We start from the raw sequence: 230,686 nt of genomic DNA on the forward strand, positions 1-230,686 counted from the left end.
ATCTGCCTAACAACATCCATTTCATGGGTGATTAAAATAACAGACAAGCCCAATTCATCTCGTAACTCCGTTAAAAGTTTTAAAATAGATTGTGTTGCATCTGGATCAAGACCTGAAGTTGCCTCATCTGCAATAATAATCTGTGGTTGTAATGCCAGTGCACGTGCAATAGCAACGCGTTGCTGTTGTCCACCTGAAAGTTGACAAGGATAGTGATTAGCACGATCTAATAACTGAACATTTTCTAATAAATACTGCACCCGTTCTTTAACTTGTTGATCAATCACACCTAAAAATTGTAATGGTAAAGCAATATTTTCAGCAGCAGTTCTTCGCTTTAATAAAGCAGATGATTGAAATACGAGTCCTATTTTTTTTCTTTGTAATCTTAATGCCTCAGAAGAGAGTTGATTTAAAATAATACCATCTAAAATCAACTCACCAGAGGTTGGTTGTTCTAACAAACTTAAACACTTTGATAAGGTTGATTTCCCTGATCCACTAGGACCAATAATGGCAGTAATTTTAGCCCTATCAATTTTAAAATTGATATTTTTAAGTACATGAATAGTCTCACCTGAAGCAAGATCATAATTTTTATTTAGATTTTTGATTTCAAGCATATTAAGTCAAACCCATTATTCAATGAGTTCAATATAATTTAAACAAAAATTAAAAATAAATGAATTTAAGTTAATTATTAATCTTGAAGAAATATATATTAAATTAATATTTAGTTATTAATTTATATAAAAATACTTTTTATACTTTTTAAATATATTTATATAAATTTATTATCTGATATTTACTAATTAATAAAAAAAATGCTCATCTAATTTTATTTAAGTCAATCTTGTCATCACAATCCTACCTAAAACAATATGCTCTTTTATCTTGATATACAAATATCATTTTGAGTATCTTACAATTTTTTTCTCTTATCGTACCTTTAAGCATTTTTATCATGAGAGTAAATATACATAATCTTGATATATACAATGCTATATACCATATTTTGCGATATAGCTTATATCAATCGTTTATCTATACCTTCAAAGACATGGTTTTACACTCAATTTGATAAAAATAAATCAGGTGGATGTTAATGCCCATTTTTTGATTATGCTCAATGCATATTGACAATTCATATCGAAAACATTAAAAGTAAATCAATAAACTTATCATTAGCATTACATAAATACTGTATGAATCATAAATTTGATACTTCTAATTTAGTTGCGCCTTTACAAGAACTTAATTTTTTTCATAAAGATCATACTTTAATCAACACAGATATCACTGCTATCCAAGCTTATCAAATCATGACACAGCAATCATCTGTACTACTCAATATCGCCTTTAAAATTAGAGATGATTTAAGTTATCGTTTAAATCGCGTAAAACCCATCAAAGGTTTTGGCGCTTCTATGGGTGAAATTCCCAAATTAAATCAAAAGTTAGATTTTTTTGATGTTGTTAAAATTTCTGATCAAGAATTATTTTTACAATCGACCGATAAACATTTAAGTGTTTTGGTCGCAATCCAAATTGAACAATATCAGCCCAATCAAAATATACTTAAAATTACAACCAGTGTGATCACTTATAATTTTTTTGGTAAAATTTATATGTTACCTGTTTCAGTTGCACATGGGATTATTGTAAGAAATATGCTAAAAAAACTTAATTAACCTCAATTTTATTAAAAAAATTACTTTAATTTTCTACCATGTCAAACTGAATTAAAATACGCTTGAGTATGGTATTTATTTTATCATTTTAAAGACAATCTCTGGCCAAGATTGGCAATCAAATTAAAATTTACCATCTGACTATTTAACGTTAAGCCTTCGGATATGTCGTATGCTGGTAATCATGATATAAACTGTTCATCACTGGGTCATATTCAGCTAGATTGATATAATAGCTAGCTGAATCTTTAGCCACTTAATTCAACACGTTTGGTTTTATCAAATTTAAACGCTAGCATTAAGAGCCTTGTTTTAACTCTATTACTGGACAAATAAACCAATCATTGATAATCTTAGATCATATAATTAGCCAGCTTATTATTAGTTACCAAACAAATGAATATCGATCAAAAATATAAAGCACTCTTGCATGAAGCACAAAAACATCAATTACCTGATATTGCAGCCATACAACTATGTTTTATGGCTCTTTCACTTGCTTCTCGCATTGATCGTGATTGTGCGCAACAACTTGCTTGTTATGGGTTATCTGAAGGCCGATTTATTATTTTATTCTTGCTCAATGCAGCCAATGAAGGAATCGCACCCAAAGTTCTGGCTCAACAAGCTGGTATTACCCGTGCAACCGTTACAGGTTTACTGGATGGTTTAGAACGTGATGCGCTGATAGAAAGACATTTAGATCTTAATGATCGCCGCGCTTTAAAAATTCAATTGACAGCAAAAGGAAAATTGATCGCCACAGACGCATTTACTCAACATAGCAATTGGATTTCTCAACGCTTTGGCCATCTAACTGCTCAAGAACGTCAACAACTTATGCAACTACTCGAAAAAGTTTCAAATCAACTTACCCCATAAGGAATCATGATGAATCATTATCTTATTGAGCTCTATACACCCAATACTGCATGGAAAACATTATCATTTGATGAGCGTAAAGATTATCTCAATCATATTGCCACAGCAATGAATAAATTAACGGATACAGGGGTCAAAGCACTCACACTAACGGCGCTCAACACTCAAATTGATCAAAGCAGTGATCACCAATTCTTGGCGATTTGGTCTTTTCCAGATCAACAAACCTGTGATGCCTTACTGGCTGGTATTAAAGCAAGTGGTTGGTATGATTATTTTGATCATGTGAATGCAGCAGGTGCAACACATGATTTTAATACGCACCTCGATGCGCTTATTCATATTTGATTTTCAATCAAGATCATTCTTTATGATCAATATAAGTGCCATATAAGTATTGAAATTTCTATTTTTAAAATAGCACAAAATAAACGAAACAATCTCTTATTCAAATTATTTTTAAAAATATTGAATCTTGATGTGCATTTAAATCAACGATATTGCAATAACCATATTTGAAATACCACAAGAAAATTGTGAGGATGCGAAGAAAAATGGCCATTAACTTTCATTAAATTATATAGCGAATGTCTAATTTTAATGTGTCTACTCGATACTCTTCCACAAATATTGTTATTGCTTTACGGCTATTTTAAGCAATTTGGCCATCCTATCATTACAGTCTTTTGGTATTAATTTGACATAAATAGCTTAGCACTGTAATAATAGCAAAATACTTTGCGCGCAAAGTAATTTAAGATAAAAATATTGCAGCTATTTTGATCATAGGGATCAATGTTCATTGAAGTAAAAAGAAACACCATCATCACATTTAATGAGCACCTAAAATCAATTTTTTTATCAACCAGTCAATGATATTAAGGTTAAAACGATGAATGATATTTGGATTGCCCCCTCGATTCTTGCTGCAAATTTTGCGCGTTTAGGTGAGGAAGTAAAATCGGTATTAGATGCTGGTGCAGACATGATTCATCTTGATATTATGGATAACCACTATGTCCCCAATCTCACTATGGGAGCTCAGGTATGTGCTGCGCTTAGATCTGAGGGAATTCAGGCACCCATCGATGTTCATCTTATGGCATCCCCAGTTGATTCGTTAATTATTGATTTTGCAAAAGCAGGTGCCGACTATGTTTCGATCCATCCCGATGCAACCACACATTTAGACCGATCAATTCAACTGATTCAAGATCTTGGATGTAAAGCAGGTCTGGTCTTTAATCCAGCAATGCCACTCGATTGTTGCAAATATCTGATGGATAAAATTGATTTAATCCTGATTATGTCGGTAAATCCTGGATTTGGTGGGCAAAAATTTATACCTGCGATACTGCCTAAAATTGCTGAAGCCAGAAAATTAATTGACTCAAGTGGTAGAAATATACGGCTCGAAGTCGATGGTGGAGTAAATCTAGAAAATATTTCTGAAATTACGCGATCAGGTGCTGATACTTTTGTTGCAGGCACTGCAATCTTTAATACACCCGATTATCGGGCAACAATTTCAAAAATAAAAAATGCTGCAAATATTGCTCGTCTTGACGAAGTAATCTGAATCACCCATTTAGGATTGTTTTAAACAAGATACGGATAAAGTAAGCTATCTGTATCTCGAATGGCACATCAATTGGTAATTTGATTTACTTTATACAGCACCAAACAAAATACTGAAGTGTCATTACAGCTTGTTTTATATACACTGATCTAAACACAGTGATCGCATTAACTCATATGTTCACAATTACTGATACAATCGATTTAGATCGATATATTGATTCAAATCATTCATCATTTTTAACGATAGGACACCCTCTATGAGTTCAGAGCAAGATCTTTTTAATTTTGATACCATGCTCTGCTTTAGTTTGTATTCCACGACCAATGCAATGATGCGAAATTATACTCAATCTTTAGCTCAACTTGGTCTCACCTATCCTCAGCTTTTAGTATTGATCGCGCTATGGAAGCAAAATCATGTTTCATCTAGCGAGTTAAGCCAACAAACTCTGTTTGATCTTGGTTCACTATCCCCAATCATTAAACGACTTGAAAAATCGGGCTTGGTCACCATAACGCCAGATCCAAATGATCGTCGCCGTAAATACATTTCATTAACACAATCTGGCGCAAAATTAAAAGATCCTGTCAGTAAAATATTTGCAGATACGCAATGTAAACTCAATCTTAGCACACTAGAAATCGATACAATGCTAAAAATTGGTCAGAAAATTAAAAAACAATTAAAGCAATAAAATCATCAAAAACATAATGACTGTAAATAACTAAAGTCTCTCCTTAAGCAGGACCACATATTCAACCATATTTTCTTAACTGATTCATTTTGATCATTTATAAAATCTATGCAAACTGGATAAAAATCTGGAAGAAGTGGATAGTAGCCAATGCTTAATCACGGTTTAATCTATAGTCATAGATTAGATAAAAGATTGAGCAAATGACTTTATCTCCGTTAAAGCCACAGCATAATTTCATTGATACATGTATCAATTTTCGTACTCAAAATAATATATATCAATCATCATCTGTTAAAAAATATTCAAAACACTTAAACAACTTCAATCACTGTAACGACGATCTCATGGTGATTCAGGCATTTGAAAAATGGCCAGATAAAGTCACAGATATCCATGAGTATTTAAATCAAGATCAACTGGCTGAAGCTGCACTTGATATCTATAGTCCTCTACCCATGATTAAAATCGTTCACAGAGGGTTAGATCAGTAAACATTGCCAACTTATCATTTAAGAGGGATAACATTTTACAAAGTAATTATGTACAGAATTAAATTTCAACAGGCTGTATATAGGCAATCGTGCAAACGGTTAGTTTAGCTCAGCTTTAATTATTTTTGTTTAGCTCAATCACGACAAAAAATTTTGCGATGGCCTAAATGACCTGTATTTATAGCAGCAATTATAGCGCTTATCTAAAAACATTGATCGTTGAAAATAAGCAATTGGATCAACATGATCTCACGACAAAAGCGACATAGCGCTTAGATCATTTTTAAAGGAATAGAAATGAAAGTTATTGATATCAATACCGTCATTGATCAAAAAAAACTGTCCCCCCTACAATGGTTAGTCTTTAGTCTTGGATTCTTGGTTTTTTTCTGTGACGGACTCGATACCGGCATTATCGGCTTTATTGCACCTGCTCTTCTTGATGACTGGGGGATTAGCAAACCACAATTAGCACCCGTATTAAGTGCAGCACTGGTTGGCATGTCAATTAGTGCAATCCTTTCGGGACCTTTAGCAGATAAATTTGGTCGTAAAAAAGTCATTATCAGTACTACCTTAGTTTTTGCTATTTTCACCATACTGTGTGGATTTGCAAGCTCAACACAAGAACTTATGATTTATCGATTGATTACAGGTGTGGGTTTAGGTGCTGCCATGCCCAATATCAGTACCATTGTTTCGGAATATATGCCTGCAAAACGTAAAGCTTTTCTAACCGGATTGGCAGGTTGTGGATTTATGCTCGGTATATCTTGTGGTGGCTTACTCTCTGCATATTTACTCGAAGCTTTAGGTTGGGCAAAAGTAGTTATTATTGGCGGCATTATTCCCCTGCTTCTTGTCGTTGCTCTCATTTTAAAACTTCCTGAATCAACGCAATATTTGATTAAACGCCAGCGTTATTCTGAAGCACAACATATTTTAGAAAAAATTCAGGGTTACTCTTTTAATGAAACCGTTTCATTGCAACTTACTCGCAATGAAGTCCAGTCAAACGAAAATCCAGTTCAACAGGTATTGGGAAAATATCTCTGGAGTTCAAGTATGCTCTGGTTATGCTGCTTTATGAGCTTGTTGGTATTTTATCTATTAACAAGCTGGATGCCAACCATTCTTAAAACTGCTGGATTTAGCACACAGCAATTTAGCCTAATTGCAGCAATCTTTCCTTTTGGTGGTGTGATTGGCGCGACCATCATTGGCTGGTATATGGATAAAGTCAATCCAACGACGGTAATTAAATATGCTTATCTGATCGCTTTTGCTCTCTTCTTAACAGCAGGTTTTATTAGCTCAAATATCATACTATTAGGTACAGTAATCTTCTTAATTGGCGCACTTTTGGCTGGCGCACAATCTTCACTATTACCTTTGGCAGCAATTACTTATCCATCAACGTGCCGTGCCGTAGGTGTTTCATGGATGCATGGTATCGGTCGAATTGGTGCTATTTTGGGTGCTTTTTTTGGTTCATTAATCTTTACTTTTGACCTTGGATTAAGTGGTTTATTCTATCTTCTTGCACTACCAACGTTTATCTCATTTATTGCATTAAGCTTTAAGATATTGAAAGAAAGAAAAAATATGACCGCCATACTGAAAACAGAAAAAGTGACTTAATCTGTTGGGACAAATACAGCCCGTTTGATACGACTGGCTGTATTTTCATGCTCTTTTAAAGTAATTTATTTTTTGTCTCACTGGGTTTCTCACCAAACTCATCCTTATACTCTTGTGAAAAACGGCTCAGATGATTAAATCCCCATTCATAAGCCAGCGTTGAAATCGAAATTCTTTGCCTAGATGCTGACGTACTTAATATATTATAAATTTGCTGTAAGCGATATTTTTTTAGGAAAATCATTGGGCTCATCTGATAAAAAAATTGAAATTCCTCATAAAGCTTTGATTTAGAAACACCAGCAATATGATGTAAATCATCGGCACAAATCTCTTGCTGTGCATGTGTAATAATATAATCTCTCACTTTACGAATATAGCTGGGTACCGATTGATCTGATATATTTCTTAACGCATCCGAATAATTATGTGCTTGAGAAAGTAACAATCCCTTAATAATAAAATTTTCATAGTCTTCTGAAAGCATTTGCAAACCATAAAAACTCATATACTGCGATTTAAGTTGTAAAAAATGGGCAATATTTTTCCACCAAACACTCAACAATTGCTCAGCTTCTAAATCCATCTCGGGATTAAAAACAATCGGTTTTTCGATACTTGTATGAAGTAAACTGGATAAAACCATTTGCATACTACGTTCAGGAATAACAACTTGTAATTTCTTACAATCTTTATCAATAATTAAATCCTGATCATCATTATTCGAGACAATAAGTCCTTTATTTTGATTAGAACAATAGCGTGCACCCCCCATAGTTAAGGCTTGCTGCCCATAAATAGGCAAACTAATACTATAAGCTTTGAGATTGGAAATATTAATCGCCACATGAGCACCATAACTAATCGTACCGATGGCCATTTTTTTATTGGGTAATCGAATACCATCATAATGAAAATCAAGACAGTTTTTATGGATGGTATCTAAACGGTGTTGGCCACATATTGTCGACATGAGATTCTGCGCAAAATCAGCTTCGCGTGAATGATGTTTTAAATCAACTTGTTGGCTTAGTGATGTCATATCCTTGTCACCTAGCTGGGTACCTATCATCAAATAGGCAAGTTATGTGCCAGTTATCCATTAACTGGCCACGATATTGATTACATTTCTATCATGAATCAAATTCAGGATCAATTTAAAAAAATAGCATGATATTGATCTAGACTATCAATCAAAATAAGATAGTTTCACAAATAAATCAGTATATTAAAACCAAGACACTGCATAAGAGTACACATCGGCTATACAGGCATAATAACAGCATATTATCCACGATTTATAATATTCAATCATGCATCGAATAGATCAGTATTGATCTGTTAAATTGTTCGACCATCACGATTTCAAGGATAAAAAACATCATACTAACGGTCAGAATAAGAGCATATCAGTGTTTAACCTAGATTTAATATTCTGGAATAATTGGCACAATGATCTCTGCTCACTCATGTATTGATTTGGCCGCTTAAAAGCACTCAATGGTAAATATAAACTCATCTTGCTATTAATGACTTCAGCTAGATATAGTTGATATAAAAATATAAATATTTAAAAAGCTCAGCATTTAAATCCTGAAATGATAAGCTTTCATTAAATTGGACTTATTTATTTTTTTAACTCTATCGCTAATATTTCACCTGTAGCACATAACTGCCCCGCAGCCAATAAACTTAAGCCAACCCGTATCTTACGTTCCTCGATAGAGATCAATTCTCCATATATCAATATTTCGGTATCAATTGGGGTTGGTTTTATAAAATTAATCGACAATGAGGCTGTTACACATCTTGCTAAATAAGTTGATCCGTCAAATATTAAGTTTAATGATTTACTTTTAAATGCTGCTGCAGATGCCATGCCATGGCAGTCAAATAAAGAGGCAATCATGCCGCCATATAAATGATCTGGTACACCACCAGTATAGATATTGGCTGGTATGATCTTGGCGAATGTTTTAGTCATGTCATCAGACCAATAGCTCTTTAAATGATAGCCATGTTGATTGTTACGACCGCAACCAAAACAATGGCTGAAATCTTCAGCATATAAATCCTGAAATGCAATTTTTGTCATTACTCAACGTCCTTCATATAGCCATATGTCTATTTTGAAACACTAAGTTTAGCTACAGAATTTTCTGATTTTAAAAATATGAAAAGCTGTAATGTGCCGATAAATAATACCAATGAACCAATCACAAACTGCTGATGATAGCTAAAACCTATTTTTTGTAAATAACTAAAACTTAGTCCACCAATAAGTTGAATAGCAGCAAAACTTAAAGTCGCAATACTCCATAATTTTTTATATGAAAGACCATAAAGCTGTAAAATCGTATATGAAGTTAAAAAGACCACTGCTGGATTAAGTAAGCCTGTTAAAAATGATGATGCCAAAATAAAAACGTGATTAAAACTGAGCGTTGCCATCATAATAGCTACTATATATATAGAATATAATACTTTAAGTGCATTAAAATTCCCTATTCGCTTTGCAAATAAATAGCCAACAAACGCACCTAATGCACTGCCTATGCCATATAGAATCCAGTTAAAATTAACAAATGATAAAGCAATATTTAAGTCCTGACTAAGATAATCAATCCAAAATAACGAATGTGGAATATACGCAAAAGCACTAGAACTATACGCAAACAGCAAACTATAAAATAATATATTTACTTTTGCTGTAGGAACAGCACGACTAAGTGAAGTCGGGAGTTCTTTTTTAAATTGTCGTAGTGCATAAATCATGTAAATACAAATTAAAAATGCTGTACTACATAAGATTAACCAAGCAGTCTGAATAGATATTCGATCTAAATAAGATAAGAAACATGTGGAAATTAAAACCCCTAAGCCAATGCCACTAAATCCTATAAAATTAATTTTTAAACGATCATTTAAACCAGCACATAATGCAACAATACTGGGTGATAAGATCATTAATAAACCACCACTTATCCCTGAAATAATACGCCAAAATATATACCAAATAGAGTTAAATCCATCGAAAGCGCAGCAAAAAAGACTGATCATGCCGAGAATGGCAGCGATTTGGATAAAAGAAGACATGATTTTGGTTTGCGGTAAACGCATTGCACTAAATGCCCCGATAAGATAGCCCAATAAATTGGCACTACTCAAAATGCTGGCAAACGCTGTAGACCAGCCAAATGCATCACGTGTATAAGGTAATAGCGCGGTATATGAAAAACGTAGAATACCAATACCTAGGCACATGCTAAGACAAAGGAATAAGCTTAATTTAATTTGTGATTTCATACTCTTCCTGAGTCTATTGTTAAATAGTAGATATTTCCATATATGCTTTTATCTTATCAAATGATATAAAGTTTGTATTGTCTAAAGAAATTCTTTAATGAAATGGATTCACCTAAACATTTAAATGCCTTAAGAGCTTTTGAAGCAAGCGCTAGACATCAAAGTTTCTCAGCTGCTGCAACAGAGTTGAATGTCACTTCCGCTGCTGTTGGCCAGTTAGTGAGAACACTAGAAGATGTAATGGGTGTGACATTGTTTTATCGATCAAGCAGCGGAAAGCAGAGACTAAAATTAACAGAAGCTGGTGAAGTTCTGCTTCCAGATATTCAAACGGGTTTTAGCTATATCAATCAGGCGATCCATAAAGTTAAATTAAATAGCATGGCACAAAAATTAACCGTTGCAATTAGTCCAACTTTTGCCACAAAATGGTTATTACCCAAAATTGATAATTTTCAGCGCGCATATCCTGAAATTAAAATATCTTTTGATACCGACTTAAAACCGATTGATTTTAATAGTAGAGGAATTGATATTGCCGTGCGCTATGGAGCAGGTAACTGGGAGGGACTGGTCGCTCAAAAACTCATGGAAGAAGAAATTTATCCCGTCTGTTCGCCCAGTTTTTATCAGCAACATCAAGCTCAGCTTTTAGAACTCAAAAATATCGTCACATTACCATTAATACATTGCCATGCTTTAGATCGCCAATCTGGATTTATTACCTGGCAGACTTGGCTCGATGAACACAATATCCAAATGAATGATGATAAAGGCTTTAAAATCAATAACTCTGCAGCAGTGCTACAATTGGCTATGGATGGACATGGTATTGCATTAGCACGAAGTGTTATCGCTCATGATGATGTTAAAGCAGCACGCTTAATCCATCTATTCCCAGATATTAAACGTCAATGCGATTTAGCATATTATCTGGTCTATCGTGAAGAGTGTTGCGAATTACCAAAAATAGAGGCTTTTCGTACTTGGATCACATCAGAAATTGAAATGTTAAGCTCTGGCTCTGGATATTAATCCTTGCACAGCAGGCTTATGTGTATTGAATGGTATGATATCATTTAAGATGAATAAGTGCTTGAATAATCGTACATCCCGCTTTAGAAAATAATATAAGTTCTGCACCTATGGATTCTAAGCGCATTTTCATGCTACGCATGCCAATACTTAATCCCTGTTGTATGACACCTTCCGTATCAAAACCTACACCATCATCTTGTATAGTCAAAATTAATTGATTTTCTAAAGAATAACTCATTGCTACATTTACATTTTTTGCCTGACTATGTTTAATTACATTGGTTAAACTTTCCTCTAACACACGAATCAAGGTCAAACACTGCAAAGCTGTAGGAACAACTTGCCATTCGGTTGGAAATATCCATTTAGACTGAATCTCTAATTCATCCATTAGTTTACTAAACCGATGTCTTACTGGTGCACCCCACATCATGGGACTGACTGGAATTTTATTATCAGCAGATGAGCCAGTATCAATAATTTGTCTTAAATCATCTCTTAATAATTTAAGCATCGATAAGAATTTCTGATTACTAATATTATGGGGACTTTGGTCCACTAAAATCATAGAGCGAACTAATGATGCCCCCAAACCATCATGTAAATCATGCGATAAATGTATTCTTTCTTGTAACCTAACATTCTGAAGTTCTAGCTGATGCTTTTCCTGTAAACTTGCTGTTAACTCCTGCTCTACCTGTTGGACTTTAACTTCTAATTCTCCATTAAAGGTTTCTATTTTTTTGATATTATTGGTTAACTTTGCAGCTAATATGATCACCACAAAAAAATTAATAATCGGTGCAGTATACGGTGATAATGGGTATGTATTAAAAAATGATTTCGAGAATAACAATAACATATCAAAAATAGCAAAACAGACAATCCCTGTTAAACAAATCGCTAAAAATATATAATCTAATTTCCTTGATTGAATAGCAGAATAACTAATATAAATATAAGTAATAAATAATATTCCGATATAAATTAAAAATATCAATGGAAAGACAACATCAATAAATTGTGATGGTGTCAAAAAGATCGTCAGGATAATAAATACTGTGATCAAGCAAATTGAAAGCTCAATTTTAGTTAAATATACTTTGATAAATCTAAGCAAATAGATACAGAAACTAAGAATATACAACACAAAAAAAGTTAAATTTGCCTGGGCTGCCATTAAACTGGTTGGATATGGAAATGTTTCTGTAACCAACATATTGGAAATAAATAACACCCACCACAAGGAACTTAATGCAAACCATCCAAAAGTAGTTGCCTTAGGTCTTAATAACCAGATAACAAAACAAATTACTCCAAAAGTAATCGATAAAATAATATTGATTTGAAATAGTGTTCGACGATTCCAAATTTTACTTTTATGTATTTCATCACTGTTTTGTACATTGTTGAAAGCAATATGACCAAGCCCCGGAGACTGAAAAGCAAAACCCTTTACATAAATCAGAATTTCATTTTGATCAGATTTCAATCCCGATATGGGTAAAACCCAATAACGCGGAATATTCCAGCTTTTAGACAATGGTTCTTCTAAATGTAGATCTCGCCAAAGTAAATCACCATTAAAAAACACAGCGCCTGCAGAATGGATATAATCAATTGAAAAAGCAATTGGCTCTGCTAGCTTGGTATTATTTTGACAAGACCAATTCCATTTAACTTTATACCAAGCAGCGCCATCATAATTTTCCCAATGGTGATTCCATTTATCTGGCAATTGCACCAATCTCCAGCCTTGCTTAGGTAATACTGCCTGAGAAGGTGTTTTTACCGCAGAGATCGAATTGATATATACTGAACATTGTTGATTAATACTTTCTCTTATTTCTGCATAACAGATTCGGCTGAATAAACTCAGCAAAAGTATGTAAAACAAATATAGAATAAAGTATTTCATAAAATCCCTAAGGATCGTGCTAGATATATTAACTGAGTTATTTTTATCACCATCAATGTTCAAAATATGCTTGGTGTAAGCTTATAACATATATTTAGAGACAAATAACTATTTGCTATTTATTTATAACCCATCTCTTCAACAACAAGATTTATTTTTTTTACAATTGCTCAATAACCATAATATCTCTTATTTTCATGCTATTGCTAAAGTAAACAATTAAATTTCCCCATCTCACCATGCCTTACCATGCCTTACCATCACCATATTATGATTGCTTAAAGTCACCACGAAGTAAATCGGCTACTGACCAAATAAATGCTGCAATTTGTGAAAAATTATGGTTTATCATTGAAAAAATACCGCAAGCACTTAGGCTATAAAAATTGAAATTTATAAGGATGATTGTGCCTGATACAGCATGTATTTTTCTAGTAAAACTTTGAAATTTTATTAAGCTCTATAAATATTTACAGGGTAAAAAATAGTAAACTAGTTATATTAAATTTCCTTCTTTTGATAGCACTTTATCTCATACTAACCAATCAATAGTGCCCAACGTTAAACACCATTTTCTACAAATTTCACGCTATCATTTCGATATCTTATGAATATTATTTAACCCAAATCGCGAATAAGAGTTTTTCTTTAATATCATACAGTGAATGTAATTTTATGATTAATTTTTAATATTATTAAATTAAAAAAATTTATGCTCGAAATAACAAAACAATTTCAAGATAGATATTCTGATTTATTTAAGCAGGATTTAAGTGATCTAAGCGAAGCGCTAAAAATCATCAAACAATCAAATACCAATAGAGATTATTACAATCTGGATTGGTATTGATTGAGATCACATCTGAACTAATACAACTCATATAATCAAGCCAAGCACGCAACAGTTTAACGCGATTGCAACTTGATATAATAAAACGCCAATCATTCCGAATTAATAAGGTAAGCCCACATAATTTTCAGCCAAAGATGTTTTTCCTGCTTGTGAATCTAAAATATAACTCAACTCAGCTTGTTTAATTTTATGTTCAAATTCAGTTTCTGTTTCAAAGCGATGTAATAAATGCGTCATCCACCATGAAAAGCGCTCTGCTTTCCAGACACGTTTTAAACACTTTTCAGAATATTCATTGATACCTTTTTCACTACCATGGCGATAAAACTCAATTAAAGCTTGCGAGAGATAAGCAATATCAGATGCAGCCAAATTTAAACCCTTGGCACCAGTAGGCGGTACAATATGTGCTGCATCACCTGCTAGAAATAATTTACCAAAACGCATGGGTTCAGTCACAAAGCTACGTAGTGGAGCAATACTTTTCTCAATTGATTCACCCGTCACTAATTTTTCACGGCTTTCTGGATCTAAACGATTTTTTAATTCTTCCCAAAATTTTTCATCAGACCAATCCTCAACTTTTTCAGTTAAAGGTACTTGTAGATAATAACGACTACGAGTATGTGAACGCATACTGCATAATGCGAAACCACGCTCCGATTGCACATAAATCAGTTCATCTGATACAGGGGGTACATCCGCTAAAAGGCCCAACCAACCAAATGGATATATTTTTTCAAACGTTTTAATTTGATCACTTGGTATACTTGCCCGACATACTCCATGATAACCATCACAACCCGCAATAAATTCACACTCAATTTTTATCGCATGACCATCTATCACAAACTCAACCTCAGGTTGATCATAAAAATTGTTGATCCGTACATCTTGAGCCATATAAAAAGATTGCAGAGCACTATTTTTACGTGCGTTCATTAAATCTTTAGTCACTTCTGTTTGCCCATAAACTGTTACTTGTTTACCTTGGGTCAAACTTGTTAAATCAATACGATGCTTTTGTTTAGCCGTAAGAATTTCAATCCCTGAATGAGGTAGCCCTTTATTTTTTAAATTTTCATCCACACCTGCTTGTTGTAATAAATCAACCGTTACTTGTTCTAAAATTCCAGCGCGGATTCGTGATGCAACATATTCTTCAGATTGTCTTTCAATAATAATATGATCAATCCCTGCTTTATATAATAATTGTCCTAATAATAAACCTGATGGGCCTGCACCAATAATGGCAACTTTAGTTTTTACAATGTCCATATATTTTTTTCCGAGTAAATTCCTAAAATAAAATCTATTATTTCCTTAACATTAATTCTAGTGAATAACATGTATAAAATCCGATCATCGTATTATTAATACGATATTCGCCAATAAGATATGAATTTCATTATTGTTGAAAGTTCGATAATTTTTAAATTTTAGAAAATAGAGAAAACTGTTTACTTTTTTAAGACCTTAATTTATACAAATTTTGCTTAAAAAATGAAATGATTGATCTGGTAACATCTTCATCCTTTTAATCGATAAAAGTATCTGCAATTTGATTATTTTAAAAGCAATTTTCTGATCTACCAGTGAGGTTAAATTTGGTATTTTTAAATTGAGCTATTTCATTTTTATATCTTTACAAAAATGATGATTCACAATTTTATTTAAACTCGGCATATCTAGCATCACTGAGTATTCAAATGAATACTCAATAATTCATGTGTACAAGATCTTTGATTTAATTAAAACATCATTTGCTATTAGACTGAAAATGTCTCATCAATCACTTTACACTTTTACCGATCCAACCGAAACGACTTTAGTTTTATGACCCAATCCTTGGATTAAAATAGCAATACCAGCTAAAGTTGCAGGAATCATTAATAAGCTCAACATAACATTAAATGACATACCCGAAGCAATCATCGCTGCGCCAGCAAAGGCACTTAAAATTGCACCAAAACGACCAATACCATTCATCCAACTTGTCCCTGTTGCACGTGCAGCAGTAGGATAGTACTGTGTCGCAATCGCACTCAAACCCACACAGCCACCATTAAATGTAAATCCTAGAATAGATGCAAATAAACACATTAAAACAAAGCTTTGATTAAAATACCCTAAAGCAAATGTTGCTAATGCGCCGACTAGTATGGTGATAAACAACACCAATCGTGGTCTAAAGCGATCCATCATCCATCCCAATGATATACAACCTACTGGGCCACCCAACTGAAAAAAGGATGCAACAATAGCCGCTTCTGATATCGAGAAGTTATTCAGTTTGACAATCGTTGGTAACCAACTACTACAGAGGTAAACCAAAAACAGTGCCATAAAATAACTTGTCCATAACATGAGGGTGCCATACAAGTATTTTGGTGACAAAATAATCCCTAAGCCTGTTTTCTGAGTTGCTGGTTCATCTAAATAAATGTCTACATTTTGATAATTTTGATGTGGAAATAAGGATTTAGCCTGCAATTTAATTTTATCTTGCGAATTCTGTTTTTTTAGCAAATAAGGAATTGATTCTGGCATTTTCCAATATAAAAACGGCATAAGAATCATCGGTAAAATTCCGCCTACATACAACATACTTCTCCAGCCAAATTCAGGAATCATCCATGCTGCTAAAAAACCACCTGCTGCTGCACCTAAAGAAAATCCAGCAAATACAATGGTTACACACAATAAACGACGACGCTCAGGTGCAAATTCTGATGCCAAGGTTGCCGCATTTGGTGCTGCTGCCCCTGCACCTAAACCTGTCAAGAATCTTAAAATCATCAGCTCTGTAGTATTGGTTGAAAATGCAGTGAGTAATGTGAATAAGCCAAAACAAAATACACTGATCAATAAAATAGGTTTACGACCAAAACGATCTGATAGAGGCCCAGATGTCAGTGCTCCCACGGCTAAACCGACGAGAGCTGCACTTAAAACGGGTGCCAGTTGTTGCGGTGTAACATTCCATTCAGTCAAAATTTGAGGTGCAATCAATCCCATTACCACGACATCCAGTCCGTCTAAAGCAATAATGGCGAAACAGAAAAACATGATTAGATTTTGATAAAATCCCATTTTGTTTTCATTCAGAATTGATTTAAAATCTTTCCTTTGCTGTTTTGTAGTGCTCATCTTATTCTCCTTGATAAAAGCACGAATCATCCCTACGGCATTTCATTTCATGCCGTCCCTTTAGATGTATTCAATAATTATGTTGCTTAAGATAAGAAGTTATGATCCATCTTCTTTAAAGTGCACAGGTCTTACAATCTGACTTTCTTGAGAAAGAATTAATCCTTCCGAGGCATTTAGGTATTTTTGGAATTCAGGATCAGTATCTCTGGCATGGCTTCTTTTTTGATAGTCATCCAAACTGTCATATCCCCATAAATGAACCACTTGATTCAAGGTACCAATACTTGAAACATAAAAACCTACCGGCTCTCCTAAATGTTTACGTAATACAGGCATCGCCAAGGTTGCAAAAACGTCTAAAAATTTAGGCATGCATCTTGGATGAATGGTGTATATGCGATGATCAAAAAATGGCTTATTCATCATATTTTAAATCCTTATAGATGTGCCTGCTTTAGCCCTGCAATGTGATGTGCCGTGATATAACCAAAGGTCATAATCGGTCCTAATGTAATACCTGCACCCGGATAATTCCCACCCATAATGCTGGCACGGTCATTACCAACAGCATACAAGCCTGATATTTTTTCATTATGCTCAGACAATACTTCACCTACTGTTGATGTACGAATACCATCAAACGTCCCCAAGTCACCGATATAGACTTTTACCGCAAAAAATGGGCCTTTCAAAATCGGGGCAACACATGGATTTGGCGTATTTTCAGGATCAGCAAGATATCTATTAAATGATGTACTGCCACGACGGTATTCAGGATCTTCACCATGGACAGCATCTTGATTATATTGTTTAACAGTCTTAACCAGTTGCTCTGCATCAATACCTGCATTTTGAGCCAATTCTGCCAAAGTATGGCCTTGGATAAGATAGCCCTCATGAATTAATTTTCTACGTGGCATTGGCGCAGGTTTGACATAACCTAAACCATATTTGTTAATGGTATCTAAATCACATATTAACCACATTGCGGTTTCATCAAGATTTTCACATGCACGAATTAAATCCGCGCCAACATCATGATATGAATTGGATTCATTACAAAAACGCTTACCATTTTTTAACACACCAATTATTCCCGGTTTATAACGGTCTAACAAATGTGGGAATACGCCATAACCATCTTGTTGAGGTACTTTGGATACAGGCATCCAAGCAGATGTATCTTCATAGTGAGTATCGATATAACCACCCACAGATTCAGCCAATCGACAACCATCACCTGTATTGGTTTTGGGTACCGGAGAAATATGTATACCATGACGTTTTACATGAGGATAAAGCTGACTTAAGCGTTTTATATCATGTGAAAAACCACCACATGCCAGTACCACACCATGTTTAGATTTAAGAACAATCTCTTGATGATTACAATTGATCTTAACGCCATGAATTGACTTGCCATCATTCAATAATGCTGTAACAGGTGCCTCTGTAATGATCGGAATATTTAAATCCAATGCAGATTTTGCCAGACTAGCAGCTAAAGCATTACCACTGGTAACATGAGTACCACGTCCATAAAATGCAAGCTCTTTAAAATGAATAGCCAGCCTTTTTACCACATAAATAAATGACGTAAAGGACTTGGTCGCATTGAAGAAATGTTTTAAATCCGCATTGGATGAATTAAACATCATCCCCATAAATGTAATTGTTTTTAGTGGCGGACGTAATCTTTTCATATTGTCACCTAATGACCGAATATCAAAAGGTGCTGCCAAGACAGAACGACCAATATCTACCCCGCCTGGTGCATCAGGGTGATAATCTGGATATAAAGTTGGTACAAATTTAACGCTTGTTTCTTGCTCGAAAAACTTTAGCATTTTAGGACCATTATCCAAAAATGCCTCAACCGCATCTTCACTATAAAATTGTTGTGTTTCATGGCGAAGATATTTTTTTGCAAGCTCCTTACTGTCTTTTACGCCATTTTTTTGTGCAAGATGGTTATTTGGAATCCACAAAACACCACCTGAAAATGCTGTGGTCCCACCAAACACACTATCTTTTTCAACAACAATAACATTTAAACCTAATTTCTTAGCAGTGACAGCAGTAGACAGCCCACCTGCACCAGATCCAACGATAATTAAATCATAAACCATTGAACTTAATTTATTTATATCCATTTAGCCACTCCATTGAACATCACGAATCAGCATGATTTTTAAAATTAATCTCTGATTCAGTCCATAAACATTTGGACATAACTTACTGGCGAAATAGCGTCGTGACTAGATGACTTAGTTCAAACTAACCGATATTCAATTATTGAGTGCGATAGTCGGATTTAAATTAAATAATGATCCACTTAAATTAATGCTTTTAATTCATTCGCGGCTTCTCTTAACAGAGGTAAAATTGTGGTTAATAAATACTGTTCATTCACTTTACTGGTCGGTGCAACAGCATTGATCCCAGCAATCATATCGCCCTTATGATTCACGACAGGTACAGCGATGGCTGTTACGCCAAGCTCATATTCTTCCGATGAAATATAATAACCTTGCTCTTTAATTTTTCTTAATTTTGCTAAGAACTTATCTTGTTCAGTTTCGGTATAAACCGTAAATCTTTTAAGAGGATAATGACTTAACCATTTAAGCTGTTCAGCTTCGGACTGATATGCCAATAAGGTTTGTCCAACAGATGATGCATGTGCAGGAACACGATTACCTAAATGAATACCAAATGGACTAACTCTAAAATTACCTTCGTTTTGCACACTTCTTGAAATGGCAACCACTTCATATTCATCCATCACCACAATTGAATAAATTAAAGTCGTTCTTGCAGCTAAAAAATTTAGAATAGACTGTGATACTTTAGGTAAATGTGCTGTATTTAAATAAGCACCTGAAAATTTAAGTACTTTATGAGAGAGCCAATAATAATAATCATCCGTATCGAGATAGCCTAAAAACTTTAATGTTTTTAAATAACGCCGCGTTGCTGTTTTTGTAATCCCCGTTCGATCAGCAACTTGTGTCACATTTAATCGATGTCTCTCTGTCCCAAACGCCTCCAAAATCATGAGTCCTTTAGCCAGCCCTGCAATATAGTCATCATACTTAATAATTTCTTCTGATAATTCATGTTTAATGATTTCATTTTTCATCGCTAAATCCTTTTTTAAAATCCTATACTTTAATCCGATATTCGCACAATCAAGACTTATATCGCATTATTTGAACACCCTTTTATACAATTATTCAAATCAAATAGGTACTCTAAAATTTCAAATAATTTTCTTATTTGGAACAATTGAGGTTAAAAACGGAATTATGACTACACGATTATTAAACAAAGTATGTATTATTACTGGTGCCGCATCTGGTATGGGCGCATCTGAAGCAGTTGAGTTTGCTAAAAATGGGGCTAAAGTGATTATTGCTGATTTAAATTTTGAAAAAGCAAAAAGTCTGGCAGATTCCATTCAACTTCAGGGTGGCACCGCTTATCCTTTTCAAGTCAATATGACCAATAAAACTGAATTAGAAGCATTGGTAAATTTCACATTAAAAAAGTTCTCACGTATTGATGTGCTGATTAATAATGCAGGTATATTTGATTACTATACAAACTCGCTAGATACAAGCGAAGAATTATGGGATAAAATTTTTAATCTTAATATTAAATCAGTTTTTCTACTCAGCAATCTGGTACTGCCAACGATGATTGCTCAAAAATCTGGTGCGATTGTCAATATTGCTTCTGTCGCGGGTTTAGTTGCACAAATGGGTGGTGCTGCATATACGTCATCTAAGCATGCAGTCATTGGATATACCAAGCATTTAGCAGCAGTGTATGCAAAAAATGGAATTAAAATAAACGCGATATGTCCTGGGACAATCAAAACGCCGATGACACAGCAAATGCTTGAAACTCGTCCTACAGATAAAATTCCTCTAGATCGCTTTGGCGATTGTGATGAAATTACAGCGTTAGCAATATTTTTAGCATCTGATGAAGCAAAATTTATGAGTGGTGCATGCATACCTATTGATGGTGGCTATACCATTGTTTGATTGACATACTCCCACCACTAAACCAAAGGTTATAGTGGGGGAATCTTTGTGACCCATGCAATCAAATTGATTGCACCTTTCGATGCCACACTTGCACTGATAAGTATCGTGGTACAGGAACTTTTTACACAGCACTAAGCCCTAGTGCATCAGCTAAAGCGAAATTACGGATATTAATACGCGCATTGACGTCACGATCTTCAACCAAGTTGCAACTTGGACACTCGAATAATCGAACACTTAGCGGTAATTTCTCCATCTTAATGCTACAGCAACAACAAGTCTTTGAACTTGGTACACATCGACCAATTTTCAAAACATTCTTGCCGTACCATTGAGCTTTGTATTCTAGCAGAGTGAGAAATTGTCCCCACGCTACATCTGAAATAGATTTGGCTAGTTTACTGTTCTTCACCATGTTTTTAATCGCTAAATCTTCTACTGCATACGTGGTCGCTTGGTTTTCACAGATCAAGTGATGCGTTCGTTTGTGATTTAGGTCTAAGCGTTGCAAACGTACTTTTTCATGGATACGTGCAACATTTAATTTCTGACGTTGATAATTCTTAGATTCTTTTCTCTTTCGAGCAAATATCTTTTGCTGAATGGCTAATCTCTTTTGAGATTGGCGTAAATAACGAGGATTTTCAATTTTCTGACCATCCGACTGAATCAACAAGTGATTTAAGCCTAAATCAATACCAATCGTTTTATCCACTTCAATTGTGGATGCTGTTACTTTGGTTTGATTAGTTTCAACTAGGATGGATGCGTAATACTTTCCTGTCGCTGTTTTGCTCATAGTGACAGTTTTAACCTTTCCATCAAATTGATGACTAAATACAGCTTTAACACCTTTTAATTTAGGTAGATTCAGTACACCTTTCTCAAAATCAACATGGCAATGTTGGGGCATTGATATGACCGTTGCGGTATTTTTTTAGATTTGAATTTTGGGAACTTTGCTCGACCCTTAAAGAAGTTTTCAAAGGCGGTATAGATATGTAGCAATCCACTCAATAACGACTGACTATTCACTTCATTAAGCCAAGAAAACTGTTCTTGTTTCTTAAGTGCTACAAGCTGATCTTGAATATCTTTACGAGAAAGTGACTTCTTGTGTTCATCATAATATTTTTGTTGAAGTGCTAAAGCCCAATTGTAAGTAAACCTAGCACAACCAAAGTGTTTTTCAATGAACACGCTTTGTTCACCATTCGGATAAATACGGTATTTGTAGGCTTTTATTAAGACTTCATTCATACAAGAATATATCATTTAATAAATAGAAAAAGGCTTATGCAATAAAGTCATACATCACAAGTTGACGTTGCTAACCAATCTAAACGATTGGTGTGCTATCCATCACCATCCAACTAGAAACACTGTTTCTAGTTGGATGGTGATGGAGAATTTCGCACAATTAGTTAAATACGCTGATTCATAAATCGCATTCTTTTTAAATTACTTCTATAGCCCTGTGCGATTAAGTGGTATTGCTACACAGTTATAGCCAACTGAGTCACACTTGATTCTTTTAGGCTTAGATATTGTTAGCAAAATAGTCTGTAATGATCAGCATGTAAATTTTTATTTTTAGCTATCCTATCACTTCGCTCATTAATTAAGTTATTGATATTAATCACCATTAATATAATAACAACACACAATTATGTATAAAAATTAAAAAATAAATGTATAAATACTAACAAATAAATAACAAAAAAACACATATGATTTACCTAAAATACATTAATTAGATACATTTAACATTGTATTTAATATTTATTATATGCCCCATAAAAACAAGCAAAACAAAAAATTTATTTTAATAAAAAAGAAAATATCATCAGTCAAAGCTGCACAATATCCAGAGGGCTTATCTGCAGCTTTTTTTTTGTCTTTAAAAATTATGATTACTGAAAATATATATTTTTTTACAGTCGAATTACTTAAAAAAGTTATTTAAATACAATAAACATTGTATTTAATATTTATTATTAATTACTGGAAAAATCTCTGAATATTAATCTAGACAATCCTTCAGCTGTTTTTAGCTGTAAGCTACAGATGCCAAAAGTATGGGACTGTAGCTTTTTTTCTTTTATAGAATAGTGCGGATATTAAAATGGTTGGACAGTTAATCAAAGGAGTGCCTTTTAATAGCTTAAAGTTTTCCTTTCCATCTGAAATGATAAAAATTAACAGAATCAAATTGTCGATTTTTTATGTGAATTTGGCACTAGAATTGCTTGATAAATGCATAAAGATAAGCACCTAAGTTCGCATTTCCATCTGTTTAAAGTATGTAATTAAACTTCCAGTCTAATTGCATCACCCAACAGTTTACTGTAGTATGAAATGCAATAATTACAAGTGTTTATCAGTGAAGATCGAACACACCTCTACCAGATAGCCGGACGCCATCCAGGGTAAGGAACAGAATGACCAGCTTAAATTATTATCAAACCATCTTTGATAAGGCGGGTGATGCTATTTTTGTACATGATATCGGCAGTGTTGAGTTCATGGACGTCAATGAAGCAGCTGAAAACCTCACCGGTTACAGCAAATCCGAATTAACAAAAATGAGTGTGGAAAAAATCAGTGCGCATAGCCACGGTTTCAATTTTCACCATGCATTAAAAAAGGTTCAACAAGCCGCCAGCCATGAAGCGATTACGTTCGAATGGATGATTCAAGCGCAGAATCAGCAGCAGATTCCTGTTGAAGTTTGCCTGAAAACCGTTGAAATTGAACATCAACCCAAACTGTTGGCTTTGGTTCGTAATATTAGTGAAATTAAGAAATATCAATATCAGCTGCAGTCTAAAGATCAGTATTTCAAGATGCTACTGGAAAACTCGGGGGATGGCATCGCAATTCTGGATCTGCAAGGAAAACTGGTGTATGCCAGCCCTTCTCTACAACATATTTTGGGCTATCGTGACCGCTTTGTTTTAAATAAAAATGTCTTGAGCGTGATTCATCCGGATGACCGTATTAAAGTCCGGCAACTGTTATTTAAAAAACCGGATGAACAGTCTATTGGTGTGCTGCATTATAAAATTTTGCACCATAATGGTAAATGGCGGCACCATGAAGCAACCTATCGCAACCTACTCGACCATCTGGATATTCAGGGAATCCTGATCAACTACCGCGACATTACAGAACGGATTGAAGCGGAAGAAATGGCACGGGCGCGGGAACGCCAGCTGGGCCATATGTCACGCTGTAAAACCATGGGCGAACTTGCGACAGCACTGGCGCATGAACTGAATCAGCCTCTCGCTGCACTCAATAATTATGTCGGTGGCAGCATTATCCGTATTCAAAATGGTCTGGCCAATACCACGGAAACGCTGGATGCCATGAATGCCGCACTGGATCAGACCAAACGGGTTAACCAGATTATTCACAGTATGCGCAGCTTTCTGCGCAAAGGCGAAGCTAATTTTCAGGTTTATTCGCTAAATAAACTGATTCAGGATTTGCATCCCCTGATTGGACTGAAAGCTGATCAGGGTGGCTGTACCATCCATTATGAACTGAGTGTGATGCCGGTTTCTATTTGTGCTGATGAAACCCTGTTTAGCCAGGTCATTATTAATCTGGTCTTTAATGCGGTAGATGCGTTGCAACGTAATCCTGAAGGTCAGCGTGATATCTATATCCGGACCTGGCAGCATAACCAGCATGCACGGATTGCGATTGCTGATAATGGTCCGGGACTGCAAGGACAAAATCCGGAACAGCTGTTCGAATCTTTTTATTCAAGCAAGAAAGACAGCATGGGTATAGGACTGACTTTATCACGTAGCATCATTGAAAACCATCAGGGTTATTTATGGGTCTGCCAAGGTGAATCTGGCGCAATTTTTAATATTTCATTGTCTGCACAGGAGCGTGCTAAATGTATTTAAATAATTCTCATGTTCCCGAACCCATTGTCTACGTTATTGATGACGATCAGGATATCCGAAATTCACTAACCTGGTTGCTGGACTCTGTTCAGCTAGAAACCAAAACATTTAGCAGTGCGACCGAATTTTTAAATTATCCACGGCCGAATACTCCAGCCTGCCTGATTCTGGATATTCGCATGCGCGGTATGAGTGGCCTGCAATTACAGCAACAGCTTAATCAGCAAAAAGCCTATATTCCGATTATTTTCATGACCGGTCATGGTGATATTCCAATGTCAGTAAATGCAATGAAAGCCGGTGCTTTTGATTTTTTGGAAAAACCGTTTAATCCGCAGCATATGCTGAACCAGATTCAGGCCTGCCTGCAACAGGCAGAACAGGACTTTGTCACAGGTGAAAATCGCAAACAGCAATTATTGAAACTGAAGTCATTGTCACCACGTGAGAATGAAATTATTAATTTAATGGTCGATGGCCTGTCCAGCAAACATATTGCACAGATACTGAATATCAGTCATAAGACAGTTGAAATTCATCGCACCCATATCCGGCAAAAACTGGGGACGGAGTCGATTGCACAAATTGTAAACATGGTGCTGATGTGCCGGGGAAAAAACATGCAGGCGATGGGTTAACTATCGCCTGATCATTTCATTTAGCTTAACTTAGAAAAAGCGATCAAAGTGAATCTGTTGTTGTGGAATCCCCGCCTGATGTGCCATCTGTTCAATAGATTTCACCATCGGCGGTGGTCCGGCACAGTAAATCTCATATTCAAGTAATTGCTCACCCAGCACATCATTGATGACATCATGAATGAAACCGGAACGGATGCCGTCTATCAGTTCTGAAGACGTGGCAGGCACGTAATTAAGACGTTCGCCCAATTCGGTCCAATCCCTGAGCTGATTTTCAGTCAACAAATCGCGCTGTTCACGTCCGCCATGGAAGAACCAGACTTTGTGATGCTGTAGATGTGGATTGACTGCAACCCCACGTGCAATCGCGAGCATGGGTGCCAAGCCTGAGCCACCTGCCACACAAATAATCGGACGTGGCTGCTCTTGCAAGTGTGCCAGTCCATAAGGACCATCAATCTGAATCACGGCATCTTGTCGTTGTTGCTCATCAAAAAGCAGGTTAGTCATCTTGCCATCTGGCACACGGCGAATCTGGAACGCCCACAGCCCTTCATCATTCGGCAAGTTCGACATCGAATAGGCGCGCAGTAATTCCTGATTTACCCAGAGCAGCGCATATTGTCCTGGAATAAACCGGGCGGGTGTATCTGCCTGTAAATGAACTTCCAGAATGTCATGCGTAATCGGTTGCACATGCTTTAAGGTCACTGCTTGCTGTTTCGGCAGGATTTTAGGTGTGCATTGCTCATTTAATCGAACTTTAATCACACAGTCCGATTTTGGTCGGCACTGGCAAGCCAACAAACGGCCTTTGCGGCGATCTCGGTCGCTCAATCCAGGTGCTTCAGCCCACAGGTTGTCTACTTCGCCTGACAGCACTTCAATTTTACAAGTTCCGCAACCACCAGCATTACATTCATAGGGTAAACCAACTCCCTGACGGAGGCCGCCACGTAGCAGAACATCGTCTGCTGCGCATTGAAATTGCTCCTGTCCTTCAATCTGGATTTTATACATAGCGTATTACTCCATCAAATACACTTGACCATCACGTACAAATGAGGTGTAGGTTTTAAGTGGAATACTGCAGGGTGCACCACACGGTTCACCTGTTTTAATATCGAAAGCACCAGCATGGAATGGACATTCCACTTCACAGCCATCAACTTCACCATCAGCCAAAGATACATCGCCATGGGTACAGGTATCATCGGTAACATAAAATTCACCATCATCCAGATGAAAAACTGCCAGTGGTGGATAACCCTCAATCATCACCTGTAAACCTTCGCCTTCTTCAATATCCGAAGTGAGGCAAAGAAATTTTTCAGCAATATTGTTCACTTGAATATTCATGTACTCAACTCCTCAATCGGCGAATCTGTTGCTTCAGGCCCCAAAGTGTGATAACCCCCATCAGCATGGATGGTGCTACCAGTGAGTAGTTTGGCTTTTGGACTGCAGAGTAGGCTTAAAGCTTCCGCCACTTCTTCGGCATCGGCAATACGACCCAGTACATGGAAACGGCCAGCAACACGATCGGTTTTAGGACGATCATTACCTGAAATCATCTGCATCGGGACAGACCAGGTCCAGCCCAAAGACAAGGTATGGACACGAATGCCATCACTGGCAAGATCTAATGCCATACTTTTGGTCAGCTGTTCTAAAGTAGCTTTCGATGCCGGATAAACCCAACGCTCTTTTTGAGCAATGCGGGCGCTGACACTACCAATATTGATTACAGCCCCATCATTGCTGGCCTGTAGCATTGATCTACATGCCTGTACCAATGCTGCATGACCAAATACGGTCACATTAAAGGTATTCTGCCAATCTTGACGTGTCGACTGAGATCCATGATCTTCGTACAGACAGGCCAGATTCACTAAAATATCCAGTTGTGTAAGTTTTGCACTTAATGCCTGAATGCTGTCATCGTTTGCCAGATCCAGATATTCATACGTCGCATTGGTGTTAGTCGCAACTTGCTGCCCCAAGGTTTCATTAATATCAGCAATGATGACTTCGGCACCTAAGCCCTTTAACTCCTTGACTACGACCTGGCCAATGTGAGTCGCTCCCCCTGTGACCAGTATCACTTTATTTTTAAGATCAGTCATGAAACCTCCTTGTACTGCGGCCACTCATTGAATTGTCCTTTGCAGAACAGCAATGGACGTTGGTTGCTGTGACGGCATTGCTCAATTTTTCCGAGGAAAATCTGGTGATCACCTGCTTCAATCTGCTTTACATTTTTACAGATGAACTGTACTACACAGCCTTCAAGTACTGGTGCTTTCGACTGTTTAATATTCCACATGCCATGCTGAAATTTATCGGCAATCGGCTTGGCAAAATTTAGACCAATCTCTTGTTGATCTGCTCCCAGAATATTGATGGCAAAATATTCTGCTGTTTCAAAAATAGTGCGACTTGGGGAATGATTCACTAGGCTCCATAGCACTAAAGCTGGATCTAAAGATACTGAACTAAATGAGTTAATGGTTAACCCGACAGGCTGTTGCTGCTTATCCAAACAGGTCACGATGGCGACACCTGTGGCAAAGCCTCCAAAGGCCTGCCGAAGCGATTTTGCTTCGGCAAGATCAACATCCTGCCATAACACTTCAGGCAGCTGCATGATTAAACTCCTTGCGCAACAGGTATTCTTTTGCACCTTCTGCACCATCAACCGCTGGCCAGAAACCACGAGGATGATTGAAATGCCCCATAAAGTCATCAGCAATAATACTGTTTTGTGCAGCTGCACCCAAAACCTGAAGCAGGCTTTCACTTGGCGGATTCAGCAACAGATTGGTAAATTCAGTGGTATAGCGACCTGAATATTCCCAGAAGTCATCAAAGACTTGTGTCATCCATTCAGCAGTAAAAGCTTCATCATCATGCGCCAGAATGGCCTGTAAATAATGCTCCACCATACGGGTGGCATTATTTGCTCCCTGTCCGGCAATTGGGTCATTGACCATCACTGTATCACCGATACCCCATATTGCAGCACCATTGTTCAGGGTCGCCACTGGATAACGGACTTCCGGACGGAATGCCCCTTTCAGCCAGGCGTTCGGATCACTTATTTCGATATTGTCCACCATGCGGAAGCTCTGGTCTGGAGTCACTTTGGCGACTGCTTCTTTCATACGTTGCAGCATTTCTTCACCACTAGTCACGTCATCAAAGATATCCATCGGCCCATTTGGTACACATTCAAACAGGAAGCTACGGCATGGACCATGGGTATGACTGTAAAATGGCATGCTAAAATATTCACCCGCACCGGCAATAAAGTTAAAGTGCAAGGTTTGCGATGGCTGCCCCTGCCAGCTGTCGGGACCACATAGATCATCACCGACTACCAAAGCTGCGGCCAGTTTACGTGGTGGAGCCTGATGTACTGAGCGGGCTTCATTACGCTTAAACAGGCTGGTGATGTTGCCCTTGCCGGCAGCCAAAATGGTGAGGTCGTTTTCTGATGAAATCACTTCAAGATCTTCAGGACTGACGTTTTGAATGACCAATTTGCCACCACGGCGAGGATATTCCTCTAGCCAGCGATGATATTTGGTACGCTGATCCATGGCAATGCCTTTATTTTCATGTAGAAACCCGGTCAAAGGCAATACAATCGTACCGTCTGGCGCACGGAAGTCGACATGAATTGCCTCTCCATGATATGCCTTGCCTTCCCAGAAATTCAGGCCCAGTTTGCGTTCAACTTCCAGGGTATTAGCAAAGAACATGGTGGTGCTGACCATACGGCCATGTAGCAGCTCATCTGCTGGACGATCGATATATACAGTGACATCATATTTGTGTTCGAGTAATGAGAATGCCAGTAATAAACCTGCCTGCCCACCACCAATAATTGCGATCTTTTTCATCTCTTGAATTCCTCTTTGCGCCGTGTCTGATGCAGCAACTGTCGTTATATGTACTCAAGTTGTCGGATACGGCTGATTAAACGTCAGGTTCAATTCCACATGGTCAAATTTCCAGAGCCCGTCTTCATCCTGATGAACACTGGAGGTATAAAATCCGCCCAGACAATTGGTGGCTTTCTCGGCAAGGTTGCAGACTTCCCAAAGCATCCAGCGGACATTGGCATGCTGATGATCCAGCATTTCAATATCCGGCATGGCCATAATGTGCAGGCTCCATAGCACCTGAGTTTTGGCAATCCCAGATAGCGCATCCAGAATGTTTTGCTGACCATGATATTCACCAAAACCTTTGGCACACCAGACCGCATCTTCATGAAACAGATGCTGCATAATGACTGGATTGTTGCGTTGGTCAGCTGCGGTTGCATAACGGCCGACCAAGCTGCGAATGGCTTCACAGCTTTCCAGATAATGCAAACGCGCTTCAAAATTGTGCTGGTTCATCTTTATTTCCTTTTAAACATTAACCATGTCACCGCTTTCATAGACAAACCGGGTTTCTTCAAAGGCGTATGGCACACCGACTGACGCTTTATACAGTTCGATATGCGGTGCAATTTCTGCAAAGCTCAGGCTGAGCCAATACAGCTTGTGCAACTCTTCCGGCAATGAGCCCAATGGATATTGGTCTAATGCCGCCAGCAGCTTACGCATTTCTGGAAGAATCGCATCATAGAATGCCTGCAACGCTTCCTTGGTTGAGTTCAGACGGGCCATATGACGTTGTTTAGCTGTTCCTAGTGCCCACTTCGCTACAAAAGGTTCCAGAGCAGCAAAGTCAGCCGGGAGTTGTGAAATGATGTTTGACATGTGCATTCTCCTTATGCGCGATTCAGATATTGTTCAAGAACGTGGTAACCATGACGGATCAGGATTTCTTCATCCTGTAAGTGCATGACTTTCTTGGCTTTAGATTCCAGTGCTTCCTGGGTATCTTCCATGGTTGCAGTATCTTCTAACCAGGCATTACGCTGCAGTATCTGAGTAAATTCCTGTGCCCAACGCTCTGAATAGGTTTTTGCTTTAGGCAGGTAATAACGGCCTTCCCAACGGGTTTTGTTGTGACCAACTGGCCAGAACTGATGGGTAAACCATACACCTTCTGTCACATGCACCAGAATATTCGGGAAAATGACGGAAAGCTCAAATGAAAAATCATCACGGTCCTTTGGATTCACTGACTTGGGTAATTGCGTACGTTCGTAGTGATTGACTAGTGATGCTCCCGTAATTTCTCCGGAAAGTGCAGCAGCTGGTTTAGGATTGGCATTTTTAGTGAGGCAAACCGCACAGGTACGATGATCGCCAAACAGCTGTACTTCTTGCAGGCCGGATGCAAAGACATTCGGGAATGAACCGGCATGAATGGTTGCCACGTGATAGGCTTCAGCAAAGGCATCATGCGCGACTTTCCAGTTACAGTTCAGCACCGTGTTATAGGCAAAACATTCTTCCATTTCATGGAATGGATAACCACCCAGATGCTCACCCATGCCGCCCAGAAATTCCTCTACATCTTGGGTGCCTTCATTGTCCAAGTTCACAAAGATAAAGCCTTCCCAGACTTCGGTACGGATTGGTGCCAGACCGTTATGGCCTTTGTCAAAGCAAGAAGTGAATTTTTCTTCTTCTGGCACGTTGACTAGATCACCTTTGGCATCATAGACCCAGCCGTGGAAACGGCAGGTCACAACCGCAGCTTTGTTTGAACCGAAAGTTTCGTTATCAGTTTCCACCACAACTTTGTTACCTCGATGCGAACAAATGTTGTGAAAACCACGGATCTCACCATCTTTACCATGCATAAGAATCACGGAAGTTTTAGCAAAATCCAGACGTTTCACCTTATAATCGCCTTTCTTTGGAATTTCTTCGACACGACCGACTTTCAGCCAAACTTTAGAAAACACCTTGTCGATTTCTTTCTGATAGATTTCTGGTGAAATACACGGCTCGATTGGAATAGGCTCAATACCGAGTTCAGGATAAAGTTCGCCCCAACGGAGTTTAGAATTACTGTTCATATAACATTCCTGTTCAAATTTCTAAGTGCTTTACTTTTATAGGCCGTAGCGTGATACCACTGCAGCTGTTGTTAAATCTAGTTTTTGATTAAAGTTGATAGTGTTCACGCACCAAATCTGCGATGCCGAGTTTTTCCAGAACTGACATTGGACACAGGAACGTGGCTCGTACCATACCTGGTAGACGGCTGATTTCAATGGAACCGGTAATGGTGCAGCGGTTCATGATTTCGTCATAGCTCAAACCCGTAGTTTTAGCCGCACGATTGAGTGCATTTTCAGTCGCATCATTGAGATTTTTACCAGTACCCATAAATGTGATTGGAGCGCTTTCTTCGATTTCGGTCTGACCCCAGCGTTCACCGAGTGCTTTCACTTTCTCTTTTTCTTCTTTGGTAAATGGACGGGCCATCGGTGGAAGATCATCTGGTGCCTGTAGCAGGATCGGACCATCAATAGTCAGGCCTTTAATCACGTCAACTTGCAGTTCTGTTTCACCAGATACATCTGTGGCATGACCAGCAATTTCACCATTGCCTTGCTGTGCATGCATATCGCCCATGTACACACCGGCTCCTGGCACCTTAACCGGACAGATCAAGATACAACCTGGACGAATTGAGTTAGTGTCCATATGGCCATCAGTTTTTGCGGCAACAAGCTCATCTTCTGTCATACCAAATTTGTGCGGTGCATTAATCAGGTACTGACCAAAGTCATGACAGTTATGTGAGTCTGGTAAGTCACGTGAAGGTGTTGTACCCATATTGCCAAGAAACGGACGCATATGTGCTGCTACACCTGGCATGTCAGCACGTGCCAGTGACAGGATCGAATGTTGTGCTGCATATTCAGGTAATGCAGATAATTCATTGGCATTACCAGCCAGCTTATTCGCGATTTCCTGGTTTACAGTCAGACTCACTTTATTTTCTTCATCCAGCACGATCACATAGCCATGTGAAAACTCAAAAGCACTGACTTCTGCATCACAGTTTTTGCAACGAATCGCATCTTCACCGATGCCTTCAACATAGCTTGCCGGTTGTTCTGTACCACATGAACTACAATATTTTGCCACAAACGGGTCGCCATGGTAGCGTCCTTCAACAAAGCTCATCACCCCTGAAGACGTCGCAATCGAAGTCACTTTCATTTTCTTGATTTTAAGTGCAACCGCATCACCCACTTCTGCACCTTCAATAAACACAGGCAATGTCACTTCATGACCGCCCTGGAATGCAGGCGTAATCATTGGACCCCAACAGCCTGGAGGTGTACCGGCTTTTAAAGTTCCGCCATTTTTTAGTGGACCTAGCATGCGTTGGCTAGGGCCGACTATCCCGCCTGAATATTGATTCACAATTAAATAGTCCACTGCATTGGCACTGCCTGCTGCAGACTCCTGGTTATCGAATTTCATATGCGTTTCCCTAATTCAATATTTTGGTCTTAAAATGGAATGGTGATATCAAGTGCGAATTTCTGACCTTCAGGTCGGTTTTCAACCTCAAATTCTTTCTGGTATTTGGCGGCGACAGCGATACCTTTTGGAAATTGATAACGTACTTGTGGACCAATGCTGGCTGCCTTTGCCTTGAAATCGCCTAGCACTGCTCCTTCACCGGAGTCACCTTCAAGCTGGCGATGCACATAACCGCCTATACCGACTGCCAGAGGTCCCATGTGCTTGGCGATAAGGTAATCTACATGTAAGGCATTACCCGATTCATAATTGGTATCTTTGTTTTCAAAGTTGATGTCATACATCCACTTGGTGCTGACTTCAATGCCCTGCTGGTTCAGATAAGTTGCAGAAAAAACCGGTTGAATGGTGTAGTAGTTACGGCCGATATTGGCTAGGCGATTTTTATTGTAGGAACCAATTGGGATATAGAAATCGACACCCGTTGCCAGATGCCAATCACCTTTGTGCCAGCCCAACAGGAATGGATCGAGAATCACATCACCCAATGCAGTTTTTTCATCTTGTCCACCTCCCAAAGTGATGTCGGCATTGGCATACACTAAAAACGCATGCATGCCCCAAGTTACACCTAGAAAGGTTTTGTCACTGACATACACCCCACGCGCGACTGTGGCAAAGGTATCGAGTTTAAAATCATCAAATACCGGATGATCATTTTTGAATTTGTCTGCTGAATAAAACTGGTTGTAGCTCATCAGATAAGTGCCTGGTGGTGGCATCACACCACCCAGAAAACTTTCTGTACCGTCCGGATAGGCACTACCGCCATTTTCAGCTGCAAATGCGAATGGTGCACAGCTGATCAGGCTTGTGGTCAATGCCACTGATTTCAGATATTTGCTTAGCATTTACAGCTTCCCCCCTCATTCTCTAAGTCTTTATTTGCAGGGCTTTCTCAGCCTCAAGCACATGACTTAATCTAGACTTGAAACATGGCAGGGAAATATAAGGATGAATCTGTGCTTTTATTAGGAAAAAGCTAAGGACTAATAGTCAAAATCGTGTAATGCAATAAGGAAAATACCAACAGAATCTATAAAAATACCGATTTGTATAGGTAGATATACCTATAAACAGCAATTAATAACTGAACTACATCTGATTTTTCCGAGACTATTTTTCCTAAGAAAATGTCACGATGAAACCAAAAATCATCTTTAAAATTTTAATCTTCGTATTTACTTAAATCATGATTTTTTAAAAGCCATTGAAACATAAGTTTTTTTAATTACTTTATATAAGTGATATGACCCTTGAATAGCCACCAAAATTCTAGACAAATATCGTCTATTCTTGGACTGCCATCACTCTCCTAGACAAATATCGTCTATTCTTTTTGCATAGGAGAGAACATTATGAGTGGACAACGATACACCCCAGAATTTAAAGATGAAGCTGTTAAATTGATTACTGAACGTGGATATTCTGTCACTGATGTGGCAGAACGTTTAGGTGTATCACAGCACAGCATTTATAAATGACTAAAGGCGGTACAGCCTTTACGCAACAACGCTGATGAACATGAACTGTTCGAGGCAAAGAAAGAAATCCTACGCCTTAAAAGCCAGTAGAGTCTACGAGTAGATGTAGCCCATCGCTACTTTTTTGATAGCTAATCGAAATATCAATATGCTTTTGTCTTCTACAAAGCTTAGTGTAATCTGGAGCTGACCAATTTAGGCTTTGAACAAAACCTGTGACCATACGTAAAGAGAGTCTGAATAGTGATTTGATCATTAAGCAGCATTGAATAGCGGTGTTTAAGTAAGTTTGACTTCGGCCTTATTTCGTTTGTGGTTGTGGATACCACTGAGTCTTTGGATCAAACCAAATGGAAATATTACCTCGGTTAATTAAAGCTCGATTATAGGATGGCCAATTGGTTGTACGGTAGATTTTAGAGGCAGGCTTATTCATTTTGAAATTATATTGCTGAATAAGCCTTTGATGCTAGGTTTATGCAACAAAGCCGTACTAAAGGAAAAACACCTTACTGCTTAAACAGGGTAAGCTCTTGCTTGAGTCTGCACTGTTACCCAATGTGTACGGGTGAATTCTTCAAGTATCCATTTGCCATTAAAACGGCCCAAGCCTGAATTTTTTTCACCTCCAAATGGTGCATATGGTTGATCATCAATAGTGATGTCATTAATATGTGTCATACCTGCTTCAATACCTAAGGCAAATTTAACCCCCCGCTCATGGTTTCTAGTACAAACTGCACTTGAGAGGCCATAATCAGTATCGTTTGCTAGCTCTAAAGCATGTACCTCATCTCGAGCCTTAATTACTGGCAAAACGGGACCAAAGCTTTCTTCACGTGCTAATGCGGATTGTGGGTCTACATTAATAAATACATGTGGAGGTATAATATTTCCTTGGGTTTCTCCACCAACAAGTAATTTTGCACCGTCTATTTTTGCCTGAGATATCAAGTGTTCAATATTTTGGATTTGGTTGGTATTAATAATTGGCCCAACAATAGTTCCCATGATATTGGGATCACCTACATTTAATGACTTTACTTTTTTCTCAAGTAATAGTACAAATTCCTCATAAATTTTTGCATCAACAATCACACGATTAGTACTCATACAAATTTGGCCTTGATGCAAGAAGCGTCCCATCACTGTCAAATCGACAGCTTGTTGAATATCAGCATCATCTAATATCACCATCGGTGCATTTCCACCTAATTCAAGTGCAATTCGTTTAATATATTTGCCACTGACAGCCAATTGACCAACTCGCTTGCCTACTTCAGTAGAGCCAGTAAAGGAAATCAAACTAGGTATTTTATGTTCCACAAAATAGTCGCCTATTTCACTACCAGACCCTACCACAACATTGAACACACCAGCAGGAAATCCAGTTTCTGCGAATAATTTTGCTAATAATGTACCCCCAGTGACAGGCGTATCACTGGCAGGTTTTAATACGACTGTATTGCCTGCTGCTATTGCTGTAATCACTGAACGCATACTTAAATGAAATGGAAAGTTCCAAGGGCTAATAACCCCAATGACTCCGAGAGCCTTACGGTAAACTCGACTTTCTTGATTTGGCACACATGTTGGTAATATTTCTCCTGTCACACGTAATGGAAATGTGTGTGCTTCTTGAATAATACCGAGTGCCGCATTTAGTTCAATCGTTGCTTTCAGACGTGTACTACCAGATTCTTGAATAAGCCAATCAATAATTTCTTCACCTCTTTGCTGAATAACTCGAACTAAACCTTCAATCAAATTCATTTTTTCAGTTGGTGAAGTTTTATCCCAAGCAAGTTGTGCATGTTGAGCAGCCTGATAGGCGGTATCTACATCTTGTTTGCTTGCATTATTAAAAGTATGTAACAGCTCTTGTGTATAGGGATTAATATTTTCTGTTTGGTGTGCAGATGTACCCTCACACCATTTGCCATTGATGTATTGTTTGTTGAGTGCTGTATATTTGGTGAGTGCATTCATTTTTATAAATACTCTTAAAAACGATTAAATATATAATGATGTGCGAGAAATGTATCCCGCACGTTTAGGTAAAATTTTTATTTAGTTTCTAATCAGTACGGAGGCTGTATTACGTTTGGTTAAACCTAAAAAGCATATTACAACGAAGATACAGATTAATAGAGCCCAAATACTTAAAGCGCTATAGCCAGATACTTTAACAATTGTGCCGCCCACTAAAGGTCCAAGTGCTGAACCCACCATAATTGATGCAGGAAATGCAGCGAGTGCACGTCCACTTGGATCCAATTTTGCAATTGCACCAAAGGCAAATGTATTCATGAAAATCATAAGACCTGGTAATGAGATCATCGCTAGTACATATGTTGGGAACGTGGTTGAATTCATGAGTAGTGTAATCATCAATGCATGCAAAATAGGGGTTATAATTAGTACTGACCGCACAGATAATTTATTCTCACAATAAGCAGCAAGTATCCCTGGAATAATGCTCATGACAGCCATGGCAAATAATGCAATTGCAATATGCTCACGGGCAAAACCATGATCGACGCCAACACGTTCAACAAAACTATTAGTCATTGCATGTGATAAGCATACAAATGCAAATCCAATTAAGCCAAACCACACAGCACGAGGAAAAGCTAAATGATGGTTTGATATTAAATTTTCTTTTTGAATTACAGTAGTTTTTTCTGGAAATGAAGTGAATACAGTCAAGGCTGCTATCACCATTACCGTACCAAATACCATAAACAATGTCTGCCCACCATAGTTGATAATTAATTGAGGCACGATTGCCATAAAAATTACAGCAAATATACCTAAGGCGACACCAGCCATTGCCATTAATCGATGAGGACTATGTCCTTGAGAAATAGTACCATGTGTCATACTTAATGCAGCACCTGTAGCAATACCACAAATAGCATGTAATACCATTAAGATGTTAGGATTTATTGTTTTAGCAGCGATGAAAAATCCTACTGCAGAAATCATAAATCCCAAAGTTGCTATCATTCTTTTAGGCAAACGATTAAAACGTGGTGCGAGCAATAAGCTTGAAATGACAATCCCAGCTAGAAAAAGAGTTGCTAGTCCACCAGCTTGTTGTGGGTTAAACCCATAATGCTCAATTAACACACCTACCCATAGTGGTAATCCAATTAAATCAACCATTCCCGCACAATGAGCAATAATTAGCGCCATGCGTCCATGCCCTGTATCTATTAATGACGTATTCATTTTTAACACTCCGTGTTTTTATTGTTGTACTAGTAATTTAATTTAAATTAATAAGTGGTTTAATTAGCCCAGGTTTCCGTTCCATAAACTCCTCAATGGCTGTTTCTATATCATCGAATGCTACTTCTTCTGTGAATATAGGACTTGGATCAAGGATACCTGCGGCAATCATTTCCATTAGCATTGGCATAGTGCTTAAATCCCCTAAGCCTGTCCAAAGAGAGATATTTTTCATTAAGAATTCAGTTAGGTTTAGCTCAATGGGGTGGCTTGGAATGCCGACCATAGCAATTTTTGCACCAATGGCAGCTACATTGAGCCATTCATCAATCGTACCTGCGACACCGGCCGCATCAACAATCGAATCTACACCACGACCATTTGTTAACTCTTTAATAACTGTAGCGACATCTTGTTGCTTAGGATTAATACACTGTGTTGCACCCAATTTTTTTGCTAGTTCTAAGCGATCTTCTACAGTATCAACAGCAATCACTTGAGCGACGCTTGCTAATCGAGCAGTGTGTACGGCTGATAGACCAACCGGTCCAGCGCCAAAGATTAATAAGGTTTTTCCAGGTTCCTTGACGGCATTTTTCACTGCCGACCAACCCGTGGCTAAGATATCGCCGACTGTCAAAGCTTGAGCATTGCTAACAGAATCTGGAACTTTTACAACACATGAATCAGCGAATGGCACACGTACAAATTCAGCCTGTGCACCGCCAAGATTACCGAGGCCTTCACCTGAACCAAAAATTCCCCCTCGTTCACAGGCTTGGATTTGACCTTTTTTACATTGAGGGCATTGCCCGCAGTAAGGTGCCGCGGGTGATGCCACACGATCACCAATTTTAAAATTTTTAACATCTGACCCGAGTTCATGAACGACTCCAACAAATTCATGACCCAGTGCAAATCCCCATGGCGTGTGCATATGTCCTTCAAGCAAATGCACATCAGAGCCACATACGGTTGTGGCTTGTACCTTGACAATAATATCCCCTGATGATTGGATTTTTGGTTCCGGTGCATCAATAAGTTGATAACTTTTTAAGTCTTTTACAAACACTTCTTTCATTATTGAGTTACTCCAACTTTATGGTGAGATTAATAAGTTGGTTGCAGACATCAAAGCGATTGCTTGGTCTGAGATGCCAACCGTACTGGCTGAATGTGTACATGTGTAAGCTAATACAATAGCGTTATCAGGGTCAGCAACCACTACTGATCCACCAGCACCTTGATGACCAAAAGAACGTCCCCCTAAGTAAGGATTAAAACTATGTGGGAGTTCTACACCAGAACCATATCGACTCACATGTGCTAATGCTCGATCCATACCATAATGACGTTCTAGAATCATCTCATTTAAAGCAGATGCACTGAGTAAGGGTTTCGATACGCCATAACCTAATGTGGCGTTCATAATATGTCCTAATGCACGAGCAGAACTGACTCCTGACACTGCTGGCCAGTTGGATTGTTGAACACGAGTATCCGTAAAGAAAGCTGGACCAGCTTGAAGGATTGGTGCAAATGAACCGTCTGGAATCGCTTGACCATTCATGAGCGCAGCAGCTTGAGCTTCTGTCAGAATCGGATAGTCAAAACTTAGTTTTGCCAATTTAGGAAGAATTTCATCAGGTGCACCAAACCAGAAACCTGTACCAGCATCGAAGTTTAATATTCCTGTTATATGTGTTGCGACATAATCTTGAATGCTAAGTTTGACAGCATGCTTAAAAACACCAGCCATTAATGCGCCAAAGGTAAAAGCATGGTATCCATGCTGGGTACCTGGTTTCCAAAATGGGTTTTGCAGAGCAACTTCTTCTTCCAAAGCATCAGTAAGCCAATCATTGACCGACAATACCTTCTCAATACCACAGATACCACTAGAATGATCTAGAATCATCCTAGCAGTTATTGTTTTTGTCTCTGCACGATTGAAAGCTGGCCAATAATTTGCCAAAGGTTCATCTAAATCAAGTACACCATGAGCATGAGCATGAGCTGATGCAATAGCAACAATTAGTTTTGATACTGAAAAAACTTGTACGGGAGTGTCAACTGACATACTGCCACCGGCAAGATCAACTATTGTTTCTCCTGCTTTGGAAATAAAGAGCTGTGCTCCACCTTTGGTACGGGTTAAACAACGCGAGAATACTTCTCTTAGTTCCATTCCAATCTCACCATGATGCTTACCTGTTATGCTAGCAACCGGTGGTAATTGCAAGTTTGACATTGCTTATATCCTTATAAAATATATGTAAGTATGCTTAAGATGCTGCACGTTGTTTTTCTTTGCGAGGATCTAGATAGAATCCTGGTTTATTTTGACTTGGCATTGCTATGCCAAAACGTGTTTCGAGTTCATCAATCATGTCATTTAATAATTGAATATTGACCTGGTTTGCATTACGGCGAACATCTAAGAATGGGAAATCACCGTGTAAATCTGGATTGAATTCGTTACGTACAATTTCCATAGCTTCTTTGCTTTTACCAGTAAGTGTTGCTAAAGCATCAGCGACAATTATTTGTGATAATTGATCGAATACAGTCCAAGCATCTGCACGACTTGGATGAATTACTCCAACCCCATAGAAATTACGGACTTTAGGTGCGATGGCACCAATGTGAAACACTGGATGGCCTTGGTCATAGTCAACGATACCTTCTGGTAACCATGGAATTTCAATGTCGTAACCTGTGCAGAACAATACCAAATCTATTTCTTCTATTTGGTCATTATCAAATTCAACCTTGTTTTCGTGGAAAGTTTTGATATTTGGAACATGCTTTAATGTGCCATGAGTAAAACAATGTAAGATAGTGTCATTGACAATTGCTTGAGTCGATCCAAGAGGTTCTGTTGGTACAGGTAACCCATAATGGCTTAAGTCACCTACAACTGCTAAAGCTAGTTCAGCAAGTTGCTGTTGGCTCAATTTACCATTAATACCTGGAATCGGTGGTGGTGGAATTCGGCCATCTAACAAGTCAGGAGTAGGTATACCAAAGACCTGTTTTGGTAAAAAATGATAGGCACGACGTGTTGATAAAAAAGCCTTTTCTGCATACTCAGCAGCATCAGCAGCAATATCAACACCACTATTACCTGCACCAACAATTAGTACACGTTTGCCTTCAAATTGCTTTGGCGATTTATATTGATTTCCGGCTAATAATTCACCTTGGAATTTATCCATATTGGAAAATTTAGGAATATATTGTTTCCATTGTTGGCCACTAGCATAAACTACACCACGATAAACACGTGTATCACCATCATCAGTAGTGACTTTCCAGGCATCTACACCTGAAACTTTAATTGGTTCAGCAAGTTTTACACTTAAATTAAAACGAATATGAGGATAGATTCCATAGTCTTTAGCCATTTGACGAATGTATTGCAGTACCAAACGCCATGATGGATAGGTTGGATAATCCTCAGGCATTGGATAATCTACAAACCCACCCAACTTTTTACTGGTAATAAAATGACAGGTTTCATACATTGGTGAACCAGGGTTCTCGATGTCCCAGATTCCACCTACGTCCCGATGGCGTTCAACCATCTCGAATTCTATATCTGCACGTAAAAATGCACGTGCAACCACTAATCCCATAGGACCTGCACCGACAATTAAATATTTAGTAGGGATTGTTTCTGTTTTAATTTGATCCATTGCGATCTCCTATCCTTGCAATAATGAATGTAGCCATGCTTGGCATACCTAATATAGGTACGCCCTTACGCTTTTTTAATTGAAATTTGACTTAAAAAGGTAAAATTGCTTTTAATTTAAAAGCACCACCTTCAGCGCGATTACGAACTTCAAACTCTTTTTCATATTTAGCTGTTACAAACCATTTACCCGCGTCATATTTCAATGAAGGGCCAATCGCTATGGTACGTCCACGATTGTTATCTATCGTTTGGCCAGCTTGTTTGTCATCAGTAACTTGTTGATAGGCATACCCACCTAAACCTGCTGTCCAACCGTTACCGAATCCCCAACCAATTGCAAAATCAGTATGTAATTCGTGACCTGAACGGTAATCAGTATCTTTATTACGTGTATTAATGTCATACATGACTTTAAGGTCAGCATTTAAACCATGAGATTGTAGATATGTGACAGCAAAGACATTTTGCAACGTCCAATAATTACGCCCCAGGTTGGCTAGATTATTTTTGTCATAATTACCTATAGGTAGACCAAGATCCCAACTGAAGGCATAGTGCAATTTGTCTGATAAATGGTAGCCTAAACCTGCTCCTAAAACGGCATCACCAATTCCTGTTTTATCTTGTGATTCGCCTGCTACTTTGACCGAAAGATCGACTAAAGGTAAAATGCCATAAAAGCCAAATTGGCCACCTAAGAAATGTAAATCAGTGACTTTTACTATACGTGCAGCAAGTGATGTTGCTTTGATATCAAAATCAACGGGAATTTCTTTACCTTTATCATCCATCAATTTGTCCGCATGGTAATATCCACCGTATAACATGTAATAAGTACCAGTTGGAGGCATTGCACCAATATTGAAATTCTCGCCACCATGGTTATACATACTACCGCCATTTTCTGTAGCCATGACTGTGGTTGATAACATTAAAGTACATGCAAAGATAAGACTCGTTCTTTTACTTTGAGTGCTAATAATTTGATATGTTTTTTTCATACAGAATTTTTCCTTTTTCCATATTTTTGTTACTTCAATGGCATAATCCTTGCCACAGTTTTACTCTACTGTTCTAAGTGGTATATCCATGTACTTGGCATTGCACATGAGAATACATTCCACCATCAACAGGAATATTTGTTCCTCTAATCCACGCTGAGCCATCAGTCATAAGAAATGCAACTACAGGTGCAATATCCGTAGGTGTACCTGGACGGTCCATAATTCGCATATCTTCTTCAGCTCGAGCACCCAAGGTTTCAAGAAAATCTTTCAGAATTGGTGTATCGACTGGACCAGGACTAACACTGTTCATACGGATGCCGCGATCACGCCATGTCCATCGATTTTTCATTGTCCAAACAATTAAAGCTTCTTTGGAAAAGAAATAACTGCGTGGACCAATAACTCCATATGTCTTGCAAAAATCTGGAATAACTTCAAATGTAAGATTTTCACTAGCGTCAATCGAATTTTTGGCTTCCGGCCAGCCGATACCTGCTAGTGAAGCAATATTTACGATCGAAGCGCCATTTGATAATTTTGGAATCAATCCCGTAGTTAAATATTTTAATCCCACCAAATTCACAGCAATGACCGATTCGGCAGCTTTAGTGGGAGGTAAACCAGCAATATTTGCTAAGCCATCAATTCCTGATGGTAAAGCACTTAAAAGCTGATCAATTGAAGCTTTATTAGATAAATCAGCCTGATAAAACTCTCCAACTGGATTTGTAGGTGGGTTGATATCTACAGAGATGACATTAGCCCCTTGTAATGCAAGTAGTGAAGCTGTTGCTGCACCTACGCCAGAAGCTGCACCTGTAACAATGATCGTTTTGTCCTGAAGCATAAAAGTCCTTTTGAGTTCATATTAATCCCAATATCTATGTAGCAAGAGCTGTGCCAATTATAAATATATAATTAAATCAACAATTTATATTAATTTAATTAAAATATGATTGATAAATTTATGATGAAAAAATCACAATTTTATGATTAAATTATTATCAACAGTGGATGGATCCACCTAAAAACTTATATAGGCTTTATCATGGAAAGATCGGCTCTAAAGAATATTAGATCCCATAAAAATGTTAGTATTCATCCAAGCATGCCACCACAATTAGGTGCAATAGCCGATAAACTTATTTTTTCACCTGAGGATGGTCGTATATGGTTTGGAGACCAACGGCTTGTTCTTTGGGAATGTTCTGCACTTGGAGCGCTTAGACGTGAATTGATTGCTTCCGTTGGTCAAGAACAAGCACGGTCTATTCTGACACGTGTAGCTTATAGCAGTGGCTTCCATAATGCAGAAAAGATCATGAAGATTAATTCTGGTAGGGATATTGCTGAAACATTTGCTCTCGGTGCACAAACACTTCGTATAGCAGGATTAATTCGACCACACTCAGAATCTTCGGAATTCGATATTGAAACAGGGAAATTTTTCTCCGAGCTTATTTTGAAAGATTCTCACGAAGCAGATGAACATATTTCTGCATTTGGCATAGGTACTGAAACTAGCTGTTGGATGCAGGTCGGTTATGCTAGTGGTTATGCTAGTGCTTTTATGGGGAAAAGGATTGTTTACCGAGAGCTAGATTGTCGAACTCGAGGTGCAGAATATTGTCGTTTTGTTGGCAAACCAGCAGATGAATGGGATGATATTGAGCAGGATTTGCATTATTTTCAACCAGATGCTTCTGCAAAACAAATCCGGCAGAACTATGTAATGTCAAAAAGTAAATTGAATAATCAATCGGTTGTTATTAAAGATACAATTGTTCAAGAGCCAATTTCCCCAACTCAAAATTTGATTGGTATTTCAACAGCATTTAGCACAGCACGACATCTCATTGAGCGTGTTGCACCAACGAAAGCAACGGTTTTATTTATAGGTGCTTCTGGTGTAGGTAAAGAACGTTTTGCACAAACTTTACATAAGATCAGCCTGCGTGCAAATGACCCCTTCATTGCGATTAACTGTGCAGCAATTCCTGATACTTTAATTGAGTCAGAACTCTTTGGTGTTGAACGTGGAGCTTTTACTGGAGCCTCAATTTCTCGGCCTGGGCGGTTTGAACGTGCAGAAAGAGGAACTCTTTTTTTGGATGAAATTGCATCTTTAAGTTTTGTTGCTCAAGGAAAATTATTAAGAGCATTACAAGAACGGAAAATTGAACGTGTCGGTGGGACAACGCTGATTCCAGTGGACGTTAGGGTAATTGCAGCGACTAATGTGGATCTTCGAGATGAAGTTGCAGCGGGAAGATTCCGTGAAGATTTATTCTTTAGATTAAATGTCTTTCCGATTAGTCTACCTCCCTTGAAAGAACGGCGCGATGATATACCACTTTTAATGGAAGCATTCTTAAAGCAATTTTGTCATCTTTATCAAAGAAAAATTCCAGGATTTACCTCACAAGCACTTAAAACGCTATTGAATTATGATTTTCCGGGTAATGTACGTGAATTAGAAAATTTGATTGAACGTGCTGTAATTATGGTAGATCCAGATCATCCAATTGATATTCATCATTTATTTAGAGGTGGGGAAATCACTAACAAAACTAATACGTTCTCGCTCGGTGAAAATGGTAGATTGAATGAGGAATCCATCACTCCTCAAAAAAACAACCAGGCCTTAGATGAGTTTTCACAGATAGGAGTAGAATATTCGCCTATTAAGAGTGAGGCCGATGTGTATAAGGATGCGTTAATTTCAGCGAGATATAATGTAACAAAGGCTGCACGAAAGATAGGACTTACACGTGCTCAATTTGCTTATCGGATCAAGCGTTATAAGCTCATTTAAGCCAGTTATTAAGTAAATTAATGAGCTATAAAAAAAGTCCCTAAATTCTAGGGACTTTAATTTTTAAAAGCATTTATTTTTCAAATACTTTTGCCTGACTAGGGCGTGTCCTCATTTAGATTTACACCAAATGAACATGCAGGCGATATAAATCATAGACTGATAATTACGTGCGAGTTTATCAAATCGAGTTGCTATCGCACGGAAGTGTTTTAATCTTGCAAAGGTATTCTCAACTAAATGTCTTAAGCGATATAAGTACTTATCAAAATCAGGATTGAATTTCTTACTATTTGATCTTAATGGAATAATAGGTATCATTTTTCGATTTCTAGCTGACTTCCTGATATGTTCAGAATCATATCTCTTGTCCGCGATTAAATAATCTGCTGTTTCAATTAGATCTATGAGGTGTTCTGCAACTTGGCTGTCATGGACATCACCCCCAGTGATTTTAAAATCAATCGGTAATCCATTCGCGTCGGTTGCAAGATGAATCTTTGTTGTGAGTCCTCCACGAGATTGTCCAATTGCACGCTCGAAGCCATGCCGAACTCCACTTGCATGCTGATGCGCGCGTATGTAGCTTCCATCAATGAATACCCATTCGCCTCGTAATTTGAAAAAAATTTATCCCATAAGCCTTTCATAGCCCAGCGATTAAAACGGTTATAAGCAGTTTTCCAAGGGCAAAACTCTTGAGGAATATCACGCCATGTCGCACCTGTGCGTAGTTTCCATAAAATAGCTTCCATAATATTTCTATTGTTCTTTGAGCTATAGCAACCATGAAATTTCATTGTTACTTGAATCTGTTGCCAAATATCATCTGTGAGAAAAGTACGTGCCATTGAAAAATATTGAAATGGAGATAAAGTAGAGCTTAATTCTAGGCGTTTAAATATTATTCTTCAAATGAGGACACGCCCTAGTGAGATGAGTAAATAAATACTGAGCTCGGTAAAAAAGAACTGCATTGCACTAGGTTTTTTCTCAATAGAATAGTTTTGACTATTTATAAATACATAGTCATTTAATAATGATTGAGGTTCTTTGCTTTTATTTAGCATGATTAATTTTTAAAACATTGATGAGATAATACTAATTATAAATGTAATAAATTTTAAGAATAAATAATAATGATTTGCATAAGAAATTGATTTGTTTTATCTAATCGGTTTTACCACTATTTAACATAATGATGCTTATACGAAATTTTTAAATTTTGTTAATTACCAAAAAGATAGATTTATTTTTAAAATTTCGTATAAGGTGTATTATGTTAATTTTAGAAAATCTAAAATTACATTCTAATTCAGAAAGCTCTAAATGGCTTATACAAAACAGAAGTGATTGAATATTTAAAAGCAGATTGGCAAGGTTTAGCTGATGTACAACTTACGACACTAAACTGGGTAGATTGGTTCAATAAAAAGTGTGTACACCATGCATTGGGTTATATGTCGTCTGTTGATTTTGAAGCAATATACTATGATAAGACTAACTCGTTAAGTCATGTCTCCGACAAACCCGGTACAGTTCACTTAGGGTGAGTAGAAACATAGTATTAATTTTGATTTATAATATGCATTGATTTTAGTAATTTATATTAATCATTACCTTATACTATTATTTTTATTTTTTTTATGTAAAATATAATTGTTTTTCTTCTGAAGAGCTTGCTTATTAGAATTTTTATATTGCTAATAAGGTTTGATATGTCAATCTCGATATTAATGTCATCTTTAAAGAGTACATCAATATCTCGTCTAGTGTTGTTGTGTCTGTATCAATCCAATACATGATAAACAGTCTGATGAATAGTAAGATCATATATCTACTCCTAACGTATGCTTCGCTGCGCTAAGTTTTAGGAGGGGGATTTCATTCAGTTTAGTCTGGGAGAAATTCTCAGTAGACTTTGGGGGGGTAACCTTGAAAAAGGTAAATGACTGCAGCACTCAAACCCCTCGAAGTTGGCAAAATTTATGATTCCAGATACTCTTGATATTAATTTTTTTGAACGTAGAAACAAAGTTAGAAATTATCTACATTTTGATAAAAAGAAATCGAATAAAAAAATATTTGAATATGTATCAAATAAGGAAGAAATTGCAATTCATTCTTTTTTCCCAACTATATCTTATTCATTGAAAGAAAAAAAATTAGTAAAAAAGATAAAAAAATTATTTATATTGATGGTAAATTAAAACGCGTTATTGATAAAAATAGTTATAGAAATAAATTAAGATCAATTAATTTCCCAAGTCATATTGATGGGAATATCTATGCTTATTATTCTAAGATTTTGGAATATAATTATTTAGATTACTTATTAAAGAACAATTTAGAATCAAATATTACTGCATTCAGAAAGATTACTGAAATAGATGATTCAGGAAATAAAAAATCTTTATGCAATATTCATTTTGCTAGAAATGTATTTGATTTTATTAGAAAAAAGGGAAATTGTTTTGTTCTGTGTTTAGATATTTCAGGTTTTTTTGATAATTTAGATCATGAAATTTTAAAGAATAATTGGATTAAATTATTAGAAGAAGAAAAGTTACCAAAAGATCATTATCAAGTTTATAAATCGTTAACAAAATACTCTTATGTTGATAAAAAAGATTTATATAAAGTTTTAGGATTATCATTAAATTCTAGAACATTACATAGACGATTAGATAGGCTATGTGATATTCAAGATTTTCGTAAAAAAGTTAGAGAAAATAACTTAATAAAGAAAAATTTAAAATATAAGGGGATTCCTCAGGGATCTCCAATAAGTGGAATGTTATCTAATATCTATATGATGGATTTCGATAAAAAAATATCCAAAATAATTAATGATTTGAATGGAAGGTACTACAGATATTGTGATGATATGATATTTATAGTAGATGAAAGTTATTCTTCTGATATTTTTAATATTATTTTTGATGAAATAAAAAAAATAAAATTAAAGATTAATAACAAAAAGACACAAAAGATAATATTCAGAGATGGAAAGATTAAGTTAAATAATCCACCAACTTTTAACACCCCTAATCAATTACAGTATTTGGGTATTTTATTTGATGGAGATAATGTGTTTTTAAGAGAAACTGGATTATCTAAACTTCATTATAAATTAAGAAAAGCTATACGAATGAGATCTACACATTATGGAAAATTAAAATTTTACAATAGGCATAATAACCAAGAAATGTATATGAAAACTTTATATAGTAGATTTACCTATATAGGGAAAAGAAATTATCTTAGTTATGCGTATCGAGTAGCTGATGTATTTCAATCTAAAAATATAAAATCTCAAGTTAAAAATCATTTTGGAACTTTTAATGCTTATTTAGATAAAAAAAGTATTTGAATATAACCTGAAATCGTGTGTGAATCGTATCTCAGCCTATGTAGGGAGTACACTCACCTACTGGATGGATGATGGGTAGCACCATCAGCCTTAAATTGGTATTAGGAAACACTTTAAGAGCAAGCGATTTTTGAAGGCTCTTAGAGGGAGTAAGTACATTTTTTATGAGGGGGTATTTAGAAATTGAATATTTACACTCGAAAAATTTTATTTATTAGAGAAGTCAATTCTATATAGATCGTAAGTATCCGCTGAACACCCTTTTTCTCACTCAAGAAGCTCGCGATAGTGTCCACCAAGCAATTGACCCGACCCCCGAAAGTTAGACGATTGATTACGCAGCTTTTAATAACTGAATTCTGTATTGTACAGGGCTCAGTCCTCTCAATTTAACCTTAATTCGTTCATAGTTGTAATAGTGAATATATTCTTTCACAGTTTTCTCCAATTCATCAATTGACTTAAATCTCTTCCCGTGGAAGCATTCAGATTTTAGAGTTCCAAAGAAGCTTTCCATTACAGCATTATCCCAACAGTTACCTTTACGTGACATACTTTGTATTAATCCCTTTTCGGCAAGCTGTTTTTGATAATGGTTCATTTGGTATTGCCACCCTTGATCCGAGTGAATTAAAGGCTTTTCATCTGGTTTAAGCATGTCTAAAGCCTCCTGTAGCATATCTTTTACTAATCCGAATATGGGCCTGCATTTAATTTGATAAGTAATAATCTCACCATTAAATAAATCCATGATGGGCGACAGATAGAGTTTTTCATGAACAACCTTAAATTCAGTCACATCTGTAACCCATTTTTGATTAGGTTTTTCTGCTTCAAATTGGCGCTGTAATATATTGTCTGCAATTTTACCAATCTGTCCTTTATATGAACGATATTTAGTAGCTTTAATGCATGATTTAAGCTGTGAACCGTACCGGGTTTGTCGGAGACTTTTTTATTTAAGTTAGGCCACCTGACCTAACGGGTTAATCTTATCATAGTACATTGCTTCAAACTCAAAAGGCGATACATAACCCAGTGCACTACACGCTTTTTATTGAACCAATCTACCCAGTTTAGTGTCGCAAGTTGTACATCTGCTAAACCTTGCCAATCTGCTTTTAGATATTCAATCACCTCTGTTTTGTATAAGCCATTCACTGTTTCAGCCAAAGCATTATCGTATGAATCACCAGTCGTACCGACTGATGCTCGTAAATTTGCTGCTTCTAAACGATTGGTATAGCGAATGGAAAGATATTGCACACCTCTTCGAGTTGTTTGATACGTTCTTGGTCTGAAAGCTGCTGTACTTTAACTGGATTTTGTTTATCTAAATATTTTTGATACCAAACACGTAGTGTTTCAGGAGTACAACCGATTTTAGGAGCAATAGCTGTGATCGCAGCCCAATTCGATGGATAATCTTTTTCAGATTCAATCAATAATTGAACCGCTCTTTCTCTGATTTCAGGGGTATATTTTAATTTTGTCATCGAACCTTGCGAAGCAGTGCTTCTCACTCAGAATATTGACTCTCCGACAAACCCGGTACGGTTCAAAACTCCTATCATACAAATCCTAATAAAGTCGGGCATCACTTTAATCAAGCGGAATCCAGGATATGGTATAAATATGCCAAAGGTGAAACCAAACCCAATGCAGTTAAGTTAGCTAGAATTGATAAAGTAATCGATAACGCAAGCTTATATTTTAAACATCCAATTTGGAATTTTTTAAAACACGACCAAATACTAAAGCCGACCTTGATATTTTTTTACAAAAATTAGAGCAATCAAGTATACAAGCTATTAATAATGTAAAAATTATTGACCCAAGAAGATTTTATATTGATCAATGTTTCGATAAGGATGAATTTTTAAAATATGGAAATATTTTAGATTTCTATAGTTATATCTTGTATTCATATTACGTTGCGAGATTTGCCTTGGACTCACAAGAAATTGATAATTGTATAGTTTTTTTTATTTGTAATTTGGAACCCATAATTAGTATTTTTTGTTTAGAAAGCATCTTCTTTTTGAAAATATGTCAAATCCATATGAAACCAATGAAATTTTCGGATTTAGAAGAGTTTGAGATATTTAAGCATTTTGAGGTACTTGGATTACTTCCTACGATTCGAGAGCAACTTAAGAATGAAAATAATAATTATGATTTTTTATCGAATCTTACTGGTCAGTTCATTCTAGATTAATTTTTAGCTATTAAGGTTGATCTATTTTGCTTACCATATGCTTACTAAAATGCAAAAACAAAAAACCACTTACGATTAATGCACGTAAGTGGTTGTTTTATATGGTGGGCCCACACAGACTTGAACTGTGGACCAACGGATTATGAGTCCGCTGCTCTAACCAACTGAGCTATAGGCCCGATATGTTAAACTGGTTTTATTTAACTTGCTTAACGGCTAAGAATACTAACTAAAGTTAACGCCAAATACAATAGCCAAAGTGAATAACTGAACAATTGATCATCAATATTAATATGATGATATTCAATTACCTAAGAATTTTTGATTACAATCAATCTTGTTTTAACACCTATAAATATAGATTGAACAACAATTTATAATTTCTGCCAATTTAATAGCAATATAAAAATTAATTATAAATAAAACAGTTTGTTATAAAATTTTAGAAATTAAAGACGCGCTTTACGCTTTTCTAATAATACTTCAATCAATGACCACAAAACAATCAATAAAAAAATAATGAGCGCAAGTAACAAAGCAGAAAGATAACTCATCATATTCCCCTATACCCAATTAAACGTCATGTTTAAAAATGATGAATGGCCATATACGACCAAAGTCTAATAACTTTTTGATCATTTGAACAGCAAAAAATACATCCTTTTGATATTTATTTTATATTTTTAGATAGCCAAAAACGATTAAATGCGTATTTATATCTTATCCCACAGTACAACATAACGCTCATCCACGTGACCATGAGTAGCCAGCTATAAATCAAGCACTTTATTTTTATGTTATGTTACATAGTTTAATTGATTAATTTTTTTAAATATAATCTTGAATTTTAATCATTTTTGTTTAATTTTTAGGCATAAATAATTGAAGTGCTTAAATATAAATTGACGACAGCTTAAAACAAGACGAAAGTATCACAATTTTCTAAATTTAGTCTCTTCCTCCATATGCTCAAGAAATTTATTGGTGAAACAGCATTTAAACTCTCTGGATGGTCTTATCATGTAGAAAAAGATCTTCTGGAAAAGAAACAGGTCATTATCGGATTTGAACATACCTCCATGATGGACTCCGTACTTTCGCTGGCATTATTTCAAATTTATGATATTAAAATTCATACTTTAATCAAAAAAGAATTATTTAAAGGCCCACTCAAGCCAATTTTAAATATCATTGGTGGTATTGCAGTGGATCGAAAAGCCAATAAAGATATTGTGGCACAAATGGTTGAACTTTTTGCAACACATGAAAATTTTAATTTAGTCATTGCACCCGAAGGAACACGTGCCAAAAATGGCGAAAATCGTAAACCTATCCGTACAGGGTTTTGGCATATTGCCAAAGCTGCCAACGTCCCTATTATCTTAATGTATGCCGATTCAAAACATAAAGCAGGCGGAATTTTTGGTAAAATTTATCCCAATGAACTTGATCAAGATTTAGCATTAATTAAACAATTATATCTAGAACATGTGGGTTTAGAGATTATTATTCCAGAACCTAAAATAAACTCAGATTCAACACATTCTAAAGACTAAGCACGTTATCAAAAAAAGCGGCTTATGATAGAATTTTTATTATTTGATCGGCATTAAGCCAATCTACAAGGAGCATATTTCGCATGGCGGGTCATTCCAAGTGGGCCAATATTAAGCATCGTAAAGCCAAACAAGATGCGAGTCGTGGTAAAATTTTTACCAAATACATTCGTGAGTTAACAACTGCTGCCAGACTTGGTGGTCCAGATGCAGCAAGTAATCCACGCCTTCGTGCTGTTGTGGAAAAAGCATTATCTGTCAATATGACACGAGATACTATCAATCGCGCTATTCAACGTGGTGCAGGTGGCGAAGATAATGACGATTTAAAAGAAGTTACTTACGAAGGTTATGGTGTAGGCGGTGTAGCCGTTATTGTTGAAACCATGACGGATAATCTTAATCGTACTGTACCTGATGTACGCCACTGTTTTTCTAAAACAGACGGTAACTTAGGAACGTCTGGTTCTGTGGCCTACCTGTTTACCAAACGTGGTGAAATCACTTTTGAAGATGTCTCTTTAGAAGATAAAATCATGGATGTTGCCCTAGAAGCAGGTGCAGAAGACATTGAAGTTGATGAAGATGAAATCCTTGTTATCACGACACCAGAATCTTTTGGTGAAGTACAAGATGCCTTACATGATGCTGGTTTAAAGTCAGATAATGCTGAGGTAGTGATGAGCCCTTCAACTAAAGCATTTATCTCGGATATCGATCAAGCGAAAAAAATTGTTAAGATGATTGATATGCTAGAAGATTTGGACGATGTACAAAACGTCTATACCAATGTTGAATTTAGTGATGAGGTTTTGGCAGAATTAGATGCTTAATGAGCTATATCAAATGCTATTCATGCATGGCTCAGGGATCTAGTTAATTCATTTGACAATGAACCAATGTCATAAATAAAAACGCATCAAGTGATGCGTTTTTATTTAACACCATCTGTCTGTTGCGCTAGCCCTATCAGTAGCAACATGACAGTATGATAATTTAGCTTAAACGCGATTCAATAACCCATGACTATTAAGTACATCATATTGCTTGATCACAAAACTTGAATGTAATGCCACCACATGTTCAATTTTACCAATACGTTTTAATAAAATTTCACTATAATTTTCCATATCCTTTGCCACAACTTCAACTAAAAAGTCTGCCGTTTGTCCTGTGACTAAAAAAGCATTAATCACTTCAGGAATATTTTCCAATTCAACTAAAAATTTTGCAAAAGTATCTGTATCATGTTTGCTTAGGGAGACTTGTAATATAACATGTAAACTAAAACCCAATTTCTGATAATTAATATCACGCTTTATAGCCGAAATAATTTTTAAATCAATTAAGTTCTTGATACGTCTATGTACAGAACTTACAGACAAATTTACTCGTTCAGATAATTCATTTAGATTTAAATCTTCATACGTTAAAATCTCTAAAATATGTTTATCGAAACGATCTAATTCCATAATCACGCCTTCATTTTTCGATGCATCAGATTTAAGTATACTGAGAAAAATATTTAATACCTTATATTTATACTATTTAAAAATGTAAAACGACTACCTTTACAACACTTATGCCCTTCATAAATTATCAGCAACTATAGCGAGAATCTAAAATTCGTACTTGCTATAAGCATTAAATCAATCTCATATTCATCAATTATAGCTTACAAGTTATACGCCACGCCAATCAACACGGGCATTACGCTCATCACGATAAATACGTTGTACATATTGCCCTAAAGGCAAATCCTCAAGAAATGCTTTATAATCTTGCAATAAAATTGAACGATGGGTATCTTGCTCTTTTTCCCAAGGCGTTCCATTTATTGCCAATAAAGGCGCCAGCATGGAACAAATTGCAATATCAGCCAATCCCAAACAGTTTCCGACCAGGTATTGCCCTTGATGATCTATTAATCGTTGATTTAATTGCTGAATGAACAAATCAAGCTGTTGTTTAGACGCTGCAACTGTATCTGGATCTAGACGGTAACCCTTCACCACTAAAGTTTTAATTAACGGTTTACTATATTTTTCAAACTGTCGTAAATAGCCTCTCTCACCAATTAATAAATCAATAGATTGTTCACTTGTATCTAAAGTATGTGATAGCACCCAACGTCTTACATGTCGTCCTAAATCATTGCTTAAATGATTTAATGCCAGAGCTTGTTCTCTTAAAGCTAACTTCGAGCTGAGTAACACATGCTCAGGATATTTACGGTCCAAATACAACGCAATTTCTGTACTATCTGCAATCCATGCCTGCTGATCATGCAAAATAGGTAATTTATATTGCCCTGTTTTTAGCTTGGCAAATGCGCGATGCACACCAGGTGCCAAATTATGTGCAACATATTCCAGTTCTTTATGATCAAGCATCCATCGGACTTTTTCACAGAAATGTGATAAAGGAAACTGGTATAAAACACGCATACATTCTCCGAATGATTGTGGTATTGAACGGCTTAACTTTGGTGTGCAACAACATGAAATGCATCATACCCCATTCTTTCCGATCAAATCGGTGAGTGATTGGATACTTTAAGTGATTGAGCTCAACAAACACCATCAGCAAATTTGTCATCTATTCAACTTGCGTCTGCAATTTACACATTTTATATATCGAAATAAAGTACCGATAGCTGGCTTAGCACTTTAACTAAATTTGTTTTCAGCATCATAACAACCATCAAATGCAAAAGCTTATGGCAAAATAGCTGATGCACATCATGGCTTTGACTTAATCAGATTTATATAATTTTGCAGTGTATTTATCTTAAAAACTGCTATAGGCCAGTTAAAATTCTATTCCATAGTCTCAATAATTTATTTATACGATAAAATTCATAAGCTTAGCTTATAGATATTAGCATATAACTAATCTTTTTTTTTGCTAAACATAGTTTTTGATAATCAAATCATAAACAAGCATTTAATTTTTTAAGTAATGAACGTTATTTTTTTGACATTGTTAAGAGGTGTCATGTGATGACGTTATTCACCAATAAAAATGTGCAAATTATTGAAAATGATCAAGAAGCAATCAATGCGGCCTATCAAGTTGCTGACTTTGTTCTTGAAGATCGTAACCGTCGTGATCAAGAACAGATCTTGCCATGGGCTGAAATAGAGTTGTTCAGTCAACGAGGTTTAGGTGGAATACGTATTCCAAAACAATATGGTGGTGCTTTTGTTTCCAATAAAACACTGGCACAGGTATTTAGAATCTTATCTCAAGCAGATGCAAGCGTAGGGCAAATTCCCCAAAATCAAATTGCATTATTAAATGTCATTGATTTAATTGGCTCAAATCAACAAAAAACATTTATCTTTAATGAGATCTTACAAGGCAAGCGCTTAGCCAATGGCGGGCCAGAAAAAAATACCAAAGACAGCAAGACCCTTGCTACCACACTTGACTTTACTGCAGGTGAATATCGATTAAATGGTGAAAAATTTTACTCGACAGGAAGTCATTTTGCGGACTGGTTAGCCATTAAAGCCATTCATCCTGAAGGACATGTGGTGTTAACCATTGTTGATCGACATAGTCCTGGCATTACACTACTCAATGACTGGGATGGTTTTGGTCAACGTACTACCTCCAGTGGAAGTATTAAACTACAACAGGTAGCGGTTAATCCTTTACTGATTTTTGATGAGCGCCTTCTCACTCAACAGCCAACTTATCGTGGTGCATATTCACAGTTATTACAAGTGGCTATTGATGTTGGTATTGCTGAAGCTGCTTTTACAGCGACATTAACAGCGATACATCAGGCTCGTCCGATCATTGATTCAGGTGTCGATAAAGCCAGTCAAGAACACTATACCTTACAAGAGGTCGGCAAACTAAAAATTATTCTTGATGCTGCCACGCTACTGCTAGATGAAGCAGCGGAATATTTAGATCAGCTTGATCAACAGCAACAGATCTCAGCACAAGATGCAGCGCAAGCCTCAATTTTAGTCGCTGAAGCCAAAGTATACGCCAATGATGCTGCCTTACAAATTTCAGAAAAACTACTGGAATTGGGAGGAAGTCGTGCCAGTTTAAAACAGCATAACCTCGATCAGCATTGGCGCAATGCACGTGTTCATACCTTACATGACCCGATTCGCTGGAAATTACATGCACTTGGTGAGTATTACCTCAATCATAAATTACCTGCAAAACATGCCTGGATTTAAGGAATATCATCATGACTTCATACCAAAATGTACTTCAATTTGATCTAGATCAGCTCAGCACTATTCATATAATCAAAAATGATGCTGAAGCTTTAGAGATTGCACATACTCTAGCCGAACAGTTTAAACTTAATGCCGTTCAACGTGATGCGCAGCGTATTTTACCCTTTAAAGAGGTCGCTGCATTTAGCCAATCCGGTTTATGGGCCATTACCGTGCCCAAAGAATATGGAGGAGCTGAGGTTTCGACCCTTACTGTAGCTAAAATTATTGCTTTAATCAGTGGTATTGATGGTTCTTTAGGACAAATTCCGCAAAATCATTTTTATGCATTAGAAGTTTTACGCAATACCGCAAGTGCTGCACAAAAAAAACGTTTATATGGCGAAATTCTCAAGGGTGCTCGTTTAGGCAATGCACTAGCAGAGTTTAAAACCAAATCTGCCAGTATCCGTCATACCCATATTCAGGCTAAGGCAGATGGTTTTAGTGTCAATGGTGAAAAATTTTACTGCACAGGGAGCTTATTTGCCCACCGTATTCCCACATTGGTTAAGGATCAACATGAACGTGAATTTTTAGCCTTTATTCCACGTCAAAGTGCGGGCTTAACTATTCATGATGATTGGAGCGGTTTTGGGCAACGTACAACAGGCAGTGGGACTGTAAAATTAGATCAAGTCCATGTCGATGCTGAAGATATTATTCCCTTTAGTGAGGCCTTTGAACGACCGACCATTGTGGGACCCTTTGCACAAATTATGCATGCAGCCATTGAAACCGGGATTGCACGTGCAGCCTTTGAAGAAACCTTAGTACGAATCCGGCAGGCAAGACCATGGATTGATTCAGGGGTAACGGCGGCCACTCAGGACCCACTTAGCTTATATGAGTTAGGGCGTATGATTGCCGATGTTCGAGCAACAGAAGTGTTATTAAAACAAGCCGCACAATCAATTGATGCTGCCAAAATAGCCACCACGGCAGAAAATGTGGCTCAAGCCTCTATTGATGTTGCTAAAGTACGGGCACTCAGTACAGACATTGCACTTAAAACTTCATCCAAACTGATTGAGCTGGCAGGAAGTCGTGGCAGCCAACGTCAAGATGGGCTGGATCGCTTTTGGCGTAATGCACGTACGCATACCCTACATGATGCCTCGCGCTGGAAATACTATTTTATTGGGCAATATGTGTTAAATGGCATATTACCACCACGCAGAGGGACATTATAATGACACAACATAATCCTAAAAAAATAATACTCAATGCCTTTGACATGAATTGTGTAGGTCATATTCATCATGGTTTATGGACTCATCCACGCGACGAATCCTTTCGTTTTAACCAGTTAAGCTACTGGACTGAATTAGCACAAAGCTTAGAAACAGGGTTATTTGATGGTCTATTTATTGCCGATATTACTGGCGCCTATGATGTCTACCAGCAAGGGATTGATCTTACATTAAAGGAGTCCATTCAACTTCCTAGCCATGATCCAAGTACCTTAGTTTCAGCCATGGCTGCGGTCACACAGCATTTAGGCTTTGGTATCACGGTGAATTTAAGCTATGAATCACCCTATCAATTCGCCCGTCGCTTTGCCAGTTTAGATCATTTAACTGAGGGGCGTATTGGCTGGAATATTGTGACAGGTTATTTGGATAGTGCAGCAAAGCTGGTCGGACAACATGCTTTAAAAGCACATGACTTACGTTATCAACAAGCTGAAGAGTTTCTCGAACTCAGCTATAAATTCTGGGAAGGGTCTTGGGAAGATGATGCTGTCATTATCGATAAAACGCAACGCATATTTAGCCGTCCTGAAAAAGTACATACGATTCACCATCAAGGACAATTTTATCAAAGCGAAGGCGTATTTCAGGTCTCCCCGTCTATTCAACGTACACCAGTATTATTTCAGGCAGGTGCTTCTGCAACAGGTATAGATTTTGCAACCCGACATGCCGAGGCAATGTTTATTGGTGCTGATACACCAGAAAAAGTTAAGGCTCAGGTTGAAAAAATTCGTCATAAAGCCAGTCAACACGGCCGTGATGCCAATGAAATTAAACTTCTAGTCGGCATTGCCGTGGTTTGTGCTGAAACCGATCAATTGGCTGAGGAAAAACTGGCGGAATATTTACGTTATGCCAGTCCTGAAGCTGGTATTGCTCATTTTTCCAGCTCAATCGGATTTGACTTGGCACAATATCAAGATCAAGACGTCATTCCCTACCAACCCAGTAATAGTATTGCCTCAGTGAATCATCGCTTTAAAGAACAAAAAGTTACGCTTGCCGATTTAAAAAAACAACATGCACTCGGTGGTCGTTATCCTATTTTTGTAGGTAGTGGTTCTTCTGTAGCGACACAATTGATCCAGTTTATGGATGAAACAGGGATAGATGGTTTTAATTTGACTCGCACTGTTGCGCCTGAATCGCATCATGATTTTATTCGATATGTGATTCCTGAATTACAGCAACGAGGCCGTTATAAAACACACTATAGTCAAGGTAGTTTACGTCATAAACTTTTTCAACAAGGTGATCGTCTAGCAGCACACCATCCCGTACAACAATTTCGCTATACGTCCAAGCCTGCCGATTTAGCAACTACGCCACAACAATATCGAGCTTAATTCAGATCTGTACAGGGAAAATATGACAAAGTATCAATCCAAATCAAAATTAATCATGCTCGCTATCGTTGCAATTGCAATTATTATTGGCTTAAGCGCATGGACCATAAAGAAAAAATCACATCATGACGAACTGGTCATTGGGATTAGCCCGCCTTTTGCCAAACCATTACAAGTTGCGGTAGAAGAAGCTAAAAAACAGGGTATACAGGTAAAATTAGTGGAGTTTTCTGACTGGAATACTCCTAATATCACGTTAAATCATGGTGATATTGATGCTAATTACTTTCAGCATCAACCTTTTTTAAGTAATGCATTAAAAGAGACAGGATTTAAACTCAAACCTTTGGGAATTGGTACAGGAACGCATGTCGGTTTATATTCCAAAAAATATCAAGATCTCAATGCACTTGCGAATGGTGCACGTGTGGTCATTCCCAATGATCCTGTCAATCAAGGGCGCGCGTTACTTTTATTACAACAAGCCAAACTCATCAAGTTAAAAAATGCTGACAACCATTTATCCAATCTGAACGATATTGTGAGCAATCCCAAAAATCTCAATTTTATTGAAGTCGAAGGACCACAAACTGCTCGTGCACTTGATGAAGCCGATTTGGTGTTTAGTTATCCGATGTATTTACGTTTAGCAAAAAGCATTGATCCAAATGATGCCTTGGTTTTAGATCAAACTCAGAATACACGCTATGCCATTTTATTTGTGGTTCGGGACGACTATGAAACACAGTTCCCAGAAAAAGCACAACAGTTAAAAAAATTTATTGATATTTATCAAAATTCAGACAAAGTCAAACAGCAGTTGAATGCTGAAATTGGCGAAAAACTTTGGTTTAAAGGTTGGAGTTAAGGATTGGATTATGGCAAATATTGGTAAGAAAAATATTCAACTCTTGGCTTTAGCGGTGGTCAGTATTGCGGTCATCATCGCTTTAGTCACCTATAAAACAATGCAGCAACAAACATCAGATCAAGTGTTAAAAATTGGCATTAGTCCACCTTATGCAGATTTACTTCGCAGTGTTGCAGAAGAGGTAAAAACACAAGGAATTGATGTAGAACTAATTGAATTTTCAGATTGGCAAGCACCCAATGTCGCAGTACAACACGGTGATATTGATGCCAATTTTTTCCAGCAAAGTGTCTTTTTAGCCAATGCAATACGCGAAACTGGCTATGATTTACATGCTTTTGCTGCAGGTTCAGGAAGTCATGTGGGCTTATATTCAAAAAAATATCAGCATTTAGAGGATATTCCCCAACATGGCAAAGTAGTGATTCCCAGTGATCCAGTTAATATGGCACGTGGTCTAAATTTATTGGCACGTGCAGGTTTAATTGATGTTAAGGATCTAAATCACGAATTTACCCGTTTAACAGATATCACCCATAATCCTAAACAATTACAGTTTATCGAAGTTGAAGGGCCACAAACAGCTCAAGCCTATCATGAGGCAGATTTAATTTTAGGTTTTCCACACTATTTAAAACTGGCCAAAGCTGCCGATCCTCAATCAGCACTTTTTATTGATCCAATAGACAAAAAATTTGCCATTTTATTTGTCACACGTCGGGACTATCAAGACAAAGAGCAAAAACTGGCCACTTTTGTCAAGACTTTTCAAAACTCAGCCAAAGTTCGCGCTATTTTAGATCGGGATTTTGGTCAAGGCATGTGGTTTCAAGGTTGGAAATAAAGGAGAAAAAATATGGTTAGTTTTGGCACATCCGTAGATTTTAGTCGACCACATATCCGTATTCGTGATCTAAATAAATATTATCAAGTACAAGAAATGCAAGTACATGCACTTAAACATATTGATTTAGATATTCCTGTTGGACGTATTTTTGGCATTATTGGTAAAAGTGGTGCAGGAAAATCGTCTTTGCTACGCACGCTAAATGGACTAGAAGATATTTCCACAGGCTCAATTCAAATTGACCAACAGGAGTTATCACATTTATCGCATAGAGAATTAATTGCCTTACGACAACGTATTGGCATGATTTTTCAACATTTTAATTTAATGTCAGCAAAAACGGTATGGGAAAACATTGCATTACCTTTAAAAATAGCCCGCTATCATCCAAGCGATATTCAACAGCGTGTTAGTGATGTACTTGATTTAGTGGGATTAACGGATAAAGCACAGCATTACCCCTCTCAACTTTCTGGAGGCCAAAAACAACGTGTTGGTATTGCCCGAGCCTTGGTACATCGCCCTGAAATTTTATTATGTGATGAAGCAACATCAGCACTTGATCCCGAAAGTACATCGGTCATTTTGTCTTTACTCAAAGAAATTAATCAAAAACTTGGCTTAACCATTGTATTAATCACCCATGAAATGCAAGTCATTCGTGAGATATGCCATCATGTAGTGGTGATTGATCAAGGTGAAATTGTTGAATCAGGACCCGTATGGTCAGTCTTCTCTAGACCCCAACAAAAAATTACTCAGGAACTTTTAAATCTAGAACAGTTGGACTTACCATTTCAATTAAGTCCAACTGCACAGCCTCATAGCCAGACCATTTTAAAACTGCGTTATGAAGCACAGCTAAATCAGTCTCCTGATCTAAAAGAAATTTTTGCAGCATTTGATTCATCAGTACATTTGTATCAAAGTCATGTTGATTCCATTCAAGGTCATTTAATTGGCAATTTGATTATCGCGGTTAAACAAAATCAACTCGATATCGCTGCAATCAGCAAAAAATTACAACAACATATTGCACAAATTGAGGTCATGGGCTATGTCACCACTGATTGACTTATTGATTACAGGAACGATTGATACCTTATTGATGGTGGGTATTTCAGCATTTTTTGCGCTTATCTTCGGTTTACCCTTGGCCATCATTTTTGTCTGTACGGCAGAACATGGGATTTCTCCCTCAAAAAGCATCAATCAAACTTTGGGTTGGATCGTGAATATCACTCGTTCTGTACCTTTTTTAATTTTAATGGTCGCGTTAATTCCCTTTACCCGCTTTATTGTCGGTACCAGCTATGGTGTTTGGGCGGCTATTGTTCCATTAACCCTAGCTGCCACGCCATTTTTTGCACGTATTGCTGAAGTCAGTTTAAGAGAGATTGATACGGGTCTAATTGAAGCTGCACAAGCAATCGGCTGTAACCGTAAACAGATTATTTGGCATGTCCTATTACCGGAAGCCTTGTCAGGTATTGTTGCTGGTTTTACTGTTACCGTCGTCACCATGATCAACTCATCTGCAATTGCAGGAGCCATTGGTGCTGGTGGTTTAGGTGATATTGCCTATCGATATGGCTATCAACGCTTTGATATGCAAGTCATGTTGGCAGTCATTGTGGTATTGATTATTTTGGTGATGTTGGTACAAAGTTTTGGTGATGTATTGTCAGCACAACTCGATAAACGTAAAGTTTAATACCATCTTTGATAAAAAATCCGCCTAAATGACAGCTATTACTCAAATAAGATGAAATAGCAATACAGGCTATTTTTTCAAAGATAAAAGCCATGACCTGACTTTATCATGGCTTTCATGTAAAATCAGCCATAATTCTTAGATCATAGATTGTGAGTCATTTCATGGGTTTTAATTGTGGTATTGTTGGTCTGCCTAATGTCGGTAAATCTACGCTTTTTAATGCATTAACAAAAGCTGCTATTGCTGCAGAAAATTTCCCATTTTGTACCATTGAGCCCAATACCGGTATTGTACCAGTACCAGACTTACGTTTAGATAAACTTGCTGAAATTGTGCAACCACAGCGCGTAATACCAACGACCATGGAGTTTGTTGATATCGCAGGTTTAGTCGCTGGTGCATCAAAAGGTGAAGGTTTAGGCAATCAGTTCTTGGCTAATATTCGTGAAACTGATGCTATTGCACATGTGGTCCGTTGCTTTGAAGATGAAAATGTCATTCATGTGAATGGGAAAATTGATCCTCTAGATGATATTGCAACCATTAATACTGAACTCGCTCTTGCCGATCTAGAAACCGTCAATAAAGCGATCATTCGTTTGGCTAAATCTGCCAAAAGTGGTGATAAAGAAGCGATTGCAACCAAAGCAGTTTTAGAAAAAATCTTGCCATTATTGGATGAAGGAAAACCTGCTCGCGCAGCAGATTTAGATGATGATGAACGTAAATTGGTGCGTGGTTTTGGTTTACTCACTCTAAAACCAACCATGTATATTGCCAATGTTGCTGAAGATGGTTTTGAAAGTAATCCTCACTTAGATGCAGTACGTCAGTTGGCTGCAGAAGAAAATGCCATCGTCGTGCCATTATGTAATCAAATTGAAGCTGAAATTTCATTATTAGAAGATGAAGATCGTGCTGAATTTTTAGATGCATTAGGAATGAGTGAACCTGGTCTTAACGTGGTCATTCGCGCAGGTTATGGCCTACTCGGCTTACAAACCTACTTTACTGCAGGTGTACAAGAAGTTCGTGCATGGACGGTTAAAATAGGAGCAACAGCACCACAAGCAGCCGGTGTGATCCATACCGATTTTGAAAAAGGCTTTATTCGTGCCGAATGTATTGCATATGAAGACTTTATTCAATATAACGGTGAAGCAGGTGCAAAAGAAGCAGGTAAATGGCGTTTAGAAGGTAAAACCTATATCGTACAAGATGGTGATGTTTTACACTTCCGCTTTAATGTATAAGCACTTGTCTACATAAAAAAGCGCCAGTATTGGCGCTTTTTTAGGCTGTAAATTTATTGATGATCATCACCAATGATAGAATGATCCATACGCGCTCTCAATTGTTTCGCCTGTGATAAAACTTGCTGTTGCAATGATTTTCTTAAACCAAGTAAAAAAAACAACTCTGCCACAACAAATAAAGGGCCAATCAATAACCCTATCAAATCATCCATAAATGCCGGCTTTTTCTTCTCGTAAAAATGCCCTAAAAATTGTAAGATCCAACCGACAATAAACAGCAATATGCTGATGAATAACCAATCAGTTAAAGCCATATGACTGACCATCAAGGCATAAGGATAAATCAAGATAAAAATAACGGCGATTACCAATGCAAATATCCCATCTAAACAAAGATAATAAATGACCGCCAATATCATTAGCAGTGCTGCCAGCGTCATACTGATATTAAAAAGTTGCCATTCAGCTCGTGCTGTCAAACACAATAAAGCAAATACAATCATCGGAATACCCAAAAGATGTGTCATCACATTTTTAGGTTCTAAATGATAAGCGGCATATTGACTCAATAATCGTGCTATTCGCGTCATGCGTTTATACCTCATCCGTGGTATTTTATGGTTATGTCATAATCATAAAGTGACAGACACTATCCGTCGATCATTCTTTTGGCATGATTGATGAATCATCAGTCATCTATTCTTCTGACGATGACTAACCAGTATCATGACCCACTCAATCATCATAAAATGAATAAAAAATCAGCATCTGCTAAAGCATTCTATCTAGATCTTTTGCATGATATACCAGCTACGCTTTCACTAAGATTTTAATTGACATACATTGACATCATCAAAACCATTACTACACGGTGCAACTTCTTGATTTTGAACAAAACTAACTGTAGGCGGACTGAATTGAGAGATCTGCTGACATGCAGCAAGGAAAACAAAAATAGTTAAAAATAATACTTTTTTCATCTTAATAAACCATATTAAACAGTAAATAATATACTTAAAAACACTTTAATATTGATTATTTTATTCCAAATTATCAAATAAAGATAATAAATAACAATTATAAAATTATATATTTTTTATATAAAAAAATTATGTCTATCATACCAAAACAGTGCCATATCATGCACTGTTTAGTCTCAAATTATATGTATTACTTTATCAGCTATACACCATTCTTTTTCGGATCTGTATTGCCCAACTGAGGATGATCAATTGCATTTTTACATTGTGCTTTATCACGCTCATAATCAGCTTGTTTTTGTACTACATCACCCGCTTCTGCCACAGTTTGCCTTGCCCAAATATCCAAGCTCTGTAATGCTTTACGGCATAGCGCATATTTACCTTCTGTAACCGAATCGGTCATTTTAACTTCAATACGCCAATCAGTGGTTAATTTTCGCACTGGCTTTCTTACCTGATCTTCGATTAAATCCACCTTTTGCTGATAAACCAATGGATCAACATCATTAATAAGCGTCCATGCTGCTTGTGCATAACTGGTTGCATCATTGGTTAACTTCGGTGCTGGCTGAATCACCACTTTTTCATCCGCCTCCTGATGATCACAGGCTTGTAAAAATAATCCCATCATCACCCAAGAACTCGCCATAAATGCAGCTTTTATAAACTTCAACATTTCATGATCAACTGTCAAAACATTCAGGCAATATGCTAGTAAATTCGGGTACAATACTCAATCTTCATTTTAACATTTGTTCAAATACTCCTAGGAAGCAACGTGTCGCAGCACCACACCACAAAAACCCAATCCGTGGGTTTTTGGCAAGGCGCAAAAGATAGCCAAGCCATTATTTTCACCTATCTTCCAGTCTCATTTGCGTTTGGTGTCTCTGCCACACAATTTGGCTTTACTGCCTGGGAAGCATTATTCCTCTCTTGCTCGATGTATGCAGGTGCCAGCCAGTTTCTGGTTGTGGCATTATTAGGCAGTGGTACATCGATCTGGATGACCGCACTGACCGTGATCGCTCTCGATATTCGTCATTTACTCTATGGACCCACCTTATACAATTTAATTCCCGGAAAATTAAATTTAAAGAAAACAGCACTATGGTCTTGGGGATTGACGGATGAAGTATTTGCTTCAGGGATGATTAAACTATCACAACGTCGTCAAGAATGGTCTGAATCATGGATGTTAGGATTAAGTTTATGTAGCTGGATGTCTTGGGCACTAGGTTCATTACTTGGAGGATTATTTGCAGATCAAGTCAGTAACCTCCCTGCATTCCTACAAGCTGCCTTAGACTTTTTACTACCTGCTCTGTTTTTAAGTTTCTTACTTGCAGCCTTTCATAAAAAATATAGCTTTATTGTTGCTGTCACCATTATTGTGTCTGCGATTGCCTGTTATTTGATTGATTTGTCTGCTGCAATTTTTATTGGGATTTCATCGGGCATTATTGCTGGTTTATTTAAACATTATGTCCTTAAACAGCACGATGAAGACATGATCCGAGGTCATCATGAATCTTGAAATTATCTTAGTCGGTTTAATTGTTGGTCTTGCTAACTTTGCTTCGCGTTTTGGACCATTTTATATTATTGAAAAATTTAAACAAAACTCTCCACAACGTGGCGCACTTTGGTTAAGAATTGCTTTAGGGTCAATTGGAATTTCAGCGATTAGCTCCATGTTAGTTGTTGCAACACTGCCTCCGCTATTAACAACCCCCAATAAAAGTGTTGCGATGCTGGCTGGCTTTGTAGTATTGGCCGTGCTGTATTTCAAATTTAAAAAGATTGTGCTGGCCACACTGATCGCTGCATTAACATATGGCTTGGTTTATACCTATATTCCCTTCAGTTAACCAATCCTGATCATCACCATGCCAATATTACTGGAATCAAAAAAACTGTTAAAATATATCACTTATTTGTGTAAATGAAGACTTAACACACTATCCAGTTCTGCTATGCTAAAAGCCGATTAAATCAAGCATGGATGATTTACATGAGCGTAACTATTGGTACCCCACTACAATCTTCTGCAGTTAAAGTTTTACTTTTAGGTGCAGGTGAATTGGGTAAAGAAGTGGTCATTTCTTTACAACGATTAGGGGTAGAAGTACATGTAGCAGACCGTTATGATCATGCACCTGCTATGCAAGTGGCACATTATTCATATACGTTAAATATGGCAGATGCCACAGCACTCAGAACACTGATTGAACAGATTCAGCCTCAGCTGATTGTGCCTGAAATTGAAGCGATTGCGACAGAGGTATTACTGGATATCGAGGCAGAAAATATTGCCACCATTATTCCCTCTGCCCGTGCAGTCAACTTAACCATGAATCGTGAAGGCATCCGTCGCCTTGCTGCGGAAGAACTAGGGCTACCAACTTCAGCTTATCGTTTTGCCAACTCTCTCGCCTCTTTCCGTGCTGCATGTGACGATATTGGTTATCCAAATTTTGTAAAACCAGTCATGTCATCATCAGGAAAAGGGCAATCACGTGTCAAAAGCTTTGCCGAAGTCGATGCCGCTTGGCAATATGCGCAAACAGGTGGTCGAGTCAATCAGGGCACAGTGATCGTTGAATCTCAAATTGATTTTGATTTTGAAATCACCCTATTAACGGTACGTGCACGTCATGCAATCACTGGAGAAATTCAAACAGCCTATTGTGATCCAATTGGTCATCGCCAAGAAGCGGGTGACTATGTAGAAAGCTGGCAACCACAAATCATGACAGCGACTGCTTTAGCTGAGGCCAAGCGAATTGCACATAAAGTCACCGCAGCTTTAGGTGGATGCGGCATTTTTGGTGTAGAACTGTTTGTCAAAGGCGATAAAGTATGGTTTAGTGAAGTGTCACCTCGCCCACATGATACCGGCCTCGTGACACTTGCTTCTCAGTTCCAAAGTGAGTTTGAATTACACGCGAGAGCCATTTTAGGCTTACCGATTAATACCGAACGTCATAGCACTGCAGCCAGTGCAGTTATTTATGCCGGTATTGATGATCAAAACCTATCATTCTCAGCGTTAAATCTTGCTTTAGAACATCCAAATACAGATTTACGCCTATTTGGAAAGCCACAAGGTTTTGAACGTCGTCGTATGGGAGTTGTCACTGCTCGTGCAGAAACCACAGAACAAGCACGTGAATTAGCACGCAACGCTGCCAGTTTAGTCAAAGTTCAACAAAATTAATTTGATCACATCATTTTACGGGTAGTTATTCATGATCAATACGCCTTCATTATTGAATTACGCAGAAAATAACCATGATATTCAAGCCATTAATGCATGGCGATCAGATATCGAAGATCAACTTCAAGCGTATTTCGATCAGGGCGTATCGATTCGTGAAATTATTCTCACCCGCTCCAGCATCATTGATGAAGCGCTTGAGTTTATTTGGCAACATTCGGGACTCGATCAAACCAATTTAAGTCTTTTTGCTGTTGGTGGCTATGGACGTCGAGAAATGCTGCCCTACTCTGATGTTGATTTATTGATTTTATCGGATCATGAAATTACACCACAAGAGGAACAACTGATTTCAACCTTTATCTCCTCATTGTGGGATGTTGGTAATTTTAAACCAGGAATCAGTGTACGCAGTATTCAAGACTGTATTCATCAAGCGACCAATGACTTAACTGTTGCGACATCACTGATTGAAGCACGCCTAATTACGGGTAACCGTCAACTGGCTAAATGGCCTCGACAAATTGTTTCCCAAACTTGGACAGATAAGACATTTTTTGATGCCAAAATGGAAGAGCAAACCAAACGTCATCATCAACATAATAATACTGAAAGTAATTTAGAGCCCGATATTAAAAACGCACCGGGCGGTATTCGTGATATCAATCAAATTGGTTGGATTGCTAAACGGCATTTCCGTGTCAACCGTATTTATGACTTAGTCCATCTGGGTTTTATTTCAGAATTTGAATTGAGCGTACTTGAAGAAGCAGAAAGTTTCCTGTGGGAAATTCGTCATTATTTACATCGCTTAACCAAGCGCGATGAAAATCGTTTACTGTTTGATTACCAGCGCGATATTGCAGCACATTTTGGTTACACTCGCCAAGAAAATCAATCGCCAAACTATCCAATTGAACAGTTTATGAAGCGTTATTATCGTACGGCTCAACAAGTTTCCACCCTCAATGAAATGTTGCTGGCCTATTTTAATGAGTCTGTCATCACACCACGATTACCCAACTATGAACGCCATATTGAAGAAATCAACAGCAACTTCAAACTGGTCGATGGCAAATTAGCAGTACAACACCATAAAGTATTTGCAGAAAATCCAAGTGCAATCCTTGAAATTTTCTATTTATTTGCCAATCGTCCAGAAATCATTGGGATTCGGGCCAGAACATTACGTTTATTAACACTTGCCGCAAAACGTATTGATCAAGATTTCAGAAACAATCCTGTCAACCAAGCCCTGTTCATGCAAATCATTCGATCACCGCAACGACTCTATGATACATTGGTGACGATGAAACGCTATGGTGTATTAGGCAATTATATTCCTGCTTTTGGTCAAATTATGGGGCTGATGCAATATGATTTATTCCATATTTATACTGTAGATGCACATACACTATTGTTAATTCGCAACTTAAATCGCTTTAAAGAACCTGAGTTTGCTAAAGACTTCCCTGTTGTAAGCTCTGTATTCCAACGTCTTGCCCGTCGCGATATTGTTTATTTAGCAGCAATTTTCCACGATATTGCCAAAGGTCGTGGAGGTGATCATAGTGAACTCGGTGCCTCTGATGCCATAGAATTCTGTCGGAAACATGGTTTTACCGAACGTGAATGCAACCTCGTGGCATGGCTGGTACAAAACCATTTGCAAATGTCTGTGACTGCACAGAAAAAAGATATTTCCGATCCAGATATTGTTAAGGATTGTGCAGAAAAGATGGGCGATATGGAGCATCTTGACTATCTTTATACTTTAACCGTTGCAGATATTAATGCCACCAATCCTACACTTTGGAATACTTGGCGCGCATCCTTGATGCGCCAACTGTATACCCATGCCCGTGATATTATCCGCTCAGGTTTAGGCCGGCCTGTGGATTATCAAATGCTGATTGAAGACACCAAATTTGCAGCCAGTGAAATGCTGGTTGATGAATTTTCTTTGGATGAAGTCGAAAAAGTCTGGCAAGAACTAGGAGATGATTATTTCCTTAAAGAAACGGCCGATGAAATTGCATGGCATACTCGTGCCATATTAAAGCATGGCGATAATTCAGCACCGTTGGTCATGATGCGCGCGCAACGTAAATTTGCACAAGATGCCGTACAAATCTTTATTTATACCCAAGATCAACCCAACTTATTTGCCACCACGGTTGCTGTTTTAGATCGTATGAATCTAGATGTTCAGGATGCTCGGATTATTACCGCAGAAAAAGCATTTAGTTTAGATACCTATGTTGTACTGGACCGCTTTGGCACCTTGGTCACCGATCCAGAACGCGAACAAACAGTCATTGATGCGCTGGTCAAGGCACTCAGTCAATCAGATCAATATCCTGGTTTAATGCAACGACGCATTCCACGACAATTACGCCATTTCGATATTGAAAATAAAGTTGAAATTAGCTTAAATGCAGCTCTCAAGCAGAATATGGTAGAAATTTCTACATTAGATCATCCAGGCTTACTGGCCAAAGTTGGTGGCTTGTTTATGATACAAGGCTTAGATATTCATTCTGCAAGAATTGCGACGCTTGGCGAACGTGCAGAAGATATTTTCTATGTCACCAAAAAAGATGGCCTACCCATGAGCGATATAGAAGCAGATCGCTTTGCAAGCCAGCTTAAATCTGCCTTAGATGAAGCCTCCAATCAAGTCTGTAGCCAACATTAACTTTAATTGAGTGATATTTACGTCCATGAATTCCAGTTTGTCTTTATTGCATCCTTATCCATTTGAAAAGCTGAATCAACTTTTCCAAAATGTAACACCTGCAAATTTACCCTTGATTCCATTGTCTATTGGTGAACCTAAACATCCAGCACCAGACTTTGTCAAACAAGCAATTATTGACAACTTTCAGCATCTTTCTACCTACCCTAACAGTAAAGGGCTAGTAGAACTACGTGAAAGCATTGCAAGCTGGCTCAGCACACGTTTTAAGCTCAAGCAAATTAGTGCAGAACAACAGATTTTACCCGTTTCTGGAACACGTGAAGCTATTTTTTCTTTTGTGCAAGCGTTGATTAAACGGGAAGATACGCCTTATGTGGTGATGCCAAATCCATTTTATCAAATTTATGAAGGTGCAACATTACTTGCTGGTGGTCAGCCTTATTTCATCAATTGTACAGCAGACAATGATTACCTCGGTGATTTTGATGCTGTACCTGCTGAAGTATGGGAAAAAACAGCTTTACTCTTTGTCTGTACACCAGGCAATCCGACTGGCGCAGTGCTCAGTAAAGAACAATTTAAGAAACTGATTGCATTATCAGATCAATACAATTTTGTGATTGCCTCAGATGAATGCTATTCGGAGCTTTGGTTTGATCAAGCACCCGTTGGGCTACTTGAAGTGTGTGCTGAACTAGGCCGCCATGATTATAAAAACTGTATTGTCTTTCACTCACTTTCCAAACGCTCCAATCTACCAGGCATGCGCTCTGGCTTTGTAGCAGGCGATGCTGCATTATTAAAACCTTATTTGCAATATCGTACCTATCATGGTGCAGCAATGCCTGTCCAACATCAATTGGCCTCCATTGCAGCATGGAATGATGAAGCGCATGTCGAAGAGAATCGTCGACTCTATCGTGCTAAATTTGAACTATTCCAAAATGAACTCGGACACTTATTAGCATTAAAAAAACCTGATGCAGGTTTCTACTATTGGCTACAAGTCGACAATGATGAAGCCTTTGCCAGTATGCTCATGGAAAAAGCCCATATTAAAGTGCTACCAGGCCGATATTTATCCCGAGACACCTTACATGGCAATCCAGGAGAAAATCATGTCCGCATGGCACTGGTTGCTGACATTGAACAATGTGAGCAAGTCATTCAACGTTTAAAGAATATCCTGTAATTTCAATCGATAAATTAAGGCGTTTCATCACGCCTTAATTTTATAGCCTTTTTTATATCAATATTTATTTCGCCGCTAATGCAGCCTCAATATCTGTCGCTAAGGCATCGGGTTTAGTAGTTGGTGCATAACGATGCAACACTTGTCCATCGCGCCCAATTAAAAACTTGGTAAAGTTCCATTTAATCCCATTACCCAACACACCTTTGCTATTATTGGTTAAATAACGAAAAATGGCATGTGCTTCAGATCCCTTTACATCCACTTTCGCAAACATGGTAAAAGAAACACCGTAGTTCTTTTGACAGAAAGTCGCAATTTCTTCATTTGATCCCGGATCCTGCCCACCAAACTGGTTACATGGAAAACCTAGAATTTCAAATCCTTGATCTTTATATTTTTCATAGAGCTTTTCAAGACCAGAAAACTGGGGCGTAAAACCACATTTACTTGCAGTATTCACAATCAATAATACTTGGCCTTCATAATCCTGAAATGATTTAACACTTCCATCGAGTAACTCTGCTTCAAATTGATAAATTTTACTCATGGATAAGTTTCCTCATCACTCTTTTTCTGTGTTTTTAAATCCAATGACGCAGAATTAATACAATAACGTAAACCCGTTGGCTCCGGACCATCTGGAAAGACATGGCCGAGATGTGCATCACAATGATGACAAACCACTTCTGTCCGCTCCATGCCATGTGACAAGTCTTGATGTTCTTCTACCACACCAGAATTTAATGGCTTATAAAAACTTGGCCAGCCACAACCACTGTCATATTTGGTTTCGGATGAAAATAATTCTGCACCACAACAACGGCAATAATAGGTCCCTTGCTGCTGCGTATTCCAATATTTTCCAGTAAATGGTGGCTCAGTTCCCTTTTGGCGTGTAATACGAAATTCCTCTGGTGATAACTCTCTTTGCCATTCTCTGTCTGTTTTATTGAGTTTTCCCATCATTAAACTCCTTTAAATCTTTAACATTCAATGTCATGCTTTGTACTCTCATATTTACGCTAGTACATACAAAATATCTAGCAAAATTTCAGCATAGATTGTGATATTTCAGTAATCTATTGGTCATCACTTCATTTTAATTGGATCGAATCATGTCCGTTATAGGTAACACTACAAAACGCGAAATTAAAAAATCATCTAAACTCGAGCATGTATGCTACGACATTCGCGGACCTGTGTTACGAGCGGCCAATGAGATGGAAGAAGCCGGTCATAAAATTATTAAGCTCAACATTGGTAATCCGGCCCCCTTCGGTTTTGAGGCACCTCAAGAAATTATTAATGATATCGCGCTTAATCTGCCGAATGCTGTTGGTTATACCGACTCAAAAGGCATTTTCCCTGCGCGTAAGGCGATTTGTCAGTATTATCAACAAAAAGGTATTCTCAATATGCATGTCAATGATGTGTATATTGGTAATGGTGTCTCCGAACTGATTGTTATGGCAATGCAAGGTCTATTAGATGATGGCGATGAAATGCTTATCCCGATGCCAGACTATCCACTATGGACAGCCGCGGTTAATTTATCTGGTGGTACCGCTATTCATTATAAATGTGATGAAGAAAATAGCTGGTATCCAGATATTGCCGATATGGAAAGCAAAATCACTCCAAATACACGTGGTATTGTGATTATCAACCCCAATAATCCAACAGGCTCTGTCTATCCTCGTCATGTTTTAGAACAAATTGTCGTACTAGCAAAAAAATATGATCTGATTTTATTTGCAGATGAAATTTATGACAAAATCGTCTACGACGGTATTGAGCATGTTGCTGTAGCTGCATTAGCGGGTGACCACCTCTGTGTCTCCTTTAATGGGTTATCAAAAGCCTATCGTATTGCTGGCTATCGTTCTGGTTGGATGGCAATTACAGGCAATAAATCGCGTGCTGCAGATTATATTGAAGGCCTAGACATGCTTGCTTCAATGCGTCTATGTGCCAATCACCAAGCACAATATGCCATTCAAACCGCACTCGGTGGTTATCAGTCGATTAATGATTTGATTCGCCCAGGTGGTCGTTTATATGAGCAACGTAATATTGCATGGCAAATGCTCAACGACATTCCTGGCGTAAGCTGTGTCAAGCCTGAAGGTGCAATGTACTGTTTTCCACGTCTAGATCCAAATATTTATCATATCGAAGATGATGAAAAACTCATGCTAGATTTTCTAAAAGCAGAAAAAGTATTATTGGTACAAGGCACTGGATTCAATTGGCCGACACCTGATCATTTCCGTGTGGTATTTTTACCAGCAGAAAATGAGTTACGCGAAGCACTAAAACGTTTAAGTCGTTTCTTGGCTAAAATGCGTTAATTGCTCCAATCGATGCCATTTAAGCATTGTTTTGCATCAACGACAAAACAATGCCATCACGATAATTATCCAAACATTTGTTAAATACGATAGCGTATCCAGCATACGCTATCCGTTACTTTTAACAACAATAACGCAGTCAGGCCTAAGCCAGCATCAAATATATTTCTTTACGACGATTACGCGTAAAATTTAAAATATTGAGTTGTAAAATAAGCACAAAAAAATAATACATCCAAAATAACATCAAGCTATGCTTCAGTCTGATATTTCTTTTATTACTGACAATTAAAGATGATTGCTTTAAATTTTGTGTTTTAACATCATTTTAAACACATGTATTTTTCAATAATAGGTTAAGCTAAACCACAAGGATTAATCAAAATGGAAACACTGCTATGCGTTTTAAAATTCATTATATTGATGTTAAAAATCAATTACAGAACTATATTTGGCTACTAGAAGATTCACACAGCAATGAGGTCATTGCGATTGATCCGACCGAAGCAGATTTGGTCACAGCCTTTTGTCATCAACATCATCTTAAACTCAGTCAAATTTGGCTCACCCATTGGCATAAAGATCATATTGGAGGTGTACCTAAACTGATTCAGAATCAAAATATTCCAGTCTATGGGCCACGACTCGAATTAAGTAAAATTCCTTTTATTACTCATCCGCTACAAAATCACGATCATCTACATTTTAATGAGCTTCAAATTGAAGTCATGGCGATCCCAGGTCACACTTTAGGACATATTGCCTATTTTATTGAGGAACTTGATGCCGTATTCTGTGGTGATACCTTATTTGCTATGGGCTGTGGACGTGTTTTTGAAGGTACATTTGAGCAAATGTATCAATCACTTAACCGACTAGCTGCATTACCCCCACAAACCAAAGTGTACTGTACACATGAATACACGCTAGCCAATGCCAAATTTGCTTTAAGTATAGAACCCGATAATCTTGAGCTTCAAACACGTTATGCTCAAGTTGAAGCCTTACGACTACTCAATCAAATCACCCTCCCCAGTACCATTGAAGAAGAATTACAAACCAATCCATTTTTACGTGCTAATGATCTAAATGATTTCCAACGACTCAGAGAATTAAAAGATCATTTTTAAGCATACAAGCTAAAGTCATCAACCGATGTAAGCAGAGATAAGCTGACTTACAGGCAATAACGATACAACACTGAGCTATGGTGAATCAGATCATATTCACCTGCTTCCCAGTACCCACCTATCGTTCAATTAAGTAAGTTTGTCAATAGTTTAAAATCAGTAACAAGTAGAAGAATACGGAATGAATTTTTAGACTTAAGAGGGAGTTATGCAAAACCTGCTTTAGGGTCACGGTCATATTTTGCAGGATCTTATGGTGGTGCTTCTTTGGAAATTATCAAGATATCAAGTAGATCATCATGTTTAGCATCCTCGATACTTTTAACCTGCTTCATCTTTTAGCTGATCAGCGATCATCATCTAGCAAACAAATATGCTAAATGATCGATAAAAATTAATTTTAAGGTTACGCTATACATCAGACGATATAAAATCACCCAATCACACTGCAATAAACAGCATTTGCTCACTGAATATTATTTAACAAAATATTTCATATTTAAATACGTCTTATATTGAATCAAAAACCAATTAATCTTATTAATTTAATTAAATTCAATATCTTAACAAATAAACAATTGGAAAAGAATGAATCATTCAGCAATCTCATTGTTGTTATTTTAGGCAACTTCATAATTAATTCACTTTTTCTGCAATTTTATACTTTAAAAAATACCATTCGGACCCTATAAATAATTGAACCATTGATAAGGAGTAATCTCGTGAAAAAAGTCGTTAAAGCCAAAAACCTTATTGCATTTCGTATTTGGTTAGAAAAATTAGGATACTCAGTTAAAACACTAGCAGATAATCGTGGATTTACATTTAGTTTTAAAAAAGAATATGGTTTAGTCACTTGTGAATTATCAGGTAATGCCTTGGCAGTTCAACTCGGTGAAGAATTCGAAGATCACTTGAAAGCATAAATAATATCTATCCAAGACGAGAATAACTTTTCAATTTATATTAAAGCTCACCAGCGATGAGCTTTTTTATTTTACTTTATTTTAGACAATAAAAAAGCAAGGTATTAACCTTGCTTTCATATTGATGGTGGGGACGGAGAGACTCGAACTCTCACACCTTGCGGCGCTGGAACCTAAATCCAGTGCGTCTACCAATTTCGCCACGTCCCCATCAGGGTACCAACATTATGTTGGATTTTTAAATTTGGCAGAGGATCAAGGATTCGAACCTTGACGAACGGTTTTGGAGACCGTCATGCTACCATTACACCAATCCTCTACAGCTTAACCTTAATTTTATTAAGGTTAATTGGTGGGGACGGAGAGACTCGAACTCTCACACCTCGCGGCGCTGGAACCTAAATCCAGTGCGTCTACCAATTTCGCCACGTCCCCGATGGCTGTGTATATTATAGAGATCACTTCATAATGACAAGCACTTTTTATAAAAAAATGAGTTGTTTGTTTAAATAAGAAACAAACTGCTATTTTTTGTTTTTTTCTTATACAATATCAAGGATTAAGCGCTTTTTTAATACCGAAAAGTCAACTGTGCGACGTAGCGGATCTTTCTGCAGCATCGCAGATAAAATACCATATAGACATTGAAACCTAGCAGGAAGTTCAATAATTAAAGATTGACAATGCAATATCGCCCATTGTTGATAACTTTTGGCAACTAAACGCTGTTGCGTCAACCACTCCAATAAAATAATCCCTAAAGCATAGACATCACTGGCATAGCTTTTTGCTGCATGTCGAAATAATTCTGGTGCCATATAGCGCGGCGTTGCTGTTAAATGCCCCTGCTGTGTTTGATTGACGTTAACACAATGTTCAAAATCAAATAATTTAACGCGCCCCAGTGCGAAAACAAAATGCTCTTTCTTTAAATCACCATGAATCCAGCCCTGCTGATGTAACCGCTCTAGTACCGCTAAAATTTGTAATAACTGATGAATCAATTCATCAAAGGATAAATCGTCTGGACTATGCTGAAATAAAGGTTGACTATGTGGAGTGATCAAGCAATCACAATCTGCAACCATGGCTGAATCCACTGCAGTAAACTGACAAATCGCATACGGCAATACAATCTCAGCCAAATGCTCATCAACTACAGACTGATAAAAATCTAATTCACGTTGAAAACCCAGTTGATATTGCGGATGGCCAGCAGCTTGGCATTTCAGCCAATAATGCTGCCCTTGATCTTGATATTCATACAAAAAACGGCCATATGCCAAGCTTTGAGCCGTACTTTTAAGCTGTAAATACTCGGTTCGAATGTTTATCGGTTTAAATTGGAATGAATTCAGAATTTGCATGTAACACTTTATTTTGTTGATACTTCAATAACTCTAGACAATGATGAATGGTTTTACCCACACGAGCATGCGCTTCTATGGATGAAATTTTTGGCCATGTTGCCTTTTCACCTTCATGTTGCAAGACTTTAAATACATCATGTTTAGGATTTTGCAGCATATAGCGATAATGTTTTAAATCAAAATCACCAATAATATTGACATCACCATAATAACGTTGATCAATCACACCATATCCTTGATCTAAAACGCGGCGTACAGGTGAAATTCCTTCAAATTGTTCGCGTGCAAAATCAAGAATACCTTTCGAAATGACTACCCCTTGTCGACGAATAATGCGCTCAGGCCAACTTAACACCCCTCTTTTATAACGCTCCTCATCTGACTGCATAAATGGAATAATATGCGGATTGACCTGTGAGGCAATGGTATAGTTGATATTATATAAACGTGCCATCATTTCTTGTGGAAAATCACTGCGTACACTACCATCTACCCATTTGGTATTGGCCATATAAGGTGTATAACGTCCATCATAACGTTTACTGGTCAGCTTAACAGGAGGAAAAAGAATAGGTACAGCACAAGATGCCAACACAGCACTCCAGACCAATAAATCTGGAGAAGTCAGCTTATTCATGATTCTGGCTTCTTGCGACGCATCATAAGGCGCAACAGCAACATTAATATGTAGTCCAGAACGTTCGTATGCTTCCTTAAATGTTAAATCACCCAAGTTTTGCTTTAAAAACCGTTTTAAAAATTTAACATCTGCCAAGCCACCATTGTCTTTTAAAATCGTACGCCAATCACGAAAATGAAATGCCTCTCCTAAAAAACGCTCACCATTCAGAATCGACTCAATCTCCGAGGGCTTGGATACACCTAGCATTGCAGCCATAATAGCGCCAGCGCTTGAACCAGAAAGGACTTTAGGCATCAAATCCTGCTCATACAATGCCTTACAAACACCTGTATGAAACAATCCTAAAGTCGCACCACCCGAAAACATAATCGCTGGCTGTCCATATGCGGCTTGACTATCCTGAAAAAATTTAATTTTTTGTTCAAGGCTAATCGTGCCACATTGATCTGAGGCAATAAATGCCAAACATTCACTCACCTGTGTAATATAATCTTCAATAATTTTTTTGGTGCCAGTAAAGCTTTGAGTAAATAACATAGGATGCGCAATATTGGCCACATCATAAGTTAATCCCTCATGCAGCAAATGGATCAAATCCAATGCGCGCTTTTCATGACGATAACGACGTAACAGATTGAGGCGATAAGAAATCACGGCTGCATCAAAATAAGGAGAAGCATTATCATACTTCCATGCAATTGCACCAGAAATCTCATCTATCTTCAGTGCTAAAGCCTTCCATTCTTCATAGCTTTGTGCATTTTTTATTTGATTTTTAAGTGATTTTAATGACCTTGCCTTATAGGGATTAACGTCTTTCGTCAAATCCTTTAATAACATAAACAACCTCTTCCATCTTTAAACCAGCAACTGCAGGGCTTAGTATCAATCATGATGCAGAATTTATGACAGAATATCATCTCAACACGCCAGCCAAGTAGTAAAGAATGTAAGTTTGTTATACATTCTATAACCAGTAATTTTAATGAGCAGATCAAGCTAAATACCTATGGCTACACTTCAACTACCCGATCCGATTATTGACTCACTTGCTGCTGTTTTACAGCAACTGCAACAAAGTTTACCCGCACTAAAACAAAACACAGACTTTTCTGCAATTGCTTATAAATGGCACAACAAACAATTGATTGCAATTGAAAACCCAAAAAAAATCTATTTAGATGATCTCAAAGGAATCGAACGACAAAAGCAAAAGATTATCCAAAATACAGAACAGTTCATTCATGGCTTTCCTGCCAATGATGTTTTACTAACAGGTTCCAGAGGTACTGGAAAATCCTCGATTGTTCGCGCTCTACTAACCGAATATCAATCACAAAATTTACGCCTGATTGAAATTGAGCGTGACGATTTATCTGACCTACCAGAAATCCAAAAATTGATTGCAATGCGGCCTGAAAAATATATTGTATATTGCGATGATCTTGCTTTTAATGCAGAAGATGAAAACTACAGAAGCTTAAAAAGTGTACTTGATGGGTCATTACAATCGGGATGTAACAACTTTATTATTTATGCAACCAGTAATCGACGTCATTTACTGCCTGAATTTATGCATGAAAACACTCCCACAACCAAAGTGGATGTGCCGCAATATACCGAGCTTCACCCACAAGAAGCCATTGAAGAAAAAATTTCTCTCTCTGATCGATTTGGATTATGGCTATCTTTTTATCCAATGGATCAAAATTTATATCTGGAAATTGTGCAACACTATCTGAATCAGCAGCAAGTAGATTATAACGCTGAAGTTCGTGCTGAAGCGTTAAGATGGTGCCAATCTCGTGGTCAACGTTCAGGGCGTGCAGCCTATCAGTTTTCCAAACACTGGGTCGGTAGCGAAAAATTAAAAAATATCGAGATCCAAGATTGATCCTACTGATGGTGGATTGTTTTGCATTACATCAACAGCACTTAAAGAAACATCGCGATTGTTTAAGTGCTGTAACTGAGAGTTATTATCATTGATCAGTAAAAATCATATATTAACGCCTTATTCATAGATTTAAATAATAAATATCAATAAAAGGAATTGTTTGTTGTGACCATTTTTGCCTAAAATAGGCTTTAGTTATTCAAGCCAAATTTTAGGTAGCTGTCGCCATGACATTTGTTGTCACAGAAAACTGTATTAAATGTAAATATCAAGACTGTGTAGAAGTTTGCCCTGTGGATTGTTTTTATGAAGGGCCTAACTTTCTTGTCATCAATCCAGATGAATGTATTGACTGCGCACTTTGTGAGCCTGAGTGCCCAGCGAATGCTATTTTTTCAGAAGATGAACTTCCTGAAGGTCAAGAAGTGTTTATTGAACTTAATGCAGAGCTATCACAGACCTGGCCAAATATCACGCAAATTGGTGACCAACCAGCAGATCGTGAAGAATGGAATGGGAAACCCGATAAATTACAATATCTAGAAAAGTAATACAAAGATCAGCATACGCTGATCTTTTTTTATAACCTTTATACACATTCACTTGCAATATTTCTGATCTTTAGTCATTGTTTTGCATTATTATAGTCGCGATATTAATAAACAACTGATTTATATAATGACGCATTTTCTGAAAGTCGTGCTTTCGTTCGGTGTTATTCCTTTTACTTTGATGAGCTGCTCTACCACTCCTCCCAAAGCACCATCCAAGACAAAACCTCAAAGTCAACGCATACATATATCATCACAGAATCAAGCAACATTTGAGCAAAGTGCTACTGCCAAAGTTATTCCCTATAGCTATAATGCATGGATGGCTGTCAGCAATAACTTATATCAGGTTCGTGAATATGAAAAATTTCTCGACCAAAATCAAGTCGGGAATATTGTCCCCAGTTATGAACTACTACGTTCAGCACGTGATTGGCAAAAATGCGGCCATGCAGAATATGAAGTGCCGCCACAAGAGCTATGGGCAAATCAAATTCCAACTTTAAAAGTGTTTAAATATTTAATTGCCTCACGAGTTCTCACTGACTTTACCGTAACTTCAGTTTATCGTAATTTGGCATTAAATCGTTGTGCTGGTGGTGCAGCATCATCAAGGCATGTGATGAATTCTGCAATCGACTTTAGAATTGGCCCCGAATATCCACAACCTGCTGACTATATGGATATTGAAAATACTAAATTCAGGTTATGTCGTTTCTGGTCTCAATATGGCCAAGCCTTAAATATGGGACTCGGTTTATATGCATCGGGTCAAATTCATATTGATACTCAAGGTTATCGTACATGGGGGCCGGATACTTCTCGCCAATCATCCATGTGTGTGTATGAGTAAAGCATTGCGCTAATGTGATTTAAATCTTGATGATGACATTGCGCATGCCCATACTTTAACCGTTTTGTTGGCTACGATTTTAATCGAGCAAAGATCACGCTATTTTTAAAATTGCAGTCCGGTCAGAAAAGTATAAAATGCATGCATCGCAACAAAGGTGGCAAGACTATGCAAGAAATGTGGACGGAAATAGATCAGTTTATTGATTCACATTTAATTCCTGAAGATCCTATTTTACAACAAACCTTAGATTATACAGCTGAACAGGGCTTCCCTGACCATCTGGCTGTTGCCGCCAATCAAGGTATGTTGCTACAAATGTTAATTCAAATGAATCAGTCTAAACGTATTTTAGAACTTGGTACATTTGCAGCATACAGTACAGTCTGGCTAGCACGTGCGCTTGCTGAAGACGGCTATGTGTTAACGATCGAAGGGCGTGATACCCACGCAGCACTCGCTCAAGAAAATATTGATCGTGCACAATTATCAGCAACCATTGAATTAAAAGTTGGACGAGCTGCAGAAATACTACGCTCACTACCAGTAGATACCATACCTTTTGATTTTATTTTTATTGATGCAGACAAGCAAAGTTATCCTGAATATTTAGAACTCAGTTTAAAATATGCACGTGCTGGAACCGTAATTGTACTGGATAATGTGATTCGTGCAGGTGAAATTTTAAATCCTGAAAATAAAAAACCAAGTATTGAAGGTATTCGCAGTTTATTTCAGCAGATGCAAAATCATCCAAAAATTTTATCATGTACTGCATTACAGACCGTGGGTAGTAAAGGTCATGATGGTTTTGCGATCGCGATTGTGAAGTAATCAGGTCGACACGAATAAAAAATAATCTTGTTTTATTTTTTATTAAATATCAAATAGATATAGCTTGTATCCATAGAGTTATCCACAGTTTATGAGGATAACTCTAACCCAAAGTTTTCAGTAAAAGTAAATAAAACAACCCGACTATTTTATCACCAACAAAGGTACTGCAACATTTCTAAAAATTGTTGTGGTAATACTACCTAAGAAAAACTGATGAATTTTACTGTGACTGAATGCACCCATCACAATTAATTGAATACCATGCTCGCGCTGATAACTTAAAATATGCTCTGCCACATCACCATATCGATATTCAGTCACGACATCCAAGCCCGCTTCAGCAAGATAATGTGCGGGTTCATCTAAAATTTCTGGATGATCACCCACATATAATAAATGACATTGTAATAATCTTAATAAGTCTGATTGTGCAATACGCTTCATCATTTTAACGCAGGTCGGAGAATACTCATATGCAAAAATGAATCGTGTTGGTGGTTTAAAGGTATCACTTACCGTCATGACGGTACAGTTTGCACCTCGTATCAGATTTTCAACATTACTCCCCAAGGTTTTGTTACGCTCAGCAGAACGCTCACCCAGTCGTCCAATTACGGCAATATCATCTTCGCGGAAAACAGCAAAGCTTTCTTCTAGAAAATCACCTTTTTCTTGAATATGTATTGCATCTATACCATGCTTGTCTTTAATGATTTTTGAAATATAATCCAATAAGTTATTACTATAATCTAAAGCCAACTCACTTTGCTTTTGCTCAAGCTCTGCGAGCTCTTTGAGTAGCATCGCATTACTTTCAAAACCAATGACCCCACTAATTTCCCCCAAATGATAACTGGCTGGATAATAATCCAAAACTTGTAACAATACTAATTCTCGATGGGTTTTCATTGCAATCCATGCCGCAGCATCAGCAAGTGCATAAATACATGGTGATGAATCTATACAGGCAATGACACGTTTCATAAGCATTTCCTCCAGAATTAATTTAATTATTCATTCATCATTATTTGATTCAAGTTAGCATATTTATAGATTTTATTTTATATAAAGCAAAATTTTTTTATGTTATTTTTCATTATATCAACATGTTATATTTTGACATGACGCTACAAAATTGAAGCAATAATAGCAATATCACATCGTTGTATGGCACTATAACCTAATCCCTGAAACGAATAAATTGGGCTGGATTTCCCGCGACTACGGTCGCTTCAGCAACATTTTTCGTCACCATACTATTCATTCCCACAATAGCATGTTTTGCGATATGTATACCATCTTTCACCCCAACATGCGCACCTAACCACACATCTTGATCAATCGTAATCCCCTGTGAACGAACAGCCTGTTGATAAATTGGCTGCTTTAAGTCCATGCCATGATCAAAAGCATATAAATGGCAATAGGCCGCAATACGAACTTGATTGGCAATACGAATACCCGCCCGACCACCATCTAAAATACAGTGATGATTAATTGCAACTTCATGACCTATATGTAATGGGCCATGTAGCACACTGTCTGCCGCAATAAAACTATCATCACCAATGACAATATTTCGTCCTGGTTCAGCAAAAATATGTGCCAAAGGTGAAATAAAACAATTTTTACCAATCTGAATGGTTTCCATTTCCATCAAATAAGCCTGATATTCTTGCTGCCATGCTTCAGCCCAAATCCGATGTTTGGGTTTTAAACGCCAATATAACCAAGGCATGTAATTTAAACGATGTTGATGTTGCTCGCGATACTTTAATAACCGATCTTCATTCATATCACATCGCCTTCATCATCAATTTTGAGTTGCACTCGACCACGGCTGATATCTTGCAATTTTATTGTAAAAAAATCGATATGCTCTAGACAGAGCAATGCTGTAATTTCAACACCTTCGGCTGTATATATTTCCTGATACTCAACCTGATGATGATTTAATTCATACTGTAAAATTGGCCATTCATTAAACCAACAAGAAAAACTCACTTGTTTTTTAACAATTAATTCTATTTTATCTGCCAGTAATAAACTTTTCCCAGCACAGCCACCATAAGCACGCACCAAACCGCCTGTCCCTAATTTAATGCCACCATACCAGCGATTGACGAGCACCAGCACATTCGTTAAATCTTGACCTTCAATCATTGCCAATATAGGACGTCCTGCTGTTCCTGATGGCTCACCATCATCATTAAACTTGACTTGGTGACCAATTTTCCATGCCCAGCATTGATGGGTTGTGGTCGGATCTTTATATTTTTCCAGACATAATTTGACTGCCTGTTCATGTTCAACAGGCATGGCAAGTGCTTGAAAGCGACTTTTTTTTATTTCTTCTTCGAAACAAACTAAACTTAAAATCGTAAATGGCATATTAGAAAATATTACAATATATCAAAGAGCTGTGACTTAGCTAAATTCCATCTCAAGCAAAATAAAAAAGCCTCTCTGATCATAAAAGGCTTTTTTATGCTGTTGATTATGGATAAATTTAAACCTTGCTATAAAAATAATGAATAATTTAAAGACCCACTTTAAACTCAATTTACTCTTTATCGCTGTTTAAATTTTAGGTGTTTTTAAGCAATTCTATCTGTATTACACCATAAAATCTTCGCCCAGATAAACTTGTCGAACGACTTCATTATTCAATATTTCACTTGGCGTACCTTCAGCAATGACTGCACCCTCGCTGACAATATAAGCACGTTCACAAATCGTTAATGTTTCTCGTACGTTATGATCAGTAATTAACACACCAATACCACGATCTTTAAGTGTACTAATGATATCTTTGATATCACCCACTGAAATTGGATCAACACCAGCAAAAGGCTCATCCAATAGCATGAATTTAGGATCTGCTGCCAATGCTCTGGCAATCTCTGCGCGACGTCTTTCGCCACCAGAAACACTCATTCCCAGTGAGTCTTTGATATGAGTAATTTTAAAATCACTCAGTAACTCATGTAAGCGTTGCTGACGTTGCTGTTTATTGAGATCCTTACGTGTTTCTAGAATCGCCATAATATTTTCAGCAATGGTTAATTTTCTAAAAATTGAGGCTTCTTGTGGTAAATAGCCAATACCTTTACGAGCACGTTCATGCATAGCAAGCTGAGAAATATCTAAATCATCCAGATGAATTTCACCTTTATCCATACGCACTAAGCCAACAACCATGTAAAAACTTGTGGTTTTCCCAGCACCATTAGGGCCTAAAAGCCCCACAATTTCACCACTTCTCATGGTAAAAGAAACATCTTTAACCACCCAGCGCTTACTATAATTTTTTGCTAAATGCTTAATACATAAGATTTGCACCGTATCTTGTTGTTGTTTTTCCATTAATCACGCGCCCCTGGGAATGATTTAGACGCTGAAGGTGGAATAACCATTTGCACACGACCACTCGATGAACCCGTTTTATTTGGTGTACCTAAGGCTTCAATATCACCCTTATTCATACTATAACGTAATACACCACCTTTAATACTTGAACCATCTTGCTCCAATGACGCATTTCCTGTTAGGGTAATAATACCCGTGTCAGCATTATAAACAATTTGCTGAGCACTACCTTTGGCCAATCCTTTAGCAGGATCTGTTTTCTGCTGAAAATACGCTGGACTACCCTTGGCAGTAATCGTCTGAATTTCTTTTTTAGCATTAAAGTTAGCCACAATGCTATTGGCCTGTAGACGCATAGTACCTTGGGTAATAATGACATTACCAGAATAGGTATTCACCCCTGTTTTCTCATTAAAGGTCAGTTTATCAGCAACTAAATTAATCGGTTGTTGACGATCTGAGGGTAATGCAAAAACAGCATTACTCATCATTAATGCCAAGCCTACAGCGACAGTTTGCTTTAAACACATTTTCATATATGTAAGCTTAGTCTTATGGTTCATATGTTCCTCTAACAGAAAAAAGCTCGTATTGACCACTATTTAAATTTGCTTTTAGTCCTTGACTAATTAATTTAGATTGTGGACTGTCAATCATAACTTGTTTATCAGTTTCGATTTCTTTGGTCTTTGGAAAACCAGTAAGTTCAGTGGTGGTCAGAATCATTTTACCTGATGGAAGAAATCGGGTTGCAATCACCTGATCGGATAAAACAATACGTTGATTATCATCATAGCCATACGCCACTTTGGCATAAAAGGTACCATCAACCTTATCATTTTCATAGGTTTGCGCATTCAAATTGTCAAATTGAGATGTATGCTTTAAATCATCTTGCATTAAACGATCGACTTGCGCTTTAACACTGACCTGACCTTGTTCATTAGTCTGAATTAAATTAATCTTTTCAGCAGAATAGGTCATACTTCTTGCAGAATCTACTTCAAGTTTATTACTTTTACCACTGTAATAATAATATCCTGCACTAAATGATCCAACCACTAATGCAATGATATATAAATTTTTAGTATCAATCATATCGACTATTTAACTCAGATATTGCAATGACATAGCATCATCTCGGAAGTGCTGTATATTCAGCGAGTAACTCGGTGTACATATCTTTGGCCATTAAGATCATATCGCATACTTCACGTACTGCACCTCGACCACCTTGCGCTTGTGTCACCAAATCTGCACGACGACGTACTTCAACATGACCATTTGGTACAGTAACTTTCATTCCTGCAATCGCAAATGCAGATAAATCCGGCCAATCATCCCCCATATACAAGCAATCTTCAGGCAATAAATTAAAATTCGCACATGCTTCTTTTAATGCCACGCCTTTGTCTTCACGGCCTTGAAATACCAAGTCTACACCTAAATCTGCCATACGTTTTTCAACAATATGACTTTGGCGACCAGTGATAATAATCACTTTTACATCAGCACGTTGTACCAATTTCATACCAAGACCATCACGAATATCGAATGATTTTATTTCATCACCCGAATTCGTCAAAGTCACAAAACCATCACTTAAAATGCCATCTACATCTAAAACGAGTGCTTTAATATGACGTGCCTGCTCTAGCAAAATATAAGATGCCATTTAATTTACCCCAGCACGAATTAAATCATGCATACTAATTACACCAACGACCTGATTCACATCATTTACGACAACAAACTGATTAATATTTTTATCCTTTAATGCTTCTAAAGCTTGAACTGCTTTAGCGTGTGGAGAAATCGTAAATGGTTGTTTGATCATGACCTCACAAACAGGTAAATTTACATCAAAACCTTGTTGCTTATCAATCAAACGACGTAAATCACCGTCGGTAAAAATACCCAATAAATAGTTATGTTCATCCACGACAGTGGTTAAACCCAATCGTTTACTCGAGATTTCATATAAAACCTGATTCATTGGTGTATTGGGTGAAACTCGAGGGAGCTCTTCTTCGGTATGCATCAAATGTTGTACATCCAATAATAAGCGTTTACCTAATGCACCTGCTGGATGAGAACGAGCAAAATCATCTGCAGTAAAACCGCGCGCATCCAATAAAGCAACAGCCAAAGCGTCACCTAAGGCCAAAGTTGCAGTGGTACTGGATGTTGGCGCCAATCCCAGTGGACATGCTTCATGAATTTCACCTAAGGTTAATGCAACGTCAGCATTTTGCGGCATAGGGCCTGTGGCATCCGCACTAATGGTAATCAAAGGAACCGCCAAGTGCTTAATCAAAGGCATTAACATCATGATTTCATCACTTTTACCCGAGTTAGAAATCGCAATTAAAACATCACCACGGACTAACATGCCAAGATCACCATGGCCAGCTTCACCTGGATGCATAAAAAATGAAGGGGTTCCTGTAGATGCAAAAGTTGCTGCCATTTTGCGGCCAATATGCCCTGATTTTCCCATACCGGTAATTACTAAGCGGCCTTGACACTTTAAAATAATTTCACAAGCCCGACTAAAACGATCATCGATCTGATCTGCCAAAACGGTCAATGCATGTTCTTCAATCTTTAACGTTTCTAAAGCTACAGCTTGGAAATTAATCGAATTAAACTTATTTTCAGCGTTCAACTTTTTATCCTATAAAAATGACAGGAACATCAACATTTCAAGATATTCTCATTGTCACAATTTTAACAGATCTATGCAATTAGACAGTTCAAATATTAAAAATAAAAAACATATATTTGTAAATCTTCACGATGATGATCACGATAGTTAAAGTCGATCTACTGCTTAATGAACAGGAAATATGCAGCTACTCGCATCACAGCATAGCTACTTAATTTAAATCATTCTATTGGCTCATTTTATGGCTTTATTATTTCCACTGACGAAATTATCAATCCATATAGGACACAAATGAACAACACATCTTCACTTCAATATCCGCAGATAATCGCGTTTAGATCTATGATAACAGGGCATCAATAGCATATGATTCATATTGATCAAGCATATTTTGAAAAGAACTCAGGTAAAATTATATTTACACATGCTTTTCATGCATAAAAATATATAATAATCATATAATTAGGAGAATTTATATCATGGGATTCAAACTGATACCGACTTTATTTTCCATCACGCTCACACTGGTCATTTGGTTTATTATTCCCATTCCCCATGGTGTAACTGCAAATGCGTGGTTATTATTTGCCATGTTTTTGGGTGTAATCTCTGCAATTATTGGTAAAGCCATGCCAATTGGTGCGATCTCTATTATTGCCATCGCACTGGTTGCTATTACTCGGGTAACCTCGGAGCAACCCGCTGATGCAATCAAAGATGCCTTAAGTGGTTTTGCCAATCCTTTAATTTGGTTGATTGGTATTTCAATCATGATTTCTAAAGGATTACAAAAGACTGGTCTTGGTGCACGGTTAGGCTATTATTTTATTGCCGTATGGGGAAAACATACCCTCGGTATTGGGTACAGCTTAGCATTATCGGAATTAATTTTAGCACCAGTAACACCAAGCAATACAGCACGAGGGGGTGGAATTATCCATCCTATCATGCGTTCAATGGCAGATAGCTTTGATTCAGACCCCAAACAGGGTACGCAAGGAAAAATTGGTAAATATCTCGCACTGGTCAATTATCACTCCAATCCAATTACCTCCGCCATGTTTATCACTGCAACTGCACCCAATCCTTTAGTTGTCGATTTAATTGCCAAAGCAACAGGAAGTGAAATTCATCTCAGCTGGACGACTTGGGCCGTAGCCATGATCATTCCAGGAATTATTGCATTAGCACTGATGCCGATTATTTTATATATCATGTATCCACCCGAGATTAAAAAAACGCCTGATGCGGCTGAATTTGCGAAAAAACGCCTCAAAGAAATGGGACCAATTACACCACATGAAATGATTATGTTAATTGTATTTGGCTTATTATTAGTTTTGTGGGCGGGTATTCCAGCCATGTTATTGGGTGATATGTGGGCACTTGATGCCACTACAACTGCATTTATTGGACTCTCATTATTACTTTTAACGGGTGTTTTAACTTGGGATGATGTCTTAACACAAAAAAGTGCATGGGATACTGTAACATGGTTCTCGGCACTGGTGATGATGGCCACCTTTTTAAATAAACTTGGTTTAATTACGTGGTTTTCAAGTGTTTTACAAGGTGGAATTGGTCATTTAGGCCTCACTTGGGTTCCAGCATGCTTATTATTACTACTGGCTTACATGTATGCACATTATATTTTTGCCAGTACAACAGCACATATTACCGCAATGTTTTCTGCATTTTATATCGCAGGTCTGGCAGTAGGTGCACCACCCATGTATTTCGCACTGATGATGGCCGCAGCATCAAGTATCATGATGACCCTGACGCATTACGCTACAGGAACTTCACCGATTATTTTTGGCTCAGGTTTCACCACACTTGGTGAATGGTGGAAAGCTGGTTTTGTGATGAGTGTTTGTAATATCATCATTTTTATTGTTCTTGGTGGAATTTGGTGGAAGTTCTTAGGCTATTGGTAAGTATAAAACCATTAAAAATAAGATTAAGCTATCCATGTACTCTAAACAACTTGACCGACAATATCGCTAGACTGTGACGTTAAGGCGATATTTATAGATCAAATAATCTATACAGAGACCATATTGCCCTGCTCAGCATATATCAAAAAATAACAATCAAAAAAATAAGGGCTGATTAATCAGCCCTTATTTTTACTCAATTTAATGTAATATTGCAGACATTAAGACAATTGAGCAGCAGCAATTTTCTTGGTATCAACATCTTTGGCAGCATCCGTATACTCACCCATCTTGTCGAAGTTTAAGTATTGATAAATATCAGCCGCCATACTGTCAATTTGAGTTGCATATTGTTGATATTCTTCTGGGCTTGGTAATTTACCAAGTACAGCTGCAACAGATGCAAGCTCTGCAGATGCAAGATAAACATTTGCACCTTGACCTAAACGGTTCGGGAAGTTACGTGTAGAAGTCGATACACATGTTGTATTTGGTGCTACACGTGCCTGGTTACCCATACATAATGAACAACCTGGCATTTCAGTACGTGCACCAGCTTTACCATAAATATTATAGTAACCTTCTTCCATTAATTGGTGCTCATCCATACGTGTTGGAGGCGCTAACCATAAACGTGTCGATAATGAACCACCAGGTACTTTATCAAGAAGTTTACCCGCTGCACGGAAATGACCGATATTGGTCATACAAGAACCCACGAAAACTTCGTCAATTTTTGCACCTTGAACATCAGAAAGAAGTTTTGCATCATCTGGGTCATTTGGACAACAAAGAATTGGCTCTTGAATGTCAGCAAGATCAATTTCATATACCTTGGTATATTCAGCGTCAGCATCTGCTTTGAGTAATGACGGATTTGCTAACCATTTTTCCATGTTTTCAACACGACGAGCCATCGTACGTGCATCACCATAACCTTGCGAAATCATCCATTTTAACATGGTGATATTTGAACGTAGGTATTCAGCTACTTTCTCTTCAGATAGTGTAATTGCACAACCTGCAGCAGAACGTTCAGCAGACGCATCAGAAAGTTCGAATGCTTGCTCAACAGTAAGTTCTGTTTCCATTTCTGTTAAGTCGATTTCTAAGATACGACCAGAGAAAATGTTTTTCTTCCCTTTTTTCTCTACAGTTAAATCACCAGCTTGGATCGCATAGTAAGGAATTGCATGCACAAGATCACGTAATGTAATACCAGGTTGCATTTTACCTTTAAATTTAACCAATACAGACTCAGGCATATCAAGTGGCATAACACCTGTTGCAGCAGCAAATGCTACAAGACCAGAACCTGCTGGGAAAGAAATACCAATTGGGAAACGTGTATGTGAGTCACCACCAGTACCTACTGTATCTGGAAGAAGCATACGGTTTAACCAAGAGTGAATAATACCATCACCCGGACGTAATGAAACACCACCACGGTTCATGATGAAATCAGGAAGCGAGTGTTGCATTTGTACGTCAACTGGTTTTGGATATGCAGCAGTATGACAGAAAGATTGCATGACAAGATCAGCAGAGAAGCCTAAACATGCTAAATCTTTTAATTCATCACGTGTCATCGGACCTGTGGTATCTTGCGAACCAACCGTCGTCATTTTAGGTTCACAGTAAGTTCCAGGGCGAACACCTTGACCTTCTGGAAGACCACAAGCACGACCAACCATTTTTTGTGCTTGAGTAAAGCCTTTACCTGTATTCTCAGGTTGAACTGGCGTACGGAATAAAGTTGATACAGGAAGACCTAATGCTTCACGTGCTTTAGTTGTTAAGCCACGACCAACGATCAAGTTAATACGGCCACCAGCACGCACTTCATCAAGAAGTACAGGTGTCTTTAATTCCGCTTCAGCAATTTGTTCACCTGCTTTAAATGCAGTTACTTTTGCAGCAGCATGATCAATTTTCAGTGTAATTTCATCGCCCATATTCATGTTAGCGACATCAATTTCTACAGGTAACGCACCAGCATCTTCCATAGTGTTGAAGAAAATTGGAGCAATTTTAGAACCTAAGCAGTAACCACCGTCTTTTTTGTTTGGAATATGAGGAATATCATCACCAAAGAACCAAAGAACAGAGTTCGTTGCAGATTTACGAGAAGAACCTGTACCCACAACATCACCCACATAAGCAACTTGGTTGCCTTTAGCGATTAATGCTTGGATTTGTTTTAATGGACCCACTTCACCTGGTACTTCAGGTTGAATACCATCACGCACGTTTTTCAACATTGCATTGGCATGTAATGGAATATCTGGACGGCTCCATGCATCTTGTGCTGGAGACAAGTCATCCGTATTGGTCTCACCAGTAACTTTAAATACAGTTAATTTGATTTCTTCAGGAACGTCTGGGCGCGTAGTGAACCATTCAGCATCAGCCCAAGACTGCATAACCGCTTTTGCATTGGCATTACCTGCTTTTGCTTTGTCAGCAACATCATGGAATGCATCAAAAACAAGAAGGGTTTTTTTCAGTGCTTCAGCAGCCAATTCACCTAAAGCAGCGTCATCAAGTAACTCAACCAAAGGGGCTACGTTATAACCACCGAGCATTGTACCTAATAAATAAACCGCACGCTCTTTAGAAACAAGCGGAGAAGTTGCTTCACCTTTTGCAACAGCAGTTAAAAATGCAGCTTTAACATATGCAGCTTGGTCAACACCTGCAGGTACGCGATTTTCAAGCAAATCAACTAAGTATGCTTCTTCGCCAGCAGGTGGATTTTTTAATAATTCAACAAGTTCAGCAGTTTGAGCATCATCAAGTGGCTTCGGTGGGACTCCGAGTGCGGCACGTTCTTCAACGTGTTGGCGGTAAGCTTCTAGCACGGTGTAATTCCTCTTTTTTAAAAAATTATCTATGAATTCCTGCTTGTGTAAGCTTCACAAATAATATGGACAGCAAAATTTTACTAAAATTCGAGTTAAAAGTTAATGCAAGTAAACTGTTTCTTTATGATGCCCATTATTTTTTAAATAAATAGTGCTGTTTTTGTATATTCAACACACAATTTCAATGCACATCATCATTTGAGCTACAGTTTTAAGTAACTTTGACCAGAATTAATTCATAAAAAAGGCAATATGATATTGCCTTGTTCTGGGTTTTAATCATATTCAACCTTAGTGTACAGTAGTTTGTTGCATATACTGTTGCAAACTGTCTCGACATCCAGAAAATTTGATCTGAATCTGATCTTCATGCAACATACTGTGTGCTGCATGAGCAAATGAAATCTTAATGGCGTAGACCCGAGCATCTTGATTAACTGGTTGTTCGATATAAACCTTATCCCCAACACTCAGCACATAAGAACTACCACCAATAACAGCAACTCCTTGCTCATCCTCTAACAGTAGATCCGATTGATTTAAGTATCCAACGACTTCCATGGCTGTCACCTGCTTTTTTAGTCTTTATGACAATATGGCAAAAAATCAACAGATTTGCCAGATTTAACATATAGTTTTATGTGAACAAGCTAAATCGCCAAGCTGGCATAACAATCATCTTCTTTCAGACAATTAATCATCCAACACTATGTCTATCAATCCAATCTTTAAAAGCAGACAAAAACACCAAAAAGATCAGTGTGGCTCAATATGACTATAGTTTTAAACATCTCTAGGATCATCACTACAGCAATGGAATTAAGCCCTTTACAGTATGTATAGAACATCTTTTGAGGATATTAGAATGTGATCTATAGCCACTGATGATCATCTTATAATCATATTGATGATCTAGATCTGTATTCTGCTCTAGTCATCCTGAACACTAGAATTGTTTATAATCTGGCATTTTATCATGTGGCGTTTGCAAACATTTTTCTGTAAATTCAACACGTACTTTTTCTCTTGCCGCATCTACATCTTGGCGAATTGCCGTTTCTGGCAAGGCATAAACATGTTCAATAATGTTCAGGATAAATGTTTTGGTAATCTCATCATCCACTTTATTGGCATGCTCAATCGCTTGGGATTTTTCAATTGCATTTTGACGATCCAGCATAATTGAACGGGCTGCATTGCCAATACTTTTACAATAGCCATGCCATTGCTCTTCAGGTGTTAACGGCTTCTTTTCCGCGCAACCTGTTAACATCACCAAAGCAACTAGAGCCATTAACCTTTTCATTTACAACTTCTCCATCACACTACGATCATCAACACGAGTGATTGGCATCATATCTAAAAATCAATCAATACGCACTAACCACAACTTGCCTGTTGTACAACTTGATGTACAGGATCAACAGTCAATGTAATGCGATCTGCACGATAATCTGTCGTTACAGCCTGATTAGGCGCGACAATACGTACAATTTTGGCATGTGTTTTTGCTTTAATTTGTGCTTCGGTCGGTATTTTCTGATGAATTAACTGCTGTGCTGCTTGCTCATTACATACCGATTGATTTTGGTGAAAAAAACTCCATTCTTCAACAACTTGCCCATCAGCAAAATGACAATATCCGACTGCACCATCTGCTTCTTGTTTAATTTCAATCTGTCCGCCTTGTTGAACACAGTACTGACTAGCGGGATTGGCAATAGCGAGTGATGCTGGCTGTGATTTTGGCAACCCTGTACATGATGTAATCAAGGGCATCCACATTGCAATAATCAATAGTTTTTTCATCACATCAAACAACCTTTTTTAATAACATGAAGTCAATCACTTTCGTGCCTGAACATTTGAGTGTGTAATTAAAACATGCATGACTTTCAGCCATAGCGATTGCTCGTCTCATCATAAAGAACATCTCTTTATATTTTGATCGAGCATATCAATTAATATCATCACGGCATGATATCAAAAATAACATATCACTAGAACATCATACTCAATCACATTTTATATGGAATCATATTAAAAGCGCCAATTATAGAAAAAGTCGATCGCTTTTTCTAAAGACTGACTAGCCTCCAAATAAAAACGTTGATTTAATTGATAACGCATGGTTAAGGTATTCACTGAACTAAAGACACCCACACCATAACGAACAAATAAATCAGGCGTGATATAGCCCGTTAAACTCACTTGCGTATCATCCCCTTGTCCTTGCGCATCCAAAGATAAACCGCTTAGGCCAAAGGTTCGACCAATTTGATTGGTGAGCGCACGTGTCCCCCCTAAGCCCATACTTAAACCTGCTGCTGCAATGGTATTACTGACATCTGATTTAAAACCAGCAGTTGTACTTAACGAACTAGAACCATTATTAATTCGACCAGTCAGCAAGGCATTTAATGCTTCTTGTTCAGACAGGCCAGCATTATTATAAATTTGAATATTTGGACTAGATGCTGTACCAGAAACCCGTACCCCAACAATATTACCCTGAATCATTTTATTGGCATCCATATCTAGGGTTGGATTGGTTAAAGGACCATTAAATCGGGCAATAGCACGTGTAAGTTCTAAACTTTGCCCATAAGCTTCAAATTTAACCCGTTGACTAACCCCAATTGCACCATTTGCTCGCATTGCTGCTTCAGTACCCACTTGCGTCAGATACAACCGACCAACCAATGGGAAACGGCTATCAAGTCCTTGGAAAATAACCTGATTACCCAACTTGAGATCAATTTTGGTTTCAATGCTCCACGGCTTAGCCGCTCTTAGAACCGCAAGCTGATCTTGTCCGTCGTATACCACACGCACATCTGGAGAAACATCAATCGCAGAAACTGTTGATTCAGGCATCGAAATCAGTGCCTTAGGAATAACAACCTCACCAACCACTTTGACTTTTTTCTGTAATGGATAAGCCTCTAATGACATATCAGGTTGGACTAATGCTGTAATAAATGGTGCTTGACGAACCAATAAATTATTACCCTTTAAGTTTAATACCACTTTAGGTTCGGTTTTCCAGTCAATACCTCCCGTTAAACGTCCAACACCACGACCACTATTAAATGCACCCGTAATACTGGCTGAATCTTGGCGAATGGCCGAATAAAGCTGAATATTGGTTAAATTTACAGGAAGTGACATCATACTGATCTCACCATTTTTAAGGCGAAGATCACCGGTCATCAAAGGTTGCGTTAATGATCCATGTACTTTCCCAGCAAAAGATAATATTCCCCCCAGCTTACGAACATCAGGAATAAAGGGTTTAAATACTTTTAAATTAACATCATAAAATGCAATATCACCACGCATATTTTTATTTTCAGAATAAGGATCAATCACAACATTGGCATAACCTGTACCAATTGCTGGTGTTTTGACATCTAAACGTAGCTGCAAACCATCACTCACACTTTTTGCAATTAAGGCAACTTGGTCATAAGATAAGCTTGAACTTACGCCTGCAACATCCTGATCTGTTAATCCTATTTTTCCGTTACGTGTAATTACTTTTACATCAATTTTTGGTTTTTGATTTTGCGCCCAAGCCGCCTTAGCAAAACCATTGACTTTACCAGTAATGGCTAACCCTTCTGGCATAAACGCAGAAAAATCGCTTAAATCCAAATTTTCGGTAACAAATGAAACATTCCCAGCTTGAGCACTGACTTTAATCGGCTGATCAAAACAGAGCTGGCTATTTGTACTTGCCCAGCAGTGAGCACCCACCCAAAGATCATTCTGGCTAGTATTATAAATAATAGAGGCATTTTGCACTTGGGTTAAATGTGTCTTAAATGAGTCAAAATCACCTTTTTGAATTTGTCCTAACCAATTATTCTGGGCATTAAAACCACCTGCCAATTGAACATATAATTGAGAATATTTATTTTCCGCACTTAATTTTAGAATATGTGCTTTACGCGTACCTTCAACCAAAATTTGCGCTTTTTGAATTTCACGATTATCTTTACGCAATGAATCCATGGTCGCAACCAGTTGGGTTGGTCTGGTTTCTGAAGTAGGTAGTTCACCTTGAATACGAATTTGCTTAATACTAAATAAATTATTCAATCTGAAATTATCAACTGCAAGATTGGCAATCGCTTTTAAACGTGGTTGTGATTGCACATCCAAGTAGCCATATATCCGCCCTTTTAATCCCGCATATAATTCATTTAATGCCGGTGCATCAATTTTAATTTTTAAACTTTGTGCATTACCTGATGCCTGCATTTTATTTTGCGCATAAACCAAGAATAAATTATTGGCTTCAAATTTTTGCGGCACTAAACCTTTATCTTTTGCATCTAGAATTAAGGCCAGATTACCTGTACCACGAATCGGTTTACCATTCAGGGTTCCGGCCAAATTCAAACGTGAAACAGCTACTCTCTTTAAGGCATCTGACCATACGCCTTCAGAACGTACAACACCTGAAATTTCACCATTTAAACCTTGCATAAAATAATGGGGCTTAAACCGAACCAGCGAGGCATTAATATCCCACCCCACACCACGATTCAGATTTAACAAACCACTTGCAGCAATTTTCCCAGCAGCGCCATCGTGATATAACTGCTGAATTTTAATATAATTACTGGTACCTGCAACAACAGCTTTCAAATACCCTTGGCTTGCTGGTAACGCACTCGCTTTTAAGGCACCATCATAATCTACCGCAAAACTTTTAAACGCTCCACCCGACTTTTCATCATCAAAAATCAATGCAACAGTACTTTTACCCAACAATTGTACCGTTTCATTTTGCTCCGCCAGATGACCGCTTAAATTAATCGCGTTCAGCTTAATAATTTGCTGATTCGGTTTAGCATAACCATTGGCTTTAATATTACCATTGATTAAATTCACAGGCGCAGATGCTAAAATACGTTGCGGATTAAACTGGCTTGCATTTAAATCTGCTGTCCATTTTAATGTTTTACGTTCAGTCGGTAACTGAATACGAGCCTGTCCTGTTAAACCACCACGACCATCTAAATAGCGAAATGATGGAATTTTTAAATCATCATTATTTAAACTGAGCTGCGCTTGGTATTGGCCTTGCGGTAGAAGACTTTTCTCATGCTGTGTAATCTGTGTATTCAATTGAATATTTTGCTGTTGATTTAACAATTGCACTTGAACATCACCTGTAGGACTATTCAACCAGCCAATATAAGGTACTGCCCGATTAAAATTACGCCAATGTGCATTTAATAACATTGGTGCCGCTTTATTGGCCTGTGCAGGGTTTTGTTTAAAATCAATATCCCACTGTTCATATTGATCAAAATCAATCGATGCTTTGAGTTGTATGCCTTTTTGCAAATTTCCTGTAGATGCAATATTGGCATTTAGATCAGGTGGAAGAAAATCTTTTATAGCAGCTGGAATAATTTTATCATTTAAATTCAAACGATCTAAATGTCCTTTCACGTTCCAGTTTACGTATTTCTGCCAATTTACCTGACCTGCCAACTTCACTGTACCTTGCATCAATTGACCATTAAATTGATGAATATTCAATTGGTTGACCAAGTCTGTACTCATCACGGCCTGATATTGGCCTGATGGGATATCTTGACCACTTAAATCACTATTTAATGCAAAAGTTAAACGATGAATATTGCCAGAAAAATCAACTTTACCTTGCTTTACTAATAATTTCTGTTCTGTTAAAAAAGGTAAATGATACTGTTTTAATTTCACTGCACCTTTCATTGGAACGGCATCACGAAGCGGATGTAAAACCCCCCATCCTGTCAGCATATCAGGTGTTTGTGTCGCAAAACCTGCTCGTACAGTATCTAAAGAGCCTTTAGCCATCACCGTAATATCATGTATATTTAAACTGTCATTTAAGGCGGGAATATTCAGATCTGCACGTACAAAAAGTGGATATCGTCCTTGGTGAGTAAAGTCCATAAAGCCACGTGCATTTCTCACATTGAGATAGCCCATATCCATATAGGTATTTTTAAAACTTAAACGCGTGTCCTGCCATAAAGCATCTTCTAAATGCAGGCTATAAAAATCAACTTTTACATCAGTTGCCGTTTGAATCAGTAAATGATTTAGATTTGCCTGATCTAAGCGCAAAGTAAAAGGCAGCCGAATATCATCAAATTTAAATGGCTCCTGACTTGGCGGCCCTTTCATGATGACTTTTAAATTTTCAACATCTGCCCGATAGAGGTGAATTTCTTTTTGTAAAATAGCACGCCAGCCGAGTGCGACATCTGCTCGATCAATTTTAACATCGACGCTTTTTAAGGTAACCAATATATTTTTTAAGATTACCCCTCGAAGTAAATTTCCACCCTCATATTCATAATGAATGGTTTTTTGATTTTCCAGCACGCGATCTAACAGAAATTTACTTCCTCGATCGGTAGACACCATTAAGGCTAAAGCAGCAATTACAAAAACCAGCACAAACAATAAGACATATAAAATACTTTTTAGTATTTTACGTTTAGGTTGAGGCGGTGTTGGAGTTTCTAACTGCTGTTGAACTTCAGCCATAGTTATTATTTAAACCTGTAAATTATAATTGTGGACCAATAATGATATGTAAACGAATAGGATGATCTTCTGATGAGATTCCAGATGCAACATCGATACGTACAGGACCTATTGGTGAGGCCCAACGTAAACCGACACCGACACTATACTCGGTTGGATCACTAAAGTTTTTATCATAGGCATTACCAAAATCACTAAAAACTGCAGCACGCCATCCTTCTATAAACTGGTAATTATATTCTAATGACCCCACAGCCAATGCTTGCCCCCCCACTTTAAAACCATTTTCTGTTGGTGAGAGCGATTTATAATCAAAACCTCGAATACTTTGGTCTCCACCCGCAAAATAGCGCAAATTATAAGGTACTTTTTCAAAATCTTCTGCAAAAATATAACCCAAATTTGCACGACCAATAAATTGATTGTTACTATTTTCGCCATAGGAAAATATAAACTTCCAATTGATATTGGCAATCGCTAAATTGGTTTCATTCAGCAGCTTTTGACCACCGGCTTCAACTTTATAAGACTGGCTAAAACCTTGTGTAGGATTAACTCGTTTATTGGTATCCACACGATAAATTTCATAACCTACCAAGAATGACTCTTGTTGTGTACTCGAACCATTCGCTAAAAACCAGGTTGGAATTTGATCATTTTCAAAATCAGATCGATTGCTACCATCCAGTTTTAAACGATCTAAACGATAACGTGTACTAAAAATATGTTGCCATCCACCACGTGGATTTTTAATGACACGATCAGCACCAATCACCGCAGCTTCTACCTGAAGATTCGCTGTATTGGTAACATCTTTACGCTCTTCTCGCTCATAGCCCCCTACCAGCGAAATATAGTCATTAATTGGATTTTTATAGGGAATATGATAGCGGCCGTCGATAGCTTGACGAATTTGTGAAACTTCCATATTGGCATCAAAACTATGCCCTCTACGGTTAACAATGGCACGACGATACTGACTTCTTAACCGTACGCCTGTATCTGATCCATAACCCAGACCCAGTTCGACATTATTGAGTTTATCTGCGTTTAATGTCGCAATAACAGGAATTTTTTGTTGATCTCGAACTTTTTGTTTTAACTCATCTGTTTCAACATGATCTTCTGCAATATGTGTCAATGATCGTGCTGTTAGTTCATTTTGCTCGTCATTTGTCGTTCCTGCAAACTGCGCTTCATTGACTACATTTTGAGTCACTTCTTTCGATGATTGTGCTTTAGGCTGTGGATTTAACTGCGCACGTAATTCAGCCTCATCCCCTTGTTCATCAATCAGCGCCTGTAAATCTGGTGCTAACTCTAAAGGTACTGTGACCGGATCAGGTAGAATTGAATCGACAAAAGTATAATTAAAATAACGTGAGTTGGTTAAATTCGTCATAAACTCATTTACACGCCATAATGCATAAGGCTGATCATCTTGCCAAGGCACCATCGCTTGTAAAACATCGGGATCTAAAGGAAATGGTTTATTGGGATCACTCATCACAAATTCGACATTACCCAGCTTATAACGATTTCCAGTTTCAAATTTTAAATTAATATCGGCAGTATCTTGTGGCTGTAAAACCTTAATGTCATGTAGACGCCAGTACGAATCAAAGAAACCAAAATTTGAAGCCGCATCAACAATACGCTGTTTAGTTTGTGTATATAAACCTTGATTGAGCACCTCACCTACTTGTAAATCGGGTAATAAGGCAATTACTTGGAACTGTGGTAAATCTGCTCCTGCACCTGTAAAGGTAATATCCTGTTTTTCAACAATCACAGGTTGACCCGGTTCAACAAACACTTTTAATTTACGTTGACTTTCACGTTCAAATCTAAACGTAGCGTTATAATATCCAACAGCCTGAGCAGCTTGATTGGCCAATGAACGTAATTGTGGTACGGCCGCTGCATAATCCTCAAACGCTTCTACTGTATAATTAGATAACTTGGCTTCAATATTATCTTCTAAAATTTCTAGGGCTTTACTTTGTTTTTTAGTGGTAGCGCTATCATTCATCATCACTATATTCAACGCTATTCGCTCTACTTGAGCTGTATTCTTTTCTGGACGGACCAGATTAACAACACGTTGAAAAAAATTAGGTTTTTTCGTTTCTTCTGTGTCTGGCTCGACACCAAAACCTTTGATTTCTGTTGCAGATGCTGTTTCTTCCTGCATCACAATATTGCTCTCAGATTGAATTTCTGACATCAAATGATCAACATTGACTGGTGCAATATCAATTTGTGCAAATTCCTGACGAGTTTCAGCACTTAACTCCACACGGTTTTTCTGCGATTCTCGATACTGTAATGCCTCTTTTTTTGCCTCATCAGCAACCGCATAAATTTCATTGGCCATACTTTCATTGATGTTAAATGTAGGTAAATCACCTAACTGTTCAAATTCAATATTTTGAAAGTCATCCAATGAATTCTGTTGATTCATCTGCTGTTGCAACATTTGCATGCTATCGGGTATAGCATTTTGATTCAAATCGATGCTTGGTTTCAGCGTTGCTCGCTCTGCTGTAGCAGTAGCATCAGCGCTGACTTGCGATGGGATTGGTGCCTGTAATTCAGCTTGATTGATGGTTTGCGTTTGCTCAGTATTTTTTTTCTCAATATCTTGGGCTGCGATAAAATTCGCGGTTTGATTTGTTGATGATGCAGCAAAACTTTGACAGCTGACTACACTTAACAAAACACTCACGCACAAATATTTAGTGTGTTTCCATTGCGTAATGGCATTCACACTCATATACAATACCGATTTTTTAAACGTTAGCTGTGCAAACATACAGACTCTATACTAGCTTAATATTGATGATGAATGAGTAAATATGCATCACGACAAAAATTGTTCAATATTTATATACGTTAAAATAACACCATGATAATGACTTATTTAGCAGAAATTTCACTCTAAAATAAAACCCCTTTTAAATGCTTTACATTATTTTATGATAGATATCAAATATCAATAAATTTTTATTCATGAAAACACATTAAATATCATACATGATTTTATGTATTATTATATTCCTTCGTCACAATTCTTAATAATTTTAAATGAAGTATCAAAGCCATGGAAAAAAACCAACATTTGCTAAGTACACGGCGCTTTTTACCGATGTTTCTCACCCAGTTTTTTGGTGCCTTAAACGATAATGTATTTAAGCAAGCTTTACTATTGGTCATTACTTATGGCTTAATTCAGCAACAATCTTTGAGTATCAGTACACTCAATAATTTTGCTGCGTTACTGTTTATTTTACCTTACTTTATATTTTCTGCTACTGCTGGTCAGATAGCAGATAAATATGAACGTTCACACCTAATTCGTATCATTAAACTACTCGAAATTTTGATTATGCTGATTGGTGCTGCTGGCTTTATATTTGGGCATTTATGGTTATTATTGCTGGCATTATTTTTAATGGGTACCCACTCTACATTTTTTGGACCAATTAAATATGCCATATTACCTGAAATCCTAAAACCGAATGAACTGGTATCAGGCAATGCCTTATTTCAATCGGGTACCTCAATGGCGATTTTAATGGGAATGATTCTAGGAGGAAGCGTCATTTCTAGTGCTGGGGGTCATCTCATTTGGGTAAGTGTTACCGTTTTAATGATTGCACTGATCGGTTATGTGTGTAGTCGCTTTATCCTCAAGCAACCGATTACCGCACCCGATTTAAAAGTCGATTGGAACTTTTGGCGTACCAGCGTCCAAACCTTACAATATTCTAAACGCCTACCTTTGGTATTTACCATTTTACTGGGCAATTCTTGGTACTGGTTTTATGGTGCGACGTACTTAACTCAAATTCCTCAAATGACACAAGAAAACTTACATGCTAATGAAAATGTCGTCATTTTATTATTAACCATTTTTTCGGTGGGTATCGGTATTGGTTCTTTGTTATGTCGAAAACTTGGTGGTGCTACAATCAGCATTAAAATGGTCCCGATTGGTGCAATTGGCTTAACATTATTTGCATTTTATTTGGCACTCAGCTTACATTTTATTCCACCTCATCAAGGAGAAATACTTAATCTAAATGAAATATTTCAACAGGGTGCGGCTTACTATCATTTAATGTTTGCCATCGCGTTACTCGGTATTAGCGGTGGTTTTTATATTGTACCGCTCTATGCCATGATGCAAGCATATTCACCACGATCACATCGTGCTCGGGTCGTTGCTGCCAACAATATCTTAAATGCAATTTTTATGGTAAGTTCTGCTGTATTCTCCATTTTAATTTTAAGTATTTTAGACATAGAGATGAAAATACTGTTTTGCATCACTGCTGTTCTCAGTGCCATATTTTCATGCTGGTTGCTCATCAAAATTAAACCAATGCTCAAAACAGCTCATCTCTCACTCGAGGATTAATTTCATGCGTCAATATACAGGTCTAGACAAGCTCATTCACTCTTTTGATCAGGCTTTACGTAGCTTAGTGCCTGGAGCGACTTCTGCTCAGCGTGAGAATCCCGGAGAATCTGAACATGCACAATTGTCAGTAAGTGATGCTCGGCATGTTGCAGGTCTTATGCGTGTCAATCATAGCGGTGAGGTCTGTGCTCAAGCACTATATCATGGTCAAGCACTGACCGCTAAACTGCCCAATGTTCGCCGTGAAATGGAGCAAGCTGCGATTGAAGAGCAAGACCACCTTGCTTGGTGTGAAGATCGCTTACAAGAACTTGATAGTGTACCCAGTTTACTCAATCCGGTCTGGTATTCACTTTCTTTCACTATGGGTGCAATCGCAGGGATTGCAGGTGATAAATATAGCTTAGGTTTTGTTGCAGAAACAGAACGTCAAGTGAGTTTGCATTTACAACACCATATTCAGCAATTACCAGCCCAAGACCAGCGCTCTTTAAAAATTCTTCAGCAAATGAATCAAGATGAATTACACCATCGTGATACTGCACTTGAGGCAGGTGGAGTGGATCTACCTACTCCAGTCCGTATGACGATGAGTATGATTTCCAAATTAATGACCAAGACCAGTTATTATATCTAAAGGCATTGTTTGACAAAAACAGGCCTAATACTGTTTGTAATCACTAAAATGACATCTGATGATGACCAATATTACCTATCGTATACGTGATGCTGTCATTTTAGTGTGAACTCAGAACAATCACTTCGTGCTCGCTCAGCAATCTCATACTGATCACATGACTGACGATGATGTTTGATGTTTGATGTCATTGAAAATACAACAATAGTTTCAAAACAAAATGATGAAATATCTTTAGTCTTAATTTAAGACAAAATACTATAAACAACTTTACGCTTGAGCAACATATATTATAAAAATCAAATAAATAATTTAAATTAAAAATGATTCAATATAAGTCTATATCCATAATCAGCTATATTTTAATATCACATCCAATCATCAAGCTCAATCGTTAAGAAAAAGATGAAAAAAATCTGATTATCGATCCAAATATTGTACTTATAACACTGCGAGCATGAAAAAAATTACGATAACGATTAGCTATTCAACATCATTTATTGTTCAGTCAAATACCCAATATGACCATATCAAACGTTCATCATCCTTAGTATTCCATTATTTAGTATGAAAGAGTCCAGATCATGTTTTATGCATTTTTATTATTTAAATTAATTATTGGCTTTTTAATCGTCATTGCTCATTTAAATTATTCCGGAAAAACACAGTTATCACAATTAACGCCGATCGATTTTATTGGTAATTTTATTTTAGGCGGCATCATTGGCGGTATTATTTATAATGATAATATTACTTTATTACAATATATTATAGTGCTATTGCTAGGCGTATTTTTAATTTCACTTTTCAATTATATCACTAAAAAATTTGATATTGTTCAACAAATTACAGTAGGTGATCCTATTCCAATTATTGAAAATGGTCGGTTTATTATTGAAAATATTAAAAAAAATAAAAATAAAATTGATATTCTGAATATCAGTTCATTAATTCATGCCCAAGGTATTACCTCATTCCAACAAGTTGCCTATGCGCAAATAGAACCTAATGGACAATTAACGGTAACGCTAGATCAACAACAAGTTCCATCTAAAATCTTAGTCAGTAACGGTTGTATCAAAAAGATTGCATTAGAACAAATTCAACAAGATCAAGTATGGCTAGTAGAACAAATCACAGCAATGGGTTTAAAATTAGAAAATATTTATTTATTAGAATATTGCTACCGTGGTCTATTCGCCGTTGATCACGATGGTATAACCCATTGGATTAATCTCGAACATTCTGTACCAGTATCACACATCAGTATTGACTATCATCTTTAGATAATGAATATCACTCATTGAATTGCAACAATCCATAAAATGATTAGTTTCTGGCAACCTATAGATAGCGATCTAATTATCGTATAGGAAGCCAGACCATTAAAGCGATTGTGCTGGATTTTGCTTAGTTACCGCGATAAGTTGAATAACCATATGGGCTTAACAATAGCGGGATATGATAATGTTTGACTTCACCATCTATTTTAAAAATAACAGGGACTTCTGGGAAAAATGTCGTTTGATTATGTTTTCGAAACCAATCTTCCGTTTTAAATGTCACTTTATAAATGCCTTGTGCTAACGCTTTATTTTCCGGATAAAGGGCCGTAATACGACCATTTTCACCTGTCATTTTCTGATTTAATTTCACCCACCCTTTTGTTGTCTGCTGTTCTAATACCACTTCAACATTGGCAGAAGGTAGCCCATTCTCCAAATTTAAAACATGCACACTCAAGGGATTATCTTGTGCAAATAACATCGACGTCATCAATAGTGTAGACAGTGGTAAAAACTTTTTTAACATGGTTATATCCTCATTTATTTAACAACAGCTTCAATTGCAGACACAGCACAAAGATGATCATTTTTCGCACCACCCGCACCCGCTACACCAATAGCACCTACCAGTTGCTTCTGATAAAAAATAGGTGCACCACCACCCAATAAAAGTAAACTTGATACTGTGGTCAAGTTTTTTGCATCACTATTTTCATGGGCATTTTGACTTAAAATCAATGTTGGTGTTTTAGTTGACAATGCACTGTAGGCTTTTTTTTCCGCAGCTGCTAAATTATGTGGACCTACAGATTCATGTCGCTGTGCGACCAATGGATTACCGCCTTGATCAACGACAACAACTGCAATATTTTGATTTATCTTTTGACACTGCTGCTGTGCAGCTTGCATCAATAGCTGTGCCGTCTTAGTATCTAAAGCATAGACTTGCTTCAATTGTATTGATTGTGCAAAAGTATGACTGCTCAGCAATGTTGCTGCGAAAACAAACCATTTCAATGTATTCATCATTCTCGTCTCAAGCTGACTTATAAAAATTGTATCCAAATCAAATGGGCCTTAACATGACAATTGCATTACAAGATTGTCATTTTCATCATGAGTCTAAATAAAATGTGTATTCTGATTATTGAAGATGAAGTTAAAATTGCTAGCTACCTTGCTAAAGGATTAAGTGAATCTGGATATACAGCCGATTATGTCCACTCAGGCCAAGAAGGTTTAGAAAGGCTTAAAACTCATTCATATGATTTAGTCATTTTAGATGTGATGCTGCCTGATTTAGATGGCTGGAGTGTACTCAAAATATTACGCCAATTTTCTAAAGTTCCAGTCATTTTTCTTACAGCGAAAGATCAGATTTCTGATCGTGTTCAGGGCCTTGAATTAGGAGCCGATGACTATCTGGCCAAACCTTTTTCTTATATTGAATTATTGGCACGTATTAAAAGTTTATTACGACGTCAACAGTACTTGCAAGAGAATCAACTCCATATTGGAGACTTACACATGGACTTAACGCAGCATAAAGTAATAAGAGATTACCAAGTGATTGATCTGAGTAAAAAAGAATTCGCTTTATTACATTTCTTATTACGACATCAAAATGAAATCGTTACGCGGCAACAAATTGCATCTGAGGTTTGGCATATTAATTTTGATACAGATACCAATTTTATTGATGTTGCCGTTCGTCGCTTGCGCAGTAAAATTGATGAGGGACATGCGTTAAAATTAATTCATACCATTCGTGGTCTAGGTTATAAAGTTTCGGTTCATCCATGAGTCTAAAAATCTTTCGCTCTTTAGAACTACGCCTAACCCTGTTCATTACGTGCTGTAGTGCACTGGTTTTATGTGCAGTGGCTGGAATGAGTTATTTAGGGATGACTCAGATTTTACGCCATCAACAGGACCGTGCGCTAATCGAACGAATCGAACGTTTAGAGGTTTTACTACAAGACAGTCATAATGTTGAACAAATTATTGCCCGTCCCAAACTGTATCAAAATATGCTGGGTAATCTCGATAATTTATTACTTTTAATTCACCAAAATAATGTTCTTATTAATATTAACCCGCTACATATCCCGATTCCTCAGCTCAGCCATCAAGCTAAAATCCAATTTAAGGATTTAGCTTCAACGCCATATACCACACGTATTGCATGGAAAACGATTCAAATGAACCATCAACCATATCTACTGGTTGCTGGTAAATATGGATCTGAACGTATGGCGATACTTGCACCGTTTCAGCAAGCATTGTTTGGTTATGTTTTAGGCGGAATTATTGCTATTCTCATCTTATGTGCATTGGTTAGTCATATCGGTTTAAAGTCTCTGCGACAACTGCGTCAACAAACACATGCCATTAATATTCAACAATTGCAGCAACGTTTAAATCTAAAACACCCACCACAAGAAATTGAACAGCTGGCTATCGATATTAACCATATGCTAGATCGTATTGAAGCTGGTTATAATCAACTCAACCGGTTTTCTGAAGATATTGCACATGAATTTCGAACACCATTGAATAATTTAATTGGCCAAACTGAAATTCTATTAACGAGTGAACGCACTTCAGCACAATATCAAGAACTTTTTATCTCAAATCTAGAAGATTATCAACGTTTAAAAAGAATGATTGATAGCATGTTATTTTTAGCGCGTGCGGATCGAAATAACGTCCTTATTCAGCGACAATCTATCGATATAAATAAACTGATTGACGATATTTGTAGCATTTTTGAGTATCAATTAGAGGAGCAAAATTGCCATTTTGATATACAGCTTGAATCCTTATCACTCTATATCGACTCAACATTAATACAACAAGCACTCTATAATCTCATTTCAAATGCATTAATTCATGGCGGTAATCAACGCATTATTACCATTGCTGGACATACCAAATCCGTCAACCAACAAAATATGATCAGTCTTAGTGTCATCACCCATGGCGTTACAATTGCTCACGAACATCTTGCACATCTATTCGATCGTTTCTATCAATGTAATGCCAGTCGTTCATCTCAACAACATACTGGTGGTTTGGGCCTATCAATTGTTGCCTCCATCATGACACTGCATGGTGGAAGCGTTCATGCCTACAATAGTGAACAAGGTATTTGTTTTGAGTTACTTTTTCCACAATAAAGTCATTTTATTGACGCCATAACAGCGGTGATTTATTTTGCTCTGCTTCATGATCTGGCCCCAGAGGAATACCTGTACGATCACGCATGGATAAAGTGGAACATAATGCAATCAAGGTCATCAATGCTAAATAGTACGTTACCGCTTGTGTTGATCCTGTCATACTGACAAGCCATGTACCAATCATCGGGGCAAAAGCACCACCTAAAATTGCACCCAGTGCATAAGAAATAGAAATACCAGAGAAACGAATAGATGCGGGAAATAGTTCAGCATAATAGGATGATTGCACACCATAAGTTAGGCCAATACCGCTAGCTAAAAAACATAACCCCAACATAAATAATGGTAAATTTCCGGTATTAACCAATGGAAATAGTGCAAATACACCACAGAGTTGAATGATCCATCCAGCTATATAGGTTTTTTTACGTCCAATTCTATCTGATAATACACCTGAAATATAAGTGGTAATTAACCAACATAACGATGCCAATGTGACTGCAATCAAGACTGGTGTTCGCTCCATTGCTAAGGGCCCTGCAGGATTTGTAGCATAATTTTGAATAAATCCGCCCGTAGTCATATAACCACATGCGCTATTGCCGGCAAAAACCAGCGCGGCCAATAAAACCACCATACTATGATGTTTAAATAAATCTCTGATCGGCGTTTGAGATGCACTTTTTCGTTGTTTAATTTCTTCAAATACAGGACTTTCTTCTACTGTACGGCGAATCCAATGGCCAATAAAAAGTAAAACAACACTAAATAAAAATGGAATACGCCAACCCCACTCCACAAAAGCATCTCCTGGCGCAATAATACCCGTCATTAAAGCAAACATCCCAGAAGCCAAAATCAACCCCAGTGGCACACCAATTTGTGGGAATGCACCAAATCGTCCTCGTTTATGGGCAGGTGCATGTTCAACAGCCATTAAGACAGCGCCACCCCACTCTCCTCCGGCAGCAACTCCTTGTAAAATTCTTAATGTTAACAATAAAATAGGAGCAAAAACCCCAATAGTTTCATAGGTTGGTAATAAGCCAATCATGGTGGTCGCAAAGCCCATTAATATCAAGGTTGAGACCAGTACAATACGACGACCAAATTTATCTCCTAGATATCCTGCTAGAAAAGCACCAAATGGTCGAAATAAAAAACTAATACCTACTGTTGCAAAAGCCAATAAAGTACCTAAAGTATTACCCGCTGGTGCAAAAAATAAATCTTTAAAAATTAAACCTGCTGCTGCGGCATAGATAAAAAAGTCATACCATTCAACGGTTGTTCCAACAATCGTCGCATAAGCAACTTTACGCTCTTCCTTGGTCATGCGATCCTTAGCTGACACTGTTATAGAAGTTAATTCCATCGTTATCTCCCTATCATCCAATCATTTTACTACTTATTAATTAATATATTAACTAAATAATGGATATCCATCCTATGGATTATTGATATTGCGGTATATTGATCCAATCAATGATGCCTATGATTTAATAGAAATCCTAGGCATCTTCCACTGACACCTATTTAAGCTTAGGCGACAATTCAACATATCAGCAATCTATTCATCTTATGACGTTGAATACTGCTCTTGTTCTGCACGTTTTTTTAAGTAAATACGCGTGGCAACTGCGGGTGAGTCACTGGCAACTGAAATCTCAAAATGGTGTTGATCTTGGTCATCTAATACTGCCTCTAAAGCACCTAAACCTTCAACATCCTCTTGAAAAGCGGCAAATAACTGTTCATGCATAAAGTCTTCAATTGCTTGATCTTCTAAAGCAAAATCTCGTCCATGGACAATAAAATAATGCATGGTATTTTGAGTTTCTGGTGTCAGAATATGTGCAGTATGAATTTTATAAGTGGTACGTTGTTTCTGATCTAATGCAGCGTCATAAAATGCAACACTGACCTGATGTAAAGCTGGAGATAAAAATTCTGAGGTTGCAATACGTGCTGCAGTGTGTGTATTTGCCAGCCCTGTTGTTTCTCCCCATACTTTAGAAAGTGTCGTCGGAACGACTTCACGAATTAATTTATAGTGCCCTTCTTTTAACTCTGTTTTATAAGGTGCACTGGCATAATCAGGTGTTCCTATGGTTTGTGCGTGTAAAAAAGTTAAATGTGTCAAATCCATTAAATTTTCATGCATACTCACATAATTACCCGGATGGAAAAAATAACCTGAAGTACATGCCCATTCAGGATGATCCAACCACGCTAAGGATGGAATTTTTGATTCATCCGCTAAACTTTGATCTCCCAACCAAATCCACAGTAAAGGCCCCTTTTCCACCAATTTATAATGTTGAATTCCAATCCCATGCGGACATTGTTTTTGTGAAGGAATATTGATCAAGTCACCAGCTTGATTATATTTAAAGCCATGATAACCACAAATAATATCATTGCCATCCAAATGACTTTTTGATAATGGAAATGAGCGATGCGCACAGCGATCTTCAAGGGCAACAGCCAAACCCTCCAAGGTTCGATACATCACCACACGTTTATTTAAAATTTTTCGTGCCAGCAAATGACGACCGATATCTTGACTAAAAGCAGCGACATACCATTCATTTAAAATCAAGGGTGTATCTTTATTTGCCATTGCACGGCTGGCTTTACGGCATGTTTCTATAATATTTTTATTTGGAATGGTCATTTTTTCTTACGTCCATATTCATTATTCATTTTGCTTAACTTAAATATTGCTTACAGATTTAATTCGATTACGGCACTCTTCGCACGTGAAACACAAATTAACATCGATGTATTTGCAGCTTTTTCTTCTTCAGTTAAAATCATGTCACGATGTTCAGGAATACCTGAACAGACTGTGGTTTCACAGGTTCGACAAATACCTGCACGACATGAAAATGGCAGCTCAAAGCCATGCTGCTCTAGAGCTTCTAAAATAGATTGGTCAGCTAAAACCTGAATATTTTGGCCTGAATTTTTTAACTGAACTGTAAAACTTTCTTGCTGTATATCATGATCAGTTGTGAGCGAAACAACTGGATTAAACCATTCAAAATGAACGCGATGACTAGATAAGTGAGCGCTTGCATCTTGAACCGACTGCATCAATGCAGTTGGACCACAACAATAGATTTGTTCTGTGGCCGATAATGAATCAACAATATTTGTAATCTCTAAATGCTGACCATGATGCTCATCGTTAAAATGAAAATGAATATTGGCATTTTGCCATTGCTGTAATTGCTCATAAAATGCAGCACGCTGTTTATGGCGTACTGTATAAAAAAGACGCCATTTTTTTTGATATGTTATACAGTGCTGTATCATCGAAAGAATAGGAGTAATACCAATGCCACCTGCAATAAAACAATACTGATCTGCATCATGCAAACGAAAATGATTACGTGGATGACTGACATGAACCAGATCACCTACACTTAAATCATGATGAATACTTTGTGATCCTCCTCGTCCTTGAGGGGCTAATGCCACAGCAATGACATAGCGATGTGTTTCAGTTGGAGAATTAAGTAATGAATAATGTCGAATTAAGCCGTTAACTAAATAGACTTCAATATGTGAACCTGCTGTAAAAGCAGGTAAAGACTGGCGCTGTGGGTGTTGCAACTCAAGCAGAATAATATCTTTTGCTTCTGCTTGAATATCAGTAACCACCAACTCTATAGATAAACTTTCCATAGCATATCACTCCATTGTATATATTCCCGAAGGAGTAGGAAAAATATATATACAATTGTGATTGTGGTCTGTCCTCTTAAAAGAGGACAAATCTAACTAAAGTTGAGGGTTAGGATTTAAAAAGAACTGCGACTATTAATGTAATAGAAACATTGAAAAAAGCTGATTTTTAAAATGAATACCCAGCTTTTCAAATGCCCGATTACGATATGTTTTAACGGTTGATTCTTTTAAACCCATTTGTGCAGCAATGCCGGTATAGCTCATCCCTTTTAAAATATAACGACATACCTCGAGTTCTTGAGGTGCCAAGTTTGGTTGTTTATCCAATAACTTAAGCTTAACGTCACATTGAGCTGCGAGCGCTAAATGACCTTGTATCAACTTTGCCAATGCTGGAATCATTTGTTGAAAATTAATTATTTCATGGTCTGAATAAAAACCTTGTTCCTTATGGCGATATAAATTAAATAAAACTGGATGATTTTCTGCATCACGATAAAAACCACATAGGCGTTGAATTAAATGATTTTTCTCATAAATTTCGCGTCGATATGCTGAATATAAAATATCATTTGCACAGACTTGTCCAGTCACTGTTTGCTGCTCTGCTAAGTGTTGACTTAATAACTGCTGATAGAGTTCATCATAAGCATGATAATGTTTAATATAAGATTGACCACAACGTAAAGGCACACGATGATGATCATTATAAGAACCACATAATAAAAGTGTAGGGATCTCATTTTTAATACGTAAAATAGAAAAATGCTTGGCATGAATCCACTGTTCTAAATACATCAGTAAAGACGAATCAAAATTTTGATGTCCCATTAAAGCCACTAGATCAAAAAAATGAGTTGTATTATGCGTTTTACTTATCATACACATATCCTTTGCGATGATATCCAAAGTTTTACATTAAAGCGTTTTTTATCAGATGAGACCAGCAAAAGGCAATAGCGATTAATGCCCATATCTTAAGATCGGTACAGGTGACTGCCAATACAGCCTATAATTCAACCTAAATCACAAATAATGTTTTTTCTTTAGTAGCATAAAATAAATGTAATTTTACGATTAGTTTTAAATATTAGAATTCTTTCATAAGTCATTTTCTGCTCAGTTCCATATTATAAATTCCAGCAATTAAATTAAATCTTAAACCCAGTCTTTTTCCTCGGTTACGATATCGCTCAGCAAGAATTTTAAAAGTTTTCAAACGATCAAATATATGCTCAATGCTGATTCTCCTCTGGTTTATTTCTTGGTTATCAATCTTCAGCTCAGGATCTAATGTAAAATGCTTTTTTGCTTTTAATGGCAATAGACTATTTGGATACACGGCATAAAGTCCTTGATAGCCCTTATCTGCGAGAATAAAGCCACCTACAGGAATCTGATGCAAGTTACGTTTGAACACTTATAAATCATGCACAGCACCGCAACTTGTACATAAACTCAGAATTTGCACCAAATCGCCCTACATGCTTTGTATGTATCACTGATGAAAGGTCAAGATAAACAATATTTATGGATTGATGCAACAGCACTAACAGTCTGTAAAAATCAACGGATTCAGCGCCATAAATCTCTAGCTAAAATCGCAACTCGTGGTAAAAGTTCAATGTGCTGGTTTTATGGCTGTAAATTACATATTGTGATGAATCAATTGGGTGAAATTGCCTGTTCTGCTTTATCGAATGGACATGTTGCTGACATAAAGGTGGTTGAGCCATTGGTTAACGGTTTGGAAGCGAAAATTTATGCGGATCGTGGCTACATCAGCCAAGATTTAAAAATCAGATTAAAAGAGAAAAATGTTGGTTTGATTACCTATCATCGGCAAAACATGCAGACCATTCAGCTTACTGCATCAGATGAATATCACTTAAGACAACCTAACAAGATAGAAACGTTATTCAGCTTATTAAAAGGGAAATACAATTTGGTTACAAGTAAGGCACGTAGCATTTATGGATTTCTAAGTGGGATTTACACATCGTTATGTGCATATCAACTTACCCATTCAAATAAGCCAATCATTCACATTATGGAATCATTGGCTTAAGATGGATTCGGGTTATTTAATAATAGTAATAAAACTCTAAGACACTAAAAAATAATCTCCTTTGATTCATTTAACCATAAGCACGGATTAATATTTTATTGATAAGAATAAAAATAAATCCATACTTATCGTTTTTTTAATTCATCATCAATTAAAATCGATAACCTACACCAACATTAAAGCCTTTAATATATTTATTTCCTTCATAACCAACATGCACCGACATATTCGAAATTGGATTAATCGCCACCCCAACACCATAAGCAAAAGCTTTTTTACTTATATCTGTTTTTCCAGAAGTGTTATGACTTGAATCATAATAATTATATGAAACTTTTGGATTAGCAACCCCAGCTAAAGCATAAGTACTAATATACTTATTAAAGCGATAAGATGGGCCAGCAAGTAATGAAAACTGTTTCGTTGCTACATTACCTTGTACTGTACTACTTATTTTAGCATTTTTTTCTTTGCCCTTTAAATACGTAGAAGATACCACTGCCCCCCAAGGAGATTCAGTTTCATAACGATACTGTAAATTAATCCCATTTAATTTATTCAACTTAGTCTCATTTTTAATCTCTTTTCTATGAAAATCATTTAATACGACCTGCGGTGCGACAGCATAACCTAAGGAGATATTATGTTGTTCAGTGGCAAATACTGAAGTAGAAATAACACTAGAAAGTAAGATCCCATATTTTAATTTTGTTGTTAACATTTTCACTATCTCTAAATATAAATAAATTTTAAATTATTATCGTTATAATGCTCTAAGAAAAAAATCATACATTCTTAGAATGCACATATTCTAATTGATCTTTTAAAAAAAACTCAAGTCAATTGATAAAAAAAATAAATGCATCATATAAAAATAAGCGATGTATTTTTTATTTTATTTAGTATTTTTAACAACTTATAAAAAAACAAAATAATTTAAATCAAATCAAACCTATTCATCAAAATAGAGAATATAATATGACTCTAAACACAATTATATAATTTTCTATGATTAATTAGCATTTAAAATAAAAAATATCACCCAAGTAAAAATATATTTTAGTTGGTAATTAATATTTAAATTACTTTACTTATCATTAAAAATAAATAATCAAACTAATAAATAATGAACCTAAATATTACTTAAATTAATGCTTTCAGAGTTTAAATTTTCAGTTAATTAACCTGAATCGCGGATAAGAAATTGACTTGAAAAATAAAAGGACTAGAGCCATCAGTTGAGTTACCACAGCTAACTTAAAGCTCTAGTCCTGATGTTCAATAGTAGCGAATTATTTTGCCTAATTGATGATTTCTTTCTTAAATTTGAAGCAATTTATTGGCAGTTTCTCAAAAAAATCGTGATTCCTTAAGGATTAGAACTGCTCAACTCACAATTTCAGAAATCTGCTTTATTGCCATTTGGTACAAGTGTTCTTATTTCAATAATGTCAAAGCCTTTTTCACATGGTTAAAAGCAGACAAAAGTCATTTATTTAAGTACTTAGCTTACTATCAACGCATGATTCATCTGATCAATATGCACCAACTCGCCCTACATGCTTTGTATTTATCACTGATGAAAGGTCAAGATAAACAATATTTATGGATTGATGCAACAGCACTAGCAGTCTGTAAAAATCAACAGATTCAGCGCCATAAATCTCTAGCTAAAATCGCAACTCGTAGTAAAAGTTCGATGGGTTGGTTTTATGGCTATAAATTACATATTGCCATGAATCAATTGGGTGAAATAGCATGTTCAGCTTTATCAAATGGTCATGTTGCTGACATCAAAATGGTTGAGCCATTGGTTAACGGTTTGGAAGCGAAGATTTATGCGGATCGTGGCTACATCAGCCAAGATTTAAAAATCAGATTAAAAGAGAAAAGTGTTGATTTGATTACCTATCATCGGCAAAACATGCAGAAAATTCAGCTTACTGCGTCAGATGAATATCATTTAAGACAACCTAACAAGATAGAAACATTATTTAGCTTATTGAAAGGGAAATACAATTTGGTCACGAGTAAGGCAGGTAGCATTTATGGATTTCTAAATGGAATTTACACATCGTTATGTGCATATCAACTTGCCCGTTCCAATAAGCCAATCATTCACATTATAGAATCATTGGCTTAAGAGCGATTCGGGTTAGATAGTATTTAAAAGATCACTTAAATCAAACACTGCACTATCAACAACCAACATCTCTGTTGTTTATATGATTGACCTATCGCATAAATCAACTTATAGCGAGTGGGAATAACGGATCAATAAAAAAAGCCCTTGTAAATACAAGGGCTTTTTAAAATTTGGCGGAAGCGGTGAGATTCGAACTCACGGAGGACTCACACCCTCGTCGGTTTTCAAGACCGGTGCATTAAACCGCTCTGCCACGCTTCCATGGCCGCAATCATACGGTTCTTTTTTATGAATGACAAGTAAAAAGTCGCATGTAATCCATCAAGTGCATATTGTTTCACCAAATTCAGTAACAAACTTATAATTTAGCTGCTAATTCGGCACCTTCACGTATAGCGCGCTTTGCATCCAGTTCAGCAGCAAGCTTTGCACCGCCAATAATATGATAGTTTGCTACTGTAATTTCATCTTGTTCAGGCATAATATCCTTCACTGATTCTTGTCCCGCACATACCACCACCGTATCAACACGTAATAATTGATCCTGTCCTGCCATTTTAATCCACAGGCCTTCATCCGTAATTGCTTGATATTCGACACCACGCAGCATATGAACATGATGTTTCTTTAATTGTGCTCGATGTACCCATCCCGAAGTCTTACCAAGACCTGCACCTAGTGGCGAAGTTTTTCGTTGTAGTAAATAAATATGTCGTAGGGCTGGCTGTACTTCTGCTGGCTGTAAACCGCCAGCAGATGTGTAATCAGCATTTAAATCAACACCCCACTCTTGCTTCCAAGCAGTCAATGGTTGTGGCTGTGGCTGCTTAGGCGGTTTTAACAAAAATTCTGCTACATCAAAGCCAATTCCTCCAGCACCAATCACTGCAACCCGTTGTCCCACTTCTGCACCAGCAATGACCTGTGCATAAGACAATACTTGAGGTAAATGAGCACCTTTTATTTTAAGACTTCTTGGAATTACTCCTGTTGCAACAATAATTTCTTCAAAACCTTCACGTTCAAGCTGTTGACGGTTTACCCGAGTATTTAGCCGTAATTCGATCTTACTTTTATCGACTTGCACTTTAAAATAACGAATTGTTTCGTGAAATTCCTCTTTACCGGGAATCATTTTTGCTAAGTTAAATTGTCCACCAATTTCTCCATTCGCTTCAAACAAAGTCACTGAATGTCCTCGTTGTGCCGCTACAGTTGCCGCAGAAAGTCCCGCGACACCAGCACCTACAACAGCAATACGCTTTGGTTTCTTGGTTTTAACATAGACCAACTCTGTTTCATAGGCAGCACGTGGATTCACCAAGCAGGTTGCTCGCTGATGTTTAAAGGTATGATCTAAACATGCTTGGTTACAGGCAATACAAGTATTAATTTCCGCTACTCGATGCGTTGCTACTTTATTAACCCAAAAAGGATCTGCCAATAATGGTCGCGCCATCGATACCATATCTGCTTGACCTGAAGCCAGAATAGCTTCAGCCACATCTGGCATATTAATACGATTGGAGGCAATCACAGGTATACTCACATGGCGTTTAACTGCTGCGGTATAATCAACAAATGCTGCACGTGGTACTGAAGTTACAATCGTTGGAATACGTGCCTCATGCCAACCAATACCTGAATTAATTAAATGGATACCCGCCTGTTGCAAAGCTTGAGCAATACAAATCACTTCTGCCATCGTATTGCCATCTTGCACCAAATCAATAACTGACAACCGAAAACATAGAATAAATTCCTCCCCCACTGCAGCACGTATCGCTTGGACAATTTCTATCGCAAACCGCATACGATTTTCGATACTACCGCCCCAACGATCTTGACGTTGATTAACATGACGACTTAGAAATTGATTCAGCAAATAACCTTCAGACCCCATGATTTCAACGCCATCATAACCTGCTTTTTGCGCTAATTTAGCCGTTTTCACATAATCTTGAATAGTTGCAAGAATCTGCTTTTCACTAAGTTGTCTAGGTTTAAAAGGCGAAATAGGTGATTTAATTGGACTGGCAGAAACCACAAAAGGCTGATAACCATAACGTCCCGCATGCAAAATTTGCAATAAAATTTTTGCATGATGCCGATGCACTGCACGCGTAACCAAACGATGTGGAATCACATCTGCCAAGCAGTTCATTGTTCCGCCAGCCGGTAATAACCATCCTTGTCGATTGGGTGAAATTCCGCCTGTAATAATGAGACCGACCCCACCCTTGGCACGTTCAGCAAAATAGGCAGCAAGTTTAGGATAATTAAAAAAGCGGTCTTCTAACCCTGTATGCATAGAACCCATCACGACACGATTTTTTAACGTGGTAAATCCCAAATCTAACGGTTTTAAAAGATGTGCATAATGCGTCGTCATAATGAATCCTTTTTATTGTGTATCTATTTGCAACTTATTGCATAATACTTTATGCGCTTTTTACACTTTTGTTGATTTTTTTTTAATTAAAACTATGACCTATCAGTCTATACTTCTACAAACTAACTCACTGATGATCGAAGCATCTAAGAGACAATGCTCACGTTATATCACTTATCCAAGCTAATGCAGTTAATATTTTATAAATATTATGTGAAGTATCATACTATGGATGTTGATTTTTCAGTCTGATATCTCAACTAAAATCCGTTTTTCTAATAAAAATACAATTGAAATTTATAGGTTATTTTTGAGTATTTAACTAAAATTCTAGCTGAATATAAATCAGTTATTTATCGAGCAGATACAATATTTTAAACCCAAACAGTGTAATATAAGACTGAATGACTAGATATGACAAAACATACGATCAGCATGTCATCAGTTTTCATAAAGAGAAATTATCTCCGTCAGCAATACTTTTAATTCAACGCCACAACACCATAATCATTCAATAAATTCAGATTCTCATCACGATCTGTTGTAAACATGATGTTTTAATGATCAAAAATGTATTACATCAGATGTAACATATGCAATTCACCGCATGATAAGGAAAAAGACCTTACCATAATTCAAGTTAAATCAACACAATATGAATAGCATCACACCTGATGGGAGAACTCACATTCATATCGTGTCATATTACTACAGACCATTATATGTACGAATGCTAGCGTACATATTAAATTGTTTATAGCTAAAAAATTACTATCCCTTTTTCACTAAATAATGAAATTCTTTATCACCCTGCGCATTTTGCAGTTCTTCTTGTAATAATAGCTCATGGCCTAAATGCATACAAAATTTAGGAATATCCCAAGAAGTTGAGTTATCGGTGGCAAATACTTCAACCACATCACCAGATTTAGATTTACGAATTGCCTGATGTAACATCATTACTGGCTCTGGGCAACGTAAGCCTCTGGTATTCAGTTGAATCGTAGGGGTAACAGCAGATTCTGACATCATGGTGCTCTATCAATAAAACCGTTCTATCTTAACATAAACAACGCGATTGCTTGGATCACATCAAGATTAATCGGAATTGAATTTGTCCAATTCATCTGGATATAAGCCTAAAGCTAATGTTATTACAGTCAATCAATACTGTTAGAAATTTACCAATATGATGTTTTTAAAGTCTTAAAATATTTTTTTGTCAATCGTGCTGATATTTAGTTAGATTAATAATAGACAACTTTATTTTCTTCGGTATTATTAAACTAATTTTATCTTTTAAGAGTTTTTAGGAATCATCATGCTCGAGGAATCAGGCCCGTCGTGGGGTATGCGTGGCTTACGTAAATGGCTAAGCACTGCACCAGAAACTCGCGATGAACTGTTAAAATTAGTACAAGATTCACGTCGTTTTTTAGAACCCGATACCGTGACCATGCTAGAAGGTGTTCTCGATCTTCCTGCGACTAAAATTCGTGAAGTGATGACCCCTCGAACTGCGATGATTAGTTTACAAGAAGATGATGAGCTACTGGATATTCTTCATGTGCTCATTGAATCTGCGCATTCACGTTTTCCAGTGTTTTCTTCAGACCAACCTGATAATGTGGTCGGTATTTTATTAGCCAAAGACCTACTTCCGTTCCTTGCAGAAGCAAGTGTAAAGGTGGATATTCGTGCGTTAATGCGCCATCCTTTGTTTGTACCAGAAAGTGCTCGTTCTGACCAAGTGTTAAGAATGTTAAAAAATACACAAACCCATATTGCGATCGTTATTGATGAATATGGCAGTACCTCAGGACTGGTCACATTAGAAGATATTTTAGAAGAAATTGTCGGTGAAATTGAAGATGAACATGACAAAGTTAATGAAGAAGCACAGTATATCATTCCAGATAATGATGTAAAAACAACCCATAGTTGGTTGGTTCAAGCACTGACACCGATTGAACATTTTAATACTGTTTTACATGCTCACTTTTCTGATGATGAAGTCGAGACTGTTGGTGGCTTATTGTTACAAGAAATTGGCTTAGTCAGTGACTTAAAAGGACAAGTTGTTGAACTTGAAAATTGGCAATTTACGATTTTAGAAGCAGATGCACGCACTATTCATCTGATTCGAGCTGTACGTCAATGAGAACTTATCTAAGTAAACTCTCTCCATTTTCAGGCGCAAAACAATCTGTACCGCTGATTTTTGCATTACTCACCGCCTTGATTGCCGGTGGAATTTTTAGCTTTGCATTGGCACCTTATCATCAATGGTGGATTGCCATTTTATCGCCAGCCCTACTCTATGCGAGCTTAATTAAACGCACGGCAAAACAGGGCTTTTTTATTGGCTGGCTATATGGCATCGGCTTATGGTTTGTTGGTGCTTTTTGGCTCTATACATCAATCCATGTATATGGACAAACCAGTGCATGGTTAAGTGTACTGATGATTGCCATTATGGCAGCGGTTATGGGTTTATTTACCGCCGTTCAATGTTGGCTATATCGACGCTTCTTTCCAGAAACGCCTCTCACCTTTGCACCATTATGGATTATATTTGAATGGGCAAAAACATGGTTATTTACTGGATTTCCATGGTTATTTGTCGGTTATGCGTTTACTGAGCGCCTCCTAGACAGTTATGCACCTCTCTTTGGCGTATTTGGTGTTTCATTTGTTGTAGTACTACTCGCAGCAGCACTTGTTGAAATCTTACGTCGAAAATATTTTTGGATCATTCCGATGATCTTGGTTTTATGTGGTGCTTGGGCAAGTTCCTTTCTCACATTTGTTCAGCCTAAAAATGAAAAACCGCTCTCCGTTTCATTAATTCAAGGCAATATTCCTCAAGACTTAAAATGGTTAACGGAATATCAATTAAAAACTTTGGAAATTTATGCCAATCTCAGCCAAACTGAATGGGGCCGAGACTTAATTGTTTGGCCAGAATCTTCTATTCCTATGTTTCAAACTGATATTGCGCCTTTTTTAAATACCATGCAACAACAGGCGACCCAACATGATTCTGCATGGATTACCGGTATTCCATTTTGGGATGTCAAACAATCGCAACAACAACAAAAACTAATGTACTTTAATAGTATTATGGCGGTCGGTAGTCACACCGATGGATTATATAAAAAACAACGCTTAGTGCCTTTTGGTGAATACATTCCACTTTCAGGATTATTGAGCTGGGTATTACCTGCATTACAAAATGATCCGTCAGCAAGTGGTTTTAGCCGTGGTCCTGATCATCAAGATCCTTTAAATATTAAAGGACATGCATTGGCAGCAGCGATCTGTTATGAAGTGGCCTATCCTAATTTAACACGACGTAATGCTCGTCATAGTGATTATATGGTGACTGTATCGAATGATGCTTGGTTTACAGGGACCAATGGTCCATTACAACATTTACAAATGGTACAAATGCGGGCAAAAGAAAATGGTCGATGGTTTATTCGTGCGACCAATACAGGCGTGACAGCTTTTATCAATGAACAAGGCCATATTGTCAAACGTGCCCCTATGGATCAACGCTTAGTACTTCGTGGCGAACTTCCTGCGATGCAAGGTCAAACCCTATATAATAAACTCAGTGATTGGCCAATATTAATTTTATCTGTCTTATTACTATTATTAGGTTGGTTTTTTCGTCCGATCAAAAAAGATGTCTCCTTTAAATCACGACGCTAACAAAGCTACAGCATATTCATCTTGAAATGCTGTGGCTTTTAGTCATTTAGTCAAAAACATACTGATATAAATCACAATACCAGCAAATACCAACATTGGTAGATATTTATATAGTTGCAACACACTTTGTTCAAAGACTGTTGCTGAAGTGTCTTTTAGCGTCATCACTGTCATTTTAAGTGCTGAATAAAAACTTAAAATACATAATGCGCTCATTAAACTTAAGGCAAAAAAACCCACCATGATTTGGCTGCTGCCTTCACTAGACAGCCATAGATATAATAAACCTTGACTTAAAGGCAAAATGCTTAAAATCAATATCACAGACTTTAGCACCGTCCAATGAAATTGATTAATCTCATCAACTAAGATAAATGCTTTCATACTGCGCTCCTCGCAATTGATTTATATTATGCTAATTTTTCTATTTATTAAAAAGTCTATATTTCTTCATTATTCATTTTTATTGTAATCAATACATATGAGAATAATTCTGATTATAACTTCGTTATGAGTTGATCAACCATATATCCTGATTTTTATTTGCTATTTTCCTCTATTAATTTAAATACCCTATTGATTTAAATATTAGATGCCATCTGATTAAAAATAATAACGAGTTCATTAATATTAATTACAAAAATTCACTCTTTATTTTAAATCAGTAAAGATCCAATAATTAAAAATTAATTATAAAAATAAATGCTTTTTATTGTCGTTAAACTTAGCATAATGGTGCCCAGAATAAAGATTATTCTTCTTTAATATCATGCAATAACTTATTTTCAATATTTTTTAGTCCAACGCTATCATAAACAAATCAACTTATTCTTTTTTGATTATTAAAATAATAAATTAAAATCAATATTGTATATATTTAATATTATTAAGCAAAATCTTAACAGGTCCTAATATAATCAATCTATATTAAAGATAATGTATTAAAGATATTTAAAAAATTAAAATATTATGTTTTCTTTGATTCAAATACGAATGTTTCTAAATAATCATCCATTTAAGTTTAATTTCATAATATAATTTACATAGTCCTCAATACTTACAAAATATTGAGGACTATAATTTAAATTATGCTTTTAACCATAAATCAACTTTACTTTGATCAACAATTTTTAATTCAACCTCTGTAAGCGCTGAACATCCACCTTGAATATCAAATTGCATCAGTTCATCACGACGGAATGCAACTATGCTCAATGTCTGTTGTTGCTGTGCAGACTGTTCCAATAATGTGATAGATGCTTTAATACCATTAATCGCAATAATCACATCATGCGCAGACAATCCTGCCTGAGCTGCCACACTATCTCGACGTACTTGCTGAATGACAATCCCTTCTGGTTTTTCCATAAGTTTTAAACCGAAAGGCAAAGTACGATCTGTTTTAAGCACATAACTTAAACCAAATTCAGGTAATAGCTGATCAAGTGGCAATTCTTCTGTGGTATAAATTAAGTGATTAATTTGTTCAACCCACTGATCGCCCGTTAGCGTTTGACATAACTCAAAAATAGTCCGTTCATTAACCTGTATACCATTTTTTGCATTTTCATATAATTGACGCACTAATTGATCCAAGCTCGAACCACGTAAACGCAAGCCTAAATCGAGACATAATGCCACCAGACAGCCTTTATTATAATAACTGGTTCCAGCTTGATTAGAGTTTTCATCAGGACGATAAAACTTAATCCAAGCATCAAAACTGGATTCTGCTACGGTTTGTATAAAACGACCTGGATTTTGCAAATAACGATCTAATTGTACTTTAAGTAGTTTAAGATAAGCATCCTGATTAATTACACCACTGCGAAGTAAAATGAGATCATCATAATAAGACGTAAAACCTTCAAAAATCCATAATAAAGACGTGTAGCCCTCACGATTTAAATCATAATCAACAAAGTTTTCTGGACGAATAAACTTAACCAGCCATGCATGAAAATATTCATGACTACAAAGTCCTAAAAAGCGCTGATAATCCACTGAAGGCTGTTCTGGCTCATTCAATTTTGGTAAATCATGCCGAGGGGTAATTAAGCTGGTACTGTTAGCATGTTCTAAGCCGCCATAACTTTGCCCAGTCGCCATCGTCATAAAAGTATAGTCATTGAAAGGTGCAGAACCAAATAATGCAATTTCTGTACGACAAATTTTCTCAAGATCTTGCTGCATACGCTGCATATTGATGTCATGCTGACCAGAAATGACAAACTGATGTGCGATTCCTTGTGCTTCAAAATGACAACGCTCTTGCTGTGCAAGTTCAAACGGTGAATCAATCAACTGTGCATAATTTTCTGCGTATAAAGTAAAGCGCCCTTTCACTAAGCTTTTAGATTTTAATCCTGTCGCCAATTGAAAATGCTTTAATTCTTCAGGTAAAAATACTTCAACTTCTATCGCTTTATTTTCTTGATCTTGTAAACCTAAACACACGCATGCAGGATTAAGATATAGACGTGTTTGATCAACATAAGCACCGCGAACTGAAAGATCATAGGCATACACATCATATTCTACGGTAATCAGTTCATGATCTGTATTAAACAAACGCCATTTGTTTTTTTCAGTTTTTTGAATTTTTAATACACGCCCAGCCTCGTCATAGGCTTTCACCCCTTCAATATGCTTGGCAAACTCACGAATTAAATAGCTTCCGGGAATCCACGTAGGTAAATACAGTACTTGTGTTGGATCCGCTAAAAAACGTAAAGTGACATGAATAAGGTGCTGACGATAATCGTCGAATTCGATTTGATAATGCAACATAATAGGCAATATAAAAATAATCTACAAAACTTAACCCTTAGCTTATCATTTTTTTCTTCAGCTTTGCCGAACTGTATTAAATGTCTACATTTTTAACTGGTCAATATCGCAAAAAAGGCATAGCATTTGCCCTCATCATTACCACTCTTCATTTGGTCATGAATTTGACGAAACCAAGGAATACCCTTTGAAAGCTTTCATCTACGTTATCGCAGCTTTAAGTTTACTCTTAAGTACAGTAAGTCATGCTTTACTCTTAAATATTGCGCCAGAATCTGTTGCAGCAGAAGCCTGGATTATTCTTGATCCTCAATCAGGACAAGTGATTGCCGAACATAACAGTCATTTTCAAAGAGCACCTGCGTCTATGACCAAAATGATGGTTGCTTATATTGCCTTACAAGAAATTGCAGCAGGTCGACTGTCCAAAAATGAAATCATTACGGCTACACCTGTAGTGAATGAAGTTCAGTGGGACGAATCGCAAATGCATTTAAAACCTGGTGATAAAATTTCAATCGACCAACTACTCGCAGGTCTTATTGTTATGTCTGCAAATGATGCAGCCCTCACACTTGCCGAACGTATTTCTGGTAATGTACCAGCTTTTGTAAAACGTATGAACGATGAAGCACAGCGCTTAAAAATGACTGACACTCATTTTGCCAATCCAGCGGGCATTACCATGCCAGATCACTTTTCATCCGCATACGATATGGCATTACTTGGACAAGCTGTAACCATGCAAACACCCGCATATTTACATTACTCTATTATGCCAAGCTTTAGCTATAATCAACATTTTCATCGAGCAACCAATCTAGCCTTAAAATTTGATCCTAGTGTTGATGGTTTAAAAACTGGTTTCACTCATGCTGCTGGTTATAATTTAGCCTTAACAGCACATCGACCTAATGCAGATATCAATTTGCCTGAACGCCGGCTGATTGTCGTTGTCATGGGAACTAAAAATGCATTAAAACGTGCTGAAGTAGCACATAATTTATTGGATTTAGCATATACCTATACACGCAATGAAGTGGTGCTTAAAGATAAGCAATTAATTGGTGAACTCCCTGTTATTAAATCAACTTTAAAAATATTTAAAATCGAAACCAATCAAGAGAAATGGGTAACGACCTCTTTATATAATCATACACAACCCATAGACCTAAATTCTTATCATGCCAACAGTCAACGTATTGTTGTCACCCTTGATGGTAAAACATCAACGATTGAGCCTTTACAGCAAACCCACACCAATCTCAGTGTTCAACTTAATGAAAATAAACTGACAGCACCACTTGCACAGGTGATGAAACTAGCAACCATTAGTGTTTATCAAAATAACCAATTACTTAAAACTATCGATATTGAACAAGATGTTAATATTATCGAAGCCAATTTTTTCGAACGTATTCTGATGTGGTTAAGTAATTTATTTTCATTTAGCTCACACAATCAGCCTGTCGTTAAAACTTATCCCTTGCAATCTTAAGTGATTAATCAAGCTATACTGTAAAATAAATTGAGGGAGGTTGTACTTCCCTCATCTTAAATAGAATATTTAATTACTTGATCTATATGTACTTAAATAGATGAAAATCGATATCGTCAGGTCATTCATCAGGCAAATTCATCATCTCGATATTTTTTAATCAATATCTCTATAAGTTCTTGCGCCAAAATTGTTCAAAATAAGCTAAAATAGCCGATTGCATTATCGCTTTTGGAACATCTACATGACAGCTAAACCACGTCTTTCTACGTATTGGGTCACCTGTGCAATTGGACTTGAAACCTTGCTTCAAGAAGAATTACAAGGTCTAGGGATCCAAGACATTGAAATTCTTCCTGGTCGTTTGATTTTCAAAGGCAGCTTAGAGCATGCCTATCGTGTTTGTATGTGGTCACGTTTAGCCTCCCGAGTGGTATTGCCTATTCATCGCCATGAACTCGAATATCAACATGATGCGCGTGATGTTGCCGAAGAACTCTATGAAGGCGCAATCAACTTTGACTGGTCTCTAATTTTTGCACCACAAAGTACCTTTGCGATTCGTTTACATGTTGAACGTGATATTAAGGTCAATACACAGTTTGCGACTTTACGCGTAAAAGATGGTGTCGTTGACTCATTCATGGAAGCCGTCGGTCGTCGTCCAAGTATTGATACCAAACAACCTGAAATTACATTATACGTACTTGCTGGCAAAACAGCGCATACATATTGTCTTGATTTATCTGGTGATTCTTTACATAAACGTGGCTATCGTCGTTTTATGACTGATGCACCGATTAAAGAAAACTTAGCCGCGGCAATTTTACAAAAAGCCAAACTCAAAGATTTAAATACCGATATTGTGCTTGATCCTATGTGTGGTTCGGGTACGTTTATTATTGAGTCTTTAATGATTTTAACTGACCGTGCACCCGGCTTAGTACGTCGCTTTGGTTTTAATGGCTGGAACGGTCATGATCATGATTTATGGATGTCGATTAAAGCTGAAGCGGCAGATCGATATCAAATCGCACGACAACAGCCACTACCTAAATTCTATGCATTTGATGCCGACTGGGAGGCGATTAAAGCCACCAAGCAAAATATCATTGCAGCTGGTTTTGAAGAATTAATGCCACATATCCAAATTGAAGAACGGACATTGGCAGATTGGCCAGATTTTCAAGCTGAGGCGAAAACTGCATTTATTGTTACCAATCCACCTTATGGTGAGCGTTTAGGAGAGAAAGCCTCTAACCGAGCATTATACTTGGGTCTATCCGCACGCTTACAACAATATTTCCCTAATCAATCTGCAGCAGTCATTGCATCACAAATTGAGCAAGCAGATGTTTTAGCTTTTAACCATCCACAAACCTTACGTTTAATGAATGGTAAACTACCGATTTATATTCGTCTGGGTCAAATAAAACCGGCAAATGTGCTACGTCCATTTCTTGAAACTTGGCAACCACAAAGCTTTGAACCTATTGAAGGCGCTACAGACTTCACCAACCGCTTGCAAAAAAATATGCAAAGCTTAAAAAAATGGGCAACCAAAGAAGGTATCTATTGCTTACGTCTTTATGATGCAGATCTACCAGATTTTAATATTGCTGTAGATTTATATGGCGATCGTTTGCATGTACAAGAATATGCGCCACCAAAATCGATTGATCCAGAGAAAGCCAAAAAACGCTTTAATCTTGCTTTAGCCAGTATCCGTGCAGTAACAGGTTTGAATAGAGATGCCATTTTTATTAAAACCCGTGCGCGCCAAGAAGGTAAAACTCAATATAGCAAACAGAGTAGTGCATCCAAGCGCTTTATTGTACAAGAAGGTCAAGCTAAGATTTTAGTCAACTTAACGGACTATCTCGATACAGGTTTATTCCTTGATCATCGTCAGATGCGTTTGCGCATTGCAGCTGAAGCCAAAGGTAAACACTTTCTAAATCTATATAGCTATACCTCTACAGCAAGTTTACACGCTGCTTTAGGTGGTGCAGCCAGTACTACGAGTGTCGACTTATCCAACACGTACCTTAATTGGTCTAAAGAAAACTTTGTTTTAAATGGCCTAACCGTTGAACATGCTGATGAACAACATCAGTTCTTTGCCAGTGACTGTTTTGAATGGCTTAAAGAAGGTCATGAACAATATGACCTCATTTTTATTGATCCACCAACATTCTCTAACTCGAAAAAGTTTTATGGTACTTTTGATGTACAACGAGATCATATCTCACTGATTAAACGTGCAATGAATCGTCTAACAACAGAGGGAACCTTATACTTTTCGAATAACTATCGTGGCTTTGAAATGGATGCTGAAATTGAAGCACTATTTCAAGTTCAAGAAATTAGTCATGATACCATTGGTGCTGATTTTAAACGTAATCAAAAAATTCACCGTGCATGGAAAATTAATCATCCCCCAGTTTAATACAAAATTTTTAATTGATTGATAAACTAAAAAACCCGGCAAATGCCGGGTTTTTTATGATGAAAAATTAACTCAATTTAACTTTATCAAAAACCAAATGGCCTTGTTCCGATAAAATCAAAATATTATCACCTGGCACAAATTCAGCAGCTAAGATTTTTTGTGCCAAGATATTTTCGATCTGTTGTTGAATAGCACGTTTTAATGGACGTGCACCATATACAGGATCAAAACCGGCATCAACAAGCTGATCAAATGCAGAGTCATCAATCGTTAAAGTCATTTCTTTTTCAAGCAAACGACCACGTAAACGGTTTAATTGAATATCCGCAATACCACGAATTTGTGCTTTCTTCAATGAATGGAAAATAACCAGTTCATCGATACGGTTAATAAACTCTGGACGGAAATGCTGACCGACAGCATTCATTACAACCGCTCTAACTTCTTCATCTGTTGCATCTTCTCCTAATTCACGTACATCATGTGAACCCAAATTGGAGGTCATCACAATAACGGTATTTTTAAAGTCAACGACTCGTCCTTGTGAATCCGTTAAACGCCCATCATCCAAAACCTGTAATAAAATATTAAAGACATCTGGATGTGCTTTTTCAACCTCATCAAATAAAACCACACTATAAGGTTTACGACGTACTGCCTCAGTTAATAAACCACCTTCCTCATAACCTACATAGCCTGGAGGTGCACCGACCAAACGACTAACCGAGTGTTTTTCCATAAATTCAGACATATCAATACGAATCATGGCATCATCACTGTCAAATAAGAAGCTGGCTAAAGCTTTGGTCAGTTCTGTTTTACCCACACCTGTTGGACCAAGGAATAAAAATGAACCGCTTGGACGGTTTGGATCTGATAACCCTGCACGCGAGCGACGAACCGCATTCGATACTGCCACCACCGCTTCATCCTGACCAACAACACGCTGATGTAAAAATGCTTCCATATGCAGTAATTTTTCACGTTCTCCCTGCATCATTTTAGCAACAGGAATACCTGTTGCAGCACTCACAACCTCAGCAATTTCATTGTCTGTTACCTTATTGCGCAGTAACTTAGGCTCTGCTTTTTCCTCTACGACCTCTTCCTCACTTAAACGTTTTTCTAACTCAGGAATAATGCCATATTGTAATCGCGCCATTTCCGCAAGATCATTCTCACGTTGTGCTTTTTGCATCGCAATACGTGCCTGATCTAATTCGGCTTGTGTTTGTTGATCACCTTGCAACAAGCGTTTTTCAGCAATCCAAACCTCCTCTAAATCACTATATTCTTTTTCAACTTCAGCAATTTGATTCTCTAAAAGTGCAACTTCAGCCTTACTGGCAGTATCTTCATCTTTTTTAACTGCTTCTAACTGTAGTTTGAGTTGAATTAAGCGGCGTTCAAGCTTATCTAAAGGTTCTGGTTTAGAATCAATTTCCATTTTAATTCGTGATGCAGCCTCATCAATCAAATCAATGGCTTTATCAGGTAATTGACGATCGGTAATATAGCGATGAGACATTTTTGCTGCAGCAATAATTGCAGAATCTAAAATTTTTACCCCATGATGAACTTGATAACGCTCTTTTAAACCACGTAAAATTGCGATTGTATCTTCTACACTTGGCTCATCGACCAATACTTTTTGAAAACGACGCTCTAATGCAGCATCTTTTTCAATAAATTGTCGATATTCATCTAATGTCGTTGCTCCAACACAACGTAATTCACCACGTGCCAATGCAGGTTTTAACATATTGCCTGCATCCATCGCACCATCACCTTTACCTGCACCCACTAACGTGTGCAATTCATCAATAAACAAAATGACTTGGCCATCTTGTTTTTCTAAATCTTTTAACACTGCTTTTAAACGTTCTTCAAATTCACCACGATACTTTGCACCGGCTAAAAGTGAACCCAAATCTAAAGATAGAACACGTTTTCCTTGTAAACTTTCAGGGACTTCACGGTTAATAATACGCTGTGCCAAGCCCTCAACAATCGCTGTTTTACCGACACCTGGCTCACCAATCAACACTGGATTATTTTTAGTACGACGTGACAATACCTGAATGGTACGACGTATTTCATCATCTCGACCAATGACTGGATCAAGTTTTCCTGCAATAGCACGTTCCGTAAGATCTATGGTATATTTATTCAGTGAATCACGTTGATCTTCATGATTATTACTCATGACTTTTTCGTCCCCTCGTACTCGATTAATCACATTTTTTAATTGCTCTGTTGTGACACCAACGCTATTTAAAATCGTTTTTGTCGCACCCACCTCAGACAATGCCAAAATCACCCAATCTGTCGATAAAAACTCATCGCCTGCTTTTTGTGCAAAGCTATCTGCCAGATTAAGGGCTTTTACTGCATCAGGGCTTAAGTGAATATCTCCTGTAGGATTTGCAATGATTGGAGCATCTTGTAATGCTTGGGTTAATTTAGTTTGTAAGTCTCTTAAATTTGCACCTGCTTGTTGCAATAAACTGATATTGGACGGTTCTTCCATCAAAGTAATCAGAATATGAAAGCCATCAATTGCAGTGTGGTCTTTACTCATCGCCAATGATTGCGCATCCGAGAGACATTGTTGCAAACGATTGGTAAATTTTTCAAAGCGCATTCTTGTTATACCTCATAAATTAAATTTCTTATCTTGATATCTATATGCGTCATATAAAATATTTTTCAACCATATATTTTATATTTTTCAAAAAGTTAATTATAAATTGAATAGTTAGAATTCAGTTATAGTATTTGTGTTGATCGTGTTTTTTTCAAGTCATTATCTGTAAATAAATCGTGATTTTTATTATTTTTCAACAGATATTATGCAGAGAGCCAAATAGACTAGATTTAATTGCATTCAAAACGATTACAGCATGCAAGAAATCAATTTGTACTATTTAAAAAAGAAAATTTTTAACCCTGATCAGCAATCCAACTTGATGCGTTTAGCTATTCAAAACATGATCAATCATTTAAATTAACAACATAATTGTAATGCCATTCAAATCTGGATACTTCAGACATTATCATCAGTCATACAGCCCAAGCATGTTCAGGCATAAAATCAGTCATCAATAGGGCAAGGTAATTAAAGAGGCCAATACACGACCAACCCCTCAAATTTACATACTGTTACAATTTGTTTATTCAATATCAACTATTTCAAAACCATGGGTAATTTCTACTCCCCCATCAGTCAACATTCTACTGGCTGAACAGTATTTTTCTGCAGAGAGTTCAATGGCTTTAGCAACCTGCTTCTCTTTAACTGATTGGCCTTTTACCACAAAATGCAAATGTATTTTTGTAAAAACTGCAGGAATCGTATCCGCTCGATCTGCATGAATCTCACAAGTGACATCCGTCACATTTTGTCTAGATTTTTTTAATATTGTCACGATATCAAATGAAGCACAACCACCAAGTCCCATTAAAATCATTTCCATGGGACGTGGACCACGGTTTTCACCACCATATTCAGCAGATCCATCCATAATAATATGATGACCGCTTTCTGATTTTGCCTCAAAAGCAACATTCTCTAGCCAATGAACGCTCGTTTGCATTGCAAGTCCCTAAAAAAAATTATAAATTTACAAGGTACCTGTACACTAACATAATTTGAGTTGATAAGGAATTTCATCTCTACTGTGTGACAAGTTCATACTAGGTCTTGTGCGATCTATTATTTATCCAATTCGGAACCGTTAGCATGACTTCAAACTTTTCACAACTTAGCACCGATGCGCTGTCTCCAGGTCAACTTCCTGAGTCAGTAAAAGCATTATTAAAACGCGCATATATTAATCGCTATCCAAAGCGTACAACAATTATTGATGCTGGATCTGAGTCAAAATCTTTATATCTCATATTGAAAGGCTCAGTATCTATTATTCTTCGTGAAGACGACGATCGTGAAATAGTCGTTGCCTATTTAAATCCAGGGGATTTTTTCGGGGAAATGGGACTTTTTGAAGCAAAACCTCAACGTACTGCTGAAGTACGTACACGTGAGGTTTGCGAAATTGCAGAAATTACCTATGACAACTTTAATGAATTGTGCAAACAATATCCTGATTTAAGTCATGCGGTATTTGCGCAACTTGTACGTCGTTTAAAAAATACCACACGCAAAGTAACAGACTTGGCATTTATTGATGTCTCTGGTCGTATTGCGCGTTGTTTAATTGATCTTTGCGCACAACCAGAAGCAATGATCCTACCTAATGGCCGACAGATCCGTATCACACGTCAAGAAATTGGTCGTATTGTAGGCTGCTCACGAGAGATGGTCGGCCGTGTTCTTAAAATATTAGAAGAACAAGGTATGATCGAAACAGATGGCAAAGCAATTCTGATCTTTGATACTTCTTTAGACGCCTATTCCAGCACAGCAAAAACAAAAGTAAACTAATCCATTATTTTCATTTAAAAAGCAAATCACTGTATTTGCTTTTTTTACTTTACTGATATTTAAAAATCATCAATGCTTGTCATGAATAATCATTTCTATTTGAATCAAAAATGCTTTACCTTTTAAATTACACAAAATAATCAGCTTTACATAAGGACTAGAGGATGAAGCTTAATCCACTTGCAGATACCGGTATTTTATTACCCGAAATTTGCTTAGGAACAATGACTTTTGGTGAGCAAAATAGCCAAGTTGAAGCCTTTCAACAACTTGATTATGCACTTGATCGCGGTTTATTTTTTTGGGATACAGCAGAAATGTATCCTGTCCCACCAAAACCAGAAACACAAGGATCAACCGAACGTATTATTGGCAATTGGCTACAGCAACGTGGTGGTCGAGATAAATTATTTTTAGCGTCTAAAATTGCTGGTCCTGGCCAAGGTGGTATTCATATTCGTGATGGCCATACCCGCTTTACGGCTACAGAAATTACGAGCGCATTGGATGACAGTTTAAGCCGACTACAGACTGATTATATTGATTTATATCAACTTCACTGGCCACAACGCCCGACTAATTTTTTTGGAAAATTAGGATATAGCAATCAAGAAGCGAATGACCCGCAAGCCATAACTGCTTTGGAAGAGACCTTGGCTGCTCTACATCATGAAATTCAACAAGGTCGTATCCGCTATATTGGTCTGTCCAATGAAACCCCTTGGGGCACGATGAAATTCTTGCATTTGGCCGAAAAAATGGGACTCGACAAATTTGTTAGCGTACAAAACCCCTATAATTTACTCAATCGTAGCTATGAAATTGGTATGGCAGAAATTGCCAAATATGAAGGTGTGGGTTTATTGGCTTATTCACCACTGGCATTTGGCTACCTAACAGGTAAATTTCGTCATGGTGCACGTCCAGCTCAGGCACGCGTCAGCTTATTTTCTCGTTTTAGCCGCTATAGCAATCCTGAAAGTGAATGGGCAACAGAACAGTACGCACAATTGGCGGAACAACACAATTTAACACTCACACAACTGGCATTGGCTTTTATCCGCCAACAATTTTTTGTCACATCAACCATTATTGGTGCAACCAATTTGACACAATTACAGCAAAATATTGATGCATTTGAAGTCACATTATCTGCTGAAATATTACAAGGTATTGCAGCTATACATCAGCAGCAACCTAACCCAGCGCCTTAATGCTAACTAAACAGATAACATGATCAGATTTGACTGGAGAATAAGCTATTCTCCAGTCATCTAAATAACCACTAGAATAAACTCAGCCATCAAGTGACTTAATTACGTTTGACACTTTGATTATAAAGCGCCTGAGCAGCAGGAAGGTTTTGACGCATCGCATCAATACGCTGGGTATTTGATGGATGGGTGGATAAAAATGCTGTACCGCCACTGCCACCATCAAGTTTATTCATTTTTTCCCAAAGTGTAATGGCTGCTTGAGGATTATACCCAGCCCGCGCCATAAGCAATAAACCACCTTGATCGGCACGACTTTCCAGGCTACGAGAATAGGGTAATCCCACACCAATTTGTGAACCCAGTTGAGCTGCAGCTGCACCAGCATCTCCCGCACCGACTGCACTCAAGCCAATCCCTAAAGCAATATCAGTTAATGCTTGAGCACCAATTTTTTGTTTAGAATGCTCTTCTAAGGCATGGACCATTTCATGCCCCATCACGGCAGCAATTTCAGCATTGGTTAGGTTGAGTTTATCAACAATACCGGTATAAAAAACGACTTTACCACCCGGTGCAACATAAGCATTGACTTGATTTGATTTTAATACTGCTAACTGCCAATCAAACTTAATACCCGTTTGATTTAACTGATCAGCATAAGGTTTTAAATTCATAAAAACCGTATTAATACGCTTATAAGTTGCTGATGAAGTATCTAAGGTTTTATTGTTACGTGCTTCATTAATGGTTTTATTAAAACCTTGTGTTGCAGTCGCATTGAGCGTTGCACTATCAGCACCCACCATATCAGCAAATGTCGTACATCCTGAAATAACAATAACACCTGAAGTACACAATGCCTTTAACCATGTATTATTCATTGCTGCACATCTCTCCGCATATCATCTCTATTTATATCCTTGCTATTTTAAATCATATCTAAGCATTGAAAATAGGCACTCTGATTTAAAATAACATAAGTGCTTTAAAATAACTGATAAAGCAACCAAAATAGCAAACAACCCACATTTAAAGCCAAATAAAAATAATATAGTTTTTTAACTTTAATTTCGAAAGTTTCATTGTGTCTTTTAAAAAATAAATATGCATTTTGCAATAAAATCAAAGGGACTAAGATACAAGCAATCATTACAGTTAAGCCAATAAATGCTTGATAAAGATAAGCAGGATTGACATGTTGTAATTGAATGATAATCATCGCCAAAGTCGGCGATCCACCCATTGCAAATAATAATGAATAGAAAATTGTTCCAGCGATTGTTTTTTGCATTCCATCCATCCATGTTCATTTGGTGTAACTTGGCAGTTATAATCTTTTTATCAATTTAAACATACTCAACTTTTGTCGTGCTCAAAATAATAAGCATCAGATGAATTATGTCATATATTTTAAATCATACCTCTTACTGGATCACAACATAAAAAAAGCCTCGTTAAAACGAGGCTTTTTTTATTTAAAATTTATTATGCTTCAAAAGGATGACGCAACACAATTGTTTCTTCACGATCTGGACCTGTTGAAACAATATCAATTGGGCATTCAATTAATTGCTCAATACGCTTAATATAGTTAATCGCATTTTGTGGTAATTGATCTAATGATTTTGCACCAAAAGTTGATTCAGACCAACCAGGCATCGTTTCATAAATTGGTTTTAAAGTTTCAAATGCCAATGCATCTGAAGACCCCACACAACCTGAATCAGCCGCTTCATAACCCACACAAATTTTAACTTCGTCTAAGCCATCAAGTACATCAAGTTTTGTTAAACAAATACCTGAAAGTGAATTCACTTCCACAGAACGGCGTAAAATTTCAGCATCAAACCAACCACAACGACGTTGACGACCTGTAGATGCACCAAATTCAGAGCCTACTGTACCAAGATGCTTACCAATCGCATCACCTTGATCTGCCGCAGCATCATAAATCAATTCGGTTGGAAATGGGCCTGAACCAACGCGTGTGGTATATGCTTTAGTGATCCCTAAAACATAGTCCAAATGTAAAGGACCTAAGCCCGAACCCGAACTTACACCACCAGCAGTTGTATTTGAAGATGTTACATATGGATAGGTACCATGATCGACATCAAGCAGTGAACCTTGTGCACCTTCAAACATAATGTTATCACCCGCTTTGCGGTATTTATGCAATTCACCAGTGACATCAATCACCAATGGAGCAATAACTTTACGCCACTCATCACACAGTGCAAGAACATCATCCAACTCAACAGCATCAACGCCATAGAATTGAGTTAATTGAAAATTATGATACTCAAGTAACTCTTCTAACTGTGCTTTGAGATGTTCACCACCACGAACAAGGTCAGCAACACGAATCGCACGGCGTGCTACTTTATCTTCATAGGCAGGCCCAATACCACGACCAGTCGTACCAATTTTTGCGTTACCACGTTTTTTTTCACGTGCCTGATCAAGCGCAATATGATTTGGAAGAATTAATGGGCAGTTTGGAGAAATACGTAAACGCTCTTTAACAGGAACACCTTCTTGCTCAAGAATGTCCATCTCCTTAATTAATGCTTCAGGAGAAAGTACAACGCCATTACCAATTAAGCACAATACGTTTTCACGTAAAATACCAGATGGAATGAGGTGTAATACAGTTTTTTTACCACCAACCACGAGAGTATGACCCGCATTGTGTCCGCCTTGATAACGAACTACCGCAGTCGCTTGATCTGTGAGCAGGTCGACGATTTTACCTTTACCTTCGTCTCCCCATTGGGTACCAAGTACCACAACATTCTTGCCCATAATAGCCTCATTACATCATGCTGTTAAAATTGAAAACATCACTGAAAGACATCTAGATTCTATATTTAGTGATGCGATTAAATCTGTTCGATGGTCCACTCACCTGCATGATTCACCAATTGGTGAGTTGCATAAGGTACTGAGTTTAAATCATCATTGCCTAAAAGCTGAATTACACTTAAGCCTTGTGCACGTAGTGCCGCAATCGCAGCAAGTAATGCAACATCGGTTCCTTTTGGCGCAACAACTTTTTCAATCTGGTTAACTTTTCCCGCAGATAATGCATATAAATCACATGAAAAGCCTGTTGCTGGACGCGCACGACCAAAATGCTGACCAATTCCATCATAACGGCCACCCTGTGCCAATGGTGCAGCACGATTTGGTGCATATACGGCATACATTAAACCAGTATGATAATGATACGAGCGTAATTCCACCACATCGAGGCCAATATGTAACTCAGGCCAACGCGATTGAATTTCAGTTTGCGTGATAATTAAAGCATCAAAAGCCTGTTTAAATGCCTCATCTGCAAGGATTTCTGCACTTAAATATTGTTGTAATGCAGCAAGGTCACTTGAATAGCGCCCTAACGTATAAAAATCTGCACCAAACTTAAGGTCTGCAGTAAATGCTGCCAACTCAGGCAAAGCTTTACGTTGATATAAATCTGAAAGTTGGCGTTCAACTGCTTTGGTCAAACCTGCATGTTTCACCAAGCTACGGAATAATCCAACATGACCTAAATCAAGATGAATTCCATCTGAAAAACCAGCTTTTTCCAACAGACTAATCATGACATCAACCATCTCGACGTCAGCATCAATACTGTCTGAACCAAAAAGTTCTGCACCTAGTTGTAAAGGTGCTCGTGTGGTATTAAACCCTTGTGGCTTAGTATGTAAAACCGTACCGGCATAACAATAACGTGCTATACCTGCAACTTGATGTACATGCGCATCAATACGAGCCACTTGCGGTGTCATATCGGCACGCACACCAAGTAAACGACCAGAAAGTTGATCAATTACCTTAAAAGTGGCCAAGTCTAAATCTTGATTCGATTCTGAAAGAGAAGATAGAGATTCTATGTATTCGATAAATGGCGTGTACACCAATTGATAACCTCGAGATGCGAGGAAATCTAATGCTTCACGACGCAAAGTTTCAATGACTTGCGCTTGCTCTGGTAATACATCAGCTACACCATCAGGTAATAACCATGTCTCTGAAATGGGCATGTTGTAAACCTAAATACTCGTCGGCGCGGAAGTAATCCGCATAAAAAAATCGGGAGCACACCCGATTTCTCTTAGTTTAACACGTAAGTTTTAGCGATGCACCGAATTTTTAAGAATTTAGCAAAATTTAACGCTATGCCGGATTTCCATAAATTCAACCTGCTATTTTTCTTTGTCGGATTTTGCTCGCCTCATCCCATCATCCCCCAATAGAGCATATTTAAAGATCAACAAAAAAATGAAAAACAACACAACAATATGATATTACTATCATTCATAGTGCGATGCATTCATATGTATTCAGAATATGAGATCAGCGCAATAAGCTCTATCGCTATTTTTTACCTTTTAAGACTAATTTGAGCAATGACATTTAACTTATATTTAGCATTCTGTATTTATGCAATCATTACCTCCGTTACACCAGGTCCGAATAACTTTATGGCGCTCGCGTCAGGGGTAAACTACGGTATCATCAAAACAATTCCTTTAGTATTAGGAATTGCTTTTGGATTTACGATCATTTTTCTTTTACTTGCTTTAGGCATTAATTCACTCTTTATCAAGTTTCCAATCCTGATGCCGATTTTAAAAATAGTAGGCTGTATTTATATTTTATATCTATCTTATCTGATTGCTTTTGCTGGACAATTAAACCCCTCCTCCGAGCATAAAAATAAAGTACTGGGATTTTGGAAGGGCGCTTTTTTTCAATGGGTTAACCCAAAATCATGGATTGTATTATTGGGCTCAATTAGTGCCTATATAAAAACTACGACCAGTCAGCACGACATTATTTTAATTGGTCTTACCTATGGCATTATCGGTTTTATCTGTGTTCTTTTATGGGCCATAGTCGGCGACAGACTTGCTCATTATTTAAATCAGGGTCATCGAGTCATCATATTTAACAGAATCATGGGGGGCTTGTTGGCACTCTCACTCATCCCGATCATTAATTTATAAATGATTGTGTTGCTTTACTATGCTGATTGATCAATATTATATCCACTGATGACCAATTCCATAAAATATCGTGATGATTCTACGGATATATTGCAGTTAAAACCCACCGAAAAGCAGAGATCATCGCGATAAAGTAGCGGTAAACAAAGAATGATCAAAAATATCTGGAACTAGAGCCTGATAGAACATAGCATCTTTACAAATGGATACTTTTGAGAGATATAAAATCTGATCGATCCATCATAAAACTCGGTAAGATTTGATCACTGATAAAATAACAATCAACAGCGTTTATGCCATGTTTGGCATAAGCCATAATGCATAATCCTGAATTAATAGCCCATTAGCTTAATGATTGGCATAAATCCAATAAACGATTAGCATATCCCCATTCATTATCATACCAAGCAAAAACTTTAGCCTGATGCCCAACCACCATCGTCTGGTTTAAATCAACAATTAAAGAATAAGGCGAATGGTTAAAATCACTCGATACTAAAGGCTCATCTGTCACCTGCATAATGCTCATAAATTGCTGCTGTGAAGCCTGAACAAGCACGTGATTAATTAAATCTATACTCAATTGAGATTGCGAACTAAAGGTTAAGTCAATGGCGGCAACATTAATGGTCGGTACACGTATCGAAAAGCCATCAATACGATTTTCCATTTTAGGCATGACCTGTTTTAAAGCACCTAATGCTGAAGATGTTGTTGGAATAATATTTTGACCCGAAGCACGTGCTCGTCTTAGGTCACGATGAGCATGATCTAAAACGGATTGATCGGCTGTGACTGCATGGATTTCCGTCATCAGGGCCGTTTCGATCACAAAAGCATCATCAAGAATCTTAACCAAAGGCACTAAAGCTTGTGTAGTACATGAAACACTAGAAATGATTTGATCTGAAACTTTAACATCCTGATGATTTACCCCGTAGACCACTGCAATATCAACACTATCAAAAGGTGCTGCACCAATAACGACCCTTTTGGCACCTGCTTCAACATGTTCAGTTGCTGCTGCTCTTGATCGAAATAATCCTGTACATTCCAAAACCACATCAATATTTAAATCCTGCCAAGGTAACATTGAGGGGCTAGACTGCTGAAACACCTGCACCATGAGTTGCTTGTTTGCAGTTGAAATTTTTAAATAATGATGACCATCATACTGCAATGCATCGACCGTACCGAAAAAACGTCCATGTGTCGTATCATATTTAAATAAATGCAGTAAAGTTTCTAAATCTGCAACGTCATTAATAGCAACAATTTCAAAATTAAAGTTTTGTGGATGTTCGAACCAAGCTCTTAAAACATTACGCCCAATTCTACCAAATCCATTAATCGCTATACGTTGCATCCACTATCCTTTTATCACGATGATCAAGCTATACAAAGGCCGTATTTTAGCAAATTACTATCGTTTATGGTAAAACAAGACACTGTTTTTAATATTTAAATATATCTATTGATAACTATGCCATCTTAGCAGTGACGTTAAACACAACAACAGCTTGAGGTGTAACAACAAATTTAATATTTAAAAACAACCTCTTGTTTTTTAAAGTAAAAATACTGCATGATTTACTTTTTTATACAAAAAGATTAAATCGCATAAAACAATTCAACCTAAAGATTATATCCCACTCATCTCAAAACCCATATTATTCTCAAAAGTGATTTATTCATTAAAATTTCGCTGAATTCTTATGGATATGATTGGTGAATAATAGTTTTTTCCGTTATAATTCGGCGTTTCAAATTTTTAAGCCAGCCAATTAAGTAAGATGTATATTATAGATCCTTTTACTTGATTGACTATTAGCCAAATCGAAATTATGGAGTGACTTGGTTGTGAGTACTCGTTTTATGACGTCCGCTGAAATTCGTGAAGCTTTTCTAAGCTATTTTGAATCGCAAGGACACACACGTGTTGCATCGAGTTCTCTGGTTCCGGCCAATGATCCAACGTTATTATTTACCAATGCCGGAATGAATCAGTTTAAAGACTGCTTTTTAGGTTTGGAAAAACGTGATTATGTCCGTGCAACCTCTTCACAAAAATGTGTTCGTGCAGGCGGTAAACATAATGACCTAGACAATGTCGGTTATACTGCACGTCACCACACTTTTTTTGAAATGCTGGGTAACTTCTCATTTGGTGATTATTTTAAACGTGATGCAATTCAGTTTGCTTGGGAATTCCTGACCAGTGACCAATGGTTAGCACTGCCGAAAGATCGCTTGTATGTTACTGTTTATCATACCGATGATGAAGCATTTAATATCTGGCATAACGATATTGGCTTAGACAGTAGCCGTATTATCCGTATTGGTGATAATAAAGGCGAAAAATATGCTTCAGATAACTTCTGGGCAATGGGTGACACGGGTCCTTGTGGTCCTTGCTCTGAAATCTTTTATGATCATGGCGATCATATTTGGGGAGGATTACCAGGCACACCGGAAGAAGATGGCGACCGTTTCATTGAAATTTGGAACAACGTCTTTATGCAATTTAACCGTACTAGTGATGGCGTACTTCATCCTCTTCCAGCACCATCTGTCGATACCGGAATGGGCTTAGAGCGAATTTCTGCTGTTTTACAACATGTACAGTCTAATTATGAAATTGACTTATTCCAACATTTGCTCAAAGCAGCAGCCAACATTATTGGTTTAGATACCCGTGAATTGGAACAACAGGCCGAAGCTGAAAATAAGCCGATCGACTATCCTGCATCATTAAAAGTTGTCGCAGATCATGCACGCTCATGCTGTTTCCTCATCGCAGATGGTGTTAATCCATCTAATGAAGGCCGTGGTTATGTATTACGTCGTATTATTCGCCGCGCAGTACGCCATGGTAATAAATTAGGCGCAACAGGCACCTTCTTCTACAAAATGCTACAACCCCTGATTGATGTCATGGGTGAAGCGTATCCAGAACTTGAAGCACAAAAAACACGCATCAGCACACAATTACTTAAAGAAGAAGAACAGTTTGCAAAAACATTAGAGCAAGGTTTAAAACTGCTTGAAGGTGAATTAGCACAGCTTAAAGGGACTGTTATTCCAGGTGAAGTAGTCTTTAAACTCTATGACACCTATGGTTTCCCAACGGATTTAACTGCAGATATTGCCCGTGAACGTGAATTAACAATCGATGAAGCTGGCTTCGAAAAAGAAATGGCAGCACAACGTCAACGCGCACGTGATGCCGGAAAGTTTGCTGTCGATTATAACAGTATCGTCAAAGTTGAAGGTGAAACCCAGTTTGATGGCTATGATGCGACCCAAGGTCAAGGCCAAATTATCGCCATTTATAAAGATGGTCAACAGGTTGATGAAATCGTTGAAGGTGATGAAGCGCTTATCGTACTGAATCAAACCCCATTCTATGCAGAAAGCGGTGGTCAGATCGGTGATACTGGTATATTTAAAAATGATACAGGTATTTTTGAAGTACAAGACACCAAAAAATCTGGTGGCGCATTTGTCCATCAAGGTATTGTTACCGTAGGACAACTTAAAGCATCACAACAGGTAGCGGCAATTGTAAAAGCAGATCTACGTCATGCAACGGCACGTAACCACTCTGCAACTCACTTATTACATGCTGCACTACGCCAAATCTTAGGTACACATGTCCAACAGAAAGGTTCTTTGGTCAGCAGTGAAGTACTACGCTTCGACTTTGCCAACGATCAACCAGTGAGCTTTGAACAACTGCAAGAAATTGAACGTTTGGTCAATGCTGAAGTCATTGCCAATACTGTAGTTTCTACCGAATTATTAGATATCGAATCCGCCAAAGCCAAAGGTGCGATGATGTTATTCGGTGAAAAATATGGTGAAGAAGTCCGCGTACTGTCAATGGGTTCAATCATTGACGAGAAAAACTTCTCTATTGAACTTTGTGGTGGTATCCATGTTAACCGTACAGGTGATATTGGTCTGTTTAAAATCACCTCTGAAAGTGGAGTTGCCGCAGGTATACGTCGTATCGAAGCCGTAACCGGTTACCATGCAATTGAAGTAGCACAAAAAGCTGATCGTGATATTTATACGATCAATAGCCTACTCAAAGCACAAAAAGAGCAAACCTTAGAAAAAGTCGAAGTATTGCTGGATACTGCATCAAGCTTACAAAAACACATTGAACAGCTTAACCAGAAACTTGCAAACTTCCAAGCAACTGAGCTATTAAACCAAGTACAAACCGTTGCTGGTCGTACGACTTTAATTACGACAGTTGCCAATATGGATGCAAAATCATTACGTCATCTACATGACAGCATTAAATCTAAATTAGATCATGCCATCATTGTACTGGCAGGAATTGAGGGTGACAAAGTCAGTCTTATTGCATCGGTTAGCAAAGAATTTACAACCTCTATTAAAGCGGGTGATATCATCAAACACTTGGCTCAAGCGCTAGGTGGTAAAGGTGGTGGTAAACCTGACTTGGCACAAGGTGGCGCGCCACTTAACGAGAAGTTACAACCTGTAATGACAAGCTTAAGTGCTTGGCTGGAAGAAAACTAACTTCACCTTTTGTGTAACTGACCCTGAAAGGTAGATCAGGGTCATGGCTTTTATGGAACAACTATGGCATTAATCGTTCAAAAATATGGCGGTACCTCTATGGGTACTCCCGAGCGCATTTTAAATGTAGCTCGTCGCGTAAAACGCTGGCATGACCACGGTCACAAAGTTGTGGTCGTTGTTTCAGCAATGAGTGGCGAAACCAATCGTCTACTTGCTTTAGCGAAAGCCATTACCGATACTCCTGATCCACGTGAACTTGACCAAATGGTGTCTACGGGTGAACAGGTAACGATTTCTATGTTAGCGATGGCACTCAATACCATTGGTGTAAAAGCAACATCTCTCACCGGTCGTCAAGTTGGTATTAAAACTGACAGCGCTTTCACCAAAGCACGTATTGAAGCCATTGATACTGATGCAATGACTCAGTATCTAGATGCTGGTCAAGTGATTGTCGTAGCAGGTTTCCAAGGTGTTGATCCTCAAGGCAATACCACAACATTAGGCCGTGGTGGTTCAGATACAACAGGTGTTGCGCTTGCTGCAGCACTTAAAGCAGACGAATGCCAAATTTATACCGATGTCGATGGCGTATATACCACCGACCCACGTGTCGCACCTAAAGCAAAGAAAGTTGATCGTATTTCATTTGAAGAAATGCTAGAAATGGCTTCACTTGGATCTAAAGTCTTACAAATACGCTCAGTAGAGTTTGCAGGTAAATATCAAGTACCATTACGTGTATTGTCAAGTTTTGACAACGATAATGATGGTGCTTTTGATGATGAATTTAAGCAAAATGTTGGGACATTAATCACTACTGAAACGGAAAATAACATGGAACAACCAATCATTTCAGGTATCGCATTTAATCGTGATGAAGCAAAATTAACTATTCTAGGTGTGCCAGATGAACCTGGTATTGCTTCTAAGATTTTGTGTCCAATTGGTGATGCCAATGTTGAAGTGGATATGATTATCCAGAACGTTGAAGAAGACGGTACAACAGATTTTACTTTTACGGTAAATCGTGGTGAGTTGGCAAAAGCTAAAACCATTTTAGAAACAACTGCACAACAAATCGGTGCACGTGAAGTTGCAACACGTGATGACATTGTTAAAGTATCGATTGTCGGTGTAGGCATGCGTTCTCATGCAGGTGTAGCAAGTCAAATGTTTACTGCTCTGGCAAAAGAAGGCATTAATATCTTAATGATTTCAACATCTGAAATTAAAATTTCAGTAATTATTGATGAAAAATACCTAGAACTTGCTGTGCGCTCATTACATACAGCATTTGGTCTAGATCGTGAACATGGCGAATCAAGCACACGTGCTTAATTAATTATTTTGTTTAAATTTTGCAGGAATCGCTGTATATTTAAAGTAATATAAAACCGAGCCACTAGTATTTATATTAGTGGCTCTGTTATATTCATAACAAACAGATCATTTATTTGATCAATTTTGTATCCAACATGATGTTTATCACAAAATTCTGTTAAAATTTGACTGTTTTATGGTTGTGTCTTTTATATATTTTTTAAATTGCAGGTTTTGCGTTTTGCAAGGAGATAAACATGCTGATTCTAACCCGACGAGTCGGTGAAACTTTAATGATTGGGGATCAAGTCAGTGTAACGGTACTTGGTGTAAAAGGTAACCAAGTTCGTATTGGTGTCAATGCACCCAAAGAAGTATCAGTACATCGTGAAGAAATTTATCAACGTATTCAACACGAACGTGCAATGCATGAACATCTTCAACACATTGACCAAGATTATCAACCTTCTTTTGAGGACGATAATTATCAAAATAACTTTAATCGGCAAGATTAGCATTATTTTGTAAATAAAGCGGCGAATAGCCGCTTTAAGTCTTTATAGCATATGATGATTACTAACTTTAGCTCAACAACACTAGCCTCCGATCCCCAACTGATTAAGCTATACTAATCAATCGATCTAATCCAAACCTTCCAGTACTTTACGCACAGGTGCAAAACTGCGCCGATGTTCTGCAATAATGCCGTATTTCTCAATCGCAGCAAAATGTGCTTTGGTTGGATAACCTTTATGTTGAGCAAAACCATATTGAGGATACTTTTCATCAAGTGCATACATTTGGTGATCACGTGTTACTTTAGCCAAAATACTGGCTGCTGAAATCTCTGCATGTAAAGCATCACCCCCAACAATAGCCTCACAACTCATTAGTAAACCTTGTGGTATTTTATTTCCATCGACTAAAACATGCTCAGGTTGAATGTTTAACTTTTCGACCGCACGACGCATTGCCAATAAAGATGCTTGTAAAATATTGTATTGATCAATTTCTGCTGCAGAACATTCAGCAATTGCCCATGCTAATGCTTTTTCTTTAATTTCAATAAAGAGTTTTTCACGTTTCTTTTCAGTCAATTTTTTAGAATCATTTAACCCTTCTATCGGATGATTTACATCCAAGATTACTGCTGCTGCAACAACCGATCCTACTAAAGGACCACGCCCTGCTTCATCAGTACCCGCAATTTTTTTCATGCTTTCCTCATTTCACAATATCAACAGCAATAAAACAACATATTATAACAGATCAGCTGTCGATCAGATCTTGGCATCAATAGAGATTGTTCTAATTTAAAAACAATGTGTTGCATAAGAGAACTATAGGTTTAAAAACTCAATATATATAATACAAAAAATCAACCATCAACGATGATAAACTCGTGAATAATCCCCCTCAATACTATACTCGTACTGCACAAATCCTACACTGGATAATGGCAATTATCTTTATTGCTGCATGGCTGATTGGCTTTTATAGTGGTAATTTTTTAAGTTACGATATCAATGGTGCTTTTAAAGGTGATGTCATTACTTTACATAAAAATATCGCTACAACCATTATTTTTCTGATTGTCATCCGAATTTTTTGGCGCTATACCAACCCTATACCTGCACTACCTGATAGTATGTCACCACAAATGAAGTTTTTAGCACATGCGGGACATTTAGCATTATATTTTATGTTATTAGCACTACCAATTACAGGTTGCTTATACAGTTGGAGCGCAGGTCATCCTGCCCCTGTTTTATATTTATTTAATTTACCGACACTGATTTCAGAAAATCCAGCGATTACTGCTATTGTTAAGCCTTTGCATATCTGGCTATCTTGGGCTGCTGGATTACTTATTATTGGCCATATTTTAGCAGCATTAAAACACCACTTTATCGATCGAGATCATGTACTTGATAGTATGACCAAACAAGCTAAATCTGGTCGTTAAGAGCTCGTCTTGAGCTATTGACACTCTTTAATATCAGGACCTTAATTGGTCCTGATTTAACTTGATAATACTGCTCTATCAATACAACAAAATGCTGGATATTCAATCGCAGCCATGCATTAATTTAATATTTTTTGCGTACAGCCTCTTAAGCTTTTTAATACCGCTTTAGAAACAAGCTCTGCAGGTTGTTGTGGCGATGATGAACCAGCATTCAACAACGCTTTGATTGATGAATCTTGTATTACATCCTGATAAACACAGTCACAAGCCTCTTTTTTCATACGTGCTTGTTCCGGTAAATCATGAAATGCTAGCGCATTACGCCATACTTTTGATTCTCTGATTTCTCTCATACATTGTGCATCAATCATTGACTGCAATTGCTGAGGATCCACAGGTTGTGCAAATGAAGTGGCAGATGTTACTGTACCCATAAGAACAACCACTGAAGCCCAAAAATTTAAGCTTTTTGTTTTCATAACCATCGTTCTAGCAAATAGGCAGCAACATTGCTGCCTATGCATTATACAACAAATCATGAAATACGGTTGAAAATTAGTTTTTAATCTATAAAGTCATTCAATCTGTTCAACTGAAAAATTTGCCTTTACATGATATGCCAAGTTAAACCGTTAAATTTTTGATGTGATCAATATAGTGTTGTTTTACTTGCTCTGGAATAAAAGCAGCTTCGAATGAATGTATCGCTAACATTTTGATTTCATCTACAGATAAATCCAATGCCTCAGTAATGGCAATAAAATTATCATTCATATAACCACCAAAATAGGAAGGATCATCCGAATTAACAGTTACATGCACGCCCTGTTGTAATAATCGACGAATATTATGTTGTGTTAAATCGTCAACGACACATAATTTTAAATTACTCAGTGGACACACAGTCAGTGGCATTTTATCTGCAATTAAGCGCTGAATCAGTGCTGGATCCTCTTCCGATCTCACACCATGATCAATACGATTAACATGTAATCGGTCCAAGGCTTGCCAAACATATTCAGCCGGCCCCTCTTCACCCGCATGCGCCACAGTTAAAAAACCAGCTTCACGTGCTTGCTGGAATACACGTTCAAATTTAATTGGTGGATGCCCAAGCTCACTAGAATCCAAACCGACTGCAATAATATGATCTTTATACGGTAATGCTTGTTGTAATGTTTTAAAAGCGTCCTCTTCACTTAAATGACGTAAAAAACACATAATTAAATGCGAAGTAATGCCTAATTTTTCTTTAGCATCATGACACGCACGCTGTAAACCATTTAAAATCGTTGCAAAAGCAATACCACGTACAGTATGCGTTTGTGGATCAAAAAATAATTCTGTATGGACAACATGATCTGCCGCACATTTTTCAAAATATGCCCAAGCTAAATCATAAAAATCCTGCTCATAAATTAATACTTGCGCACCTGCATAATAAATATCTAAAAATGATTGTAAATTATGAAAGTTATACGCTTGCTTAATCTCATCAACTGAACGATATGGAATCGTAATTTTATTGCGCTGTGCAATGGCAAACATTAACTCTGGTTCAAAAGTACCTTCAATATGGACATGAAGTTCTGCTTTTGGCAAAGCAGCAATTAATTCAAGACGATTCATCATATTTCCTTCTAATTCTATAAAAAAAGGGGCAAACCAAGTCTGCCCCATGTTTTAACACTGATTAAAATAACCTATATTTAATCAGTTTAATCAGGTTCATTAACCACCAAATAGCGCAAATTTAATCGCCCAAAGTACAGCAATAATCCAGACCATATAAGGGACTGTTTTGGCCTTACCGGTAAATAATTTAATTAATGCATAACTAATAAAGCCCATGGCAATACCATCTGCAATAGAATAAGCAAATGGCATAAAAACGATGGTTAAAAATGCCGGTACAGCTTCAGTAATATCATCCCATTCAATATGAACAATACCCTGAATCATCAGCACCCCAACAAACAGTAAAGCGGGTGCGGTAGCAAAATTAGGCACAGATTGTGCAAGTGGTGCTAAAAATAAACATGCGATAAATAATAAGCCCACAACCACCGCAGTCAAGCCTGTACGACCACCTGCTGCAACACCTGCAGATGATTCAATATAAGGTGTTGTGGAAGATGTACCCAGTGCAGCACCAGCAACAATTGCCGTCGAATCTGCAAATAATGCTTTTTTTAACCGTGGTAATTTACCATCCTTTAATAATCCTGCACGATGTGATACACCAACGAGTGTTCCTGTTGAATCAAATAAATCAACCAAAAAGAATACAAAAATAACGCCAATTAAACTGGCAGTGAATAAGCCTTCAAAATCCATTTGCAAGAATGTTGGTGCCAATGATGGAATTTCACCCACTACACCTTTAAATTCACTATAACCCATTAAGGTTGAAATCGCAGTAATCACAAGAATACTGATCATAATAGCGCCACGTATCTTAAACTGATACATAATGACGACCAGTAAGAAACCTAATAATGTCAGTAATACAGAGGGTTGTTTAAGATCACCTAAACCGACCAGTGTTGCAGGATTATCAACAATAATGCCAGCATTTTTTAATGCGACTAAGGCAAGGAATAAACCAATTCCACCACCAATTGCCAGCTTTAATGACATCGGAATGGCATTTACAATGGCTTCACGGATTCGAAACATGCTAATCGCAATAAAAACCAAACCTGAAACAAAAACAGCAGCCAATGCAGTTTGCCAAGGCACTCCCATACCCATACACACAGAATAGGTAAAATAGGCATTCAATCCCATGCCTGGTGCTAATGCAATCGGATAATTGGCAACAATCCCCATCACAAAACAACCAATTGCAGCAGCAAGACAAGTGGCAACAAAAACTGCACCGTGATCCATCCCTGTTTCGGATAAAATCATTGGGTTAACAATAATGATGTAACACATGGTTAAAAATGTCGTTACACCAGCTAGAACTTCTGTACGAAAACTGGTTTTATTTTCGCTTAACTTAAATAAACGTTCTAACGTATTTGCTAAAGATGGATTAGGAGTCGTCATGACCTAGCCCCTATAGTTAAACTCAATGTAAACATCGGATGAATTCACTTACAATATATGGCGTCAACAGCAATTAATATGCCAAGAATCCAAAGCCAGATGATTCGAATTAGCGGGATAACGTGCTTTAGCTAGGCTAAGCCATTAAAAAGCAAACAAAAAAGCCGCATAATAGATGCAGCTTTACTTCACCTTGACTAAATCAAATATGTATATGATTCAATATCATTATCTAGCTTTGTTGATTTGCGAATTATAACACATGTGCTATAGAGAATTTTATATTTTCATAATTGTCTAACAAAATAATCATTAATTATATGAGTAGCTAGTTCTAGATATTTATACTTTAAGTTTGGATTCTATCCTGATTTTTATGAATCAACACTGGTAAATTTTACCAGCTAAGATTAAAAATTAATAATATATTCAGTCTTTTAAAACTAAAAAACGATATTCACAACTGTATTAATAATGGTGCAATATATCAGCTATACTGGACTTTATAATGCCTGAACAATCGCTACAGCCTAGATCGATAGACGACTAGAACACTCTGCTACTTGTGAGACATAAACAATTCTAGCAAGTACAGCATCAGCACGGGGTAATCTAGTCGATATTAATTTGGCTTAATTAGGATTGTATATTCAACCACACATATTGAGCACAAGATGTAGATTAAGTTGAATATAATCAATCTCATCATGCAAATAGCTGTAATTCCAACTATTAAGAACAATAAACATCAACAACAATATAAGTATTATCTGCTGATATTTTTGCTGTTTAATAGAATTAAACCATCACTGAGCAGCAATAAAATTATGGTTTATTTACTGCCCAGCAAACAGATACTGAAAAAAACTATATTTAAATCATGGCCAAGAGATTAGATTGATGAGGGATAAATAAAATCCATGACAGCTTGATTAAATACCATTGGCTGCTCAATATTAGAAATATGTGATGCATCAATGGCAAACAATTGGCTGTCTTTAATTGCAGCATGCATCACTTGTCCATCAGCGACTGTCGTCACAGGATCCTGCGTACCTGCAATAATCAGTACAGGAATGCTGATCTCCTTTAATTGTGACACTAAATCCGCTTTAGCCAACGCCTCACAACAACTCGCATAACCTTCTGGGCTGCCAGCTCCAAGGTCATTACTCAGAGATTCTACCAGTGCGGTGTGGCGTTGGATAAAGGGTTCAGTAAACCAGCGTGATGCTGCTGTACTGGCAATTGGCTGTAAGCCTTGCTGGCGTACTAAAGCAGCACGATCCAACCAAGCCTGTTCCTGACCAATTTTTGCTGCTGTATTACAGATCACGACATGATTAAAACGTTGTGGGTGATGAATCGCAAGCCATTGACCTGTGAGTCCCCCCATAGAAATACCACAAAATGCAGCTTGCTGAATCTGTAGATGATCCAATAAGTCGATCACATCTTGACCTAACTGTGCTAAGCAATATGGTCCTTGTGGTGCAGATGAAAGACCATGTCCTCGTGTGTCATAACAAATCACATAAAAATGATCTTTAAAAAAATCAATTTGTGCCTGCCACATACGATAGTTGGTTCCCAGTGAATTAGAGAAAACTAAAGCAGGTTTTTGGGCATCACCAAAAGTTTGATAATGAATTTGTACTTGATTACGCTCAAAAGTAGCCATTATGATTGCTCCTCAACACGCTCAATAATCATGGCAATGCCTTGACCGACTCCGATACACATTGAACACAGTGCGTATTGACCTTTAATTTGTTCAAGTTGGTTTAATGCTGTCATGACTAAACGTGCACCTGATGCGCCAAGTGGATGACCCAGTGCAATGGCGCCGCCATTTGGATTAACGCGTGGATCCTGATCATCTAGCCCTAAATGACGCGTCACAGCTAATGCCTGTGCAGCAAATGCTTCATTCAGTTCAATCACATCCATTTGTGCTAAATTTAAACCGCTTTGTGCAAGCAGTTTTTCAATCGCTGGTGCTGGACCAAAGCCCATAATACGTGGCTCAACCCCAACCACACATGATGCAATCACTTTAGCACGCGGCTTTAATGCATATTTTTCAACAGCCTCATCAGAAGCAATTAATAATGCCGCTGCACCATCATTAATACCTGAAGCATTTCCCGCAGTCACACTACCTTCTGCTTTAACAACAGGTTTTAATTTCATCAAACCTTCAAGCGTCGTCGATGCACGTGGATGTTCATCTTGATCAACGATTACGGCATCCCCTTTACGTTGAGGAATATGCACTGCAATGATTTCATTCGCAAAGAAACCACGTGCCTGAGCCACAGCAGTACGTTGCTGGCTATTCAAAGCAAATTGATCTTGATCCATACGATTGATATTAAATTGTTCAGCCACATTTTCAGCAGTTTGTGGCATGGTTTCTACACCATACAGCGCTTTTAATTGTGGATTAATAAAACGCCAGCCCATGGTGGTATCTTCAATTTTTTGTCCACGCCCATAAGCAGTTTCTGATTTTCCCATCACAAAAGGTGCGCGAGACATTGATTCCACACCACCTGCAATGACCAAGTCCGCTTCACCCGCCTTAATCGCACGTGCAGCCATTGCGACCGCATCAAGGGATGAACCACATAAACGGTTTACTGTCGTTGCTGGAACCTGATAAGGCATACCAGCTAATAATGACGACATACGGCCGACATTACGATTATCTTCCCCAGCCTGATTCGCACAGCCATAAATAACATCATCGACTTTGCTCCAATCTACAGAAGGATTACGCTCAATCAATGCCTTAATAGGCAATGCACCTAAGTCATCGGCACGAATAGGTGCTAAACCACCAGCATAACGACCAAATGGGGTACGAATAGCATCAATGATATAGGCATTTTTCATAATTTATCCTGTTACGCTTGTGTTGCATCAATCAATGGAGCACCAGTCAGTGACTGTAGTTCTTCAAAACTTAAACCTTCAACCTTTTCAATGACTTTCATTCCATCTTCACCAACATCAATCACACATAGGTCGGTATAAATGCGATCAACGCATTTTAGACCAGTTGCAGGATAACTTAACTCAGCCACAATTTTCGGTTCACCTTTTTTGGTGACATGATCGGTGGTAATAAATACTTTTTTTGCACCTACTGCGAGATCCATTGCTCCACCAACTGCAGGAATAGCATCTGCTGCGCCAGTATGCCAATTGGCTAAATCACCATTTTGTGCAACCTGAAAAGCGCCCAATACTGCAATATCTAAATGACCGCCACGCATCATGGCAAATGAATCACCATGATGGAAATAAGCCCCGCCTTGTAATAAGGTGACAAATTCTTTACCAGCATTAATCAGTTCTGGATCACGATCTTGTTCTGCTGGTGGTGGGCCAAATGCCAATAAACCATTTTCAGAATGTAAAAACACATCTTTATCGGCAGGTAAATAATTAGAAATTTTGGTCGGTAAACCAATGCCTAAATTAACATAGGCACCATCAGGAATATCTTGTGCCACACGTTGGGCAATTTGATCTCGACTTAGTTTTTTATAGCTCATGATAATCTCCGATACCCATTATTGTGCAGGTTGAACTTGTACAACGTGTTGTACAAAAATGCCAGGTGTCACAATATGCTCAGGATCAAGTGCACCTAATTCGACGATCTCAGCCACTTGAGCAATGGTACAATCTGCAGCCATTGCCATAATTGGGCCAAAATTACGTGCAGACTTACGGTAAACCAAATTACCCCAACGATCACCTTGATAGGCTTTAATTAAAGCAAAATCGGCTTTAATTGGATTTTCCAGTACATAATCTTTACCTTCATAACTCAAGCTAGGCTTACCCTCTGCTAACAGTGTACCAAAACCTGTTGGGGTATAAATTGGACCAAGTCCCATTCCTGCAGCTTGAATACGGCAGGCTAAATTACCTTGTGGTACCAGCTCTAATTCAATTTTTCCTGCGCGATATAACTCATCAAAAATATAGGAATCCGATTGCCGCGGAAAAGAACAAATGATTTTACGTACAGCACCCGACTTAAGTAATTTAGCCAAGCCATAATCACCATTACCTGCATTATTATTGACAATAACTAAATCTTTAATTCCAAGTTCGATTAAGCCATCAATTAATTCAGCGGGCTGACCTGCCGTACCAAAACCGCCAATCATGATGGTTGAACCATCTTTAATCTGTGAAAGAACTTCCGTTAAAGAAGTTGTACTTTTATCAATCATAATGCTGTACTTTAAACAAATAACCTAGAGAAAATGTTGTTAATATCACAACGATAAATAAATAGTGCCACCAACATCAGAATAGATAACTCAATCCATTCATAACATCGCCATCATGTTAACCTTGCCTGTAAATACACAGCGTAAATCCTCATTCACTCTTCGATACAGCATCTTTTTACATCTTACTGATGTAAAAAAGATGCTGTCATGAATGAACTAAGCGCAAGCACGGCGACGTTCCACTTCGGTTGTTGGTGCAGTATCTGCATCTGCAACCAGTTCCACATTAAATTGAATTAATTTAAATGGTTGAGTCAAACCACGACGGCTGATCTCTGCTGGGTCAGTGATTTCCTCTGCGGTTGCAACTAATCCATCACGGGTTGCAAAAGCAAAGTCATCCCAAAGATATTGATCACCTTCAATATTGAATTGTGTGGTTAATTTTCGATAGCCTGGTGCAGAAACAAAATAGTGTACATGTGATGGACGATTACCATGACGACCAAGCAAGTTTAACAATGCTTGTGTCGTGCCTTCAGGTGGACAACCATAACCAACCGGCATCGTTGTTTGTGCAACATACTGACCTTGTTCATCAGTCAAAATCGTACGACGTAAATTAAAATCAGATTGTGACTTATCAAAGAAAGAATAATTACCTAAGCTATTGGCATGCCATACTTCAACCTTAGCATTCGGAATAATATGACCATGTTGATCACGCACAGTACCCTCAATAAATAAAGTATCTGCCTTGCCTGCTTCAGAGCCATCATCCATTCGTGCAAAACCAACAGATTCAGGAGCACCTGCTACATAAAGTGGACCTTCAATGGTACGTGGTGTACCACCAGTAACGCCTGCTTTTGCATCAGCTTCATCAGCACGTAAATCAAGGAAATGTTCTAAACCCAGACCCGCTGCTAATAATCCCAATTCGTGTGCTTGACCTGCATCAGTTAAATATTCTAAACCTTTCCATACTTCAGAAGGTTGTATATCTAGATCTTCAATTGCTTTAAACAAATCACTCACTAAACGTACGACAATCTGTTGTACACGTTGATTAACTTCTCCTTGTGCAGTATCAACATTCATTTTTTTAACTAATACATCAATCTCTTGATAATTCATACTTTTACTCCTTAAGTATGTGGTTCCCTTTAATATCAGGCTGGCTTTTAATTTTTTTGCTAGCTTTTAGCTTAGGTTGACTTCATCACGATTTAAACAAGTTGTATAGATCGTATATTGCATAGAATTTAATGTCTATCAGTGCTTAAGCGAGATCTTAAGAATCATCCTCACGAATAGAAGAAGGATGACGATTTAATGCCATAACTTCAATATTCATATAGGGATACAATGGTAATCCTTGTAAGATGTCATGCAGTTCTTCATTGCTGGCAACATCAAAAATACTGATATTTGAATATTGACCAGTAACTCGCCAAATATGACGCCATTTACCTTGGCGTTGTAAATCTTGTGAATATGCTTTTTCAATCGCTTTAATTTCATTAACACGTTCAACAGGCATATCCAAAGGGATATTAACATCCATACGTACATGGAAAAGCATGGCTATTCTCCTTTATTGATCGCGTAAACGATCGAGTTTATCTTCATCCGGAACAATACCTAAACCAGGTGTTGTCGGTAAAATCAGTTGAAAGTCTTGATATTGCAATGGCGTCTTTAAAATTTCATCTGTCAATAACAATGGTCCAAATAACTCCGTACCATAGGCTAAATTTTCAAAGGTAGAAAATACATGTGCCGATGCAATGGTGCCGACTGGCCCTTCCAGCATGGTACCGCCATACAGATCAATTCCTGCAAAATTCGCAATTTTTGCCACATCACATGCCTCGGTTAAACCACCCGACTGTGCTACTTTAACTGCAAATACAGTTGCACTATGCTGCTGTGCAAGACGATATGCTGTTGATGGTCCCATTAAAGATTCATCGGCCATAATCGCAATATCAAATTTACGACTTAGACGCTGCATCGCCTCAATATTATCAATCGCACAAGGTTGCTCGATTAAATCTACACCACCATCTTGCAATAACTGAATCCCTTTGATGGCCTCTAATTCAGACCATGCACGATTCACGTCAACACGAATAGAAACATCTGGACCCAATGCCTTTTTAATGGCCAGTACATGTTCAACATCTTGCTCTATTGCACGAGAGCCTATTTTGAGTTTAAAGATATTATGGCGTTTTGCTGCAATCATGCTACGCGCTTCAGCAATATCCTTTTCGGTATCTCCTGAAGCAAGTACCCAAAGTACGGCAAGACGATCACGTAAACGCCCACCTAAAATTTCACTTAATGGGACACCCAAACGCTGCGCTTGAATATCAAGTAATGCCGTTTGAATCGCACACTTAGCAAAACGGTTACCTTGAATATTTTTTTTCAATCGCTGCATAATTTGCGCTATATTCAAATCAACACATGTTTTGAGTAATGGGGCAAAATAAGTATCAATATTGGTTTTTATACTTTCAGGACTTTCTTCTGCATAACTCAGCCCACCAATTGTTGTTGCTTCACCCCATCCGGTAAAACCATCATGCGTCGTAATTTTAACCAATACAAGCGTTTGTGTTTGCATGGTCGCCACAGCCATCTTATGTGGGCGAATGGTTGGAATACGAACCAACATGGTTTCAATAGATTTATATGTCATACAACAAATTGTTCTTTCAAAAATTACTTATATACCCTAGTTGAATTATTTAACTATTTATAGGTAGTATTCAGTATATTAAAATACTAAAAAAGTATATAAAGGGGAAAATTACATGGAATTAAGACATTTACGCTATTTTGTTTGTGTCGTGGAAGAAAAAAGCATCACCCGAGCAGCTGAAAAACTGTGTATTGCTCAACCACCACTCACTCGACAAATTAAAAGTTTAGAAGAAGAGCTTGGTGTTAATTTGCTGGAACGAGGAAGCCGTCCCATTAAAACGACTGAAGTTGGAGAATATTTTTATCAATATGCCGTACAAATTTTAACCCTAACGGCTCATGCAACATCAATGGTCAAACGTTTTAAAGAAGTACAGTCAATTGTTCGAATTGGCTATGTGGGATCATTATTTTATTGGAAATTACCTGAAATCATTCATCGCTATCGAACAGAAATAAACCAATCCAATCAGTTAAATATTGAACTAATAGAATGTAATACCAGAGATCAGATTGAGGCTTTAAAAACAGGAAAAATTGATATTGGTTTTAGTCGTTTAACCATTAGCGATCCTTCCATTAAACATATTATTTTAGAAAAAGAAAAATTATTACTGGCGATACATCATCATCATCCATTATCTATTTATCAGCATAGTGGTATTTATTTATCACAAATCATGAGTGAAATGATTTTCATCTATCCGAACTCACCTAAACCTAATTTCTCAACCTATATTCAAAATATTTTTTCTGAACTGAGTTTAATTCCCCGCCATTTAATTGAAGTTCGTGAAATTCATATGGCTTTAGGCTTAGTGTCTTCTGGAGAAGGAGTTTGTATTATTCCTGAAAGTGCACGTGCGATTGGGATGAAGAACTTAAGTTATATTGCCATTATGGATGCCGAAATTTATAGTCCAATTTCATTGGCCTATCGGACTATGGATAACAATGACTATATTGTACATATGCTAAATTGTATCAAACAATATCTACAATTAGATCTTGAACACCATCCCTATTCACTCTAAACACGATCTGATGATCAATGATGCTGACCATCAGATATAACACATTGATTCTAAAACCATCAAAGCTGAATGATAAAACGCTTTGTAGATATCGATCTGGAGCAATGAAACAACATCCGTTCGCATCTAAAAAACTAAAAATATCTTGATCGATGATCCCATATCAATTAATGAAATTGTGTTTGTGCGATACCATTACGTCCCGGAAAGTCAGGAGATAAAGTACGTGCATTGGGAACCTTCAACCATAATCTCAACAATTTACGACGCTGCTCTGGATGCTCACTATCTAAAAATGCATTACGTGAATGCATGACGACATAATTATTACAAAATTGAATATCACCTGGTTCAAGCATCATATCCAGACGTAAATCGGCTTGATGAATATAACGATCCATAATATCAAAGGCTTCAATTTGAACATGAGATAATGGAATGTTCTTACGCTCGTGTCCTAATTCAATATAATCACGTAAATAACGACAACTTAGCTTATCTTGCCAAAAACTGAAAATTGGCGTTAAGGTCGGTTCATCATCACCTAAATGATCACAATAAGTTGGATGATAATAATATGCCAAATGTTCTGGATGATGAGCGAGAATTTGATTATAAACACTCACTGCACTGACCAAACTACTTAATCCCCCTTGTTTGGCTTTGCGGATAGACAATAATCCAACCACATCCGATAAATCGGTATGATAAGGCAGATATGCATTGGTCTGATAGACTCGGGTATTTTTATTCTGACGATCAGCAACATTCTCGACTTTACCCAGTAAATCACCACGTGGATTCTGCGTCACTGGCTGACCCAAATATAATCCAATTAAATAATAGATATCCGTTAATTGTTGCTCGCTATAGGTGTGAGTATCCAATCCTCTTAACAATAAAAACCCATAGCCATTTTCCAGCTCATCTGCCCATTGTGCAATTTCAGCCAGAACATCATGCTGATCAATCACAACATCAGCTTGACTAAAATGGGGTGCGTGTAAATTTCGTGCATTCAATTGATCAATACAGTGTTGAAATGTCTGTTTGGCCAAATCTGATAGATGATAAATCCAGTCATCACGTGTGGCCATATCTTGCCCGATCCAGGCAGATTTATGCACAATTTTTTCCTTTAAAATGGTATTCATTTGACTTTCCTTGTTAAAAATTTATTGTTTTATCAATCACCGTTATTTTTCTTGCATTTTGCGTAACATAGCTGCAAAAAACTTATTAGCAAAACCACTGTCTTGAATCAGCATTGCCGTTAAATCTGTACATTTTTGTTGAATATCTGCGGTCAACTGTACATCCTCACCGCCCATTGCATCTGCCTGACATTGTATTTCAGCAGCGCGCTGTACGGTCCATAGCAAGAAAAAAGCTTTTTCAATACTGCTTTCTCCAACAGCAACACCATGATTACGCAGCACTAAAATATGTTTATCAGCAAAACTTTGTATCATACGTACTTTTTCATCTTGAAATAAGGTAATACCTTCAAACTGATGATAGGCAATTCTGCCCAAGAGTTGAGCACCATAAAAATTGTCATGCTTAAAACCCTGCTGTTTTTGTGCAATCGCACTGATTGGCGTGGTATGGGTATGAATTAAACAGCGAATATCCGCTCTTGCGCCATGCACTGCACTATGTAAAGCAAAACCAGCAGGATTGGCATCATATTCAGAAGCATGTAGCTTATGCCCATCTAAATCGACTTTCAGTAAATTTTCTGGTCGAACTTCTGAATAATTTAAACCAAATGGGTTAACTAAATAATGATGCTCTTCACCGGGTAGTCGTGCAGAAATATGATTAAAAATAGTTTCTGTCCACCCAAAATAATCAATTAAATGATAACACTGTGCTAATTTTACTCGAATTTCCCATTCCGCTACGGAAACATCACTTTGTTTTATAGTCATGTTATTTTTTTCCTTTTTTAAATCCATTTCATTTAGGTTTGAATATTTTTTTGATTAAGATATCGTGTTAATTGAGCAATTAACTTGGTGGTTGGCATTGGCACTGCATAAACAGCGGCCAATTCCAGTACTGCATCGATAATATTGGTTAATTCCAAAGGATTTTTTTTCTGATAGTCATACCACATTGAGGTATATATCGGTCCCATATCTGCACCTAAGCTTAAAAAAGTACATGGATCAATCTTAATTCTGGCACCATAACTGGCAGCAACCTGACGTACTTCCTGTGTGATATTTAAAGCAATATCACGCAAATAAGGATGTGCATAAATATCACTTAAAGTAGCTGAGGCAATGACAGATAAAGGATTGGAACTTAAATTTGCCATCACTTTTGTCCAAATTTGATCCCGAATATCTGTACTTTGACGCACTTCTATACCACTCGCGATAAATAACTGACTTAACTGTGCTAAACGCTCAGACATTTGTTGGTTTGGCTCACCTAGAATTAATAGGTAAGGATTATGGGAGCTCACTTGTCCATAAGCTTCAAGTTGTGCTGTAATAAATACCACAGCACCGATTAAATGCGCTAAAGGAAAAGTTTTGATCAATTCACCATCGGGATCTAATGTTTTAATGTGATTGATCTGAGTCGATGTATCTTGATAAAAATACCAAAATGGTACGCCATTAATCAGCGGAATAACGACAGTTTGTGGATGCAACATCGTGTGTAAATGCTTGCTAATTTGTGTCAATGCATCAAATTTGGTACAAATAAAAATATAGTCTTGTACTTCCAACACACTTGGGCACTCAACAACTTGAAACGGATAAACCTGATATTCACCTGTAAGATCTTTTAAGCGAATTCCATGCGCTTCAAGTACCTGTTTATTTTGACCACGGGCAATCAGACTCACCGCTGAGTAGCCTGCTAAAATCAGTCTTGCCGCGACCACACAGCCAATCGCACCTGCACCATATATCGCAATTTTTAAATCCTTTTGCATCATGCACTCCCAGCAAGGCGACTAAATCGTCATCACATCTTGATGTTTGCTGTTAATCCCCAAGTAGCTTTCAATAATGCGTGGATCTTCAACCAGATCGGCACCAGCCCCCTGCATAGAAAGCTCTCCCATTTCCAGTACATAGGCATAATCCGCCAGTTTTAATGCCGCACGTGCATTTTGCTCTACCAATAAAATGGATACACCTTGACCACGTAATTGATCAATCACTTTAAATATTTCACGTGTAATTAAAGGCGCTAATCCTAAACTTGGCTCATCGAGCATCAATAATTTCGGCTTGGCCATCAAGGCACGTCCCACTGCAAGCATTTGGCGTTCACCACCGGATAATGTTCCCGCTTGTTGCATTCTGCGCTCTTTTAACCGGGGAAAAATATGATAAACCTGATCCAGCGTTTCTTTTAGACTCCGATCACCATGACGATAGCGCTGAAAAGCACCAAGCATCAAATTATCTTCAATGCTCATCGAACCAAATAACTCACGCTTTTCTGGTACTAACCCCAAACCACGAATAACCATTTTCTCAATCGGAGGCGATTGTTCAATATGACCATCAAATTCAATCTGACCCTTAGAACCCAAAACCCCCATAATGGCTGAGAGTAATGTGGTTTTTCCAGCACCATTAGGTCCAACTACCGATACAATTTGGCCTTCATTGACGCGCATGTTAAAGTTCATCAATGCTTCAACTTTGCCATAAGCAACAGTTAAATTTTGCACTTCCAATAATGGCTTACCCTGCATATTTTGTTGTACAATTTTCATGCTACACCTCCAAGATAGGCCTCTAATACAGCATCATTTTTTTGAATTTCATCTGGCAGACCTTCAGCAATTTTTTCACCAAACTCCATGACCACCACACGATCTGCAAGATTCATCACGAAATCCATATCATGTTCAACCAATAAAATCGCCATTCCTTCTGCACGCAGGCGACTTAATAAATCTGCCAGGGCTTGCTTTTCTTTAAATCGTAATCCAGCAGCAGGTTCATCTAACAACAATAAAGATGGTCGGGCACACAGTGCACGTGCAATTTCAACAATACGTTGTTGCCCAAGTGCCAAGCTGCCAGCTTCACTATATAAATATTCACCCAATCCAACCCGCTCTAGCTGATACTTTGCTTCATTTAAGAGTTGATTTTCTTCATGACGATCCAAATGTAACATTGAGGATAAAATACCGCGCTGGCCACGTAGATGTGCACCAATGACTACATTTTCCAATACCGTCATTTCTGGTAATATTTTGACATGTTGAAAGGTACGACTCAGACCAAGCCGTGCAATCTCACGAGATGGAATACCATTAATTTTTTGTCCATTAAATACAATATCGCCACTGGTCGGAATATCGACCCCTGAAATTTGATTAAACATGGTACTTTTTCCTGCACCATTTGGACCAATTAAGGCCAAAACTTCTCCAGCATGAATATTTAAACTCATGTTGTGATTTGCCGTTAAGCCACCAAATTTTTTAGTAATATTTTTAACTTCTAAAATGAGTGTACCTGCTGCTGGTAATGGCGTAACTGCTAAACGCTGCTCAACAGGATGAATGACAATATGTGAATCTGTTGGTTGTAAAAATTTAGGCATAAACTTACATAGATATGGCCATAATCCTGAAGGTGCTCTTTGCATTAATACAATAATAATAATCGCAAAAACAATCGTTTCATAATGCCCTTCACTCCCCAGAATCATCGGCAAGAGATCTTGTAACCATTGACGCATCATGGTGAAAATGCCCGCGCCTAAAATGGCTCCCCAAACATTCCCAACACCACCCAACAACGCCATAAACAAATAATCAATACCCATTTGTAAACCAAATGGTGTTGGATTGATAAATGTTTGCGTATGGGCATATAACCAGCCTGATATTGAAGCAAAAATTGAAGCAATTAGAAAAACGATCAACTTAGATCTAAAGGTATTTACGCCCATAGATTCAGCCATAATTTGACCACCTTTTAATGCTCTAATTGCACGACCTTCACGTGAATTTAATAAGTTTTTGGTCAAAAAGATGGCCATAAAGACAATCAGCCAAATTAAATAAAACATTTTATTATTGGTATCAAGCACATAATGAGCAATCGAAATACTTGGAATATTAGAAATCCCTGAATGTCCTCCCAGTCCATCTAAAGTAGAGAAGAAATAGTACAGCGAAATTCCCCAAGCAATTGTACCTAAAGGCAGATAATGTCCAGATAACTTTAAAGTTAAACTGCCGACAAGTAATGCTGAGACTACGGTAATAATCAAACCCAGTAACAAACCCAGCCAAGTGCTACCATTTGCCCATGCCAAGTAAACTGGCAGTTGTTCTGTGACACATAAATAGGCCGTTGCATAGGCACCAATCCCGACCAATGCTGCCTGACCAAAACTCGTCATTCCTCCCACACCCGTCAACAGAACCAATCCCAGAACTACTAAGGCATTAAGACCAATATAATTTAATAATGTCACCTGATACGTCGGTAATATAAAAGGACAAACCAACATCAAAATAATAAATATCAAAATTAAATATTTCGATTTCATTCTTCATCCTCCTCAACCTGACGTGAAGTTAAAGATTTCCATAATAGAAATGGAATAATTAAAGTAAAAACAATAATTTCTTTATAATCACTTGCCCAAAACATCGAAAATGCTTCAATCAAACCCACCACGACTGAACCAATCGCTGCAATTGGAAAACTGATTAGGCCACCAATAATCGCACCAACAAAACCTTTTAAACTGATAATAAAACCAGAGTCATAGTACAGTGTGGTCATCGGCGCAATTAAAATACCTGATAGTGCGCCGATAAAAGCCGCGACGGCAAAGGTAATTTTTCCCGCAAATAAAGGAGAAATTCCCATTAATTGAGCACCGATACGATTTACTGCAGTCGCATGGAGTGCTTTTCCATATAATGTTTTTTCAAAGAAATACCAGAACAGTATGATCATCAATATAAAGGTCAACAAAATAATGATTGTTTGACTACTAATGATTAAACTTCCTAATTCAAATGTTTCCGTACTAAATGGCGTGGTTTGTGCACCATCTGGGCCAAAAATCAATAAGCCAATCCCGACCAGTACAACATGAACTGCAATAGAAACAATCAGTAAAACTAATGATTTGGCAGCAACAAGTGGTTGAAAAAATGTTCGATAAATTTGTGGACCAAGTGGTGTAATTACAGCCAGCGTAAATAGAATCTGTAATAACATTGGCATCGTTGCCAATGGCAATTGATACATCGCGATAATTAATGCAATCACATATATACCGCTCAGTAGTGACAGTTTTTTATTAAAATAGGTTCCTGATCGAATAAATGCATAGAGATCTAATGCTGTATTGACCACATAAAATGCCAGAACCAACCAAACAATTAAACTGGGTGTTCCCATCTGAATAGATGCCAAGGTTAAAGCACCAAAAACCGTAAACTCTCCCAATGGGATTAATAAAATACGCGTAACAGTAAAAACCAGCAGAATACAAAGTGCTAATAAAGCATAAATTGCACCACTTGTTATCCCATCTTGCCCTAAGATTAATGCAATATTCCAATCCATATCGTCATCCCGACCATTTCTAAAGACAAAGCTGTACTCAAGCGATGATGTTCATCGCTTAGATTTAAAACAGTAATGTTTAAGTGTTTACGACTTTATTTTAGAATTTTCCATTGACCATTTTTCACAATGATCATTTCACGGCCTCGCTTATCAAATCCACTATGATCAGCGCGGTTCATGTTATATACACCTTGAGTTCCAGGAAGTTCTTTGGTGTTCTCTAAGGCATCACGTAAAGCTAAACGAAATTCTGCTGTGCCTGGTTTGGCCTTGGTTAATGCGATTGGCACTGCTTTTTGCAGTAATAATCCAGCATCATAAACATTGGCACCAAATGTTGCAGGGACCTGTTTATATTTTGCTTGATAATCTTGGATATACTTTTTGGCAATTGCTTTAGATGGGTGACTGTTTGGAACCTCATCAATCACCAACATTAAGCTGGCAGCTAAAATTGTATTATCTACTTTTTTCCCACCCATAGTTAAAAATTGATTCAGTGCAGCACCATGGGTTTGATACACTTGTCCACGATAACCACGATCATACAGTGCGACTTGTGGCGTTACGGCTGAACTTCCAGGTGCTGCGATTAAAACCGCTTGTGGCTTTTTACTGATTATTTTTAATGCTTGTCCGGTCAAAGAGGTATCTTGTCGTTGAAAAGACTCACTCGCAACAATACTAATGCCATTCTTTTTCGCCAATACACCGACCACTTTCTTCCAGTTTTCACCATACGGATCTGCGGTACCAATAAAACCAAGGGTTTTGATATGACGCTTTACCATGTTTTGGATTAATGCTTCAGCGATAATTTCATCATTCTGAGTGGTTTTAAAGACCCATTTACGTTGTTCATTCATTGGCATTACAATCGACGATGTACCGACTGGCGCCAGTAATGGCACTTTAGCATTGGCAATGGTGCCAATAACAGCCATCGCATTCGGTGATCCAGAAGGACCAATGATTGCATCAACCTTATGCTCTTTAATCAGTTTTTCTACCGCTTTTACAGATGCAGTCGGATCACTTGCATCATCCAATGAAATATAACGAACTGTTTCATTTCCCATTTTTTGAGGGAGTAAAGCAATGGTATTTTTTTGTGGGATACCCACCATGGCAACAGGTCCAGAGGATGAAGTCACCACACCAATTTTAATTTCAGCACTTACTAAGCCACTGATTGCTAACAAGCTTAATCCAATAAGCGTTTGATTAATTTTCATATTTTTCTCCAACTTCATGTTCCATATGAATGAATGGTGATTTAAAATTTATAGGTATAACTGGTAATAATACGATTTTCGTTAAAATCAGTGCCTGAGGTATTTCCTGCACCATATTTTGTTGTGGTACGAATATGACGCCACTCTAAGCCTAAGCCTTTTAACATGCCTTCAGGTACGACATATCCTAAAATCAAATTGGCTTCAGTTTCAGTATTGTCTTTAAAATTTGGTCTTGAAATTTTAGAACCATGTAAATAACGTGCAGTTGCTCTAAATCCTGGTAAACCAATATCCTTAAAATCATAAGAATAGAGTGCATGCCAAGTGAGTTCATTGGGTTTGATAAAACCGAGTAAAGACCAAGTTTGTAAATAAGGCTGTGGTGCATAGCCTGCTAAAGTTGGAAACATACTATCGCCATTATTTTTTTGCACTCCGGCAGTCAGTGTATGTGCACCATTTAACAGCGTCACTTGCCCACCTAAACTATCACTATCAATTTTTCCATAATAAGCATCTCCTGCTTCAGAGTTATTGAAATAACGTGCATCAAATTTTAGCTTTGAAGGGCCAAGATTAAGGCTATAGGCTAAATTCAGATAGTGCTGTTGATAAATATCTTCCAACTGTGCATACCAGTACGATCCACTCAAGTTGGGTTTGAAATTGTAATCAAAACCGATATAGTTCAGACCATCACTTTCATAACGGGGTACATTGGCTGCAACAGAAAGACTTAATTTTTCATAACGATCATCATTACGTGCATTAATCCGTGTAATTCGACCCGCAGAAAATTTTAGATTCTTAATTGCCTTACTTTCAAAAGCAAGCCCCTCATAGGTGGTCACCAATTGACGAGAGTCATCAATATAGACCACAGGCGTACGAGGCAGTAATTCACCGATACGTAATTCCGAGTCTTTATATTTAAATTTAAGGGTTGCACCAAATTTAGTATAATCTCGATCCTGTCGCCCCTTATTGCTATTAAATGGCAATACCGTATCTGGACGTTCATCATTATGATCGGATAAACGTAAGGCATATTGTACGCCAGCGTCCAGTCCAACCTGTAAAGGGGTATCGGTATATCCTGAATTAAAACGTAATGTCACCCCTTGTGACCAACTGCCAAGATTTGGATTGGGTGAATCCTTAAAATCTCGCTCTAAATAAAAATTTCTTAAATATACGCTGGTTTCACTATTTTCAATAAATCCAGCAATGGCAACCTCACTACCACATAAGCCAATGAGTACACATACTGAATAGGTTTTGATTAACCCTTTTTTCATCATTATTTTCATAGAATATCCATTTTCTAAAAAACTCATCTATAAACCATCCATGAGCTTAAAAGCCTTTTTTCGCTCGATTTGGCTATAGATCTGTATTCTGACAACGACACATCATGAGTCTAATCGACAGAATATAAACTAATATTCCAAAATTCCATTTATTTTTCAACTTCATTTTAAGTATATTTGTATACTCATTACAAATAGTTAATAAATATCAAAAACTTAAGAATTAAAAGAAAATTTAGATAGATCAGCTAAATTTAAAATAATCATGAACTAAATATCACCAACATCATTAAAACAGTGATTGAAGTCCGATTATTTATCCAACTCAAACGACATGATGATTTAGTTTGACCCTATTCATCTATTTGTTTGATGCAATTCCTGCCACATCTCTTAAAATTTTAATAAAGGTTTCTTGTTCCTGTGCAGAATATTTTTTAAACACCTCATTTTGATGACAATCTGCAATTTCAAATAAATAATGTGCTGTTTTTTTTCCTTGCTCAGTCAGTTGATAAAATCCATTTTTTTCAATCAATAAACCATCTTTTTCTAAAATGGATGCTGCTTGTTCAACCTGATGCATTGGCATTGCAATATCACGTGGTAAATCCGCTTTTTGAGAGGCGGTACCACTACCAAGAACCAACAATAAACGTGCTTCACTGGTCCGAAAACCCGTTACTAATTGTTTAGGAATGTAGTCCGTTTGATAAAATTTAAATGCCCTGCTCATCAGATAACAGACGTTATTCTGTAAATGGCCATGATGCATGTCATCCATACTTTGCTCAGTTGTGGCCTGATCTTTGACTTGTAATAATGGATGTTGAATAACAGCAGAATATGCACCTTGGTGATATACCAAAGGGCTACGTCCTTCATCGTGAAAATCAACCACCTTACCAATAATAATCCAATGATCGCCCCCCTCTAGCACCTGATAGCGTTCGCACTCAAAGATAGCCGAACATTGTTCTAAAACAGGTGCCTTACCTGCACCCTCACGATAACGTGTACCTTCATATTTATCGGCATTACGGCGTGCAAACTTATTCGACAGTTCAATTTGCGAACCAGACAAGACATTAACTGTAAAGTGCGATGCCTGTTGAAAAACTGGAAAACTCGATGAATTCTTATCAATACTCCAAAGAATCAAAGGAGGATCTAAAGAAACGGAGTTAAAACTGTTTGCTGTTACCCCGACTTTTTCACCCGAAGCATTTTGTGCAGTCATAATCGTCACGCCAGTCGCAAAATTACCCAAAGCACGTCTAAATTTGATTGGATCAATCGCGATATCATCCATGGCTTTTAATGTATTCATTTTTTTCTCCTCATTTTTTCACGTTCTTTCTCAATCATAATTCTGATGTTATGATTTAAATATCGAGAATTAAACAACTCGATTTAGCACGTGAACAACACACTAAGATTTGTTCATTACTGGCCTTTTCTTCATCAGTAAAATAAACATCGCGATGATCAATCTCACCTTCGATCACATCACACATACAGGTACCACAGACACCTTGCTCGCAAGACATTTCAATCTCAATCCCCTCACGTGCCAGTGCTTGTAAAATTGTTTCGTCATGATGTACCGTAATTCTTTTATCACTACGTGCTGCAACCACCTCGAAACAATCACCACTGGTATCAATATCAAGTTGAAAATATTCTTGATGAATTTGTGAGGCTGGAAAATGTTGGGCTGTGGCTAAATTGACAATCCAGTCCATAAACCCTTGAGGTCCACAGGTATAAATATGACTCTGTGCATCAAGATGCTGTATTGCTGACTGAAAAAATTCACGATGATTCGCACCTTGTGATTTAAAATGAAATACTGTCGATGATGCAAATATACTATTTTGGATTTCATCAATGAATGCACAGTGCTCAGGACTTGAACCACAATAATGTAGCTCAAAAGAAGCTCCCTGTGCGGCCAATTGATAGGCCATAGTAATCAAAGGTGTAATACCAATACCACCACCAATTAAAACAGTATGCTGAGCAGGCAATAACGGAAATAAATTTTTTGGCGCACTAACTTGAAGCTGTGTCCCTACCGTTAAATCATGAAAAGCAGCGATAGAACCGCCTCTTGATTCAGGATCACGTAAAACTCCTAAACGAAAAACGCCCTTTTGACTTGGATTTTGACACAAGGAATATTGACGGACCATGCCATTGGGTAAATAAACATCAATATGTGCACCCGCTTCAACTTGAGGTAATGGCAATGTATTGCTGGACTCAAATTCAATAATGGCAATATTTTCACCTTCAACATGGCGTTTTTTAACAATCACATCATAATGTGTGGTCATAATGATCCCCTTTGATTATACGCAAAGCAGTCTGCTTAACGCATAAACAATCCTCCATTGATATCCCATGTCGCACCAGTCACAAAACTTGCATTCGGGCTCGCCAATAATGCACAAGTTTCTGCAATAAATTCCATACTTCCCAATGACTTAACAGGAATATTATCAATAAATTGTCTCATTCTTTCTTCAGATACCACTCGATGTACAATTACAGACTCCATCGGCCCTGGCGCAATTGCATTCACCGTAACCCCTTGAGCTGCAAATTCTTTGGCAAAAATTTTCGTTAAGGTAATGATGGCACCTTTCGTTGCAGCATAATGTGCACCTGTAGCCGTTCCACCATTTTGTCCTGCCAATGAAGCAATATTAATGATTCGTCCATATCCTTGCTGGGCCATATACTGCCCGATAATTTGACATGCTTGGAAAGTTCCACGTTGATTCACCTGTGTGACATGATCAAATTCTGCTGCACTAATATCTAAAACAGCTGTCGCTTGCGTCACTGTGGCATTATTAATTAATACATCTAATTGACTAAATTTTTGCTCAATCCATTGTCGTGCAGCATGAAAATCTGCTGGTTGTGAAATATCCAGTTTTAAAGGAAACAGGTGATCTGCATAAGCACTTTGTGCTTTAGCTTGTTCAGCTTTTTCTAATGTACTTGCAGATAAAATCACCTGATGACCTTGACTGGCAAAATATTCAGCAATGACTAAACCCAAACCCGATGCAGCACCAGTCACCAAAACAATCTGTTGCATATATGACTCCTAAAGAATATAACTGATCCCAGCCAAGGTATCGGTAGAATTAATTAAATTAATAATTTTGCGTTGAATTTTAAATCCAGTTTCAGTATCACGAACCAGATGGAATGTAATATCGGCACTATAATGCTTTAAATTTTCCTTACGAAATTCACGTAAATTTTGTGCACAGCGTAATACGATTTCACCGTCACAATCTTGAAGAATACGGATACGAGAAACACTGCGCACCGTATGTGCACGAGGAGAAGTTGAAATTGCTTCTCCATTCTCGAGACGTTCAACCCGTAATTGACGCATATGATGGTTGTCATAGGCATAGTTCAAATGATTTTCATAATCCGTGAGGCTTGGATCAATCGGAATAATATATAGTCCAGCTTCATCCCATAACTTTAACCAACTTTCATGCTCAGCATGATCCAACATATCCGCTTCAGCCCAAATAAATGCCGTCACTTGGTTAAATAAATTTAAATCAATATTCATTGCTCTCTCCTTAAGCCGTCATTAACTTTTTCCATTGCTGATATGCAGCACGCATCCCTGTTTCTGCACTGACATCACTTTTTAAACCATCTGCAGTTTTCACTTCACCTGCTAAACCACGATTGAGCATGATCCATAAGTCATTTCCTGCTTGAGCACCATGTTGCACACGTTCCCAAGCTTCTGCATCATCTGGCGTACCAAAACCAAATGGTCCTTGAAAATGTTCATGTAAACGTAAGCGATACTGATTGGCAATTTGTGGACCACCATCCATCGTAATCACGGCATGATGAATTTCAGTTTCATCAACTGAAACGGGTTGCATCACACGGAAAAAAGCCATTGAACATGCAATATTTGGAAATAAATTTAAATTAAAGCCAGATCCTCCTACTGCACGAACAATACGGCGCACAGCAAGCTCTTCATGCCCCTCATCACGTAAGGCCTGAGCTAAATCCTCAAAACGTTCTTGAATTGGACGCTCCATTAAATCTTCTTCTAAATCGACCAATTCAGGAATCATCACCATCACACTATGACCATGACCGAGATCTTCTACATAGCCCGGCTGAGTTTCAAAATTAAATAAGGCTTCTGTTTTTTCATCGACTGAACTTAAAAAGGATTTATGTACCAGAGGAAAATGATAGGCATCTGTGGTATTTTCGAGTTGGATTTTCCAATTGCCTGGGAATTTAAAACGATGCTCGCCCAATACTTTAATTGGATAACCAGCACCTTGTTTCATAAATAGATCAATCCATTTTTTTGCAGGTCCCAAGAAGTCAACTAGAGGCTCGATATCGTCTTTAAATGTGGCAAAAATCATACCGTTATATTCTTCAACGCGTAGGCTAACCAAAGGAAATTCGGCTTTATCCAAACATTCTGCATAACTGCCTGGAGATGGAACACCTCGTAAACTTCCATCTAAGGCATAACTCCAACCATGATATGGGCAAACAAAACTATTGGTTTTACCTTTTTTATGTTCACACACTGTGGCAGCACGATGACGACAACGATTCAGCAATACATGCAGATTTTTTTTACGATCACGAACCACAATCACAGGTTGTTGGCCAATGTTGATGGTTTTATAGCTACCTGCATCAGGAATTTCACTGCTATGAGCAACCCATACCCAGGTGCTATAATAAATTTTTTCCATTTCATCTTGAAAAATTTGTGCATCTTTATATAAAGAGGTGTGAACTCTATCGCTTTGCACCAGTTCATTATAATTAATATCAATATTTTGCATTGGAATACGACTATTCATTTCCATTATCCTTATTCAATTGTCCTTGGGTTATTTTTGCGTGGGTACGGGTAATTCTGCGTCACTATTCCAATGAGATATTGGACGACTAAAAATATTTTCAGTTTGAAAATGCTTGATTTTCCATACGCCATCGGGCTGTTGTTGAAACTTCACGGTTAATTGCGCTGCATTTAAATGACTACGTCCATCCATAAAGGTTGAAGTCTGTAACATAAGCCACGATGCAGTCGCTTGTGTATCATCAACATCAATTTGCTCGGAGCTTAAAAAATGTGCATTCATGACAAAATGTGCGTGCTGGTGGGTATAACTTTTAAACATGGCATAAATCTCGTCATAACCACGATAACAGCCAAAAGCTTTTTGATATTTCTCACCAATACCTTCCCATATACTGTCAAGATCAAATAAATCCATCAGCTCATTTAAAGGCGTATGTGAATTTAAATGATCGCAAATCTGCATATAACGATGTATACAGGCCCGAATTGCAACTTGAGCTTCTAATGCAGCCAAGCGTTTTAATACAGTGGAAAAATCCGTTTCAACTTGCATAGTTATTCCCTGCTTATGATTGAAACACGTTATAAATAACCAGGTGCTGGTTTTAAACCAAAGCTGACCAAACCTGCATTTTGTAAAGTTGCATCGCCCATGAATGCATGTTGAGTGACGACATTGGTATCATTCACAAAACGGCTAAATATATTATTGGTATAAATTGCAGTCATGCCGGCTAACATTTGCATCTTGCGTGCCACTTGCGCAGCCACACGCACTGCATGTGTACAAGACAAACGCATATCACTAATTTGCGCTTCTGTTGGCTTACGATCCGCAATAATTTCATGCCATACTGTATCCATGGTTTGGTAAAACCAAGTCCGTGCTGCCTTAAACTCAGCCTCAGCTTGTGCAAATTCATATTGGGTTACAGGACGGCTGGCAATTTCTGCACCGCCTGTAATCGATGATTTTGCTGGGGCGAGTTGACGAAATTCTTCCAAAGCAGCAGCAGCCACACCAATTCCAACCACAGCCAAGACCTGTGTTGCCAGTGATAATGCGGGATATCTAAAGAAAGGCTCAGGCAATTTTGATGCCTCACCACGTACAAAAATCCACTCTTTAGCCACCAATACGTTGTCTACAATTAAATCGTGACTACCAGTACCTTTTAAACCCACAGTATCCCAGGTCATTTCAATCTTCACTTGATTGGCAGGGATCACTGCCATGCAAGGTAAGCCCTTTGATTGATGATCTTTTTGTGGAGAAATTCCAACACCCACAACATCGGCTCCCAAGCAACCACTGGAAAATTTCCAGCGTCCTTTGACGATAACGCCTTGATCGGTAATATCCGCAGGTTGTGGTGGAAAAATCCCCCCTGCAAAAACAATATCAGGAGATTTTTGATATAACTGAGCTAATGTTGCCTCTGGTAAGCCCCCTAAATAGGCTGGGCTCATACCAAAACTAGCCACCCATCCCACTGAGCCATCAGCCATGGAAAGTCTTTCAATCAAATGACAAAATTCACGTGGTGATATCTCATTGCCACCAAAACGTTTGGGAACAAGTGCACGATAAACACCAATCTGTTTTAATTTGGCAATGATATCTTGACTGACATAGGCTTGATCATCAAACTCTCCACGACATGCACGCTCACGAATTTCTTGGCATAAATGCTCTAAAGTAAGAGAATTATCCATCACACACTCCTGTGTATATTTATTCATCACTCATCAACTCCTTATGACTTGCTGCTGCCTGTACAATAAATTGAGCAATGGCACATAGCTTTTCATCTGCATAATGAGATGCAATAATTTGTAAACCAACTGGTAAATTTTGTTGGCTTATCAAAGGGATTGAGATCGCAGGATGACCTGATAAATTAAATGGTCGCACCAGCTTGGTTAAATTTAATAAACCAGCATCTTGTTTGGCATCGACCAGCTTGGGTGGTGTCTGTGCTAAAGTTGGCAATACCAAGGCATCATACTCTGCCAATAATGCATCTATTTCTTGGCTAAATTTAAGTTTAATACGCTGTGCCTGTTCGACTTGTTGCTGCGTAGTTTCGGCTGCAGCCAATAAGCGTGTGTTGACATCTACACCCACAAGACCAGTTTGAGTCAAAGCATGATAGGCTTGCCAGTTTTCAAAATTAATCATATGCATTCCGGCCTCAAATGCATCATCAAAAAATATCACATCAACACAGTCTGGTTGTAATCCGGCTTGTGTTAAATAATCCATAATCGTCTGATAAACTTCTTCTGTTGCACTGACAGCCAAGTATGCCAACTTAGGTGCTTGCGTGATTGCTGCTGCGATAACAAAACTTGGATCAATAATTTGCATTGCCGTTTCAATCATCTCAACTGAATTGGCCAATGGACCCACGCAATCTAAAGAACTATATTGCGGATGAATACCACAACGACTGATACGATCAAAGGTTGGTTTTAAACCAAACACACCACAACATGCTGCTGGCATACGAATGGAACCACCGGTATCTGTTCCTAAAGTAAAATCAGCCAATTGTGCCGCAACTGCAGCAGCTGAACCACTTGAAGAACCACCCGGAATCAATTGTGGATATTTGGGATTGATGGCCGTACCAAACGCATCATTAATTCCAGTAATACCAAATGCCAATTCATGCAAATTAGTTTTGGCCGTAATTTGACAGTCTGCCGCCAAAATACGTTCTACCACCGTGGCATTTTTTGCGGCTGGTATGGTATTTTCCATTGCCTTACTGGCCAATGTCGTTTTAAATCCTTGAATATCGATTGAATCCTTGATCATCACATTGAGTCTTCCTGACCCAATCTGCAGATCTTGCGTAATAATATTCATTCACTTTTCCATGTATTTTTATTTCTAATTACAATATTAGGACAAGTTAGCGCTTTGTCAAGTTTTTTATGGCATTAAAATAATATTTTTTTTTGTATAATGCGCCTCATCTTCATTAATTATACTGCGATCATGCTAACTCATTTAGAACATTTCTTACCCAATAGCGAGCCAGGGAGTTTACAAAACTATCCCTTTTTCTGGATTTCACAAGTGAATGGAAAATATACACAACTTATTGAAAAATCTATTAAAAAACTAGGTATAGACAATACTCGACGTAAAATTATTTTAAGTACAAATGCACTTAGAGAAGCCAGTATTACTGATATTGCCAACTTATCCACCATCAAACTGACCACCGCAACCAAAGCGATTTACCGTCTAGTTGAAGATGATATTGTTGAGGTATTTTCTTCAGTATCAGATGAACGTATTTCAATGGTCAAGCTGACAGATAAAGGATTATTACTGGTTGAACAAATCAATCAAATTTGCTCTGTGACACTTTCTGGGATCTTAAATTCATTTAATGATGAAGAATTAATACAACTCAATGCACAAATGAAGAAACTATTTAACCTTATGCCTTCCAATTAAAATCAGTAGCATCATTCATATTCATAGACCATAAGCAAAAATAACTCATTCATAATTGAGTTATTTTTACTTCCAATTCATTCAGCATCCTAAAATATTTCAATAATTATATTGAATTTTACATGTAATTTTGATTTATTATGGTATTTTGATTAATCATTCAAGGATGTAAACCATGGCACTTTCGGCTGAAAAAGCACTCAATAGTATTCATACGATGCATGTACTCATCGAAAAAATTTTTACTGGTACACATGTAGCAGAAGATCTGGCTTTATTATCTGCACATTTTTCTACAGATTTCACCATGATTGGTGCAGCCGGTAAATGCTTAACATTAGAACAAGTACAACAGTTATTTATCCAAAATCAAGCCAAAATGCCCGATATTAAAATTGAAATCTACGATGAAAAAATTATATTACAACAAGACAATGCAATTGTTTTAACTTATACCGAAAAACATAGCAAAAGCACTGGTACATTAATTCGTCATTCTTGTGCTTTAATTGAAGAAATTGATGGAAAAATGCAGTGGCGTTATTTACAGGAAACATTTTTAGCTTAAAGCTTAGCTTCTGATCATCCAATAACAGCAATTGATGGATAGTGAAAATCGCTAAGACCGCAGTGGATTTTCTATAGTATTGCGCTATTTTTTAGATCAAAACCACGGCTATACTCAATCTGTTGCTTGCTCGGTATAGCTTTATAGTGTGATTATTCATCATGAGATGGATGCAAATAGCATAAAAAAATACCCCTTAAAAACACATATAGAATATCTGTTTTAAGAGGTATTACACTCAAATTTAGTGCTGATCACTACGCCAATCATGTATTGACGTAGTCAGTCTTCGCTTAAGCTGAAAGACTTTCCAATGCTTGATTCAGTGTAGCGCTCGGACGCATAACCGCATTTACCTTAACAGGATCGATAGCGTAATAACCACCAATTTCAACTGCCTGACCTTGCACCTGCTCTAATTCAGCAATAATTTTTTGCTCATTTTCAGCCAAGGTTTTTGCCAATACAGTAAATTTAGCTTTAAGTTCAGCATCTTCATCTTGTGCTGCAAGTGCTTCTGCCCAATATAACGCTAAATAGAAGTGGCTACCACGGTTATCCAGCTCACCTGTACGGCGTGATGGTGACTTATTATTGTCTAATAACATACCTGTTGCCTGATCAAGTGTCTTGGCAAGCAATTTTGCACGTGCGTTATTTTCTTTAATGCCCAATTCTTCTAAAGAAACGGCTAATGCAAGAAACTCACCTAAAGAATCCCAACGTAAGTGGTTTTCTTCAACCAATTGTTGTACGTGTTTAGGTGCTGAACCGCCTGCACCCGTTTCGTACATACCGCCACCTGCCATTAATGGCACAATAGACAGCATTTTAGCTGAAGTACCCAATTCCATAATTGGGAATAAATCTGTTAAGTAATCACGTAAAATATTACCCGTTACAGAAATGGTATCAAGACCACGAGCAACACGCTCAAGCGTATAACGCATTGCACGAACTTGTGACATGATATGAATATCAAGACCTGTAGTGTCATAATCTTTCAAGTATTTTTCTACTTTCTTGATTAATTCATTTTCATGCGGGCGGTATGGGTCTAACCAGAAGATTGCTGGCATACCAGAATTACGCGCACGTGTTACCGCCAACTTAACCCAATCACGAATTGGTGCATCTTTTACCTGACACATACGCCAGATATCGCCCGCTTCAACATTTTGTGACATTAATACTTCACCAGTATCAAGATCAGTAATATTGGCAATACCTGCTTCAGGAATTTCAAAGGTTTTATCGTGTGAACCGTATTCTTCTGCTTTTTGTGCCATTAAGCCAACGTTTGGTACTGTACCCATTGTGCGTGGATCAAAGTTACCATTCCATTTACAGAAATTAATCATTTCTTGATAAATACGTGCAAATGTTGATTCAGGCATCACTGCTTTACAATCATACTGCTTGCCATCAGCACCCCACATTTTACCACCACCACGAATCATTGCTGGCATTGATGCATCAACAATAATATCATTAGGTGAATGGAAGTTGGTGATTCCTTTAGCAGAATCAACCATAGCTAATGCAGGACGATGTTCTTGGCAAGCATGTAAATCACGGATAATTTCATCACGTTGTGATTCAGGTAAAGTTTCAATTTTTTCATAAAGCACTGACATACCGTTATTCACGTTAATGCCAAGCTCATCAAATAATTTTCCGTGTTTCTCAAAAGCATCTTTATAATAAATTTTCACACAGTGACCAAATACGATCGGGTGTGAAACCTTCATCATCGTTGCTTTAACATGTAATGAGAATAAAATGCCTGCTTCACGACAATCTTCAAGCTCTTTTTCATAAAAATCGCAAAGCGCTTTTTTACTCATAAACATCGAATCAATGATTTCACCGTCTTGTAAAGCTACTTTTGGCTTAAGCACCAGTGTTTTACCACTGTTTGTGATTAATTCCATTTTAACATTACGAGCACGATCAAGAGTCATTGATTTCTCACCATGATAGAAGTCGCCTTCTTGCATATGAGAAACATGGGTTTGTGACCATTGTTTCCATTCACTCATCGAGTGTGGATGTTTTTTCGCATAATTTTTTACAGCAGCAGGCGCACGACGATCAGAGTTACCTTCACGTAATACTGGGTTTACAGCAGAACCTAAACATTTGCTATAACGTTGCTTGATCGACTTTTCTTCTTCAGTCGTTGGATTTTCAGGATAGTCAGGAAGTGCATAACCTTTCGCTTGAAGCTCTTTGATACATGCCATTAACTGACCAACAGATGCACTAATATTAGGGAGTTTAATGATATTAGTTTCTGGATCTTGTGTGAGACGACCTAGCTCAGCGAGGTTGTCAGGCACCTTCTGCTCGTCGCTTAGGTAGTCTGTAAATTCTGCGAGCACACGTGCAGCAACTGAGATGTCTGTTTTAACAATCTCAACGCCAGCCGGCTTAGTAAAGGTCTCAATGATCGGCAGTAGAGAATAAGTCGCCAACAATGGCGCCTCATCGGTCAGTGTATAAATGATTTTTGACTTTCCACCAGCCATATATAGCCCCTTGCTTTGAATTGAGTTTTAAGAGCCGAGCTTATGACTCAGCTCCAGAGAACCAGTTTGCTTAAATAAAACGTTGAGAGTATCGTTCTTCCTCTCATTTCAGTCAACGAAATATCTTTTCATCTTGTGGTTTTGACTAATATTCATACATATTAACACAAGTTAAGCCAATAATTTTCGCACCAAGATCAGATCACACAATTGACAACAATAATTGTCCTCGATGGCAAACTGGCTCAATTTAAGTTTTACTACATAAGTATATCTAAACTCGCTGTAAGATGTATTTTAAATCAATATATGCAATATCATAAGGATAAATATACCTTTTCTTGTTTAGAATTTAATTTTATTAATGATCAATCATCAAGAATATATCACTTGAATAACATTCAGCATTTTTAACGATGGACGATCATTAAGATAAAATATATAAATGGACCCTTATTGTGATTAAAATCACTCAGTTTCACTGGTCAAAGATACTAAAATACGACAATTATAAACAGATATATACAGATTATTTTGAGCATGATTCTCAATAATTACTCAGTATATTTATCATAAAAACAACACTAAAATCATAAATCATGATCAGACTATGCCTAGGCAGAAAAATTGTTATATATCACCTTATAATGGCTAATATTGACTTAAAATATATCAATTATAATCTCTAGCACAATAAATAATAATTCTTCAAATAATCTAAAATAATCATACAATTAGAATAATACATCCTATATCATTTCACTTCATAATACAGTATTGTTCATTTAATGTTTAATCGAGAATAATAGATGAACAAAAATAATGGATTTTTAAATAATACTCAAAAACTCAATCAGCTTTTACTGAGTCGATTTAACTGGTTTACCAATAAAGCCGATGATCATGAAATTATACGTCGCATATCCGATAACGTCAGTCTGTCAGGCTCAACCCCTTGGATCTTAATTTTTGCCATTTTAACGGCCTCTATTGGTTTAAATATTAACTCTCCAGCCGTCATTATTGGTGCCATGTTAATTTCACCACTGATGGGTCCGATTATGGGTGCGGGTCTGGGAGTGGCAATTTATGACTTTAGTATGTTTAAACATGCTTTATTAAATTTGGTGATGGCCACTATTATTAGTTTATTAGTGTCAACATTATATTTTGTCATTTCACCCTTACATGAAGCACAGTCTGAATTGTTATCACGTATTTCCCCGTCTATTTGGGATGTACTGATTGCCTTATTTGGGGGCTTTGCCGGTATTATTGGTATTTCTCGTAAAGAAACATCAAATGTCATTCCTGGCGTTGCCATTGCAACAGCTTTAATGCCACCTGTATGTACCGCAGGTTTTGGGATCGCTACGGGACAATGGAATTTTGTGGTTGGTGCCTTATATTTATATGCCATTAATTGTGTTTTTATTTGCTTATCTACGATTATTGGTATTCGTATTTTACGGCTTAAACGAGTAGATTTCGCCAATCCACAATTGGAAAAAAAAGTTAAAATCAGTCTGTTTGTCATCACTATTGCAACCGCAATTCCCAGTGCTTATTTAACGGTCAATCTAGTCAGAAATGAAATTTTTACCTCAACGGTCACTCAATTTGTCTATGATGAGTTTTCTAATGATGATACCCAGATTGCCAACCTTAAAATTAATGCCAATACACGCACTGTCGATATTGCACTGATTGGTGCCTACGTTACGCCAGAACAACTCAACCAAATCAAATCCAAGCTGATTTTATCTAAACTTGAAAATACCAAAATATTGGTTCATCAGACCAATAACAATAATATGGATATCTCTGCTTTAAAGTCAGGCTTACTCAATGACTTATATTTTAATACACAAGCCACGTTACAACAAAAAGACCAAGAGATTCAAAAGTTACAAAATCAAATCTTAACTGAAAATGCGTTGCTTAACGATGCAGATGAAATTTTTGAAGAACTTAAAGTACAGTATCCAAGCATCGTTTCTGTTTTTATTGGCCAAGGTGTTCATGTTGCATCAGATGACAATAAAGAAAAACTGATTGAACTCAATATTTACAGTCAAAAAAACCTACATGCGGCAGATAAAACCAGAATTGAAAACTGGTTTAAAGTTAGAGCAAAACCCAATAATGTGATGATTAACTTTTTATTGCGTCCATAATTTTTCTATTGAACCATCCACCAGTACAACTCAAACTCATCCAAGGTCAATTCGCATTTATAGCGAATTGACCTATCGAAAGCAAAAAATTAAAGTCGCTGATCAACAAACTCAAGTACGATCCTTTGCATCACCGGTATCATACTGATTTAGCTAGATACAATTAAAAATTTACTTTCACACTGAGCCCTGCTACCCAAGCATTATCCACTGCTTTAACTCCAGCAGGTTGATAAATATACTGTAAATTTGGTCTCAGCATTAAAGCGGGTGACCATTGGTAAGTATAGTTGAGTTCAATATTAAGTTCATCGTGCTGAATCGGTACATAATCACTGGCAGTAGCATTATAACTGTAATAACCACGACTTTCATTGATGGCAATTTGACGATCCGTCAAACGGTGATTGACAACATAATTGGCAAAACCCAAACCAATTGAATCATTAGGACGATGATCAAATGGGCCTTTATACCAGAATGCCAATTGCTGGGTACTCTCTACTGCTGTGGTCTTACGATCATTAACAACAGCATTGACTGTCATATATAAACCACGCTGAGGATCATCACCTTGCTGTGTAAGTTGTTGCTGTGCATTAAACCAGAAACTATGTTTACTCTCCTGTATTTCATCACTTTGCACATCTTTGGCATCAGCTGTTGAATATAATCCACCGAACTTATATTCTCCCGGTAAATGATTAAATATTGCCAATTTAGGTTTCCACGCCAACTCTACTGGAATCGTTGCACCATCGACATGATTCATATCAAGATTAAATCCATCACGATTAGAATCGGTTTTAATATTGTCAGGATTGACTTCATAAACACCAATACCGAATGACCAATCCGGTGCAAAGTTATATTTAAGATTGGTTCCCCATATACCTACAGGTGAGTTATACCAAATAGAACCGATGGATTTACCAAGTTGGCCGCCACAGAGCAACAGGTTCTGAAACTCACATTGCGAACTATTAAAGTCTTCAGACATCCCCATTCGACCAATCTTAAATTGTAGTCGGTTATCATTAAATCCCGTCTTGATCCAAGCTTGGCTTAAACGCCAAATATTACCACGACCATAAATTTCTTGGCTGTTACCCAATGCACTCACACGTGGATCTTTAATACGATCTAGCGTTAAAGCAGTACCATCACGTTTAGTTACCGTAATTGCTGCTGTGGTATTTTTCCAATTGGCAATTTTATTTAAATCAAAGTTCATCCCCAAAGTAAGTTGGGCTGCATTGGCAACATGTCTATCATGATCATAGCCACCCGCTAAATTGGTTGCCGTCTCATTCATGATTGAAGCTGTAAATTTATAGCCTTGATCCTCTAAATCTTTTCGCTTACCCTGCCAATCCCCTAACAACCATTGACGATCTACAGAATAAAACGTATTTGCTGTCGCCAATTGACAACTTAAGGTACTCAACGCGACTAAACCTAATGTTAAACTCGCTTGTTTCAATCCAGTTTTTTGCATTCTCAAATATCCTTTTTTGTTTACACTCTCGTGATATGAGCTTTCCATGCAGTTTTTAATCATTGCAGCCGAACCGCTGAACTGAGCTCAGAGGTTGCACCTAAATGATTGGTGACATTAGCAGTTACATTGCCAATACTGTGTGTTACTTTCCACGTCGCGGTTGCTTGACCATTTGCATTGGTCGTGACGATTTTCATGCCTAAATAATGTTGTGCTTCTTGAGCCTGTATTTGATCATTAGCAAAAAACTCAATTTGATAACGCTGATTTGGCTGTGCCTGAATAGTCGCTGTCACTTGACCTTGATGATAACTTAGGCGAGGTGCTTGAATATTTTGATTGGGGATTGCATTGCAACCTTGTTGATCTGGCTGAGTACAGCTGTGCTGTAGTTTGCTAGGCTCAATGATCACACCTCCACCACGAGAACCAACAAAATCAGCATGTTCTAGGGCTGGTACAGCAAAAACAATAGCACCTAAACGTTGATCTGGAACACAAGAGCCTCCAGCTTCACAACGTTGAATATTTTGACCATTGTCCCAAATCAAGTTTTTGGTCAAGGTAGTTCGTGCATTGGCGTCTTTTTCCGAACGTATAGCAATCCCTAAACGATTTGCATACACTTGATTACGATCTAAAATATTGCCATCACCTGTAATATTGAAACCAATTGAATTACGGGTCAGTTCGTTATAGGCAATATAATTACGCTTACCCCAATTAATTTGCAATCCATCGGAATAATTTTCAAATTTATTTCCCACAACAATATTGTCATTGCCCCATAAAATTTCAATACCTTGAGACGGTTCTGGGTTGGCTTTGGTTGAGGTAAAAAGATTATTAGCGACCAAATTAAAAGCAGCTCCACGCGTCAACTCTAATCCATCCCCATTATCAATGAATAAATTGTCCAAAATTTTATTATTGATCGTGGTCGTTGCAGTCGGATTACCCTGACCATCATCACCAGTGAGCATGACCCCTGAACCACCATAGTTATTACTAATCCGGTTATGTTGAATCAAATTATGACTTGAACGATTAATCAATACACCAATACAAAAACGGTGAATATCCAATCCCTTTAAAGTTACCCCATTCACATCTTGTAAAACAAAGCCAGGTAAGGTTGTGGTACGGACATTGGTACCATATTGTGATGGATCTGCGCCGGGACATGCTTTCGCTCCCTCGCCTTTTATATATAAGGAACCATCAATGACAGTAAAATCACCAGTTTTAGCCCATGCCGTTCCAATAATTTTGACCGCTGACTTAATTGGCGGTAAAGGTTGCTTTAATTGAATGATATAGGGTGCTTTCCCTACAGCTTGAATTTGAATCTCATTTTCTGCTGCTGAATGTGCATTGGATTGTTCAATCGCCCAGCGTAATGATCCCTTTGCAGTATCATCCTGATAACGATCAACAATATACGTTTCTGCACTGGCCAAGCTTGGCATGGCAAAATGAAAAAATGCCAATGTAGTCAAAGTTAAAATGGATAATTTCATTTTCAAATCCTTTTATATCGTCAAACTTTAAGGGCTAGGCTGTAGTGTTTTTAAAAATTGCTGTAGTTGCTGAACATCTATTTGCCCCGGTGCTGAAGCCTCACCTATCATGCCAAAACTTAAGCTGCCTCCAATATTGGCAGTAGCAATCCGTGATAATGTACCTAATTGCCCCATTGACATCGTCAATAAGGGTTTTGTGCTTTTTTGACTTACTGCTTGAGTTGCATTCATTAACGTCATGACATCTTGCTTCGATTTAGGCATCACTGCAATTTTCAAAATGTCGGCGCCCATTTGATCCTGTTGAAGTAAACGTTGTTCTATATCTTGTTGAGCAGGTGTTTGATTAAAATCATGATTTGACATAATCACCAAAATATTTTGCTGATGCGCCAATTGCGTCAAATTTGCCACACACTTTGCGTCACGAAACATTTCTATATCAAACAACTGCATAAAAGGGTGCTGAAGATATGCTTGATAGGTTTTTTCATAATCTTGATCTGAAATCTTCATCTGCCCCCCTTCATTGTGAGTGCGAATGGTGGCAATCAAGGGTTTATCTTTTAAAATTTGATTTAACTGATGACCTAATGCAATCACTTGACGGTTATCAGCAGCAAAATCCAGTAAATCAATACGAAATTCAGCAATATCTACATCTGGATGTGCTGCAATCTGTTGCGCTTGTGCTATTGCTTGGCTTGCCGTTCTGGCTGTAATCGGTACAATTGTTTTAACTGGTAGCTCCCCAATCTTCAGATTTTTAACCTGATAAGATGGTGCCGCCCAGACAGAGGGTATCGTCGCCAAAAGCATACTCGCTAGGCACAATTGCAATACAGTTTTTTTCAACATTACGATTACATTTCCTTGTATTTTTAAACTATTACACAGGTTTAATTGATGCGTTAAACACCATGTAATCATCTTAAAATCTGACGATTAAGATGACTCAATCACTGTTAGGTAACCGCACACGATATGGCAAGCCAATACATCATAAAAATAGATTAAATCGTGGTTTACTGTTGACCATATCAGTGATTTACAAATGATTGATTAATACTAAATATCAAAAAAAACGGTTTCATTTTCACCTTGAATATGAATATCAAAGCGATAAACAATTTCACCATCACGTTCAATACGTTGAGCAATTAAGGTTTGACGACGCGGCGCCCATTCAATACCACACAAAACAGGATCTTGTGTATTTGCTTCGTGCTCATCGTCAAAATATACCCGTGTATTCAGTCCGATATTAATACCGCGTGCAAAAATGATCAGTGCAATATGTGGTGCTTGTATTGATCCATTACGCCCAGGCACAGCCCCTGGTTTAATGGTATCAAAACTCCAAAGTCCAGTTTCAAAGTCTGCACCAGTACGTCCCCAACCCGAAAAATGAGGATCTGCTATCTTGGCTTGAATATCGGCAGGACTTGGATATACGCCATTGGCATCTGCTTGCCAGATTTCAACCAATACATCACGTAGTGGCACACCAATACCATCTAAAACCTGACCTTCTAAACGAATACGCTCACCTAAGGTCTGTTCCTGAACCAGTTGGTTATTAAAATTATTTTCAAATACCTGAATATTGGCTTGCTGAGGCAATAAACCAATATGTACATAAGGTCCACCCGTTTGAGATGGGGTTTCATGTAATTGCTGAAAATTCCAATGATTCATTTTATTCTCCATATCTTAAATTAAATTATTTTCGAAATATGTTGCACGACGACCACGTAATGTGATGTCAAAACGATAACAACGGCTGTCTGCTTCGATAAAATTGCTCTTATCTTCTAAAGCAATCAGCGCACGACGTTGTTGTTCCGAAGGAATTGTTTTTATAATTGGACATGAATCAATCAGGGTGTCGCCTTCAAAATAAAATTGAGAAATAAGGCGTTGTGCCCAACCGTCAGCAAGCAACGAGAAATGGATATGAGCTGGACGCCATTCATTAATACGATTACGCCAAGGATATGGGCCTGGTTTAATGGTTCGAAATACAAAATAACCATTGGCATCGGTCATCATGCGACCACAACCCCCAAAATTAGGATCAATCGCACCAATATATTGATCATTCGGATGGCGATAACGTCCCGAAGCATTGGCTTGCCATACTTCAAGCAAGGCATTTTTAACAGGACGGCCAAATTGATCACGTACATAACCATGCACGATAATTCGCTCACCCACTGGTAAACCTTCATGGGCATGATTTAAAATTAAATCATTATCCCGAGCACCAAATTGTTTAGCACTAAATTGTGGACCCGTCACTTCCGTTAACGTTTCTGCAATCGAAATCAAGGCATTTTTTGGCGAGCGTAAAACACTTGTTTTATAACCTGGTGTATATGCTGGCGGATGATCATCAGTATTGCGTTGTGCATAAGCACCCAAAATAAGTTGCGACATAATTAATCCCTCTTGTTTTCGTTCCATTCGTCTTGATGTGTTGCTGCTGTATCTGGTTGTACGGCAGGATTTAATTTTTGTGGTGTCATTCCGAGTTCGGCAAATACTTGTTCTGCCAGATGCATGGCTGCATTTGCTGCCGGTAAACCTGCATATAGTGAACAATGCAGCAGTAGCTCTTTTAAATCGTCTTGAGTTACACCATTGTTAAAGCAGGCACGTAAATGCATCTTTAATTCATCTTCACGACCAAGCGCCAATAAAATCGCAATCGTGACCAGACTACGTGTATGACGAGGCATTCCTGGTCTAGACCATACTTCTCCCCAAGCAAAACGACTGATAAAATTTTGAAAATCAGCATTAAATTCATTTAAATTTTCAATTGAACGGCCTACATGCTTTTCACCCAATACTTCGGTACGTACATGAATTCCTTGTTGATAACGCTGTTCATCATTCATAACAGAAATCTCCATTAAGTCGCATCGGTATGTGCAACCCGTGATTTAACAAAAATCGCAATTGCTGCTGCTGTTGCAGGAATCAATAACAAACTTAAAATGGCCGTAAATGACCATTGATGCCCCAGCAAAACTGCACCAATCCATGCACCAAAGACTGCTCCAAAACGGCCAATTCCAGACATCCATGCGACTCCCGTTGCACGGCATTGTGTTGGATAAAAGCGAGCACTTAGTGCAGGCATTGCCGATTGTGCACCATTCATTGCAACACCAGCACACAGGACTAAAATCGCCAATAATGTTGGATTTGCTAGGCTTTGTCCTACAGCAAAAGCAAATATTCCTGCTACAAAATAAAAGCCTGCAATAATACGGTTTGGATTAAAACGATCCATTGCCCAGCCAATAAATAAAGCACTTAACACACCACCAAACTGGAATAATCCACCAATAAATGCAGCACGCTCTAAAGAAGCACCTGTTTCACGCATTAAAGTTGGTAACCAACTGGTCAATAAATAAATCATGACTAAACCCATAAAATAGGTTAACCAGAGTAAAACGGTTCCTTTGATATAACGCTCAGAAAACAGCATGCCAAATATGCCTTGATTTTTGGTTGCATCGACTTTTTCTTCAGGTACATGAAACTCAGTTACACCCTGCACTTGTGTTGGTGCAATACGTGATAAAATTTGCTGAACTTTATGATGATCACGACCTTTAACAATTAAAAAACGATAAGATTCAGGTAAAAACACCATCACCAAAATCATTAAAATTAACGGTGACCATCCCCCTAATAAAAATAGACTGTGCCAACCAAATGCAGGAATTAACCAACTGCTAATAAATCCCCCCGTTGCCATACCCAAGTTGTAACCACAAAACATACAGGTCACCAGCAAAGAACGAGAACGCTGTGGACAATATTCAGAAAATAAGGTTGTGGCATTCGGCATGGCTGCACCCAAACCAATACCGGTTAAAAAACGCAGCACGACGAGTGTATTTAAGTCTGGAGCATAAGCAGACGCGACTGTAAAACCACCAAAAATGAGCATTGAAATCGTTAAAACAATCTTACGCCCAAAGCGGTCAGCAGTTGGGCCAGAAACTAAAGCACCAATAATCATGCCGCCTAATGCTGCACTCATCACAGGTCCCAATTGCGAGCGATCAATGCCCCAGTCTTGAGCCAAAGCTGGTGCAATAAAACCCATTGCAGCAGTATCAATACCATCGACAAAGACAATCAAAAAACAGATGATTGCAATGATCCATTGATATTTACTCATAGCAGCCTGATCAATCAGTGCTTGTGCGTCTATACTCGTTTTTGGAGTAGCGTATTCCTGAGACGCCATACCTGCCTCCTTGGCTAAAAATCTTTAAAAAATCGATAAACAATGAATAAAAGCGATTAAGCTCGAATTAAATACAATCATTCCTGTTGAATGTATTGCCTGAATTAATGCTGGTAATAGATATTCATTTCGATAGCCCTTTGGCTTCTTGCAATACCGCATCAATTTGCGCTTGAATATTGCCCAAATACGTATCTGGTTGAAATAAGGCTAAAATTTGTGTGGAATTAAAATGTGCTTTCACTTGATCCAGCGTCATCACAATCTCACTTAAATGTACACCTTGTGCGACTGCTGCCTGACATGCAGATTCAATCAAATGATGGGCTGCTAATCGCCCGAGATGAGGTGCTAATGCCATCATCAATGCCTCAGCCATCACCAGACCTTGTGTACAATCTAAATTACGTTGCATTTGCTCAGGATTAATCTGTATCCCATCTAAAACCTCTAAAGTACGCTGTAATGCCCCTGCACAGAGTTGAAAAATTTCAGGTATAGCCAACCACTCTGCATGCCAGCTTCCCAAGCTTCGTTCATGTTCTTGCACCATACTTTGGTACAAACTTGACATCAAAACTGGAACACGATTTGCTGCTGCCAAAATAGAGGCTGCTGCCACAGGATTACGTTTATGAGGCATTGTTGACGAACCACCACGACCTTTTGCCGTCGGTTCAAATACTTCAGCAATTTCGGTCTGCATCATTAACGACCAATCGCGTGCCATTTTTCCCAAACTTCCTGTCACCATTGCTAAAACACTGGCAATTTCGACCATACGATCACGTTCAGCATGCCAAGTGGACGTCGGTACTGAAAGTTGTAATTGTGCAGCATAAGCATGTACAACTGCGCTACCTTGGCTTTGTAAAGAAGCTAATGAACCCACTGCACCACCTAATTGTGCAGTAAGAACACGCTCTTTCATGGCTGCGATACGAACTAAATCACGATAAAATACCGAAGCCCAACGGGCAAATTTATGCCCCAATGTAATAGGCAAACCTTGCTGTAACCATGTGCGTCCGATCATCACCTGTGAGCGATATTGTTGAGCTTGACGCAGCGCAACTTGATAACATTGCTCAATGAGAGCCTCCACACACTGTAATGCTGCTCGGCATTGTAAAATACAGGCGGTATCTAAAATATCTTGACTGGTTGCACCCCAATGTACATAGCCCGCTGCTTCGGCATCGACGTGTTGGACAATTGCAGTGAATTGTTTAACAAACGGAATTGCTATATTACCTGCTAAAGCCGTTGCAATCGCTAAAGCATCAAAGTCAATTTGCTCTAATGCTGTGGATGCAACTTGCGCAATTGTGACGGCGACAGATTGAGGAATTACGCCGACCTGAGCCTGAGCTTGTGCCAAGGCAACTTCTGCCTCAATCATATAGGCAATTAAAGTCTGATCACTAAAAATGTTTGTGACATCATCCTGATAAAATAAGCTGGCATATAACTGGCTCATGATCACTATCCTTCAATCGTTTTCTACCGTGCTGAGTGGTCAGCACCATGACTTGATTAACTACAACTCGCATGAGTGATCAAGCATTGCTATTGATGCTCAATCACATGTGAAGTATGCAGATTCAATCAAACCATCATGTTATCAATATAAACCCATTCATTATTCTGGTCTTAGATTAATACCACCGCATCCATCATCGCTGACCTTTTGATAAAGCTTAAATCTGCGACTTTGCTCATTACATATAAATCATCAACACCAGCATGCATAACAGCTTAAACCGCAAGTGCTGAATCCCGAGTATTTCTATTAGAATTCCTGATTGCTATTTTTGTGACTTTTTAAATATTCGGCTAGCTTTTATAACGGCTTTTGTTCGATCCATAATACTTTCGTTCGATGATCGAACATTGATTGCATTTTTGTACTATATTTAACCCAGATTTAAAAAGCTCAAGCGTGAATAACATCATGCTCAATCTATTTTATCGCTGTTTTATGGAGAAAATCGTGTCGAAGGAAATCAGTCGGATATTAAAAAATGCAGATAATCAAAAAATCATTCGACATGAAGATTTTATTGCAGGAATCAGTAAAGGTATGGCGATTTTAGAATGCTTTGGTCCTGAAAAACATCGCTTAAATAGCACGCTGGTTGCTGAAAAAACAGGATTAACACGTGCTGCTGCACGTCGACATTTATTAACCTTAGAGTATTTAGGTTATTTAGATTACGATGGTCATTATTATTATTTAACAGCAAAAGTTTTAAAATTTTCAGGTGCTTATTTAGGTGGATCACAATTACCCAAAATTTGTCAGCCATTATTAAATTTACTCACAACACAAACGTCACTGATCTTTTCTGTAATGGTCTTAGATGGTTTTGAAGCCATTACCATTGCGCGTAGCGCCTCACATCAGCAAACAGATCGCGTTAATCCTTATGGATTACATTTGGGTAATCGACTACCTGCACATGCAACATCGGCAGGTAAAATTTTACTTGCACATCTGGATCATACAGAACAACTCAATTGGTTGGATAAATATCCACTGAAACGCCTGACAAAATATACCTGTACTGAAAATGATCAATTTCTGGCACTTTTGGAAAAAATTAAACAACAGGACTGGTGCTATTCTAGTGAAGAGCATGAATTAGGTGTTCATGCACTGGCTGTCCCGATTTATGCACCTAAAGGTAATGTGATTGCAGCACTCAATATTGTGTCTTCAACAGGACGTAGCAGCAAAGAATATTTAATCCAGCAAATATTACCTTTATTACAAGAAACTGCTCGGGAGCTCAGAAATGTGATTTAAGTTCATAGATCAAATTCAGTCTAAAGCAGCTTAATATCGATCATTATTCAATCCGACTAAATTCATTTTCAATCTGTTGAGCTACTCTGGTCAAAATATTGACCAGTATATTGATATCAGTAAAAATAGTATCCTAGCGCTGATCCGTTGCATGACGCATTTAAATCCACACTCGCCGCATAATGGCATTTAATACAGTTAAAGCTTTCTTGAAATTTTCGATTTTCTTGTGCAATATGACCGCTAGCACTACTGTTTTGATTTATCTATCTAGGGTCAATGCGAACAAACAAGCCAGTTCGATATCGCGACGGGTATTCAATAAATCAACTATTAAATAAATCAACATCGATTAACCAATCTGAATTCACCGTACAGTTTTTTTGATCCAGATCAACATGAATTATATTCATGTTAAACTTAAAAAATATCATCACACTCATCATTTATATTTGACTTAACTGATTAAAATATGCAGTTTCAACTGCAATCTCATCACTATGTCAAATAAACTCGAACGTCAAAAACTGATACTGCCTACAGGTCATAATAAATTACTACTCCACTCCTGCTGTGCTCCTTGCTCAGGAGAAGTAATGGAAACACTAATTGAATCAGAAATCGATTTTTCTATATTTTTCTATAATCCCAATATTCACCCTATTAAAGAATATGAAATTCGCAAAGAAGAAAATATTCGCTTTGCGAATAAACATAATATTGCCTTTATTGATTGTGATTATGACACTGATGATTGGTTTAAACGTGCTAAAGGTATGGAAAATGAACCTGAAAAAGGAATTCGCTGTACCATGTGTTTTGACATGCGCTTTGAGCGTACAGCGCTCTATGCCACTGAAAATGGCTTTAGTTTAATCAGTAGTTCATTAGGAATTTCCCGCTGGAAAAATATGCAGCAGATTAATGATTGCGGTCATCGTGCAGCAGCACATTATGACGGTATTCAGTATTGGGATTACAATTGGCGTAAACATGGTGGTGCCGTACGTATGCTTGAAATCAGTAAAAAAGAACAATTCTATCAACAAGAATATTGTGGCTGTGTGTACTCTCTACGCGATAGCAATCGTTGGCGTATAAAAAATGGACGAGATCGGATTCAATTGGGTGTCAAATTCTATTCAAATGCGATGGATGAAACCATTCATCAACTAGAATGACTTTAGATAGTGTCGACTTAATCAGTTAAAGGCAAAATCATGGATTTAAATATGGCTTGAACTTAGCTATAGATATCATGATCTGATTGCATCTTTTAAGCCTATAAAATGACATCACAAATTTGTACGAATAGCAGATGATTTAGATTCACAGTATATTCTATGCTAAAGATGCTACAGATCATTTCTTATTATGGATGAAGGTCAGTATATCAACAGTATCTTCCATCAATTTATACTGACCATTTCACATGATAGGTATAGTTAGTAATTGATTGAATATATTAAGTATAGCTTATGCTTTCCTCATGATGGGTTTAGAAAATACTGCTACGATTAACCGTTAATCCTTAAAATCGTCGCTCCAATTTTAAACTCAGAATATGTTTATCATAAGTATATAGCCAATTCACACTGCTTTTATTTCTAGTGTATTGATAGGTGAAATTAGGCGTAATCTGATAAAATTTCCACTGAGGTACACGGATCAGCAAAGTATAATTTTGTTCAAAATCATCTCTTTTTTGCGCTAATACTGGATTGAATTTGTCATATTGACGCCAACGAAATGAGCTAAATAACGTCATATTTAAGCCTGATGTGCATTGTTTACTTAAGCCTAAACGTAAACCTTGTTGCTGATATGCTGTAAAATATTGTTCTTGACTGTTGTGATCGATCCAGTCTATGCCACCAAACAATGTCCAATGCTGTGGTAATACTTTCCAGAAGGTCGCAAATGTAGCCGTTTCTATACCGCTTTGATTGCGATATATCTGATGATCAATATCTTTAATTACTAATTCCAACTTCATTGCTTTATCTTGACCCATTACTTTCATCCATTCAGCTCGTCCTCCCCAAGCCGTGGATAAATGTTGATTTTGATAACGACGATGCTCAACAATAGGCGCTAATAAAATTTGATGATGTTGATTCTGATAGCTATAACCGAGATTTAAACTGAATGTCATTTCATTATAATCTGGATCATGCCTATAAAAACGGCCATAACTCAAAGACTTTAATGCAATACCATGATAGTCAGATAAAGACCAACGTTTATTCAACGTTACTTCATAATCTAATGCTGTCGCATGGATAGCATCGGGTGTTTTCCGTATCACCTGTCGTACAGGTATATTTTGACCATCTTGATCTTGTGCATAAATAGTCCATATTGTACTTTTTTCAGAAGTACTATTAATATTGGTCGAATAGCGTGTGCCTAAGCTGACTAAACCTTGCCATGCATCTCGTTGATATAAGCCTTGTAAATAAATATCTATACTTTTAACAATCTGTGGTACTAGCGGATCTTGTCTAGCTAAAAGTTGCACTTTTATCTGATTAAATAATTGTTTTGCTTCTTTATTTTTCTGACGTTCAGTCCATAGTCGGGCTAATTCTAATTGGATTGGAATATTTTGAGGCTGAAGATTTAAAGCCTCTTTAAAAGATTGTTCAGCATGATCCAAACGTCCTTGCGCACGTGCTAAAGCAGCTTGTGCAAATTTTGCCAATGCAACATCATATCCTGCTAAACCCAGATAACGTGGTAAATAAATACTGGCAGCCTGCCATTGCTTCTGCATGACTGCCAGATAAAGTGCTTGGCCTAGATCATTTAAATTATTATTAATATGTATCATTTTCCCTTCAATCATCAGGCTGGGTAACTGATCCATCTGTTGCTGCTGTTTTAATGCTTGTTGTTGTTCTCTATGTTGCTGTAACAAATCTTGTTCTAATCTTAGCCTTGTATCATACTCATCGGCTGCATAAAGCCAAGATGGCACGATCATAAAAAGACATAAAATATTTATTTTTTGCACAGCATTATTATTCATTTAGCAACTCAAATAGCAAAATATGACCAAGTGAGCCTTTCCAATCCATATCATTTTTATTTTGAGCCACCAAATGCAATATCATGTGTACGATCTGCAAAAGTTGCAATACCAGCTAAATCTTGTTGATGATTAAAGAATTGACCAGATACCTCACCGCCTGTTGCATTCAGATTAGCACCAGACCAAAATGCATTATTACCACTAATTTGAGCATTCGATGCATTGATGGTTGCATTACCGATATTGAATGTATCGACATCATCAGTTAAAGAACCAGTCAAATTATTGGTATCAAAATTTGCACTATAGTTACCGGCATAATAATTACCATTATTTAGACCAGAAACGTTATAAGTCACGGTTCCTGTCGAACTAATACTGCTGTCAGCATGGTCTCCTATATAAAATACAGTATGTGTAGCATCATCGGCTTGTTTGCTATAATTTCCTGTACTGTCTTTGCTTTCTTTGGCCCATTCACCAAAATAAATTGCATTCGAACCAATCTGTTTAAAGCCCCATACTCCTAAACCTTGATGAGATGCAACAGGAATGTCAGATCCAGCAAAATGATAAACCCCATGACCATCTGCACCAAACGCTTTTAAATGCGCAAAATCCATTGCTGTACCACCAAACATACCATTTATACCTACTGCAACTGCTGTTGATGAAAGAATAAGATCCGTAGAAGCTCTAGATTTACTCTCCACAGTTGCATGTACAGAAGAAATAACAGCTAAAGATGTAATTAACGCAAAAGAAAGTTGTGTAAATTTCATATTAATACCTTTGAATTATATAAAGTTAAAATTTTTAATATTTTGTTTAACCTATTATATTTATTCTTTTGTATCTCCTTAATTTATTATATGAAATACTGGAAACAATAAGTTAAACCCATTAAATAATAATGATTATCATTTTCATCTAATGGGTTTAACTTAACTGATTTATTTCTATTTTGCAAGATTTTTTTGTATTAAAATCTAAAATAAAATTATGATATAAAAATGATAGACATATAAAAAAATCTCCCACTTTATTTAAAATAAAATAGAAATTTTGATGTAAATTTAATTATTTAGATTATTTTAATTTAAAAAAATCAATATAAATAAATAGATGAAAATTTAATTTAAAAAATAAGATCTTAATTAAATAATATCTATTTCCCCATACTATATAATAGAAATATATTTAAAATTTATAACTTAATCCTATTTTAATGGTACGGCCCGGTGCTGGTGTTGCTGAACGACTAATCGGATCAAGATAATATTGATTGCTAAGATTAGTCCCAATAAAATCAACAGCAAACTGCTCATCATATTGATAGTGTGCATAGGCATCAAATGTCCAAGTATCTCGCCACTGTAACGGTTGATTAAACCATGAGATATCCTTTACATTTAGATATGGATTTTTAAAGCCTTCAAAATATACAATACGTGTCCCAAGCTCTAATTTATGATCAAATAAACGTGTGCCCAATGTCAAATTAAATTGGTATTCAGGCAGTGCCATATTCACCAGATAACCAGATTGAAAACCATAATCAACACAAGCACCATTATTTATTAGACCTATAGCAGCTTGGCCTGTCATTAATAATGCTGAACTTTCATCACAAACTTTATTTTTTTGATTCCAAACTAAAGATAAATCACCAAATATTTTTCCATTATCATAACGTGCTGCTAATTCCCAGCCAGCTATTTTTTGTTGATCGACATTGGTAAATACCAAACGATTATTGCGCTCAATCATATGATTGGTTTTATTATTAAAATAAGCGAGTTTTATATCAGCAAAACCTTGGTTTAATTTCAAAAATTTTTCCATATTATAAATATAAGCTACTTCCCAATTATGTGCATGTTCAGGTTTTAAATCATAACCAGATTGTGAAGCAGAAAAACCAAGGGTTGTCTCAAATAAACTAGGTAAACGATATGCTTCACTATAATTAATATAAAGGCGATGATAAGGATTAAATTGGATTGCAGCAGATAAAGCTGGTGCCCAATTTTTATGATCTTTTTTCTTTACTACATTTTCAGTGACTGGAGTTGTAATAGATTCCAATCTCGTAGAGAGGACATTATTTTTTATATCTGAAATATTCACACTCCCATTTAATATAGGATTATTCTCTGAACTGTACTTCCCTGTTGATGGATCAGCATACCAATTATAGGCTTCAGTTTTTGTGACTGTAGTTCCTATTTGGCTAGCATAATAGTTATCCCATATACTCGTAATAGGTATATTATGCTTTTTCTCATAGCCTGCTACGTCTGCTTTATAATCATCTTGCGTATACGTTGATGCATAATTAATATAAATTTTCTTACTAACTTCTTTATTAATAGTATTAGAACCACCTGTTGATTGATTTAAATAATCATCAAATGACCAATAAGAAACTGATTTTGCCCCTGCGGTAAAACTTAACCATGAAGTGGCTTGCCAATCAAAATTAAAATAATATTGATTTTCAGAACGACGTCCTGCCCGTGGTAGCATTCTAAAAGCAACACCAGATGTGGTTCTATCATCAATAAAATCATCGTCTGTGGTTAATTTTTCTTTACTCAAATCCACGCCTAAATTTAAATTTAGATTATCCAAGAGTTGTAATTTATTATTTAGCGTAATGCCTTTACGGGTATTTTTTGCACGGGTATATGCAGTATCTTGAATAAGATAAGACTTATTTGGCGTACGATCAGAACCATAAATATTTTTGTAAACATTACATAGTCTTGCATAATTGCTGATCTGACTTGGCGTTAAATTCGCAGGATTGGGATGACAAAAGCTATAGACGCTATCAAAACCACCAATCACCGTATTTACAAAGCCACCAGAACTATAGGTATTAGAGTGGGTATCGGTTTGCCACACATTCAGTTTTAAATCTAACCAACGACTCTGATCTGGGTTGAACTTATATTCTAAATGATATGCTTTACTTCGTACGGTACTTAAAGGCCATTGCGGTAAACCATCTAAGGTATACCACCAAATACGTGATGGCATAATTTCCCCATAAGTATTGCTTGAATCTCGATAAGTCAATTGTAAGGCTTGATCATCCGTAGGTCGCCATGTGCCTTTTAATAAATACGATATCATTTCACTCGAACTATTGGTCACTTCGCCATTGGGTGAAAAATACTTGGCCATATTCGGTACCATGACATTATCACCATCATTAACACCTTGATTTAAAAAGTAATCACTGCCATGTTTTCCAGCAAAATAATTACCTCGATTTCTATAGGCATAAGCCGCGAGCAGATCAAAGCGATCTTGTTTGGTCGCTAAGGCAATTCGAAATGCTTGATCTTGTAAATCAAGGAATTTTTGATCAGCGCGATCTTTAGGATCCACACTGGTCAGGGGATCCTCATATACATTGGTCCAGCCACTCTTCCCCAATTCATCCATCACATCACGGTAATCTTGTCCTACATAAGATGTCGGTAAACGCTCTTTTACTGTATTACTGGCACCTTCTAATTTTATTTCTGCACCAAATGTTTGACCTGATCGAACAATATCATCAACCTCTAAGGTTTTTGCAGCGACCCCTCCGGCAATCCCCGTTTTAATATCACTATTCAGTGAAGCACCTTTGACCACTTGTATAGCACTAATCAAATTTGGATCAATATAACTCCGACTATTTGCCCCATTATAGCCTCGCCAAACTGTTAAAGACTGTTCTGTACCATCAATGGTCACCGGAACACGACCTTGCCCTTGCATACCACGAATATTAGGATCTAAAGCACCACTATTACGCGCATCACCACTATAGACATTCGACATACCCTTGAATAAATCAGAAGGTGTAGTCCCTTTAAAACGCTCAATTAAATCTTTACCCGCATATGTGGTGGAATAGTTTTTTTCATAAACATCATCATAACCTTGCGTATCACGATCTTTATCCGCGTTTAAGCTAATGACATCCATCTGTACCATGGCTGGCACTGTACTCACCTGCTGTTGATCTGATGTGATCTGTGTAGCTGCAATAGAATTGGATAAATTTTGCTGTGCTGAGTCACCATTTTCGACAATCACATACACATTGGCTTGCTTTTTAACCTGCAAACCAGAATCGTGTAATAACGACTGTAATGCCTGTTCAACAGACATATTCGCTTTAATTTTTGGCGCAATTTTATTTTGTACCTGTTGCGTAGCTGCAATAATTTCAATACCACTTTGCTGTGCCAATTGCTGAATTGACTGTTGCAAAGATTGACTCGGCAAATCTAATACAACCGCTTGGGCATGCAATGATGCTGAATAAATCATTGCAGCCACAACAGAGCTTAAGTTTGTTTTGTTAAATCTTTGAGGATCAATCCATCGCTGATGTTGTTGTTCCTTCAAACTCATGACGCCACGCCTTAATATAAATGATTCCTATTTACAAAGACGACTGAACGTAATGAAATGTAAACCCTATGAGTTGTTTTTTCTAATAATCCATTTCTTATCAGAAATTTTTTCAACACTTACAGCAGTTAATATGGGTAAAATTTGCATAAATTTTTGATAGTTCGTAATTTTAAATTGTCCTGTAATCTGAAGATGCTGCAACTCAGAATTTTCGATCTGCACTGAAAAATCAGCATAGCGTTGAAAATTTTCAATGGCTTTAATTAAGGGCATTTGATTAAAAACAATTTCGCCAGATTGCCAAGCCTTTATTTCATGTAAATTCACTGAAGAGACTTTGCCCAGATATTGCTGATGATTACGGATAGACTGGCCTTGTATTAAATGTAGCATCACAGCAGAAGAACCACCAATTTTAACTGCAATTTCCCCTGTCTCTACCGCAACTGTAGCATCCGTTGTATTATGTTTTAACACATGAAATACCGTACCAATATCAACGATCTCCATTTCCCCTGCAATCACTTTAAATGTTCTATTAAAATATTGAAAAAATTTATATTTTGAATGATTTACCTGAAAGCTGGCTTCGCCTTGCTGCAGTAAAATCTCTTGGCTACGTAAACGTTGCAAAACATGTATTTTTGTTTCGGTATTTAAATGAATTTTAGAACCATCATGCAAAGTCCATATTTTTTGTCCGCCTTTGACTGTTTGCACGCTCAATTGCTGATAGACCGGATTAGCATAAAAAATAGCCATACCAATCGCCACGATAGATAACACTGCCGCAGTCAGAGCTCTTTTTTTTAATTGCCGTTGTTTTGCTCTAACTAAAATCGCATCTTTCGAGGGTAAGTAAGGCAAAATATCATCTTCAAAACTGGCAAGTTTACGCTGCGTGTCTTGTAAGCATTGTGTATCGACGATTTTATGCTCATGTTTAAACGCCATTCTAATTCTGCTCTTCAGCAAACAGAGGAATGAAATGTTGTAATGCACGGGTAAAATGTTTAATCACCATCGTTCTTGAAATCCCCAATTGCTTTGCGACATCTACCTGTGTCATGCCATAAAATTGAATTAATAAAAATACATCTTGGCAAACCGGTGCTAAAGCTGAAATTTTCTTTAAAATCATTTCAGTATATTGTGCTCTGACCACACTAAACTCTTGCTCTGAAAGCCGAATTATCTCAATTTTATTTTCGATAAAATCAATCTTTCCATCATCTAAAGCATCAAAATATTTATGATAAATCTTGTCTCTTTTTAACAAGTCTAAAGCAATATTAATACTGACCTTTTTTAAAAAGGCAGCAGGATGGATTAACCCAACAAATTGTTCTGGACGTTGAAAAATACGTAAATATGTTTCTTGCACCACATCGTTGGCAATTTGTCTGTTACCAGTTTTTAGACTGATGAAATCCACCAATTCATCATAATACTGAACAAGAGATTGATGACTTGCAGCTGTAGAATGAGCCATATTGCACCTCAATACAAAATGATTCTCATTATCATTAAATAATTCGATTTTGACAATCGAATTTTGACGAGAAACGTTCACCTCATATTATTCATGTTTTATAATCTGATCAAAACTGCTAAAAACATTAGTAAAAGACAGATCATCCTATTTGATATTACGCAAGCATCTTTGATGCGCTAAATTTTGGCATCAAATGCTATTTGACATGATTCAATATTAAAAATCCGATACATATTCGATCTAAGGATTCATCATTATGCTTAAATTGACACCTTCAAGTTCTCAACCATATCCAGCATTGAACACTGACCATGATCACCAGCAAAATAGCCACAAATATGAGATGAGGTATTGTCATGACAACCAAGGTGACTGCCAAGATCATGCTCAGTAATGACAATATTTTTATCTTAAAGGGTAAAGTCCGGTCGGTTTGCCATTGTTTTAAAATTGGCGCCATCATAGGATGATTGACAATCCAAGCATGTAATTTTGCTGAACCTTTTGCTGCAAATATCGTCGCCAAAAAATAAAAATCAAAGCTAGGCAACCCAGGAATAATCAGACCTAATGTGCCCAATATCAAACATAGCCAAGCCAATACAATGCATAACCAACGTATCATCCACGATTTTGCCAATTTAGGATTTTCTAAGTTAGTAGCTAAATTTAACTTTTGTGTTGACTCAACTTGTTTCATATTTATTCCTATACCCACCCTATTTTTATTTCAAATTTTTTAAATCTGCCAATAAATCTCCAAAGCGCTTAAATCCTTGCAATGCACCCTGTACAATTTGATTTTTTTCTTGCATCGTAAAGTGAGCATCATCTAAAGTTTGCTTAAAGCGCTTCCATACAATTGCTCGACCTTCTGGATATGCAGCCAAATTACGTGCTGCAAAGTCAGCATCAAAACCAAATTTGGCTTGGGCTTGTTTAAATAAAAATGCAGCACCTAATGTTGAACCTTCAGAGACATAGATCCATCCCAAGGATTCAGGATAAGTCACGGATGTTGTTGCTGGTTTTTGTTGTTGAGGTACTAAAGCCAAATCAGCTAAATCATGTAATGCGGCATCAGAACGACCACGTACAGCTAAATCAGGAATCAGTTGTTGCACTTTTTCATCTTGATATAAATGTTCTACATCTTTTTGAAAATAATATTGCGATAAGGTAAATTGAGCATAATTTTCTTGATTTTCAAATACTCCTGCACGTTGCATCAGTACTTCCATACGATCATGTTCACTCGATGTTTCTTGCTTAAGACGCCACATTAAACGATCTTGAATCATATGTTCTGTAGATATATTCATCTTTATATTCCTTGATTTAAAATAGGGTTATATACGGTAAAGCCATGCTCATGTTTTAGTGAAACAATAAAATCGACCATAAGCTCCATCGCTGGATTATTCCTTTAAGGTAAGATCTATCGACTTTGCTGTCCTGCTTTTTCATGCTTATTCCGTCTATAAAAGTGCCTTCAATTATTCTATAAACTGAATGCATGTACTCTAGAGCAAATACAATGCTGCTTCTTTCTTAAACAACTTCAAGATAATAAAGTCTTTCCTTATAGATATAGACGAATGAGATTCACTAAATGTGCACCCTTTACTAATTTTTTTTATTTTTTAAGCGATATTTAATATATTTAGTACAATAAACAGCCGAATTTGAATAATAATGCTCCCAAGCAAAAGCTAAGAATAAGCATATTTCTGTAGCAAAGCAGATTGAGGAAGAGCCAGCGAAAGGAGGCTTTTTGAGTAAGTTCTTTAAACCCTATGGTTTGGATAAAAAAAAGCCACAACGGAGGGGTATTGTTGTGGCTGAAAACTCTTTGCCTTATGAGAAAGAGTTGAGGTTTGTTCGATCGTTTTATAATAGCGAAGTAGCATGAATCGAAAATGAAGATAAAGTATTAAAAATCTTATTTTTTATAATAATATTGTCAAAACTTATTGAAAATCATCATGCTTGTCTCAATTAAAACTTAATAATATCGTGAAACATTGTTCAGATAATCATCATAGACGATGAAAAACCACATAAAAGTGTCCTTATTAAATAATAGTGTTACTTTAATGCAATTAAATTATTGAAAAATATATTAAAATATAAAAGTTTTGTATCAAGTGTATGATGTTAATTTTAGAAAATATTAAATTTTAAATAGTTAACTATTTTGCTATTATTGTAAATAATTATCATTTATAAATATAATTATGAAAACACTTAAATTCTCTTCGCTAAGTTTTTATATAAAAAATATAGTTTTATCATTTTTAGGCTTAATACTTATAGCTGGTATCGTGATGTTTATTTTAGATAATGCTCCCCTAACTCCTCCCTATACATATCTTGGAATTGGTTCTGCAATTCTTGTCGTCATGTTTGGGGCGATAATAATTGGATATTGTAATGCCTCAAGTGCTGCAAAAGAGAAAGGGGCTAAACCTCTATATTTACATATCGTTCTAATAATATTGTTGCTCATAACAAACACGATTGGCGGGGATTTAAGCTTTCTAAATAATCTTTTAAGGGAATTATCCTATTTTATTTTTCTACAGATTGGTGTTTTCATTTATATGAGAAAAAGCAAAAGAATTTAACTCTGGATAGAAAAATTAAAATGAACGAAACAATTCACTGGATCATTCTTGTTGTAAGTTTAGCTTTTTTATATGGGGTTGCTTACTTTATATTTATCAATACTTCTACAGGAAAGCCGATTTTTGGCATAATCCCCGAAATTTTGGTATATATAGCTGCGACATACTTTATTACAAGCTTTTTCATTGACGCTCTACTTAATGATATATCTAATAAAAATGTAAAATTAATGCTTGGTAAAGCACTTATACTTTTGCTTCAAGTAATTTTTGAGCTGCCCATTGTTCGCATTCTTTAGCTGTGTCACGAGTTGCAGATGAACGCTTACCATTAATCATTATCTCAATGTAATAGGCTTCACCACGTTTTCTTGGTTTGAGGATTTTCATGACGTAAAACTCAAAATGCTTGACGTAAATTATTCGGCAGAATCGGGGTATTTCACCATTTAAGCCGAATAGCCCGATATTAGCATATATTCTTACAGACATAAAAAAAGGACCCACAAGTCGTTGAAATTGCTTGTAAACCCTTTATATATCTTGGTAGGTATATCCAGACTCGAACTGGAGACCTCTACGATGTCAACGTAGCGCTCTAACCAACTGAGCTATACACCTAGAATGGATGGCATATTATGCATTTTTAACAAAAAAAACAAGCTTTTTTTGATAAGGATATGTTTACATGCATAAGTTTTAATCAGTAAAGAATTTGTGTATATTTTTTTATCACATTTATACTGATCATCATATTTACAGAATAAAAAAGGCAACATCGCAAAGTATGTTGCCTAGATCAAACCTAACTGATATATCGCACTAACATGGGCATTTTTTTATGCCACCACCGGCACTCGGGTAACGTGCATCGACACAATAACGATAAAATGTTTTTGCATCCATTGCCTCTAGATCGGGATGATGTTTTTTCATATGTTCCAGATAATTTTGATAATCTGGTACACCGACCATTAAACGAAAGCTTTGCTGTAATCTTTGCCAGAGTGTCGCGATACGAGACCAATTCTTTGGATTAAGAATTAAATCTTTTTGCGACATAACCGTCATTTTAATGATTTTATAGATGACCGTTTTACCACTTTGAGGAAATTTAAGCTTCATCGCCACTCTCCTATTAATGTGTAACTTTCGGCGGATCAAGTTCAGCAGGATCAGCATATACCGCCTCTGCTTCATGAACTGTTGGTACAGGACTTGCTAATGCACGACGAATCACACCAATCGCAGCAATTAACATCACAATTGCCACAATCATAAAGAATGCACATAATGCTGCATTAATTTGATTTGATAAAACAATTGTCTGCATTTCTTCAAATGTTTTCGCTGGTTTTAGGATTTCTCCTGCAGCAATCGCATTTGAAAAACGATCGGCTTGTGCCAAAAAGCCAATTTTTGGATTTTCATGAAAAATCTTTTGCCAACCTGCAGTCATCGATGTAATAAATAAGAAGACTGTTGGGATGATGGTAACCCAAACATATTTTTGCTTCTTCATTTTAAACAAAATGACCGTACCTAAAATTAACGCCATTGCTGCGAGGATTTGGTTACCAATACCAAATAATGGCCATAAACTGTTAATTCCACCAAGTGGATCAACGACGCCTTGATAAACAAAGAATCCCCAACCCGCTACAGCAACAGCAGTACCTAATAAATTACCAAAGATATTACCTGAACGTTTTACCGCTGGAATAACAATACCTACCGTATCTTGTACCATAAAGCGACAAGCACGTGTACCTGCATCAACAGCAGTTAAAATAAACAATGCTTCAAATAAAATCGCGAAATGATACCAAAATGCCATCATTTCACGGCTATTAAAAATATCGGTAATGATATGTGCCATACCAATCGCAAACGTTGGTGCACCACCTGTACGCGATAAGATCGTACTTTCACCCACCTCTTTTGCCAGTAAGGTCAGTGTTTCTGGTGTGACCACAAAGCCTAACTGACGTACTGCTTCAGATGCTGATTCTACTGTAGTACCAATCACTGCTGCTGGTGCATTAATTGCAAAATATACACCGGGTTCCAAAATAGTGGCACAAATCAATGCCATGATCGCAACAAATGACTCCATCAGCATACCACCATAACCAATCATACGAATGTCTTTTTCGTTATTAATCAGTTTAGGTGTTGTACCTGAAGACACTAAAGCATGGAAACCAGAAATAGCACCACATGCAATAGTAATAAATAAAAATGGGAATAAGGCACCAGCAAATACAGGGCCAGAACCATCAACAAACTGTGTAATTGCAGGCATTTTCATTTCTGGCATGGCAAATAAAATACCTACAGCCAAACCAGCAATAACACCAATTTTTAAAAAGGTAGATAAATAATCACGTGGTGCCAATAATAACCATACAGGTAATACTGAAGCAACAAAACCGTAACCAATCAACCACCATGTTAATTCAGTCCCTGATAAGGTAAAAAATGGTCCCCAAAAGGCATGCTGTGCAACTTCTCCACCATAAATAATACCTGCCATCATCAGCACAAAGCCAATAATGGAAACCTCTGCAATTTTACCTGGGCGAATAAAACGCATATAAATGCCCATAAAAATTGCAATAGGAATTGTTGCCGCGATACTAAAGACGCCCCAAGGACTATTGGTTAATGCTTTTACCACCACCAAAGCCAATACTGCAAGAATAATAATCATCACACCTAAGGCGCCCAACATGACGACTATACCCGCAAAAGAACCTAGTTCCTGCTTGGCCATCTCGCCTAAAGAGCGACCATCACGGCGTGTAGAAATAAATAAAACCAAAAAGTCTTGAACTGCGCCCGCCAATACGACCCCGACCAGCAACCAAATAGTTCCCGGTAAATAACCCATTTGTGCAGCTAAAATTGGTCCAACCAATGGTCCTGCACCTGCAATTGCAGCAAAATGATGACCAAAAAGTACACTTTTATTGGTGGGTACATAGTCCAGACCGTCTGCAAGACGATGTGCTGGTGTTAAACGTCGTGCATTTAATTCAAAAACTTTATTGGCAATAAATAAACTATAAAAACGATAAGCAATACTATATACACAGATTGCAGCTAGAATTAGCCAAACTGCATTGACATGCTCACCACGACTGATTGCTAATATTCCGAAAGATATTGCACCCAATATAGCCACAAAAAGCCATATGAGTTTTGAAGTGATTGATAACTTCGGTTGAACTGATTCCATGTCAATTCCTCATCTAAATACGCTATTTAATAAATCCGCATCAATTTTTTCTATTTAGAGGCGCTGCAGTTTTGATTGTGAGACTTTACTCTCCTTATTTTATTTTCTATCTAATACTTTGGCATTAAGTTAGGAAAAAGCATCATTAAAAAAGGGATGATTTTCATCATCCCTTGCTATAATAGTCCATTTACTGACCATTATGCACGTTCTAAATATTCGCCTGTACGCGTATCTACACGAACACTTTCTTCTTGTTGTACAAATAAAGGGACTCGTACGACAGCACCAGTTTCAAGTTTAGCAGGTTTACCGCCACCACCTGAAGTATCACCACGAACACCTGGATCTGTTTCAACAATTTTAAGTACGACAAAGTTTGGTGCACTCACGTTTAAAGGGACACCATTAAACAACATAATAGTGCATTTTTCATTTGAATCATCTTTTAACCATTTTGCGGCATCGCCCATCGCGACTTTATCTGCAGCAATTTGTTCAAACGATACAGGATCCATGAAGTTCCACATTTCACCATCATTGTATAAGTATTCCATTTCAACTTCTACAATGTCTGCGGCTTCTAGTGAATCACCCGATTTAAATGTTTTTTCTAACACTTTACCCGAACGAAGATTACGTAGTTTTACACGGTTAAATGCTTGACCTTTACCTGGCTTAACATATTCGTTTTCCATGATTGAACATGGGTTTCCATCAAGCATAACCTTAAGGCCTGACTTGAAATCATTCGTAGAATAATAGGCCATGACTGGCGCACTCCAAACTAATTAACTTAAATATTAATATCGCGCAACTTACTGACAAAAGCGCTTAACAACTTTATCGGTATTGATACGACATTTTTTTCATGCTGCGTATTGTAAATGAGCAAGCCATAACGAAGCAATGAAAATCCTCTGCCGAAGGCTTGCATATCTTGATAAAATACTCGCTTCAGCCTAATTCTCAGCTTTACGCAGAATTTTCAAGGATTTCATCCATACATTTTAGAAAAAATATCCATTATGTTGCGATAATTTATTTACAATGACAGTAAGTATTTTATTCATTCGTGTTATGACCCACTATTTGTATCAAGAAAAAAATTGGCAATCTCAGCTCAGTGAACTTATTACTGATCCTTTAGATTTACTTCAAACACTGCAATTATCTGCTGATCAACTTTTATCTGGTGCAATTCTTGCGTCAATGCAATTTAAACTGCGTGTACCTCGTGCATTTGTCAATAAAATGCAGATTGGCAACCCACTCGATCCATTGTTATTGCAAATTTTACCACATCATTTAGAACTGAAGGATCATCCAGATTTTGTAACAGATCCTTTAGGGGAAGAGCAAGCAAATCAACAACCCGGTGTGTTACACAAATATCAATCACGCTTCTTACTTACCTTAACAGGTGCTTGTGCAGTACATTGCCGTTATTGCTTCCGTCGACATTTTCCATATCAAGAAAATTTACCTAAAAACGATGATTGGCCACATATTCAACAATATATTCAAAGTCAGCCGCAGATTAATGAGGTGATTTTAAGTGGTGGTGATCCACTAACATTATCGAATCGCAAATTAAAAATTTGGTTAGATCGCTTAGCAAGCGTGCCACAATTAAAATACTTACGTATTCATTCTAGAGTACCAATTGTCATCCCCAATCGGATTGATGATGAATTTATTCAGCTCTTGAAAAGCACTAGGCTGCGTATTATTGTCGTGGTACACTGCAATCATGCCAATGAGCTGGATGACTTTACCTGCAGAAAACTCAATGCATTGGTACAGGAAAATATTAGCGTACTCAATCAAGCTGTGTTATTACATGGTGTTAATGATAGTGCCAACGTTTTAGCTGAACTTAGCTATAAACTTTTTGATACAGGCATTTTGCCCTATTACTTACATGTATTAGACAAGGTCAAAGGCGCACATCATTTTGATCTTCCCGACCATGACGTCAAACAAATTTATTCCGATTTATTGGCCAGCTTACCCGGTTATTTAGTGCCTAAATTGGTTCGAGAAATTGCAGGTGAAAAAAATAAGACGCCACTTTTTGGTGCCTTATATTAGTATCCATATATGATTCATACTTAAATTAAAAAAATAATAATAAGGCATGCAAACTTTTAATCCTTTAGAACACTCAGATCCACTTATTCGTAATGATCTGAGTTTTTGTCAAAGCTCAATAGAAGGTTTATCTACTTGGGCAACTCAATTAAATCATTTAGCACTGGGACATGCTGCCAAGGCATTACTTCAAGCCTTAAATGAAATTTCCGAACTTAATTGTGAGGCAATACTGCGATTTAATCTAGTTCAAACCCTGTATCCATACTATGAACAAGTAGTTAACCGTATTGAAAAATATGCGCTGCAACCGGCATTGCTGAGTCCTCAACGGCAAAATCATTTAATAGAATTATTGTTTTTACTTCGTGCAAAATATATCAAAATTCATTTTCATATTGCTCAAGATTGCCATCAACAACGCCACACACGGCGTTTGGCATTTTATCAATTTAAATCAAAAAAAATGCTGCGTATTGCCACGATCTTGGCCAGTTATTATGCACTACAACAATTAAGTTACTTACTTTATCAACAACAACGCTTCTGTACGACAGCGGTCGCTCAACAATGGTATATCGCACATCAATTAATGTATCTTGCCATGCAACAGCATGATCAGAACATCAATATTAATCGTCTCCAAAATACAGCCTATCCACTGCATACTATCGGTCAAATGTATGCGCATCTGATATTACTCAGCATACTCAATCTCCATCAACTACCAAATCTAGATATGCATACGGTTTATCTATGCAGTATAGATTGGGCTAAACTGATTGCTATTTCGCACAAAGAAACGATCTTATCGCGCTATTCTATAGATGCAGATCAAGATCTTCCTCCAATCCATGATCAGCAACCCAATCAAAAAAGTAATATTTTTGTTGTGAGTCATCATTTATTACAACATCTTGATCAAAATAATCAGCAACAGTATCGTACATCAGCGCATGAGAAAGTATATTTATCCCCCCGACTATATTTTCATATTCATCATTTATTAACACAAAATACTGGACGTCGCTATATACGTTTTACTGATCATGCCATGCTCAATCTTTATATTGGTTTTGATGTTGCGCATCATTACTTAGGGCACAATACAAGACATCAGCGACAGTTCAACAGATATTTCAACCACTCGCAGGATATGACACACCGCTCCCCCTTCTCGACCACGCGGCCAAAACTTGTAGATATTCAACATCCTTTAAACGTGATCACAGCAAAAGCTTATCGCGTGAGTATCATTGATAGAAGTATAGCAGGAGGCTATCGTATTCGCTGGGCAGGCAAAAAACCCGCCCATATTGAAGTCGGTGAATTTATTTTAATGCAAGAAAATCAATTAAATCCTTGCTTCGCAGGTTTAATTCGTTGGATTAAATCACCTGCTGATCAACATACTGAAATGGGATTAGAGCTGTTAGCACAGCATTTGGCAGCCGCTATAGTAGCAATTGTAGATCATGAAGTCAGAATATCGGAGATCAGCTATCCTGCTATTTTGATCCAAAATACAATCATAACCCCCACCTATACGACTTTAATTGTTCCCAATCACAGTATTTTTAAACCACAGACTCAACTCTGGCTTCATTTAGGAACAGCACTATTACGCATCTCATTAGGGACAACTGTTTTTATTACAACAAATACCATCGGATTTCGTATTGAGCTAGAGTCTGCTCAAGATAAAATGATATTAGATCAGTATTTAGTTCCATGATTATATTCAAAATTTATCGCATAAAAAAAACGGGCAATTGGCCCGTTTTTTTTAATTTGACAATTAACGTTTGATTGAACGTGACATGCCAGAAAAACGTTGTTTGAACTTGTCGATACGGCCACCTGTATCTACATTCTTTTGTTTACCAGTATAGAATGGGTGACAAGCTGAACATACGTCAAGATAAAGAGTTTCTTTACCTAGCGCTGAACGAGTTTCAATCACGTTACCACATGAACAAGTCGCAACTAATTTTTCATATTTTGGGTGAATATCGGCGCGCATCGTCGATTACTCCATAAAATTAAAGAAGGTTTTGCTGTATCGCAATTGATCACTCTCATTAAATGAGGAAAAGGCCTAAATCAACATCACACGATGAATAATTCAGCAGATCAACACCATAACAGACCATTCTTTTGGCCCACCGAGACGGATACCGTCAGAGCTAAGCACAACAAGTGCCATTATTATACGCGAATCTTAAACAAGATGCGAATATTCTTTAGCGGATCATCAAAATCCAGATTGCCCTCAGTGCAGGTCATTCAACCAACACATCCGTTAATTATTACGAGCATGTTCATCTTGCTGAATCAATTCAATTTTATAACCATCTGGATCTTCAACAAAGGCTATTACCGTCACGCCACCTTTCATCGGTCCAGCCTCACGTACCACTTTTCCACCACGTGCTTTAATGTCTGCACATGCTTGATATGCATCATCGACTGCAATTGCAATATGACCATAGCCATTGCCTAAATCGTATTGTGCAGTATCCCAGTTATAGGTAAGTTCAAGCACCGTATTTGAGGCTTCATCACCATAACCAACAAATGCAAGTGTAAAGCGCCCTTCCTCATAATCTCGTTTACGTAACAATGTCATGCCTAATACTTCGGTATAGAATGCTAAAGATTGTTCTAAATTGCCTACACGTAACATGGTATGTAACATTCTCATGTCTTATCTTCCTATTTCTCTTTAAGACTGTTGATGTTGTTTCAATAACTTGGCCACCCAAATCACCAAAAATAAAATAGGGATACCAATTAAAGTGGTCATCAAAAAGAAATCTGGATAACCAATTTTAGTCACAATGGTACCCGAATACCCACCTAAAATTTTAGGTGTTAAGGTCATTAATGAACTAAAGATTGCATATTGAACTGCTGTAAATGACACACTGGTTAAACTTGACAAAAATGCAATAAATGCTGCACCAGCCAATCCAGCAGCCAAATTATCAACGACAATCGCAAAATAAAGCCACGTTGAACTATAAGATTTAATGACTTTTCCTTGAATTTCTATATTTTTCATATCCAATGAAACTGGGGGAATTTCATGTAAATCAACACCCAATTCAGGTTTTCCAGAGCTAAATTGGTAACTTCTTTGGGTTTTTAACACTTTATTTTGCGGTATCAATGTAACGGTTGCAATAATTTCTTTACTTGCTGATCGTTGTAATGCGTCTGCATCAATCACCGCACTAAAAATTTGCTTTGTATCCAGCTTAGCAACAAATGTCTGTCCATCTAACGTTAAAACAACCGGTTTTTCTGGATCAAGCTGCTGCTGATCTATGCCAGCCAATTGCCCACGTATCACAACCCCCTGCTTTAATTCCTGTGGAGATAAGTGATCATCTGAAGCAATCGGTAATAATAATATTTGTGGCTGCTTCTGTGCCAATAAATAAGGTAAGGTAAATGATCTTAAACTTGCGGGCTGATTTTGATACTGTACGCCCACTTGAATATGATCTGACTGCGTGAATACTTGGCTCGGTATCTGAATAGACCATAAACCGACCTCATCAGGATGTGCCACATAATGCTGATTACCAACCTGAACAGTCACATCACCTAAAGGGGTCCCTGACTTTACTAAACCAATAAAAATTAAGTTGGTCATACTGGCCAAAATTGCACCGACAAACATCAATTTCATGATATTCATACGCTGTGCCAGTAATCCCCCCAAAAAACCACCCAATAAGCTAAAAATTACACCATATACTTTAACTGCTTCAGCAATTTGTTCTTTGGTAAAGTTCAGGTCTTGGTAAAACACATTGGAAATCACCCCTGAAATAATGTCAGAAATACGGTAAAAGCCAATTAATAACAATAAAACCAGTGCTAATTTAACGCCATAGCGCCGAAAAAAATCAGCAATCGGATTGACCCAAGTGTCATAGGCCATTTGTTTATTTACAACGCCAATTTTAACCAACAGAATACCGATACACAGTGCAACAATGCCTGAACCAATAAAACGGACGGCCTCCAAGGCAAATAAAGTCAATGCATCTGAAATTTCCACGGTAGTTTTAACATAAAGAATCAGCTGATCTGCAGAAATATAACTACCGACAAAACCTAAAACAGTAATAAAAAAAACCAAAACCAAGCGATAATAATCAACTTTACGATATGATTTGCGGATACGTTCAACCTGTGGTTCACGTACAATCAATGTAGTGACTACACCGACCAACATCACGGCCGCCATCGCCAAATAGGTTAATTTCCATGCTTGGTAAATATAATTGCCTTTCGACGTTCCTAAATACGCGGCCAGAAATAAAGCACCAGCACCCGCGATGATCATACCGATACGATATCCCGCATTATAGGTTGATGCTAAAATAGTTTGCATTTGTGTATCAGCAAGTTCAATTCGGTAAGCATCAATGACAATATCTTGCGTCGCAGCAGAAAACCCGAGTAACACCGCACCAAAGGCCATTTGATATAAATAGCTTTGCCCCAAAGAAGGATCCGAATAAGCCATAATAAAAATAGCGACAATAATCAGCAATTGTGCAATCAACAACCATGCACGTCGACGCCCCAGCTTTCGGGTTAAAAAAGGAACTGGCAACTCATCAATTAAAGGGGCCCAAACAAACTTAAATGAGTAGCCTAAAGCTGCCCAGCTAAAAAAAGTGATGGCACTTTTCTCAATCCCTGCTTCTCCCAACCATAGCGATAAACTTGAGAAAATTAATAAAATAGGGATCCCTGCAGAAAAGCCAAGAAATAGCATAATCAAGGCACGGCGATCTAAAAATGCAGAAAAGGCTGCTTTCCATCCTGTTGAAGCGGTTGTCATTCGGCTCATTATTTTTGGCAATATCAATAAGCGCTATTCAAACGCTTAATGCAAATCGTTTCAACCCGATTTCTGCAAACAGTCAAAAAAAATCAGAATAAATGCAAATTGTTTGCTTGAATTTTTCATGTAAACCTGTATACCTTAAAACTCTATCGTTTATATTTTGTTTTGGATTTCACAGTGACGCAAAAACTCGATCAAGTTCATTCTTCTTTATCTGCCAAAACGACCAATCAAAACCAAGCTTCATCTCAAAACCAGTTGATTTCCGCTTTTGAACAACCAGAAATTCATAGCACATTAATGCATACACAATTAAAACCAGAACAACTCACACATATTCCCAACTTGGCCAATATTCCGACCTCGACCAAGAAAATTAAAGCATTGAATGACTTTCTGGGACAGGATCGTGCACGTGCATCAGTCGAAGCAGGTATCGCACTGCCTTATTCTGGCTATAATATTTTTGCAGTGGGTACTGCTGGTTTAGGAAAGCGCACCATGATCAAGCGCCTACTACAACAACAGGCTAAGCATATGCCAACGCCGGCAGATTGGGTCTATGTCTATAATTTTCAGCATCCTCGACAACCTATTGCCTTACAGCTTCCTACAGGACAAGCTGCCAAATTTCAAACTCAGCTACATCAAACTTGGAAAACGATTATTCAGCAACTTGAGCGTCGTTTCACTGCAGAAAGCTATCATAATCGTATTGATTCTATTCGCCAACATGCTGGAGATGAGCAACAACTGGCCTTAATTGAACTGACCAAAGAGGGAGAAGATCTCGATTTAAAATTGATTGCCAGAAATGATGAACATTGTTTTATTCCAGTTCATATTAAAAATAATAAAATTCATGAAATGAGCCAAGAAGATCTTAATGCGCTCAGTGCACAAGATCGTGCAGAAATTACCAGCAACCTACGACATATGAATAAAAAGCTGGAGCGTTTAGGGTTACATTTAGGGCATTTAGAAGATGATGCCCGTGATCAAGTTCAAGTGTTAAATCGTGATATTGCAACACAAGTCGTGATGCCTCGTATCCAGACTGTATTAAATAAGTTTGCTGAAGTACAAGGTTTAACCACATATTTAAAAGACTATGCAGAAGATATTATCAATAATGTTGAAATCATTCTGGAACAAGAAGAGGATGATTTTACACCGGGCTTGTTTAGCAAAGTGCCCTCACGCTATCAAGCCAATATTATGGTGTCACATAAAGCCAATAGCGGTGCACCTGTTATCTTTGAAGACTTCCCAACACACTATAATTTATTGGGACATGTCGAACAATTAACACAACATGGCACTATTACCACAGATTTCACACTGATCCGTTCAGGTGCCTTACATCAAGCCAATGGTGGATTTCTTATTTTAGAAGCAGAACAGCTTCTTGAGCAACCTTATGCATGGCAAGGTTTAAAGCGCGCCATTAAATCTGGACAACTCAAACTGTCTTCACTAGAGCATATGCTAACCCTTACAGGAAGTATTTCAATTGAGCCTTCACCTATTCCGCTCAATATTAAAGTTATCCTGTTGGCAGAACCAGAAATCTATTATGAAATGTTAGAACTGGAACCTGATCTGGGCAGTATTTTTAAAATTCGTGCCGATTTTACCGATACACTACAACGTAATGAAAACAATGAACAAGCGTATATGCAGCTCATCGCAGATTATGTTCAATCTGACAAACTTTTACCTTTTGATCGCAGTGCATTGGCTGCGCTATTGACTGATTCTAGTCGTCAGGCAGAAGATCAAAGTTCATTATCCTTACATGCCTTAACACTCGGTGACTTGATTCGTGAAGCACATCATCATGCGCTACAAGCTGAGCATAAAACCGTTAGCGAAGCCCATATTAATCTAGCACTGGATCATCGCAAATATCGCCTAGGTTATTTAAGAGAGCTGTATTGGCAAGATATTTCTCGCGGTACACAACTGATTGAAACACGTGGCTATCGTTTAGGTCAGGTAAATGCTTTATCTGTCATTCATTATGCTGATGTTGAATTTGGCTTACCATCACGTTTGACTGCCTCTGTCTACCAAGGCGGTGGAGATATTCTGGATATTGAACGCAGTGTTGAATTAGGTGGTGCATTACATGCCAAAGGCGTACTGTTAATGTCAAGCTTTCTCAAAGCACATTTTGGTCGATCACAAATTTTACATTTTTCTGCCGCATTGGCATTTGAACAGAGCTATGGTCAAGTCGATGGAGATAGTGCAACTGTGGCAGAACTATCTGCTTTAATTTCAGCCATTAGCCAACTTCCTATTGATCAGTCATGGGCCATTACAGGTTCAATGAACCAATTGGGGCAAGTCCAACCTGTTGGTGGTGTGAACGCCAAAATCGAAGGTTTTTTTGATGCTTGTAAATTACAGGGATTAACAGGCCAGCAAGGTGTAATTATTCCGCGACAAAATATGCAACATCTGATGCTACGTAAAGATGTGATTAACAGTGTCACGCAAGGTCAATTCCATATTCATGCCATTGATACCATTGATCAAGCCCTTGAAATTCTCATGGCGCGCCCTGTCGGTAAAATGGATAAAAAAGGTCGTTATAGCAAAAACTCTATTTTTGCGGCAGTTATGGCACAACTTGAATATTGGCAAGCCATAGAAGATGGTGAAATAATCGAAGAAAAACCGAAGAAAAAAAGCAAAAAGAAAAGCAAGAAAAAACACAAGGAGCAACCAGCCGATCCAAAAACGACTGTGGATGACACGCTATTGCCATTATCTACAGATTGATTCTGCAACTGATCATGCCCATAGATCATCCATCTAGCGGCATGATCTTATGCAAATGATCTTATCTGAGTCATTGATCGTGAATTCAATAGCAGAACTGCAGAAAGTTCGAGCACGATCCTCAAAAAAATTAAGGAGTTTATCGCTAAACTCCTTAATTTTATGTGTCGTCTTGCATAATTGGCATGCAATATTCACGATACGATACGGACTTAAGCCTCAGGTGCTGGGCTATATTGTTCAACCAAAGGTTTTAACTCACCTTTTTGGAACATATCGAGCATAATGTCACTTCCACCAATTAACTCACCATTGATCCATAATTGTGGAAATGTTGGCCAATTTGCAATTTGTGGCAAAGTTGCACGAATATCTGGATTTTCCAAAATATTAACATAAGCAAATGGGCGACCAATTTGACTAAGTGCCTCTACTGCACGCGCAGAGAAACCACATTGTGGAAATTGTGGAGTACCTTTCATATAAAGAAGAACTGCATGTTTAGCAATTTGGTCACGAATTAACGCTTCAGTATCACGTGCTTGTTCAGTCATTGATCAATCCTCAACTAATCTGTTTGGCATTATACCCAAATCTCGACAAAACAGTATCGTTAAAGCAATTTTTATCATTATATTTACATTGAGACTTTAAATTTTCAACAGATTTTGCTTATATAGAACGACTTGATGCGTTTAAATAATACGCATCAATTGGTTAATTTCAATTTCCCTCTCACAGATAAGAGTTCGTCATGAATAACATTACCCTTGCCCCTGTGCAAACTGATCAACCCTCTCACTTGATGCCAGTCTTTGGTCGTCAGCCGATCAGCTTTGTCCGAGGCCGAGGTGCTTATCTTTATACTGCAGATGGTACAGAATATTTAGATGCACTCACAGGTATTGCAGTATGTGGTTTAGGCCATTCACACCCTGCAATTACAGAAGCTATTGCTGAACAAGCAGCAACCCTCATCCATACCAGTAATTTATTTGAAGTTCCTTGGCAAACTGCAGCAGCACAAAAATTGGCAGAAGTGGCTGGAATGGAAGAAGTTTTCTTCTCTAACAGTGGTGCCGAATCAAATGAAGGTGCAATTAAAATTGCACGTAAATTTGGTCATATGCAAGGCATTACACACCCTAAAATTATTGTTGCAGACCATTCGTTCCATGGACGTACCTTAGCCACACTTTCTGCTACAGGTAATTCAAAAGTACAAGAAGGCTTTGCACCTTTAGTCGAAGGTTTTATTCGTGTACCTTTTGGTGATATTCAGGCTATTGAAGAAGCTGCGATTCAACACCCAGATATCGTTGCCATTCTGGTTGAACCTATTCAAGGTGAAGGTGGTGTCAATACAGCACCTCAAGGCTTTCGTTATCTCGAAGAAATTCGCCAACTCTGTAATCAACATCACTGGTTAATGATGCTTGATGAAGTACAGACTGGAAATGGTCGTACTGGTCAATATTTTGCCTATCAGCATACCAATATTGTGCCAGATGTACTCACTACAGCAAAAGGTTTAGGGAATGGCTTCCCGATTGGTGCAGTGATGACTCAAGGTCGCGGTGTGGGTATCTTAACAGCAGGTAATCATGGTTCTACTTATAGTGGAACAGCACTTGGTTCACGTATTGTTTATACCGTTATCGATACTTTGCAAAAAGAAAATCTGGTTGAACATGCCGCACAAATAGGAACATACTTAGTCGAACAGTTTAAATGCAAACTTGCTGATCACCATGTTATTGTTCGTGGTTTTGGTTTAATGATTGGGATTGAATTGCCAAAACCATGCGCTGAATTAGTTGCTATTGCCCGTGATAAGCATCATTTAATTATCAATGTCACCGCCAATTCAGTCATTCGTTTATTACCGCCATTGAATATGACACAGCAACAAGCAGATGTTCTGGTAGAGCGTATCGTTGAATTGGTGAAGAATTTTCTTGCTGAGTAAAAAAGAACGTGGTCTATTTATAGATGAGTAATCATAAAACAACAAATAGACCCTTACCTTAGATGTCTAAAAAATAAGAGCTGCAATGCAGCTTTTATTTTATGCTTCGCTTTAAGAAGCTTCTTGATAGATTCTACCACCTGGCAATTGGCAGAAATATTGCTTTAATGCATCTAAACAACGATTAATTTTCATCGGCTGTTGCTCATGCTTTGATGTTAAAGCATACAAGGTAAATGGAGGCAATCTCCATTCTGGTAATACTTCGACTAAAGATCCACTCAGTAAATCTTTTTGTACATCTAAATAAGCAGCACTGGTAATCCCATGACTATGCATACAAAAGGCTTTAGCAACCATAACATTATTGGTTGAAAAACGGGAATTTAACTCAACGCTAATCGTGTCATGACTATTGACGTGTTTAAACGTAAAATTCGACTGATTCTTCATTAAACTTAATGGAATCAAATCATGATTTCTAAGATCGTCAGGACTAGAAATTGGTGATGACTGATTCAAATAACTTGGGGATGCAACCAATACCTGCTCTACGTGTACCAAAGGTACAATGCTGACATTGCTATCCTCTATTTTTGGACTCATTCTTAACGCAATATCAATACGACCTTCAATCAAGTCTATATATTGATTATCTGCCTCAATATGAACAGACAAACCTCGATGAGCAGCCATCCAATGTGAGAGTGCCAAAATTAAGTGATTTGCACCAAGCTCTGGCGTTGTTGCAATACGTAAATCCCCAACCAAATCATCACGTAATTCATTAATACGAATTTTACCACGCTCAGCTGCGGCTAACATTTCTTGGCAACTGTGAAAAAAAGCTTGTCCGGCTTCTGTCAAACTCAACTTTCTTGTAGAACGATGTAGAAGTGTCACCTCCATATCATTTTCTAAAGAACGAATCTGCTGGCTAACCGCACTGGTTGTGATACCGAGTTCACGTGCAGCGCCACTAAACGAACTTTTTTCAACTACGCAGGCAAATACACCCATTGCACGAAGTTGATCTAACATAAATTTCCCTCTGAACTTATGAGCACTTTATCTTTCGATAAAAGCAACTCATTGTATTATACGGTGAAATTCAAGATTTGTATTGTCAAATTTGATCAATCAGTAAATCTTTTCTGGATTTATGGGCTTACCATCCAAACGCACTTGAAACTCCAGCATTGGTTGTGTCGTACCCGAAGCACCCATTTCTGCAATTTTTTGTCCTGCTACAACATTTTGCCCACTTTTCACCAGTAGTTTATTATTATGCGCATACGCTGTAATGTAGCCATTCGCATGTTTAATTAAAATTAAGTTACCATATTCTTTTAAACCATCTGCGGCATATACGACCTGACCATCCGCTGCTGCAACGACAGGATCACCTACCTTACCACCAAAACGTGTTCCTTTGACATTATTTGCCAAATCAAATCGCGCAATAATTGGACCATTGGATGGCTTCACCCATTTTAAACTGCTACCACTGTTCACAATGGTTGTACTGTTGTTCGGTTTAATACCAGTACTGCTCGCTGCTGTTGTCGCTTGCGTTGGTAAATTAATTTTTTGACGTTCAATTTGTGTCGCTTGTTGAATCGGCTGAGTTTTTGTTGTCTTTGACTGGGTTGTATTGGTCAAACGTAGTGATTGTCCAACATAAATACGATATGGCGGTGTAATATCATTCATTTCTGCAATTCTAAGATAATTCAATCCATATCTTGCAGCAATCAGACTCAAAGTATCACCCGAGCGAACGGTATAATAGTTAGGTGCCGTAACCGAGCGTGTTTGTGAAGTCACTTGGGGTTTTGATGCACACCCTGTTATCACTAAAGTAGATACAACCGCCGATGAGATTAGCGTGGTTCTGATTAGATTAAAAGGCCTCACACAACATACATTAAACATCAAATGCATTTTTTCCTCACTCAAAACGTTATCTCGTATCACTTTATAAAGCCTATCAAGGTACATGAATTTTTTTTGAAATATATTTATCTTCACAAAGTTACAACAATAAACTACTTTTATAAATCTTTTTATTTTTATATAAGCAAAAAAAACCTAAAACAATCATATTACAGTATCAATTACACCATCCTATCCCGTTGCTTATTTTCTATCATATCTTTTAAATCTTTGCTATTTGATCGCATACTATTTTAATCACAATCTCACAACTGATCTAGATGATGACTTGGCCCATAGCAGCAATAACTACACGATCTATACATTATTCACAATTTTAGTACACCAATTTTTTTTAATCATCATAATGTTATAATTCTGTCTATTCGTTTAGTTTTGTTAGGTCTTTACATCATCATGAAAATCAAGTCTCAACTCTTCACATTACTTTCTGCACTCACCTTAAGCCTTTCATTTACGCAGATCGCACAGGCCAATGATGATAATCTTGATGTAACTCCTGAACAACAAACAACAGCACAAGAATTTGCCGCACTCTATGTGCTTTCAGATATTTGTCCTAAAATGGTCAGTAATCCTGAAAAATTTAGTACAGGTTTTACTACTTTACTGACTGAATATTTACCCAATGAAAAAAACCCAGTACAAGCCTTAAATAAAATGGTTACGGCAGCGAATTTTAAAGCTATTTTACAAGAAGCAGAAAGTGATGCTCAGCGTGCTGGAAAAGAAAAAAATTTAGAGATTTGCGAAGAATTGACCACTTACAAGAAATAATATCATTTGGTTACAATACTTTTTTTCAAGAAGCTGATTTTTCCCATAGAAGTCAGATTATCTTTGTCCTAAAATGCCAAAATCGTTGTGCTTATAAAATTACTGGAATCACCTAGAATGACCGCAAAAAGCGCCTTAGCTGCATTATTATTAGTACCGAGCTTTAGCTATGCAGCAACCGTCTTACCCACACCACCAGAACTAAACAATAAAGCCTATGTTCTAATGGACTATGAAACAGGACAAATTCTTGCAGCCAAAAATGAAAATGAAAAACTGGCACCTGCTTCAATGACCAAAATGATGACCAGTTTTATCATTGAACAAAAACTATTAAAAGGTGAACTGACTGAAAACGAAAAAGTCAGAATGAATGAATCCGCATGGTGTCGTGGTAGTAGTGTTGAATCCTGTATGTATGTACCGCTCAATGGTACTGCGACCGTACTTGAAATGCTGCGTGGTATTATTGTGCAATCAGGTAATGATGCATCAAAAGCCATGGCTGAGCACATTGCTGGAAATGAAGGCACCTTTGCACATATGATGAATGAGCAAGCCAAAGCCATGGGGATGAATAATACCCAGTTTATGAATGCAACGGGAATGCCAGCAGAAGGACATTATTCAACTGCCAAAGATATGGCCATTCTTGCCAAACACATTATTCATGACAGCTCAAAATACTATCCGATCTATTCTGAAAAAGAATTCACCTTTAATGGCATAAAACAAGGCAACCGTAATGCATTGCTTTATACTGACCCAAGTGTAGATGGCTTAAAAACTGGCCATACCAATGAAGCTGGATATTGCTTAACCACATCATCTAAACGTGGTCCAATGCGTTTAATTTCAGTGATCTTTGGTGCACCAAACATGAATGCACGTGCAACCCAAACACGTGAATTATTGGCTTGGGGCTACGCAAATTTTGAAACTAAAAATGTACAAGCAGCCAATCAGGTACTTGCAACAGCAAAAGTATGGTATGGCAAAGAAAATGACGTTAAAATTGGCCTCGCAGAAAACTTTAATGTCACCATGCCAAAAGGCAAAGCCAGTGATATTAAAACCCAGTTAGTGGTACAACCAAAATTAACAGCACCATTGAAAAAAGGCCAAATTGTTGGTAAGTATGTCGCTAGCCTAGATGGCAAAGTCATCGCTGAAAAACCACTGGTAGCACTCGAATCTGTAGAAGAAGCTGGTTTCTTCGCACGTATGATGGATTATATTAAACAATTCTTTAGTAATCTTTTTTCATAACATCTAACAACTGTTGATGATTAATCCATATATTCAAGTGGCTTTATGATTTGATAATCCCAAACATCATAATGTCAGTGACTGACTTCAGCCACTGACATATAGGGCAAAGCGTTCATAAAAGATCAGCAACATTCATATTAGGCACATAGATAAGTTTAATTTAATATGCAAAAAAATATTCGCCCTTATTTAGATCACTACCCTCAAATTGAAACAGGTTGCTATATTGATGATATGGCGGTTGTGATTGGTGAAGTAAGCCTAGCAAAAAATGTCTCTGTTTGGCCTTTTGCTGTCATTCGTGCAGATGTTAATCACATTGTGATTGGTCAAAATTGTAATGTTCAAGACCATGCCATGTTACATGTCAGCCATAAAAATGACCGTAAACCAGAAGGTTCACCGTTAATTATTGGTGAAAATGTTACTATTGGTCATCATGTTAAATTGCATGGCTGCCATATTGGGGATCGTGTCCTGATTGGCATTGGTAGTATTGTGTTAGATGATGTCGTAATTGAAAATGATGTGATGATTGGCGCAGGAAGCCTAGTACCACCACGTAAACGTCTAGAAAGTGGTTATCTCTATGTGGGCAGCCCAGTACAACAAGTACGTCCGTTAACCGATCAAGAAAAAACCTTCCTAACCTATTCGGCACATCATTACGTTAAAGTTGCCCATCAACATGGTTTAAACAATCAATAATCAATAGATCTGATAAATACTGACTAGATCAGCCATATACTGCATATTAACCACTGAGATTATAACTGCTGACTTGCGGGCTTAATGTACAAAGAAAAAACCATTGCGCATAGCCAGCGCCAGTGAAATTTTGTAGAATATACTTTTTTATGCTAGGTATGTTTTATGTCTGCTTGGACTGCACATGTCACTGTCGCAACAGTCGTAGAAAAAGACGGAAAATTCTTATGTGTTGAAGAACATACAGAAGGTGTGAGTCACACTGTCTTTAATCAACCTGCAGGTCATGTTGAATGTGGAGAAACCTTAATTCAGGCAGCCATTCGTGAAACTCTTGAAGAAACTGGATACGATGTCAGTATTGAGTCACTCCTCGGCATTTATAGCTATACCCCGCCCATGTTTCCTGATCGCACCTACTATCGTTTTTGCTTTTTAGCTCATGTGCTGGCGCATCATCCGGATGCCTGCTTAGATGATGGTATCATTGCTGCAGTATGGATGACTTTAGATGAAATCAAAATATCTGCTCGAGCACGAAGCCCATTGGTCATCAAGGCTCTAGAAGATGCGCTATCTGGTCAAAAATATCCTTTATCGCTCATTTATGAGCATCAAAACTCTCCTTTATTTTTAAATTTGGATGCTTAGTCCTATGCAACAACGTGTCATCGTCGGTATGTCTGGTGGTGTAGATTCTTCTGTTTCTGCCGCATTACTTCTTCAACAAGGTTATCAAGTTGAAGGCCTATTTATGAAAAACTGGGAGGAAGATGACGGCACGGAATACTGTACAGCAATGGAAGATCTTGCTGATGCACAAGCTGTCTGTGACAAAATTGGTATCAAACTGCATACCGCCAATTTTGCCATGGAATACTGGGATCGCGTATTTGAGCATTTTCTGGCAGAATATCAGGCTGGACGTACCCCCAATCCAGATATTTTATGCAATAAAGAAATTAAGTTTCGAGCTTTTTTAGACCATGCTGTTCATTTAGGTGCAGACTTTATTGCAACAGGGCATTATTGTCGTCGTGGTCATAGCCAGATCAATAGTCAAGGTGAAACTTACGCCACTTTATTACGTGGTGTAGATCAAAATAAAGATCAAACTTATTTTTTACATGCCGTTCATGGACGTGAAATTAATAAAACCTTATTTCCTGTTGGCGAAATTGAAAAACCACAAGTACGTAAAATTGCAGAACAACTTGGCCTAGCAACAGCAAAGAAAAAAGACTCTACTGGCATTTGTTTTATTGGTGAGCGTCGCTTTAACGATTTTTTAAAACAGTATTTACCGGCTCAACCTGGAAAAATTGTACTTGCAGATGGTAAAGAGGTTGGTGATCATCACGGCTTAATGTACTATACGCTCGGACAACGTGGTGGTATTGGTGTCGGTGGCATGAAAGGTGCTGAAGAAGGTGCATGGTTTGTGCTACATAAGGATATTGAAGCCAATCGCTTAGTGATCGGGCAAGGACATGAACATCCGTTGATGCAAAGCACCATTTTATGGAGTGAAGCTATTGATTGGGTTGCTGGTGAACAAGATATTCCTGAAACGGGTTTTCGTTGTACAGCAAAAACACGTTATCGCCAATCAGACCAACCCTGTACATTATTTAGAGACCCTGATGCACCACAGGGTGTGCGTGTTGAATTCGACCAACCTCAACGCGCAGTTACACCAGGACAAAGTGTAGTGTTCTATACAAACGAAATTTGTTTAGGTGGCGGTGTGATTCATCATACTAATGCCCCTAAACCCGATTTTATTTGAGGATAAGTTTGGCATGGCAGAGTTACCGTTTCAACAATCTCAAACGCTAAATACTCGCCAAAATCGTGCTTTGGCATTGGCAGCTGTGTTTCAGGCGACACAGCTGACCCATATGACCGCCATTGCAGGACGACAGAGTATTGGTGATAGCGGTAATTTTTACTATGAACAGCTCATTAAAGCCAGTTTAAATATCCGACCAAGCTCAAATCAAAACTGCCAGACTTTAGATTTTTTTCATCAACTATCTGATGTCGCATTAGGCTTAAAGACCTTAGAGAGTTGTATTACTCAGCCATTTACCAGTACGCCAAAATCTAAACTGCCCAAATTTAATCAAACCAAACTCCCCATGTCTTATGCGATGGCACTGTTACAACTTGAAAAGAAAGTCTATAGCAATGCCAAATTTGTTGAGATCATTGAGCAATCTCAACAAAAAATATTAAAACAACTGTCTTTTTTTGATCATAATTACTTGCATCCCAGCATTATTGCCAATTTAGCACAGACCTATGTAGATACTGCTGGACAAATTAATCCACGTATCATGGTTCGCGGTAATGCAGAAGCATTTAAAGACTCTGCCCATACCAATCGCATTCGTGCCAGTCTATTCACTGGATTACAATTTGCCCATTTATGGCGACAATTGGGGGGTAGCTCATGGGGATTTATTTTTAGTAAACGTAAATTACTGCACGATATTCAAAATCTTGCTCGTTTACAGTATCAGGTATTTTAAAACTAGCTGTAAACATACATTTTTTGTTGTAGGTTTCATTCCAAAAGTTTAGGGAATCCATATGAACGCTTTAACCGCACTTTCTCCATTAGATGGACGCTACGCTAGCAAATGCGATGCACTACGTCCTTTCCTCTCTGAGTTTGGTTTAATTCATGCTCGTGTGACCGTTGAAGTGCGTTGGTTACAAGCGCTTGCAAACCGTCCAGAAATTAGTGAAGTTCCAGTATTTTCAGCGCAAACAAATGCCGCTTTAGATGCAATCGTAACAGAATTTTCTGAAGCAGATGCAAATCGTATTAAAGAGATTGAACGTACCACCAACCATGACGTCAAAGCGGTTGAATATTTTCTTAAAGAGAAAATTGCACATATTGATGAGTTAAAAAATGCGGGTGAGTTTATTCACTTTGCATGTACTTCTGAAGACATTAACAACTTATCTCACGCATTAATGTTAAAAAATGGTCGTGAAGTCCTCATGACATCCATGCAACAAATTATTGATGCCATTGTTGATCTTGCAGAAACACATGCAGAACAGCCAATGCTATCGCGTACGCATGGTCAAACTGCAAGCCCAACAACATTGGGTAAAGAGATGGCAAACGTGGCTTATCGTTTAGCACGTCAAATCAAGCAATTTAAAAATGTTGAATTATTAGGCAAAATTAATGGTGCAGTCGGTAACTATAATGCACATTTATCTGCCTATCCAGATATTGATTGGCCAGCACATTCGCAGGCATTTGTCGAATCACTTGGTCTAGAATTTAATCCATACACCACACAAATTGAACCGCATGATTATATGGCGGAGCTTTTTGATGCCCTACGTCGCTTTAACACTATTCTTATCGACTTTAACCGTGATGTATGGGGTTATATTTCTTTGGGCTTCTTTAAACAACGTTTAAAAGAAGGTGAAGTCGGTTCATCAACAATGCCACATAAAGTCAATCCGATTGACTTTGAAAACTCGGAAGGTAATTTAGGAATTGCCAATGCAGTATTAGCACATTTAGGTGAAAAACTTCCTATCTCACGCTGGCAACGTGACTTAACTGACTCTACTGTATTACGTAATATGGGTGTTGGTTTTGCACAAAGTTTAATTGCCTTTGAAGCATGCTTAAAAGGTATTGGTAAACTAGAGCTAAATGCAATACGCATACTTGAAGATTTAGATCATGCACAAGAAGTACTCGCTGAACCAATTCAAACAGTTATGCGTCGCTATGCGGTTGAAAAACCCTATGAAAAATTAAAAGCATTAACACGTGGTCAAGCAATGACACGTGAAATGATGGTTGATTTTGTTCAAGGTCATGAACTAGAAGCTGTACCGGCACAAGATCGCGCACGTTTAGCGGAGCTTACACCTGCAACCTATACAGGTAACGCTGCAACCCAAGCAAAATCGATCAAAGCATTAATTGCTAAACTATAACATCTATCTCTACTGATCGTTAATATATACGATTAAAAAAAACCGAGTTTAATATAAACTCGGTTTTTTAATGGAATAGCGTTATGCTTTAGGATCGCGTATCTGTATACGATCTGCATGAATTTGACTCACTGTTTCAATCACTTTATTGACCAATGTTGGCACAATTTGATCCACAATTTGAGCAGCTTGCAGACCTAATTTTTCACCTAGCGTTGGCTTTTTACGTGTCTCGATCATATAGACATCATGTTGAGCCAATAAACCCAATAAATATTCGTCTGAAGTCTGTAATTGATCCACTAAAGCCAATGCCTGTGCATCTACACCATACCAGTGCTCACCCGTTGCAATTTTATCAATATTTAATTGCGGACGATATTTTTCCACAAAGTGCTTAAATAAAATATGCGTTTGCTGTAGCTCTTCTTCAAATTTTGCTTTACCTTCTGCAGTATTTTCACCAAACATCGTCACTGTTCGCTTATACTGACCTGCGGTATAAAGTTCAAAATCAATATGATTATCTTTAAGTAAACGATTAAAGTTTGGAACTTGTGCCACCACGCCAATTGAGCCCAAGATAGCAAACGGTGCAGCAATAATCTCTGAAGCAATACATGCCATCATATAGCCACCACTTGCCGCTACCTTATCAACACAAATGGTTAAATGAAAGCCAGCATCGCGTAAACGAACCAATTGTGCTGCCGCAAGCCCATAGCCATGAACCATACCTCCAGGACTCTCCAAACGAAGTAGCACACGGTCACGTCCAGCCTTTGCTGTCGCTAAAATCAAATTAATTTCTTCACGCAGTTGTACCACAGCAGAAGCTGCTGTATCACCTTTGAAATCAATGACATAAATTTTTTGATTTACTTTTTTACGCACACGTGCTTCTTTTGATAACTGTTGTGTTAATTGTAATAACTCAAATTTAGAAGCAGTATATTGCGCAATTTTTTTACGCTGCTCATTCAATTTGGCATTTAAATGATGAATTTTAATTTCTGCGGGAAGTTTTGTAGCGTGAAATATCATATAATTTAGATTCTCATAAGATCTATGCATTTTGTTATAAGATGTAGACATTTAAGCAAAATTTCAATGCTATTTTTGCAATTATTAAAAAATAACGCGTTATCCAATATTCAACCTATCTCCCGATAAATCTAGCAGCCTGATATCGTCACCATCATATCAACCGAATTAAGCACGATCTAAAATAAGATACATCTCAACAACGCTAACCTCGCAGCGATTTTATAACTAAAAAACTCATCCTTTAATGAAGTGGCATAAAAAATTAAATATATAGTCTAGGGTGTGTCCTCATTTAGATTTACACCAAATGAACATGCAGGCGATATAAATCATAGACTGATAATTACGTGCGAGTTTATCAAATCGAGTTGCTATTGCACGGAAGTGTTTTAATCTTGCAAAGGCATTCTCAACTAAATGTCTTAAGCAATATAAGTACTTATCAAAATCAAGATTGAATTTCTTACTATTTGATCTTAATGGAATAATAGGTATCATTTTTCGATTTCTAGCAGACTTCCTGATATATTCAGAATCATATCCCTTGTCCGCGATTAGATAATCTGCTGTTTCAATTAGATCTATTAGGTGTTCTGCAACTTGGCTGTCATGGACATCACCCCCAGTGATTTTAAAATCAATCGGTAATCCATTCGCGTCGGTTGCAAGATGAATCTTTGTTGTGAGTCCTCCACGAGATTGTCCAATTGCACGCTCGAAGCCATGCCGAGCTCCACTTGCATGCTGATGCGCGCGTATGTAGCTTCCATCAATGAATACCCATTCTTGGTCCAAGCTGCCTCGTAGTTTGAAAAAAATTTATCCCATAAGCCTTTCATAGCCCAGCGATTAAAACGGTTATAAGCAGTTTTCCAAGGGCAAAACTCTTGAGGAATATCACGCCATGTCGCACCTGTGCGTAGTTTCCATAAAATAGCTTCCATAATATTTCTACTGTTCTTTGAGCTATAGCAACCATGAAATTTCATTGTTACTTGAATCTGTTGCCAAATATCATCTGTGAGAAGAGTACGTGCCATTGAAAAATATTGAAATGGAGATAAAGTAGAGCCTAATTCTAGGCGTTTAAATATTATTCTTCAAATGAGGACACGCCCTAAACAAAATATTAAAATATTTTATATCATAAGAACAATTCAAAAATCACAACCGAGTTTAAGCATTTAACTCGGTTATGATTTGAATATTGTCCATACAGCTAGAGATTAAACCCGTCATTAACCAAAACGCCCAGTAATATAAGCTTCAGTCAATTGATGATCAGGCTGTGTAAATACTTTCTCTGTT

200 protein-coding genes, 6 tRNA genes and 9 pseudogenes (2 of these 215 running past the window's edge) are annotated in these 230,686 nt (G+C 37.5%); 77 read left to right on the plus strand and 138 right to left on the minus strand.

Features of this window, described 5'->3' with window-relative positions; all coding sequences use genetic code 11:
- Positions 1-623 carry the 5' portion of a methionine ABC transporter ATP-binding protein gene (locus QSG86_RS13600; RefSeq protein ID WP_317031998.1) on the minus strand. Its footprint begins 409 nt before the window's first position, so 623 of the gene's 1,032 nt are visible here — the first part of the coding sequence; the start codon lies at positions 621-623; its stop codon lies off the left edge, out of view.
- Positions 624-1,205: 582 nt separating this feature from the next.
- Between QSG86_RS13600 and QSG86_RS13605 the strand changes: the two genes are divergently transcribed.
- From QSG86_RS13605 to QSG86_RS13635, 7 genes are all read left to right on the plus strand, one after another.
- On the plus strand, positions 1,206-1,691 hold the full coding sequence (locus QSG86_RS13605) for a DUF2867 domain-containing protein (RefSeq protein ID WP_317031999.1): 486 nt from the start codon (positions 1,206-1,208) through the stop codon (positions 1,689-1,691).
- A gap of 396 nt (positions 1,692-2,087) precedes the next feature.
- On the plus strand, positions 2,088-2,573 hold the full coding sequence (locus QSG86_RS13610) for a MarR family transcriptional regulator (protein WP_317032000.1): 486 nt from the start codon (positions 2,088-2,090) through the stop codon (positions 2,571-2,573).
- A 9-nt stretch (positions 2,574-2,582) separates the two neighbouring features.
- Entirely contained in the window at positions 2,583-2,921 is a 339-nt protein-coding gene (locus QSG86_RS13615; RefSeq protein WP_317033350.1) for a DUF6616 family protein, read from the plus strand.
- A gap of 544 nt (positions 2,922-3,465) precedes the next feature.
- A complete protein-coding gene (gene rpe / locus QSG86_RS13620) occupies positions 3,466-4,152 on the plus strand; it encodes a ribulose-phosphate 3-epimerase (protein ID WP_317032002.1) in 687 nt (228 codons plus the stop codon).
- 259 nt (positions 4,153-4,411) lie between these two features.
- Complete coding sequence (locus QSG86_RS13625) at positions 4,412-4,849, plus strand: MarR family transcriptional regulator (RefSeq protein ID WP_317032003.1); 438 nt, start codon at positions 4,412-4,414, stop codon at positions 4,847-4,849.
- 347 nt (positions 4,850-5,196) lie between these two features.
- Positions 5,197-5,343: a hypothetical protein gene (locus QSG86_RS13630; protein WP_317032004.1), complete on the plus strand. Its 147-nt coding sequence runs from the start codon at positions 5,197-5,199 to the stop codon at positions 5,341-5,343.
- Between the two features lie 297 nt (positions 5,344-5,640).
- Positions 5,641-6,984, plus strand: a complete 1,344-nt coding sequence (locus QSG86_RS13635; RefSeq protein WP_317032005.1) for an MFS transporter — start codon at positions 5,641-5,643, stop codon at positions 6,982-6,984.
- Positions 6,985-7,039: 55 nt separating this feature from the next.
- Here the strand turns inward: QSG86_RS13635 and QSG86_RS13640 are convergent, their stop codons facing one another.
- The 3 genes from QSG86_RS13640 to QSG86_RS13650 all read right to left on the minus strand — a co-directional run bounded on the left by QSG86_RS13640 (position 7,040) and on the right by QSG86_RS13650 (position 10,290).
- Positions 7,040-8,026: an AraC family transcriptional regulator gene (locus tag QSG86_RS13640; RefSeq protein WP_317032006.1), complete on the minus strand. Its 987-nt coding sequence runs from the start codon at positions 8,024-8,026 to the stop codon at positions 7,040-7,042.
- A gap of 585 nt (positions 8,027-8,611) precedes the next feature.
- Positions 8,612-9,079: a PaaI family thioesterase gene (locus QSG86_RS13645; protein ID WP_317032007.1), complete on the minus strand. Its 468-nt coding sequence runs from the start codon at positions 9,077-9,079 to the stop codon at positions 8,612-8,614.
- A 29-nt stretch (positions 9,080-9,108) separates the two neighbouring features.
- Positions 9,109-10,290, minus strand: coding sequence for a YbfB/YjiJ family MFS transporter (locus tag QSG86_RS13650; RefSeq protein ID WP_317032008.1), 1,182 nt, complete (start codon positions 10,288-10,290; stop codon positions 9,109-9,111).
- 102 nt (positions 10,291-10,392) lie between these two features.
- Here QSG86_RS13650 and gcvA point away from each other — a divergent pair, with 102 nt between their 5' ends.
- Positions 10,393-11,325, plus strand: coding sequence for a transcriptional regulator GcvA (gcvA, locus tag QSG86_RS13655; RefSeq protein WP_317032009.1), 933 nt, complete (start codon positions 10,393-10,395; stop codon positions 11,323-11,325).
- 40 nt (positions 11,326-11,365) lie between these two features.
- Here gcvA and QSG86_RS13660 read toward each other — a convergent pair whose 3' ends face one another.
- The 6 genes from QSG86_RS13660 to QSG86_RS13685 form a co-directional block, all read right to left on the minus strand.
- A complete protein-coding gene (locus tag QSG86_RS13660) occupies positions 11,366-13,246 on the minus strand; it encodes an ATP-binding protein (RefSeq protein ID WP_410487501.1) in 1,881 nt (626 codons plus the stop codon).
- 952 nt (positions 13,247-14,198) lie between these two features.
- Positions 14,199-15,377 (minus strand): 4-hydroxybenzoate 3-monooxygenase, encoded by a 1,179-nt coding sequence (gene pobA, locus QSG86_RS13665; RefSeq protein ID WP_317032011.1) that lies wholly within the window; start codon positions 15,375-15,377, stop codon positions 14,199-14,201.
- 519 nt (positions 15,378-15,896) lie between these two features.
- Entirely contained in the window at positions 15,897-17,249 is a 1,353-nt protein-coding gene (locus QSG86_RS13670; protein WP_317032012.1) for an aromatic acid/H+ symport family MFS transporter, read from the minus strand.
- A gap of 99 nt (positions 17,250-17,348) precedes the next feature.
- Positions 17,349-17,678 (minus strand): NIPSNAP family protein, encoded by a 330-nt coding sequence (locus tag QSG86_RS13675; RefSeq protein WP_317032013.1) that lies wholly within the window; start codon positions 17,676-17,678, stop codon positions 17,349-17,351.
- 11 nt (positions 17,679-17,689) lie between these two features.
- Positions 17,690-19,405, minus strand: a complete 1,716-nt coding sequence (locus QSG86_RS13680) for an FAD-dependent oxidoreductase (protein ID WP_317032014.1) — start codon at positions 19,403-19,405, stop codon at positions 17,690-17,692.
- A 182-nt stretch (positions 19,406-19,587) separates the two neighbouring features.
- Complete coding sequence (locus QSG86_RS13685; protein WP_317032015.1) at positions 19,588-20,394, minus strand: IclR family transcriptional regulator C-terminal domain-containing protein; 807 nt, start codon at positions 20,392-20,394, stop codon at positions 19,588-19,590.
- Between the two features lie 166 nt (positions 20,395-20,560).
- Here QSG86_RS13685 and QSG86_RS13690 point away from each other — a divergent pair, with 166 nt between their 5' ends.
- The gene (locus QSG86_RS13690; RefSeq protein WP_317032016.1) at positions 20,561-21,304 is read left to right on the plus strand and encodes a glucose 1-dehydrogenase; all 744 of its coding nucleotides are present in this window, start codon (positions 20,561-20,563) and stop codon (positions 21,302-21,304) included.
- Between the two features lie 124 nt (positions 21,305-21,428).
- On the opposite strand, the gene QSG86_RS13695 is transcribed toward QSG86_RS13690, so the two are convergent.
- Positions 21,429-22,220, minus strand: a complete 792-nt coding sequence (locus QSG86_RS13695; protein ID WP_317032017.1) for an RNA-guided endonuclease TnpB family protein — start codon at positions 22,218-22,220, stop codon at positions 21,429-21,431.
- The gene (locus QSG86_RS13700; protein WP_317032018.1) at positions 22,178-22,567 is read right to left on the minus strand and encodes a helix-turn-helix domain-containing protein; all 390 of its coding nucleotides are present in this window, start codon (positions 22,565-22,567) and stop codon (positions 22,178-22,180) included. Before QSG86_RS13700 ends, QSG86_RS13695 begins: the two co-directional genes overlap by 43 nt.
- A 1,181-nt stretch (positions 22,568-23,748) precedes the next feature.
- Here QSG86_RS13700 and QSG86_RS13705 point away from each other — a divergent pair.
- Both QSG86_RS13705 and QSG86_RS13710 read left to right on the plus strand, forming a co-directional pair.
- Complete coding sequence (locus tag QSG86_RS13705) at positions 23,749-25,230, plus strand: PAS domain S-box protein (RefSeq protein ID WP_317032019.1); 1,482 nt, start codon at positions 23,749-23,751, stop codon at positions 25,228-25,230.
- The gene (locus QSG86_RS13710) at positions 25,221-25,868 is read left to right on the plus strand and encodes a response regulator transcription factor (protein WP_317032020.1); all 648 of its coding nucleotides are present in this window, start codon (positions 25,221-25,223) and stop codon (positions 25,866-25,868) included. The genes QSG86_RS13705 and QSG86_RS13710 overlap by 10 nt, the downstream gene beginning before the upstream one ends.
- Positions 25,869-25,898: 30 nt before the next feature.
- Here QSG86_RS13710 and QSG86_RS13715 read toward each other — a convergent pair whose 3' ends face one another.
- The 11 genes and pseudogenes from QSG86_RS13715 to QSG86_RS13765 all read right to left on the minus strand — a co-directional run bounded on the left by QSG86_RS13715 (position 25,899) and on the right by QSG86_RS13765 (position 34,197).
- Positions 25,899-26,675, minus strand: coding sequence for an FAD-binding oxidoreductase (locus QSG86_RS13715; RefSeq protein WP_317032583.1), 777 nt, complete (start codon positions 26,673-26,675; stop codon positions 25,899-25,901).
- A 36-nt stretch (positions 26,676-26,711) separates the two neighbouring features.
- Positions 26,712-26,891, minus strand: a pseudogene (locus tag QSG86_RS13720) (2Fe-2S iron-sulfur cluster-binding protein); the annotation flags it as partial.
- 6 nt (positions 26,892-26,897) lie between these two features.
- Positions 26,898-27,230, minus strand: coding sequence for a non-heme iron oxygenase ferredoxin subunit (locus QSG86_RS13725; protein WP_317032021.1), 333 nt, complete (start codon positions 27,228-27,230; stop codon positions 26,898-26,900).
- Positions 27,227-27,997, minus strand: a complete 771-nt coding sequence (locus QSG86_RS13730; protein WP_317032022.1) for an SDR family oxidoreductase — start codon at positions 27,995-27,997, stop codon at positions 27,227-27,229. The genes QSG86_RS13725 and QSG86_RS13730 overlap by 4 nt, the downstream gene beginning before the upstream one ends.
- On the minus strand, positions 27,994-28,518 hold the full coding sequence (locus tag QSG86_RS13735) for a flavin reductase family protein (protein ID WP_317032023.1): 525 nt from the start codon (positions 28,516-28,518) through the stop codon (positions 27,994-27,996). Before QSG86_RS13735 ends, QSG86_RS13730 begins: the two co-directional genes overlap by 4 nt.
- Complete coding sequence (locus QSG86_RS13740) at positions 28,505-29,776, minus strand: styrene monooxygenase/indole monooxygenase family protein (protein ID WP_317032024.1); 1,272 nt, start codon at positions 29,774-29,776, stop codon at positions 28,505-28,507. The genes QSG86_RS13735 and QSG86_RS13740 overlap by 14 nt, the downstream gene beginning before the upstream one ends.
- Positions 29,777-29,830: 54 nt before the next feature.
- Positions 29,831-30,280 carry a nuclear transport factor 2 family protein gene (locus tag QSG86_RS13745; protein ID WP_317032025.1) on the minus strand — a complete coding sequence of 150 codons (450 nt, stop codon included), beginning with the start codon at positions 30,278-30,280 and terminating at the stop codon, positions 29,831-29,833.
- 12 nt (positions 30,281-30,292) lie between these two features.
- Positions 30,293-30,646, minus strand: a complete 354-nt coding sequence (locus tag QSG86_RS13750; RefSeq protein ID WP_317032026.1) for a hypothetical protein — start codon at positions 30,644-30,646, stop codon at positions 30,293-30,295.
- 11 nt (positions 30,647-30,657) lie between these two features.
- On the minus strand, positions 30,658-31,860 hold the full coding sequence (locus QSG86_RS13755) for an aromatic ring-hydroxylating dioxygenase subunit alpha (protein WP_317032027.1): 1,203 nt from the start codon (positions 31,858-31,860) through the stop codon (positions 30,658-30,660).
- 88 nt (positions 31,861-31,948) lie between these two features.
- A complete protein-coding gene (locus QSG86_RS13760) occupies positions 31,949-33,283 on the minus strand; it encodes an acetamidase/formamidase family protein (protein ID WP_317032028.1) in 1,335 nt (444 codons plus the stop codon).
- Between the two features lie 29 nt (positions 33,284-33,312).
- Complete coding sequence (locus QSG86_RS13765; protein WP_317032029.1) at positions 33,313-34,197, minus strand: transporter; 885 nt, start codon at positions 34,195-34,197, stop codon at positions 33,313-33,315.
- Positions 34,198-34,704: 507 nt separating this feature from the next.
- Between QSG86_RS13765 and QSG86_RS13770 the strand changes: the two are divergent.
- Positions 34,705-34,827: pseudogene (locus tag QSG86_RS13770) on the plus strand (transposase); the annotation flags it as partial.
- Positions 34,828-34,912: 85 nt separating this feature from the next.
- On the opposite strand, the pseudogene QSG86_RS13775 reads toward QSG86_RS13770, so the two are convergent.
- The 8 genes and pseudogenes from QSG86_RS13775 to QSG86_RS13810 all read right to left on the minus strand — a co-directional run.
- Positions 34,913-35,266: pseudogene (locus QSG86_RS13775) on the minus strand (transposase); the annotation flags it as partial.
- Positions 35,267-35,346: 80 nt separating this feature from the next.
- Complete coding sequence (locus QSG86_RS13780; protein ID WP_317032030.1) at positions 35,347-36,819, minus strand: aldehyde dehydrogenase family protein; 1,473 nt, start codon at positions 36,817-36,819, stop codon at positions 35,347-35,349.
- 81 nt (positions 36,820-36,900) lie between these two features.
- The gene (locus QSG86_RS13785) at positions 36,901-38,064 is read right to left on the minus strand and encodes an MFS transporter (RefSeq protein ID WP_317032031.1); all 1,164 of its coding nucleotides are present in this window, start codon (positions 38,062-38,064) and stop codon (positions 36,901-36,903) included.
- Between the two features lie 37 nt (positions 38,065-38,101).
- Entirely contained in the window at positions 38,102-39,145 is a 1,044-nt protein-coding gene (locus tag QSG86_RS13790; protein ID WP_317032032.1) for a zinc-dependent alcohol dehydrogenase, read from the minus strand.
- Positions 39,146-39,163: 18 nt separating this feature from the next.
- A complete protein-coding gene (locus QSG86_RS13795; RefSeq protein WP_317032033.1) occupies positions 39,164-40,315 on the minus strand; it encodes a serine hydrolase domain-containing protein in 1,152 nt (383 codons plus the stop codon).
- Positions 40,316-40,349: 34 nt separating this feature from the next.
- Complete coding sequence (locus QSG86_RS13800; protein WP_317032034.1) at positions 40,350-41,762, minus strand: flavin-containing monooxygenase; 1,413 nt, start codon at positions 41,760-41,762, stop codon at positions 40,350-40,352.
- Positions 41,763-41,853: 91 nt separating this feature from the next.
- Positions 41,854-42,765: a transporter gene (locus QSG86_RS13805; RefSeq protein ID WP_317032035.1), complete on the minus strand. Its 912-nt coding sequence runs from the start codon at positions 42,763-42,765 to the stop codon at positions 41,854-41,856.
- A 73-nt stretch (positions 42,766-42,838) separates the two neighbouring features.
- On the minus strand, positions 42,839-43,618 hold the full coding sequence (locus tag QSG86_RS13810) for a coniferyl-alcohol dehydrogenase (protein ID WP_317032036.1): 780 nt from the start codon (positions 43,616-43,618) through the stop codon (positions 42,839-42,841).
- 201 nt (positions 43,619-43,819) lie between these two features.
- On the opposite strand from QSG86_RS13810, the gene QSG86_RS13815 reads away from it, so the two are divergent.
- A complete protein-coding gene (locus QSG86_RS13815; protein WP_317032037.1) occupies positions 43,820-45,586 on the plus strand; it encodes a sigma 54-interacting transcriptional regulator in 1,767 nt (588 codons plus the stop codon).
- A 111-nt stretch (positions 45,587-45,697) separates the two neighbouring features.
- On the opposite strand, the gene QSG86_RS13820 is transcribed toward QSG86_RS13815, so the two are convergent.
- Positions 45,698-46,437, minus strand: a protein-coding gene (locus tag QSG86_RS13820; protein ID WP_410487471.1) for an IS5 family transposase whose coding sequence is annotated in 2 segments (ribosomal slippage) — positions 45,698-46,215 and positions 46,215-46,437 — 741 coding nt in all. Because the reading frame shifts where the segments join, the coding sequence is not laid out codon by codon here.
- A gap of 474 nt (positions 46,438-46,911) precedes the next feature.
- On the opposite strand from QSG86_RS13820, the pseudogene QSG86_RS13825 reads away from it, so the two are divergent.
- The 3 genes and pseudogenes from QSG86_RS13825 to drt2 all read left to right on the plus strand — a co-directional run.
- A pseudogene (locus QSG86_RS13825) lies at positions 46,912-47,139 on the plus strand (IS3 family transposase); the annotation flags it as partial.
- A gap of 435 nt (positions 47,140-47,574) precedes the next feature.
- Complete coding sequence (locus tag QSG86_RS13830; RefSeq protein ID WP_317033351.1) at positions 47,575-47,796, plus strand: hypothetical protein; 222 nt, start codon at positions 47,575-47,577, stop codon at positions 47,794-47,796.
- Positions 47,797-47,804: 8 nt separating this feature from the next.
- A complete protein-coding gene (gene drt2, locus QSG86_RS13835) occupies positions 47,805-48,959 on the plus strand; it encodes an antiviral reverse transcriptase Drt2 (RefSeq protein ID WP_317033363.1) in 1,155 nt (384 codons plus the stop codon).
- A 334-nt stretch (positions 48,960-49,293) separates the two neighbouring features.
- Here the strand turns inward: drt2 and QSG86_RS13840 are convergent.
- A pseudogene (locus QSG86_RS13840) lies at positions 49,294-49,884 on the minus strand (IS3 family transposase); the annotation flags it as partial.
- A gap of 39 nt (positions 49,885-49,923) precedes the next feature.
- A pseudogene (locus QSG86_RS13845) lies at positions 49,924-50,455 on the minus strand (integrase core domain-containing protein).
- Positions 50,456-50,685: 230 nt separating this feature from the next.
- Here QSG86_RS13845 and QSG86_RS13850 point away from each other — a divergent pair.
- The gene (locus QSG86_RS13850; protein WP_317032040.1) at positions 50,686-51,177 is read left to right on the plus strand and encodes a hypothetical protein; all 492 of its coding nucleotides are present in this window, start codon (positions 50,686-50,688) and stop codon (positions 51,175-51,177) included.
- A gap of 102 nt (positions 51,178-51,279) precedes the next feature.
- On the opposite strand, the gene QSG86_RS13855 is transcribed toward QSG86_RS13850, so the two are convergent.
- A tRNA-Ile gene (locus QSG86_RS13855) sits at positions 51,280-51,356 on the minus strand.
- Between the two features lie 786 nt (positions 51,357-52,142).
- On the opposite strand from QSG86_RS13855, the gene QSG86_RS13860 reads away from it, so the two are divergent.
- Together QSG86_RS13860 and QSG86_RS13865 are read left to right on the plus strand one after the other, a co-directional pair.
- A complete protein-coding gene (locus QSG86_RS13860; protein ID WP_317032041.1) occupies positions 52,143-52,733 on the plus strand; it encodes a 1-acyl-sn-glycerol-3-phosphate acyltransferase in 591 nt (196 codons plus the stop codon).
- A gap of 83 nt (positions 52,734-52,816) precedes the next feature.
- Entirely contained in the window at positions 52,817-53,566 is a 750-nt protein-coding gene (locus tag QSG86_RS13865; RefSeq protein WP_317032042.1) for a YebC/PmpR family DNA-binding transcriptional regulator, read from the plus strand.
- Between the two features lie 168 nt (positions 53,567-53,734).
- On the opposite strand, the gene QSG86_RS13870 is transcribed toward QSG86_RS13865, so the two are convergent.
- Both QSG86_RS13870 and QSG86_RS13875 read right to left on the minus strand, forming a co-directional pair.
- The gene (locus QSG86_RS13870) at positions 53,735-54,205 is read right to left on the minus strand and encodes an Lrp/AsnC family transcriptional regulator (RefSeq protein WP_317032043.1); all 471 of its coding nucleotides are present in this window, start codon (positions 54,203-54,205) and stop codon (positions 53,735-53,737) included.
- 210 nt (positions 54,206-54,415) lie between these two features.
- A complete protein-coding gene (locus QSG86_RS13875) occupies positions 54,416-55,180 on the minus strand; it encodes a glutathione S-transferase family protein (protein ID WP_317032044.1) in 765 nt (254 codons plus the stop codon).
- A 555-nt stretch (positions 55,181-55,735) separates the two neighbouring features.
- On the opposite strand from QSG86_RS13875, the gene QSG86_RS13880 reads away from it, so the two are divergent.
- The 8 genes from QSG86_RS13880 to ychF all read left to right on the plus strand — a co-directional run bounded on the left by QSG86_RS13880 (position 55,736) and on the right by ychF (position 64,270).
- Positions 55,736-56,938, plus strand: coding sequence for an SfnB family sulfur acquisition oxidoreductase (locus QSG86_RS13880; RefSeq protein WP_317032584.1), 1,203 nt, complete (start codon positions 55,736-55,738; stop codon positions 56,936-56,938).
- Positions 56,939-56,949: 11 nt separating this feature from the next.
- Positions 56,950-58,173, plus strand: coding sequence for an SfnB family sulfur acquisition oxidoreductase (locus QSG86_RS13885; protein WP_317032045.1), 1,224 nt, complete (start codon positions 56,950-56,952; stop codon positions 58,171-58,173).
- On the plus strand, positions 58,173-59,582 hold the full coding sequence (locus QSG86_RS13890) for an LLM class flavin-dependent oxidoreductase (RefSeq protein WP_317032046.1): 1,410 nt from the start codon (positions 58,173-58,175) through the stop codon (positions 59,580-59,582). The genes QSG86_RS13885 and QSG86_RS13890 overlap by 1 nt, the downstream gene beginning before the upstream one ends.
- A 22-nt stretch (positions 59,583-59,604) precedes the next feature.
- A complete protein-coding gene (locus tag QSG86_RS13895; protein WP_410487472.1) occupies positions 59,605-60,450 on the plus strand; it encodes a MetQ/NlpA family ABC transporter substrate-binding protein in 846 nt (281 codons plus the stop codon).
- Positions 60,451-60,460: 10 nt separating this feature from the next.
- The gene (locus QSG86_RS13900) at positions 60,461-61,297 is read left to right on the plus strand and encodes a MetQ/NlpA family ABC transporter substrate-binding protein (RefSeq protein WP_317032047.1); all 837 of its coding nucleotides are present in this window, start codon (positions 60,461-60,463) and stop codon (positions 61,295-61,297) included.
- 12 nt (positions 61,298-61,309) lie between these two features.
- Entirely contained in the window at positions 61,310-62,374 is a 1,065-nt protein-coding gene (locus QSG86_RS13905) for a methionine ABC transporter ATP-binding protein (RefSeq protein WP_317032048.1), read from the plus strand.
- Positions 62,358-63,014 carry a methionine ABC transporter permease gene (locus QSG86_RS13910; protein WP_317032049.1) on the plus strand — a complete coding sequence of 219 codons (657 nt, stop codon included), beginning with the start codon at positions 62,358-62,360 and terminating at the stop codon, positions 63,012-63,014. Before QSG86_RS13905 ends, QSG86_RS13910 begins: the two co-directional genes overlap by 17 nt.
- A gap of 164 nt (positions 63,015-63,178) precedes the next feature.
- The gene (gene ychF / locus QSG86_RS13915; RefSeq protein WP_317032050.1) at positions 63,179-64,270 is read left to right on the plus strand and encodes a redox-regulated ATPase YchF; all 1,092 of its coding nucleotides are present in this window, start codon (positions 63,179-63,181) and stop codon (positions 64,268-64,270) included.
- A 53-nt stretch (positions 64,271-64,323) separates the two neighbouring features.
- On the opposite strand, the gene QSG86_RS13920 is transcribed toward ychF, so the two are convergent.
- The 3 genes from QSG86_RS13920 to QSG86_RS13930 form a co-directional block, all read right to left on the minus strand.
- Complete coding sequence (locus QSG86_RS13920) at positions 64,324-64,863, minus strand: DUF962 domain-containing protein (protein WP_317032051.1); 540 nt, start codon at positions 64,861-64,863, stop codon at positions 64,324-64,326.
- A gap of 231 nt (positions 64,864-65,094) precedes the next feature.
- Positions 65,095-65,253: a hypothetical protein gene (locus QSG86_RS13925; RefSeq protein ID WP_317032052.1), complete on the minus strand. Its 159-nt coding sequence runs from the start codon at positions 65,251-65,253 to the stop codon at positions 65,095-65,097.
- A gap of 202 nt (positions 65,254-65,455) precedes the next feature.
- Positions 65,456-65,932, minus strand: coding sequence for a hypothetical protein (locus QSG86_RS13930; protein ID WP_317032053.1), 477 nt, complete (start codon positions 65,930-65,932; stop codon positions 65,456-65,458).
- 102 nt (positions 65,933-66,034) lie between these two features.
- Between QSG86_RS13930 and QSG86_RS13935 the strand changes: the two genes are divergently transcribed.
- From QSG86_RS13935 to dapC, 5 genes are all read left to right on the plus strand, one after another.
- On the plus strand, positions 66,035-66,793 hold the full coding sequence (locus QSG86_RS13935; protein ID WP_317032054.1) for an AzlC family ABC transporter permease: 759 nt from the start codon (positions 66,035-66,037) through the stop codon (positions 66,791-66,793).
- Entirely contained in the window at positions 66,783-67,127 is a 345-nt protein-coding gene (gene ygaH / locus QSG86_RS13940) for an L-valine transporter subunit YgaH (protein ID WP_317032055.1), read from the plus strand. The genes QSG86_RS13935 and ygaH overlap by 11 nt, the downstream gene beginning before the upstream one ends.
- 134 nt (positions 67,128-67,261) lie before the next feature.
- Entirely contained in the window at positions 67,262-68,476 is a 1,215-nt protein-coding gene (gene purT, locus QSG86_RS13945; protein WP_317032056.1) for a formate-dependent phosphoribosylglycinamide formyltransferase, read from the plus strand.
- 31 nt (positions 68,477-68,507) lie between these two features.
- Positions 68,508-71,174 (plus strand): [protein-PII] uridylyltransferase, encoded by a 2,667-nt coding sequence (glnD, locus tag QSG86_RS13950; protein WP_317032057.1) that lies wholly within the window; start codon positions 68,508-68,510, stop codon positions 71,172-71,174.
- 25 nt (positions 71,175-71,199) lie between these two features.
- A complete protein-coding gene (dapC, locus tag QSG86_RS13955; protein ID WP_317032058.1) occupies positions 71,200-72,369 on the plus strand; it encodes a succinyldiaminopimelate transaminase in 1,170 nt (389 codons plus the stop codon).
- Positions 72,370-72,433: 64 nt separating this feature from the next.
- Here dapC and QSG86_RS13960 read toward each other — a convergent pair whose 3' ends face one another.
- Positions 72,434-72,919: a glutathione peroxidase gene (locus QSG86_RS13960; RefSeq protein WP_317032059.1), complete on the minus strand. Its 486-nt coding sequence runs from the start codon at positions 72,917-72,919 to the stop codon at positions 72,434-72,436.
- Entirely contained in the window at positions 72,916-73,335 is a 420-nt protein-coding gene (msrB, locus tag QSG86_RS13965) for a peptide-methionine (R)-S-oxide reductase MsrB (RefSeq protein ID WP_317032586.1), read from the minus strand. The genes QSG86_RS13960 and msrB overlap by 4 nt, the downstream gene beginning before the upstream one ends.
- Positions 73,336-73,487: 152 nt before the next feature.
- Here msrB and QSG86_RS13970 point away from each other — a divergent pair, with 152 nt between their 5' ends.
- The 4 genes and pseudogenes from QSG86_RS13970 (at position 73,488) to QSG86_RS13985 (ending at position 76,779) form a co-directional block, all read left to right on the plus strand.
- Positions 73,488-74,723, plus strand: a complete 1,236-nt coding sequence (locus QSG86_RS13970; RefSeq protein ID WP_317032060.1) for a pyridoxal phosphate-dependent aminotransferase — start codon at positions 73,488-73,490, stop codon at positions 74,721-74,723.
- A 398-nt stretch (positions 74,724-75,121) separates the two neighbouring features.
- Positions 75,122-75,853 (plus strand): hydroxyacylglutathione hydrolase, encoded by a 732-nt coding sequence (gene gloB, locus QSG86_RS13975; RefSeq protein WP_317032061.1) that lies wholly within the window; start codon positions 75,122-75,124, stop codon positions 75,851-75,853.
- A gap of 79 nt (positions 75,854-75,932) precedes the next feature.
- Positions 75,933-76,195 (plus strand): annotated as a pseudogene (gene tnpA, locus QSG86_RS13980) (IS200/IS605 family transposase); the annotation flags it as partial.
- A 380-nt stretch (positions 76,196-76,575) separates the two neighbouring features.
- On the plus strand, positions 76,576-76,779 hold the full coding sequence (locus tag QSG86_RS13985) for a hypothetical protein (protein ID WP_317032062.1): 204 nt from the start codon (positions 76,576-76,578) through the stop codon (positions 76,777-76,779).
- Between the two features lie 125 nt (positions 76,780-76,904).
- Here the strand turns inward: QSG86_RS13985 and QSG86_RS13990 are convergent.
- From QSG86_RS13990 to QSG86_RS14010, 5 genes are all read right to left on the minus strand, one after another.
- A tRNA-Leu gene (locus QSG86_RS13990) sits at positions 76,905-76,989 on the minus strand.
- Between the two features lie 35 nt (positions 76,990-77,024).
- Positions 77,025-77,098: transfer RNA gene (locus QSG86_RS13995), tRNA-Trp, on the minus strand.
- A gap of 31 nt (positions 77,099-77,129) precedes the next feature.
- Positions 77,130-77,214, minus strand: a tRNA-Leu gene (locus QSG86_RS14000).
- 107 nt (positions 77,215-77,321) lie between these two features.
- Positions 77,322-78,146 carry a serine/threonine protein kinase gene (locus QSG86_RS14005; protein ID WP_317032063.1) on the minus strand — a complete coding sequence of 275 codons (825 nt, stop codon included), beginning with the start codon at positions 78,144-78,146 and terminating at the stop codon, positions 77,322-77,324.
- Positions 78,118-79,632 carry a DUF3336 domain-containing protein gene (locus QSG86_RS14010; protein ID WP_317032064.1) on the minus strand — a complete coding sequence of 505 codons (1,515 nt, stop codon included), beginning with the start codon at positions 79,630-79,632 and terminating at the stop codon, positions 78,118-78,120. The genes QSG86_RS14005 and QSG86_RS14010 overlap by 29 nt, the downstream gene beginning before the upstream one ends.
- Positions 79,633-79,801: 169 nt before the next feature.
- On the opposite strand from QSG86_RS14010, the gene QSG86_RS14015 reads away from it, so the two are divergent.
- From QSG86_RS14015 to QSG86_RS14030, 4 genes are all read left to right on the plus strand, one after another.
- On the plus strand, positions 79,802-80,686 hold the full coding sequence (locus QSG86_RS14015; RefSeq protein WP_317032065.1) for an ATP-binding protein: 885 nt from the start codon (positions 79,802-79,804) through the stop codon (positions 80,684-80,686).
- 230 nt (positions 80,687-80,916) lie between these two features.
- Positions 80,917-81,240 carry a ferredoxin FdxA gene (fdxA, locus tag QSG86_RS14020; RefSeq protein WP_004973093.1) on the plus strand — a complete coding sequence of 108 codons (324 nt, stop codon included), beginning with the start codon at positions 80,917-80,919 and terminating at the stop codon, positions 81,238-81,240.
- Between the two features lie 127 nt (positions 81,241-81,367).
- A complete protein-coding gene (locus tag QSG86_RS14025) occupies positions 81,368-82,093 on the plus strand; it encodes a D-Ala-D-Ala carboxypeptidase family metallohydrolase (protein WP_317032066.1) in 726 nt (241 codons plus the stop codon).
- 168 nt (positions 82,094-82,261) lie between these two features.
- Positions 82,262-82,927 carry an O-methyltransferase gene (locus QSG86_RS14030; protein ID WP_317032067.1) on the plus strand — a complete coding sequence of 222 codons (666 nt, stop codon included), beginning with the start codon at positions 82,262-82,264 and terminating at the stop codon, positions 82,925-82,927.
- Between the two features lie 144 nt (positions 82,928-83,071).
- Here the strand turns inward: QSG86_RS14030 and QSG86_RS14035 are convergent, their stop codons facing one another.
- From QSG86_RS14035 to QSG86_RS14070, 8 genes are all read right to left on the minus strand, one after another.
- A complete protein-coding gene (locus tag QSG86_RS14035) occupies positions 83,072-83,914 on the minus strand; it encodes a universal stress protein (protein WP_317032068.1) in 843 nt (280 codons plus the stop codon).
- A 196-nt stretch (positions 83,915-84,110) separates the two neighbouring features.
- Positions 84,111-84,725, minus strand: coding sequence for an acyltransferase (locus QSG86_RS14040; protein WP_317032069.1), 615 nt, complete (start codon positions 84,723-84,725; stop codon positions 84,111-84,113).
- Positions 84,722-85,321, minus strand: coding sequence for a YigZ family protein (locus QSG86_RS14045; protein WP_317032070.1), 600 nt, complete (start codon positions 85,319-85,321; stop codon positions 84,722-84,724). Before QSG86_RS14045 ends, QSG86_RS14040 begins: the two co-directional genes overlap by 4 nt.
- Positions 85,322-85,546: 225 nt before the next feature.
- The gene (gene lptB, locus QSG86_RS14050; RefSeq protein ID WP_317032071.1) at positions 85,547-86,296 is read right to left on the minus strand and encodes an LPS export ABC transporter ATP-binding protein; all 750 of its coding nucleotides are present in this window, start codon (positions 86,294-86,296) and stop codon (positions 85,547-85,549) included.
- Complete coding sequence (gene lptA, locus QSG86_RS14055) at positions 86,296-86,835, minus strand: lipopolysaccharide transport periplasmic protein LptA (protein ID WP_410487473.1); 540 nt, start codon at positions 86,833-86,835, stop codon at positions 86,296-86,298. Before lptA ends, lptB begins: the two co-directional genes overlap by 1 nt.
- A 16-nt stretch (positions 86,836-86,851) precedes the next feature.
- Positions 86,852-87,394 (minus strand): LPS export ABC transporter periplasmic protein LptC, encoded by a 543-nt coding sequence (gene lptC / locus QSG86_RS14060; RefSeq protein ID WP_317032588.1) that lies wholly within the window; start codon positions 87,392-87,394, stop codon positions 86,852-86,854.
- Positions 87,395-87,434: 40 nt separating this feature from the next.
- The gene (locus QSG86_RS14065; RefSeq protein WP_317032072.1) at positions 87,435-87,974 is read right to left on the minus strand and encodes a KdsC family phosphatase; all 540 of its coding nucleotides are present in this window, start codon (positions 87,972-87,974) and stop codon (positions 87,435-87,437) included.
- Positions 87,975-88,967 carry a KpsF/GutQ family sugar-phosphate isomerase gene (locus tag QSG86_RS14070; RefSeq protein ID WP_317032073.1) on the minus strand — a complete coding sequence of 331 codons (993 nt, stop codon included), beginning with the start codon at positions 88,965-88,967 and terminating at the stop codon, positions 87,975-87,977.
- Positions 88,968-89,446: 479 nt separating this feature from the next.
- On the opposite strand from QSG86_RS14070, the gene QSG86_RS14075 reads away from it, so the two are divergent.
- Entirely contained in the window at positions 89,447-90,904 is a 1,458-nt protein-coding gene (locus tag QSG86_RS14075; protein ID WP_317032074.1) for a DASS family sodium-coupled anion symporter, read from the plus strand.
- 221 nt (positions 90,905-91,125) lie between these two features.
- On the opposite strand, the gene QSG86_RS14080 is transcribed toward QSG86_RS14075, so the two are convergent.
- The 6 genes from QSG86_RS14080 to QSG86_RS14105 all read right to left on the minus strand — a co-directional run bounded on the left by QSG86_RS14080 (position 91,126) and on the right by QSG86_RS14105 (position 103,141).
- Positions 91,126-93,765, minus strand: a complete 2,640-nt coding sequence (locus tag QSG86_RS14080) for a bifunctional aconitate hydratase 2/2-methylisocitrate dehydratase (protein WP_317032075.1) — start codon at positions 93,763-93,765, stop codon at positions 91,126-91,128.
- A 294-nt stretch (positions 93,766-94,059) separates the two neighbouring features.
- Positions 94,060-94,329, minus strand: coding sequence for a hypothetical protein (locus tag QSG86_RS14085; protein WP_317032076.1), 270 nt, complete (start codon positions 94,327-94,329; stop codon positions 94,060-94,062).
- A 385-nt stretch (positions 94,330-94,714) separates the two neighbouring features.
- On the minus strand, positions 94,715-95,074 hold the full coding sequence (locus tag QSG86_RS14090; protein WP_317032077.1) for a hypothetical protein: 360 nt from the start codon (positions 95,072-95,074) through the stop codon (positions 94,715-94,717).
- A gap of 74 nt (positions 95,075-95,148) precedes the next feature.
- Positions 95,149-95,577: a DUF333 domain-containing protein gene (locus tag QSG86_RS14095; RefSeq protein ID WP_317032589.1), complete on the minus strand. Its 429-nt coding sequence runs from the start codon at positions 95,575-95,577 to the stop codon at positions 95,149-95,151.
- 231 nt (positions 95,578-95,808) lie between these two features.
- Positions 95,809-100,326, minus strand: coding sequence for a translocation/assembly module TamB domain-containing protein (locus QSG86_RS14100; protein ID WP_317032078.1), 4,518 nt, complete (start codon positions 100,324-100,326; stop codon positions 95,809-95,811).
- Between the two features lie 22 nt (positions 100,327-100,348).
- The gene (locus tag QSG86_RS14105; RefSeq protein ID WP_317032079.1) at positions 100,349-103,141 is read right to left on the minus strand and encodes an autotransporter assembly complex protein TamA; all 2,793 of its coding nucleotides are present in this window, start codon (positions 103,139-103,141) and stop codon (positions 100,349-100,351) included.
- 288 nt (positions 103,142-103,429) lie between these two features.
- Between QSG86_RS14105 and QSG86_RS14110 the strand changes: the two genes are divergently transcribed.
- The 3 genes from QSG86_RS14110 to QSG86_RS14120 all read left to right on the plus strand — a co-directional run bounded on the left by QSG86_RS14110 (position 103,430) and on the right by QSG86_RS14120 (position 106,675).
- Entirely contained in the window at positions 103,430-104,749 is a 1,320-nt protein-coding gene (locus tag QSG86_RS14110) for an MFS transporter (RefSeq protein WP_317032080.1), read from the plus strand.
- 4 nt (positions 104,750-104,753) lie between these two features.
- A complete protein-coding gene (gene coq7, locus QSG86_RS14115; protein WP_317032081.1) occupies positions 104,754-105,389 on the plus strand; it encodes a 2-polyprenyl-3-methyl-6-methoxy-1,4-benzoquinone monooxygenase in 636 nt (211 codons plus the stop codon).
- Positions 105,390-105,973: 584 nt separating this feature from the next.
- A complete protein-coding gene (locus QSG86_RS14120) occupies positions 105,974-106,675 on the plus strand; it encodes a DUF421 domain-containing protein (protein ID WP_317032082.1) in 702 nt (233 codons plus the stop codon).
- Positions 106,676-106,799: 124 nt separating this feature from the next.
- Here the strand turns inward: QSG86_RS14120 and uraH are convergent, their stop codons facing one another.
- Positions 106,800-107,201, minus strand: coding sequence for a hydroxyisourate hydrolase (gene uraH / locus QSG86_RS14125; RefSeq protein ID WP_317032083.1), 402 nt, complete (start codon positions 107,199-107,201; stop codon positions 106,800-106,802).
- Positions 107,202-107,215: 14 nt separating this feature from the next.
- Positions 107,216-107,701, minus strand: a complete 486-nt coding sequence (locus QSG86_RS14130) for a heme-binding protein (protein WP_317032590.1) — start codon at positions 107,699-107,701, stop codon at positions 107,216-107,218.
- A gap of 105 nt (positions 107,702-107,806) precedes the next feature.
- Here QSG86_RS14130 and QSG86_RS14135 point away from each other — a divergent pair, with 105 nt between their 5' ends.
- A complete protein-coding gene (locus QSG86_RS14135; protein ID WP_317032591.1) occupies positions 107,807-108,478 on the plus strand; it encodes a heavy metal response regulator transcription factor in 672 nt (223 codons plus the stop codon).
- Positions 108,475-109,854: a heavy metal sensor histidine kinase gene (locus tag QSG86_RS14140; protein ID WP_317032084.1), complete on the plus strand. Its 1,380-nt coding sequence runs from the start codon at positions 108,475-108,477 to the stop codon at positions 109,852-109,854. The genes QSG86_RS14135 and QSG86_RS14140 overlap by 4 nt, the downstream gene beginning before the upstream one ends.
- A gap of 7 nt (positions 109,855-109,861) precedes the next feature.
- On the opposite strand, the gene QSG86_RS14145 is transcribed toward QSG86_RS14140, so the two are convergent.
- The 5 genes from QSG86_RS14145 to QSG86_RS14165 form a co-directional block, all read right to left on the minus strand.
- Complete coding sequence (locus QSG86_RS14145) at positions 109,862-111,232, minus strand: MFS transporter (RefSeq protein ID WP_317032085.1); 1,371 nt, start codon at positions 111,230-111,232, stop codon at positions 109,862-109,864.
- A gap of 204 nt (positions 111,233-111,436) precedes the next feature.
- Complete coding sequence (locus QSG86_RS14150; RefSeq protein ID WP_317032086.1) at positions 111,437-112,534, minus strand: aromatic ring-hydroxylating dioxygenase subunit alpha; 1,098 nt, start codon at positions 112,532-112,534, stop codon at positions 111,437-111,439.
- A 50-nt stretch (positions 112,535-112,584) separates the two neighbouring features.
- On the minus strand, positions 112,585-113,550 hold the full coding sequence (locus tag QSG86_RS14155; protein WP_317032087.1) for a PDR/VanB family oxidoreductase: 966 nt from the start codon (positions 113,548-113,550) through the stop codon (positions 112,585-112,587).
- Positions 113,551-113,685: 135 nt separating this feature from the next.
- Complete coding sequence (locus QSG86_RS14160) at positions 113,686-114,435, minus strand: helix-turn-helix transcriptional regulator (protein ID WP_317032088.1); 750 nt, start codon at positions 114,433-114,435, stop codon at positions 113,686-113,688.
- 226 nt (positions 114,436-114,661) lie between these two features.
- Positions 114,662-114,973: a transposase family protein gene (locus QSG86_RS14165; RefSeq protein WP_317032089.1), complete on the minus strand. Its 312-nt coding sequence runs from the start codon at positions 114,971-114,973 to the stop codon at positions 114,662-114,664.
- Between the two features lie 42 nt (positions 114,974-115,015).
- Here QSG86_RS14165 and QSG86_RS14170 point away from each other — a divergent pair.
- A pseudogene (locus QSG86_RS14170) lies at positions 115,016-115,621 on the plus strand (IS982 family transposase); the annotation flags it as partial.
- A 151-nt stretch (positions 115,622-115,772) separates the two neighbouring features.
- Here QSG86_RS14170 and QSG86_RS14175 read toward each other — a convergent pair.
- Positions 115,773-116,342, minus strand: coding sequence for an Ail/Lom family outer membrane beta-barrel protein (locus QSG86_RS14175; protein WP_317032090.1), 570 nt, complete (start codon positions 116,340-116,342; stop codon positions 115,773-115,775).
- Positions 116,343-116,895: 553 nt separating this feature from the next.
- Here QSG86_RS14175 and QSG86_RS14180 point away from each other — a divergent pair.
- Positions 116,896-117,764, plus strand: a pseudogene (locus QSG86_RS14180) (IS982 family transposase).
- A 174-nt stretch (positions 117,765-117,938) separates the two neighbouring features.
- Here QSG86_RS14180 and QSG86_RS14185 read toward each other — a convergent pair.
- From QSG86_RS14185 to tusA, 3 genes are all read right to left on the minus strand, one after another.
- Positions 117,939-118,028 (minus strand) — tRNA-Ser (locus QSG86_RS14185).
- Between the two features lie 97 nt (positions 118,029-118,125).
- Positions 118,126-120,159, minus strand: coding sequence for an NADPH-dependent 2,4-dienoyl-CoA reductase (locus QSG86_RS14190; RefSeq protein ID WP_317032091.1), 2,034 nt, complete (start codon positions 120,157-120,159; stop codon positions 118,126-118,128).
- Positions 120,160-120,930: 771 nt separating this feature from the next.
- Positions 120,931-121,188 (minus strand): sulfurtransferase TusA, encoded by a 258-nt coding sequence (gene tusA / locus QSG86_RS14195; protein ID WP_317032592.1) that lies wholly within the window; start codon positions 121,186-121,188, stop codon positions 120,931-120,933.
- Positions 121,189-121,480: 292 nt separating this feature from the next.
- On the opposite strand from tusA, the gene QSG86_RS14200 reads away from it, so the two are divergent.
- Together QSG86_RS14200 and lnt are read left to right on the plus strand one after the other, a co-directional pair.
- Positions 121,481-122,320, plus strand: a complete 840-nt coding sequence (locus QSG86_RS14200) for an HlyC/CorC family transporter (protein WP_317032092.1) — start codon at positions 121,481-121,483, stop codon at positions 122,318-122,320.
- Positions 122,317-123,876, plus strand: coding sequence for an apolipoprotein N-acyltransferase (lnt, locus tag QSG86_RS14205; protein ID WP_317032093.1), 1,560 nt, complete (start codon positions 122,317-122,319; stop codon positions 123,874-123,876). The genes QSG86_RS14200 and lnt overlap by 4 nt, the downstream gene beginning before the upstream one ends.
- A 42-nt stretch (positions 123,877-123,918) precedes the next feature.
- On the opposite strand, the gene QSG86_RS14210 is transcribed toward lnt, so the two are convergent.
- Together QSG86_RS14210 and QSG86_RS14215 are read right to left on the minus strand one after the other, a co-directional pair.
- Positions 123,919-124,260 carry a hypothetical protein gene (locus tag QSG86_RS14210; RefSeq protein WP_317032094.1) on the minus strand — a complete coding sequence of 114 codons (342 nt, stop codon included), beginning with the start codon at positions 124,258-124,260 and terminating at the stop codon, positions 123,919-123,921.
- Positions 124,261-124,962: 702 nt separating this feature from the next.
- Entirely contained in the window at positions 124,963-126,666 is a 1,704-nt protein-coding gene (locus QSG86_RS14215; RefSeq protein ID WP_317032095.1) for a M61 family metallopeptidase, read from the minus strand.
- 187 nt (positions 126,667-126,853) lie between these two features.
- Here QSG86_RS14215 and QSG86_RS14220 point away from each other — a divergent pair, with 187 nt between their 5' ends.
- On the plus strand, positions 126,854-128,164 hold the full coding sequence (locus tag QSG86_RS14220; protein ID WP_317032096.1) for a D-alanyl-D-alanine carboxypeptidase PBP6B: 1,311 nt from the start codon (positions 126,854-126,856) through the stop codon (positions 128,162-128,164).
- Between the two features lie 244 nt (positions 128,165-128,408).
- Positions 128,409-130,613: a bifunctional 23S rRNA (guanine(2069)-N(7))-methyltransferase RlmK/23S rRNA (guanine(2445)-N(2))-methyltransferase RlmL gene (gene rlmKL, locus QSG86_RS14225; RefSeq protein ID WP_317032097.1), complete on the plus strand. Its 2,205-nt coding sequence runs from the start codon at positions 128,409-128,411 to the stop codon at positions 130,611-130,613.
- A gap of 67 nt (positions 130,614-130,680) precedes the next feature.
- Here rlmKL and clpB read toward each other — a convergent pair whose 3' ends face one another.
- Positions 130,681-133,260 (minus strand): ATP-dependent chaperone ClpB, encoded by a 2,580-nt coding sequence (clpB, locus tag QSG86_RS14230; protein ID WP_317032098.1) that lies wholly within the window; start codon positions 133,258-133,260, stop codon positions 130,681-130,683.
- Positions 133,261-133,789: 529 nt separating this feature from the next.
- Positions 133,790-134,212 carry an OsmC family protein gene (locus QSG86_RS14235; protein WP_317032099.1) on the minus strand — a complete coding sequence of 141 codons (423 nt, stop codon included), beginning with the start codon at positions 134,210-134,212 and terminating at the stop codon, positions 133,790-133,792.
- A gap of 146 nt (positions 134,213-134,358) precedes the next feature.
- On the opposite strand from QSG86_RS14235, the gene crp reads away from it, so the two are divergent.
- A complete protein-coding gene (gene crp / locus QSG86_RS14240) occupies positions 134,359-135,060 on the plus strand; it encodes a cAMP-activated global transcriptional regulator CRP (RefSeq protein ID WP_317032100.1) in 702 nt (233 codons plus the stop codon).
- 164 nt (positions 135,061-135,224) lie between these two features.
- Entirely contained in the window at positions 135,225-136,274 is a 1,050-nt protein-coding gene (locus QSG86_RS14245; protein ID WP_317032101.1) for an NADP(H)-dependent aldo-keto reductase, read from the plus strand.
- Positions 136,275-136,372: 98 nt separating this feature from the next.
- On the opposite strand, the gene QSG86_RS14250 is transcribed toward QSG86_RS14245, so the two are convergent.
- The 4 genes from QSG86_RS14250 to QSG86_RS14265 all read right to left on the minus strand — a co-directional run bounded on the left by QSG86_RS14250 (position 136,373) and on the right by QSG86_RS14265 (position 140,326).
- Positions 136,373-137,158: a M48 family metallopeptidase gene (locus tag QSG86_RS14250; RefSeq protein ID WP_317032102.1), complete on the minus strand. Its 786-nt coding sequence runs from the start codon at positions 137,156-137,158 to the stop codon at positions 136,373-136,375.
- A 104-nt stretch (positions 137,159-137,262) separates the two neighbouring features.
- Positions 137,263-137,568: a hypothetical protein gene (locus QSG86_RS14255; protein ID WP_317032103.1), complete on the minus strand. Its 306-nt coding sequence runs from the start codon at positions 137,566-137,568 to the stop codon at positions 137,263-137,265.
- A gap of 194 nt (positions 137,569-137,762) precedes the next feature.
- Positions 137,763-139,082 carry an adenylosuccinate synthase gene (locus QSG86_RS14260; RefSeq protein WP_317032104.1) on the minus strand — a complete coding sequence of 440 codons (1,320 nt, stop codon included), beginning with the start codon at positions 139,080-139,082 and terminating at the stop codon, positions 137,763-137,765.
- Positions 139,083-139,159: 77 nt separating this feature from the next.
- A complete protein-coding gene (locus QSG86_RS14265) occupies positions 139,160-140,326 on the minus strand; it encodes an ATP phosphoribosyltransferase regulatory subunit (RefSeq protein ID WP_317032105.1) in 1,167 nt (388 codons plus the stop codon).
- 366 nt (positions 140,327-140,692) lie between these two features.
- Between QSG86_RS14265 and QSG86_RS14270 the strand changes: the two genes are divergently transcribed.
- On the plus strand, positions 140,693-141,292 hold the full coding sequence (locus tag QSG86_RS14270; protein ID WP_317032106.1) for a LysE family translocator: 600 nt from the start codon (positions 140,693-140,695) through the stop codon (positions 141,290-141,292).
- Positions 141,293-141,635: 343 nt separating this feature from the next.
- On the opposite strand, the gene QSG86_RS14275 is transcribed toward QSG86_RS14270, so the two are convergent.
- Positions 141,636-142,658, minus strand: a complete 1,023-nt coding sequence (locus tag QSG86_RS14275; protein WP_317032107.1) for a type I glyceraldehyde-3-phosphate dehydrogenase — start codon at positions 142,656-142,658, stop codon at positions 141,636-141,638.
- A gap of 494 nt (positions 142,659-143,152) precedes the next feature.
- On the opposite strand from QSG86_RS14275, the gene alaS reads away from it, so the two are divergent.
- The 3 genes from alaS to csrA all read left to right on the plus strand — a co-directional run bounded on the left by alaS (position 143,153) and on the right by csrA (position 147,687).
- On the plus strand, positions 143,153-145,846 hold the full coding sequence (alaS, locus tag QSG86_RS14280; protein ID WP_317032108.1) for an alanine--tRNA ligase: 2,694 nt from the start codon (positions 143,153-143,155) through the stop codon (positions 145,844-145,846).
- 63 nt (positions 145,847-145,909) lie between these two features.
- A complete protein-coding gene (locus tag QSG86_RS14285; RefSeq protein ID WP_317032109.1) occupies positions 145,910-147,190 on the plus strand; it encodes an aspartate kinase in 1,281 nt (426 codons plus the stop codon).
- 239 nt (positions 147,191-147,429) lie between these two features.
- Positions 147,430-147,687 (plus strand): carbon storage regulator CsrA, encoded by a 258-nt coding sequence (gene csrA, locus QSG86_RS14290; RefSeq protein WP_317032110.1) that lies wholly within the window; start codon positions 147,430-147,432, stop codon positions 147,685-147,687.
- A 126-nt stretch (positions 147,688-147,813) separates the two neighbouring features.
- Here the strand turns inward: csrA and rnhB are convergent, their stop codons facing one another.
- On the minus strand, positions 147,814-148,389 hold the full coding sequence (gene rnhB / locus QSG86_RS14295; protein WP_317032111.1) for a ribonuclease HII: 576 nt from the start codon (positions 148,387-148,389) through the stop codon (positions 147,814-147,816).
- A 239-nt stretch (positions 148,390-148,628) separates the two neighbouring features.
- On the opposite strand from rnhB, the gene QSG86_RS14300 reads away from it, so the two are divergent.
- Entirely contained in the window at positions 148,629-149,138 is a 510-nt protein-coding gene (locus QSG86_RS14300; RefSeq protein WP_317032593.1) for a cytochrome b, read from the plus strand.
- A 119-nt stretch (positions 149,139-149,257) separates the two neighbouring features.
- On the opposite strand, the gene QSG86_RS14305 is transcribed toward QSG86_RS14300, so the two are convergent.
- The 10 genes from QSG86_RS14305 to QSG86_RS14350 all read right to left on the minus strand — a co-directional run bounded on the left by QSG86_RS14305 (position 149,258) and on the right by QSG86_RS14350 (position 159,161).
- Positions 149,258-149,620, minus strand: coding sequence for a hypothetical protein (locus tag QSG86_RS14305; protein WP_317032112.1), 363 nt, complete (start codon positions 149,618-149,620; stop codon positions 149,258-149,260).
- Between the two features lie 145 nt (positions 149,621-149,765).
- On the minus strand, positions 149,766-150,770 hold the full coding sequence (locus QSG86_RS14310; protein WP_317032594.1) for an adenosine deaminase: 1,005 nt from the start codon (positions 150,768-150,770) through the stop codon (positions 149,766-149,768).
- A gap of 102 nt (positions 150,771-150,872) precedes the next feature.
- Positions 150,873-152,195, minus strand: coding sequence for an NCS2 family permease (locus QSG86_RS14315; RefSeq protein WP_317032113.1), 1,323 nt, complete (start codon positions 152,193-152,195; stop codon positions 150,873-150,875).
- A gap of 892 nt (positions 152,196-153,087) precedes the next feature.
- Complete coding sequence (pcaD, locus tag QSG86_RS14320) at positions 153,088-153,876, minus strand: 3-oxoadipate enol-lactonase (RefSeq protein ID WP_317032114.1); 789 nt, start codon at positions 153,874-153,876, stop codon at positions 153,088-153,090.
- Entirely contained in the window at positions 153,876-155,093 is a 1,218-nt protein-coding gene (gene pcaF, locus QSG86_RS14325; RefSeq protein ID WP_317032115.1) for a 3-oxoadipyl-CoA thiolase, read from the minus strand. The genes pcaD and pcaF overlap by 1 nt, the downstream gene beginning before the upstream one ends.
- A gap of 11 nt (positions 155,094-155,104) precedes the next feature.
- Positions 155,105-155,758: a 3-oxoacid CoA-transferase subunit B gene (locus QSG86_RS14330; protein WP_317032116.1), complete on the minus strand. Its 654-nt coding sequence runs from the start codon at positions 155,756-155,758 to the stop codon at positions 155,105-155,107.
- Between the two features lie 18 nt (positions 155,759-155,776).
- Positions 155,777-156,448, minus strand: a complete 672-nt coding sequence (locus QSG86_RS14335; RefSeq protein ID WP_317032117.1) for a 3-oxoacid CoA-transferase subunit A — start codon at positions 156,446-156,448, stop codon at positions 155,777-155,779.
- 219 nt (positions 156,449-156,667) lie between these two features.
- Positions 156,668-157,588: a catechol 1,2-dioxygenase gene (catA, locus tag QSG86_RS14340; protein WP_317032118.1), complete on the minus strand. Its 921-nt coding sequence runs from the start codon at positions 157,586-157,588 to the stop codon at positions 156,668-156,670.
- Positions 157,589-157,745: 157 nt separating this feature from the next.
- Entirely contained in the window at positions 157,746-158,036 is a 291-nt protein-coding gene (gene catC / locus QSG86_RS14345; RefSeq protein ID WP_317032119.1) for a muconolactone Delta-isomerase, read from the minus strand.
- 12 nt (positions 158,037-158,048) lie between these two features.
- The gene (locus QSG86_RS14350; protein WP_317032120.1) at positions 158,049-159,161 is read right to left on the minus strand and encodes a muconate/chloromuconate family cycloisomerase; all 1,113 of its coding nucleotides are present in this window, start codon (positions 159,159-159,161) and stop codon (positions 158,049-158,051) included.
- Between the two features lie 115 nt (positions 159,162-159,276).
- Here QSG86_RS14350 and QSG86_RS14355 point away from each other — a divergent pair, with 115 nt between their 5' ends.
- Positions 159,277-160,200: a LysR family transcriptional regulator gene (locus QSG86_RS14355; RefSeq protein WP_317032121.1), complete on the plus strand. Its 924-nt coding sequence runs from the start codon at positions 159,277-159,279 to the stop codon at positions 160,198-160,200.
- A gap of 167 nt (positions 160,201-160,367) precedes the next feature.
- Here the strand turns inward: QSG86_RS14355 and QSG86_RS14360 are convergent, their stop codons facing one another.
- From QSG86_RS14360 to QSG86_RS14435, 16 genes are all read right to left on the minus strand, one after another.
- Entirely contained in the window at positions 160,368-161,354 is a 987-nt protein-coding gene (locus tag QSG86_RS14360) for a TauD/TfdA family dioxygenase (RefSeq protein ID WP_317032122.1), read from the minus strand.
- Positions 161,355-161,396: 42 nt separating this feature from the next.
- Entirely contained in the window at positions 161,397-162,134 is a 738-nt protein-coding gene (locus QSG86_RS14365; protein WP_317032123.1) for a class II aldolase/adducin family protein, read from the minus strand.
- 32 nt (positions 162,135-162,166) lie between these two features.
- Positions 162,167-163,156, minus strand: a complete 990-nt coding sequence (locus tag QSG86_RS14370) for a 2-dehydropantoate 2-reductase (protein ID WP_317033352.1) — start codon at positions 163,154-163,156, stop codon at positions 162,167-162,169.
- 21 nt (positions 163,157-163,177) lie between these two features.
- Positions 163,178-163,951 carry an ABC transporter ATP-binding protein gene (locus QSG86_RS14375; protein ID WP_317032125.1) on the minus strand — a complete coding sequence of 258 codons (774 nt, stop codon included), beginning with the start codon at positions 163,949-163,951 and terminating at the stop codon, positions 163,178-163,180.
- On the minus strand, positions 163,948-165,750 hold the full coding sequence (locus tag QSG86_RS14380) for a branched-chain amino acid ABC transporter ATP-binding protein/permease (RefSeq protein ID WP_317032126.1): 1,803 nt from the start codon (positions 165,748-165,750) through the stop codon (positions 163,948-163,950). The genes QSG86_RS14375 and QSG86_RS14380 overlap by 4 nt, the downstream gene beginning before the upstream one ends.
- A complete protein-coding gene (locus tag QSG86_RS14385; RefSeq protein WP_317032127.1) occupies positions 165,747-166,784 on the minus strand; it encodes a branched-chain amino acid ABC transporter permease in 1,038 nt (345 codons plus the stop codon). Before QSG86_RS14385 ends, QSG86_RS14380 begins: the two co-directional genes overlap by 4 nt.
- A 95-nt stretch (positions 166,785-166,879) precedes the next feature.
- Entirely contained in the window at positions 166,880-168,022 is a 1,143-nt protein-coding gene (locus QSG86_RS14390; protein ID WP_317032128.1) for an ABC transporter substrate-binding protein, read from the minus strand.
- A 41-nt stretch (positions 168,023-168,063) separates the two neighbouring features.
- Positions 168,064-169,335 carry an OprD family outer membrane porin gene (locus QSG86_RS14395; RefSeq protein ID WP_317032129.1) on the minus strand — a complete coding sequence of 424 codons (1,272 nt, stop codon included), beginning with the start codon at positions 169,333-169,335 and terminating at the stop codon, positions 168,064-168,066.
- Between the two features lie 361 nt (positions 169,336-169,696).
- A complete protein-coding gene (locus QSG86_RS14400) occupies positions 169,697-170,665 on the minus strand; it encodes a p-hydroxyphenylacetate 3-hydroxylase reductase component (protein WP_317032130.1) in 969 nt (322 codons plus the stop codon).
- A 55-nt stretch (positions 170,666-170,720) separates the two neighbouring features.
- Positions 170,721-171,674 carry a PDR/VanB family oxidoreductase gene (locus QSG86_RS14405; RefSeq protein WP_317032131.1) on the minus strand — a complete coding sequence of 318 codons (954 nt, stop codon included), beginning with the start codon at positions 171,672-171,674 and terminating at the stop codon, positions 170,721-170,723.
- Positions 171,675-171,709: 35 nt separating this feature from the next.
- Complete coding sequence (locus QSG86_RS14410) at positions 171,710-172,447, minus strand: SDR family NAD(P)-dependent oxidoreductase (protein WP_317032132.1); 738 nt, start codon at positions 172,445-172,447, stop codon at positions 171,710-171,712.
- A 9-nt stretch (positions 172,448-172,456) separates the two neighbouring features.
- Positions 172,457-172,942 carry an aromatic-ring-hydroxylating dioxygenase subunit beta gene (locus tag QSG86_RS14415; protein ID WP_317032133.1) on the minus strand — a complete coding sequence of 162 codons (486 nt, stop codon included), beginning with the start codon at positions 172,940-172,942 and terminating at the stop codon, positions 172,457-172,459.
- 10 nt (positions 172,943-172,952) lie between these two features.
- Complete coding sequence (locus QSG86_RS14420; protein WP_317032134.1) at positions 172,953-174,230, minus strand: aromatic ring-hydroxylating dioxygenase subunit alpha; 1,278 nt, start codon at positions 174,228-174,230, stop codon at positions 172,953-172,955.
- A gap of 30 nt (positions 174,231-174,260) precedes the next feature.
- Positions 174,261-174,788 carry a nuclear transport factor 2 family protein gene (locus QSG86_RS14425; RefSeq protein WP_317032135.1) on the minus strand — a complete coding sequence of 176 codons (528 nt, stop codon included), beginning with the start codon at positions 174,786-174,788 and terminating at the stop codon, positions 174,261-174,263.
- A 29-nt stretch (positions 174,789-174,817) separates the two neighbouring features.
- A complete protein-coding gene (locus tag QSG86_RS14430; RefSeq protein ID WP_317032136.1) occupies positions 174,818-175,951 on the minus strand; it encodes an acyl-CoA dehydrogenase family protein in 1,134 nt (377 codons plus the stop codon).
- A gap of 19 nt (positions 175,952-175,970) precedes the next feature.
- Entirely contained in the window at positions 175,971-177,110 is a 1,140-nt protein-coding gene (locus tag QSG86_RS14435) for an amidase (protein ID WP_317032137.1), read from the minus strand.
- Positions 177,111-177,242: 132 nt separating this feature from the next.
- On the opposite strand from QSG86_RS14435, the gene QSG86_RS14440 reads away from it, so the two are divergent.
- Both QSG86_RS14440 and QSG86_RS14445 read left to right on the plus strand, forming a co-directional pair.
- Positions 177,243-177,710: a MarR family transcriptional regulator gene (locus QSG86_RS14440; RefSeq protein WP_317032138.1), complete on the plus strand. Its 468-nt coding sequence runs from the start codon at positions 177,243-177,245 to the stop codon at positions 177,708-177,710.
- Positions 177,711-177,885: 175 nt separating this feature from the next.
- On the plus strand, positions 177,886-178,278 hold the full coding sequence (locus tag QSG86_RS14445) for a DUF4440 domain-containing protein (protein WP_317032139.1): 393 nt from the start codon (positions 177,886-177,888) through the stop codon (positions 178,276-178,278).
- Positions 178,279-178,571: 293 nt separating this feature from the next.
- Here the strand turns inward: QSG86_RS14445 and QSG86_RS14450 are convergent, their stop codons facing one another.
- Positions 178,572-180,809, minus strand: a complete 2,238-nt coding sequence (locus QSG86_RS14450) for an NADP-dependent isocitrate dehydrogenase (RefSeq protein ID WP_317032140.1) — start codon at positions 180,807-180,809, stop codon at positions 178,572-178,574.
- A gap of 809 nt (positions 180,810-181,618) precedes the next feature.
- Here QSG86_RS14450 and QSG86_RS14455 point away from each other — a divergent pair.
- Positions 181,619-182,986: a TIGR00341 family protein gene (locus QSG86_RS14455; protein WP_317032141.1), complete on the plus strand. Its 1,368-nt coding sequence runs from the start codon at positions 181,619-181,621 to the stop codon at positions 182,984-182,986.
- Positions 182,987-183,149: 163 nt separating this feature from the next.
- Here QSG86_RS14455 and QSG86_RS14460 read toward each other — a convergent pair whose 3' ends face one another.
- The 8 genes from QSG86_RS14460 to pcaB all read right to left on the minus strand — a co-directional run bounded on the left by QSG86_RS14460 (position 183,150) and on the right by pcaB (position 191,763).
- Positions 183,150-184,484, minus strand: coding sequence for a carbohydrate porin (locus QSG86_RS14460; protein ID WP_317032142.1), 1,335 nt, complete (start codon positions 184,482-184,484; stop codon positions 183,150-183,152).
- Between the two features lie 59 nt (positions 184,485-184,543).
- Positions 184,544-186,007: a right-handed parallel beta-helix repeat-containing protein gene (locus QSG86_RS14465; protein ID WP_317032143.1), complete on the minus strand. Its 1,464-nt coding sequence runs from the start codon at positions 186,005-186,007 to the stop codon at positions 184,544-184,546.
- A gap of 27 nt (positions 186,008-186,034) precedes the next feature.
- Complete coding sequence (gene aroD, locus QSG86_RS14470) at positions 186,035-186,868, minus strand: type I 3-dehydroquinate dehydratase (RefSeq protein WP_410487474.1); 834 nt, start codon at positions 186,866-186,868, stop codon at positions 186,035-186,037.
- 210 nt (positions 186,869-187,078) lie between these two features.
- Positions 187,079-187,708 (minus strand): protocatechuate 3,4-dioxygenase subunit alpha, encoded by a 630-nt coding sequence (gene pcaG, locus QSG86_RS14475; RefSeq protein WP_317032144.1) that lies wholly within the window; start codon positions 187,706-187,708, stop codon positions 187,079-187,081.
- Positions 187,709-187,723: 15 nt separating this feature from the next.
- Positions 187,724-188,449: a protocatechuate 3,4-dioxygenase subunit beta gene (gene pcaH / locus QSG86_RS14480; protein ID WP_317032145.1), complete on the minus strand. Its 726-nt coding sequence runs from the start codon at positions 188,447-188,449 to the stop codon at positions 187,724-187,726.
- A 2-nt stretch (positions 188,450-188,451) separates the two neighbouring features.
- Positions 188,452-188,913 (minus strand): 4-carboxymuconolactone decarboxylase, encoded by a 462-nt coding sequence (gene pcaC, locus QSG86_RS14485; protein WP_317032146.1) that lies wholly within the window; start codon positions 188,911-188,913, stop codon positions 188,452-188,454.
- Between the two features lie 14 nt (positions 188,914-188,927).
- The gene (locus QSG86_RS14490; RefSeq protein WP_317032147.1) at positions 188,928-190,283 is read right to left on the minus strand and encodes an MFS transporter; all 1,356 of its coding nucleotides are present in this window, start codon (positions 190,281-190,283) and stop codon (positions 188,928-188,930) included.
- A 124-nt stretch (positions 190,284-190,407) separates the two neighbouring features.
- Complete coding sequence (pcaB, locus tag QSG86_RS14495) at positions 190,408-191,763, minus strand: 3-carboxy-cis,cis-muconate cycloisomerase (protein ID WP_317032148.1); 1,356 nt, start codon at positions 191,761-191,763, stop codon at positions 190,408-190,410.
- Between the two features lie 513 nt (positions 191,764-192,276).
- On the opposite strand from pcaB, the gene pcaU reads away from it, so the two are divergent.
- Both pcaU and QSG86_RS14505 read left to right on the plus strand, forming a co-directional pair.
- Positions 192,277-193,092 carry an IclR family transcriptional regulator PcaU gene (gene pcaU / locus QSG86_RS14500; protein ID WP_317032149.1) on the plus strand — a complete coding sequence of 272 codons (816 nt, stop codon included), beginning with the start codon at positions 192,277-192,279 and terminating at the stop codon, positions 193,090-193,092.
- Between the two features lie 500 nt (positions 193,093-193,592).
- Positions 193,593-194,273: an epoxyqueuosine reductase QueH gene (locus tag QSG86_RS14505; RefSeq protein ID WP_317032150.1), complete on the plus strand. Its 681-nt coding sequence runs from the start codon at positions 193,593-193,595 to the stop codon at positions 194,271-194,273.
- 350 nt (positions 194,274-194,623) lie between these two features.
- Here QSG86_RS14505 and QSG86_RS14510 read toward each other — a convergent pair whose 3' ends face one another.
- The 7 genes from QSG86_RS14510 to QSG86_RS14540 form a co-directional block, all read right to left on the minus strand.
- Entirely contained in the window at positions 194,624-196,123 is a 1,500-nt protein-coding gene (locus QSG86_RS14510; protein WP_317032151.1) for a surface lipoprotein assembly modifier, read from the minus strand.
- A gap of 56 nt (positions 196,124-196,179) precedes the next feature.
- Positions 196,180-196,908, minus strand: a complete 729-nt coding sequence (locus QSG86_RS14515) for a Slam-dependent surface lipoprotein (RefSeq protein ID WP_317032152.1) — start codon at positions 196,906-196,908, stop codon at positions 196,180-196,182.
- A gap of 418 nt (positions 196,909-197,326) precedes the next feature.
- Entirely contained in the window at positions 197,327-200,545 is a 3,219-nt protein-coding gene (locus QSG86_RS14520) for a TonB-dependent receptor (protein WP_317032153.1), read from the minus strand.
- A gap of 66 nt (positions 200,546-200,611) precedes the next feature.
- Positions 200,612-201,502: a FecR family protein gene (locus QSG86_RS14525; RefSeq protein WP_317032154.1), complete on the minus strand. Its 891-nt coding sequence runs from the start codon at positions 201,500-201,502 to the stop codon at positions 200,612-200,614.
- Position 201,503: 1 nt separating this feature from the next.
- Complete coding sequence (locus QSG86_RS14530) at positions 201,504-202,040, minus strand: sigma-70 family RNA polymerase sigma factor (RefSeq protein WP_317032155.1); 537 nt, start codon at positions 202,038-202,040, stop codon at positions 201,504-201,506.
- 277 nt (positions 202,041-202,317) lie between these two features.
- Entirely contained in the window at positions 202,318-202,743 is a 426-nt protein-coding gene (locus tag QSG86_RS14535; protein WP_317032156.1) for a YbaN family protein, read from the minus strand.
- A gap of 25 nt (positions 202,744-202,768) precedes the next feature.
- Complete coding sequence (locus QSG86_RS14540) at positions 202,769-203,365, minus strand: biliverdin-producing heme oxygenase (RefSeq protein ID WP_317032157.1); 597 nt, start codon at positions 203,363-203,365, stop codon at positions 202,769-202,771.
- A 915-nt stretch (positions 203,366-204,280) separates the two neighbouring features.
- Between QSG86_RS14540 and QSG86_RS14545 the strand changes: the two genes are divergently transcribed.
- Positions 204,281-204,670, plus strand: coding sequence for a hypothetical protein (locus tag QSG86_RS14545; RefSeq protein WP_317032158.1), 390 nt, complete (start codon positions 204,281-204,283; stop codon positions 204,668-204,670).
- 246 nt (positions 204,671-204,916) lie between these two features.
- Here QSG86_RS14545 and QSG86_RS14550 read toward each other — a convergent pair whose 3' ends face one another.
- From QSG86_RS14550 to efp, 5 genes are all read right to left on the minus strand, one after another.
- Positions 204,917-205,060 carry a hypothetical protein gene (locus tag QSG86_RS14550; protein ID WP_317033364.1) on the minus strand — a complete coding sequence of 48 codons (144 nt, stop codon included), beginning with the start codon at positions 205,058-205,060 and terminating at the stop codon, positions 204,917-204,919.
- A 154-nt stretch (positions 205,061-205,214) separates the two neighbouring features.
- Positions 205,215-205,291 (minus strand) — tRNA-Val (locus QSG86_RS14555).
- 201 nt (positions 205,292-205,492) lie between these two features.
- On the minus strand, positions 205,493-205,795 hold the full coding sequence (locus QSG86_RS14560) for a YbdD/YjiX family protein (protein WP_317032159.1): 303 nt from the start codon (positions 205,793-205,795) through the stop codon (positions 205,493-205,495).
- A 13-nt stretch (positions 205,796-205,808) separates the two neighbouring features.
- On the minus strand, positions 205,809-207,911 hold the full coding sequence (locus QSG86_RS14565; protein WP_317032160.1) for a carbon starvation CstA family protein: 2,103 nt from the start codon (positions 207,909-207,911) through the stop codon (positions 205,809-205,811).
- Between the two features lie 200 nt (positions 207,912-208,111).
- Positions 208,112-208,681, minus strand: coding sequence for an elongation factor P (efp, locus tag QSG86_RS14570; RefSeq protein ID WP_317032161.1), 570 nt, complete (start codon positions 208,679-208,681; stop codon positions 208,112-208,114).
- A gap of 310 nt (positions 208,682-208,991) precedes the next feature.
- Here efp and epmB point away from each other — a divergent pair, with 310 nt between their 5' ends.
- Both epmB and QSG86_RS14580 read left to right on the plus strand, forming a co-directional pair.
- Positions 208,992-210,005: an EF-P beta-lysylation protein EpmB gene (gene epmB, locus QSG86_RS14575; RefSeq protein WP_317032596.1), complete on the plus strand. Its 1,014-nt coding sequence runs from the start codon at positions 208,992-208,994 to the stop codon at positions 210,003-210,005.
- A gap of 46 nt (positions 210,006-210,051) precedes the next feature.
- Positions 210,052-211,740 carry a hypothetical protein gene (locus QSG86_RS14580; protein WP_317032162.1) on the plus strand — a complete coding sequence of 563 codons (1,689 nt, stop codon included), beginning with the start codon at positions 210,052-210,054 and terminating at the stop codon, positions 211,738-211,740.
- 63 nt (positions 211,741-211,803) lie between these two features.
- Here QSG86_RS14580 and rpmE read toward each other — a convergent pair whose 3' ends face one another.
- The 3 genes from rpmE to QSG86_RS14595 all read right to left on the minus strand — a co-directional run bounded on the left by rpmE (position 211,804) and on the right by QSG86_RS14595 (position 214,869).
- On the minus strand, positions 211,804-212,028 hold the full coding sequence (gene rpmE / locus QSG86_RS14585) for a 50S ribosomal protein L31 (protein WP_004662919.1): 225 nt from the start codon (positions 212,026-212,028) through the stop codon (positions 211,804-211,806).
- Positions 212,029-212,307: 279 nt separating this feature from the next.
- Complete coding sequence (gloA, locus tag QSG86_RS14590) at positions 212,308-212,709, minus strand: lactoylglutathione lyase (protein WP_317032163.1); 402 nt, start codon at positions 212,707-212,709, stop codon at positions 212,308-212,310.
- Between the two features lie 21 nt (positions 212,710-212,730).
- Positions 212,731-214,869: an AmpG family muropeptide MFS transporter gene (locus tag QSG86_RS14595; protein ID WP_317032164.1), complete on the minus strand. Its 2,139-nt coding sequence runs from the start codon at positions 214,867-214,869 to the stop codon at positions 212,731-212,733.
- A gap of 183 nt (positions 214,870-215,052) precedes the next feature.
- On the opposite strand from QSG86_RS14595, the gene QSG86_RS14600 reads away from it, so the two are divergent.
- Positions 215,053-217,665 (plus strand): ATP-binding protein, encoded by a 2,613-nt coding sequence (locus tag QSG86_RS14600; RefSeq protein ID WP_317032165.1) that lies wholly within the window; start codon positions 215,053-215,055, stop codon positions 217,663-217,665.
- A 212-nt stretch (positions 217,666-217,877) separates the two neighbouring features.
- Here QSG86_RS14600 and grxD read toward each other — a convergent pair whose 3' ends face one another.
- Entirely contained in the window at positions 217,878-218,219 is a 342-nt protein-coding gene (gene grxD, locus QSG86_RS14605; RefSeq protein ID WP_086199334.1) for a Grx4 family monothiol glutaredoxin, read from the minus strand.
- Between the two features lie 200 nt (positions 218,220-218,419).
- Between grxD and QSG86_RS14610 the strand changes: the two genes are divergently transcribed.
- Positions 218,420-219,634 carry an aspartate aminotransferase family protein gene (locus tag QSG86_RS14610; RefSeq protein WP_317032166.1) on the plus strand — a complete coding sequence of 405 codons (1,215 nt, stop codon included), beginning with the start codon at positions 218,420-218,422 and terminating at the stop codon, positions 219,632-219,634.
- Positions 219,635-219,745: 111 nt separating this feature from the next.
- Here QSG86_RS14610 and QSG86_RS14615 read toward each other — a convergent pair whose 3' ends face one another.
- Both QSG86_RS14615 and QSG86_RS14620 read right to left on the minus strand, forming a co-directional pair.
- On the minus strand, positions 219,746-220,675 hold the full coding sequence (locus QSG86_RS14615; protein WP_317032167.1) for a LysR family transcriptional regulator: 930 nt from the start codon (positions 220,673-220,675) through the stop codon (positions 219,746-219,748).
- A gap of 99 nt (positions 220,676-220,774) precedes the next feature.
- A complete protein-coding gene (locus QSG86_RS14620; RefSeq protein ID WP_317032168.1) occupies positions 220,775-221,578 on the minus strand; it encodes a peptidoglycan DD-metalloendopeptidase family protein in 804 nt (267 codons plus the stop codon).
- A gap of 408 nt (positions 221,579-221,986) precedes the next feature.
- Here QSG86_RS14620 and QSG86_RS14625 point away from each other — a divergent pair, with 408 nt between their 5' ends.
- From QSG86_RS14625 to purB, 7 genes are all read left to right on the plus strand, one after another.
- On the plus strand, positions 221,987-222,367 hold the full coding sequence (locus tag QSG86_RS14625; protein ID WP_317032169.1) for an MCR_0457 family protein: 381 nt from the start codon (positions 221,987-221,989) through the stop codon (positions 222,365-222,367).
- Between the two features lie 117 nt (positions 222,368-222,484).
- Entirely contained in the window at positions 222,485-223,636 is a 1,152-nt protein-coding gene (gene dacC, locus QSG86_RS14630) for a D-alanyl-D-alanine carboxypeptidase PBP5/6 (RefSeq protein WP_317032170.1), read from the plus strand.
- Between the two features lie 168 nt (positions 223,637-223,804).
- Positions 223,805-224,347 (plus strand): gamma carbonic anhydrase family protein, encoded by a 543-nt coding sequence (locus QSG86_RS14635; RefSeq protein WP_317032171.1) that lies wholly within the window; start codon positions 223,805-223,807, stop codon positions 224,345-224,347.
- Positions 224,348-224,512: 165 nt separating this feature from the next.
- A complete protein-coding gene (locus tag QSG86_RS14640) occupies positions 224,513-224,998 on the plus strand; it encodes an NUDIX hydrolase (protein WP_317032172.1) in 486 nt (161 codons plus the stop codon).
- Between the two features lie 4 nt (positions 224,999-225,002).
- A complete protein-coding gene (gene mnmA / locus QSG86_RS14645; protein ID WP_317032173.1) occupies positions 225,003-226,136 on the plus strand; it encodes a tRNA 2-thiouridine(34) synthase MnmA in 1,134 nt (377 codons plus the stop codon).
- Between the two features lie 13 nt (positions 226,137-226,149).
- Positions 226,150-226,881, plus strand: a complete 732-nt coding sequence (hflD, locus tag QSG86_RS14650; protein ID WP_317032174.1) for a high frequency lysogenization protein HflD — start codon at positions 226,150-226,152, stop codon at positions 226,879-226,881.
- Between the two features lie 61 nt (positions 226,882-226,942).
- On the plus strand, positions 226,943-228,331 hold the full coding sequence (gene purB, locus QSG86_RS14655; RefSeq protein WP_317032175.1) for an adenylosuccinate lyase: 1,389 nt from the start codon (positions 226,943-226,945) through the stop codon (positions 228,329-228,331).
- Positions 228,332-228,412: 81 nt separating this feature from the next.
- Here purB and sohB read toward each other — a convergent pair whose 3' ends face one another.
- The 3 genes from sohB to pstB all read right to left on the minus strand — a co-directional run.
- Positions 228,413-229,375, minus strand: coding sequence for a protease SohB (sohB, locus tag QSG86_RS14660; protein ID WP_317032176.1), 963 nt, complete (start codon positions 229,373-229,375; stop codon positions 228,413-228,415).
- A gap of 291 nt (positions 229,376-229,666) precedes the next feature.
- Positions 229,667-230,418 (minus strand): IS5 family transposase gene (locus QSG86_RS14665; protein WP_410487449.1). Its coding sequence is split into 2 segments (ribosomal slippage): positions 229,667-230,196 and positions 230,196-230,418, totalling 753 coding nucleotides; the frame shifts between segments, so codons are not numbered across the junction.
- A 198-nt stretch (positions 230,419-230,616) separates the two neighbouring features.
- Positions 230,617-230,686: the 3' portion of a phosphate ABC transporter ATP-binding protein PstB gene (gene pstB / locus QSG86_RS14670; RefSeq protein ID WP_410487475.1), read on the minus strand. The gene runs 851 nt beyond the window's last position; only the last 70 of its 921 coding nucleotides appear in the window; its start codon lies off the right edge, out of view; it ends in the stop codon at positions 230,617-230,619.

It is taken from the genome of Acinetobacter sp. SAAs474, from assembly GCF_032823475.1.
GTDB lineage: Bacteria > Pseudomonadota > Gammaproteobacteria > Pseudomonadales > Moraxellaceae > Acinetobacter.

What these genes read in the sequence shown, in the direction of transcription:
- QSG86_RS14250 (WP_317032102.1), bottom strand. Translation starts at nt 137,158, where the DNA reads ATGAATAATACATGGTTAAAGGCATTGTGTACTTCAGGTGTTATTGTT.
- QSG86_RS14135 (WP_317032591.1), top strand. Translation starts at nt 107,807, where the DNA reads ATGTGTATTCTGATTATTGAAGATGAAGTTAAAATTGCTAGCTACCTT.
- QSG86_RS14075 (WP_317032074.1), top strand. Translation starts at nt 89,447, where the DNA reads ATGGGATTCAAACTGATACCGACTTTATTTTCCATCACGCTCACACTG.
- QSG86_RS14400 (WP_317032130.1), bottom strand. Translation starts at nt 170,665, where the DNA reads ATGAATACATTAAAAGCCATGGATGATATCGCGATTGATCCAATCAAA.
- lnt (WP_317032093.1), top strand. Translation starts at nt 122,317, where the DNA reads ATGAGAACTTATCTAAGTAAACTCTCTCCATTTTCAGGCGCAAAACAA.
- QSG86_RS13875 (WP_317032044.1), bottom strand. Translation starts at nt 55,180, where the DNA reads ATGCGTGTTTTATACCAGTTTCCTTTATCACATTTCTGTGAAAAAGTC.
- QSG86_RS14270 (WP_317032106.1), top strand. Translation starts at nt 140,693, where the DNA reads ATGACATTTAACTTATATTTAGCATTCTGTATTTATGCAATCATTACC.
- QSG86_RS13900 (WP_317032047.1), top strand. Translation starts at nt 60,461, where the DNA reads ATGGCAAATATTGGTAAGAAAAATATTCAACTCTTGGCTTTAGCGGTG.
- QSG86_RS13735 (WP_317032023.1), bottom strand. Translation starts at nt 28,518, where the DNA reads ATGCAGCTGCCTGAAGTGTTATGGCAGGATGTTGATCTTGCCGAAGCA.
- QSG86_RS14505 (WP_317032150.1), top strand. Translation starts at nt 193,593, where the DNA reads ATGTCAAATAAACTCGAACGTCAAAAACTGATACTGCCTACAGGTCAT.
- QSG86_RS14435 (WP_317032137.1), bottom strand. Translation starts at nt 177,110, where the DNA reads ATGAATATTATTACGCAAGATCTGCAGATTGGGTCAGGAAGACTCAAT.
- QSG86_RS14430 (WP_317032136.1), bottom strand. Translation starts at nt 175,951, where the DNA reads ATGGATAATTCTCTTACTTTAGAGCATTTATGCCAAGAAATTCGTGAG.
- QSG86_RS14635 (WP_317032171.1), top strand. Translation starts at nt 223,805, where the DNA reads ATGCAAAAAAATATTCGCCCTTATTTAGATCACTACCCTCAAATTGAA.
- QSG86_RS14445 (WP_317032139.1), top strand. Translation starts at nt 177,886, where the DNA reads ATGGCACTTTCGGCTGAAAAAGCACTCAATAGTATTCATACGATGCAT.
- pcaC (WP_317032146.1), bottom strand. Translation starts at nt 188,913, where the DNA reads ATGAATGATGAACAGCGTTATCAACAAGGAATTCATGTACGTACCGAA.
- QSG86_RS14030 (WP_317032067.1), top strand. Translation starts at nt 82,262, where the DNA reads ATGCAAGAAATGTGGACGGAAATAGATCAGTTTATTGATTCACATTTA.
- QSG86_RS13920 (WP_317032051.1), bottom strand. Translation starts at nt 64,863, where the DNA reads ATGACGCGAATAGCACGATTATTGAGTCAATATGCCGCTTATCATTTA.
- QSG86_RS14465 (WP_317032143.1), bottom strand. Translation starts at nt 186,007, where the DNA reads ATGAAATTATCCATTTTAACTTTGACTACATTGGCATTTTTTCATTTT.
- lptA (WP_410487473.1), bottom strand. Translation starts at nt 86,835, where the DNA reads ATGAAAATGTGTTTAAAGCAAACTGTCGCTGTAGGCTTGGCATTAATG.
- QSG86_RS14140 (WP_317032084.1), top strand. Translation starts at nt 108,475, where the DNA reads ATGAGTCTAAAAATCTTTCGCTCTTTAGAACTACGCCTAACCCTGTTC.
- rpmE (WP_004662919.1), bottom strand. Translation starts at nt 212,028, where the DNA reads ATGCGCGCCGATATTCACCCAAAATATGAAAAATTAGTTGCGACTTGT.
- catC (WP_317032119.1), bottom strand. Translation starts at nt 158,036, where the DNA reads ATGCTTTTCCATGTACGTATGGATGTTAATATCCCTTTGGATATGCCT.
- QSG86_RS13705 (WP_317032019.1), top strand. Translation starts at nt 23,749, where the DNA reads ATGACCAGCTTAAATTATTATCAAACCATCTTTGATAAGGCGGGTGAT.
- QSG86_RS14210 (WP_317032094.1), bottom strand. Translation starts at nt 124,260, where the DNA reads ATGAAAGCATTTATCTTAGTTGATGAGATTAATCAATTTCATTGGACG.
- QSG86_RS14150 (WP_317032086.1), bottom strand. Translation starts at nt 112,534, where the DNA reads ATGACCATTCCAAATAAAAATATTATAGAAACATGCCGTAAAGCCAGC.
- QSG86_RS14330 (WP_317032116.1), bottom strand. Translation starts at nt 155,758, where the DNA reads ATGAGCTATAAAAAACTAAGTCGAGATCAAATTGCCCAACGTGTGGCA.
- QSG86_RS14245 (WP_317032101.1), top strand. Translation starts at nt 135,225, where the DNA reads ATGAAGCTTAATCCACTTGCAGATACCGGTATTTTATTACCCGAAATT.
- QSG86_RS13800 (WP_317032034.1), bottom strand. Translation starts at nt 41,762, where the DNA reads ATGGATCAAATTAAAACAGAAACAATCCCTACTAAATATTTAATTGTC.
- hflD (WP_317032174.1), top strand. Translation starts at nt 226,150, where the DNA reads ATGGCAGAGTTACCGTTTCAACAATCTCAAACGCTAAATACTCGCCAA.
- QSG86_RS13660 (WP_410487501.1), bottom strand. Translation starts at nt 13,246, where the DNA reads ATGAAATACTTTATTCTATATTTGTTTTACATACTTTTGCTGAGTTTA.
- catA (WP_317032118.1), bottom strand. Translation starts at nt 157,588, where the DNA reads ATGAATTATCAAGAGATTGATGTATTAGTTAAAAAAATGAATGTTGAT.
- QSG86_RS13640 (WP_317032006.1), bottom strand. Translation starts at nt 8,026, where the DNA reads ATGACATCACTAAGCCAACAAGTTGATTTAAAACATCATTCACGCGAA.
- QSG86_RS14580 (WP_317032162.1), top strand. Translation starts at nt 210,052, where the DNA reads ATGCAAACTTTTAATCCTTTAGAACACTCAGATCCACTTATTCGTAAT.
- pcaD (WP_317032114.1), bottom strand. Translation starts at nt 153,876, where the DNA reads ATGGCTACTTTTGAGCGTAATCAAGTACAAATTCATTATCAAACTTTT.
- QSG86_RS13865 (WP_317032042.1), top strand. Translation starts at nt 52,817, where the DNA reads ATGGCGGGTCATTCCAAGTGGGCCAATATTAAGCATCGTAAAGCCAAA.
- QSG86_RS14640 (WP_317032172.1), top strand. Translation starts at nt 224,513, where the DNA reads ATGTCTGCTTGGACTGCACATGTCACTGTCGCAACAGTCGTAGAAAAA.
- QSG86_RS13765 (WP_317032029.1), bottom strand. Translation starts at nt 34,197, where the DNA reads ATGCTAAGCAAATATCTGAAATCAGTGGCATTGACCACAAGCCTGATC.
- QSG86_RS14215 (WP_317032095.1), bottom strand. Translation starts at nt 126,666, where the DNA reads ATGTTGCATTATCAAATCGAATTCGACGATTATCGTCAGCACCTTATT.
- QSG86_RS13690 (WP_317032016.1), top strand. Translation starts at nt 20,561, where the DNA reads ATGACTACACGATTATTAAACAAAGTATGTATTATTACTGGTGCCGCA.
- QSG86_RS13730 (WP_317032022.1), bottom strand. Translation starts at nt 27,997, where the DNA reads ATGACTGATCTTAAAAATAAAGTGATACTGGTCACAGGGGGAGCGACT.
- QSG86_RS13675 (WP_317032013.1), bottom strand. Translation starts at nt 17,678, where the DNA reads ATGATGAATAAGCCATTTTTTGATCATCGCATATACACCATTCATCCA.
- QSG86_RS14085 (WP_317032076.1), bottom strand. Translation starts at nt 94,329, where the DNA reads ATGGAAGTCGTTGGATACTTAAATCAATCGGATCTACTGTTAGAGGAT.
- QSG86_RS14045 (WP_317032070.1), bottom strand. Translation starts at nt 85,321, where the DNA reads ATGCCATTTACGATTTTAAGTTTAGTTTGTTTCGAAGAAGAAATAAAA.
- QSG86_RS14610 (WP_317032166.1), top strand. Translation starts at nt 218,420, where the DNA reads ATGAATAACATTACCCTTGCCCCTGTGCAAACTGATCAACCCTCTCAC.
- QSG86_RS14360 (WP_317032122.1), bottom strand. Translation starts at nt 161,354, where the DNA reads ATGAATACCATTTTAAAGGAAAAAATTGTGCATAAATCTGCCTGGATC.
- QSG86_RS14365 (WP_317032123.1), bottom strand. Translation starts at nt 162,134, where the DNA reads ATGACTATAAAACAAAGTGATGTTTCCGTAGCGGAATGGGAAATTCGA.
- QSG86_RS13960 (WP_317032059.1), bottom strand. Translation starts at nt 72,919, where the DNA reads ATGAGTAAAATTTATCAATTTGAAGCAGAGTTACTCGATGGAAGTGTT.
- QSG86_RS14315 (WP_317032113.1), bottom strand. Translation starts at nt 152,195, where the DNA reads ATGACGACTCCTAATCCATCTTTAGCAAATACGTTAGAACGTTTATTT.
- QSG86_RS13970 (WP_317032060.1), top strand. Translation starts at nt 73,488, where the DNA reads ATGTCCGTTATAGGTAACACTACAAAACGCGAAATTAAAAAATCATCT.
- purT (WP_317032056.1), top strand. Translation starts at nt 67,262, where the DNA reads ATGATTTACATGAGCGTAACTATTGGTACCCCACTACAATCTTCTGCA.
- QSG86_RS13635 (WP_317032005.1), top strand. Translation starts at nt 5,641, where the DNA reads ATGAAAGTTATTGATATCAATACCGTCATTGATCAAAAAAAACTGTCC.
- QSG86_RS14305 (WP_317032112.1), bottom strand. Translation starts at nt 149,620, where the DNA reads ATGAAAACAAAAAGCTTAAATTTTTGGGCTTCAGTGGTTGTTCTTATG.
- QSG86_RS13605 (WP_317031999.1), top strand. Translation starts at nt 1,206, where the DNA reads ATGAATCATAAATTTGATACTTCTAATTTAGTTGCGCCTTTACAAGAA.
- QSG86_RS13795 (WP_317032033.1), bottom strand. Translation starts at nt 40,315, where the DNA reads ATGTCAAACTTGCAATTACCACCGGTTGCTAGCATAACAGGTAAGCAT.
- QSG86_RS14370 (WP_317033352.1), bottom strand. Translation starts at nt 163,156, where the DNA reads ATGCAAAAGGATTTAAAAATTGCGATATATGGTGCAGGTGCGATTGGC.
- dacC (WP_317032170.1), top strand. Translation starts at nt 222,485, where the DNA reads ATGACCGCAAAAAGCGCCTTAGCTGCATTATTATTAGTACCGAGCTTT.
- QSG86_RS14285 (WP_317032109.1), top strand. Translation starts at nt 145,910, where the DNA reads ATGGCATTAATCGTTCAAAAATATGGCGGTACCTCTATGGGTACTCCC.
- csrA (WP_317032110.1), top strand. Translation starts at nt 147,430, where the DNA reads ATGCTGATTCTAACCCGACGAGTCGGTGAAACTTTAATGATTGGGGAT.
- QSG86_RS14425 (WP_317032135.1), bottom strand. Translation starts at nt 174,788, where the DNA reads ATGCAAGTTGAAACGGATTTTTCCACTGTATTAAAACGCTTGGCTGCA.
- QSG86_RS13700 (WP_317032018.1), bottom strand. Translation starts at nt 22,567, where the DNA reads ATGAATGAAGTCTTAATAAAAGCCTACAAATACCGTATTTATCCGAAT.
- QSG86_RS13755 (WP_317032027.1), bottom strand. Translation starts at nt 31,860, where the DNA reads ATGAACAGTAATTCTAAACTCCGTTGGGGCGAACTTTATCCTGAACTC.
- coq7 (WP_317032081.1), top strand. Translation starts at nt 104,754, where the DNA reads ATGCGTCAATATACAGGTCTAGACAAGCTCATTCACTCTTTTGATCAG.
- QSG86_RS14510 (WP_317032151.1), bottom strand. Translation starts at nt 196,123, where the DNA reads ATGAATAATAATGCTGTGCAAAAAATAAATATTTTATGTCTTTTTATG.
- QSG86_RS13650 (WP_317032008.1), bottom strand. Translation starts at nt 10,290, where the DNA reads ATGAAATCACAAATTAAATTAAGCTTATTCCTTTGTCTTAGCATGTGC.
- QSG86_RS13810 (WP_317032036.1), bottom strand. Translation starts at nt 43,618, where the DNA reads ATGCTTCAGGACAAAACGATCATTGTTACAGGTGCAGCTTCTGGCGTA.
- QSG86_RS13680 (WP_317032014.1), bottom strand. Translation starts at nt 19,405, where the DNA reads ATGGATATAAATAAATTAAGTTCAATGGTTTATGATTTAATTATCGTT.
- QSG86_RS14035 (WP_317032068.1), bottom strand. Translation starts at nt 83,914, where the DNA reads ATGAAACGTGTCATTGCCTGTATAGATTCATCACCATGTATTTATGCA.
- purB (WP_317032175.1), top strand. Translation starts at nt 226,943, where the DNA reads ATGAACGCTTTAACCGCACTTTCTCCATTAGATGGACGCTACGCTAGC.
- grxD (WP_086199334.1), bottom strand. Translation starts at nt 218,219, where the DNA reads ATGACTGAACAAGCACGTGATACTGAAGCGTTAATTCGTGACCAAATT.
- QSG86_RS14490 (WP_317032147.1), bottom strand. Translation starts at nt 190,283, where the DNA reads ATGGCGTCTCAGGAATACGCTACTCCAAAAACGAGTATAGACGCACAA.
- QSG86_RS14455 (WP_317032141.1), top strand. Translation starts at nt 181,619, where the DNA reads ATGAACAAAAATAATGGATTTTTAAATAATACTCAAAAACTCAATCAG.
- QSG86_RS14160 (WP_317032088.1), bottom strand. Translation starts at nt 114,435, where the DNA reads ATGATAAGTAAAACGCATAATACAACTCATTTTTTTGATCTAGTGGCT.
- QSG86_RS14255 (WP_317032103.1), bottom strand. Translation starts at nt 137,568, where the DNA reads ATGCAAAAAACAATCGCTGGAACAATTTTCTATTCATTATTATTTGCA.
- QSG86_RS14015 (WP_317032065.1), top strand. Translation starts at nt 79,802, where the DNA reads ATGGCTACACTTCAACTACCCGATCCGATTATTGACTCACTTGCTGCT.
- QSG86_RS14095 (WP_317032589.1), bottom strand. Translation starts at nt 95,577, where the DNA reads ATGAAAAAACTATTGATTATTGCAATGTGGATGCCCTTGATTACATCA.
- QSG86_RS13645 (WP_317032007.1), bottom strand. Translation starts at nt 9,079, where the DNA reads ATGACAAAAATTGCATTTCAGGATTTATATGCTGAAGATTTCAGCCAT.
- fdxA (WP_004973093.1), top strand. Translation starts at nt 80,917, where the DNA reads ATGACATTTGTTGTCACAGAAAACTGTATTAAATGTAAATATCAAGAC.
- QSG86_RS14235 (WP_317032099.1), bottom strand. Translation starts at nt 134,212, where the DNA reads ATGCAAACGAGCGTTCATTGGCTAGAGAATGTTGCTTTTGAGGCAAAA.
- QSG86_RS14260 (WP_317032104.1), bottom strand. Translation starts at nt 139,082, where the DNA reads ATGGGCAAGAATGTTGTGGTACTTGGTACCCAATGGGGAGACGAAGGT.
- QSG86_RS14545 (WP_317032158.1), top strand. Translation starts at nt 204,281, where the DNA reads ATGAAAACACTTAAATTCTCTTCGCTAAGTTTTTATATAAAAAATATA.
- ychF (WP_317032050.1), top strand. Translation starts at nt 63,179, where the DNA reads ATGGGTTTTAATTGTGGTATTGTTGGTCTGCCTAATGTCGGTAAATCT.
- QSG86_RS14530 (WP_317032155.1), bottom strand. Translation starts at nt 202,040, where the DNA reads ATGGCTCATTCTACAGCTGCAAGTCATCAATCTCTTGTTCAGTATTAT.
- QSG86_RS14005 (WP_317032063.1), bottom strand. Translation starts at nt 78,146, where the DNA reads ATGCAAATTCTGAATTCATTCCAATTTAAACCGATAAACATTCGAACC.
- QSG86_RS13695 (WP_317032017.1), bottom strand. Translation starts at nt 22,220, where the DNA reads ATGCCCCAACATTGCCATGTTGATTTTGAGAAAGGTGTACTGAATCTA.
- rnhB (WP_317032111.1), bottom strand. Translation starts at nt 148,389, where the DNA reads ATGAAAAAAATTGCGGGTACTGATGAAGCAGGGCGTGGTCCTTTAGTA.
- QSG86_RS13725 (WP_317032021.1), bottom strand. Translation starts at nt 27,230, where the DNA reads ATGAATATTCAAGTGAACAATATTGCTGAAAAATTTCTTTGCCTCACT.
- QSG86_RS13860 (WP_317032041.1), top strand. Translation starts at nt 52,143, where the DNA reads ATGCTCAAGAAATTTATTGGTGAAACAGCATTTAAACTCTCTGGATGG.
- QSG86_RS14040 (WP_317032069.1), bottom strand. Translation starts at nt 84,725, where the DNA reads ATGAATGAAGATCGGTTATTAAAGTATCGCGAGCAACATCAACATCGT.
- QSG86_RS14275 (WP_317032107.1), bottom strand. Translation starts at nt 142,658, where the DNA reads ATGCAACGTATAGCGATTAATGGATTTGGTAGAATTGGGCGTAATGTT.
- QSG86_RS14310 (WP_317032594.1), bottom strand. Translation starts at nt 150,770, where the DNA reads ATGAATCGTCTTGAATTAATTGCTGCTTTGCCAAAAGCAGAACTTCAT.
- QSG86_RS13885 (WP_317032045.1), top strand. Translation starts at nt 56,950, where the DNA reads ATGACTTCATACCAAAATGTACTTCAATTTGATCTAGATCAGCTCAGC.
- QSG86_RS13880 (WP_317032584.1), top strand. Translation starts at nt 55,736, where the DNA reads ATGACGTTATTCACCAATAAAAATGTGCAAATTATTGAAAATGATCAA.
- QSG86_RS13905 (WP_317032048.1), top strand. Translation starts at nt 61,310, where the DNA reads ATGGTTAGTTTTGGCACATCCGTAGATTTTAGTCGACCACATATCCGT.
- QSG86_RS14190 (WP_317032091.1), bottom strand. Translation starts at nt 120,159, where the DNA reads ATGACGACGCATTATGCACATCTTTTAAAACCGTTAGATTTGGGATTT.
- epmB (WP_317032596.1), top strand. Translation starts at nt 208,992, where the DNA reads ATGACCCACTATTTGTATCAAGAAAAAAATTGGCAATCTCAGCTCAGT.
- QSG86_RS13745 (WP_317032025.1), bottom strand. Translation starts at nt 30,280, where the DNA reads ATGAACCAGCACAATTTTGAAGCGCGTTTGCATTATCTGGAAAGCTGT.
- QSG86_RS13890 (WP_317032046.1), top strand. Translation starts at nt 58,173, where the DNA reads ATGACACAACATAATCCTAAAAAAATAATACTCAATGCCTTTGACATG.
- QSG86_RS13670 (WP_317032012.1), bottom strand. Translation starts at nt 17,249, where the DNA reads ATGAGCACTACAAAACAGCAAAGGAAAGATTTTAAATCAATTCTGAAT.
- QSG86_RS14525 (WP_317032154.1), bottom strand. Translation starts at nt 201,502, where the DNA reads ATGGCGTTTAAACATGAGCATAAAATCGTCGATACACAATGCTTACAA.
- QSG86_RS14110 (WP_317032080.1), top strand. Translation starts at nt 103,430, where the DNA reads ATGGAAAAAAACCAACATTTGCTAAGTACACGGCGCTTTTTACCGATG.
- crp (WP_317032100.1), top strand. Translation starts at nt 134,359, where the DNA reads ATGACTTCAAACTTTTCACAACTTAGCACCGATGCGCTGTCTCCAGGT.
- QSG86_RS14100 (WP_317032078.1), bottom strand. Translation starts at nt 100,326, where the DNA reads ATGGCTGAAGTTCAACAGCAGTTAGAAACTCCAACACCGCCTCAACCT.
- dapC (WP_317032058.1), top strand. Translation starts at nt 71,200, where the DNA reads ATGAATTCCAGTTTGTCTTTATTGCATCCTTATCCATTTGAAAAGCTG.
- QSG86_RS13815 (WP_317032037.1), top strand. Translation starts at nt 43,820, where the DNA reads ATGGAAAGATCGGCTCTAAAGAATATTAGATCCCATAAAAATGTTAGT.
- msrB (WP_317032586.1), bottom strand. Translation starts at nt 73,335, where the DNA reads ATGGGAAAACTCAATAAAACAGACAGAGAATGGCAAAGAGAGTTATCA.
- QSG86_RS14565 (WP_317032160.1), bottom strand. Translation starts at nt 207,911, where the DNA reads ATGGAATCAGTTCAACCGAAGTTATCAATCACTTCAAAACTCATATGG.
- QSG86_RS13925 (WP_317032052.1), bottom strand. Translation starts at nt 65,253, where the DNA reads ATGAAAAAAGTATTATTTTTAACTATTTTTGTTTTCCTTGCTGCATGT.
- glnD (WP_317032057.1), top strand. Translation starts at nt 68,508, where the DNA reads ATGATCAATACGCCTTCATTATTGAATTACGCAGAAAATAACCATGAT.
- QSG86_RS13930 (WP_317032053.1), bottom strand. Translation starts at nt 65,932, where the DNA reads ATGTTGAAGTTTATAAAAGCTGCATTTATGGCGAGTTCTTGGGTGATG.
- QSG86_RS13785 (WP_317032031.1), bottom strand. Translation starts at nt 38,064, where the DNA reads ATGAATACGTCATTAATAGATACAGGGCATGGACGCATGGCGCTAATT.
- QSG86_RS14540 (WP_317032157.1), bottom strand. Translation starts at nt 203,365, where the DNA reads ATGAATATATCTACAGAACATATGATTCAAGATCGTTTAATGTGGCGT.
- QSG86_RS14440 (WP_317032138.1), top strand. Translation starts at nt 177,243, where the DNA reads ATGCTAACTCATTTAGAACATTTCTTACCCAATAGCGAGCCAGGGAGT.
- QSG86_RS14300 (WP_317032593.1), top strand. Translation starts at nt 148,629, where the DNA reads ATGGCAATTATCTTTATTGCTGCATGGCTGATTGGCTTTTATAGTGGT.
- QSG86_RS14535 (WP_317032156.1), bottom strand. Translation starts at nt 202,743, where the DNA reads ATGAAACAAGTTGAGTCAACACAAAAGTTAAATTTAGCTACTAACTTA.
- QSG86_RS13805 (WP_317032035.1), bottom strand. Translation starts at nt 42,765, where the DNA reads ATGAAAAAAACATATCAAATTATTAGCACTCAAAGTAAAAGAACGAGT.
- QSG86_RS14350 (WP_317032120.1), bottom strand. Translation starts at nt 159,161, where the DNA reads ATGACATATAAATCTATTGAAACCATGTTGGTTCGTATTCCAACCATT.
- QSG86_RS14420 (WP_317032134.1), bottom strand. Translation starts at nt 174,230, where the DNA reads ATGAATAGTCGTATTCCAATGCAAAATATTGATATTAATTATAATGAA.
- QSG86_RS13710 (WP_317032020.1), top strand. Translation starts at nt 25,221, where the DNA reads ATGTATTTAAATAATTCTCATGTTCCCGAACCCATTGTCTACGTTATT.
- QSG86_RS14450 (WP_317032140.1), bottom strand. Translation starts at nt 180,809, where the DNA reads ATGGCTGGTGGAAAGTCAAAAATCATTTATACACTGACCGATGAGGCG.
- QSG86_RS14615 (WP_317032167.1), bottom strand. Translation starts at nt 220,675, where the DNA reads ATGTTAGATCAACTTCGTGCAATGGGTGTATTTGCCTGCGTAGTTGAA.
- QSG86_RS14105 (WP_317032079.1), bottom strand. Translation starts at nt 103,141, where the DNA reads ATGTTTGCACAGCTAACGTTTAAAAAATCGGTATTGTATATGAGTGTG.
- QSG86_RS14155 (WP_317032087.1), bottom strand. Translation starts at nt 113,550, where the DNA reads ATGGAAAGTTTATCTATAGAGTTGGTGGTTACTGATATTCAAGCAGAA.
- QSG86_RS14065 (WP_317032072.1), bottom strand. Translation starts at nt 87,974, where the DNA reads ATGGCATCTTATATTTTGCTAGAGCAGGCACGTCATATTAAAGCACTC.
- tusA (WP_317032592.1), bottom strand. Translation starts at nt 121,188, where the DNA reads ATGTCAGAATCTGCTGTTACCCCTACGATTCAACTGAATACCAGAGGC.
- QSG86_RS14335 (WP_317032117.1), bottom strand. Translation starts at nt 156,448, where the DNA reads ATGATTGATAAAAGTACAACTTCTTTAACGGAAGTTCTTTCACAGATT.
- QSG86_RS14200 (WP_317032092.1), top strand. Translation starts at nt 121,481, where the DNA reads ATGCTCGAGGAATCAGGCCCGTCGTGGGGTATGCGTGGCTTACGTAAA.
- sohB (WP_317032176.1), bottom strand. Translation starts at nt 229,375, where the DNA reads ATGATATTTCACGCTACAAAACTTCCCGCAGAAATTAAAATTCATCAT.
- QSG86_RS14625 (WP_317032169.1), top strand. Translation starts at nt 221,987, where the DNA reads ATGAAAATCAAGTCTCAACTCTTCACATTACTTTCTGCACTCACCTTA.
- aroD (WP_410487474.1), bottom strand. Translation starts at nt 186,868, where the DNA reads ATGTTGAAAAAAACTGTATTGCAATTGTGCCTAGCGAGTATGCTTTTG.
- QSG86_RS13830 (WP_317033351.1), top strand. Translation starts at nt 47,575, where the DNA reads ATGATTCCAGATACTCTTGATATTAATTTTTTTGAACGTAGAAACAAA.
- QSG86_RS14175 (WP_317032090.1), bottom strand. Translation starts at nt 116,342, where the DNA reads ATGTTAACAACAAAATTAAAATATGGGATCTTACTTTCTAGTGTTATT.
- QSG86_RS13760 (WP_317032028.1), bottom strand. Translation starts at nt 33,283, where the DNA reads ATGAAATTCGATAACCAGGAGTCTGCAGCAGGCAGTGCCAATGCAGTG.
- gcvA (WP_317032009.1), top strand. Translation starts at nt 10,393, where the DNA reads ATGGATTCACCTAAACATTTAAATGCCTTAAGAGCTTTTGAAGCAAGC.
- lptB (WP_317032071.1), bottom strand. Translation starts at nt 86,296, where the DNA reads ATGGAAAAACAACAACAAGATACGGTGCAAATCTTATGTATTAAGCAT.
- QSG86_RS14515 (WP_317032152.1), bottom strand. Translation starts at nt 196,908, where the DNA reads ATGAAATTTACACAACTTTCTTTTGCGTTAATTACATCTTTAGCTGTT.
- QSG86_RS13910 (WP_317032049.1), top strand. Translation starts at nt 62,358, where the DNA reads ATGTCACCACTGATTGACTTATTGATTACAGGAACGATTGATACCTTA.
- QSG86_RS14550 (WP_317033364.1), bottom strand. Translation starts at nt 205,060, where the DNA reads ATGAAAATCCTCAAACCAAGAAAACGTGGTGAAGCCTATTACATTGAG.
- mnmA (WP_317032173.1), top strand. Translation starts at nt 225,003, where the DNA reads ATGCAACAACGTGTCATCGTCGGTATGTCTGGTGGTGTAGATTCTTCT.
- QSG86_RS13610 (WP_317032000.1), top strand. Translation starts at nt 2,088, where the DNA reads ATGAATATCGATCAAAAATATAAAGCACTCTTGCATGAAGCACAAAAA.
- QSG86_RS14090 (WP_317032077.1), bottom strand. Translation starts at nt 95,074, where the DNA reads ATGAAAAGGTTAATGGCTCTAGTTGCTTTGGTGATGTTAACAGGTTGC.
- QSG86_RS13790 (WP_317032032.1), bottom strand. Translation starts at nt 39,145, where the DNA reads ATGAAAGAAGTGTTTGTAAAAGACTTAAAAAGTTATCAACTTATTGAT.
- QSG86_RS14355 (WP_317032121.1), top strand. Translation starts at nt 159,277, where the DNA reads ATGGAATTAAGACATTTACGCTATTTTGTTTGTGTCGTGGAAGAAAAA.
- pcaF (WP_317032115.1), bottom strand. Translation starts at nt 155,093, where the DNA reads ATGAAAAATGCCTATATCATTGATGCTATTCGTACCCCATTTGGTCGT.
- QSG86_RS14415 (WP_317032133.1), bottom strand. Translation starts at nt 172,942, where the DNA reads ATGAATATTGATTTAAATTTATTTAACCAAGTGACGGCATTTATTTGG.
- QSG86_RS14595 (WP_317032164.1), bottom strand. Translation starts at nt 214,869, where the DNA reads ATGACAACCGCTTCAACAGGATGGAAAGCAGCCTTTTCTGCATTTTTA.
- QSG86_RS14380 (WP_317032126.1), bottom strand. Translation starts at nt 165,750, where the DNA reads ATGAAATCGAAATATTTAATTTTGATATTTATTATTTTGATGTTGGTT.
- QSG86_RS13750 (WP_317032026.1), bottom strand. Translation starts at nt 30,646, where the DNA reads ATGTCAAACATCATTTCACAACTCCCGGCTGACTTTGCTGCTCTGGAA.
- QSG86_RS14375 (WP_317032125.1), bottom strand. Translation starts at nt 163,951, where the DNA reads ATGAAAATTGTACAACAAAATATGCAGGGTAAGCCATTATTGGAAGTG.
- QSG86_RS14560 (WP_317032159.1), bottom strand. Translation starts at nt 205,795, where the DNA reads ATGAAGCTTAAATTTCCTCAAAGTGGTAAAACGGTCATCTATAAAATC.
- QSG86_RS14265 (WP_317032105.1), bottom strand. Translation starts at nt 140,326, where the DNA reads ATGCCCATTTCAGAGACATGGTTATTACCTGATGGTGTAGCTGATGTA.
- QSG86_RS13630 (WP_317032004.1), top strand. Translation starts at nt 5,197, where the DNA reads ATGGTGATTCAGGCATTTGAAAAATGGCCAGATAAAGTCACAGATATC.
- QSG86_RS14130 (WP_317032590.1), bottom strand. Translation starts at nt 107,701, where the DNA reads ATGAATACATTGAAATGGTTTGTTTTCGCAGCAACATTGCTGAGCAGT.
- clpB (WP_317032098.1), bottom strand. Translation starts at nt 133,260, where the DNA reads ATGCGCTTTGAAAAATTTACCAATCGTTTGCAACAATGTCTCTCGGAT.
- QSG86_RS14010 (WP_317032064.1), bottom strand. Translation starts at nt 79,632, where the DNA reads ATGTTATTAAAGGATTTGACGAAAGACGTTAATCCCTATAAGGCAAGG.
- QSG86_RS13895 (WP_410487472.1), top strand. Translation starts at nt 59,605, where the DNA reads ATGACAAAGTATCAATCCAAATCAAAATTAATCATGCTCGCTATCGTT.
- QSG86_RS14390 (WP_317032128.1), bottom strand. Translation starts at nt 168,022, where the DNA reads ATGAAAATTAATCAAACGCTTATTGGATTAAGCTTGTTAGCAATCAGT.
- QSG86_RS14145 (WP_317032085.1), bottom strand. Translation starts at nt 111,232, where the DNA reads ATGGAATTAACTTCTATAACAGTGTCAGCTAAGGATCGCATGACCAAG.
- QSG86_RS14410 (WP_317032132.1), bottom strand. Translation starts at nt 172,447, where the DNA reads ATGCAACAGATTGTTTTGGTGACTGGTGCTGCATCGGGTTTGGGTTTA.
- pcaB (WP_317032148.1), bottom strand. Translation starts at nt 191,763, where the DNA reads ATGAGCCAGTTATATGCCAGCTTATTTTATCAGGATGATGTCACAAAC.
- QSG86_RS14385 (WP_317032127.1), bottom strand. Translation starts at nt 166,784, where the DNA reads ATGGATTGGAATATTGCATTAATCTTAGGGCAAGATGGGATAACAAGT.
- QSG86_RS14025 (WP_317032066.1), top strand. Translation starts at nt 81,368, where the DNA reads ATGACGCATTTTCTGAAAGTCGTGCTTTCGTTCGGTGTTATTCCTTTT.
- QSG86_RS13740 (WP_317032024.1), bottom strand. Translation starts at nt 29,776, where the DNA reads ATGAAAAAGATCGCAATTATTGGTGGTGGGCAGGCAGGTTTATTACTG.
- QSG86_RS13870 (WP_317032043.1), bottom strand. Translation starts at nt 54,205, where the DNA reads ATGGAATTAGATCGTTTCGATAAACATATTTTAGAGATTTTAACGTAT.
- QSG86_RS14520 (WP_317032153.1), bottom strand. Translation starts at nt 200,545, where the DNA reads ATGAGTTTGAAGGAACAACAACATCAGCGATGGATTGATCCTCAAAGA.
- QSG86_RS13685 (WP_317032015.1), bottom strand. Translation starts at nt 20,394, where the DNA reads ATGAAAAATGAAATCATTAAACATGAATTATCAGAAGAAATTATTAAG.
- gloA (WP_317032163.1), bottom strand. Translation starts at nt 212,709, where the DNA reads ATGAGAATGTTACATACCATGTTACGTGTAGGCAATTTAGAACAATCT.
- ygaH (WP_317032055.1), top strand. Translation starts at nt 66,783, where the DNA reads ATGAATCTTGAAATTATCTTAGTCGGTTTAATTGTTGGTCTTGCTAAC.
- rpe (WP_317032002.1), top strand. Translation starts at nt 3,466, where the DNA reads ATGAATGATATTTGGATTGCCCCCTCGATTCTTGCTGCAAATTTTGCG.
- uraH (WP_317032083.1), bottom strand. Translation starts at nt 107,201, where the DNA reads ATGTTAAAAAAGTTTTTACCACTGTCTACACTATTGATGACGTCGATG.
- QSG86_RS14460 (WP_317032142.1), bottom strand. Translation starts at nt 184,484, where the DNA reads ATGCAAAAAACTGGATTGAAACAAGCGAGTTTAACATTAGGTTTAGTC.
- QSG86_RS13780 (WP_317032030.1), bottom strand. Translation starts at nt 36,819, where the DNA reads ATGAATGCACTCACCAAATATACAGCACTCAACAAACAATACATCAAT.
- efp (WP_317032161.1), bottom strand. Translation starts at nt 208,681, where the DNA reads ATGGCCTATTATTCTACGAATGATTTCAAGTCAGGCCTTAAGGTTATG.
- QSG86_RS13615 (WP_317033350.1), top strand. Translation starts at nt 2,583, where the DNA reads ATGAATCATTATCTTATTGAGCTCTATACACCCAATACTGCATGGAAA.
- pobA (WP_317032011.1), bottom strand. Translation starts at nt 15,377, where the DNA reads ATGGACATTGTAAAAACTAAAGTTGCCATTATTGGTGCAGGCCCATCA.
- QSG86_RS14120 (WP_317032082.1), top strand. Translation starts at nt 105,974, where the DNA reads ATGTTTTATGCATTTTTATTATTTAAATTAATTATTGGCTTTTTAATC.
- pcaG (WP_317032144.1), bottom strand. Translation starts at nt 187,708, where the DNA reads ATGAATCATTGGAATTTTCAGCAATTACATGAAACCCCATCTCAAACG.
- QSG86_RS14405 (WP_317032131.1), bottom strand. Translation starts at nt 171,674, where the DNA reads ATGACCACACATTATGATGTGATTGTTAAAAAACGCCATGTTGAAGGT.
- QSG86_RS14395 (WP_317032129.1), bottom strand. Translation starts at nt 169,335, where the DNA reads ATGAAAATAATGATGAAAAAAGGGTTAATCAAAACCTATTCAGTATGT.
- QSG86_RS14620 (WP_317032168.1), bottom strand. Translation starts at nt 221,578, where the DNA reads ATGCATTTGATGTTTAATGTATGTTGTGTGAGGCCTTTTAATCTAATC.
- pcaH (WP_317032145.1), bottom strand. Translation starts at nt 188,449, where the DNA reads ATGTCGCAACTTATTTTGGGTGCTTATGCACAACGCAATACTGATGAT.
- QSG86_RS13625 (WP_317032003.1), top strand. Translation starts at nt 4,412, where the DNA reads ATGAGTTCAGAGCAAGATCTTTTTAATTTTGATACCATGCTCTGCTTT.
- rlmKL (WP_317032097.1), top strand. Translation starts at nt 128,409, where the DNA reads ATGACAGCTAAACCACGTCTTTCTACGTATTGGGTCACCTGTGCAATT.
- gloB (WP_317032061.1), top strand. Translation starts at nt 75,122, where the DNA reads ATGCGTTTTAAAATTCATTATATTGATGTTAAAAATCAATTACAGAAC.